Raw genomic sequence first — 230,686 nt, 5'->3', positions numbered from 1 at the left:
GACAATGAAAGCCGTCCTGTCTCCAAGGTCATAGCGGAAGTGGCCAGAGCAAAAAATGTCACACAGATTATTCTGGGTCAGACGGCGCAAAGCCGATGGGAACAAATTACGAAGGGATCGATTATTAATTCGTTGGTGCGTGAGATCCCTTTTGTTGACCTGCATATCATTTCGGTCTCCCGTTATATCCGCGACGGGGAAGGAATGTACCAGCATGGAATCCGCGCTTATTTGATTAAAGATGGGGAACAGTATAAACTAAGCTTCTGTCACGAGAAAAATACCGAATATGAAGGCATCTTCTTCAAAGAAATCGATACGGATTTCGATAATGGCATTTTCCGTTTTATGAAGGACGCTGAAACGCTGCAGGTCCCGGTCCATGACGGGATCGTCACCGAATTTAAAAACGTGGATATGAATCCAGCGCTGGATTTGGACGACGCTGACGAATAAGGATCAATGACCGGACGCCGGCCAGTGATCAAGTGAATTCCGCTACTCTCCGCATGTTTTATGTGGGGAGTTTTTTTCATTTCAGAACAAGCATTTTATTATAAATTCACATCCACCTTAATCGGCTGCTTCTCGTTCTTATCAATGCCTAAATACTTCAGCGTTTCCGCCGTCGACTGATGATGCAAGATCGATTTTACGATGGAAATGGCAATTCCCTTATGATACGCGTGATAACCAAAAGTTTTGCGCAGCGTATGCGTCCCAATTTTCTCCGCTATTCCTACCTCCCTTGCCGAGTGGTTGATAATACGGTAGGCCTGCTGACGAGTGATCGGACGGCCGTCCTTTTTGGATCGGAATAAATAATCCTCCGCCTTCCAATCGCCGCCGGACAAATATTCGGTTAATATCTCCCCGATCTTGCTGTTCAAGTAGTAGGCCTGTTCTTCTCCGGTTCTTTCATCCTTAATATAGAGAAATTCCTTTGCACCCTGACCGCCCCAAACATCCTGCACAGTAAGGTTAAGCAATTCGAAAAGACTAATCCCCGTGTTAATTCCCAGGACAAAAAGCAATAAGTCCCTGACCGAGTGCTTTCTCAGCTCCTCTTTCATCGCTTGAATGGTTTCCATGTCTCGAATCGGATGCACATACTGCACAAAGGACCCCTCCGGATATGTTACTTAATTATAGATTAGCATATATTGAGTAACATGACAAATGAAAAAGGAAATTAAATAATGAAAAGGACACCAATGTATTTCAAACATTAGTGTCCTCAAAAAATAGATACAATAACCCCAACATCTCAATGGCTCTTTTGTATTACGCCGAGAAAACCTGCAAAACCAGGCAGTCTGAGAAACTCCAGAGAAAAATAAGAACATAAAACGTCGCTATTCCGGCGATTCTGTACATTTGAGAAAAATAGGGGCATTTTATGTCGCTATTTTCTCGAATCGCAAGGAAATACCTGTATTTCGGACCATCTATAGGAAAATAAGAGCAAAAAGTGTCGCTAATGGGGATGAACAGGCTTGTCCTCGGATAATAAGTACATAAAATGCCGCTATTTTTGAAGGCCGACGGTTGGTTGTTGTTCCAATTGCCGGCTAAGTTCTACTTCACCAAAGAACGGCACATCCTGAAGCGTTCCTAGAAGCGCCGCCAACTGTGCCGCAGTCATGGTGTTAATAAGTTTAGTCCACTATAGCCGGGATAATATGCTCCTTAATCAGCTCCCACCGATCGCGAGGGTTCATGACGAATTCCGAGGCTATGGCGACGACCAGATCTTTTTCCGGAATACAGCAAATGACATGGCCGCCATCCCCCAGCGCCATGTAGGCGGAAACCCCATCTTCTTCGCGCAACCACCAAAGATAACCGTAATGGTTGGGGTTCATTTCGATGGATGCGTCAACCCACGCCGCCGGAACGACCTGACGATGGTCCCACATGCCCCGGTTCAAATATAGGAGGCCAAAACGCGCCATATCCCGGGGAGTCAGCGTCAGCCCCCATCCTCCGGTGGAGTTCCCGTGGGGATCATGAACCCATCCTTTCACGTCTTTTCCGAACAAATCGTCAAACCCAAATGCCTTCATTTCATAGTCCGGGATTTCCTGCATGCCGAGCGGTTTAAACAAGCGTTCGTTCGCAAATTCACGGGCGCTTTGGCCCGTGCTGCGGGTAAGGATAGCCGAAAGCAGGTGCGCCCCTGCCGTGGAATATTTGAAGGCTCCGATACTTCCTCCCTGGCCCAGCATATCCAGCGTATACTTGATCCAATCGGGCTGCATACACAACTTGTCCAGCGGTTCGCGCCAATCTTCGAACGGATAAGGAGCCGTCATCGTGAGCAGATGCCTCAGCGTGATTTCCCGTTTCTGCCGATCAGCCGCACCCGGAACATATTCGGGGAAAAAGTCCAGCACCTTCTGATCCACACTCCGAATATAACCCGCATCAATGGCGATCCCAATGAGCGCGGATAGGATGCTTTTCGTTACCGAGGCCACATGGTGGGCATCCTCCGGGCCATAGCCGTTAAAGTATTGTTCATAAGCGATATAGCCGTTTCGTACAACCACGATGCCGTTAATATTGCTGTATTCGGACGTTATTGCAGGTTCAAGCTCCGCAAGCTTGGCCGCGTCCATTCCCACGGCGGCCGGGTTTGCGGCTTGCCACTGCGCCGTTGGCCAGTAGTTTCTTGGCATGATCGATTCCTCCTAATTATAGAAGCAACTGTCCGGTCCTCCGCTAATTTTTCCTAACAGGAAAATACACCTCAGTAACCAGCTCCTCGTCAGCGCTGATTTGATTAGGATCGGTTACATAGATTTCATAAGGCGAGTTCACCAAGGCATAACCTTCATGTTCGATCCATTCCCGCAGCTTGGCATAAACCGAGGTCAATTCCGAATATGAACCCTTCAACACAGACTTCGCGCAAAGGCCTCCGGGCAAATCCCGCGTTCCTTTTACCGCCTCCGCAATCGGAATGGCAAACTCCGTATCATTGCCCGCCGGATCGTATTCCGGGCTGTGATAAATCGTCAGCGGCGTGCCCAGCATGGTGAGTTTTTCCGTGGCAATTTTTTCATATAACCGGCCAAAATACGCCCCATATCCCAGAGCATAATCGTCGCGGCTCATCATCCGGCGCAGTGAAAGGATATTCAGCGGCCGGGTTTCCACAAGCTGCACCTCGATCCGATCCAGGTACGACATAATCGGCACACCCTGCTCCAAATTCAAAATATCCCGGCTCATTTGGCCCAGGGTATACTCCAAGGACTTCAGCTTCTCCTGGATCTCCCTCCGCTTACAGTTAAGCGCCGAACGAAGCACCTCTTCGGACCGATCCGCGTCCGATTCCAGAAGCGCTTTAATTTCCTCCAACGAAAAATGATACGACTTCAACCGGTTGACCAACAGCATGGTTGTGAGCTGCCCGATGGAATAATACCGATACCCGTTTTCGGGATTGATCTCCTCCGGTGTAAGCAAGCCAATTTCCGCATAATAGCGCAGCGTTTTGGTAGACACTTCGCAAATCTTCGAGAATTCGCCGATGGATAGCAAGGGGAACCTCCGTTCTTCCTATTTTGATATGGACTGCATGCTTGAAATAACGGAACGCTGTTAGCTTCTACTATGCACCTTCCCCTAAGGGGAAAGTCAATAATGATCGGTTTATTCAAGAGAGCAATCCGAAAGAAATCAGTGTATTATTTATTTGCTATGATTGGACGTTTAAGAAACGTAAGATATCAAACGCAAAGATTGATATAGGGAGTCCGTCCAAAATGGTGATGACAAGTATAACGAAACGTTTACTCAGAAAACACTTTATGATCTTCTTTAAGCAAGAGTCTCCATTTTTAGGCTAAAACTTTTTCTGTCTAGTACTTAGGCTGTGGTTGGTGTATTAACGGTACAATCGGAAAATACAAACAATACATTGTTATAGTTTTCACAAAAAGTCCATACTAATATACTGGGAAATATTGATATTAAATTCCAATAAGCGTAGAATTATAGTGTAAAATCATTTTTTTAGAAGGAGAGGATTAAAATGGCAAGGCGGAAAAAAAGTATTGTAACACTGCTTTGTTCAGTAGTCGTTCTATCTATCACCCCTGTCAATGCTGCCGAGAGTATAAGTATCCCTCTAGATGAACAGGTTTTACAGCAGGATTCAGCTAGTACTAAGGAAAAACTAGATTCTATTTTAGAAACTAGTGTAACACAGGCAGTTTATGCCGCTGAAAATAATCCATACATTGAGCAGTATCTAATTGAACAAGAAGCAGACCCAAATGAGAATTATTTGGGAAATCCGGAAGAAGAAGAGAAAATTGCATTAGAGGCTCTAAACATAATTTACAAAGAGGATATCAAAGTTGGGGAATTGCTTGCTAAATTGACAGAAAATGATGAAATGATAAAGAAGGCAACTTCATTAAACAGGGACCGAATAATTGAAGTTTTGCATATCATCGTTGATAACTTTTTCAAAGTGGATGAAAGTGAAAAAGATCTTCTCTTAGGATACATGGAAAGATATGCTGTAAATGTTGGAGATAAAGCATCAATAGAACTATATCATGAAAACAAGAAAAATTACGATTCTGCTAAAATATCTCCTTTTGCGAGCTATGACAGAGCTGCCGCCGGAGAATGGGCCTATAAAAATTACAATAAATACAGTACAGATTACCCCGCTTTTACTGGTGGATGGGGAAGTGATTGTACCAACTTTGTATCTCAAGCAATGCATGTTGGTGGAGGCTTACCCTTTAAAGGTGACTGGTATGTATACAAAAAAAATTCAAAATATTTGGTTCCAACGAGTGCTGAAGAGTTGGATTACAGCTGGGATTTAGCAGATCCAAGCCCATTTATTAGCGTACAAGCATTCTATGACTATTGGAGATCTAGATCAACAGTCTATGCCTTCTCCCATGATTACTATGTATCGAATCATGAAACTATTTATTATAAACATATTTACAAAGGTGATGTAGTAGTCTTCTCGAAAGGTGTTTCTGGCGTGTTAACAATGCCTACGCATATTATGATAGTTTCTGCGTATGATACGAACAATGAAGATTTTAAACTCGCAGGCCATTCTAATGAAAGACAGGCATATCCCCTCCTTGATGCAATAGAAGCATATGCACAAGTAGAGTTTTTCTGCATTGACTAATATTGTTTGAAAAATACTAACCGCGAGCATAATGTTTCGTGGTTAGTATTTTATTTGAATAATTTGGACTATAAGGGTAAAATATACAATAGTTGAAGGGGTGAGATATATAATTGCGTGAGGTGAAAAATGAAAATAAAAAAAGTATGGCTTATAGTGCTATTTATCATAATTTTGATTTTTCTACTGTCTCAAATTAACTTCTTCAAAGAAAGTGTCGCAAAAGCTTCTTCATCAGTATATGTTAAGGTGAAATATCACAACCAAGATTTAAAATTCGAAAAAGTAGAGTATGATGCACATTTCGGAGAGTATTTTGTTACGTACAAAGAGAAAAACGGTCAATCTATTAGTTTTACTATGACACCTCGATATTTTCCAATCTATGTACTACATGATCCTTTAGATCAACCGATGTAACCCTCTTACTTTACACACTATAGCTGAGTGGATTTAGGATAATCCTGATCTGCCCAGCTTTTTTCATGTCAGTGTCGGTAGCATGAAGCATTCCGGCAATAATCAAAGAAAAAGCAAAAACCCCTGCGTCCCTGCCGCCTTGACGGCGGAGAGAAGCAGGAGCCTTTGCTTTTTAGTATCGGCGGCTATTTACCGGCCGCGCTGGCTCCGGCAATCCGTCCAAACGTGAAAATGTCCGTGATGGCGTTGCCGCCAAGCCGGTTACCCGCATGAACTCCGCCGGCAACCTCGCCGGCCGCGAATAAGCCGTCAATAGGCTTGCCTTCCGTATTCAATACCTGGGCCTTTTCGTTAATTTCCAGACCGCCCATCGTATGATGCACGGAGGGGGTTCTTGGCGCAGCAAAGAAAGGCGGTGTTTCGAGTTTTGCGCCAAAATTTTTCTTGCCGAACTCAGGATCAAGCTGATTTTCGACGTAAGTGTTGTATTTCTTCATTTCCGCCACAAAGACATCGGCCGGTACGCCCATTTGCTCGGCCAGTTCCTCCAGGGTATCCGCCATGATTATATTTTTGTTCGCAATCAGATCCTGATAATTGTCGCCCCATACATTTTTCCCGTTCAGATCCGGATTGCCCAGTGAGGTCATATCGCTGATGATGTAGAAGGTCTGATCCGTCTGCTCCAGGGCAGCGGCGGCCAAAACGTCTCTTTCGGCGTACTCGTTCACATACCGCTTGCCTTCCTTGTTGACGAAAATTTGCGTTTCCGCGCTGCCCCATACGCCGCCGGACAAAGCGCCCGTTCCCGGTTGACCGCTCGGCATCAGTTGGATAAAGCCCATGCCCCACAGATTCGCCCCGACTTCCTTACCCATCACAATCCCGTCGCCGGTAGCATTCGTCGTGTTGGTTGTTTTGATGTTTGCATCCAGAGCAGGCCAATAGTTATTGTATTCAACGACCATTTCAGGGTTGGCTCCGAAACCGCCGGTGGCCATGACCACGCCCTTTGAAGCCTTCAAGGTGACCGGAGTGCCGTCAGACTGCTCGGCGGTCACGCCCACAATTCTGCCATTCTCAACGATCAGCTTGGTGGCTTTCGTGTTCAGCATAATTTCTGCGCCAAGCTCTTTTGCGCTTTTTTCCATCGCGTTAATATACCCGGTTCCCAGCGGTTCGGTATTATGGTGGGTTCTGGGCCACAAGGCGCCAAGAACGGTACCGATCCCATCCTGGAACTTAGCTCCGTGGCTCTCCAGCCATTGGATCGTGCCGTAGCTATTGGTCGCCAGCGTTTTGACCAGTTCGAACTTGCCGGAGATTTCCTTACCGTCAAGATCCGTTCGCTTCCCGCCGATATAGGTGTGAATCATATGCAGTTCAGGCGAATCAAACAGCTTGGTGGTGTCCCCTTTGGCGAAGTATTCCTTGATCTGTTCCTTGAGCGTCTTGAGTGTATCGGCGTAATCGCCGAATTCTTTTTCATCGTAGGTCAGAATCTCTTTCAACTCATTGCTCAGCGCTTTCGTCATGGCCACTTTCGGCTGTCTAGCCGGGTCATAGGAATTGAACTCGCCTCCCGAACGAATCGTGTTCCCGCCAAGCGCAGGCGATTTTTCGATCAAAATCACCTTTGCCCCGTTCTCAGCGGCCGATACCGCAGCGGCCAGACCCGCTCCGCCCCCGCCGACAACCACGACTTCGGTTTCCTTGGTAATCGCTTCTTTGGCGGCCGCCTTCAGCGGTTCTTTGCTCTTCAATGCGTCGATGTCGGCCCCGGCCTTGGCCAAAGCGGCCGCGATCGCGTCAATCAAGCCGTTGCTGGATACGGATGCCCCCGATACGATATCTACCTTCAGACTCTGCCCCTCCACTACCTTCTGGGGAATGGTCTCAAAAACGGCATCACTTACCCCCTCCGTGTCCTTCTGCTCCAGCACCTTCACCGCTTGAATGGTGTTGGCATCCACCGTTACCTCCACTTTAATAACGCTATGTAGGCCTTGCGCTTCCCCCGTATATGTCCCCGGTGTGTAAAGCCCTTGGGTATCCGCCGCATCAGGCGCTGCTTCCTTATTACTGCCGCTGCATCCGATCACACCCATAATCAAAATAAATACCAGTGCCGCCAAAAATCCGGTTCTTACATACCTGCAACTTGGCTGTCTCATGTTATCTGCTCCTCTTCTGTAATTGTGCAAATTTTCACAATATAAGTGAAAAAAATTCGCGAATATTGCCGAAACAAATTCGCTTACATTAAATATAATACGCTTTCATTTCCATGTAGTTCCATGTTATTTCTCACATAGGGAGGGTTAAGGGACCGCCCCGATTGCCCCTTGCCCCCATTCCACCGCTAACGGGCAAACCGGGTAAAGCCAAAGCTCCCCAACGAAACAGCCGCCGGCTCTCCAGTCCGTGCGGCTGTTTCTTGTATCTTCTTATTTCACTTCACTCAAGTGCTCTTCCAAACGATCCCACGTTTCGGTGATGCCCTGCAGCATCCCCAGGAAGGACTCTCGTTTACTGAAATCGACGATCCACTCGGTCGTGTTCGTCAAACCATCAGCGGTTATTGGCAGAACGATCAAAAGCTCGGTCTTTCTTTTTGAAGATGAATAGATGATTCGTTCCTATCAGGCACTACAAATACAACTGGTTTCCGCGTGGCAAACAAGCAAAGTGCCGACGTACGGTAAACATGCTCGTCTGCAGGTGGTCTTTTTACCGCCTTACAGCCCAAACCTCGATCCGGTCGAAGGGCTATGGTTATGTCTCAAAGCCGATGTAGTTAACAACTTCTTTTTTGAAAAGTTCTATAAAATTAAACTTCATGTGTCTCAATTTATGAAGCGAATCAATAAGAATCCAATGGAAACGATCGATCGTCTACTTGTCAGGTTTTTGATCTTAGTTGCGGTTTATATAGTCTAAAAATATCTAAGTGTCCCATACAACAAAACAACCATTTTACCTCTGTCTCCAAAAATAAAAGTCGAGCAACGGTATTAGCGCTGCTCGCTGAGGGTTACAAAAAATATGAGATCTAAGATGAAGACATGATTCAAAGAAAGGCTAGATATTCTACTAAATGCAACCTGGAATTCCTGCTTGTATAGTATTCCATTCCTTTGTTGTTCTAACTGTTGTTGTCGTTACCTTAATAAGTCCCATGTTTCCAATTGATATCCACGAATCTACTTCAACCTTAGCTTTCAATTCAACTTTTTCGCCGTCACTAGTAACTTTAGCTCCAACATCTTTACTAGCTATTGTGAAAGTTGTTAATGGATTTTGATCGTTATCTATTACTTCAACGGTCGCATTATTTACAGAAGTAAATTTATTCCATGAGTAATTTGCAGCTACTTCATAAGATAATTCAAACGATCCACCAAGATTAGTTGTATAATATAACATTTTTAATCCAGAACAAAAATCAGACGGAGCTATTTCATTAAGGTTTTCTGTTGGTGTAACTTCAAGGTTTTCTGTTGATGTAACTTCTTTGGGAGCTTGTTTTAATTGATTAAGGGCTTGTTGCAATTCCCCGACAGTAACAGTAACGGAATCATCTGAAAAAGCATCAGCTTTTTCTAGATTTCTAGGATCTAATCCTAGATATTCAATAACTTGGTTTACATTCTCTTCAGTTACAATTGTGTCCGGTGATAGTGCTCCGCTTGCGCTCGCCGGTGCACCAACCGGTAAAATTAGAGCGATAGATAGACATAGAGCGGCACATAAACTAGTAACTTTTTTTCTTACCATTCTATTACCTCCTTTTTTTACCACATTACCACACTATATACATATTTTCCAGTATATTTTTAGTTTTTTATTGTGAAAAAATTGTGATAGACGTTTGGATTGCAGCGGATTAACAATGTAATGACTATACTCCTCTCGCTTCAAATACGTCACCAAGCCACGATGATAATACTCCGTCGCCTCCAACACGACAGCCTGGTACTGGCTTAAAAGTGGATGTTATGTATATAATTATAAATAAAAAGGAGGCGCTGTATCTAAATGGAATCTATAGAAACAGGACTAAAACTATTTGTGTTAATAATAGTTATTTCACTACTCTTTGCTTTGGTAGGTTTTCTAGTCAAAAAATATCTAAGTGACTTCTTTGATAAAATAATAGTAAAAATATTTTCTTCAATTAAAAAAATTTTCAGAAAAACGGACTGACCTTATTGTAGGAGTTTCCGACGGTATTCGTTTCGGTAACATAACCACGCGCTACTACAGAAAAGATGGAAACGAATGTTATCCATCTGAAGATAGTATTAAAGGGACTTAAAGATTACGATTCCCTTTCCCGTTCGTCTTCTGAAAATGCAGCAAGTAAGTATTGTCATTGACGCTTTAAAAGCTTAGATAATAAAACAGCATATTTTTCATTAAGGTTAGAGAAGGTAAAAAAGTTCGAAGATAGAGGGAATGATATCAAGTTTTTTTCAACACCCTGCTGGCAAAAGTTTGTTCCAGCACTTGCGAACGGAGCTTGAAATCGAGGTTCCAAAGGCATCCAAAAAGCTGACCTACGTGCCGACTGAGGAAGAACTCAAGCGGTATTACGAGGTGGTCTGGAGGTCGAAAAATTTTCAGGAAATGATGATCGTCAAGACGCTCATGTATACCGGTATCCGGGTAAGCGAACTGGCCAATGTACGACTTTCGGAAATTGATTTTCACTACTGCCAAAAATACGCATCAATAATGGAAAGGGCAAAAAAGAACGAATTGTTCCGTTCCCGCAATCATTCAAAGAGCTATTGGCCATGCATGCTGATGCGATGAAGAAAAAACATGCGGTTTATTTGTTTGAATCGTCATGGAAGAAAAAATATACGGATCGGGGAATGCGAAAAATCTTGTCCAAATATTCGGAAGAAGCCGGCCTTGCACAAGACCTTTCGCCACACAAGCTACGCCACTTCCTGCTGACCTGGCTGAAAAAGCAGGGCATCGACGACGCTCTCATACAACGTACTCCGGCCACGAAAGCCGCAAGTCTTTGGAGGTATATTCAAAGCTCGCAATCATCGAAGCACAAAACGAATTTATTCGTTCCCATGATCTTTTACTCCCTTCAGATATCCTTCAATTTTTGCCTTCCGTTCAGTAAACGCCTTATACTCCTCTCTTAAAGCTTTGCGCAGGTTCTTACTGATTTTTTTAATTGTTTGATCGGCTTCCTTCTCATGCCTCGCGTAAAAAATAAATTCCTTTATCATTGAACGAATTTTAGGATTGTTCTTCGTTTTGCAATTCCCGCAAGTAGTCTTCCAGTCGATCGAATCGGTCCTCCATGACCTGCCGAAAAGACTTCAGCCAGGCATCCATCGCTTGAAAAGGTTCGGGCCGAAGCCTGTAGATCCGGCGGTTCCCATCGGCCTTCGTCTCCAAAATTCCGCTATCGCTAAGTATCTTCAAATGCTTCGAGGCCTGGGGCTGACGCAGCCCCAGCCGGTTAGCGATTTCACCCACGGTGAGAGGACCATCGCGCAGGAGCTCGACGATGTCTAAACGATTCGGTTCGGCCAAAGCGCACTTGCATGACATGGAATTGCCTGTTTCGGCGATTACCCGCCTGTTTATCGAAAACGGAATTGACGTCTCGGAAGCGCACACCTGTGAAGATACACTCGAGGATTATTTCAAAAAGATTCGGAATGATCGTGAGTTATGGACAGGCGCTGCTATTGCCCAGCATTTTAGGGATCGTGGCTTCCATGCTGTTTTTTATGGAGCGCGATAACGATACACTTAAAAATCTGCGGACGATTCCGGTTTCGGCCACACGGATGGTTACGGCGAAGATCCTTGTGTTGTTTATGCTTGGGCTGATTTTCTCGCTGGCCTCCGTGGCCGCTTCCATGCTTGGCGGAGCTCTTGCCGGAAATATTCATGGCGTGTTTGCGAAACTCTGGAACAATTTCAGCCTGCTGTTCCCCGCTTCAATCACCTTAATCCCGGATATATGATCAGTCGTGAATACACGGAAGACACGCTCAAAAATATCCTCACCATTCCGCTATCCTTCCGGGAGCTGTTGGTCGGAAAACTCATCACCGCCGGACTGCTCGCCCTATTTTTGGCTGTGGTTACCTTTGTACTTTCGCTCATCATCGTGCTGATCAGCGGCTTCCAAGCAGGCAGCGCGGCAGTAATGGTCAAATCCTTGATCCAAATGATGGTGATGAAATCATGTATTTATCTGGCCGTCCTGCCCATCATCGTGAAAAGGCGCGCTAATGGCTTGACCCGGTATATTGATCTTCGTTTATCAGATTGATAACCGTCGCCCGGTATTTCTCACACAAGGGGGTTAAGCAACTAAAGAGCAATCTGAAAGAAATCCATGCATGATTTATTTGTTATGACGCTTCGGGTGAAACAAAAAACGCCTGAGCCTTATGGTGGGAACGGCGTTGGCAGGAGCAGTACTTTACCCGGATTTATGGAAAAATTTCGGTCCCCCGCTTCCCGGTCGGGGAATGGGCGACCGTTGAATCCCGTATTTGCAGTTCAACTTCCACGAAAGGCAATCCATAGTACACATTGATCTTCATCTGGGACCTCGTATTCCCGCCCACTTTTCACGAAGCTTCAGCTGATCCCGGGAGGTATGAAAAAAGCCATACTCCCGATGCGGCTGTTCCCGGTGCAACTCATAATAGCGCTTCATGGCCACCGTAGAATCATCAAAGCGATCAATGACAACCACTTCTTCAATGTACCAGTAACCTTCCTTTGAAAATGACTTCAACGCCTCACAGACCACCCACTCATCAGGAAATTGTTCACGAACCTCTTTCCAACGCAACTTCGTTCACCCCCGACAAATTACTGTTATTCTATGAATAGTATACAATACAAACGAGTGTAGATTGGGTAATTTTCGGGGCATGACAATACAATACCGGCTCAAAAAATTTATTATTGTAGTTAGGATTCGAAATCGATCACAAAGACGAAAAATTGCTTTATTGGAAATATCGAATGAGTTGATTTTGCTCGTTCTGAGCTTTAAACTGTAGAGCGACCTCCCGGATGGGCTTTTTGAGGCGATGACCTCGTGCGTAACCCCATCGTGCCGAGGCGCTCTTTTTTAATCAATTGGAGGGAGAAACGCATGAATCATAAGATCTTGATCATCGATGATGATCTGGAATTAGGCCAACTGCTTAAAAAATGCGTAAGCAAGGAAAAGATCGACGCGGTGCTTTGTTCATCCGGCCCAAGTGGGTTAGCCGCCCTTTCCCAAGACGAATTTCAATTAATCGTGCTGGATGTCATGATGCCGGGGATGGATGGTTTTGCCACTTTGGAAGCCATTCGGGAAATCAGCCGCGTGCCTGTTTTAATGCTGACCTCCCGGACGGAAAGCGGCGATAAAGTCCGCGGACTGCGTTCTGGAGCGGATGACTATCTGACCAAACCGTTTGATATCGAAGAATTCACCGCTCGCGTGGTTTCTTTAATTCGCCGATATACGATGTTGAACCACACCGCCGACCATCAGGTATTATCTTTTAAAGGCTTAAGCATGGATTATGAAACCAGATCGGTATCCGTTAACGGAGAACCGGTTGAATTGGTCGGCAAAGAGTTTGACATTCTCTATTATTGCGCCAGGAATCAGGGGAAGATTTTAACCAAACAGCAAATTTATGAGGAAGTTTGGAAGGAACCTTATGCTTACGACGACAGCAACATTATGGCGATCATCAGCCGGCTTCGCAAAAAAATAGAACAGGATTCAAGCCATCCAACTTACCTGCAAACGGTAAAAGGAGTCGGCTATCGTTTCAACCGGGAGGTGTGAACATGGAGCGGATGGATATAGAGCCCGCATGGATCATACTGTTATTGATTGCTCTAGGGGCTGCCGTACTGGCTTTTGCACTGTTCAGAAGGCTATTGCATGTCCGCAGAAGGCTTCGTGAGATATCCGAAATACTGGACGATATAGTACAAGGCAATGCAAACCACCGGATTCTTGCCGATCCCCATGATATGACCGCTGCGATCAGCTACAAAATGAACGATATCGTCCTGCATTTTCAAGAGCAGATCATCGCCTTAAACAAGACAGCGGAAACCAATAAGCAGTTGATGACGAGTTTCTCGCATGATGTCCGCACCCCGCTGACCACCTTGATCGGGTATCTGGATGCCGTGCATAAGCACATCGTTACCGGCCGCGAACGGGAGGAATATATGGAAACCGCCCGCCGAAAAGCCCATGACTTGAAGGACTATGTAGATAAACTGTTCGAATGGTCCAAATTAAACTCCGACGAGGAAACCTTCGCCATCCGGACCGTCGACATCTGCGAATTAACCAGAATGATTTTGAAGGACTGGATACCTGTCTTTGAGACGCGGTCCCTTTCCTTTGACATTGACATCCCTGAAAAAAAGCTCGCAGCACACCTCGATACCAACGCCTATTCGCGGATCCTGAACAATCTGATTCAGAACGTCCTTGCGCATAGCCAGGCGACGGCGATTGCAGTCGGCGTTTCAATGGAGGATCACCGGATCGTTATCTCGGTTATGGATAATGGCATCGGGATTTCTAACGAGGATTTGCCGCATATTTTTCAACGATTGTATAAATGCGATAAAGGCCGATCGAAAAAAGACAGCGGCTTAGGGTTATCGATCGTGCAGCAGCTTACCGAAAAGATGCGCGGTACCATTAACGTGGAAAGCTCGCCGCTTAAGCGAACCGTGTTTCAAGTTCAGTTTCCACTCGTCAGTGAGAATCCCGGCTAACAGGCGGGATTTTTTGCTTTCATGGGGGTCTTTTCAAGGTTGATGCAAGGTTCGCGCAAGGTTGATGCAAGGTTGGCGTGCTAACATGGCCTTGTCAAACAAAGGAGGATTCAGGGGATGAGCGATTATATCATTGAAACCAACAATCTTACGAAACAATACGGGGAGCAGAAAAGCGTCGCCCATTTGAATATCCATGTCCGCCAAGGACGCATTTACGGCCTGCTGGGGCGAAACGGCGCGGGCAAAACGACCACCATGAAAATGCTGCTCAACCTGACGTTGCCGACTTCCGGCGAAGTGCGAATTTTCGGCAAAGATATGCGGACCGAGGCTAAAAAAATTCTGCCCCGCATCGGCAGTTTGATTGAATCCCCGGGTTTTTATCCGAATTTGACCGGAACGGAAAACCTCAAGCTCTTTGCCGATCTGCGCGGCGTCCCGCAGCGAAATGCCGTCAAAAACACCTTGGAGCTAGTCAGCCTTCCGTATAAGGACAAAAAGCTGTTCGCGCAATATTCGCTTGGGATGAAGCAGCGCCTGGCCATTGCCTTGGCGGTCATGCATGATCCTGAACTGCTGATTCTCGACGAACCGATTAACGGGCTGGATCCGATCGGTATTGCCGAGGTCAGAAGCTTTATTCGCGCGCTTTGCACGGAAAGAGGGAAAACCATTTTGATTTCCAGCCATATTTTATCCGAAATCGCTCTGCTGGCCGATGACATCGGCATTATTGATCACGGCGTTCTTTTGGAGGAGCTAAGTCTCAAGGAACTGGAAAAGAAAAACAGCAAATATGTTCACTTTATCGTTTCGGACACGGCCAGGGCGGCACGTCTGTTGGAGAAGCACTTGAACATGTTCAACTTCTATGTTGAAGACCAGCACAGCCTGCGCTTGCATGACATGGAATTGCCTGTTTCGGCGATTACCCGCCTGTTTATCGAAAACGGAGTTGACGTCTCGGAAGCGCACACCTGTGAAGATACGCTCGAGGATTATTTCAAAAAGATCACAGGGGGCGTGGGGATTGCTTAAACTCGTTAGATGCGAATTCACGAAACTGAAGCGCAAAAAATTCATCCTATTGGTGATTGTTGCCGCGTTTCTTTTTCCCATCCCCTTTACGATGCTGGCGATGAGTGGAAGTGTTGGGCGCCTTAATGTCTACGATAAACTGTTCGGAATGATCGTGAGTTATGGACAGGCGCTGCTATTACCCAGCATTTTAGGGATCGTGGCTTCCATGCTGTTTTTTATGGAGCGCGACAATGACACGCTTAAAAATCTGCGGACGATTCCGGTTTCGGCCACACGGATGGTTACGGCGAAGATCCTTGTGTTGTTTATCCTTGGGCTGATATTCTCGCTGGCGTCCGTGGCCGCTTCCATGCTTGGCGGAGCCTTTGCCGGGAATATTCAGGGTGTGTTTGCGAAGCTCTGCATTAGCGCGGCCGACGGCATGCTGCTCACGGCCGGAACCTTGCCGGTGGTCATCGCGATTGTTTATTTTAACCGCAGCTATATTTTTTCGATTATCCTGGCTTTTTTCTACACCATTCTTAACTTTTCCATGGCCTTTGTAGGCCTGCAATATGATACGCCAATGATGAAATTGCTGACGAGTATTTTGCCGACGCCGATCATATACCGCTGGTTATTGGGCCTGTTTACATCGCCGGCCGATTCGTTCTACGCGATCATTGCACCGAAAATTTTGCCATTGCCGCAGGTCGTGATCATTATTGCGATCATCGCTTTCATTTCTTATATGGCCATTGTGCGAATCTACAAAAAGCGAGAGGATTAAGGTGGGGACCATGGTGAAAATCATAAAAACCGAAATCATCAAATTAAAACGGTATTCGATCGTCTGGGTAGGCTTTGCCGCGGCGCTGCTGGTTGTCCTCTTAACCCGATTCATGGCCACGGCGGAAGACGGCTCGGCACGCAATTGGGAGAACTTCTCCAATACCGTGATCTGGAACAATTTCAGCCTGCTGTTCCCCGCTACGATTACCTTAATCGCCGGATATATGATCAGCCGTGAATACACGGAAGACACGCTCAAAAACATCCTCACCATCCCGCTCTCCTTCCGGAAGCTGTTGGTCGGAAAACTCATTACAGCCGGACTGCTCGCCCTATTTTTGGCCGTGGTTACCTTTGTACTTTCGCTCGTCGTCGTGCTGATCAGCGGCTTCCAAGCAGGCAGCGCAGCGGTGATGGTCAAATCCTTGATCCAAATGATGGTCATAAATTTATGCATTTATCTGGCCGTCCTGCCCATCATCGTGTTAACCTGCCGCAGCCCAAACGGCTTCATGGCCGGCGTCGGCTTCGCCTTTTTCTACGGATTTATCGGAATCTTTGCCGGAGGCCACGGCCTGGGCGATCTTTACCCGATTACCGCAGGCTTAGGCTTGATTCATTATCAAGCGGAGGGCGGTTCCGATTATAATGTGGCTGCTTGCGTAATCACATTGCTGATTATGGTGATTATATCGGTGTTGTTAATCGTAGGGATGGGGGATCGGGTGAAGGAGACGAGAAGAATGGAAAGAAAAAAGAGGCAAACATCGCGCAGATAAGCCAGAGTAAGCAGGAAAATACCCTATAAAAATACCCGGCGGGCTTGACCAATTACGCCTCCCGGGTATTTTAGAGTTCAACAGATGGCCGCGTGCTTTATTCCATGTAGGATAGGGACCGGCTAAACTTATACAGGCTATACTTCTTATATATTCGCTTCATCCTTCATCCGCCCGTTGATTAGCAGTTGCCCCTCCGCCCCGTACCCGGAGTGAACCTCAATCATCAGCGCCGCCCCCAGCTTAAACCCATACGTAAACGTCGCCGTTAACTCCAATCCCTGAATCTCCTGCTGCAAATCAATCAGCGCCTCCAGTTTAGTAAACTCCTCACCAGACAGCTTCTCTTTCCAAGCTTCCATCGCCTCGGACATTTCCCCGCACATCTGGCGATATTCGGGATCTCTGGGCACCACCTGCCCCTCGGGAGCCAGGTGGCCGTAGTATAGGGATTCTAAAAGGGTTGGCATGGGTGTTTCCTCCTTTTTTTCAATCGATGAGCAGTACCCATGTCCCAATGTAAGTAGATAAAATTTGCCCGTATTACGCATTTGCGTACCACTCATAAAATTATTATACGGTACGCTTTTACGTATAGTCAAGCGAAATATGATCCGAATAGAGGTGAGTGAGTTGGCGAAAAAGGTTGTCGTAAAAATCAAGGAGCTGACCAAAAAGCGTAACATTTCTTTGCGGGAGTTATCCAGACTTTCCGATGTTCGGCACGCGGCATTAAGTGAACTTGCTAACGGTAAACGGGATAGTATTAGTTTTGGTCATATTGAACGGATTGCGGAGGCCTTGGATATCAGTGATATTCGGGAGATTGTTGATTTAGTGGAAGAAAATAAGGAAATCACCCAGTAAAAATCTTCGTTTTTAAAATCCTTAATTAGTTTAGTGCAATAGCTAATTATCGCATATGAGTATTATTTTATAGACAAGGAGGTAAAATATTATAGTCTAGAAAACGAGGTGAAAAATAATGACCGATAAACTATCGAAAGAAAAAAGAAGCGAACTAATGAGGGCAGTAAAAAGCAAGAAATCTCTTATAGAGAACTCTGTGACCCACGAGCTATGGAAAAAGGGAATTAGATTTAGGAGGAATGTAAGCGAACTCAAAGGTAAACCTGACATCGCTATTAAAAAAGATAAAATAGTTATATTTATTGATTCCTGCTTTTGGCATATGTGCCCAGTGCACTGTAAGATACCTAAATCAAACGTTGAGTTTTGGATGGAAAAATTAATACGCAATAGAGAACGCGATTTAATTACTACGCAATTTTATAAAGAAAACAATTGGAGTATTTTAAGAGTTTGGGAACACGAACTAAGAGATGACTTTGAAGCATGCATAAATACAATTTACGAGTTTATTATGGAGGCAAAAAAAAATCCCGAGTTGAAAACCTCGGGACATAAGAAAGTTTAGTTTTGACCTATATCGCTCATCATTCGTAGATCATCATCGGATATTTCGGATGCAGGGACTAGTCTGTAATGACGTTCTTCTACAACTTTAAGTTCGTCATTCTGAATAATTAGTTCGAACATTGCAATTAAATTTGGCTCTTTAGCATGCACCGCAATAGCCTTGTGTTTAAGTGTAGGGTACCTATAATTGCAGTACTCAAGGTCTTGTTTTACTTGAGTAATACCGATACTATCATTTCCACTTTTCGCCTGTACAGGAATAATAAAGTGCTCACCTTTTTTATTAACGCCAACATAAATTTCATCAATTTCAATTTGGCCTATACTAGGAACCTTTGTTCTCAGATGATTTTGAAGAGAGTACGTGGTTATCCCAGTAAAGATATCAATAAGACGGTTATAACGTACTCTAGCCAAAAGTGCCTGCTCATCCAAAACTGCGTATTTTGCAATAATTTCAGGAGTAGAATCTGGAATTTTTATTTCAAATAAATTAGTACTGGGTACAACCTTTGCTCCCGATGAAAAAAGTTTAAATTTATACTTTGCGTCCCCTGCCCCCTCAATTGTCCATTCTTCGTTGCCTGAACAAGTATCAAGTATTTCTTTGGGAAAAGCTTTTCTAAACCTATATGAATAAATTACGTCACCTATATTTTTCGGAAGTTTAATACCAAGCTTAGTTGCAGAACGTTCAATGTCTTCGCGGACAAAATTGAACTCGCGTAATCCATCCCTATAATTGCTAAAAAAAATGTCGCTTATAATTTTATCGTACTTTGAAGCCACCCTACTTCCTCCTTCAATGATTGCTTCACGATCCCTTTTTCCTATAACATCTTTAGATACGCTATGTTCTTTTGCAGCCGCCGCCATATTATAGGAGAGCAATTCCTCATTCGAAAGACTTATTTTTTGTACGGGTTGTTTTACATTCCCCCCCAAAGCCTTAGAAATTTGTTTGGCTACCGCTCTTGCTAAGAGTGGAGGCACTGCGTTTCCTACTTCTCGAAATCCGTGCCACTTTGTTACATGAAATCTAAACCAATCAGGGAAAGAATGCAGTCGGGCAGCTTCCCTAACCGTAATTACTCTAGGATATATATAATGAATAGGCCGTGGACTTGTAAAGGCGCCATGTTTACTATCGCTTCCCGCTCTCAATGTATTACTTACACCTTCCGGGTGAAGCTTAAGAAAGCGGCTAACCGGCTCGACTTGTCCTTGCTCGGTTTCCACAAACCTTTTTTTTGATTCATCATTATGCTTAGTTCGCATTGAAGAAGTTAAAATATTTCGATTAAAAATTCTCGGTAATGAAAGATCCTCTTTGTCAGTTAAAAGTCCTGCTAGATATCGAGCATAGTCACTCTTCGGTTCTGTTATAAATTCAATCCAGTCTTGAGTTAATAACTCTTCAAATAAATCTACATTGGGTAAATCTGCTATGGCATCATACACAGAAGGACCTATAGGTAACCCCTTGGTTTTAGCAGTCGGCGGCGTTCCTTTTATTTCTCTAGGTATTACTGTAGGTTCTGGATACTCAATAACAGGATTCCCCTTATACGCCCCGTAAAGAAACAATCTTTTTCTACTCTGTGGGACTCCGAATGAGGAGGCATTCAGTACTTTATAAGGTAAAGTTATTTCGTAACCTATACCTTGGAATTCATTGATAACGGTTTGAAGTAGATTTTTTGCGTTTCCCACAGTCAACCCGGATACATTTTCCATTACAAAATATTTTGGACGCACCTCACTGATAATTTTATAAAAATGAAACAAAAGAATATTACGTTCATCGTCGGCAAGTCTTCTACCAATCATAGAGAAGCCTTGGCACGGAGGTCCTCCAAAAACAACATCAATCTCACCCGGCTTCTTCCCAAGCTGTTCGAGGATAGAGTGACCGGTAATTTTACTAACATCGGCACATATAACTTTAGTTTGAGGAAAATTGTATTGGTGGATTGATGCATGAATCGGATCGTATTCAACCGCTGCAAGAACATCGAACCCTGCTTGTTCAAAACCAAGCGACATTCCCCCTGCACCGGCAAAAAGGTCGATGGCTGTATACCTCTTACTCAAAATCTTCCCCCCTCGGAACTCCCACGCTACATTTACTTATTAGAACTAGTATCATAACACATAAATATTGTATTAGAATACAGAGAAGCACCCCCTTGCATTTTGCAAAAGAGGTGCTTCCTCTATAACTGTTAAGTCAAGTATACCATAATAGGTAAAAACATACCATATTAATAATTTGTAAAATCTTATATTTCAATTCGACCGACGCCATAAAACGCTAAAAAAGTCGAGTTACTACGAGAATTAATCTAATCAAGTGTCCCCCTCACCCTCCCGAAACCGTACATCCACAACAGCACTAGCTAAATCCACCTGGTCATGATTAAGCTTCACCGTGACTGCTCCTCTTCTTCGTTGTTCCCGCCACTTAATCATATCCTCTTCCGTCTCCAGCCGTAGTTCTGCTATTTCCCTTGCACGGTCAAAAATGTACTTAGTAGTAAACAACAGAGTCCTTATTCCATTACCGCCCGGAACAATTGGGGGTTCCTTTCGCAGCCATTTTTCCACTGTAAACTTAACATATAACTCCTCACCAGACCCAGGTCTCGCGGGACGCTCAATTATTTCTTTGCGGCGCAATACTTTCCACTCTTTAACTTTCCCATACCAATGGATTCCGTTTTCTCCGGATCTCCCAAAATTGTTAATGGATTGGTACATGGCCACATATTCTATCTGCGTTAATAACTGATGGTTGGAAATATTTTTTAACGGAGTATGATAAAAGCCATGTTTTAAGGCGACTTCCAATTGTGAAGCTTGTCTTAATGCACCTACCATTACGTTTTTGCCGGTCAATTTGTTCTGATAATAAGTTTTCGTTCCACGGGGACGTGTAGATCTCTCATACGCTTTCTCCGGACTATCCATAATGATTTCATCCAGAAACTTCTCCATAAGGCTTGTGGAATTAGGGAGAAATGGAAATGCCCCAACGTTAACTAACTCAATACTTTTATAGAATTTATGTTCACGGAATTGCTTTTCATTAGGATAAGGGAAAAGAACATATGCACCAAACATACTACGTTCTAATTCCTGTTTTCCCTCCCCATAGACAATTGCGTCCCGATACCTGTGCATCGTATTAATATCTGATTCCTCGGGTCCAGGAATGGTATACGTCTTTTGATAAGGAGTTCCATCGTAAGCGGGATTCAAGCGATATTTGGCATCAAAAATATATCTATATTCAACAGCTGAATCGTTTTTCTTCAACGTTAGTACATTATCCGGCTTCTGCCCCACCGTAGGTGTCCGTTCTCCGCTGGGTAGTGAGTTGTAGTATAGTGTAAATACTTCACCATCCCGTGGATTCCGGTATACTATTTTCGATTTTTGAGTTTTATCCAGTTTGACAAAAATCCCAGAACGATTCACTTTGATAATGTCTTGTTTGATTAGTTCATATTTACGACTTAATAAATCGTGGATTTTTAGGAAACACCAGTACTCATAAAGTTGGGCTAAATCCTTTAGAGACATGCGCAGTAGATCGCCTTGAATCGACAGCCCTTTCATAAGCATTAGATAGCAACGATATACCTCTCGGTATCCAGGAGCCATCTGTAAGACAAGAGTGACTGACATATTCGTCATATCCCCAACTGCAAGAAAGTCGTACCTTAGTAATCGTTGCAATTGTGCATCCATTAGATCTAAGCTTTTTAACAGTTGCGGATCCGAAGTACGCTCTGCAGCCTTTAAACGAGTACGAAGAATCTGTAATTTTCCCACAACCCTCATTAAAACCCACCGGACAAAGCGGTTCTCCCCAGTATCAAAGTCCAGATATCGCTTTGATTCCAACACGTGTGTTGGGTACATTTTTTGGCCTTGAATATTAATGAACCCATGCTTAGCGTCTTTAACAAACAGTTCAGGATGTTTTGAAAGATATGTTAAATTACCTTTCCCAACATGCTTTGCCCTACTGGTGGTTGTTTTTTGATTTACTATATTCATTTTCATATTGGGGGCTTTTTTGATCCGCTCCACTGCCTGAACAAGTTGTTGAAACAAATATTTTAATATCGCAAAAAATTCCGTCATGCTTTGCTGCGTAGTATCCTGTAGCCCCGTCAAATGATAAGTCTTGCGCAAAAAATCAAATGACAGATTATAAATTTGTTTATTAATATCGCGCAGTATTGCTTCATAATCCCGTTTGTAATCCATTTTTGACGGAAAAATTTCTAACTGCAATTGTAATATCGATCGTCCATTTAAACGAAGCTCTAATTCCGTAAACCCCACCTCATTTTGGAAGTTTAGAACTCCGGATAAAATCCTAGCCCCAAGGGGCTTTACAGCTTCCCTTAGATATCTGTTCTCATGGTAGAACTGAATAGGGTCTGCTTGTTTTTTCTCAACCACGATTTCATAAGCCTGTGTTTCAAAGAAAAGAGGGGCACATGTTTGGCCCTGTTTCCATTCCTGTAAACCGTTTTCCTCCGGCGAAAAGACTAGTATAGAGCTGATCTCTAAATTTGAGGAGGATTTATCTACACGGAAATGGGCATCTACCATAGAACCATCCTCATCCCGGTGTAACTGTAATACCTCTACCGTCGGATGAAACGGCTTGCCTTGAATATATAAATTAAATAGATTCGTTTCTATCCGCAGAAGTTCTACAGTTTCATTACGATAACCAGTATGAGGTAAATCCATCCTCTTCTAACCTCCGTAACATAAACATAATCTTTCGTGCACTTTGAGGATATTTTGCTTGGGATTGGACCGCCCCATTAAATAGTTCCGAATCAGTAAATAATGAGGATAAGTCATCCATAAGTTCGTTTATGGCAAGAGGCCTATCTAAACACACCTTCAACAGCTCTAACAGAACCCGTCTAATTGCTGCACTGCTGCCTTGAATGCGAGGTAGTATTTTCTGAAGGAATTGAAGGTCAAACGCTTCATCGTTAGTCATTAGATGATCACGGCTATTGTAAATCATATAGAAGCAAACGGTGTCACGAATTCGAAACCCCACATTAGCATGTGCGCCGTCTAAAATAGCATTAATTTGTACCAATCTTTCCGTAATGTCCGTAATTAACTCCCTGTTTTCTTTAATCGCATCAATCAGCTGTAGAAATTCGCTTCTTAAAAAGGAATTCGGAGCCGCCACAGGCGACATCTGTTCGTAATCCACTTCATTTGGAAGCTCCAATAAATTAATGTAATTAAATTCAATCGTATTAGCCCGATCAAGTACCTTTTTACTAAAAGGGTAAGTTGTTTCGTCCATATTCACTGTACCGATCAAGTACACATTATCGGGTAAAGATAAATCCCCATACTTTAGTTGATCCTCTGTGGAGAATAGAGAAGCTTTGGGAATTAATGGACTGGTTATAATCTTCCCGTTCTGCCATTTTTTAGTCTCCAATACACTAAGCAAATCGCTAAAATAGTGCTCTACCCGAGCTAAATTCATCTCGTCAAAACAGACGAAATAAGGTTTGGATCGGTTTTTCGTCTTCGATGCTTCACAAAGCACCTCAGCTAATGGGCCAGGCCTAAAAGTGCCTGACAAATCCCTGAACCCTAATAAATCTGAAGGATCGCTCCAATCCGGTCTCACCGAAATAAGAGTATACTGTCCATTGTCCTTGTTGGCCCCTACCGCTTCAGCAAATAGTTCGACCAACTTCGTTTTTCCAGTACCCGATATTCCTGCGAGGATAACAAAAGGCTTCGTCTTCATCGAAAGATAAAAGTTCTCTATTAGTCGGTCTGGGTATGAGAACCCTCTATTCTGAATAAACGCTCTTATCTGTGATAGCCGCTCTGTTACGGACAATGTGTCCACTAACTCCAACTCCTCAAATTCAATTTCATGCTCCTCTTCATTAGTTGTCATCTGGAGTTGACTATGAACATATTCTTGGTAATTTTCCATCAGCCGTTTTAAATCAGCTACAAGCTGTTCGTCTTCTGGGATGTTGTCACTATCGTAACGGATGTAGGCAACGGTGGATACTTGATAGTCATGTCCCAATCTACTTATGGTCAGTTCAATATGCTCGTCCTTTTTAAACCCCGCTAAAGGCAACTGTTCTCTTATTCGATTGGCTTTATCTTTTAAATAGGCGTAACCTTGCCTTCTTCCATAATCACGAATAGGGTCAGTAACACCTTGATTAAAAGTTAAATATACTGCACTCATATCTTCCGCAAAAAGATAAACCAGATATTCGCCATGTTGTGTTGATTCGGTAACACGTTTATCCATTAAGGCAATCCACGGAACCGTAGCCCATTTTCCTTGCCCAACAGATCCTTGAACGCGAATATGATTCGGGATAAACGACAGCGCCCGAATTTCTTCGGGTATCGTCTTTCTGAACAATTTCCCTAAGGGATGATTCGCGAATGCCTCTTGTTTGGCCGCTGTATATGTATGTAATATATGACTAAGCGATTCCTTCAGGGAAAAGTGGCTCGACTGAAGTTGTGCGTAATACGCCTCTAGCTCCTGATTTGCATATCTTTGAAGTTCAACAAGTACTTCCTCCCCACCTTGCCATATGGCATCGGTGAAAGTTAGCACATTCTTATTGTCCTTAATAAGGATAGTTCGAAGGGCATCAATTGGGGTCTCTAGAATTGCTTTTGCCTGACCTGTGCTAACTTCTTCCCAACTGGACGCTATGCTTTTTGGTGGATTATCTACCAGTAAACTATTTGCTTCCCTATCCCTGTAGTATTTCAAAAATCGTTCTGCAACATAGTCTATTGAAAGAATTCTTTGGTTGGTTTCATCCCAAATTTCAATCATCGATAGAACGAGTACCATTTTGTATGACTTTTGTTTTATGCGAAAAATAGTTGCTACTTCAGCGGGTAATGACATTTCCGATCCCCCAGGTAATATTATGTTTATTTACATTATATGATAAATGAATTTTCCATTCAGATTTTTCTTAACCTTAGGTCTTATCAATCTATTATCATTGCAATGATCTTTCCCTTTTTTAAATATTAAAACGTATGATACTAAACTTCACAAGGAGCCAATTATCATACAAAAAAATTACTTTGGATGGTAAAATTATCTGGAATTACTTATACATACTTGTAATTAAGGGGTTATATTAGTGGGAAACTCAACATTTAACAAGAATCTCTTTCTTGAAATTTATGCAGGCGAAATTACCGAGGAATTCGAAACAAATTTCGTCAGTAAGTTTGGTATTGCTTATAAAGATTTTTTAGAACTAGAACTAAAAAATCACAATAATAATACGAATGAACTTGCCAAGTTCATCGGTTTAAAAGAGAACCAACTTCTTCTTCATTTAAAGTCATATTCAATAATTAAAAATCTAAAATTTAAAGAGTGGCTGCAATTTTTGATGGGAAATATGTTTGTATATTTATTAAAAGCTGCATTAGGACTAATAGGTTCTATTCCCATTTTCTACTTTATTGGGTATCTATTACTCTATGGCTATTTTTTCGGTGGAACGGATCATTCATTTCTAGATGTTGTAATGAGAAGTGTACCTATTAATCGGTCCTCGTGCTATATCGCAGGATTTATTTTCTCAGGAATAGTTACCTTTTTTATTTCTATTTATAAATTAAAAGGTTTAGGTAAAGCATTCCTAATTTTTGGGTTACTCTATTTTTTCTTTGCTCCCACCGTCAGTTTATTAATAATTCTATTCAGTGCGAATTTTGCCTTTGAATTTTCGGTCATTATTAAGTTTCTTCTAGTCTGGCTTCTCCCTGTTCTGACCGCTGTATTGATAATATCAGCTTCTTTTCTTATCACTATCTTATCTAAACACTATAAAGCAATAGGGTTAGTGATAGTTATCTCATCTTTGTTTCCAATATTTATGACAAGGCAACTTGGACTCAAGTTGTCATTAACAATATATTTATTGATAGTTGTATCACTAAACGCCCTAGTAATAAAATTAATTGAAAAAAACAACAAAAAAAGAAACGAAATAGGAAACAGAATCGTTCTAAGCACACTTTTTCCTTTAGTGAATTCTGGTTCTTTGTATTATTCTTAGCCTCTCTGTCTGTTGTAGTAGCTGTCCCATTGCTTTGCTATATTATATTTTCAACTGGAAATTATCTCGGTTCAACCTTATCTGTAATTGGTTTGACAACAAGTGAGGACATACGAATTAAAAACACCTTAGTAGATGGAAAATTAGTCGCTGAGGATAACAAATACCTATACATCTCAACAACCTCGAGAACCCTTCTTGAGGTAAGTAAGGATGCCTCTATACAAATAACAAAACCCAACGAACTTATGACTTTTTCGGGTAAGTCAGAGAATTGGAGTGTTAATGTCAGCGTATTTTATAGAGATAATACATTATGGTATAGCGGCGTTATTAGAAAAACAAATTCTAGTAATACCGTAAAGATAGCATACGAGCTGCCGAACCTAGATAAGATTACTTTAGAGCATTCAAAGCCAACTTCGGATTTTTATATTTTTAATAAAATAAATTCTGAGAATTTCAAGAAACTCACCTTTATTAACCTTTCTTGGCCTTCCAGTGATGGTTCAACTAAAAAAGAAAAGATTGAACTTAGTGTTTCTGTTCTTGACTACGGCTAACAAACAGACCGTAATCTCAAGTAGCTTTACAAACATCATGGACCTAGTCTGTAATTCTGCTTCCGTTACCATCATTGGCCTAAACGTAGATCACGGCTTGGTAAATGAGAAGCCCGCTTCATTCAACGGTATAATTGTAGTCGATGGGTTCCTAATATAGTGATAGTGACTATTTTAACGATGAAAAAACGTAACAAGTGTTCTCATCTTCCCAATCAAGGAACTCAGGCATTGTTAACTCCCATTATTACGATATAATTTTATTAAATTTATTCTTTTGTAGAGAGGCTCGAAACCATGGAAGAACACACAATATCTACTGTTTCACAATACTTAGAACTCATTAGAGAAAATGACTATTATCATTTTATATTCCGTGGGCAAAATGAAGCTTATGGAGGCATACAAGCAAGCGGTTTTAGACCGTATAAAGGAGGGTGGTTTACAGACACTTTTTATGATATTGAGGGTATGAAGAAAGAGTATTACAACAAAGTGATAAGAAAACTTTCTTTAGACGAACGACAGCATTTTTTAGCTTTTTGCCAACATCATGGATTGCCTACTAATGTAGTTGATTTCACAAGATCACCGTTAGTCGCTTTATTTTTTGCATGTAACGGAAAAAAACAACCTGATAAAAATGAAACAGATGCTTATGCTGAAATATATTTAATTGATAAAAATAGGTTGATTGATATTACAGATTTACTTGTAAAATATAACAATCAGAATTTTATTGAAGTTCTTGTGGAGAATGTAGATGTCCAAAAAGAAATACTTATGAAAATTGAACAATTATTTCTTGAGAACAAAGGAAAATCTATACATTGGATCAACAATCTTATCGATTGCTATGAAAATAATCGTTTAGATATTTATGGTGACTCTAGCTTAGATACAGATGAAGATGATGAACTTGATTCGGAGGAAATCTCGGGAGAATGCTATAGTCTTCTTGATTTTAAAGATAAAATTAAAAATGATGCAACAAAAGCCCTAAATGAACTATATATTTATGTATTAAATGAGATTGAAGATGAAACTATCACTCACAATGATTATTATTACTTAGAAGATTGGGAATATGGTTACCATTGCAATGAATCTATAGGTGCAAAAATATACACGGCATTATTGATAAATCTCTTACAAATCTTTATTAATATAAAAGAGAGGATCGATATAAGACTGGATATATATTTTACCTATCAACCCCCAGAGTTGTTCGATAGGATAGCAAGCCAAAAGGGACTGTTTATTTACCAACCCTATTTGTATGATGTAGAAGATGTATATAAATATGGTATTTTGAATTACCAGTCCATTATTCCAGATATCACCATTAAGGTTGAAAATTATGACAATATACTGAAGGAGCTAAATTTCTTAGGTGTAAACCTAGAAAGTATTTATGGTGATTTTGATAATATAGCAAAATCAATTAAGTTTAACAATGACTTGCTTCTACTGAAAAGACAAGAAAGTAGAAGCCATCACTCATGAGAATAATTAAAATAAATGATACAACATCTCCAAGTAACGATATGTGGAGCGGTTTCCATCTTGACGACCTCTATAATATCAATGACTTTGATGGTAAAAGCAAGTGACGATGGTTTAAATAAAGCGATAAACAAATTGGCGAAATTCGTTATGGCGCTAACCAAGACAACCTTATTCGGTTGTGGTTTGTTAACTGTAGCGGTTGGAAAACAGCAAGCCGATCCTTTCACTTCGAAATATCCAAAAACCCTCGCCAAACACATCCCGCACGTCGTGGATGGTGAGAAACGTATTTGTCGATGGATTTGACAATCTTTTTAAGTGTGGATACCTCTTGCTTGCTGATGACGATGTACAGGACTTCCTTCAGATTTTTTGTATAGTAGACATGGCCCGACAGCACCGTGATGCCACGGTCCATTTGGGTAATGACCATTTCGGCGATGTCGTTTTGCTTCTCCGAGATAATCGTAACGGCCTTTTTGGGATTCAGCCCCTCAATCATGAAGTCCATCACCTTCGTCCCCACATACAAAATGACGATGGTCAGCATCAGCTTTTCCGCAACGATAATAAAATAGGAGGAAAAGGCCACGATCAGATCGAAAAACAACATCGCATAGCTAATATTCCAATCGAGATATTTATTGGCGATCCGGGCTAAAATCACGGTTCCTACCGTCGTTCCCCCGGCCCGTACGATCAGGCCGATTCCCAACTATAAAGTCAGTATGACCTTTACACTTTAATTCGCTATCCAATTCACTTGAAAAAGGGCTTTGTGCAAGGATCATCGACCAAATCAAAAACGAGCGATGCTAGAGGGAATTCCTACACGCCGCTCGTTCTATTGCCGCTAACCTTGCAGATCACCTAAAGAAGCTCAACCCCCGTATACCCCATCGCCTTGTACCCCTTAACTCTTTTCTTGAACATACTCATTAAAATCGGAACCTGCAGATCTACATAATCGTATATCCGGACTTCCGTTTTATTTGAGTGTGAGCGATGAAGGCGGCCTGCGTATTGCTGTAGCGTTCCCTTCCATGAAATGGGGTGCACTAAAAATAAGGTGTCCAGCCGTGCATCATCAAATCCTTCGCCAATGAGTTTTCCTGTCGCGATCAGCACCCGTTCTTCATGATCTTGCACGCTGGCGATTTTCTGCCGCAGAGCCTCACGCTGCTTCTTCCCCATTCCTCCGCGCAGTACAATGACATTCTTGGCGAACTTCTCAAGCCGATCTTGAAAATATTCTACATGACTCGTACGTTCAGTCAGCAAAATGGGTGATCTGCCTTCGTCTAGACATTTCAGCAGATCGTCAAAGATCATTTCGTTCCTCGCTTCGTCAGTGACCAGCATCTGATAGATATCCTGTATGCCGGGATTTGATAGCTGTTCTGTTAACCGGAAAGTTGTGTATCTAGGGATGACTTTATGTTCCATTCCGCGGGAGGCTGCCTGTGACTTTGCATCTACCCGGAATCGAACCGGACCACATTGCATAGTAACAATGGGATGATGTCCATCTTGTCGAATGGGTGTTGCAGTCAACCCGAATATATACTTTGCTTTCGCCCTTTTTAGCACCTGCTCGAAGCTAAAAGCCGATACATGGTGGCACTCGTCAACGATAATTTGCCCGTATTCGCCGATATATTCTTTAACTACTCCCTTTTTATTCAAGCTTTGAATGACTGCAATATCAACCAGGCCAGTCCGCTTTTCTTTACCGCCGCCAACTATACCAATCTGTTTGGGATCGATATTCAAAAAAGTGCTCAGCCGTTCTTTCCATTGGTCCATTAATTCACGACGATGAACAAGCACCAAGGTGTTTATTTTTCTCCTGGCTATGATCGACGCAGCCACGACGGTTTTGCCAAAAGCCGTTGTCGCTGAAAGAATTCCTGTTTCATGAGCCAAAATCGATCTTGCTGCCGCATCTTGCAGCATCGTCAGGGTTCCATTGAATTCGAAATCAGTAGAGCTTCCCGCAACTCGCTCATCCGTGATCATCGGTTCAATGGAGTGTTGACGCAGAAGCTCCAGAACTTCCTGCATACACCCTCTCGGAAGCGCAACGTGTTTTGGAAAATCCTCCGCACAGCTAATCACACGCGGCTTACCAAAAGTAGACAGTCTCATCGCCTGGGTCTTGTAAAAGTCGGGATTTTGAAAAGTGGCCGAGCGAAAGATTCTGTTGACCATGGCTGGCGGCAGGCCATTTTTCTCGATATAGATCATATCGGATAAAACAACCTTAACAGTTGCAGGCAAAGGCCCATTAATCCGTTCATCGGCCTGGAAGCTTTGCCGCTGTTCCCAAGGATTCTCTTCTTTCGCATCCGTGTCCACGTATCCAACGTTTAGAATAGTTCCATTGCGTGCAGCCGTTTGGACGAAATCCATAACTTGTTGCCGATCCATTTTCTTTAGTTGAGCCAAGAACTTCCATTGATCCTCATAAGGCCGAAAATGATCATCGACAAAAACGCTATTACCCTTCTTTCTAGGAGCCCCCTGTAAGGGAAGCGCAATTAAATTCCCAAATCCTCCTCTTGGAAGGGTGTCCTGGTTTGGAAAAAGACGGTCATAGGAATCTAAGCCTACCTCATATCTCCGGCCCATAGTTAACGTTAGAATAGCACATCCAAGCTTTCTGGCCAGACTGGCGTCTATATTTTCTTCAAAAAAGATCCAAATATGCCCTCCCTCTCCCGAACGAGAACGTTCTAAAGCCGCGGGGATGCCATGTTCCCTGCACACCACCATAACAGCCAGAGCATCTTCCTGCCATTTTTGCTTATCGAAATCCATGGCCAGAAACCAACATGTCTCGTCTAGGAGCATGGGGTAGACCCCAATGGTTCGATTAACTCTCGAATCTAAATGTTGACTAACCACTTCGTCGGTCACAGGCAAAAAATCTTGATGCTGACATTCCGAGCATTTCACCTGCGGCTTCTTGCAAACCGCTGTCCACTCGTTTCCGCAAGCAGGAGAATACCCCGATCTCCCCGCTTTGTTTTCCCAGCGTATAGGGTAAACATCTTCCCGTCCTTTAAATAAACTGCGAAACAGTCCGATCTTCTCAGACGGTGATGAATAATTGTGAACCGAGTTAATCGTGTTGTCATCGAGCACGGCATCCTTAGTTCCATCATCCACAGTTTCAGCAATTGACGAGGTCGTCTGGTACTTGGATAATTCTTTTCTCAGGTTTTCGTTTTCTTGTTTTAATCGTTCAATTTCCAACAAGGCCAGCTGAAGCTTATGTTCAATACTGTTCATATCTCCTCCGGAAAATAAAAGCGAAAAGCCCAGACTGTTCCGGGCTGCTTGTTAAGATATTGAGTTGAACGTATGAAAAACATTACCTATTAGCCTATACTTACAGTTGCGGCCTCCTCCGCTCCATGCAAGCTTAGCTTCATCCCCAGAGCCATGGCTAATTTAAATACGGTATCTAAGCGGGGAATAGATCCGCCATTTTCAATACGAGCAATAGACTCCTGATGGAGCCCTACTTTATCGGCCAGTTCCTTTTGTGTCCATCCGAGTTCAATTCGTCTTTGATGAATAGCATTCACGAGTTGTGCAACCGCTTCAAGCTCATTCATCCGTATTGGATCTATAGACTGTAACTCCTTCTTTTTTTCACTCCAGTTTTTCATCATCAATCGCTCCTCCCTTTTCTCAATAGCCAACTGTCCATTCGTCTTTTAGCAACCGCAATTTCCTTTGGAGGTGTCTTTTGCGTTGTTTTAGTGAAGTGATGTAGAAGAACCAAATGATTTCCCTTCCATCCAAAAAAGAGAATACGATTATGACCTGGGCGTAGCTCCCATATATCCCCTGAAATCCTCTTAGTAAACCTCTCACCAGCTCGTGTTCCGCTCTCTTCTAATCGATTCAAACAGTAGATTATCTGTTCCAATTGAACTCTTGCATTCTTATTATTGAGCGCGGCAGCATCAAGCTCATCAATGAAGTCCTCAACTGGCTTATTACCATTCTCGTCCTCGTAAAATAATATATTATACAAAGCTGCCTCCATGTTTATAAGTATACTCTCTTACCCCCCTTATTATAACATATAGATCATAAATTATATATCTCCAGTGTTGTGAAAAATCCAACAATGAAAAAGCCCGCTTCATCAGCAGGCTTTAGTCGATCATCAAGAAGAATAACCAAGTTTCGAATCTTTATGTACAACCGATTTTTTGAGTTTCCCTCAATAATGCTGAACCTCCATTCACATCGCCCAAGAAGCTACACCAACCGCCCCGAATCCAATACCCCCAGCTCAATCAGTCTCTCCTCCAACAATTCGGCAAGCCTGTCATCAGGTAGCGGGTTGCGGTGCGTATTTTCCAGATAAATATGTTTCTCCGTTTCTGGCATTAGGTACTCTTTGTACCAAAGAAACAGATCCGGGCTATCCCCATGCATCCGAAGGAACGAGCGCAGCGTGGAGGTATGATAAATGGTGTTGCTGATATTGGTCAGCCAGTCGGCGCGGTAGAAGTGTTCCCATTGTCCGGACTCGGCTGCGCGCAAGGCTTCCAGCCCCCGGCTATAATGCCGTACCGCACGCGCGGCATGGACGAACGCCTGCGGATAAGCCCAGGAGCAATAGTCCGCGTATGCATTGCAGATGGAAGCCAGCCCGCGGCAGCCTGTCAGGTGAAGCTCGATTTGCACCAGCATTTGGATATATAGTCTGCGGCTATTCTCATCCGACAGTCTTTGCGCCACCGCGCGTCCCCGCTGCTGCAGCGCTTCCCAGCCCGGGATGGCCTGTTCTGCGCGGCTTCGAAACCAGCGAACCTGATCTGCGAAGCTTACATCTCCCGTAGCCCAAATCAGCCGTTCATGGGTGCAGGTTTGTCCCTGCAGCCAATGCCCGATCATCTGTCTTGTGGGATGATGATAGAATTCCTCCCCAGCTCTTTCGTCCTCATGGGCGCCGTAGGGAAGGTGCAGGCGGCATAATCTTCGTACAACCTTATGATGTCCGGTCGTTCTTCGCCGTACATCCGCTTGATAAACCCAGTCAAATGCCGCTGCGCATCCGCATCCTCGTTCCGCCACATCTCCGCCGTGAAATCAAGCGCGTTGAGATGGGGCAGGATATTGCCGCTGTTAACCAGCAGATAATCCTTTGCTCCCGCCTTGAATGCCTTGGTCAGCTCCTGCTTGATGAGCTCTACAGGCGAAGGAAACATCGTGAGATGGTTGGAGGCCTGCAAATCATGAAACGTAACATGATAATAAAGCCCGTGCTTTCCGCCCTCACGGGGACCCGGAAGTGCCGGAATCCGCAAATTCAAGTTGCCTTGCCGGCGCGAAACCATTTTCCCGTAACCATTATCGGCCCAGATCTAAATGATCTCTTCCGGCAGACGGATATACCCTTCTTTGTACAGCTCGGCCAATTCCCCATACAGGGCCATGCAGCAAACGGGCTGCTCCACCCTGGCCTTAACCATGTTGTACTGTTTCTCAATCACCGCAGAAATGAGCTCGCCGCGTTTGGCGGGCGTATCGAATTCGGGATCGTTCTCCCAGAAAGGCCGGTCGCCCTGCCCGCGAAAGCTCAGCACCCAGACGACCCGCTCGCCCTTCTGTCGCTCAATGGCCTCCATCCACAACCGTTCGAACAGCGCCGGATGTTCCTTATAGCTGGCCGTCTTGCCCGGAAAAGCCCGCAGAAACATTTCCGCCCCCAGCGGCTCGGCATGATGATGCGTAACATACAGCCCCATGTCCAGGGCCAAACGATGATGGATTCCGCTTCTCGGCAGGTCCGTACCGGGGATCACCATATTTCCCCCCAGCCTCAGCAGCGTTTCGAATACCGGCTGCCACACTTCCGCCGTAGGCGGATATTCTGTCTTCCATCCAATCAGGCAGACCTCATCGTTCACAAACCAGCCGCGATAAGCCACTGCCGCCGGGACAGAAACATACGGAACATCGGCGATCTCGATCCGATCCCTTTTGGCTGGCGAAAGTTCCGCCCAGAACCAGAGCGGATCCACCCCCAGGAAAACCCGGCTGTAATGAAGCAGGCCGTACACTAATCCCAGGTCGTCCCGGCCCACGATATGCAGGAACCGGTCTTGTCCCAGCATGACCGCATAAGCCTCCGGCCGGTCCGGGCACTCCTCCGCGCTTGCCGCGTAGCGAACGCGGATACAAGCGATTCGGCCATCCGTTTCTTGGTGAAGGCTCATCTGCCGAACGTTATCCGCTGGTTCGGACGAAGGTTTGAGCCCGAATACTTTTTCATGATCGCGGTAGATCATCTCCAAAGCGTGACGAACCGGACTGGATACCGTTTCCGGCTCAAGATAAACCGTATTTCCGTCAATATAATGCATATTACCGCCTCCTCTGCCTATTTAAGTTGAACTATTGATTAAGCGGGATAGGAACAGCCGGGTGTTTAGTTCAACTTATATAGAATGTCAGCCGAATCTTTATACGCTTTTGCAAATGCAAATCCAGATCCTCCTATCCTTTCAAACCGGTCGTCGCCACGCCCTCAACCAGGTATCGTTGAAAGACGAGGAAGACCGCCACGACCGGAATCAGGGATATGACGGACATGGCGAACAATCGGCCGTAATTGCTGAATGAATTGGGATCCAAGTATAAATTTAATGCCAACGAGACCGTAAACATGCGGGTCGAACTGATGAAAATTAAAGGCTGGAAGAAATCCTGCCAGATCCAGTAAAACGAGAAAATCGTCGAAGTAATAATGGCCGGCGTGACGAGCGGCAACACAATGCGGAAAAAGATCCCCATTTTGCCGTAACCGTCGATCTCGGCGGCTTCATCCAGATCCAGGGGTCCGCCTTGTTTATGATGAAGCTTTCCGTAAAGGCCCGAAAGCCGTTTATGACTTGCAGGATCAGATTAAACAGGACAACGGGCGTAAGCATTGGCAGCGTGATTTTGGAAAAACGCACCCAGCGGATCCACTTGGGTTCATTACGAATCAAAGGGGGAAGACCATGAGTAGGGCCGCAAAACGCTGGTATGCTATCATTTCACTTTATAATGACCATCCTGGGTATCCTGATGATTTACCCTTTGATTTGGTCCGTGGCCAGCTCTTTCAAGGACAATAGCGAAATCTTCGGGAACTCGTATTCGCTTTTTCCCCATGATTGGGGACGTTATTGGGAGCTGCGGGCCAAAATCTCACTCGCTTTCGTTCGGAACGAAGCGGCTGCTTCTTCAGCCGTTGTTCTGTCGTACAGCTCCAGTTTCGTAATATCCGTAAACACATTTACGATTTCGGCATGACCGGACGGTTCCGGCGCGTCGAGCGGCGTCGTAAGCGGCGCAGCCTTAATAATAGAATATCTATAATTTAATTTCTTCTCAGAGGGTAATACCTCTTCCTTCGACTCATTATTATTTTCTTTCGCTGCTTTGAAGATGTATTTGAATAAACTCTTTTTCTTAAATTTCTCTACCCTGGACATTTCCGGATGACTCCCTTGATTTAGTACTTACTTGATTATATTAGCATTATGAAGTATATAGAGCCGATATATTGGCCCATATATCATCATAAAACAACCGATTGTTCCTCAACCCCGTCTCTCTCTTTCGCATAAAGGAAATCCGAATGATTCAAATATTCTTTTAAACCGTTCCCCACATCGGGGCGTGAAATTTGAATTAATTCATTAAGCCCCGTATCACTCTGAAAATGCAGTTTCGAATAAAGGACTACAGGCAATTGCTTATTGTTCTTAAATCTTCGATCCGGCCCACCACTTTTATTCACATATCTCCAGGTTTTATCAACGATGGTTGTGTCTCTGGGGACTATGCCATCTTCAATAAATCGGGTATTGGAACATTCCAATATCAGGCTTCCGTAACTAACTGCTCCAACCTTTCTCCGCTGTACGACTAGGATTTTATCGGGAAAAAAGTACAGTTTCTGTTTTCCAACCGGTATACAGGGAACCTTAACGTTGGTCTTTATGTATTTGGGAAGCGAATAGTTGATTGAAATATGACTTCGATGAATCAGCGTCGATGCACCGGCATGATATTTCCGATCCCGAACGTGCCCCGAGGCCGAAACATGCCATTTTCGCTTGGCACTGATTATCTCATTGAAAGTATTATAAAATGCTTGAATTTTTGATTCTGCAGCTTCATCAATGTCATACACAATAATTGTCGTCTTTCTATATTTATCTAACAGATACAATGCAGCAATAGACAGCAAGCCTATAATCATAAATGAAGTTGAACTTAATAAAACTGTTATTGCAACTCCTATTGTCCATAAAGGGAATAATTTATATTTTTTGTTTATTTCATATAGCAGTTCTTGCGAATTTGAATCGAAAATATCTAACGCATCGTTACTTTCAATTTCATGCATAACAACATCGGGAGGTTGACTAGTCTGCATATTCTGTTCATGAAGTACCGTATTATTCGCATTTCTTCTTTTTCCGATCATGGTTTTATAATAAAGCCCGTTTGCACCAATGCGAACATAATTGCCGCGGGGACTTATACCAAAACGAAAGCCTTTAGTTCCAACGGAAGCTCCAATCCCTGACTTGGAAAAATTGATCCTCAACCCTCCAAATGATATGGACTTTCTAAAATAAAAACCCATATTTATCCCCCCTCCATGTAGTAAATTTGAATTCAAAAAAAATAGTCACTATGTCCTACTTATTTCTACACTATCCAACATGTTCCTCCTATGGTTTTCTCTTTTTAGTAGTCTCTCGTTCTTAGTTCATTAATCCCTCCTTTAACAACACTCTACACAAGCGTATAATTGGAATATATTGGGGGGGCGTTAATAATAAATACGAGGATGATTTACTGAAATGGTTAAATATAATTGGTATCTTAGAGGATTCGTATTGCTCCTTCTCCTATCACTTTCTACTCTCATTTACCTATCGCAAAGGGAATCTTATAGTCAGATCTCTGACCTCCATATTGAACAACTACAGGAAAAGGAGCATATTGAAATACTTGATGTAAAAATAAATAACGGCCTTGATCAGCCCTTTGCTTATGTTTTTTACAAGAGGGGTTACAAAATAGGGGCTTGTATCGTAAGAGTAATTAATAAAAAGCTAGAGTACAGTATGGACTTAATGCTTAACGAGGATAATAGCAAACCTGTCCAAGTTTTTGGAATTCGAACGGGATATCCTTATCTCATGATTCAAATCAATGACGATCACCTTCTCAAAGAAGGCCGCTACATTTATGCAACATTTAATCAAACAAAGTGGCATCGATTCGACATGGATGGCTCAAGAAGGAACTATATCGTTTCTGGTGACTATGACGAGGCATCGGACGGAAGATCATCTATTCAAATATACAATGAGAAAAAAGAATTGATATTTGAGTAAGTTCTCAACTGGTTTATCCCTTTTCCCCCAATCTGCCGCGAATAGGCGGTTTTGTTTTTCCTATAGTCCCCGATTGCGGCGGCTTCATCCAGATCAGGGGCAGACCGCGGAAAACTGCACCATCAAAAAGATAAAAAAGGCGCTGTCGAAAAACCAAGGGATGATCAAGGAAACCAACGTGCCCGATGAAATGCAGTCTTTTTTATAAAAAAACTTGACTCCCCCCTTAGGGGTTAGCCGATTATTGTTTTGAGGTGATGAAATGCTTATAAACGAAGCCTGTAAAAAAAGTAAGCTTACGAAAAAGGCCATGGAATATTACGAGGCCAAGGGGTTAATTTCTCCTGAAATACTTGAAAATGGTTATCGGGATTATAGCGAAGCAGACATACTTACACTCAAAGAAATATCGGTGTTGAGAAAGTGCGGAATAAGCGTTACGGATATTAAAAATATTTTGTGCAGCAAAAATAAATCCGCTGCATTGGCAAAGTGTAAGTATGTTACAGAAATTAGGTTGCAACGGCTTCAAACGATTCAGCAATGTATGGACAATCTGATCCGTAGTTACGATGTTGAAAGAGAGTTTGACTATTTGCAAGCTCATGACGAAAATTTGCTCACTATAAAAGAAAGACTTGTATTGGCTTTTCCCGGTAACTATGGACTATTTTTGTCTTTACATTTTGGCAGATTCTTGGACGGAATTGTTGATACCGATGAAAAGCGCCAAGCTTACAATGAAATCATCAATTATCTTGATGATGTGGAATTGCATTTGCCTCCAGAGTTATCTGAGTACTTGGAAGAAATTTTTACGTTGAACGAAAGACTTGATGTTGTACAACTTGAGAAAACAACCAATAAAGCTATGGCTGAAATGTTAAATAATACGGAAAACTATTTAGCCCAACACCATCAAGAGATAGAAGAATATCATGCTTATCTGAAGTCAGACGAATTTTTAAATTCTCCCATAGCAACCAAATTAACCCCATACCTTCTTTGTTAATGTTTAAAAAACAGACTTGCTGAATCGGAGTAACATTATTTTAACTTCCTTATCAAACTTTGTTATCACTATGTGAATACTCTTTTTAGTTTCTCAGATATAATTTTTATCGTGCAAGGAGAAAGGGGTACATAGAGTTGAAGAATGAAATGAATCGTACGTTTTTGAAAGGAGAGATGCTATAGTGCGCCGAATATCGCTTATTGGTTTGTCTTTCGCTTTTTGCTTGATCCTGTTGGCGGCGTGTTCGAATCCAAACCCTGCCGGCCAGGAAACGGCCGGGAACGCGGCGAACAATCCCCAAAGCGAAGCAGCCGGAAACGAATTGACCGAGCAAGATATGAAGCTGGGCCAACTGGCCATTGGGCAGACGATGGACAAGGTCCGGGAATTGTTGGGTGAGCCTTCCGAGGAAACGATAGCGCATGGCATCGGAGATCCCGAATGGATCTATAAAGATAAAGGCGTCGAGATCGATGGAGGAGGATATGTCTGGGGGATCCACGCGACAAGTCCCTTCTCGGGGGTCACACCCAGAAACATTGGTATAGGCAGCACGGTGGATGAAGTAAAAAAAGCCTACCCCGCTATTGAAACCTCGCCATTAGATGAAGGAATTTTAATCCAAAAATCAACGGACAACAAATATATGCTCCAGTTTTCCATAAAGGACGACAAAGTGGCCTTTATCGTGTTGGTCCAAGACCTTGTTATCAAATGATATAGAGTCTTGGACCTGCAATTACCGAGCAGACCTCTCTGAAGCAAACCATTGATCACTCATTCGGGATGACAGCCATAAACTCGGTCTCCCGCTTATCCCGATAGTTCCCTCAGTTAAGATAATGTAAATCTCATTTTTATGTTCTTTGATATAATTTCCGGCAGACCGATTGAAAGGAGTCCAAAGAGTTGAAAAAAGAAGTTGGTGTATTGATGTTATTAAGTGTTGTTTTGCTTGCGGGATGTGGTTCAGATAAGCCTGTTACCCAAGAGTCAGGCGAGTCTCCCAGTAAACAAGTAACAACACAGCCGGAACAAGAGACTGATGCGAAATTGCTTGGGTCTTCCGAGAACAAAAATGTAAAGCTTTATGAAACAACAGATGGAGTAATTGTAGACGTTAACGGCAGACAAAAGAAATTTGATTGGAGAATATTGAAAGGAGTATCTAAACCATGGGTGTCCTATGTTGATCTTACAGGGGATGGTAAAGAAGAAGTGATCGTCATTCTTGTTACCGGACATGGTTCTAATTTAGGTACTAATGAAGCTCATGTATTAAACGGAGAAAACCTTTCAGAAATAAAGATACAAAAGGGTGAGGAAATTGTTGCGGATTTAGAAACTGAAGTTAAACAAAATGGTAATGAACTGCTAATTAAAGCTAAAGGAAAAGAATTCAAATTCAGCAAGAATGTCAACGAGCTGGCGCTAGCACATGAGCCGGATGATAAGTTTGAAAACAAGCTTTACTTTGGTGATATAATTTTACATGATTTAAAGGATCAGAAACTGACAGTTAACATAGGCGGATTTGTTACACCAATTAATGGCGTGCTTCCTGATCACGTGTGTACTTTTCACGTAACGTATAAATATGATCAAGCTCTAAATGAGTTTGTTGCAGATCAAATTGAAGTTACCCCTGATGAATAAAAAAAGAAGCTGGCCCGCTCACTCCCTATTACAGGTGAATCGCACAATAAAAGAGGCTGTCCCTAAAGTCAAGTTTATGACCGTTCGGGACAACCCCTTAATGTGTTTAGTTATTTGGCAGGTCGGTGCATCCTGCATCTTTTTATGGAGCTGAGCTGCATTCAAGTTTTACAAATACCCTTTAATCCTATTCATAAGAGTCTCGCCATTTGTGGTAAACAAGATATAAGTATTTGAAGTTGTTTTGATAAATATCCGATCCGTAGTACCGTAAGGGGTTCCGATTCGAATTGCATTTTTTTCTTCGCCGCCGTACGTTTCATCAAATCCTACTTCTTCAACATCTTTTAAAAGGATTTCTGTCTTCGATAGCTGCCAAGTAATAATGAGTGTATCATTTTCCTTTTTCACATTTATGCCCATCCTATGATCTCCTCCCTCTATAAAAAAACTGATGGCGCGTGAAGCCCTTAACTTGATTTTTCATTATCCAATTTCAGCGGCGCAAGTAAATTTATTACAAATATATAAATCGGGTGGATGATCATAGCACCAAGGCTCAACAGCCCGACAACGGGAGTTGGGAGCTCCCCGCGATCCACTATAGGAAACAGAGAACTAAATGCGAAATTTATCAATACAAAATACGGAAACCACAGAACCATCGAAATGAACCTTAGTTTTGTGGTATTTTCAGCAAAGTATTTTCTGGTCAAAATAACGAATACAATCGTAAATAAAATAAACATGATGAAAATGAGAGAATAAACAACTTGGTTAACTAAGGACAAGTCCCATCCAAACACTCTACCGATCCGGTAGATATTTGCTAGCAGTTGTATAGGGAAAGATAACATTACCGCGAATCCAAAACTCATTATATTGATTTTCACAAAACTCTTAATAGTAACCATCTCCTTGTTGCTCCATAAACAAATTATACCAGGTCGAACTTCAGCACATAGTGCTATCAGCGTCTTGCCAACTTACTTATTGAGAAAAACCAAAAACCACAACCAAATAAGGTTGCGGTTTTTTTGTCACTCACTTCGAAATATCCAAAAACCCCTCGCCAAACACATCCCGCACGTCGTGAATGGTGATAAAGGCGGATTTGTCGATGGATTTGACAATCTTATTAAGCGTGGACACCTCTTGTTTGCTGATAACAATGTATAGGACCTCCGTTTCCTCCGTCATTCCCCCGCCCGTACTTTTCCTCTCTATCCCCGGCTATTTAAGGACTGAATATTTCTCAATCGTTTGACCATTTGTTCGAGAAAAAGCTCATTCTGCTGGTGCGACTATGTCCGGGTATTCCGCCGTGAGCGTCGCATAACTTTCAATCCACGCACTTACATAGAGTGCGACCACTGGATACTGACGCGAGCACATGAAGCTTTTTCTGATTTCAATCCACGCACTTACGTAGAGTGCGACGGCAGATCCAGGTACATACAATATGGCCCCCAAATTTCTATCCACGCACTCACGTAGAGTGCGACTGGCAGCTTGGGGACATCGAGTTCAATCACCAGTTTATTTCAATCCACGCACTCACGTAGAGTGCGACCCGGCGCGCGGCCACTTTTCCGACTGGCCGATAAATTTCAATCCACGCACTCACGTAGAGTGAGACTGTAAGATCATGCAAAACCCACCCAAATTGATCCATTTCAATCCACGCACTCACGTAGAGTGCGACGTATTATGGCGAAACGCCACGGTGATGTACTTCATTTCAATCCACGCACTCACGTAGAGTGCGACCTACGGCCACCACTTCGTTAAGCCATATTCGGTCTATTTCAATCCACGCACTCACGTAGAGTGCGACTGCACGCGCAAGTAGTAGCCGCCGCTTAAGTCTCATTTCAATCCACGCACTCACGTAGAGTGCGACGCGAAGCTGCAATGGAAATCGTAAAAGCTTCTGCTATTTTCAATCCACGCACTCACGTAGAGTGCGACAAGTGCTCCTCGGCAAGCTGCGCGGGGCCGGCAAGGTATTTCAATCCACGCACTCACGTAGAGTGCGACAGTGGTTAAAAGCTTCGGCCCGGAAACCGCGCCGGATTTCAATCCACGCACTCACGTAGAGTGCGACGCGATTAAGCCACCGACGTGCTGATGTTTTCGAATTTCAATCCACGCACTCACGTAGAGTGCGACGCCACCAGCTCCTATCCATGTCACTCCATCAGTCATTTCAATCCACGCACTCACGTAGAGTGCGACATCATCGTAGTTCAGCGCGTACAGTGCCATAGTCGATTTCAATCCACGCACTCACGTAGAGTGCGACTTTCGCTCGCGAGCCGAGGCGCTAGGCATCCCGCTCATTTCAATCCACGCACTCACGTAGAGTGCGACGGGTCCGAGTGTTTCCACAGGATATAATCGATCTATTTCAATCCACGCACTCACGTAGAGTGCGACCTCATATAATTTGGCATTGTTCCATAAATATCCGATATTTCAATCCACGCACTCACGTAGAGTGCGACCCGAATACAGATAAGCTTGATATTCTTCCACCGTCATATTTCAATCCACGCACTCACGTAGAGTGCGACGGGCAAATTTGCTGATAACTCATTTTCCCTAATGAATTTCAATCCACGCACTCACGTAGAGTGCGACCGAAAATCGAAATTGAAGTAAGACACTTAGGGGCAATTTCAATCCACGCACTCACGTAGAGTGCGACTCATTGCATTTCTGCATGCGTCACAAAGGCGCTTTATTTCAATCCACGCACTCACGTAGAGTGCGACGAGAGTGACGACGTGCCTATCACAAATATTGAAATTTCAATCCACGCACTCACGTAGAGTGCGACGATCGTCGGAAGGACTTCGCCGGTTACCCATTTGCGATTTCAATCCACGCACTCACGTAGAGTGCGACAATCCTAAGACCTGTATTAATGCCGAGTTGAAACATATTTCAATCCACGCACTCACGTAGAGTGCGACAACAATGCATTGCGCGTAGTGCCTTCTAATGCAATTTCAATCCACGCACTCACGTAGAGTGCGACGGGCAGCCAGAGTAAGGATCTCTTTCTCTGAAAATTTCAATCCACGCACTCACGTAGAGTGCGACGATACAGGAAGCCCTTAACTATGCCCAAAGTCTATTATTTCAATCCACGCACTCACGTAGAGTGCGACCTGATCCGGGTATCTATATTTGCGTAAGACGGCAATTTCAATCCACGCACTCACGTAGAGTGCGACCCTAACGCCTTTCCCCCAGCAATGAGAGCAAGGAATTTCAATCCACGCACTCACGTAGAGTGCGACAATTTTACAGCGAATGCTTGATCGCGTATCGAATATTTCAATCCACGCACTCACGTAGAGTGCGACGTTGAAGTGCTGATAAAGCAGCCATACCTATATGATCTTATTTCAATCCACGCACTCACGTAGAGTGCGACGATATTTGCTCATGGTCATTCTCCTTTCATACTTCATTTCAATCCACGCACTCACGTAGAGTGCGACTCTGGCGTCTCACAGCCAGGAGTTTATACATGCGACATTTCAATCCACGCACTCACGTAGAGTGCGACACCATTACTCGGGGTTAGCCCCTATACGGATATAATTTCAATCCACGCACTCACGTAGAGTGCGACTCCTCCAAACTCCCATGCAAATGTACGGTTCTCATTTCAATCCACGCACTCACGTAGAGTGCGACTACTTCGGATAGGAGAGGATTTACCAAATCCATATTTCAATCCACGCACTCACGTAGAGTGCGACTGGAGCAGCGAGCTGACAAAATTCTGAAGGGAGAATATTTCAATCCACGCACTCACGTAGAGTGCGACTATTGTAGTCCCTAAAATTGGCGATTGGTGCATTATTTCAATCCACGCACTCACGTAGAGTGCGACCTAAGGGTAGAGGGACAATACGCGATCCCTAAGATTTCAATCCACGCACTCACGTAGAGTGCGACACGCCTCCAAGAGCAATTCAGGAAATGCCTAAAATTTCAATCCACGCACTCACGTAGAGTGCGACGTATTTTGCTAAAGCTAACTGCTCATAGGTCAATATTTCAATCCACGCACTCACGTAGAGTGCGACTCCCTGTTTCCACGCCTCGATGATCTCTTTCTTTTATTTCAATCCACGCACTCACGTAGAGTGCGACGAATGATTGCCGATACCGTTAATGCGGCGGGTGATATTTCAATCCACGCACTCACGTAGAGTGCGACAACGCCAGCAGGGTTATTTTGTTAAGTTCAACGTCATTTCAATCCACGCACTCACGTAGAGTGCGACCCGATTCAAATTTATCCAGATGTGTCCCAACAAATATTTCAATCCACGCACTCACGTAGAGTGCGACACAAGTTCGGTGTGGTCATGGAAGAGCGCATGTCCATTTCAATCCACGCACTCACGTAGAGTGCGACAGCGGGCCTTGTGAACCCTTGAGCCACAAGGCCTCACATACCCAAAAGTGCGAACCCATTTTGCGAGCACGAAATTTTTCCATTTATTTCAACCAAAATCTCTATAAACCCTTTAATGACGCGGGGTGCGAACCTCCCAGGGATTTTATGTGCGCTTGGGGTTCGCACCGCTAGAAGATAAGCGGCTCCTCTAAATCTATCGATGGTTTGGCCCCAATATGCTCTACTTTGGTTTTGTAGTTATTGCCCAACCGATAAAATCGCAAGCTATCTTTTTCTTCATCAATTAACTGGGTTAACTCCAATTTCAGAGCAGTGAACTGGGCTGCATCCACAATGCACTCAAACACGGAATTCTGCACCCGCTGCCCGTAGTTCTGACATGCCTTGGACACTTTACGCAGCCTTGCAGCACCTCCCGCCCCTGACGTTTGAACATCATATGTAATGAGCACAAGCATCCGGACTCACCTACTTCCATAAAAATGGCGGATACTCATCTAGATCACCGCGCAAGAAACGGGCCAATAATAGCGATTGAACATACGGAACCAGCCCCCAGGGGATTTTCTCACCGAGATACGGGTGTGTGATGCTTTCCTGCTTTTTGGTTTGCCATGCCTTCAGAAACATTTTGCGGGCCTCGTCCGTCATTAGCACAGCCCCGTTTTCTTTGGTAACAAAATCGCTCGATGTCACTTCTTTTCGATTGATCAGCGAAAGCACAAATCGGTCTGCATAAATTCCTCGCAGCTCTTCCATTAGATCTAAAGCCAGGGACGCACGACCAGGACGGTCTTGGTGCATAAAGCCCACGTAAGCATCGAGGCCCACGGTCTCCAGAGCCGCAGCCGTATCTTTAGCCAAGAGAGTGTAGGCGAACGACAGCATGGCATTTACGTTATCCTTAGGGGGTCTCCTGGATCTCTCGTGAAAAAAGAAGCTTTCCTTCTGCTGAAGTATCATTTGATCAAACACACGGTTATAGTGAACCGCCGCTTGGCCTTCCCAGCCCCTTAAACTTTCCAGGTTGTTACTGTTGCGGACTTCGCGCAAAATATCCGACAGCTGGCTCGAGACGGATTTAAATTGTTCAACATCAACTCGCAGCGGATAGTCTCGCGTCATACGCTCCAGGATCCACTTATGGTTATAGACTTTGCCTGTAATGAAGTTTCGTGCGATCTTCGTTGCTTCCTCTTCATTATCAGAAATCCGGTACTGCGTCTTTCGCAAAATGACATTTCCCCGGCTCTCACCGATTACTCTTGCCAAAAATCTCCCGCTTTGTGTCAAGAAGGTGATGGAAATATTACGATCAGCACAATAACCCATTAACGCTGGACTAGCCCCCGTGTATCCAAAGCTCACGATCGACTCCAGATTATGAAGCGGCAAGCGACCAAGCTTCTCATCATCTTTGAGCAGTAACACATTGTCGCCATCAAGCGCCAAGTAAGTATCAGGCTGAGTAACATATAACGTATTTAACAGCTTTCTCATTCACTCAGCCTCCCCTCGATGTAGCTTTGGACAGAGCGTTTCTGCAGCAGATTGGGCACACAGATGTGCTGCAAGGAGCAGTTTTTGCAAAACGGCCCCGTCTTTACCTTCGGCGTATGACGTTTATCGTAATAATGATGCATTTCTGCGGCCATTTGTCTCACTTGATCTCGCAGCATGTCACTAATCGGAACTTCGATGCGATGCTTGATTTCGTTGTAGAATATGTACCCTGTGTCGACGCGGCACAGCATCATCTCTTCCAGGCACATCGCTTGAGCTGCTAGCTGAATGACGTCTTCATCGCCTTTTTTCGGCTTCCCCCGCTTATACTCAACCGGGTAGACCTTATAGGTGCCTTCTACTCCCGCCAATTCTACTCCATCCGAGTCCTGGATAAATTCAACCACATCACAGATTCCGCTTAGCTGCAGTTCCTTGGACTGAATCGGCATCGCACGAACAATCAACTTGTCTCTGCGCTTCTCCTTGATAAACGGTTGATCCGCTTTTTGGTGCAAATGCTGGCCTTCGATGGTTCTGACATTTTCTTCCCACTGCTGTTCGATATGAATCAGGGCCCACTGACGTTTGCAAAATTGGAAATGCTGGAGCCCTGACAGCATCAAATAGCGGTCCTCGTCATTAACGGCCATCAATAACCTCGACATTCAAGCCATCGAGTTCCTCTAGTTCAATCGTATAATCTTCAAATCTTTTTGGTTCAGGAGTTGTAGAGTATACTTTTAAAGACCGGTGCACTTTGGCCGACGAATATTGCCCCAACTTGGAAGAATGATTCCACCAATACACTTTGTGGACTTCCATACTGCCGTCGGGACGAGCAGAGGAACTGTCATTTTCAAACAGTGTGATCAACGCCTGCTTAATTTTCTCCGCATCTTCTTCCGTGAAGCCTGTCTTCTCCGCAAGTTGTGTATTAATGCTGCCCTTAAACACATACACGCCGAAATCCACACGATGCTTCATGCCCATCGTATCGGAGCTGCGCTTGTCCCCCGTTACGGAGTTTACACTTTTGGTAATCTGCGTGCTGACAATATCGATTGGATCAATGCTTGTTGCAGTATGGATAGACACAGGACCACGGACGCCTACAGACAGCTCGGAACCTTTAAAAGCAAATACTTGCCCAAAGCTGCGCACATCAATCCATTCCTGACAAGCAAGTTTGGCAAATTCATCAGCCGATGCATTTTTTGCTTTCAGCATCTTCGCGAGGTCCGGATGGGCATCCGCACGTTCACGCAAACTTTTGAATTCATCCGCTTTTCTGTCGTCCGACTGGACAAAAACCTTTTCTCCCATATCCAGCAAGCGGTTGCGAATTTTGCGTTTGATGGCAACATCGGAGATTTCTCCGTGGCCGTCATAATTTTGACGAGGTCGATTGCCGTTTAGCGGGTCCCCGTTCGGATTGGCTTTTGTTACAGATAAAATAACAGCAAAATCGATTTTATGACCAAGCGTGCTCATTCGTTTGTATCCTCCTCTTTTTTCTTATAAAGTTCACGGCGCTGACTATAGAATCCAAGCAGATATTGCTCTGTTAAAGGAGCATTATTAAACTCGACATCCTTAAATTGATCGGCGATTTCATCAATCATCTTGGATAAATAGGTAGCTTTCGTTCCCAGCTTGGCCTGATAAGGCTGCAGGCTGGCTTGAATTGTTTTCCAAGTTCGGCTAGGATTCTGGGCAAAAGAGTTCATATAACGAATCGCGTTGGTAGACCTCGTCTCGTCTTTGCCAAGTGCTCCTCGTTCCAGCACATCCGCCACAGCCAGCAAGCGGCCAAACAGATAACTCCGATCCCTGGATTCGGTGTTTAGCGGCACATTCCATTCCTCCTTTTGTTCCAGCAGCATTTTTCGGATCAATGCGCATGCAATGCTTAGCGTCTTCTCCCATTCCCACCGTTCCATCGAAACCGGATTCGAAGCCCGGTGAAAGGCACTCCTAACAATGTCTCGGGGAACTGTACGTTTATCGACAATGCAAGGGATAATCCGCTCCATTAAACCTTTGACGATCTTTTCGCTCGCTCTTGGGCCGTAAGCAGCAAAAGCAATATCTTTGGTCGCCGGCGCCCCATAAAATGAAACAAACTTCTCTTCGTCCCTGCGGTACCGATGCTCCCAGGCACAAGACTTATGCCACTCTTCCAGACGGTTCAAATACAGCTCTTTATTCAGATGCCGATAGTAAAGCACCGCCATCCGGCCCGTCGTTGCCGAGTCCAGAACGAGAATATTCACCTCTGCTTGATATGTAAGATCATTCCGGAACCCGTCAATCGCTCGTTTTACCTGGTCGGCATAAGGCTTGTCCGTATCCGGTTCCCTTTCCATCTCCCGGCCTAAATGTCGCTCCATATCAACGATGTCTTCGTCGGTATTTGGAACAGGATTATTATCGTTGCCCCACACTAGAAAAACGCGTTCATCAATCGTTTTCCCTTGACGGTGAATCAACCATTTCAAAGCATTGTGCGCTTTCTGTGACACCTCATAACTGATCGATACCGCTTCCCTGCTCGTTTTGAAGCGTCCGCGAAAGGTGAAGCCGGAATTGTCATTCGCAGAAATTAACTTTGCTTTGTCTGCCGCATGACGAATTTTGTTCGCATGCCGTTCCGTACTTGGACGTGTTTCTCCGGTAACGAAACAAACATCCTGTTCCCCCAGCTTCTGATTGTAAAAGGCAATAAACGAATCAAACATCGCTTTGTCTTTCCAAACATCCTCCGGTGAATCAGGGGTGAACACATTAAATCTGATAAAAGCGCTGGATGTCTCTGCAGCCCCGCTTGAGAAAATAGGCGGCTTTTCCCCGAGCTTTGCCTTGTATTTATCATCCCATTTCTCTATCAACCGACCATTCTCGTCAAGCTTGATTATTTTTGCGGCAACCAAGTCCTCTATTAACCGCCCCTTGCGCAAATACGTATAAATACATTTCAATTTCTCAGTGGCATATGGCGAATTGGCCCATTCCTCCAAATTGCGGATGTACTTATCAAAAGGAACCTCATCCGGATTTTTAATCTGTCCGCCATACTTGACGAAGTCGCCAGCGACATAACTTAACTTGTCATGTAACGGGTATGGAGCAACCTTGGAGCCTGACCGACTCGCTGATTCTTCTGTACAGGGGATTAAGGTGCTTTCCTTCTCCAACACTCTGGCCTCAAGAAAGTCACCATCTTCATCGATCGTCACTTCAATATGTGCATTCTGGGTCGTGTGAGAAACCGGCAGCAGCGTGTACTCCCGGTCACTACGTTTTTTCACCGTTTTCCCGACTTGATCCAGATTAGCCTCATACGTTTCATATAGGTGGAGCAGCCAACTCATCTCATTCACCTCCTAAATTACGGAGCAGTTGTTCCGCAGACTCGATGTTATCCGAATTGAACGATTTGGGCTCCATCTCTCTAACCGAACGAACAATCGTGCACTCTTCCGGCTTCGGAAACTGGATATACCCTTTATTCATCTCAACGGGCCACAGCCTTACAGAAAGCTCATTCTTTCCGGTTTCATCCGGATAGTTGAACCCGTGAACCATCGTTCCTAAATACTGCGTTCTTTCTTCTGTATCGTAAAAACCCGGTCCAGTGCCAAATTCACAAGGCTGGACATACCCCTGACACTCTCTAGTACCGAGGAAAATATCTCTGCGTCCTCCCGCTTTCAACGAACGTTGAAGGATGCTGTAATGCTTCCCTTCATTGCGGTCAAAGGCGAGATCAGGCCGGTGTTCGTTAAAGACAAAATGGGCCCTCACTTGGTAATGGACATCCTTCAGATACGTATAATTAGCCAGCGTGTTCCCGCCCCCATATTCAATCGGGCGCACACCTTTTGATTCCATCTGGATCGGCTTCATTACACGCAGTTCGTCAATGATATACATGATGGTCGGCTTCCAGTAGATGGATTCCAGGATTCCCTTGATCGCTTGGTAGGTTGGAACACTGTAGGACAGCTTCTCACCGCCTATTTTGGTTAAAGGGTCGGTGAATAAAGCGTAGTCGCCGAAAACTTCGAACTGGACTTCGTTTCTCATGGTTTGGATCACCTCCTTTGGGAGTATTTTCATAGGAAGATTATCCCACTCACAGATTACATCTATTTTTCGAAGGCGTCAATGATTTTTTATTTCAACTTTTTCTTTAAATGAATTATATATTTCGAATAATGAAATTAAAACCGATTTCTGGTATAATTTCATCATTCGCTTTCAAAAAGCGTGGATTGAAATATTTAGAGGAACAGTTGGAAACCTGTCTTGAGTGAAGACAGGTTTTTAAATTATTAAATCATCCATTCCGCCCTCCCCCTTCAAATCCACCCCATACTCATCGCTGTACCAATTCTCTTTCAACTCATAAATCATGCCGTCCAAGTGCACTACAATGGCGTTATCCCGTCTTAAATGCTCCAGCTCTTGCGAGTACAGGTTCACCGTATATTGCTGGGCTTGTTTCAAAAACTTGCTTATATCTTCAAGCCATGCTCCACTATTCAATTGAGCAATGAGTTCTTTACCTCTTCCATAAGGCACGAGGACGGAAGTCGTTTTTTGATCAATGACCTGAAAATGCTCCGCTGCCGTTTTGTAGCTCCCATTTAACAACAAAGGAAAGCTTGTCCCATGTTTCTTTTGATAGTGAGTCACATAATCATTCTCCTGTGAGAGAGACATCAGGAGCTTGGTCATTTCTTTATCTAATTTCTTAACGTAATAGTTTAAATTAACCTCCATTCTATTGTAGTAATAGCGGAAATATTCACTCATCGCCTTTGGTAAAAGCAGGTTTCCTTCATATTTATCAGCTTTCTTCTTAAACCTGGCTAGTACGTGGCTGGACATATCTTTCCCGACCTTTATCTCCTTCAGCTTCGAAACGGCTTCCTCCGCATGATTAATAATATACACATTCCGCGATTCATCTTCTCCGTGCCGGTTGCATCGTCCGGCTGCCTGGGCAATCGAGTCCAATCCAGCGAGAGAGCGAATGACACATTTAAAGCTGACATCGACCCCAGCTTCTATTAATTGTGTGGTTACGCAGATAAAGGGGTCTTGCTGATCCAGCATACCTCGGATTTCCTCAAGCTGCTCTTTTCGGTGTGCCGCACACATGGATGTACTTAGATGGTAGACAGGCACAGGGAAATCCTTCAGCTTTTCATATAAATCCTTAACCACCCTTTTTGTATTGAGAATGATAAGTGTGCTGCCCCACCCGTTGATTTCCGACTTCACCCAACCGGCCAACGTCTCATTCGTCATAGGATCTTCCGTTTGGTCAATAAGCTCGACCCGTTTAAAAGCTTTCGCAACTTCAGAAAGATTCGGCACAATCTCCCCATCCCGGTCCTTCCAAAGACTATGCTTCACCTCCTCCAGTGTAGGTTGGGTGGCCGTGCAGAGAAGAATGCTGCAATGAGCATCTTGTTTCAAGAAATTCAACGCCTCGTTAAACAGGGCAATACAATGAATGGGAACCTTCTGTACTTCATCAAAAACGATCACTGAATGACTCAAATTATGCATACGACGGGTATTGCGGTTGCCTTTGGCATAAAAAACATTGAGGAATTGGACAAGGGTAGTAAAAATGATCGGGCTATCCCAATTGTCGCGAGCGAGCTTAAGCTTCTCTTTGTCCGTAATAATCCCGTCATCTGCTTCGTCATCATCTCCCCTGCCATTCGGATCGTCCTCAATAATATTGGAGTGATGTTCCAAAATATGTTCGCTATCCTTCAATATCTTCCTGACCTCATCCGCATTTTGCTCGATGATTGTTGTATACGGAACGACATAAATGATCCGCTGTTTATTGTACTTGCCGGCATGCCTGAGCGCATAGCGAAGACTGGCAAGTGTCTTGCCTCCACCTGTGGGGATGGATAACGTATAAATGCCGGACGGGCGCTCGGCAGCGAACACATCGCACTGTTCCGACATTCGGGCTCTCAGCACGTTGATCGGTTCGCTTGCATCACTTCTTTCCTTTAAAGCGGCCAGATGATCCATTAAACGACGATAGTAGGCGTCAAACAAAAGAAGATGCTGTGTGGGCTCTCCAGCCTCAACCTTTTCTTCAAAACTACGCGTGTCGGTCCGATCCGCATCAATTAAACAGCTGAAAATATATTTTGTAACAAAAAAACTTTGTGTAGGCGTGCGATTAATAAATTGTTCCAATTCATCCACGGCAACATGAATATAATTGATAAGCTCTTCCTTGGACATCATGTCCTGAAAAAAACGTTCAACAGCCAATTCGTATTCAGGAAGATTCGTATCTTGTACTCGTCTTAAGTAATCGGATTTGATCTCAGGTGAGAGATAGTCTTGGAGGTTGGAGTGATGAGAGATGATGGCGTTACCGACGATTTCAGCCAGAAGCTTTTCGCAGAAGGTACTTTCTTTATGGTGAAGTAATGAAAATAGCAGCCTGCCTCCAGCTGTAGAATGATCAACCTCACCGCGCTTCGGCTGTGGCAATTCAGGGTGGAAGGCAACGATGTCTATATATTGTTGGAACTTTTCGCTATACTTCCCCAGATCGTGAAGCAGCCCGGCTAACCCAGCGACATGTTTCAGGCCCAGCTTTTCCCCGAACTGTTCCGCCAGCCGTTGTACTCCAAGCAAGTGCGTTTTTATCGTTTGAATTTCTTTATCGAGTTCTCGTACATGGGCAATATACACAAGCACATCTCCTCGCGTATGATCATATACAACCTAGTTCTATTTTACCGCAAGATTTGTCATAATTCACCAATATACGGGTAAAAAGCCTTATTACAATTAAGTAGCAATCCCAACAAGCAACTCGCTTAGCTATACACTTCTCCGGTTGTAATAATGGAGAGGAACTATGAGTTTTGACATCGTTGCGACATAGGTTATTTTTATCATGACGTTGACTTCGTGATTTGGCAGCCCAAAGGGCTGAACATTGGCCGGTCTGCCTACAGCGGCGCGGTGCCGGCTCTGCTGACCGGGGTCGTCGTCTTCGGCGACGTGTGGGAAGTCGTACAAATTACGTGGAAAGCCATCTTGACGTTTAACGCCATGATTATCATCTCTACCTAAAGCGCTTTGCTATGAACCCTAAAAAGTTGCGAGACTTTCAGAATCAGAGCATTTATTATGAACGGTTAGTCAATAGTATGAAAGTGTAGTCCATTATTTCCCTGCAATCTACGCACTTACAAAGAGATGTGACCGGGCATGGCGTTAATCGCATCGAACATTGGGATTTCAATCCACGTACTCACATGGAGTGCGACCAGCCATTTGGACGTTGTATCCGTAATGATCGATATTTCAATCCACGCACTCACATGGAGTGCGACGGTTAATTCCGTGCTTGGTGAATGCTTCAGCAGAGAATTTCAATCCACGCACTCACATGGAGTGCGACGCTCAAACACAGGTTAAGCAATTCGCCAAAGACCTTGGAATTTCAATCCACGCACTCACATGGAGTGCGACGACCTTCCGGAACGCTGTAATCTGACGCCGCATTAATTTCAATCCACGCACTCACATGGAGTGCGACGCTGGAACGGTTAATTCCTGAGCTGGTCTATATATTTCAATCCACGCACTCACATGGAGTGCGACGATAAGAGATGTAAAACCCTGTTGCCGCCCCTTAAATTTCAATCCACGCACTCACATGGAGTGCGACATTGATATCACAGCTAGTGGACTTATGTCAGGGGTTGATTTCAATCCACGCACTCACATGGAGTGCGACTAAGATGTTTGATATCTTTGCTGCCGGTGCTGAATTTCAATCCACGCACTCACATGGAGTGCGACGAAAGCAGCATCCAAAGCAGCATGCACGGCATATCATTTCAATCCACGCACTCACATGGAGTGCGACAAACGTCCGCTTATCAAGCGCCGCATAACACTCGCATTTCAATCCACGCACTCACATGGAGTGCGACCGTCAAACCACGGAATTGTCACCGCGCAGCTTTGCATTTCAATCCACGCACTCACATGGAGTGCGACGACTTGCCGGCCGCGCGCTTACGGTATTCGGCAAATTTCAATCCACGCACTCACATGGAGTGCGACAAAAAAGGGCCTCCCGATCCGCGAAGGATACAGATTTCAATCCACGCACTCACATGGAGTGCGACTCATGCTAGCTAATATCGATCGATGGGTAATCGGAATTTCAATCCACGCACTCACATGGAGTGCGACTCCGGATCTCGCCGGCAGCTCGTCATTTTGTTAACATTTCAATCCACGCACTCACATGGAGTGCGACCATAAAGCCGGGAGATAAGGTGAGACACAAGACATTTCAATCCACGCACTCACATGGAGTGCGACACAGTTGCATTGGTAAATCCGGCGCCTACTGTTGATTTCAATCCACGCACTCACATGGAGTGCGACGGTAATTGATGATTGCGAATATTTGCTCGCGTTGATTTCAATCCACGCACTCACATGGAGTGCGACATTTCTACTGGATGAGCGAGGCCGCAACAGAGAAAATTTCAATCCACGCACTCACATGGAGTGCGACACGAATGATCAAAATAATAGACGCTGCTTTAGGGATTTCAATCCACGCACTCACATGGAGTGCGACCCCAACGCCACACCTTTATCAATTCCGCTTTTTGATTTCAATCCACGCACTCACATGGAGTGCGACGGGTGAGGTGCGAACGGTACTACGCCGAGCGGACCTATTTCAATCCACGCACTCACATGGAGTGCGACATGAATAAAGAGACCTGGCTTACTGCCCAGGAGGCATTTCAATCCACGCACTCACATGGAGTGCGACAGGCAGCCTCTGGATAGTTTGCTGTGTTTGAGTGATTTCAATCCACGCACTCACATGGAGTGCGACAGCGGGCCATGCGAATCCTTGTGGCACAAGGCCTCGTAAGCCCAAAAGTGCGAACCCATTTTGCGAGCACGAAATTTCTCCATTAAATTTAACCAAAATCTCTACAAACCCTTTAATGACGCGGGGTGCGAACCTCCCAGGGATTTTATGTGCGCTTGGGGTTCGCACCGCTAGAAGATAAGCGGCTCCTCTAAATCTATCGATGGCTTGGCCCCAATATGCTCTACTTTGGTTTTGTAGTTATTGCCCAACCGATAAAATCGCAAGCTATCTTTTTCTTAATCAATTAACTGGGTTAACTCCAATTTCAGAGCAGTGAACTGGGCTGCATTCACAATGCACTCAAACACGGAATTCTGCACCCGCTGCACGTAGTTCTGACATGCCTTAGCCACTTTCCGGAGCCGCGCGGCCCCTCCCACGCCTGTTGTTTGAACATCATAAGTAATGAGTACAAGCATCCCGACTCACCTACTGCCATAAAAATGGCGGATAACTCATCTAAATCGCCGGGCAAGAAACGGGCCAATAATAAGATTTACGGTTACAGATTTTCGTTGCTTCCTCTTCATTGTCAGAAATTCGGCTGCATCTTTCGCAAAACCGACATTTCCCCGGCTTTCACCGATCACTTTTGCCAAGAATCTCCCTCTCTGTGTCAAGAAGGGGATGGAAATATTACGATCAGCATAGAACCTAGTTCTATTTTACCGCAAGATTTGTCATAATTCACCAATATACGGCTTCATTATAATAAAAAGCAATCCCAACAAGCCAGTCGCTTAGCTATACACTTCTCCAGTTGTAATAGTATAATTTAACCGTACTTAGAACTGTAATGAATAGGGAGGATTTGTTTAACGCCGATGCTGAAAAATAAATGGTTCCTTCAAGGATTGGCCCTCCCTCTGCTTTTCTCCTTTCGGCCCTGACTCACCTCTCCCAAAAAGACTCTTATAGTAAAATTTCCGATCTTCATATTAAACAGCTAAGTGAAAAAGAACACATTGAAATCCTCGATGTCGCAATAAAAACCGACCTGGACAAGCCCTTTTCCTAAGTTTATTACAAGCGGGGGTGAAAGTAGGGGCATATTATATAAGCGTTATTAATGATAAGCTGTTTACGGCAAGGACCATTTAATGATCACGCTCCTCTTTGAACGATTTGGTCCGTCTGAATTGAAAAAAGGCGAAAGCGATCACAATGACTCCGATTATCAAGGAAATGGTCGCCGCCATATTGTAGTTGTTTGTCTTAAAGGTAAGCTGATACACCCAGGAAATCAAAATATCCGTCCCGCCGGCCGTCTGCCCGCGAACCGCGGGGCCGCCGCCATTGAACAAATAAATGATATTAAAATTGTTAAAGTTGGCCGTATATTGAATTATGAGCAACGGCGCGGTGGCAAACAGCACATGCGGCAGCGTAATATAGCGGAATTTCTGCCAGCGCGTCCCGCCGTCCACATCGGCCGCTTCATAGGCATCATGGGAGATGCCGCTTCGGCCGCTGCCAGCCGCCGGCGATGAGCTCGGCCTCTTTTTTGGCATCCCTGATGTTGACAATGTAGATCATGGCGGCTATCGCCAGCAAAATAAGCGACAAAAGCCCGTACACCAGTAAAAAAATCGAATGATCCACTTTGGGAATCGTCCCCAGCGTGACCATCCCCCACAGACCTAGTCCGATAAAATCCGCGAAGGTGATGATAAACGCAAGCTCTAAAATAACAGAATGATCCCTTTGATATAACTGCGGTTGTACAACTGCCCTAATCCGGCGAACAGAATGGACAGCCCCATCGCCAGCCAGGGGCGATGCGCCGGCTTCTCCCGGGCTGCATAACCCTCTTTGTGCGCCGGATGGCGCAGCTCGCCAGCATTGCGTTCCTCCACGATGAATTCCTCCCGGTACGAAATAACAAGCTCAAACGGCCGACGGCTGGCGCCGCTTACCGGCCGGAAGCCTTGATCTGGGCGGCAATCTTTTATAAAACGAATCATAATGACGGGGCTTTAGGCTATGCTATGGATTCCATGAATAGAGCTGCCGAATCCAGCCCAGAGGCGGGTGAAGCTTTAAAGCAAGCACAAGCAGAGGCCAAAAAGCAAGCCAAAGCGGAACAGGAAGCATCTCTGGAGAAAGTGCGCCGTCAAAAGGCTGCGGAGGCGAAGGAGGAAAATAGAGCACCGGCCGCCTCACCACCCGCAGACACTATAGAAATTAGTGCGGAAGGCCGCAAATTCAGCACGAAACTTTTTAAGAAAGTGGCGCTCAGCATGCAGGTACTGCTAAAGCCGTTATGTCCGAGCCTAAGTTATATTCGCCACAAGGCGATATAAAAGTAATGGAAAGTGTCCTCACATAACGATAAAGGCTTGAATCACCCATGGAATATAACGACAAATGGCTTGGGGGATGCCTCCTGCTATCTATGCGGCTTTCACGATCAGCTCGCGGTGTACATCATCATATGTCCAGAGCGCCTGGAGCTTTTACAAGCCGCGCATTAGCCCAGGATGCTATATTGGCTCACTTTGAAATATCCAAAAACCCCTCCCCAAACACATCCCGCACATCGTGGATGGTGAGAAACGCGGCTTTGTCGATGGATTTGACAATCTTTTTAAGTGTGGATACCTCTCGTTTTGCTGAAGAAGATGTACAGGACTTCCGTTTCCTCCGTCATTCCCCCGCCCGTACTTTTCCTCCCTATCCCCCGCTATTTAAGGACTGAATATTTTTCAATCGTTTGACCGCTTGTTCGAGAAAAAGCTCATTTTGCTGAAGCTCAAATATCCGGGCGCTCCTATCGAAGTAATCCAGGGTCGCGCTCCATTCTTTCAAGTGCTCATGGTTATAACCTAACTGGTAGTAAAGCTCTCCTAATAAATAAGATATTTCATAATCCCGGCATAACTGTACGGCCTGATCGCACAAGCAGTTGGATTCTTCATAACGTTCCAGTTTGGCCAATACCTTGGCGGTATTGTAAAGGACTTTTATTTTTAACGTCTTCTCCTTCAACACTATCCGTTTATTTACATATTCTGTTGCTTTCATCAACATAGCCAAGGCATCATCGTAATTGCCGTGCTCGCAATAAATGATACCCATACTGTTAATGATCTCGATTTCCCGTTCGGAATGAGTGTAAGGATTGGCGGTCAGGTCCAGCGCCTGTTCGAAAAGTGCAATGCTTGCCTCATAGTCCTTTAATATGTAATAGTGGCAAATCCCGTCGAGCCAAAGGAGCAATTGTTTGAACGGGATATTCCGGGCCATTTGACGGTTCTTCTTCTCGGCCTTGACAAGTTCATAAATCTCCTCATAATTACGCTCGCGAAGCAGCCGGTTAATCTGATAGTTTAGCTCCTGATAATGATCAAAACTCGGATACTGAAGCTTCTCCAATATATAATCGAGCGGAATATTGAGTTTCTGGCCAATTTTAAATGCAATCTCCAGCGAAGGGATTACCATTCCCGTCTCGACTTTGCTGATGAAAGCCTGTGTGCATATACCTTCAGCCAATGCATGCTGGGACATCCGCAAAGATATTCGAAGCTCACGAATTAATGCCCCAAGGTTCTCCTCCATTGCATTCAACTCCTTCCAGTCGCTCACTGGTCATATGAATTAAAATCTTGCAGCAATCAAGCTAGCATTTTTTTTAATGTACTCAACTCTGAGAATCTATAAAATATAACTATTTTTATATTGATGGTTATTTGTTTAAGAATAATTGATATAACCCGGACTTTTTAGAAAAAAATTACTGAATTTCTTAAATTCACAATTTTTAAATATAGGATATTATCAACTAAGAGAAAGCGCAAGCTTTTTGCAAATACCAGATAACCATCCATTTCTTTTACAGCCCTATGCACAAGCTTATTACTTCCTAGCTCAATTCCCACGAGGAGGTTATATGAGTGCAGAAAAATAATTTATTGTCGGTGCTGCCCCTTATTTATCATCTTGCATATATACTTGGTACCCAAGACCTTCCATTTCAACACTAAGTTTTCCCAAAAGCCTATTTCCTGATCGTAAGGAGGAGCTCTAAATGTTTAATGAAATCGGTGTAGGCGTGTTGATTCATAACTCGCATCGGTATGAAGAATACGTTAAGCAGATTGACGATGATGTGGATGCCTACGAAGTAGTCATGGGACAATTTATCGAAGAACCCGAAGAACTTCGAATTTTGAAAGCGCAGCTTAATAAGCCGATTATTCTGCATACTATCGCTCTTTCGCTTGGTACGGATGCCCCCGTGGATACGGCCAGTATAAGTAGAGTCAACCGCTTTTTGAACATACTTGATTCTCCCTGGTACGGGGATCACATCTGCTTCACTGAGGTGCCCGGAAATCCATCCAATGCGCTGCTTCCACCTATCTTGACAGAGGAGTCGCTGCAAATCTTCCTAACGCGGCTGCATGAAACTTCCCGGCTCGTCGGCAAGCCGCTCGTTCTTGAAAATACTGTTATGCATTACAATCCCATCGGTACAATGACCTATCCGCAATATATTAACCGAATTCTCAGCGAATCTGACGCCGGTCTGCTGCTAAGCATTCAGAATATCACCAACTCGTGTCAGCGTTACTATCCGCTTGACCACTATGCCTTTATTGACAGTCTGGATTTGGACAAAGTTGTGGAAATTCATTGTACGGTCGGCAGCGATAAGAAATATCAAGAAGAAGAACATCAGGATCTGAGAGCAGATCAGCAGCTCCACATGGAACTCATTGAATACTTGGCCAAGACAAAAAAAGTACGGCCCAAAGCTTTCATTTGGGAATTGGAAGACGGGCTTGAGCATTTTCCGGAAGCAGATGAACTTAAGGAAAAAATTCAATGGGTCAAACAACTATTTTTTCAATGAGGAGGAAATATGGCGATTATTAATTTACAGCGGTTTATGGTTGCTTATGTACGCGATATTACGCTCCGAAACCAGTTCACTCAGAACAAAGAAGCCTATTATGCCCAGTTCGAACTCACTTCTTCCGAACGTGAACTAGCCGAACAAATCGATTACTCCATCTTACAGGTGACTGCCGAGAAAATGCTAAAGGACCGGATTGACCGCCGGGAGAGCGAGTTTCAGGAGTTCTTCCGCATTCTCCGCCTGTTGGATGAATACGAGGAATTTGTCTATGAGTTCGCAGTTCAGTATCCGCAAGGGTCGCTCTCCAGGAAATCGGAAGCTGAGCGGCTATCGGCTTTCGCAGCCGCGTATATACGTAAGCGCAGCCTGCCGGATATCCTGCTTGAGCTGATGGAATATTCCAGGCTCGCGGCGGATATGACATATTCGTCCAAGCAATCCCCACGTGCTGCCGGTCCTTTGATTCTGCCACGGAACCAGAGGCTTTACTTGCGGGAGCCGTATGCGGTCCGTAAATTCCGCTATGACCTTGTCCGTTTTCTTGAGACCGTGGAATCACGAGACGATGTGGAAGCCTTCCCGGCTCAAGATTGTCTCTTGTTCTTCCAGAAAAGCTACAGGAATGCTCTTTCGTGCGTCATTTTGGAAGTTGACGACGAGACCCTACTGAATCTGCTAAAGGAAGGCCTCAGTTTCAATACGATTCTTCTCCACGCGCCGAATAAGGAAACCCGGGCAAACTGGGCAGACAGCATCGAATATCTGTTCCAGGAAGGCATTCTGGGATTGGACGATGCCGATGATACCTTGAAAGGAGGTGAAAACAATGAAAAAAGTGATCGTTCGTACGACATCCGCCCCAGTGGATAAAGACAAATCCACCAAGAACACGAAGTAATTCATTTTCTTTCCAAAGGGGAATTGTGGTCTTTAGTCCATAATTCCTCTTTTTACAATTATATAAGAAAGGGCGTTTTTCCATGTGCGGTATAGCGGGATTCACCATCCTTGAACAAGATGACCCATATACAAGCGTCTCCCAATTGCACCGAATGACGGGGAGCTTGTTTCATCGAGGCCCCAACGCCGAAGGCCTGTACCTGGATGAGCGTATAGCATTAGGCAGCAGAAGATTAAGCCTTGTGGACATCTCCAACGGATCACAGCCTTTTTATAATGAAAACCGGACCGTTGTAGTCATCTATAACGGTGAAATATACAATGCCCCTGCCCTTCGAAAGATGCTGGCAAACAAAGGGCATAAACTGTACTCCGCTTGCGATGGCGAAATCATCCCCCATCTGTATGAAGAGTACAGTACCGATTTCATGTCCCGGCTGGACGGCATGTTTGCGATTGCCCTCTGGGATACGACATGCAAACGATTCATTCTTACCGTCGATCAAGCAGGAATCAAGCCTCTTTATTATACACAAAAAGAAAAACGTCTTATCTTTGCTTCTGAATTGAAAGCCCTGTTCAGCATTGGCGGCGCTCGCCCCCCCATCGACCCCGTCTCCATGCTGAGTTATTTAAAATATAAATTCATTCCTGCCCCGTGTACACCCTATACAGGCATCCAAAAAATGATGCCCGGCCAGACCCTTGTATGGGAGGACAACAGGCTTGTTGCTGATCGCGGCAGCATACCAATCGGTCATTCAGACGGAGGCGATCTTACGGAATTGTTGGAGACTGCGATCAAGACCACCACCATGTCGGACAAACGCGTCGGCTGCTTGCTAAGCGGCGGCCTGGACTCCAGCATTGTAGCCGCTGTAATCGCAAATGAACTACCGAATGCTCCTATCTTCGGCGTCGGGTATCCCGGCCGGCTGGAGGCAGATGAAACGTATTTTGCCGCGAAATTATGCAAGGAGCTTGGTATGGATTACTGTCAGGTTTGCGTCGGGCCGGCAGATGTTCCCGCAAACCTTGATGAAATTGTATGGCATCTGGACGAGCCTAATCAGGATCCTATTACCGTCCCTTATTTCCTGCTGCTGCGGCAAGTCAAAGAATCGGTTTCTGTTGTGCTGACCGGCGATGGCTCGGATGAATTTTTTGGAGGGTACCAGCGTTTTGCCGTCTGGGATGCGGAAAGCTCCTCCAATCTTGACGCCTACGGAAACGAGTTGTTCTTATTCCGTCTTGAGGAACTGCGGCAAGACTTCACGGAAGCTTATCGCGACGCTTTTGAGCGTTTGGCATCCGAGCAATCCTTCCCGCAAATCCATAGTCTTCAGTCCTGTATGGCATGGGAGAGACAATACCGCCTCCCAGCGTACCATCTAAATCGAGTTGACAAGCTGTCTATGGCTTGGGGCGTCGAAGCCCGCGTCCCCTTTCTTAGGCCAACCGTTACTAATTACGCGCTGCGATTAAGCGCCCATGAGCTTCGGAATCAGCAAACCGAGAAGGTAAAGCTAAAGGAGGCCTTTCGTGGCAGACTGCCTGCCTGGCTCTTAGAACGCAAAAAGCAGCCCTTCACTTTCCCTATCTCCCATTGGCTTCGTACCGAACTGCAGGAATGGAGTAAAGAGACGCTGCTATACAGCGCCTCCCCCGTTCACGCATTTGTCGACCGGACCTATGTAGCCTGCTTAATCGATCAACATCACGCCGCGCAGGCCGATCATAGTCATAAAATCTGGTCATTACTGGTGATGGATGCTTACTTAAAGCAAAACTGAGGAGTGAAGTCAATGAACGTACAAGTCGCGCTTCTACGAAGCGGTAAATCCAACATTGCGGTTATCGACCAGGATCTGCCCCGGGATTCGGGGAAAGTTACCGAGTTGTTGCAGAATATATACTTAATCACGCTTAAATTAGGCTTTCCTACAACCAAGGTCGTCACGATCGGCAGCTTGTTCCGTAATCGTCAAAGCTTGCAGTTCTATCAGTATATCCCCGGCTCGGGCACTTTCGATGCCGGCGGAAACTGCGGCAATGCGCTTATGGCTGCTTATGTGTATCTATACCAGCTTCATCCTGACAACACGGTGAGCGAAATGCGCTCTTCCCACTCTGACTTCGCTATCCGCATCAAGGAGCTGCAGGCACGGACGAAGCGGGAGTACTCGCTTTGGGCCGAGCTATACGCATGCGGTCCTAAGCCCCGCCAGGTGTTACCGCTTGGGGAAGCACGATGCCTTGTATCATCGGAAAGCCATGCTATTGAAGCCTCCATCGTCGATGCAGGGAATCCGTACATCTGGGTAAAAGCCGAGTCCATTTCACCTAAAGCCCTGAAAGAGTGGGATGAGGTCGAGCTCTTGTCCCTAGCGCGGTTAAGGGCAAGTATTCAGCCCAGGCTGGGCATTGCCAAAGGCTCGGTTTTCCCGAAAATCGCGGCGTTTGCCCGTTTATCGGACGAAAGCGCCGCCCTGCGAATGATATCGGTGGATGACTGGCACCCCTCTTTTGCTCTAACCGGACTGTTGAATTTCGCCGCCGCTCTTTTCACGCCCGACACACTGATCCGGCTGGCTTTCCCGGATACCCGAAGGCTCGCACTATACCTGCCGGACGGCATTCTTGTCCCCGAGTTTGGCGAGACAGCCGTAGTAATGGAACAAAACGTTGAATATATTGGAGGTATAACCGTTGAACTCGATAAAAAGGTCGTGGTTTAAAGAACAGTTGGCACAGATCATAGAGGAAGACATCCGGCCGGAAGCCGCCGCAGTCGATGAACATGCGAGGTTCCCAGTACAAGCGCTCGCAGCGCTAAAACGCGGCGGTTTATTGGGACTGCTCGTCCCCGAACCGTACGGAGGTCTGGGCGGCAGCATTACCGAGTTCACATATGCGGTCGAGCAGATCGCGCGGGCGTGCAGTTCAACTGCCGCCGTCTTCTTCTTCCACGGCCAGTTCGTGCGGAGGCTAGAAGACTTTGGGAACGCTGAACAGCAGGCAAAGTACTTCCCGCGGCTCGCCGATGGTTACCTCGGGGCTTCGTCTTGGAGCGAACTGCAGGCAGGTGCCGGCAAGAACAACCTGAGCACAACCGCCCGTTTACAAGGGTCCCGCCTGCTCATTAACGGAAGCAAGGCATTTTGCACCAGTGCCGGAGAAGCTGATGTCTATTCAGTTCTGGTTAAATTCGAAGGCGAGGACGGGCCGCAAACTTCATTTGTCCTGGTCGAGAAAGAAGACCTCAACGTATCGTTCGGGCAATCGTGGAACGGAATGGGGATTCGCGGTTCATCGACCCGGGAAATCATATGCGCGGAATTGTCGCTTCCCCATGATCGCATCTTGAGCGCTGTTGGCGATGGGCACCGGATTATGGAACAAAACAAAAAAAATGCGATTCATCCAGGCATTATCGGTTTGGGCGTCGCACGTGCAGCTTTAGGCGCCTTCTTGACGGAAATTCAAGAAAGGCCTCAACTGTGGGGCTATAAAAATACACGCATGACCGTAAGCGATATCGCCACCTCTGTCGATGCGCTGGAAGCACTTACCTACCTTGCCGCTAGATCGGCTGATGACAGGAAAGCTCAGTCCGCTTTTCAAGCCATGCAGGCCAAGACGCTTGCCGCACAAGTCTGCGTGGAAGCAGCCGATAAACTGCTTCACTTGGCCGGTGCCCGGGCGTACACCAAGGGACATGCGCTTGAGCGATTATGCAGAGACGCCAAAGCCATCGGTCTTATGGGTCCGACCACCGAGATTGCTAAGGAATATATTGCCCAAATTTTACTGGAGGAGATGCAGAATGACAATCGCCTGCGACCTTGTTTTATTTAATTGCACAGCCTTTGTGCCCGAGCCGCTGCCCGAAGCCTACATCGGCATAAGGAACGGAACCATTGCTTACGTAGGAACTCAGAAACCCGACGGAACCGCAGAAACTGCGTTTATAGATATGCAACGGCGCTTCGTGCTGCCGGGTTTGATTGATTCGCATGTCCACTTCCGCACGCCCGGGCTCGATCATAAGGAAGACTATCGGCATGGCTCCATGGCAGCGCTGGCCGGCGGGGTAACAACTGTTCTGGATATGCCCAATACAAAACCCGAGATCAGTACCCGTGCCGCATTGCAGGAGAAAGAACAAACCGTTCAAAAACTTTCTTACGTGCATTATGGTCACCATTTCCTACTAACCAGGCGCAACCTAGAAGAGATTAAGTGCTTGCAGGCCGGTGACGTCGCTTCGGTTAAAGTTTTTATGGCAGGGCATGAAACGGCAGAACACACGGTTTACGATTACAACTATTTATTAGAAGCGGCCGGTATTCTGGCGGCTAAAGGCATGTTGATGACCGTGCATGCAGAGTATGAGCCCTTGCTCAAGCGGACAGCATCCATGGCTCCCAGCGGATATGAGGAAGACCGCAGGCGGGATGCCGCGATTCGTGCTGTGGAGATGATGATCGGTATCAGTCGGCAGACAGGATGCCAGATTCATATCGTCCATACTTCCACTGAGGAAGAAGCTTCGCTAATTATAGCGGCCAAATCGAAAGGGATTCCGGTCACCTGCGAAGTCATTCCGCCCCACCTTGTCTTTACGAATGAAGATCTGCTCCGCAAAGGATGGGATTTTAAGCTGTCTCCACCACTAAGGACTAGACGGGATGCAGCCTGCCTGTGGGAACATCTCATAACCGGATATATCGATACCATCGGTTCAGACCATGCGCCTCACACAAGAACTGAGAAGAACAGTTCTTCTCCCCCTGCAGGCATGCCTGGCGTTCAAGAGATGGTATCTGTTATTTTTTCCGGTTTCATAGATAGAGGTCTTAATCCTGAGCAAGCTGCCGCCCTGATTGCGAAGTATCTGTCTCAGCGTCCGGCCGAGCTATTTCACATTCCAGGCAAAGGCAGACTAGCCCAGGGCTTCGATGCCGATCTGACCGTGTTGGAACCCTTCGCAACCTTCGTGATGACCGATGAGAAAGCTTTTTCCAAGTGCAAATGGAGTATATATACGGGACAATCTTTACGAGGAGAGGTTCAGATGGTCTTCCTTAACGGCACCGTGGTCTATGCCAACAACGTTATACAAACGGAACAGCCTACAGGCCGCAAAATCACTTTTGAATCGAGGAGATGCACCGTATGAAACAAGCCACCCTTTCTCCCATCGTCTATCATTGGGACCTCTCACCGCTTTATAAAAACCGGGGCGCGTGGTCGGAAGACTTGGCGGAAGTAAAGCAGCTTGCCCAGAAATTACTTCACTTCCGGGGTATCTCTACATTGACCGTTGCAGCGCTCGAATCAGCACTGCAGCTGCAGAGCCGTATTTTTATGCTGCTGGATAAACTGTATATTTATCCGAAGCTCAGGCTCGATCTCGATTATCAGGATGAGGAGGCCCGGCAAATGTGTGATATGGCGAGTCACGCCAGCCGTCGCATTCTAAGCGATATCGCTTTTTTAGCCGATGAACTGCGAAGCTTGGACGAATCCTTATTAACAAAAACATCCGCTGATTCCTTAGCAAACTACCGCCGGCTGCTGCAAGAATTTAAACGCTTCGGGCCTCATATGCTGGATGCAGATCAGGAGGATATCCTAGCCCAGTTGCATCAGATTACGGGACATGTGTATCAAACGTATAGGATATTAAGGGAACAGGAGACCGTCTATCCTGATATCACCGATGCCTCGGGAGAAAATATAGTACTTCTAGACAATAATTACCCCTTGCTAATGGAGCATCCGGACCGCAATGTCAGGAAACAAGCTTATTATGGGGTTATGTCCGCCTTGCATCAAAAGCGCGAAACATTTGCCAGTCTGCTGAAAACCTATGCTCAGCAGCTAAGTCTAAATGCCGGATTTCGCCGGCACGAATCTTCCTTTGCAGCCGCTCTCTTCGAGGAGGAAATACATCCAGAGATTTACGGATATTTAATAAACGCCGTTCACCTGCATCTCAATACCCTTCACCATTACATAAATTTGCGGAAGAAGCTTCTGGGCGTAACACAGCTGGGTTCCTACGACTTGCTTGCACCTTTACCCGCGCAGAGCGAACCGGTTGTCGGGGTACAGGAGGGACTGGCGCTTATCGAAAGTTCCCTTGCACCTTTAGGCGAGGAATATTACGATTATCTTGCCTACCTTATCGGCGTCAATTGCATCGACTTCTATCCGGATTCCCGTAAAACGGACGGAGCCTACACCTGGAATGTTTATGATGTTTATCCCTATATATTGTTGAATTACAATAACAACACAGACAGCCTTTTTGGCCTTGTTCACGAGTTGGGCCATGCCGTCCACTATATGTTCACGAACCGGCACCAGCCATACATTTACGCCGACTGCCCGGTTTTCCTGTCCGAGATTGTGTCAAATGTGAACGAATGTCTGCTCATCCGTCACCTCCTTGAGCATGCTGAGGACAGCTCAAGCCGCTTGTATTATTTGAGCTACTATATAGAAATGTTTAGGAGTACGGTATTCAGACAATCGCTGCTCGCCGAATTCGAGCACTTCATCTACAGCACATTGGACGCGGAGCAGCCGCTGAACGCTTCCTTGTTGTGCGAAACCTACAAATCGCTCACTCGTTCTTATTATGGCGACGGATTGCTGGTTGAAGATCTGCAAGGCTCGGAGTGGATCAGAGCCTCGCATCTCTATAAAAATTTTTATATGTTCAAATATCCCGTCGGTTATCTGATTGCCCTTCAAATCGTCCAGAACATTCATGAGCAAGGCGCTCGTTACGCAGAAAAGTATACACGTATGTTGAAAGCGGGAAACGCTGCGCCTGCAGTTGACTTACTGCGGACCATCGATATCGATGTTGATGACCCGAACCTGTACGGCAGCGGCTTAAGAATATTCGAAAGCTTAATCACAAATCTAGAGGAGGCTTGCTATGCCTAGAAAAAAAAGTCTGCTTAGAGACAACCGCAGCTTTAGAAACTTATGGCTTGCGCAGACCGGAAGCACGATAGGCGACTGGTTCAACCAAGTCGCGCTTGCGCAGACCACCCTGGCGCTCACCAACTCGGCGGCCGGCATGGGGCTTGTACTGCTCTGCCGGTCATTTCCCGGGTTTATTCTGGGCCCCTTGATCAGCCCGCTTGTCGATCATCTTCCCAAAAAGAAGATTATGATCGCAACCGATCTGTTACGGGCGCTGTTTGCTTTAAGCTTCATTGCCGCCATTGCTGCGGATCAGAGTTTCTTCCTCTATGCAGGCGCCTTTCTTCTAGGGTTGAGCGGGGTTATGTTCAATCCTGCCTCGCAAGCTTACTTGCCGCACATTGTCAAACAGGAAGAACTCGCGGAAGCTAACGCCATCAGTTCTACGACTTCCGGCTTTGTAAGTGTAATCAGTACCATACTAGGCGGTATCGTATCAGCTTTAGTCAGCCCTGTGCTCTGTTTTGCCATTAACTCTGCTTCCTATCTATGGTCTGCACTCTGTGTCTCCAAACTGACTTCCACATCCAGCACCCAGTCAGCGCGTAAATCCTTCAGTTATTTCCGCTCGCTATCCGAAGGGTTCAAGGAGGTCAAGCAAAATACCGTCGCCCGCATGATTATCATTATCGGTATCAGTTGGGGACTTGCCGGCGGCGGATATTATATTCTTATTCCACTAATCGGCGATTCATTAATCGGGTTAGAGGGATTCGGGATTGGCTTACTCTATGCCGTCGACGGCCTAGGAGTGATTACAGGCTCACTACTGGTCAAATCCTACATTAAACACCGTATTACAAGAATGAACCTCGCTTATGGCATCGCTTATGTCACGCAAGCGGTCTTTTTTGCCGGAATCGCGTTATCGGCCAATATTTATTGGGCAGCCTTAATGCTGCTTTGCATGCGGGTCAGTTCCGGAATCATCATCCCGCTCGATACATCTCTGATGCAGATGAATACGCCGCCGGATGTCCGAGGCCGCGTATTCGCCCTGCACGGATCCACATACAGCGGTTTCATGCAGCTGTCTTACGTGACCTCCAGCCTGTTGTTCGTCAATATGGGCATCCCGTTCACGGGAGTATTGATCGGTTCCATCTCGTTTCTCTGCGGTCTTTACTGGCTGGTCGGTATGCGCAAACAGCAGACTTCGGGATTATCCACGACGTTAACCAAAGGAGAAAAAGTATGATCGAATGCATAGATCACATTGCCATAAAGGTCTCAAATCTGCTAGCGTCTATTCATTTTTATAGAAAGTTTGGATTCGAGGAAATCGAACGCGTCTACTTCAATCACAGGCAAATCTCCATGTTGGAGCATAAAGAGGGGGGAACACCCAAGATCGAATTGATTCAAACGGATCAAGAGGAGCCCCCAGAAGGTCGCGATTCGCATCATCTTGCCTTCCTGACCCGCGATTTACCGGAAACGATCAGCCACTTGAAGCAGCAAGACATCGTCATTGAGAAGTCAATGATCCGTACGGGCTTTAATGGCACTCGGTTTATCTTTATTTATGGCCCCGATCGCGAGGTCATACAAATCGTCGAATCAACCGCAAATGAGTAAATCCCCTCGCTTCTAGAACTCACTTAACCCGTAATCCTTTAATCGGAAATGCAGTTTCGAATAAAAGGATTACGGGTAATTCGTTAACTCGACGGACAAATTATAAAGTGCTGCCCTCACTTCGAAATATCCAAAAACCCCTCCCCAAACACATCCCGCACATCGTGGATGGTGAGAAACGCGGCTTTGTCGATGGATTTGACAATCTTTTTAAGTGTGGATACCTCTTGCTTGCTGATGACGATGTACAGGACTTCCTTCGGATTTTTTGTATAGTAGCCATGGCCGGACAGCACCGTAACGCCGCGGTCCATTTGGGTAATGACCATTTCGGCGATGTCGTTTTGCTTCTCCGAGATGATCGTAACGGCCTTTTTGGGATTCAGCCCCTCAATCAGGAAGTCCATCACCTTCGTCCCCACATACAAACTGACGATGGTCAGCATCAGCTTCTCCGCCCCGATGATAAAATAGGAGGAAAAGGCCACGATCAAATCGAAAAACAACAGCGCATAGCTGATATTCCAGTCGAGATATTTATTGGCGATCCGGGCTAAAATCACCGTTCCCGCCGTCGTTCCCCCGGCCCGCACGATCAGGCCGATTCCGACCCCCACCAGCACGCCGGCGAAGACCGCATTAATGGTCGGCTCATGCGAATTGATCCTCCAGCTTTCCGTCAAATGCAGAAACAGCGAGTTAAAAGCGATCGCAATCACCGTATACACCGTTGTTTGCCGATCCAGAAATTTGTAGCCGACAATCAGCAGCAGGCCATTGATCACGATATTGACGATGGAAGGCGACCACTGAAACAAGTAGTACAAAATAATGGTGACCCCTGTAACGCCCCCCTCGCCAAACTCATTCGGGATGACAAACAAATTGACGGCCAACGCAAATAAAAAGGCACCCACAATTATAGTAGCGATATCCGCCATTCTCTTTTTCATAACTACTCTGATCCTCTCTCCAGCAATTCTATCCTCACAACCAGATCATCGTATTCCACTTATAGCTATAAAGTCAATATGACTTTTACGCTTTAATTCGCTATCCAATTCACTTAGAAAAGGAATTTTGGCAAAATTTATACCAAAATAAAGAACGGGCGTTGCAGAGGAGAATCCCTGCAAGCCGCCCGTTTTTTTCTTATTCCATTCAATTATTTCGGTTCTTTACCCCCCACTCACATAACTGTTCCAAAACGGGTAACAGAGTCTTCGCTTTCTCTGTGAGACTGTATTCGACTTTAGGGGGAACTTGGGGATACTCTTTGCGGTTCACCATACCGTCCGCTTCCAATTCTTTGAGTTGGGCACTCAATGTTTTATAAGTAATGGCTCCTATCCGTCTTTTCAGATCATTAAAGCGAACCGTTTGGTTTTCTGCAAGGAGGTAAATAATCAGCATTTTCCATTTGCCGCCGATCACGGACAAGGTATAGCCAAAAGGGGTCTCTTGAATATTACCTTTCTCTTTGTAGTCGGCCACACTCATATTTGCACTATCCTTTCTGGTAGTACCTATCAATAAAGTGCGTACTATTTTTTTGTTTGCGTTCATTTTATACTGGCCTTACTTTGAAGTAAAGGAGAGAAAAAAATGGCTAATGTCAAAACCTACAACCACGATCTTTGGGATCACGGCATCTCCCAGGGTTACAGTGTCAACGGCACCATCTACATTTCAGGGCAATTTTCCCACGATACGGAGGGCGCGTTCGTTGGCGTGGGCGATATCGAGGCGCAGACCCGGCAGACGTTGGACAATCTCGATCGCGTGTTGGCGGGATTTGGGGTCACGAAGTCGAACCTCGCTTATGTAGAGCTCTATCTGACCAAGGCGGAAGAGCATTTCGAGCCCGTCATCCGGCTGTTCAAGGAATACATGGGGCAACACCGGCCAGCCGGCAGCCTCATCGGCGTGACCTACCTGGCATCCCCTGAGCAACTGGTCGAAATCCGCGCCGTCGCACACACGGACTAACTCGGCCGCCACATCACTATATTATTCCCTTGAGGGAACAATGATCTGCTTAATCATAAATACACTCACGCACTTAATGTTTGCGAGGGTGTATTTTTATTTTGCAGCAAGTACAAAAAAACACTTAAATTCTTCTGTTTCATGGCTAAGATAAGCTGGACTAAGACTTAATGACGCGGCTGTTTGTCATATCCAGATATGCTTGTATAATTGTTGTAACAGTTGAAGACCTTGCCTGCGGGAATAAGCAGCGAATTTCTCGAAGCACTCTCAGGTGTGATGGAGGAATACGATGAAACCTTGAAAGGCCTGAAGGATCGTTATGACCGTGCGATACCTGTCTGTCCAAGAGGCTATTGCCATTAATGTCGCCATGATACAGAGATATAGTCCCGGGGAAGATGTCGGAGTTAAGGATGGGGGCATGTTGGAGTCTGCGGTATTTCGGCCGCAATTCTCTGCTTTTGACGATGAGGCATCCCCTTCTTTATTTGAGAAAGCCGCAGCGCTGTTTCAATCCCTGGGACAAAATCATCCCTTTCAAAATGCAAACAAACGGACCGCTTTTGCCGCTTTAGCGATCTTTTTGCGGCTGAACGGCTATGCCTTTATCATGGACCAGAACGCGGCTGAGGAATTTACCGTTGACATGGTGAACCATCATTATGAATTTCAGGAACTTGTGCAAGTGATTAAACAACATTGTAAAGAAACCCCACAACGATGAGAAAAATCCCACGAAATGCAAAAGTGCATGCGACTTTTGTCGAACCCCCTCTAAACCGGTGGTTCAAATGTAAAAGTGCAGTTCATTTCCGGTCAAAAACTGCTTTTTTATCGGATAGCCTCAAATGAGATGCACTTTTGCACTTCAGTCGCTCTAAAATGGTAATTTACGAAAAATGAAATGCACTTTTGCAGTTGCCCCCATCTGGCCGTCCTTCTTCCCATGAGAAACGATAAACTCGGCTTTCAGCGCCAAAGCCTATCCTTGAGCGAATGGTTCCCATACTCCAACACCAACAGATCCAAATAAATTTGAAAAGGCGCTCGCGAGCACATGTCGACACCGTTGAAGTAGCAGTGTTCGATGGGGGTGTAGAGGACAAGGTCGGAGAGTTCGGTCAGGCGGTTGGATTTGGTTCCGACCAGGGAAAGAATCGGCGTGCCTTGATGTTTGACGATATGCGCATATTCTAAAATGTTAAGGGTCTCTCCGCTGTAGGAAACAAAAATGGCCAGGTCGTCCTTGCTTAAGTTTTGCGCGGCACATCGTAAATCGTCCCAATCCATTCGGGCCATGTTGCTTTTCCCTAACATCAGCAGCTTTTTGGAGGCGTCCCAGCAGACGGAATAGGAATGGCCGACTCCGAACCACTCGACTTGTCTTGCTTCGGCGAGCATGGAGGCGGCCTGCTTCAATTTATTTTCATCGAGATGATGTAAAACCTCTTGAATATCCTTTTCATAGCGTTTGACATAAGCGGATAAAGAGGCGGAGAGTCCTTCGTTTTTCGCGGGATCCTCATCGCGCAGGTAGAGGTGAAGCTGAAGTTTAAAATCCTGAAACCCTTGGAAGCCCAGCCTTTTACAGGTCCGGCTGATCGTTGCGGTGGAAACAAACATTTCTTTGGCCGCCTCCTCCAATTTCAAGGACACTAACCGTTCCGGGTAACGAATAAAATGGTCTAACACTTGCCTTTCAAGCTGGCTTAAATTTTCCCGTTGCTGGACTAACCTCTTCATAAGGGACTGCATTATTCATCACCTTTTCATATAAAGAACAGAACGTTTCAGACGTTCCAAACCTTCCAGGAGCTTGGATTGCGGACATCCAACATTCATTCGCAGAAAGACACCTCTGTCCTCTCCATACACATCACCGGGCATAATCCCCACTTTACCTGTATGCACAAGCGCATGTTGCAGCTCTTTTTGCGTCTTAAGCAGCCCTGTGCAATCGATCCATGCCAAATAAGTAGATTCCGGGATCGTAAACTGCAGGGTGGGCAGCTCCTTATCGATATATTCCTTGATTATTTTCATATTATTATACAGATAGGAACAAAGCTCATCAACCCAATAGCCGGAGCGCCGATACCCCTCCATGACGGCAATCTCGCCAAAAATATTGGCACTGGATACCCCATCCCGCCCCTTTAGTAACCGCAAAAATCGTTCTCTTATTTCTTCATTAGGAATAATCGCATAAGAGCCGCCCAAACCAGGAGTGTTGAAGGTTTTACTTGCCGATGAGCAGATGAAGATATTTTCCGCATCGTTGGCCACACTGGTCATTGGAAGATAAGTCCGCTGATGGTAGGTGATGTCCATGTGAATATCGTCCGAAATCACTTTAACCCCATACCGCTTGCACAAATCCACGATTCTTGTTAACTCCGGTTTGGTCCAAAGCCGGCCCGTAGGATTATGCGGATTGCACAGTAAAAACACTTTCGCCTTCGGGTCGGACAGCTTGTGCTCCAAGTCGGTAAAATCGATTTCGTAGCTTCCTTCTTTAAGAAGCAGCGGATTGCTCACAAGCTTTCGCTTCATTTCACGAATTAACGGAAAAAACGCGTCGTACGCCGGGGTCTGCATGACAATATGATCCGCTTCCGAGGTTAAAATTTCAATGAGCCTTGCGATCGAATAAATCACGCTTGGACTATATACAATCCAATCCATTTCGATGTTGGCGCCAAAACGCGTCTCGTACCAGTAGGTAATGGAGGATTTATAGTCCGTATGGTTCCACCTCGTATACCCAAATACCCCATGATCCGTGCGTTCCTTAAGGGTTTCCAGAATTTCAGGCGGGCTTTGAAAATCCATGTCGGAAATGGAGAATGGCAATAAATCGTTCACCCCGAATCGATCTTGAATAAAATCCCATTGAGTACAATAGGTCCCCATCCGGCTAACCTTTTGATCAAAATGACTCCGCATGTTATCCCTCTTTACTCATCCGCTGATTTTATATCCTTGCGATTCCATCAGTTTGCCGATCTCTACCCGCACATGGTTGACTTGCGCTCCGATGATCACCTGAAGATTATGGGCATCCAATTTGACAACCCCCAATGCTCCATGCTTTTTTAGCGCTGGTTCATCTATTTTTTCCATGTCATCCACGACTAATCTTAGTCGGGTAATGCAGTTATCCAACGATTGAATATTCGCCGGGCCGCCTAAGGCGCTTAATAATTGCGCCGCTTGACTATTGGAAGCAGCTTTCCCGCGATCTTCAGAGGACCCCGCGATTACCGTTTCAGTATCGTCGTTATCTTCTCTACCCGGTGTTTTCAAATTAAATTTAGTAATTGCAAAGCGGAATACAAAATAATAGACCGCAAACCAAATCAGCCCTACGATCAGCACCAAATACCATTTCGTATCGGTTCCTTGCAGGACTCCAAATACGAGAAAATCCAGGATCCCTCCGTCGGTATTGCCGATTTTCGCGCCGAGCAGGGCCATCACCATAAATCCAAGTCCGGTAAGGACGACATGAATCCCGTAAAGAACAGGGGCAAGGAATAAAAACAAGAACTCGATAGGTTCTGTTATCCCGGTCACAAAAGTAGCGATAACCCCGGAAATGAGCAAGCCTTTGATCTTTTGGCGATTTTCCGCTTTCGCCGTATGATAAATGGCTAAGGCTACAGCCGGCAGACCAAACATAAAGGTCGGCATTTTCCCCTGCGAAAGAAAAGCGGTCGCGGAAGCCGTAATCGGTGAGCCGCTTTTAAGCTCCGCATAGAAAATATTCAGCGCCCCCGAAACGGTCTCCCCATTCACAACCGCCGTCCCGCCCGCTTCCGTAAACCGGATCATCGCCACCAGAATATGATGAAGTCCAAACGGCAGCAGCAATCTTTCCCCTGCTCCAAACAGAAACGGGCCAAACACGCCCGCTCCTTGAATCATGGAGCCGATGCCGTTGATGATCATGGTAAAGAAAGGCCAAATCATCGGAATGATCAGACCAACCATCGATAAAGTTATCGCCGTAATGATCGGGACAAATCTGGGTCCTCCAAAAAAGGCGAAGGCCTGCGGGAGTTTAATATTATGGAAGCGTTGATGGAGAAAATAAACGATCAGTCCGGCAACAATGCCTCCGAGCACGCCCATCTCGAGACTTTGAATCCCAAGCACCATGCCTTGGCCTGCCTGCCTCATGACCTCCGGATTCGCCAATTGATCCGTTTCCGCCAAATAGAAATTGATCGATAAATGCATCACAATATAGCCGATCAGACCGGAAAACGCCGCTACCCCTTTTTCATATCGGGCCAACCCAAGCGGGATCGCCATCGCAAACAGTAAGGGTAAATACGTAAAGGCAAATCCGCCGATGGTAGAAATAAACCGGAGAATCACTTGTATGAGCTGATGATCCAAAAAAGGAAGATTTTCGATCGTTGTCGGACTGGTAAACGAACTGCCGATGCCAAGCAATAACCCCATAAAGGCGAGAAGCGCAACAGGCAGCATAAATGTTTTCCCCAGCCCCTGAAAAAACTCCCATCCCTTAGAAGCTGATCGGACCTTTGTTTTCATCGCTAAACCTCCACCAAAAAATGAACTTATCTACACTCTACGTCTCGAATGCCTATATTAGCAATCGCTTTCACCGTGATTGTAAATGCGTACATTTTTTGTGCGGAGGGTACAATCCCCTAAAAAATCCGCTTGATATGTACTGATAAATCCTTGCTCAAATCGACGTAGCCGTCTTCCGTCCGGATTAAAGGATGCGTCAGGTCGTGGGGATTAAGCATGACGACAATGCCCTTGCGGTCGTCCGTCAGCACCACGGGGCTGCCGATGAGGGAGTGCATCATCTTCTCCACAAACATCTTTGTAATGGAGGGGTCCAGGGGGCCGAAGGCGTCCTTTTCCATCTGATCCAACACTTCATTAAAAGGCGCCGGGTCGCGGTATACCCGCTTGGACGTCATGGCGTGAAAAATGTCCACTACCGCCACAATCCGGCTGAAGAGGTCGATTTTTTCCGCGGTGATGCCCAGCGGATAACCGCTGCCGTCCATGCGTTCATGGTGCTGAAGCGCTACCAATGCTTGCCTGTGATTAACGCCGACCGTATCCTTCAGAATTTCATAACCGAACACCGTATGATTTTTCATGATTGCGAATTCTTCCGCCGTCAAAGCCCCCGGTTTATTTAAAATCTCGTCGGGGATCAGCGTTTTGCCGATATCATGCAGAAATGCCGCGGCGGTTAATTGCAGCAGATCCCGATGATCGAGCCCCATCCAGCCGCCGAGCAGATTGGACATGGTCCCGACCGCGATATTATGGCGGTACGTATAATCATCTTTCGCTTGCAAAGCGGCGAATAAACGGATCAGTTGGGTAGCTTGCGTCATCTCGTGAATCGCGGGAATCACGCTTTTTCGAATTTCCGCCAGAGGTACTTTCTTCGTTTCCCGCACTTCATTAAATATCTCATTTACGTACTGCACCGCAACATCAACGATCTTCGCCTGGGGGGAAGACAAGTCTTCCAGAGCGAAAATCTCCGCGGCCAGATCATCTTCGGTCAAAATAATGCCCCGGTTTTCCAGCGTCGCGAGATGCTCCTGCGTAATGACCATCGATTCGGACAGCAATAGCGCACCGGCTTCGCTAAATATATCTTTATTGACTTTTCGCCCGATAAAATGCAGCGACGTCTCATTGGAATCGCTCAAGCGGTCTCCCTCCTTTTTCCGCATCCTTAATCTTTATATTTTGCCATACGAATCTTTACGATTTCTCGACAAAATCAAAAAGCCAGCTAATAAGCTGGCTCCCATTACCACCGTCTTCTGTCCTCGTTATTGAACCGCGGGCCCAGCAAATCCGAAATTCGCGACTCCGCGTTTTGATATGTACTCACAATATTCTTTATGGTATCAAATTCCTGATCCCCCGGCCCAAGCCCGCTCATAAACATTCTTTCCAGGATCGCGCCGTAGAAATCGATGCGTTCGCGAAGATGATTGCATTCGATGTCGATCACATCTTCGACCGTATTTTCCTCCACGAAGGCCGTAATCTCATCTCTATGATAATCCGGCGCGGCATCCCGGTCCCGGTCATTGATGATCGATATGGGGTCATTAATATTCTGAAGATCGATAGAGCTTCGAATATCCGAAAACGGAATTTGCTGCTTGGCGAGCATCACCTGGAACGGTTTATGCTTGAACAATTCGCTCATCACCAGGTAGCACATCTCCCGGTTGGCGATCAGGATTCCTTCAAAAGGATGCAGAATCCAAGCCCCTTCTTTCATGAACAGGTCGAAGTTAAATGGTTCCCCTCCATATACGTACCTAATAGTATAAGCCGTTGGAGATTGTTGGGAAAAGCTGAAATCCTCCACGCAATAACACACCCCTACACCCAGAATGCACTGATATGGATATCATACCAAAACCCGGCGGGTGCAGTCATCTTTTCCTCAACCGCGGCGGTTCCAGCTTATGAATATCATCGGCTTTATTAAAGCTGGCCGCAACGATCAAGGTTGCCACAAGAATACCGCAAATCCATGCTCCTATCATATTTAAGCCCCTCTATTTTTTCTTCCATACATATGAACTTCAGCGTTCGGATATGACATGAAATGCTATGAAAAGAGGGAAAAAAGGGACGCATCCGCGGAAAGGACACATCCCTTGTACTATCAATGATATTAATCCAATAAGCTGGTGTTCAGCGGGTCGTTCGTTTTCAACTCGCCGCCGGCGTTGTTTCCGGGCATTAACCCGAGACGGTTATGCAGCTTGCTGTTGATGTCGCTTAAGTGTTTCGTTTGCTCTGTAGCCGTCTGAATGATCGTACGGTTCGATTGCTCGTACAAGTCGATGGCGGTAAAGAGATCCGTCATGGCCCGGTCGATCGATTCCATCTGCAGACCAGGTTTTCCGAGCAGATCGTTGGTTTTCTGCGTGGTTTCCTTCAGCATGCGGGAGTTCTCCTCGAACATCGTCTGCAGCGTCGAGTTCGCCGAATTCACGGCCTCGATCGTATCCAGCTGGTCCTGCAGCGCCATCGTAATCATGGCGGATACGGAAAGGAGATGCTGCGTCTTGTCGATCGTGGCTTCCACGGAATCAATCAGCTTGTCATTATTATCGTTAATAATATCCGTACCGGCGATCGCCTGCTGATAGAGCATCACCATTTCTTCAAACGATTGAATCCGCGTGACCACTTTCCGCAGCCCCCGCTCCAGGTAGGTTTTGCGGTTTTCGTTTTCCGGTTTGGCGATTTCCCGCTCGAACAGCTCTTTCAGTTTATGGCCCATCGCGATCCGCATTTGCAGGTTATATACCGACTCCAGCGACGAGCGTTTCAGATTTTTCATGTATACGATATTCTCTTCCAGCGTCTCTTTCCCGTTTCTCAAGGACTGGACGATGGCATCCACATTGGTCTTAACCGATTGATATTTATATATGTAGTTTTTCAGCGGCGTTTTCTTAAGCAGTTTATCAAAAAAGCCAACCTGCTTGCTCTTGCTGAGCGAGTCGATTTCCGACCGGAGCTTGAGAATGTTGTTGGAAACTTCGGACCGTTGCCCCGACATCAGCTCATTGATGGGCCGCTGCAGCATCCCCAGGGATTGGCTGGCCTGCTCCATCGTTTTTTGCCCCATCCGGCCGATGTTGTCCATGAGCGTTTCGAGCTCCATCGAATCGGTGGTGGCCACCTTCTGGATCAGTTGGTTCGCTTCCTGTTCCACTTTCGCAAGATCGGCCTCTTTTAATTGAACCCTTTCTACTGTAGACATGAGAAATGCCCCTCCTCTTATTAGTTGGACCGGTACCGCTGCTGAATCAGATCCACCCGGGTTTGCAGTTCGATAAGGTCTCTATGTTCAATCGTTTCTACATAAGATGACAGCTTGGTGTTGATATCCTTGATCCCGTTAAGCAGGAGCCTTCTGTTCTGGCGTTTGGCCTCCCCGCTTAAGTTCAAGAACGGATTGATGACTCCATTTAAATCTTTGAAAATAAGCCTTTGAATATTGTGATTGATATTCCCGTCATGCAGCGTCTTGAGCTGCGGAATCAGCCGATTGACTCTGGCCAGCAAACTGAGCGTCTTTTCGACAATTTCATCGTCGAGGTTGTTCTTCTGTCCTTCCGAAATAACCATCTCTTCCGTGACTTGAATGTACTCGATAATCGGTCCCCAGAAAGCGTCTTTCTCGATCTCCGGAGCATTCTCCGCAGCCGAACGAGCCTGCTCCTGAGCTGAACCCGGCGCGCCGGGCGTTCCGGATGTGCTTGATGTGCCGGATGCTCCGGATGCTCCGTTATGATTCACCTGCTCGTTGAGCTGGGTTTCCGGCCCTTGCGTCTTTGGTCTTGATAACCGGCTTAGTAAAGCGATAGCGGCGAGAGAGAACAGTGTGGGGATCAGCAAATTCACAAACTCCGGTAAAAACTGGGCCGTAAACAGAGATGCAATGAACCCAAGCAGCGAAATTCCGCCCGCAAGTTTATAACGAGTCATGAACCGGTTCCTCCTTCCCTACCTGATAATAACTGTATCTTAAGTCTTGGGCTCATATCGTGTCAATTCTTGGTGAACTTTAGAACAAGCGCTTGATGACGTATTCTTTCTCAAGATGGGTGGCGTAAATGCCAAATTCAGGAGACGGTGCCTCAAAATCTTCTCCCAGCAGTAATTTAACGGCCAGATAAGGGAAGTTAATCCCCGATAGGCAAGTCGTATATAACCCTCCCGAGGTGCGCGGGTTAATTTCCAGCAGCTTGGGCACATCCCCTTGATAGATAAATTGAATGTTGAAATTGTACTGAAGCGGCAACACGCGGTGAATCTCGTGAGCCATACGGATTAACGTTTCGTTTTGTTCCAGCAGGCGCAGCCGGCCCTCCACCTTCTTCCGGGGTACGGCGGCAACGATCCCTTCCGCAGATCCCAGGCAATCCACGCTGTATTCGCTGCCCTCCAAATACTCCATGACCATCAGAGGCGGAAAGCCGGGTTCGCTCCCCAGCAGCCTGACCGCTTCTTCAATATGAATGGCAGACCCGGCCCACTCATATAAACTTTGAAGCGTGGCAAGCTCGTCCGTGACGATTCTGAACCCGGCTCCCCCCTCTCCGGAGACCGGCTTAAGGCAAACCTTGCAGCCTTTGTCCTTAAGCCGCTTGTATGCCTTTTCAAATTGTTCCAACGTGGTTACGACCTCATAATCGGGAAGATGAAGACCTGGCACGCCGCTTAAAAACTCGAACAGCCGCCCCTTGTCATCCACGATGGACAACATCTCGGCGGAGCCGGCCAGCATGACCTTCGTCCCTATTCTATCAAAGTCATCCCTATGTTTGGCAACTTCGGCCAGGCGATAGTGGGGAATGAAAATGTCAATTTTATGTCTTTCGCAGAAATCCAAACAGTAAGCCGCATACTCGTGAACGGGCACGTCCGGCTCCAGTTCGGCATCGTCGGCCGCCTGAAGCATGATGGAGTGGCGGGAGGGGTGCGTAGCGAATATTCGGAACGGTTTGCTGTCCGGATTGTGGCGGATCATTTCAACATAATGGCTTGCGGCGGAGAATGTCCGATTAAACCATATATTCACGGGTAGATTCCTTCTTTCGAAATACTTCAAGAACCGCTTGCAAAATTTCCTCCGAAGCCGCTATTCCCGATTCTTGAGTAAAATGGTAGTTCCCCGACCCTGCGTACGCGGCATAAAGCTCCCCATGAGCCGGAGCCAGAGCGTAATCCGCGGCCTTCAGCAGACTTTCATCCAGCAGGGAGTCGCCCGAAGCCGCCGCAAACGCCGAGGATAACCTTTCTTTCACATATAACATGGCGCTGCCTTTATTGATTTCCGCGGGGATTAAATACAGCTTTCTCCCTTGGATGGAAAGGCTCCAGCCCAAAGATACGATCTCTTTGCCGAACGAGCGGACCCATTCCGCAGGGATTTTCTCCCGGTCAATAATGACGGTATAAAACAAGCCATCCGCCAAATATTCCCGCAGAACCCAATCGGGGGAAGCGATCTCGCGAAAACGCCGCAGCAGCTCGTCATGGTTCAAATAGTCGTCCTGGAGCCGCCGAATCCTAAGCGCCCAAGCGGGATCGGGCTCGCCGTCGATCAGGATGTTTCCCCCATTGCTCGTGATTGCGTATTTAGGTTTCATATGGGAGGCGATATGAAATATCCGCTTGTATTGTTCAACGGTACGCGTGGTGACCGGGACAAAGGCGGCGAATTGCTGCAACTCCCGCAACAGGGACGATGTCTTTTTCGACATATACGAGATGTATTCGCCGTTGTACAGTTCAACCGGGAGATGCTGCGCCGGGTCTTGCGGCAGTCCCATTGCCCTTTGGGAATAGATCAGGGTCCGATCCAGATCGCTGGCAAAAATCACGCTTATTCACCCGCCTTCAGAGGTTTAATAATGCCGCAGCAGGAATAAGTGAGATCATCGTAAGTTTCCACCGGAACGCCCCGTTCCCCCGCGAGCAGCAAAATATGCTGCAGGCTCGGATTATCCAACCGGTCCACGAGAATTTTCCAGGGAATTCTGCGCAGCAGCACACGCGTCGTTTCCCCCACCCCCGGTTTGACCAGATTAACGTCGTCAATGCCGAAGTCAAGCTGGATTCTCCGGATATCGCTCATCCCTTTCCAGGTCTCCAACCGGCCGGCATTTTCGGACAGAATCGCCGCCGCTTGGCCGCGCGCTTCTTCCGACACTTCATCGAAGCGGGAAGAGATCTGATCGACAAAATAATTCGATAAATCATTAGGCAGCCATTCTCTATAAAATTTGGCTCCGTGGAAATCGTCCGGCCCGATAAGATCCTGCCTCAGCACCGTTCTGCTCATCAGCCCGGACACCGTGGAATTCAAGCAGGCGCTGGGGATCAGGAAATCCTCGCGGGTGCCGAAGGTACTGGAGCAGCAGCCCGGGTCGGCCAAGACGGCGAGATCATCGCTTAAAGCGACTCCGTATTTCAAACGAAAGCTCTCGCAAGCCGCAATAAGCTCTTTGCGAATGGCCCCTTTTCCCGTCCACCCGTCCACGAACTGGATGTCCAGTCCCGGGTGATTTTGCAGCATGTAAAGCACGGCATTTTCGTCTATCCCGCGGCCCCGGATGATCGAAATACTGTAATGAGGCAGCTCTTGATTGTACAGCATTTTAATATAACGCTTGATGAGAATGCCGATGGGGGTGCCCGCCCTGGCCAGCGAAGCCAGAACCGTGTTAAACCCTCTCTTCTTGACGATCAGTTCGGACGTTACGGCAACGGCCAATGCTACTTTGCGCGCGGTCGTGGTTAATGTATCGTGAAACAGCTGAATGTACTCGGGGGAAGGCTGATATTCCACAGGCAGCATTTCCGAATAATGCGTTCCCGACTGGATCGCGCCCTCACGATCTTCGGTTCCTTTCTCCAACGCGATCGCGCTAAGATCCTTCAGCAAGAAAACGACGTCTTCCCGGCTATAGCTTCCGAGCGGAACGGGCGAGGCAACGGTTTTATTAAAAAGAGTCATGTCTAACGCCTCCCATTCTAGTTAAAGTGTACAAAATGGAGTGCAGGCACCCCTGTTGATTTCAAAGCATTTGCGTATGATTCCAGGCCGGCTTGATGCGAACGCTCGACAAACACGAAAATTTCATTATATTGCCCTTCGCTAATGTTATAGAAGAAATAACCGATCTCCGCGTCATCGGGATAATCAAAAGAATACGCGTTTTTAATACCATAAGTGGCGTTGTCAAACGGATGAATGGGGCTTCGCGTGCTTGATTGATAATAAACCTCGTCCCCCATTTCCGCGGCGATCCTCATGGGTATGTACATAAACTCTCCCGTTCCCATGCACAGCGTTTTGCCGCCCGCTCTTTTGCTTTTTAATAACGCCGCCGTTTGGGAGATCATTTGGTCCAGCTTTTCATTATCCGTACCCTTGAGGCCAAAGCGGCCCGTAAACGCAAGGTAAGGTTTGGTATTTACTTCCCCCGCGGAATTCACCGACGAGAACGGAACATGACTGAAAAATCCCCCGGCCTCGTAATGATAGATTTGCGGCTCCTTGGAAGGCTTGGACATCGCGCTTTCGCCGCGGCGCTCCAGGCCTGGCGCAGTGCCTCCGACTTTGATCTGCCCCCGGACCAGCGATAGACAGTCGATCGTGACCTTAAGCTCGGCTTCCGTTTCCTTAAAGCGGGCGATATCCTCGCCCGACCTCCAATCCAACAGGCTGGCTAAGACATAACGGCTTCGCGGATGCTTTTGGTGAAGGTCTCTGATGATGTTGATAGCGGTTTTGCCTGTCGTTATTTCATCATCCACAAGAACTACCGGCTCGTCCCCGCGGAAAAAATCAACCTCGGACGGGTAGCAACGATGCGCGGTGGCGTGCGAATGCTCTTCTTCAAAGGTCAGCGCCGGCCCCGATTCGACCAGGGCGTCCCGGGTCGTGTGAATATATTTGGCCGGGCCGGTAAAGGCATCGTACATGCTGTGCCCCAGCGCGGTTGCGGTTTCCGCAAACCCGATAAACAAAGCGGGCTCCGGGATCGGCAGCAAATTCGCTTTGACCCGTCTATAGATGGCCGCCGCTTCCTGCGGATTCACGATCCCCCGCACAATTTCCGCCATATCGCCGGTGATTTCTCCACCGTAGTGTTTCTGGTACAGGTAAGCCAATGCCGCACCGCTAAGCAGCGAAACTTCGGGCACCACCGGAATGTGTTTGCCCAGCACTTTGCTGACAAACAGAAAGCTTCGTTTCTTATTGATTCGTGCCGCCATCTGAAAGAGAGCTTCCAGCGGCAGCTGAAACGGATTATCCAGGATTTCAATCTCGACTTCCAAATCCCCTAAAATCTTATATAAGCGCCTGTTCAATGCCTTTGGTTCCGACGAGCAGTGAAGTATAGCTTTGGTTTTCACGTAACACCCCATAGATTTGAGATCGTAAAATAATGCGTTTCGCCCAAGTTAAATGCGGCTTGATTTCATTCATTTTGTTTTCGTATTGGCTCTTAAGCACGCCCGTGATGCCGTTGCTGTTGGCGATAATAGACGTTGCATCCATGTATTCTTCATGGGTAACCACATACATCGCCTGAACCGGATGAATGTGAGAAGGATGGATGATGGTTTTGCCGAGGATTCCGTTTTCCTTGTCCAATTCCGTTTCCCGGATCAGCCCGTCGACATAACCGTTGATATAATCCATGCGCAGGATCCGTCCCTGCCTGCCGGCCGCCTCCTCAAAAGGAGTCTGCCTGAGCAGCGGCTTAAGCACGCGGTTGCTCTTAAAATACTCCCACACCGGCCCCGAAATCACATACGGGTTTGCGGCCCGTCCAAAGACGTTGATGATATCGGCGATACAGTCGCGGATCACGCCGATATCGTAAATCGTCATATCCGGATTTCTCCGCAGGCCAAACAGGCTTGAGAAATCGGTCGCGCCAATCCGCACGTTCAAAACGTGGTCTTTATGGCCGTCAAGCAGACGCCGAATCCCCAGCAGCGTATCCAAGCGCGACTCCCGGTAAATGACATCCGCAGTTTCCAGAATCGGCATCCCATAAAGCATGGGGGCCTGCGAACGTTTGGTACGGTTGTATTCCTCGATCAATTCAAGAAACTGCTGTCCGTTCTCCAAAGAAAACTTGGGCAGGGCAAATCCCGAGATCACTTCGATGGAATTCTCCAGCAGGGCGATGATTCGCTTCATTTGTGCCGGAGTACGAACCCGGACGAAAATTAAAGGAATCTCTTCGTCCGCGATTTGCTCTTGCTGCTTTAATTGGAAGACGCGGTTCAATTGCTGGCAAAGATTTTTCTCGGCCGCTTCGACCTGGGCATCGCCTACCGCGTCTTCCAGGTCGATAATCGCCGTGACCAGTCCGCGGATTTTCCCGGAAACCAGTTCATCCGCTATTCTCGGACGTATGGCGGGCATATAAAGAGCGGCCCCAACGGCGTGGGCAAGGACCTCCCGGCTTGATTTATTCGTAAACGGCTGGGGTTTCAGATAAAAGATCTCGGCGTCCTGCTCGCTTTTTAAATAGCTGAAGTAGTGCATTCCGTTCCCCTCCTTCAGTAACCAAATCATCTACTATCGGGAAATAGATTCTAATCTATGAATTTTCGCATGAGTAAAAAATATCCCCCCCTATAATTTAAGGAGGGATATATGTTATACGGCCCTAATTCGGTAAGGGATTCATCTTTTGTGTGTTTACATGGACTGAGGTTTCGATTCTTCCGATTTCGATTTCTTGCGAATGGAGCTGATGATGATCGTACCCGCCAATACGGCGATCAAAAGACCAAAGAACATAAAGTGGCTCATATGGAATCCGAACACGGCGGCCAGCATTTTGGCGCCGATAATAATGATCAGAATGAATGCCGCCCGTTCAAGCTCAGGGAACCGGTCGATAAGTTTCAGGAATACCTGCGCCACTCCCCGCATCATAAGCACGCCGAGAATACCGCCGAGGAAGAGAACCCATACCTGATCGCTTACGCCAAACGCGGCAATTACGGAATCCACGCTGAAGGCAATGTCCATTAACTCTACGGTAAGAACCGTACGCCAGAATCCGTAAGCTTTGCCTTCGATTTCATCCTCTTCGTCGTTTTTCTTGCCGATGTAAGGAATAACCGGCACTTTGCCCGCGCGAATCCACTTCACTTCCAAATCGAACAGATTGCTGAAGGCGATCCATAAGAGGTACAAACCGCCCAAGATTTTAACCCATGTAATTTTGACGAGGAACGTACCTACGCCAATCGCCAGAAAGCGGAAAATGTAGGCCCCGATAATACCATAGAACAAGGCCTTTCTTTGCTGCTCTTTGGGCAAGTGCTTGACAAGGACTGCCAGAACAAGCGCATTGTCGGCGGACAGCAGGCCCTCAAGGAGAACCAGGGAAGCGATAATGCCCCAGGTTACCGGATCGGACAATAGAGAAGCCAGGTTGTTCCAGTCAAAAAATGACATAAAATTGTCTACAAAACTATTGATGAATTCGGACATTACCTAAAATTCCCCCAAAATGTTATTTAGAGCCTTCCGTCCATCGCAGTCCCCAATTAAAGGCGCGGTCGAGTTCCAAATGACCCGAGAAATATTCGACGATTCTTTCAATGCTGAAGGTCTGGTTGTTCACATTGCGGATCATGGCGATGGCGCACATCCCTTTGCGGTTGTTATGCTCGTCCAAGCGCACGACAATGTCGGGCCCGCCCTGCTGCTTGATGGTCACGACGCCGTCGGCTTCCGACCAATTGGTTACGCCTTCGTAAATGTAAGCGAAAACCAGCACTTTTTCGATCTCAGAGACGTAGCGGCCGTTGATTCTCAAGTTTTCGCCGGTTGCGACGTTGCCGGTTCGATCATCTCCGTCGAGAGCGATGTACGGGAGACGATTGAGGGAGCCGAAGCTTTCGCCAAGCGCTTGAATTACGCTTTTTCTCCCATCCTTCAACTCAAATAAACAACCCAGGTCGAGATCGACGCCTTTGCTCCCGAAGAACCCTTTTTGCTTCCTTTGGTTCCAGTTCAAGTTGACCAGGATTTCGCCGAGATCTCCCGATTTCTTCTCCAGGTTGATGACGTCGCCGCGTTTCTTCAGCTCAATTTTAGACAAAGAAAGCGGCTTGGCCGGAGACGGAGACGGTCCGGGCGCCGGAGCGGGAGACGGTGTTGCCGGCGTTGGCGCTGGCGTTGGCGCTGGCGCTGGCGTTGGAGCGGGCGACGGCTGGGCTGAGGTCGATTCTTTCACCTCAATGCCGAAGCTGCCGCACAGAGCGGCCAATCCTCCCGAATAGCCGGAGCCTATGGCGTTAAATTTCCACTCGCCGTTGTATCTGTACAATTCACCCACGATGATTGCCGTTTCCACGGTGAAGGATTTTCCGATGTTATAACGGATAATTTCGAGTCCGTTCGCCGGATCGACGATACGAATGTAGGTATCATCAAGCTGGGAGAAGTTTTGTCCTCTTTTTTCCCCGTCATAGATGGTTAGTGCAAAAGAAATTCGATCGTAGTGCGGCGGCACGTTCCTAAGCGACACGGCTAACTGCGCTTGATCCGCCACTCCGGAATAGGCTTGCTTGTTATTCGACAGCACGGAGATCGACTGATTGGGGCCGGTGGGATTCCCGTAGAAGATCAAATCTTCATCTTTCGTTACTTTCGCGTTCTGCGCCAATAAAAAAGCTGAAAAGTCCACCTCTAAGGAACTGTTGGCATTACGCCAGCCCATCCCCACGATGATATTATTCAGATTTGGGTTATTTTTCGTCAGGTCTGCCTTTTGGCCTTTAATCAAGGAGATCGTCACGAATTTACCAACCTTTCATATATGAAGATAAAGGAAGCTGTTATTGTGCATCCAAACCGTAGTTTCTGCATAAAGCCGCAAGGCCCCCGTTGAAGCCGGAGCCTATGGCCTGGAACTTCCACTCTTCTCCGTGACGGTACAGCTCGCAAACCACAACCGCGGTTTCCAGAGAGAAGTCTTCGCCAAGATCGTAACGGGCGATCTCCCGATCGGTCTCCGCGTCTACAACCCGAACGAAAGCGTTGGAAATATGTCCGAAATTTTGATTACGCGCCACTGCGTCATGAATGGTTACGGAAATACCGACACGATGAATATGCGGAGGAACCAGCGAGAAATCGATGATAATCTGTTCATCATCCCCCTCGCCCTCTCCTGTCCGGTTATCTCCGGTATGTATGACAGAGCCGTTTGGAGTTTTGGGATTGTTGTAGAACACAAAATCCTCGATCCCCTTTGCCTTGCCGTCCGCATGAAGCAGAAACGCGGAGGCGTCCAGGTCATAATCTTGTCCGGAGCTGTATTTATTGATATCCCATCCTAAACCGATGAGCGCTTTTTTTAGTCCTGGGTTCGTTTTCGTCAAATCAATACGCTGGCCTTTTGACAGGCTGATGGTCATCCGGATCCCTCCCTTGATCGGTTAAACGCTGATTCCAAAATCTCTGCAAAGCCCGGCCAGACCATCTTTAAATCCGCTGCCGACGGCACTGAACTTCCATTCCGCTCCATGACGGTAGAGTTCGCCTACGACCACGGCCGTTTCCACGGAATAATCCTCACCGAGGTCGTAACGGATCAGTTCCTCGCCGGTAGCTTCATTCACAACACGCACATAAGAGTTTGCGACTTGGCCGAAGTTCTGATTTCTTTCTTGAGCTTCGTGGATCGTAATGCAGAAGGCAATTTTGCTGATATCGGCAGGGACATTAGCCAGGTCGATCTTAATCGTTTCGTCATCGCCCGCACCTTCGCCCGTCCGGTTGTCGCCCGAGAGTACGATAGAGTTGTTGCCGTTGGCCGGGTTGTTATAGAACATAAAGTCGGCATCCGAATTGACTTTGCCGGTTTCATTGAGGCAGAAAGCGGAGGCGTCCAGATCGAATTCTTTGCCGCCGTCGTACTTGTTCGTATCCCAGCCAAGACCGACAATGATTTTCACCAAACCCGGATTCGATTTCGTCAGGTCAACCTTTTGACCTTTGGATAGATTAACCGCCATCTTGATCGCTCCTTCGTTTATGGTAAGAAAAAGGGCCGCCTGTCTTAAGACGGCCGGTAGAAATATTTCAGGGGTGTACTAGGAAAGGCCAAAGTCGCGCACAAGTCCGGCCAAGCCGTCCTTATAGCCGCTGCCTACCGCGTTAAACTTCCATTCGCCGTTATTGCGGTATAATTCGCCGACAACGATCGCCGTTTCAACGGAGAAATCCTCGCCGAGATCGTAACGGATCAGTTCTTCGTTTGTAGCTTCGTTAACAATCCGCACAAAGGCGTTGGAAACCTGTCCGAAGTTCTGGCTGCGCGCCGCCGCGTCATAAATGGTGATACAGAAAGAGATTTTTTCGACTTCCGCAGGCACGGCCGCCAGATCCACCTTCAGCTGCTCGTCGTCCCCTTCCCCTTCACCAGTACGGTTGTCACCGGTATGTACAACAGAGCCGTTGCTGTTTTGCGTGTTATTGTAGAAAATGAAATCCTTCTCGCTCGCCGCTTTGCCGGAAGCGTTCAGGCAGAATGCCGAAGCGTCCAAGTCAAAATCCTGTCCGCCGTCATATTTGTTTGTATCCCAACCGAGCCCCACGATGACCTTAGTGAGCCCGGGATTTGTTTTCGTAAGATCGATTTTTTGGCCTTTTTCCAAACTGATAGACATAGATTAGCAACTCCCTTGTTAAATAATAGTCATTAAATATAACGGCTTGCCAAATCATTAATATGTGCGGCATGCGCCCCCTCGCCGAGAGCGTTGAATTTCCACTCGCCATCATGACGATAGATTTCGCCTACGAGCAGCGCCGTCATCCCTGCGTAGCTGTCCGTCAAATTAAACCGGATCAGTTCCTGGTTGTTTACCGGATTAACGACCCGGATGAACGCGGATTTGATCATCCCGAAATCCTGGCCGCGGGCTTCGCATTGATAGATGTTAACTACCATCAGGATTCTTTCGACATTAGCGGGGACTTTGCCAAGATCAACGATGATCTGCTCATCGTCGCCATCCCCTTCGCCCGTTAAATTATCGCCCGTATGTTGCACGGAACCGCACGGGCTCTTCAAATTATAGAAACATACGATATTTTCTTTCTTATCCAGCTTTCCGCCGGCGTTTAACAAAAGCGCCGAAGCATCGCAGTCGATATTGGCTGTCCCTTTCTTTTTTCTCCCGAAAAATCCGCGGGTTTCGGTTTCCGCCGGATCCCAGCCCAAGCCTACGATGATTTTGGACAATCCTGCATTGTTTTTGGTCAAGTCAACTTTCTGGCCTTTAACAAGAGAAATTGACACGCTTTTCACCCCCTTCCAGATAGTGCCTGATTACTAGATTATAAACTATTTTCAACAGAGAAACCTATGTTTTGACACAAATTTTATTGTTAAATTGGCGTAAATCCGTCGTTCTCTGTCGCATTATGCCATCCGCATTCCATTCATCGCATACCAATTCCATTTACATCCAAAAGAAGTGTTTCTCTGAGAAAGAAAAACCTCGCCGCTGGCGCGGTCCTTTGCCGTAATTCCTACTCCTTCTGTACACCATCAGCGGTTTAGCCAATTTGGGTTCTGGCCGCACCGAAAGTTGAGTTATAACTCAACTTTCGCAGCAAAAAATGCGCAGACAAGCTTTGATGTAGCTGGGTAAAGCAGCAATCCATTGCCGGAGGACGCTAAATCTGAGGCGGACAAGTGTCTTCCCGGCTTTTTGGGCTACTTCGGTGAGGAAGCGTCAACGACTTAGATGCGTCACGGTTCGGCGAGGTTAGTGTATCTACCTTTTGCAGCGTAGCCGTTTCGAGAGCCGTGTCACAAATCGACGCCAGGTGAGGGGACCTGTCTAAAAGGTTCGTGTCTTGGTGTTCGTGTCTTGGTGTTCGTGTCTTGGTGTTCGTGTCTTGGTGTCCCTGCCTGGCTGGCTGCCTTTGCACGATTATCCCCTTCGTTCAGGAGCAGGGGGGCTAGAGCAGGTTTTAAAAAAGAGAGAAGAAAAAACAAAAAAGATGAGAAAAAAATGAGTCGGTTCAGGTGAGATTTTCGGCTTGATAAGGGAACGTACGTTTGGTATAATGAAATAAATGGAACCTACGTTCGTGAATTCTTGATTCGGGGGCGAGTAAACATGGAGATTAATGCGGGAACGGAACTTCAGCCATTCAGCAGCCGTTTTAACAGCGAGCAGGATTGCATGGAGGCACTGATCGCGATGAAGTGGCCAAACGGCTTCGTCTGCCCGCGCTGCGCTCACCCCCGGTGCAGTCGCCTAACTTCCCGGCATATCCCTTTGTTCGAGTGCGGAAAGTGCAAGCATCAGACATCGCCTTTGGTCGGCACGATTTTTGAAGGAACGCATCTCCCCTTGCTCAAGTGGTTCAAGGCCCTGGATTTATTCCTGCTTGAGGGCGGCATCTCGGCGCTGCGGCTGCGCCAGGTGATCCGGGTCGCCTACAAGACCGCCTGGTCAATGTTGCACCGAATACGCCATGCCGTGGGGGAGTTCGATGCCCGGGAGCTGCTCTCTGGAGACGTGAAGGTGAACAGCGATCAGTATGGGCGTGATCCGTCCCGGTGTCAGCTTTCGCATCCGTATGCCTCGGCGGTCGTAGCCGGCTGCACGGTCACGGAGTCGGGCGAGCCGGAGCAGGTCAAAATCCGCCTGGTACCGCATAAGCGGGGAGGCGAAAAAAGGGCAAACCGTCACGATCTAACCACGTTTATTAGCGGGCATGTGGATGTCCGTACATCGACGGTACAGTCGTTCCTTCAAGCCTTTCGGCTGTATGCGCCCTTGCGGAAAGTGGTGAGAGAGGCGTGGGAATCGCTGAAGAGTACGTATGGAGCCTTGGGACTGAAGCATCTGCAGGCGTACCTGAACGAATACACCGGACGCCGCCGGCTGCGCCTGCAAGAAGGACTGCCCGGAGCGGAAGAAACGATGCGGCAAAAGTTGCTGCAAATGTGTGTGGCGATTCCGGCGATCCCTTACCGCCGGCTGATCGCGCGCCAACCAAACCAGCCCCTTGCGGCTGCGGCCTGATCGAGACGCTGGAACGGTAGGGGGAGTTTGATGCAGATCAACTTAGTGGGTCCTTGATCTCCTGTCTTGATCTCTGTCTTGATCTCTGTCTTGATCTCCTGTCTTGTCTCTTATCCGGTCTGTTTCACCTGCCCTAAACCTGATTCCTTCTCCTTTCCTTCTCCTAAACCCGTCTAAATTATCTCGAGCCTATCTGCTTCTCCCATCATATATTTTTTTCTCCCGAGCTTGTCTTTCTCTCTGCTACCTGATTAAACGGGATAATCGTGCAAAGCCTCCGGACAGGGAGTGTTGATCTGCCGCCCACCCCACTTCCCTATTCTCAAGTTTTAGTTCATCCGCATCCGCGTGACCACTGCCTCGAAATCACCGTCGTTTTATCGGATGTATTTTTGCCAAGCTCGTAATCTGCAACGCTACGCGCAAACGAACTTTCAACATCTAAATTAAAATCAGAGACTGCCGTGCCATCCTGCGGCTCCCCCAGGTTTACTGTATACTTAAACTGAAAACTATCGGGACCGGAATTTTCTCTTCGTTTACCATTTAAAAAAGGAGTATATGAGTATAATGGAGCAAAATAACAAGGAACTGATCATCGCCCAGGCCGAAACCGATGTAAGAAACGAACTGGAAAATGAAAGCACCGGTCATGACTGGGGGCATATTCAGAGGGTTACCCGGCTAGCCAGGACTATCGCTTTGCAGGAGGGCGCCGACCTGTACATTTGCCAGCTAGCCGCGCTTCTCCACGATCTGGCCGATGCCAAACTGAATCCGAGTGAAGAGCACGGTCTTCGAAGAGTAAGAACTTGGTTAGACGAGCATGGTGTCGATCCCCAAGATACCGGGCACGTGATGGAGATCATTTCGACGATGTCTTTTAAGGGAGGGAATTCATCGCCCATGAAAACCCTGGAAGGCCAAGTGGTGCAGGACGCGGACCGGTTGGATGCGATCGGGGCGATCGGCATCGCGCGCGTTTTCACCTATTCCGGGGCAAAGGGGAGAGTGATGTACGATCCCGAGGTGAAGCCCAGAGAAACCATGACCGAAAGCGAATATAGAAACGGACAGGATACCGCGATCAATCACTTTTACGAAAAGCTGTTGAAACTGAAGGATTTGATGAACACCGCGTACGGGAGGGCCTTGGCCGAACAAAGGCATCAGTTTATGCTGGAATATCTGGAGCAGTTTTACGCCGAGTGGGACGGGGAAAAATAGGAGATCAAAGGATTGCGGAAGTCCAAAAAAAGTAAAGAGGAACGTATCGCTCCTTAAGGAGTAGGCGTTCCTCTTTTTCTTTGCAAAGCGCGCGTTACTGCTTATTTAATGATTCCAGCAGTCCTTTTAATCGCCGACAACTTCGTTCCCCGTATTCCCGCGATAATAATGGGTATGCGGCGTAGCTCCGTTGACCGTCGTCACCCCTTCAAAATGATGGATATGGCCGCCGCCGGGAACGGGAATGGCCGGGCCGGTGACACCTGCAATCACGTGGGAATGCCCGTCGTCGAATGACGTAACCGTATGGTAACGGTGGGTATGCTGTACCCCGCTCGGGGCCGGGGCCGTCAGTCCCGCGTAGGCATGACGATGCCCTACATCAAACGAAGTGATCCCCTTAAATTCGTGCGAGTGAACCGGTCTTCCTCCCCACGATGTAATATACAGCTTATGCGAATGGCTTCCATCCGAATCTGTGGATGAAATCACAACCCCTTTGACCGGTATCTTCATGGAAAACCTCCTTCCCCTTCTGTTCACATTCTCATGGTTACTCTATGCCATACACCCAGAAATTCCTGTGCCATCGTCCAGAAGAAACGATATGGGCGAAGAACAATATATCCAAGGCCGCCAAGAACCCGCTCAGCCGATGGCGCTTGTGGTTCTTCCGTAAACAAAACAAAGAGTTACCGACCCTTTACTGTCGGTAACTCTTCATCAAAATGCCCGCCTTCTTTATTGCCGCTACAACTGCTCTACGTGCCGCGTATTTTCCTCCATCCTTGTAAAAGAGATGCTTTCGCGGATTCTTGTAAAATCCTCGCAGCCGAAAATCAGAATTAGCGATATCAGATATTTCCGATTACGTTCCAGCGTTTTTTTGCTGACATTGATCTCTTTGGTCATGGCCTTCAAGGGAAGCTTCTTTTTGTGCAAAAGATCGTTCAGCCATTCCCGGTTGCTGCAAAAATGGCGGGCGATCCGCACCAGCATTTGCCGGGTATCCCGGTGGCTTGGCATGATCTCTTCCAGTTCCTGGAGACAGATACCAAATTCCCGGAGCTTTTCGTCGTAGCTGAGCAATTCCTCCGCCAGCGCCGCGGCTCGCTCCTGCCTTTCAAAGGCATCCAGCGAACCCACACTATCGGCAATGTACAGCATTTCCTTCCAATCGGCTTCGTTCTGGGAAATTTTAATTTTTTTCCGGAAATCATCGATCAATCGTCTGCGAATCATAAGAAAAGCGAAATTATTAAATGTTTTGCCATACTCCGTACGGTATCGGTCGACAGCTTCATTAAAAGCGATCAAACCTATGCTTGCCTCATCATCATTCCATCCAACTTGACGTTTGCAGACGTGTTTAACAACCTTCAAAATAAAGGGCCGATATTGACCAATCAGAGCCGACCTTGCCTGCTCATCGCCACCGCGAATCTGCGGCAAACATTCTTCGGATAATTTGTTCATCTGGCAATCACTTTCCACTTTATAATTTCTCTTGGCAAATCAACGGTTGATTCACATGTGCCTTATATCGGACGCTTGTCTTAATTGGCTGCCGGTTCGGTTCCCCAAACAAGCACGCCATTATGATACAACGTCACTTTCGTATGATCGGCATAGGAAGATTGCGTGCCCTTATACGAGTAATCGTCACTTTCGTTATAGTTCGACCAGTCCGTTTTATTAATGCGGGTCTGAATTTCGCCCGTGCTGCCTCCAGGCGCCAACACGCCTGCATCCGGGTTGAAGCTGACTTCCAAATAATAATCGGCGCCGGGTACGGCTTCATCCATTTTGACCAGCTTGCCGTTCAGCTTCGAGCAGCCCAGTGCCGCATAGTCGCAGTTGAATACCTGCGTACGATCGCCGTCGATCGTGTAGTAATAGCGAATGGTCAACTCGCTGAGCGGTACGGCGGATGTACCTTTGTTTAAAATTTGGAAATGCGGCTTAAAGTGATTGTCGTTCACATTTGTATCCGGTGTACGATACTGGAGCACCAGTCCCGTTGCCGGCTGCTGGTCATCCGCTTTCGGCGTGGCACTGGCCGTATTCGAAACCGTTTGGCCCGCATCGTTCTTCGCTACGACTTGATAGTAGTACGTCGTGCCTGCCGTTACATCCGTATCCGTGTAGCTGGTATCGTATACTGCATCGGTTACTGTCGCGAACGTGCCGTCCGCAGCCGCCGAACGCTTCACTTCATAGCTTGCCGCATTCGCCGATGCTGTCCAGTTCAGCGTAACTTTCCCCTTTTCGCCCGCCGCGCTCAGCGTAAAGCTGCCCGGTACGGACGGCTGGTCGGAAATGCCGTACGTTTTTAAGTCGGGCGGGAGCTTATCCAACGTAATGACATTCGGATGATTGTACACTTTTTGCAGATGCTCAAGACTATTGTGTTTACCGTCTCGCAGGAAATCCCCATACCATGTAGCGAACCAGCTCCAATGGGCTTGATACGCCTTCATCAGATCAGGATCCGGAATAGCGCCGTTTTCGCTCATGGCAACCAGCTTTTTGTCTTTGCCCAAGGTTACAAGGTCTTCGTATTTGGCAATTTGCGGACTGTAGTCGCCAGCCTGTGGGTAAGAGTCATAACTCAAAATATCCACATACTCGTCCCCCGGATACCAAGCGGGAGAAACGGAATTCCAGACCCAGATCAGATTGTTCAATTTGTGCACATTCGTCAAACGGTCGTACATCAAAATATACAATTCTTTGGCGGGTTCAGGACCTTTAGCGCCCCACCAGAACCACTTGCCTTCCGCTTCGTGCAAAGGACGGAACAGGACAGGCACTTTCGCATCCTGCAGCTTCTTCAACTGTTCCGCAATCACATCGATGTCGCGAACAAGCAGTTTATAATCTTCGGACTCCGGATGGTTCATCGCATATTCCACATCGAATGTGGTCGAATCGGTATAGAACCCTCTCCACCATTCTTTTCCCGGCTCATCGATCAAACCTTTCGGCGCGTTCCAGTGCCATGCAAAGGAAACAATGCCCCCTTGCTTATCCCACTCAATCGCTTTTTCAATCTCGGTGGAACTGGCACCACGTTCCACTCTGCTTGGCGAATAGTCGATCAGATCGAGCGCCGCGATCGCCGGTTTTTTGCCTACATTGGTTTGCAGCCAGTCAATTTCGGCTATATCCTCTTGACCGGAAAGGATATTCTCGCCGTATTGATCTACCAGGTAGTTCATCAATGCTCTCGCTTCTACCGTCGCGTTCGGATTGGTGAGCGTTTTGGTCACTGCATGCGGCGGACGGTCAGCAGCAGGCTTCAGCTTGACGTAATCGATATCGTACCAGCCCCAGCCCGTTTCGAAACCGATCGTATTCGCCCCTTTATTCAGCAACAGCTTCCCTCCAGAAGTTTCCGTAAAATCAGCCGATGTCCAAAGCACCAGCTCGGCGGACGCCTTGCCGTTTAAAGAGAAATTCGTGCGTTTGTCATCATAAGGAGAACGGTAACCGATGGTAAGATCGTACAAACCTGCCTCTGGAGCCTGGATCGTCATCGTCAGCGAATCTCCCGGATTGTGGAAATTCGTTACGTAACCGGTGCCGGAGAAACCGGACCCGCTGGATGACACCGTGGTTCCCCCGCTCAGCGTGCCGTCTTCGGCTTCATAGCGGACCGGGCCGTCTTTAGGCACCTGCGGAACCGCACTCACGACATTGGAATCGGTCGTTCCCGCGCTGTTGCTTGCGGTGACTTTGTAATAGTAAGAAGTACCGTTCGTTACACTGGTATCCGTATAAGATGTTGCGGCCAAATTGAATGCTACAGTAGTGAACGGACCATCAGCAGCTGTTGCCCGCTGTACGCTGTAACCCACAGCTCTGCTGGAAGCGTCCCAGGACAAAGCGACTTTCCCGTCGCCCGCTTCAGCTTTCAGCGTAAAGCTTCCGGGAGCCTCCTTAGGCGGCTCGGGATTATCACTGCCGGCAGTCAACACGATGTGATAAGCCGTCAAAGGCGGTACCGTATAGGTAAAGCGGTTGCCGGAAATTTGCGTGATCGGCGCCGCTTCTTTAATTTGCGGGCTGGTTTGGTCGAAGCCCCAAACTTTACCGGAACCGTAAGTCGTCCCGCCGGAAAGATTGAATTCGGCGTTGAGTGCGCTGTCCATGCTTTTATTCATGACAACAAGGTGCAGTTCATTATCGGTTGCATCCGTTACGGAAGCATGCACCGAACTATTTTCAATATCCGATGTTTGCGCTTTAACGCTGATATCGCCGAAAGTAGAGCGATTTCCGTCATAATTGCGGTAAAGCTTGTAAGCCGCGCTAACGTAGTTGTTGGCGCCATCCTTTAACTTCCAGTAGTCTGCCATGTAAACGCCGTTTTTGCCCAAGATGCCCAGCACGTCGGCCATAGCGATCCCGCCGGAAATATCATTTTCGCCGCCGTAGCTATACTCGGTCAAAGCCAGTTTGGTTCCCGGGTAATACTTGTCTATCGACTGCTTCAATCGAGGCAGCAATGGCAAGTAGGCGCTGTTCCATTGAGCGATCCAGCTATCTTCCTTGTAGGTCGGATCCCATAAAGTACGAGGCGCCTGCATTCTGGCTTTCTTCGTTTCGTCGTTGCCGACCTCATTCGTAATTCGGATGCCTCCGCCCATTGCTTCGGGATACCAGTGAACATCAAAAACATCCAGCAATCTTTTGCCCTCGGCTTCCGAACTAAGGCGCATTTGATCCAGGTAATAGTCCACGAACCAGCTGTAGCTGCCTTTTACGGAGTTCCAGTCAGGTGCGGATTGGAGATCCATATAGGCCGCAAAACCGTAAAGAACCGGGCCAAAAATTTCCGCTCCGGGGTCAACCGCTTTGACGGCTTTGGATAAACTTACCGCCCGGTCCACCAACTCTTTCGCTCCAACCGGTTCACCATGAATGCGCGGATGCGTATGCGACCAGAGAGCCGGCTCATTGTCCAGCGAATATCCTTTTACACCCGTCTTTGTTGAAGAATCGCCATACTTGTTCACCAAAAAGTTAACGAACTCATCCACATAAACCCGATTGTCGCTCAGGTCGGGCTGCAGCTCAAACGGCGCATTTTTGGCGTTTACGACCTGATCCCACCGAGCGGAAGGGGCCTTTTCGCTTTCCTGCACGCTTCCGTTTCCATCCTTGGCCACATATCCGGCCAGCGGCAGCGTAACTAAAGAATAGGCGCCAAGCTGCAGCGATTTGTCATGAAACGAAGTCACCACCGCTCCGGGCTCACCGCATTCGGCATCCGTCAGACCGCCATTGGTGCATAAATAGTTATCGCTGGAGTGCTGCCAATCGCTTCCCGCGTTGGACATATTGTTTTCCCAGTTGTAGCCGGTCAGCCGATTGCCGCCAAGCCGTCTGGCCGCCAGATTCTCATCCCCTGCCAAATCCTGATTCGTACCGTATATATAAGGGCTGATAGGATTCCGATCCTTGGACGTATCGACTTGGATGGAAACGGTTTTTGCCGTTTGAGCGTGTACTGTAGTTTGAGCCGGCAGTGCAACACTTAATGTAACCGCGCATGCCATAACGGCAGGCAGCCATTTGGAACGTTTGAACAAAATATTACTGTTACTATTTCTTACCTTCATCCCGTTTTCCTCCCTTCAATTTGAAAAGAGCGACACCCCTACGGGCCCCGCTTCGTCAGGCTTTAAGGCTCCTGACCCCAAACGAGCTTATCGTTTTGGTACAGCGTCACCTTACTCCAATCCACTAATTTTCCCTCCCTTGATGTTCTGCATCATCGAATACAACTTCTAGTCATGTCACCACCTTTCTCTGAAGCCGGACATAATTCTACAGGTTACTTATTTATACGAAGAAAGTTAGCGCTTTCGGTCCGTCCCGGCCTCGATTTTTACATTTTATTACTCTTTGATCTATATATAGATTCTATCGGCGATTTATGTTAAATATTGAGATGTAATATATAATTTCCATGAAATTTCCACAATTTCTGTATATAAATGATATAAACGAGCTAATAAACGTTGCTCAAGATTTCCCGTAAAAGCTGCCCGGAAATCTAACGGTTGCAGCAGGGGCTATTTTCCGAAAAAAGACCTTTTTTAAATTCTAACGGTTGTGATCACCGTTATTTGCCTGAATCTAAGCAAAAATAACCGGATTTCAGTGAAATAAGCGCCATGGCAACCGTTAGAATACTTGTGGCTAGAAAATGTATCTTGTCAGATCGGATTTGATGCAACGCTAGAGCGTTTTAGGTGTGTTTGTTCACCTTCGAATACGAGCAAGCAAAAAGCGACCGATTAAGGTCGCTTTCCAAACATTCGAATTGTTACTCTATTGGCAGGCTTTCAACGGTTGTAAAAAATACATCTAGAAGCTCCGTAGCAAAATTAGCTTTTACGTATTCAGAGATTTTGCCCAACTCTTCCTTGTTATCATACTCCAGGCATGGACGCCCTTCGCTCCATAAAACCCTGCATTGAAAAAGGGCTTGAACACGTTCAATAATATAATCTTGCTCCACGGGTCCACGACTAACTGCCACGATCTCATGCTCCTCCAACGTTGTTTTATAGCGATTGCTACCCTCTTTATTGTCTAAAATTTTAACATCCGTCTTCTGTGACATTTATCACTAGTTCAAGCTCCCAAAATGTTCTTTCATTGCTATTCATGGACATTTTCCGAATTTTTAACAGATTTTACGAGATATTTTTATACGAATTTGTTGAATGACCTGTTGGTTTTGTATAGTTTGCATAAGGGAGGTTTCGCCATGCAAATATCAAGACAGGAAATACTCAAAAGGCTGAATGCGCAAATCAAAGTCAATGGACATATTATAGGTGTCGCTGCCGGCAGCGGCATGACGACCAAATACAGCGTTTTGGGCGGGGCGGATATTATTCTGGCTCTCAGTGCCGGACGCTTTCGGCAGATGGGACGGGCGTCTTTGGGATGTTATCTTTGTTATTCCAACAGCAATGAAATCGTTATGGATTTTGCCTCGCGCGAGTTGATGCCTCTTCTGCAGGATACCCCGATTTTATTTGGACTGAACGCTACGGACCCTTGCCTTTCCCTTCCGGAGTTCATTTTGCATATCAAAAAATCCGGCTTTGACGGGATCAATAATTGGCCCACCGTCGGACTCATTGACGGAAAGTTTCGCGAGGCGCTGGAGGAAGAGGGGATTTCGTATCGCCAGGAAATCGAGGCGATCCGCATAGCCCATGAGCAGGGCCTGTTTACCATGGCCTTCGTCTTTGATGCCTGGCAGGCGGAACAGATGTTAAAGGCCGGAGCAGACATTATCTGCGCTCATTTGGGACTGACGACCGGCGGCGTTTTGGGCGCGAAGAAAGTGCAGTCCTTGGACAGAGGGCGGAGGTTTGCTGAGCAGATTTTTGATACTTGCAATCAGATTCGTCCTGGGGCGATTAAAATGGTCTACGGCGGCCCGATCAAATCTTCCATCGATGCCCGGTACTTCTACGACAACTCTGCTTGCCAGGGCTTTGTGGGCGGCTCTTCCTTCGAACGGATTCCGGCGGAAAAGGCCATTTTGAACACGACCAAATCCTTTAAAATCTCCCAAAGCGCCGAGGAAGAGAACAGCCTCATGAAGGTGCTGAATGGACAAGCCCAAGACTACGACTATGTGGAGTTTATCAAAGAACATATCATCAACCACTATGATGAGCCCATATACCTCAGCGAGCTAGCCTTGGCGGCTCATGTGTCGCCCTCCTATTTGAGTGCCAAATTCAAACGGATCGTCGGTTGCAGCTTTACGGAATATTTAATCCGTTTCCGGATGAACAAGGCGGGGGACTTCCTAAGGGAGACCAACATGCCCGTTGGGAAGGTAGCGGAGCTGGTTGGCTATGGAGATTATATCCAATTCACTAAAATTTTCAAGAAATATAAAGGCACGACGCCTACCGGTTATCGAAAAAGCGGAACCTCGCAAGAAATACGGCCGACGGAGCGAAATCTAACATAAGCACAAAAACAGCTTACTTCAAACAATATCAAAATTTCCGCCAAGCCGTACAATTGAATTATCATTTCTGAAAGCTGTTACAAAGCTATGGGGCGGCAGAAAAGATAATTCCAGGAGGTGTACTTAATCAATGAAAACCGTAGCCATCGCGGGGACCTTCGACAGCAAGGGGAAGGAATTCCTTTACTTGAAAGAGCTGTTTGAGGAAATCGGCCTTAACACCTTGACCCTGCATACGGGAACCTTTGAATCCTACTTTGTTCCCGATGTCTCCAACGAAGAAATTGCTGCCGAGGTCGGCGAAAATCTTCAGGAACTGGTAGGCCAAAAAGACCGGGCTCGTGCCACAGCAGCTATGGCAAAGGGTACCGAAAAGATCGTTCCCCGGCTTTATCAGGAAGGCAAATTCCAAGGCATCATTTCCTTGGGCGGCTCGGGCGGCACCTCGGTTATCACACCAGCGATGCGGGCTCTGCCCATCGGCGTACCGAAAATTGTGGTTTCTACCATGGCTTCCGGGAATACCGAACAGTATGTAGGCACAAGCGATGTGATTTTGATTCCTTCGATTGTGGATGTGGCTGGACTCAACTCCATTTCCACCAAGATTTTCAGCAATGCGGTCTTTGCCATGGCGGGTATGCTGGAGCATGAAGTTACGAAAGTTGAGAAAAAACCATTGGTTGCCGCCACTATGTTTGGGGTCACGACACCCTGCGTAGAAACAGCGAAGGCCTATTTGGAGGAGCAGGGTTATGAAGTGCTGGTCTTCCATGCAACCGGTACCGGTGGCCGTACGATGGAGGGTTTGGTGCGAAGCGGTTATTTCCAAGGCGTACTGGATTTGACGACGACCGAATGGTGTGACGAGCTGTTTGGCGGCGTGCTGAATGCCGGGCCTAATCGCAGCGAAGCCGCCGGACTTTGCGGTGTACCGCAAGTAGTTTCTGTGGGAGCTTGCGATATGGTTAACTTTGGCCCCATTGACACCGTGCCCGAGCGTTACAAACATTGCAACTTGTACAAGCATAATCCATCGGTCACCCTGATGCGCACCACCGCCCAGGAAAACAGAGCCGTTGGCGAGAAATTGGCGGAGAAGCTGAATTTAGCCAGTGGCGAAAGCGTTTTAATTCTGCCGCTGAAGGGCGTCTCCATGATTGACGCCGAGGGTCAGCCCTTCCATGGGCCTGAGGAGGACCTGGCTTTGTTTGATGCTTTAAGAGCCAACCTGGATCGCAGCAAGGTGGAGCTTTACGAATTGGATGCGCATATCAACGATGACTCGTTCGCGCTTAACGCCGCCAAAAAACTCATTGCCATGATGGAGGGCAAAGCTTAATCATTCACAGGAAAAGGAGATATAAACATGAATACGATGACCAGAAGTGAAATCCTTGCCAAATTTAAAGCGGAAGTTGCCGGCGGAAAAATCCTCTTGGGCGTAGGCGCCGGCACCGGCATTACCGCGAAGAGCAGCGAAGCGGGCGGCGCGGATATGCTGATTATTTACAACTCCGGCCGTTACCGGATGGCCGGCAGAGGTTCTTTAGCCGGGCTTCTCGCCTATGGCGATGCCAATGCGATCGTGGTCGAAATGGCTTCCGAGGTACTGCCTGTTGTAAAGAATATCCCGGTGCTGGCTGGCGTTTGCGGTACCGACCCGTTCCGCGTCATGGACATTTACTTAAAGCAATTGAAGGATATGGGCTTTAACGGCGTGCAAAACTTTCCGACGGTGGGCCTCATCGACGGTGTGTTCCGGCAGAACCTGGAAGAAACCGATATGGGGTATGACTTAGAGGTGGAAATGATCCGCAAAGCGCATCAACTGGACATGCTGACTTGCCCTTATGTATTTGATCCAGATCAGGCCAAGGCGATGGCAGAAGCCGGTGCGGATATTTTGGTGGCTCATATGGGTCTTACCACGAAGGGCACGATCGGCGCGAAGACAGCGCTCACCTTGGATGATTGCGTCGTGAAAATCAAGGATATCATTGCCGCAGGGCGTGCCGTCCGGCCGGACATCATGGTCATTTGCCATGGCGGCCCAATCGCCGAGCCGACGGATGCCGCTTATATCATGCAAAATATCCCCGACATCGACGGCTTCTTCGGAGCTTCCAGCATCGAGCGTTTTGCCGCAGAGAAGGGCATCCGGGAGCAGTCGGCCGCGTTTAAGGCTATTTCGAAATAACAAGTATAGGTTGCTTGAACGCGTTGTGCGGAAATGTTGACCAACTTGCTTGACAATCAAAAAGCGAAAACGCATGCTACTGGTGCGCTTTCGCTTTTTCTATTTTTGCTGCGGGCAGATGCCAGAAATGTGAAAAATGCCGTCTTGATATCCATAACCATGGCTCCAAGTATAAGCACTACAAAATCAAATCCAATATGAATCGCACCCATCTTAAGATTAGGAAAATGAACGAAATAATGATATTGCCCGCTTTCAATGTTAAAGTTCCTCCGTCTAATTTAAGCCAACTGGTTATAGGAGATCAGCCTGTGAATATGCACGGCCAGATAGGTGAGTTCCTCGTTTGGAATGGTTTTTCCGTACACCTGGTGAATATATTCTTTGATCTTGAACGCCCCGTCCATGGCCTGCGGATACAGACTGGCGATTTGCTCAAACAGGATGTTGTCCGTATTCTCCAGCATCTTATCCGTATAAAACCGCTCCACAAAAAACTTCACATGGGTTACAAAACGGGTATAATGAACGTTTTCCGTATCCATATCAATATTCATCGAATATCTCACCAGGTTGACGATGCTGCCGATCATTTTGGCCATCTTCATGCCGTCTTTGGATTCCTTCTCCCCGCTTTGGGCATTGATCAAATGAAAAGCGATGTTGGCCGCTTCCTCCTTGGGCATATCAACGTGCAGCTTTTCTTTGATCAGCTCCAAGGAGAATAGCCCGATCTCAAATTCCTCGGCATAGTAATTTTTAATCTCCCAAAACACTTTGTTGGCAATCGCGATATTTTTAGACAACCGTTCCACCGCAAAATGCAAATGGTCCATAAGGGTAAAATAGATCCCCGTGTTGAGCTTGGTTTGCAGCTTCTTTTCCGCGTAAGCCACAATCTGCCCGGTCAGTTCCACGTATACCGGAGGAATGGCGTCCAATACGCCAAGATACTCTTTGACTTTGACATTTTCGATGGGCATGAAGATTTGGTCGGCTTGGTGCTCCTCGACGGTATTGCCCGCTTTTTGACCGTAGCCGATGCCTTTGCCAAACATAATGTACTCCTTGTTCTGCTCATCCTCCACCAAAACTACGCTGGAATTCAACACTTTTTTGATTTTGATCACACGGGTCACCTCCCTAATCGAAAGATGGGGAACTAATCCAAATCTTCGCCATTGGTTTCAATCACTTTTTTATACCAGTAAAAAGAATCCTTGCGGCTGCGCTGCAACGTGCCGTTTCCTTCGTCATCCTGATCGACGTAAATAAAACCGTATCTTTTGGACATCTGGGACGTGGAAGCGCTGATGATATCAATCGGTCCCCAGCTTGTGTAACCAAACAGGTCAACGCCGGCTTCCACCGCTTCCTTCATTTGTTTAAAGTGTTCCCTAAAATAATTGATCCGGTAGTCATCGTGGATAGAACCGTCGCTTTCCACCCGGTCCACGGCACCCATGCCGTTTTCCACAATGAGCAGCGGTTTTCTGTAGCGGTCGTATAACTCGATTAAGGAAATTTTCAGGCCCACCGGGTCGATCTGCCATCCCCAATCCGTTACGGGCAAATAAGGATTTTTCACCCCTGTGATCGTATTGCCGGACGTTCGCTCAAGCCCTTCTTTGGCGGACTCGGTTAATGACATATAGTAGCTGAAAGAAACAAAATCGACTGTGTGCTTCCGCAAAATCTCCTTATCCCCCGGTTCCATTTGCAGATGAATATTTTTTTGCTCGAGCATGGTTTCGATCAGGGGCGGGTATTCTCCAAATACCTGCACATCCGCGTAAAAATAAGTGTGCAGATTCCTCATCAGCGTAATTTCCACATCTTTGGGGTGGCAAGTATTCGGATAGGTCGTCAGCATCGTCAGCATGCAGCCTACCTGGCTGCCCGGAATGATGCGATGGCAATCCGCCGTTACCAGCGCCGAGGCAACAAACTGGTGATGCAGCGCCTGATAAATGGTTTCCTCCACCTTGCCCTCCGGACAACGCTCCGGGACAATGCCCGCGGTCGTGAAAGGATGGCGGATGATGCTGTCGATTTCGTTAAAGGTCAGCCAATATTTCACCAGGTCCTTATAACGCGAGAAGCAGACATTGCTGAATTTCACGAAATCATCAATGACCTTTCTTTCCACCCAGCCGTTGTATTTAACGCTTAAAGCAAGGGGCATTTCATAGTGGGAAAGCGTGACGATCGGTTCGATGCCGAGCCGTCTCATTTCCGTGAACAAACCGTCATAAAACTTCAGCCCCAATTCATTGGGCTCGCTCTCTTCACCGGTCGGAAAAATCCGGCTCCAGGCGATCGAAACGCGCAGCGCCTTGAAGCCCATTTCGGCAAACAGGGCCAAATCCTCCTTATACCGATGATAAAAATCGATCCCTCTGCGTTTGGGATATTTTTTGACGTCCGGATCCTGCATCGCCCGTTCGATCATTTCGGTGGTAACGACCTGGTGCGCTTCGTAATCCTCGACATTTAAATGGGGTCTGTACATGGCTATGTCAGCTACGGACGGTCCTTTCCCATCCACGTTCCAAGCGCCTTCCGCCTGATTGGCGGCAATGGCGCCGCCCCATAAAAAGTTCTTCGGAAATCCTTTGCTCATGTCTATTCTCTCCCTTGGTTTAATTTTCTAAAGCGGTTACAACCATCAATGTATCCTGACGGTTCACCTGTTTTAAATCCGCAACCTCGACCGCGTATTTGTCCTTATTGGTCACAATGGCGATGGTTACCGGATCGTAGCCTTCTTCAATAATCTTCTCAAGGTCGAACTTCAGCAATAAATCGCCGGCTTTCACTTCATCCCCAGCCTGCACCTGAGGCTCAAAATATTTGCCCCGCAAGCGGACGGTATCGATCCCTACATGGAACAACAGCTCGATGCCGTTCGCCGTACGCATGGCCATCGCATGGTTTCTGCTGTATATCACTTCAATTTTGCCGTCCACGGGCGCGTACAATTCGCCTTTGGCGGGAATGACGGCAATCCCCTCGCCCATCGCTTTGCTGGAAAAGACCTCATCCTTCACCTCGGACAAAGGAATCATGTCCCCGATCACCGGGCTTTTGAACTCTTTTGCCGTGGTAAGCTGGTTAACCGATTGGCGATCTTCCGCTTTGGCCTTATGGTCCTTGCCGAGAATAAAGGCCGAAACGAAGGCAACCACAAAGGAAATGACCAGCGCGATAACGGCATTGATGATATTCCGCGGCAGCTCTTCCGAGATAAACATCGATAAACTGGCTAATCCCGGTCCGACCAGCACATAAGCCTGCAAGCCGACAATGCCGGTAAACGCCCCGCCGATCAGCGAACTGAACATGACGCTGCCGAGCACTTTTTTATTTTGCAGGGTGACCCCGTATAAGGCCGGTTCCGTGATGCCGAACAAGGCGGAAATTCCCGCGGAGATGGCCGTGGCTCTTAGCGCTTTATCTTTGGTCCGCACCGCAACGGCGAAGCAGGCGCCGCTTTCGGCGATATTGTGGGCCAGCGAAGCGGGCATATAGAGCAATTCCTTGCCGGTGCTTCCCATCGCGGAAAGAGCGTAAGGAATGAGCGCTTTGTGCATGCCGACGGACACCATCAGCGGCAATACGGCGGCCAAGAGCGCTACGGCAATCCACCCCACCTTATCGAACAAGGTTAAGATGATAGCTGAGAAACCTTCGCCGAGCGTATAACCGAGCGGGCCCAGAACGAGCAACGACACCGGAACGGTAATGAGCAGCGACATCATCGGGACAAAAAAGATCCGGATCACTTTCGGCGTAATTCGCGTGAACCATTTCTCCATTTGAGCGTAGAGCAATACGGTCAGAATCGCCGGAAAGACCTGATAGGCGTAGGCGATGCTTTTGATTTGAAGGCCGAACAACTGGGCGCCTTCCCCGAGCATGGCCGTCATGTTCGGCAGCAGCAAAGCGCCGACCGCTGCCAGGGCCACCAAAGTATTTACTTTCAGTTTGTTGGCGGTGGTAACGGCCACTAGTAATGGAAGAAAGTACAGCGCCGCGTCGCCAATTTGCACCAAGATTTTATAAGTGTGGCCGTCCGGATCCAAAACATTCATTAATCCGAGCAGCAGCAACAACGACTTTAACATCCCGGCCCCGGCAATCGCCGGAATCAGCGGCTGAAACACGCCCACGATAAAATCCAAAATAATGCTGCCGAGTTTTCTCTTTTCTTTCGGTTTAGCCTCGGATGCCGCAGCAGCGGATTCCGCATTCGGATTGAGAGAGCCGAGCAAATGCTGTACCGCATCATAAACTTCAACGACTTCATTGCCGATGACGACCTGGCACTGGCCGGTCATTTTAACGGCGATCACGCCGGGAATACTTTCGAGCCGTTTGACATCGGCTTTAGCGTTGTCGATCAAGGAAAAACGCAGTCTAGTCGAGCAGTGTTCAAAATGGGCGATGTTTTCCTTGCCGCCCACATATTTCAGAACTTCCGCGGCGGTCTGTTTGTAGTCCATGTCCAATGCTCCTTCCTTTTGCAAATTTGTGAAAGGGGACAGGCTTTTTTGCAAATAAAAAAGGACCTAAAACGACAAATAAAAGATTTGTCATTTTAGATCCTGCCTGCTTTACCAGTCACATGTCTAATGGGTGTATTCGATTAATTGCATTATATATCAGGATTTTGAAAGCGTCAACATGGATTTCTTATAGTATCTTATAATAACCTAACGGTTTTTCATTTTGATCCCCAAATCGATTCGTTATTGCTGCCGATCAATGAGAAGGTCATTACTTCATTGCGGCTGGAAAGCTCATTTCTTTGCTTGAAGAACACGCCTTTATAAGTTACTCCATTAATGACCATGGTGCAATAATAGGTCCCGGCAGTAGAAGACCAAGTGCCGGTCACATTCCCCGTAATGGTGCCGTTTGCATTCAAAGTCACGCTTTGGGTAGGCAGCATCCCCACACCGGATGTCGAAGCGTCAAGCCCCATTTTGACGAATTGATAGGTCCCCGTCATATCATTCATGCTGTATCCCGTAGAAGAAATACTGCTTCCCAGGAATTCGTATACCGCTGTGACAGGCCACTTGTCTTCATTCATGAATTGTTGATGGGCCCGAACCTCATGCCATTCCGTTCCGTTATTGAATCGGGTATGGTAAATCAGGTAGCGCAATCCGTCCGTATCAATCAGTGCCGAATTATGCCCTCCCGATTTGTAACCTAGCGGGATTCCCGAGAGCTGGTAATTTCCGAACAGTTTAATACCGTGATTGGCTTGATTGGTTGAAGCGGAAGGATACACGGCTTGATTGCCCGCCGCATCCGTGTACGGTCCGTCAATCGCGGTGGACCGGTATAAACGGATGTGATAGCCGCCCATATTTGCCAATCCCCCATACGTTACATACATGTAGTAATAACCTGTGGCTTTGTCATAGACAATATAAGGGGCCTCCCCCGATTTCCCGTATCCCCCCGCGATGCGTTTGCCGAAGTAACGGTCCGTATTGCCGCTATCCTGCCCTGGATAATAGGGCTTACCTGTCTCCGGATTAAGCTGAAGCATATAAATGCCGCCGGACCAAGACCCATAACTCATCCATAGTCGGCCCGAAGCATCGTAAGTCAGGGCAGGGTCGATGGCATTCGGGAACAGTGAGTTGTTATACCCGCCGCTGTTTGAGAACCAGCCGCTTCGGACTCCCGATAGGGTACCGTTGTCGATCAGATCCGGGATGTTGGTATTTTGATACCACGTATTCACGGTTTTGGTCCCGAGCGGCGACGTGGTGGTAATGGGGTTGCTGGCACGCGTAAATCCGGAATAAACAATGGTGTCCACATATTCGTACGGACCTGTTATGGACTTGGACACGCCAAATCCAATGGCGGAACGAATGTAGGTCGATGATGTACTGTAATACAACATATAAGCGCCCTTGGAACCATCCGCCCATACATAGGATGGGTTATAAGTCACATCCGGCGCCCATACCGCGTGGCCGCCCGAGCTATCCTGATCATTATAGCCTGCCCATGCGAACGATGGTGCAAGCGCAGAGGTCAATGCCGCTCCCGAGCTTCGGGATGCATTCCCCGTGCCGCCCGCTTTGATCAGTTTCCATTTTTGCATGTCTCCGCCCCAGTAATTCCACTGCTGGACGTTGGCGCCCGCCGACGTGCTCCCGTCAGCGACATCCAGCGCAGAAGTATATCCCGATGCTTTGGTTAGGAAAGCGACCGTTCCATCCTCATTCTGCTGAATCCGGAACAATTGCATCGGGCCGCCCCAGTATGCCCATTGCTCAATGTTGGTGCCATCGGCGGGGGATCCGCCGTTGACGTCAATGCTGCTCTTATAGGAAGAGTTGGCCGTCAAAATATAATAATCTCCGTTGCTGTGATGCACGATTCTGAACTTCTGGGCATCGGAACCGTTGTAGGACCACTGCCGAATATTCGTTCCGTCGGCCGCCGCCCCATCGGCTACATCAAGATACAACCCGCTATTTTTATTTTTGATATAATAATAGCCTTCAAAGGTAGATGGTGCATACAGGCTCCGATTGGTATAACCCTGGGTTCCGACAGGAGACCAGTTTCTCAGATCCGTACTGCTGGCCTGAGCCAAATGGGAACCAAAAACGTAATATTTGTTCGTTGATGAATCGTAATAAATGGATGGGTCATGCACGGATACCCGCGTTGTGTTTGAGGTGGGCGATGAACTGGCTGCACCAAATGCACTTCCACTGCTTACACTGGCTGCAAGGAGCACAAAGATCAAAGTCAGGGTACCCAGCTTGCCCCACACATTTCGAATCAGATGCATCATAAGATATTCTCCCTTCATGGTATTTTAAGCGCTTTCAAAGCTGAGTAGAATGACATCGATTTACGATGCTTATCACCCCATTTCATCCATAATTTTTATATTGATGGCAAAAACTAGATTTGTATACATAATAAGCTTAACTTCATGTCGAAGTAAGTCGTTTTTTGCCGTTAACCTAAAAGAATACGTAATAGGACGGGAAAATCCAGGATTGTTACTGATCTACGAGTGCCTTTCTACTTTTTCATCAGATCAAGATATAGACGCGGCCCGAACTGCCCCTTGTAGGGTTCGTACCTTGGTGTCCCTCATGCTCTTTGCACGATTATCCCTCTCTTTCAGGAGCCCCAGGAGACCTCAGTGAGGTGAGCTCTTGTCCATTTCTCTGCGTTCTGATCAAAGGGGATAATCATGCAAAGCGTCCGGGCAACGTGTGTTGATCTTCGATAGATTACAAACCTCAATTTAGAGCTAGTTTTTCTTGCGATCTACCATGTCCGAAATTTTATAAAATTCTTTGATGTAAAATAAACCAGTCGCCGCTTTAATTCCGGCAACTGGTCACATAAAACATCAGATCATCTATTTCAGTTCCATATAATAAAGATTTACAGGATTATCTTTTGTAATGGTATGTGCGCCAGGAGTAAGCGGTACGCTGACAATACCATCACTGATTGGATAACTGGTTCCATCGATCTTGATCTTTTTTCCGTCTGTTGAATTAAACACTAGCGTTAATGTTGAATCTTCCGTTGTGGAGAAACCGATACGGGTCGCGGTCTCGATTTTTAAACATTGCGTTAGAGTCAGACCGTTATACTCCACAGTTCCCTTGCTTGCCGAAAGATTCCCTTCAATATCAAAGAAGTCGCTGGCGGTTCCAGCTACGGTAAAGTTATGAACTTGTTCTCCGGTTGTTGGTTCCGGAATGGGAGTCGGTGTCGGCTCTGGCGTAGGTTCTGGTGTTGGTGTGGGTTCCGGCGTTGGCTCTGGTGTTGGTGTAGGCTCCGGTGCAGGTTCTGGTGTTGGCGTGGGTTCCGGCTTAGGTTCCGGCGTTGGCTCTGGTGCGGGTCCTGGTGTTGGTTCTTGCGGGATTGAATTTCCGCCCACAGATACAAGTTGAGTTGTGTAGCTTCTTATTTTAGCCATTAGAGCTGAATTGATTGCATACGACTTGTCATCCACGGAATTATCAAATTTCCATGCAAAGTCTCCGTTATTCAGGCGTCCCGCTTTGGCAGTAACCATTTGTTCAACATCGCTTGCGTTATCAATGTCTGCAGCATTTACGCCCGTATCGACGCTTGTATCAAAGTTATTATAAGCCGTTCCTCCTTTTAATGCTTTGTATGTGCTTGGTACGGTTTCATTTCTCGACGAAGCTAAATACGCATCAAATGATTTTTCATTTGCCGCAGCTGTCCCGTTGTTGGAGTTTGCATAAATCAGACTGGCCGCATCAACAATCATATTGTTGTAGGCCTTGATCACACCTCCGGTTTCGCCTGAAAACGTACCTTCCCCTAAAGCATCCGTACCTTGCAAGGAACTCATCATTGGATATTTAGTATGTCTAAAATAATTGGATTCCACAAAGGCTGAAGCTCCCGTCGTAACACCGACGCCATATTTCGAGACTCCATCATAGAAGTTATTATAGATATGAACGGATGCCACTCTGATCCGCGGATGACGGGAGTCCGAATGATCAAACCAGTTATGATGGAAGGTGGCAAAAAATTCAGCCGATTCACTCAAGCCGACCAGAGCCGCTTTTCCTGAATCCCAGTAGTGATTATAAGAGATCGTAATATTTGTCGATCCTTTTTTTAGGTCTGTGGAGCCATCGCCCTTGGCTTGGTCAGCATCTCCTCCTGCGGTTCCATAGAATAGATCATTGTTATGCACCCAAACATTGGCATTCCCCGTATCCAACGAAATACCGTCGTCAGGGAACAACATTAGACCCAGGTTTCTCACTTCCACATTTCCGGTATATCTAAGCAGGATTCCCCATCCGTAAGCATAGGCATCGTCTCCGATCCCTTCAACCGTCATATTCATTTCCGAATAATTTTTTTTGCCTTTGACTTGCAGATAGCCGCTGCTATTAAGTTGGCCTTTCATGTCATCAGCCGTAACTTTTCCAATAAACCGGATGGCAAGAGGCGTAGTATCATAACCTTTTTGTCTTAATTGCAAAATCTCGCCTATACCAACACCTGTTTGAACGCGCCCCGAGCTATTGATTTTCACATCAAGGGTCACAGTTTGTGCAGTCTCGGATGTGACATACAAAACCTGGGCACCATCCTTAAGTGTTCCATCATCATTATAAGCACCTGAGCCTGTGCCATATAGCGAGTCTGATGAGAAAGCAAACCCGGATCTGTCATGCGACGCTACGGACAGCTTATCTGAAACAGCACTCACCGTTGAACCGTCTGTTAGTCTAGCTTCAACTTTCATGACATAATCTCCGGCTGCAAGACCTAAGGCATCCGCTCTCCAATAAGAAGGGTATTTTCGGATCAGTTCATTATCAATTTGCTGATAGGAAGAATCCGCTGCACTTTCAGGTTTAACGTATACATTATATCCTTCCGCATTGCTAACAGGAGACCATTCTACATACGCCGTTTCATTCCAGCCTCCACCGCCGATGATCGAAAGACCGGCAGCATAAGTTGTAGTATTTTGCAGCCCTCCTGTTATTAAAGAAATTGCCAGAGAAAAAAATAAAACCATACTCCATGCTTTTGCAACCCTGTTCTTCATTTACAATCCTCCCAAGTTTGATTTGATGCGTGCACCATTGAACCGTTATTAAATAGCCGGCAAATTATTAATTCACCTCCCCTGTCTAATCGATTAATTCAAACTAATTCGTCAGTATTCGTCAATATCCGCCTCCTTTCAACATCCTAGATTGTAGCATGTGTTCCGAAATATTTCCTGGTTATAATTGGTTAAAAATCCCTATGTGTAAAAAATTTGCCACCGACCGCTTAGGTCTGCTAGATCATTTGAGGTAAGCAAAATAAAAGCCTAGGGAATGTCACAAAAACACCCTGTAACTCGTTATATTTTTAAGGCCTATTTTGCAATAGGTTTAATATACGGGGAACCGATAGGAAGTGAAGGCATGAAGGAACTGTATCAGAAATATAAAGGGCTGCTCTTTAAGCTGGCCTACCAACTGACCGGATCTGTTACGGACGCGGAAGACGTTGTCCACGATGTTTTCCTGAAAATCGTCGATGTTCCGCCGGAAAAGCTGGCAGAACCTAAAGCCTATCTTTGCAAGATGGTGACGAATCGCTGCCGGGACTTGCATAAATCGGCACGCAGGAAACGGGAACAATATTATGGGGAATGGCTTCCGGAACCCCTGCACAGCATGAATGATGATGCGCTGGATGCGGTCGTCCGCGACGATCTGCTATCCTATGCGATGCTTGTTCTGCTTGAGAGGCTATCGCCAACGGAACGTGTCGTATTTGTGCTTCGAGAGGCGCTTGGCTTTGACTATCCTGAAATTGCCGAACTGGTGGAAAAAAGCGAAGTGAACTGTCGTAAACTGTTCAGTCGGGCCAACGCAAAAATGGGAATTACAGCTGAACAGCTCGTTCATTCGGAAGGAGTTACTCCCGAGCTCGTCCATGATTTCCTGAACGCTCTCAAACAAGGCAACCTCAATCAAATCTTATCCATCCTGGATCAAGAAGTTGTCCTTGTCGCCGATGGAGGAGGCAAAGTCCCGGCCGTTGTCGAACCTATCTCTACAAGAGAACTTGTTGCCCAGTTCCTGCTCGGTCCATTCCGGCAAGCATCAACGATCGATGGCGTTCATATCGAGGTCATTCGGATGAACGGACAGCCTGCGTTTATTGTTCGATCTGGCGAAGGAATCCAAACCGTCGGGATTTTTCATGTGGAGAAAAATCAAATCCGCAGCATTTATATTGTAAGAAACCCGGACAAGCTGAAGCACGCTGGAGAATAACACGAAGCACAAAGAACCTTCGGAGGGTTCTTTGTGCTTCTGCTTTTAACATCGATGTTGGCAGAAATCACCTTTGCTCTTACTGCTTAGCTCAGGCCGGCTTTAGTCAAACCAAATGCGGCGTCAGCAGAACCCGGTACGTTCTTAAAGGCGACGTTAATACGGTTCCAGGCATTGATCGCCATGATCGAGAAGGTAAGATCCGAAATTTCTTTTTCGGACAACTGCTCGCGAACGCGGTTATAGATGTCATCAGGTACGCCATGCTCCGGCAGCTTGGTCAGAACCTCGGTCCATGCCAGCGCAGCCCGTTCGCGCGGGCTAAACAGCGTTGATTCGCGCCAAATCGAGATGTGGTAAAGGCGCAGCTCGCTCTCACCATGGATCTTAGCCTCCTTCACGTGCATATCCAGACAAAATCCGCATCCATTCATTTGCGAAGCTCTGATGTGAACGAGATGACGGATTTTCTCTTCAATTGAACTTTCCTTCTCGGCATTGCTGAGCTCCAGCATTTTTTTGAAGAATTCCGGTGATTGTTGCATATAATTTATACGTTGTGTCATAGCTAATCTACCTCTCTTTTCTAATTTAGTGGTTGTTACTTTAAGGGTGATTACCAAAACTATACGTTATCGTACGATCGTCATACCCTCCGAAGCTAAATTCGCAGTTCCTTTTCCTCTTGCTTTGGATCTCTCCCCCTCCTTTGTTAATCACACTCGAAAATATAACGACGATGCGATTCATTCTGTGACATTCTCGTGCAGCGCGAAGCGGAAGCTGCTGGCGGCTCAGTCGGAAATAGAAAAAGCAGCCATCACAGAGGAGACTCTGCGACAACTGCTTTCTCAATTGGTACACTAGGCGCTATTGATCGTTGTGGGTTAACTATTATTGCTTCGTTTCAATAAGTTGTATTAATCTTGACAACGCACTAGAGTATATTGAGCCTTGTCTATACACAAACCATACCTCCAAATTTCGGTACTCTTCAGGTAAACTGTGGAAAGCGACTTTGCCTGCCTCTTCCGCTTTAGCAATCGACGATCGCGGCAACATAGACACACCGAGCCCAGCGGAAACCCCATCTAGAATAACTGCTAATGTTCCAAACTCCATAATCTGATATGTGGTCAGGCCAGTCCCTCTCAGAAAGCTCTCTGCTTTTGCCCGATGCGTACAACCAACATCGAAAAACAACATCGGCTTCGCAAGCAACTCGTGCATGTCGCTTTTTCCCGGCTCCGAGATCAGCACCAACTCCTCTTCGAAAGCCGCAGCATGTTCTATATCCGGATCGTCAACCGGACCATAAACAAACGCTCCATCAAGCTCGTAATTCAACACTTTTTGCACGAGAGCATGTGTAACACCCGTAGTGAGCGATAAATTCACATCCGGGTATTGTAATCGATATTCGGCCAATAGGGGGGGCAGATGAATGGCCGCAGTCGTTTCAATAGAACCTATCCGAAGAGGCCCTGCAGGATGGTCGGAGTATTGTGTAGTTTTCACAGCTTCGTCCAGCAGAGTCAGTATTTTATCCGTATATCCCAGTAAATTCTCGCCAGCCGGAGTTAGCGTCATCCCTCGATTGGATCGCCGAAAAAGAGGGATTCCTAGCTGAGCCTCGAGGTACTGAATACGATTCGTCACATTAGACTGTACGTAGTTCAACATTTGCGCCGCCTTGGTTATGCTCCCCTCTCGAGCTACAGCTTGAAATATTCTCAAGTCCCCGCTTTCCATTTCCATATCACCTGCTTGGTATGATCAGTTTTGATACTCACATTCGATTTTGTTCATTTTACTGTATGATTCCCGCTCTGTACAATTCAAAATATAGAGATTCATCAAAATACGAATGACTGGAGGATTTAAGATGAAAGCAATCGTACATGCTGGGATGAACGGCTTAAAGGGCTTGACATATGAAAATGTAATTGATAAACAGCCAGGCTTCGGTGAAGTAAAAGTAAAGTTGAAAACTGCAGGGTTGAATCATCGGGACTTATTTCTCATGGAGGATCGAACAAATGAGGATGCACCCCTGATTATGGGTTCGGATGGCGCGGGAAGAATTGAAGCGGTTGGTAAAGGCGTAACGAATCTTACAGTAGGTTCCGATGTAATCATTAATCCGTGTATCGGATGGGAATTCACCCACAATGTCCCGGCCGTTCCGGCTATAGTAGGCGGTCCTTCGAGTGGCACACTCGCCGAGTCTATCATCATCCCCGAACAAAATGCCGTCAGCAAACCAGCTTACTTGTCTTGGGAAGAAGCTGGAGTGTTGCCCTTGTCTGCCTTGACGGCCTATCGGGCTTTGTTCACGAGAGGCCGCTTACAGCGAGGCGAACATATCCTTATTCCAGGGATTGGTGGCGGTGTGGCAACCTATGCAATGCTTATGGCTTCAGCGGCGGGTGCACGCGTCAGTGTCACATCCCGCAGTCAAACAAAAAGGCAAGCCGCTCTTGCATATGGGGCAGATCATGCCTTTGACAGTCATAGTGATTGGAAGGACAGTATGAAAGGAGAACAAGTGGATCTCATCCTGGACAGTATCGGGCCGGCTACGTTCCAACATTACTTTGATATCATTAAGCCGAATGGCCGTATCGTCACGTTTGGCGCAAGCTCAGGCGACCGAGTGGAATTAGCGGTACGATCCATATTTTACCCCCAAATCAGTATCATCGGCACCTCAATGGGCAGCAGCGAAGAGTTTATGGCTATGCTTCAATTTATGGAACTTCACTCGATACGCCCTATCATTGATAGTGTGTATCCTTTACAGGACACCTTTCGCGCCTTTCAGCGAATGCAGCAGGGGGAGCAATTGGGCAATATTGGAATAAGAATACAAGACTGATCCTCGCTCTATCTAGTTTTTCGTCTGATTAGGGCTTGTATTCGCTAAGATTGGCAGCATCTTCTCGCCTTTCTCCATGAAGGAATTGCACTGGGCACACACTGGCTGAGCCAAAAAAACGAAGTTATCCCTCATCCATCCGTTACACTTTTCATTGGTGCATGACCATATTATTGTCATTTCTTCTGGAAGATCACTCGTTAGTTTTTTCCGTGAATAGTACAAGCGGCATCCTTCTTTCTCTCCAGGAATAATGTGCGAAAAAAAAGCCCCAACACGAGGTTTGGGGCTTTGCAATAGCCTTACTTACAGTTTAACAACATTTTCGGCCTGCGGGCCGCGATTGCCTTGTACCACGTTAAATTCAACGCGTTGTCCTTCGTCCAACGATTTAAAGCCGTCGCCAACAATCGCGCTGAAGTGCACGAATACGTCGCTGCCGCCTTCAACCTCGATGAAACCAAAGCCTTTTTCCGCATTAAACCATTTTACTGTTCCTGTTTCCATGATTCATTACCTCCACATGTTCATTTTTGATATCCTTTAAAATTTCCAAAAAAAATCACATATTATACAAGGTTAAGCCCATTAAAATCCTAACCCTCTATAATATGTGACTTCAGGTTGAAATTTCAATGAATTAACTATAACACATCTGAAGTTGGTTTACAACTTTTCTTTCATATCTTGCCCGCTTCGTTTTCCATTATACTTTAAACTGCGATATCCCAGCCGCCGTCTGACGGAAAGAGCCGCGAGAATAGTATCGATATACAAAATTAACCATTGTGGTTTTGTATGGACAAGGGTTCAACTTTCCGCGGGGAGTCGAACCCCTGTCCGAAGACAACGCCACACAGACTTCTACAGGTGCAGTGACAGTTTTGATGTCACCCGAAAATCTTCACTTCGAGCGACAAACATTATTTGCTCCAATATTGCCGGGCAATTCTTTGTCCTTGATTAATTTTCGCCCACTGCTCAGCCTCGGTTAATTCATTACCCCCATCACAAGAGGCAAATCCGCATTGATGGGATAGCAACAATCTATCCTTGTCAATAATGCTCGATGCCTCATCAAGCAATCTGAATACACGCTCTTCATCGTCAAGCGTATTCGTTTTAGATGACAACAAGCCAAGCACAATTTCTGTTTCCGGCTTATCCTTGAAGACTTCAAGCGCCTCAAGTGATCCTGCACGTTCATCATCCCATTCAAGGAAGAAACGGTCATATTTAAGCTGCTTCAAGAACAGATTAGCAATTTTCACATAGGAGCCGCCCCCCATATTACGGGAATCATAGTTGCCACGGCAATTGTGCGTCCACATTTTCAAACCTAAACGATGACCAAAATCAATCAATGTATTGTTAATGTCAATAAATTCGGTAGCAAGAGCTTGTACTTCCTCTTGATTAATATTTTCACCGGTGTACGGAGAATTCGGGTTGTCATCCGCAAACAGTTCCCATAAGCAATCGTCAAATTGCAGAATTTTCCCGCCAGCAGCAGCAAATTCCTCAACAAATTCCTTATATGCCTTGACGAGGCCGTTTTTAAGCTCATGTCTATTTTTATAAACCGCATCTTTGCCGCCAATGTTATCCGACCATGACAACTCACCAAAAATATGTGATGGAGAAGGTACGCCCAGCTTCGTTTCTCGGTCGCCAGCAAGAGCTTGGAGTTTTTTGAATATTCCAATGAAATGATGGTTCTTTCCGCTCAATTCGCCTGTAATGCGCAAACCAATATCTTTTCGCGTCTCATATTTCGAACTTCCATCAACGTCACGGAAAAAATATCCATGATCCGCAATATAGCGGTTAATTCCTTGAAATCCCCAAACAAAATCCAGATGCCACATGGATTTGGAATATTCACCATCAGTAATAATTGACAAATCATGCTCGATTTCTTTTTCGACTACAGCCTGAATGGCCTCCGTTTCACACTGCTCATAGCCCTCAAAATCTTGATAAAATGGATAGCTGATATCATCACGATGTTCTATTTGCGTTTTATATTTTAATAGTTCAGACGGTCGCAACAAGCTACCTACGATTTGGAATTTACTGCTCATTCATAAAACCTCCCCGATCTGTCTCATGTTAAATCGTAATGCTTTGATTGTAGCATGGAAGGGGGTTCCTACGTAACACTCAAAAGTCATAACTAGTTATAGCTAATAGCTATAGCGGGTTCGCAACACATTTGTATGGCTGAGAAATGGGGGCGCGTTCTGGTTCTTCCCAACCTTTGTAGGACGTACATCCGTTGCAGGTTTTAGATGGACCGGTCGAACATGGGTGTTTACTGGAGTAGACCTAAGAAGCATTGTGTCATTTACATGTTTTTAGAGAAGAAAATAGCGACCTGTTAAGGTCGCTTTTCTGATACTGCATATGAAAGTGAACGAACCGTGGCTTGGCAAAGCCATAATTCGCCACAGGGAACTATTTTACTTGGATGTTTCCTCCAATTCGCATCTCCATAGGTTCTATTTGTATCCGCCTACGCACCGCAGCATTTCTTGTATTTCTTCCCGCTTCCGCAAGGACAAGGATCGTTGCGTCCTACTTTATTCGGGTTAGTATAAGGTGTGTTCAGACTACCTTGGGATCCGGGGCTGGCGAACATCCGCTCCAATTCCTTCTCACGCTCGGCCAGCCGCGCTTCTTCCATATCAAGCTCCTTCTTCCATTGCGGTAATGAAGGATGCGGCGTGTTTGAGATTACGCAGTAACCATAAATCGACTCCGTAAGGCTCAGTAGTCCCCGGTCGTAACCTCCCTCCACCATCGCCTGGACCAACGGAAGGCCCTTGCTTGATCCTAGCTCGCATAGACCATCCGCCAACCTGGTTGCATAGGTAAGATTCTGTTCTTCCGGCAGCAGCGATAGCAATGCCTCTTCCGAGGCGGGCAGCTTGATTCTACCGAACACATCGGAAGCATACAACCGGAAATATTCTCCGTTAGCAGCAAAATACCGGTCGGCCAGCGTCGTCACAACCGAGGTTGTCCCGATATGAACAAGCGCCTCTATGGCCTTTTCCGGAAGCCATTCATCCTTCGCTCCCAATAAGCCGCACAGCAAAGGAATGGCCGCTTCCAGCTTCATTGCACCCGCCAGCTGAGCAAAATAGGAGGTTTCATAACCATAACTTAAGTCATCCGGATTATAAGCATCCAGCTTCTGCAGTACGGTATTGGGGTCGATACACTTTCGACGAGACAGCTCATTCACGATTTCGTCACCATACGTTGTATCGAGCTCATTTATATATTTATCGGCGGATTGCTCAATAAACAATTGGAAGGCACTTACTAGTTCCTGATCGTCCATAATCGAAAGATTGCGCTTTTGCTGCACCCGTTTTTTCCAAACCGGATCTTTCTCGATGAACTCCACAAAGGGGTCCAATAACTGGGGATCGCTATGATACAACATATTCTTCAAGTGGAATTTCGTATTATTATCGTATGCCGGTGACTGACACAAGGCCAGCAGCTCGCGGATCGTCTCTTCGGTTTGCGGGAACTTATATCCTCGGAACAAATGAATTTTGGCCTGCTTAGATTGCTTCAGTTTTTCTAACAATAGCGGCATTAAAGCAGTATCATTTTCATATAGAAAGCTGTCTTCAAAATATCGAAGAGCGGTATTGCTTACAATATGCTCCGGATGCAGGATATAACTCTTTACTTGTTCAGGATGGAACATAAACATTTCCCTTTCTCATCTTAAATCGTTATTTTGCTGCAGGTTCTCTAGAGCCCCCGGCAACTGCGGCGGTATTTTGTGCTTGTTCGCCACATAATGGGTGACGTAGTGCCGCTCAACTTTCGGGTCACCGGACTTCGAGAAACGAAGCGGCTGCTTCGGACCTTTGCCCCACCTCAAATGGAAGTCAACAACGCCATCCCACACTTCCGGATAGAAATCGATATATTGTCTCCATACGATTATAGCACAGGGGGGAACCTATAACTGCCGAGTCTTATTACTAGCTTCTAAAACTCTCTTTTATGCGAGCCACATCTTCTCTTGCGTCGGCTGATTTCCTTGGTACCCATCATAATCGGACTGAATGGGCGCATGGAATTGTGCTTCAACTGGCATTGACGACGGCTGATAGGACTCGTCCACATACATGATTCTACGCTGAATTTGCATGAGCCCATTCACAACGCGAAGCGCGATCCAAAATAGTACAAGACCAACGCCTACGTATAGCAGATATTGCTGATTATAAGTCCAATCGACATGAAAATAACGGAACAAGTTATTCTCTAGAATATCCAGCTGCATCTCATTCATCAAAATGATATGCACAACGGGAAGCGCAATAAATCCGAGTCCTAGTGCAATTGCCGTCACCATCACAACGAAGAAAACAATGCCTGTTATAAATCTAAGTAATACGAGCATCAGATTTCTAATGAATAGTCCACCGTCAAACCCCTTCACCATTCGCTTCAACCAATTCTGCCCAACTTCAGGCTGTAGTTGGTTTGGAACCGAAACAGGAGGGACCGGTAAACCTAAAATATGTCGAATTAGGCTTTGTTCAAAATTTACAATCCCATTCAACAGCTTAGCTACTCCAAAGAACAGCGGTATCCCGATAAATATCGGAGTCAAACCGATGGATAAGGCAAGCCCCGTGATCGCTAGTGTCAAATAGATTATCCCTAACGGGAGCGAGAGCAATAAATAGAGAATCGTTGCATAGGTTTTAGGATTAAAAAGCACCCAATTCACCTTACCCGCCCGCGCCATTGACGTCGCTTCTACTGCCTTCAATTCAAACACTCCTTTGGCTTCATAAGTCACGCTCTGAGTTATAAACCCAGTATAACTGCCTTATTTGCCCGGCATAACCGTCTTAGGGGGTGTTTGAACCTGGACTTTAGGCTAGGACTTGGGGATATTCTCTGTATAGGCTTCTTCACTAGCGAACGAAAGAGGGAGGCAAGTTCCTTTGAAGCGATGGTTAACTCCAAAAAAAACCGCAAGCCCTGGGGAGAAATCCCTTACGCTCGCGGTTTCTTTCATAAATAGTGGCAACTTCAGCTATCTTAAATTAATAGTGGCCTTGTCCTTATCTTTTGCCAGCTTTAAAATCAAACCATCTTTTGATTTAGCTACTTCGTCAGGAACTTCCATTACAACAAATCCAGTTTTTGAAGATAATGGCTTAATACTTTCATTGCTAAGGTCTTTATCTATCATCGTGATCGTATATTTATATTCATATTTGTCCTTAAATATCGCCTTCATCTCAACTCCGCCAATCATTGACGTAAAGTTGTCTGCTTCCGTTCCTTCATTGGAAACCGTATAATTTAAAATTAAAAACTTATTGCCCTCATCCGCACTAGAAGAAAAGTATTCATCACTGACTTTTTGATTGAACTCAAAGGAGTCCAGCACAACTTCCCAATTGCCCAATTTGAACTTGTCCCCTACTTTGTAAGCAACCTCTTTTTCAGGCTCCTTAGCCGGTTCTGCTGTATCAGCCTCACCTTTTTGCTCATTATTTACGTTCTCTGCAGTGCCTTGATCCTTTACAGAAGTATTAGCATTCTGCGTTCCTGATGATGTAGACGCAGCACCTCCACATGCAGTAACCAGTAACAACAGTGCCAAAAGTAATACTCCCAAACTAGTTTTTCTCAAAATCTACTCCCCCTTTTCTACATATTACCACATATTACGAGTTTTTTGGTTCCTAGGTTTCATTTTTTTCAATATTTTGCCTTTCTCTCGTCGTAGAGGGAAGCATGTCATATCTCGACCAAGGAACCATGAGTAATCTTCATTCCGTAATTTATATGAGGATGCAAAAAAGCGACCAATCACGGTCGCTTTTTCTCATGCTAATTATGGAGGCGAGGGGAGTCGAACCCCTGTCCGAAGGCAACGCCACATAGGCTTCTACGGGTGTAGTGACAGTTTTGATGTCACCCTAGAGACTCCCCGTCACCGGATTCTCTTCGGGTCAGCCTGTTTGTCTTCTTCAGCTAGCCGCAGGCGGAGACTAGACAGCGTATCCCACTATAGGTTGAGCTTCTATCCCGGCACATGGGCGATGCAGGGTAGAAGCCTGGAGGCCGTTATTAGGCGGCCAGAGCCAGAGTTGGTTGTTTAGCTTTGCCGTTTAAATTTGGCGTTAGCGTTGATAAAGCGGACGCTCCCCACTACCCGCTACCCATGCTCGATCTACCCCCGTCGAATCCAAAAAACGCCCCCGAATTTTGAATTAAACGGCTGAGCATGGAGTACTGTAATCACACTGTTGTGATACGAACTACATTTTGTGTTACGAACTTAGTATAGCACATTTTGAGCACTAAATGACTTGTGGGTTGCTGGAAACTCAACTAAGTTAGGGAATTTTATTGTACCAATTCACCGAAAGGAAAGCAAGCTCCATCCCCCCATCATAAACAGAGGTGCATTATGCTGATAATTTTGGAAATACATCCGATATAAAGGAGTAAAAAAACAAACGGAGGGACTTGTAGGCGTTGCTGCTCCAGGATCACCAGGGACAGGATATATTGAACCTCTCATGGCTAAAGCCACGAGATTCTTGGGTAGTCCATTCTGCTAAACAGCATTCTCGTGTCCGATCCGGCAAATTTGAACGCCGACCGTAAAGTCATGGAAGCGGAAACCCTGCCGGTATTGACTGTCAATGCAGGACAAACGTACAACGATTATGACCCGGCTACCGGCAAAAAGTCTTCCGCAGGGTTAACCGGCCTCATTCTTGGCGGCGCGGGCCTGGCCGTGGCCAAAAAAGCAGGATTGCTGTCCATCATAGCGGTCCTTCTCAAGAAATTCTGATTTTTGATCATTGTTCCGTTTGCATGGGTATTAAAACTGTTCCGGGGCAAAGGCAAGTGGCCGAAGTACCGAGGACTTCGGCTCTTTCCGATCAGTGGACGCTTCTCTAACGAACACCAGCGACATATCCGCCCATTTCCCGGTTATTTCCCAGCCCAACGGCACTAGCGTTACATTTAATCCGACAAGATACAATTTCTCGCCACCACGTTCTAACGGTTGCCACAGCCGCTATTCGCTCCAATATCGCCGTTTTCAAATTCTAACGGTTGCCATAGCGCTTATTTAGCTAAAACCCGGCGATTTGGGCTCAAATTTGAGCAGATAACCGCGCTCACAACCGTTAAAATTTAGAAAGGGGCTTTTTGGGCAAAATAACGACTAATACAACCGTTAGATTTCTGGATACAACCAAAAACCTCAGACTAACCATAAAACCATGGTTAAATCTGAGGTTATCCTCATTTATAAGGTTACTAACGAGCCACCTTCTGCTTCTCCCGCAACGCGCGCTGGATATCGCGCTGGGCGTCGCGTTTGGCGGCGGAATCGCGCTTGTCGTATTGCTTTTTCCCTTTGCCCAGGCCCAGGAGCAGCTTGGCGTAGCCGTTGCGGATGTATATCTTCAGCGGCACGATCGTATAGCCTTCCTGCTTGGACAAGCCGAGCAGCTTGCTGATTTGCGCTTTGTGCATCAGCAGCTTGCGCGTCCGTGTCGGATCGGTCGGATTAAACCGGTTGCCCTGCTCGAACGGGCTGATGTGCATGTTGTGAATATGGATCTCGCCGTTCCGGATCGTTGCAAACGCGTCCCCGATATTCACCCGGCCGTTACGAACCGACTTGATTTCCGTTCCGGTGAGAACCATGCCCGCTTCATAGGTATCTTCGATGAAATAATCATGGGAAGCTTTTTTGTTTTGCGCCAGTACCTTGCCATCATTTTTCTTGCCCATGTTCATCCTCCTTCTGAAGCCACGCGGGGCAGTGTTTACCAGACATTTATTGTATCAACTCCAGCGGTTAAAAGCAAGAATGCGCCAACCCGTTTTCATCTTGCGGCATTCCGGGTTATGATGAAGAAAACATATGAACAATATGGAGGTTAAGCCCGAGATGCCCCATAACGCAGACGACAAGGAACTTCGTCCCGCTTCCGGTCCATACCCGGACCAAGTATCGCTTTGGATCGGCCGGTTCGCTTCGGAGGAAGCCCTGGACGAGTATCTTCGGTTTGATTATTCCGATGACGCCAAGCAGCGCGATCCGCAAATTTGCCGGGATTTCAGAATGGAGTCTTTTGACGAAGACTTCCGCGAGGCTTTCCTGGTAGAGACGGATCAAAGCAATTGTGCGAACTGGCTGGAAGGCTGCTCGTATGACGACCAATTAATCTCCCAATTTGAAGCATCAGGCTGGCCGGAACCGCCGGAGCTCGAGGGCATGAACGCCGTCATATTATTGTACGATTATAGCTACGACGGAACGGTTCCGGTTGTCCAAAACGGCCAGTATACCGTGCGCTTTATCGGCAGCGTAGTTTATAAGGACTAGGAGTGATCCTTTCTCTCCTGAATCCCCCGTCCCTTGCGAATCAATGCCGAACACAACAAGGCGAGCGAAAGAAGGCCGGCAAACGCTTGAAAAGGTAACGAAGCGCGATTCATCTCCAACAAATTTGCCGTAAGAATCGGACCTGCACTCGCTCCAGCGAATAAAACAAAAGTATACAAGGATGTCGCAACCCCTCTGTTCCCGCTCCCGATTTCCCCGATCAGCGAAATCAGCGAAGGCACGATCACGGCAATGCCGGCGACAAACAGGACGCTCATTACGGCATAAACTACCGCCGACTGAACAAAAGACATCACCACCAATGCCGCGATCGAGCAAACGAGTCCGGTGCGGAGCACAGGCAGCATGCCCCATTTTCGGCATATTCGCCCGGCAAAGAAGGAAAGAAACATCCCGAGCATGCCCAGCGAGCGCACGCCCAGAACCTCCATCTCGCTCAGCGAATACGGCGGTCGGCCGAGAGAGGCGCCCATCGCGCTGTACATGCCCACAAAGCAGAGCAGAATCGTTACGGTAATGCCATAACATAACAAAAGATTTCGATTTGACAGCACCGCGTACCAGCGGCGATCCTGCCCAACCCGGCCCTGCCGCGCCTGTTCCGCCGGAACCGGCGGCAGCCACACGATCACAAGGCATAATAGCGCAGCATAACCTGCCGCCAGCAGCCTAAACACCCAAGGCCATTCCAGCAGCGCGGCAAGCGAGCTCGCCCAGACCTGCCCAAAGATCCCCGCCATTAAAAAGCCCGAGCTAATGAATCCAATGGCCGTTACTCTTTGTTCCACGGGAAAAACTTCTCCCGCATAAGTTAAGGCCACGGGGGAAAATGTCGCGGCCGCCGCCCCCTGCAAACATCGCAACGCGATCAATCCTCCAAAGCTCCCCGCAAATCCCAGACACGCGGTGGCCAGAACCAGAACGGCAAGCCCCGCAACGATTACCCTTTTTCGGCCAAGCCGGTTCGATAAAGGGCCATAGACCAGACACCCGGCGGCAAAAAACAAGGAAAAAGCACTCCCCGCCAAAGCCGATTCACTTGCCCCGACGTGAAATGCACCGGCAAACACGGGAAGAAGGGGGACCGTAACATATAAGGAAGACAGGATGAGCAAGGCGGCCCCAAATAACAGCCACCGGATCAGCGGGTAATTGTTGTGAACCCATGGCGGGTGATCCATTTTAGTTTTCATAGGTGCTCCTATTTTTCAAAAATAATGAAAATGAGTAGATCATCAGATGTTTGATCGTGGGATCACAATTAAGAATACGCCCGTTTTAGAGTTCATGTCAAGGATATTATGTTAGGTTATATGACATAAACACAAAAAAGTTCTTGTGTTTCGACATTTTTCCGCATATAATGTGAACCATCAAATGAAAACGAGTAGTTAAAATTTCATTTCGTGTAATATTATATAACATTACGAGGAGGTGGCACATCATTACTTACACCGAATTCAAAGCCATACCCCGGCGAAAACTGGTCGATGAAGTGTTGGATCAAATGCAAACGCTCATCCGGTCAGGCCGTTACAAAAGCGGGGACAAACTGCCGCCGGAACCCGAATTGATGAAGCTGCTCGCGGTGGGAAGATCCACCGTCAGGGAGGCGGTCAAGGTGCTGACGCATGCCGGTCTGCTGGAAGTGCGCCAAGGAGACGGAACCTATATCCGCGCCTCTTCCGCAGGACTTGCTGCGGTAAGCCAAACCCTAACTCCGAAGAACTACGCTCATATACTCGAGGCGCGCAGGATTCTCGAAATCGAAGTAACCGGGCTGGCCGCCTTAAGAAGGACGAATGCGGATCTTGAAGCGATGCGCTGTTTTCTGGATCAACGGAACGAAGCTTTGGAGAAGGGCCGGTACGCGGAATACGTTGAAGCGGATATTTCCTTTCATATCGCGGTAGCCCAGGCCGGCAAAAATGAAGTGCTGCTGGAAATGTATAAGGTTGTGGCCGAAAGCTTGAAGGAAATGCTCAGCCAATTGCTTCTGGACACACGGCAGTACAAAGATAACACGATTTACCATGAAGCGGTTTATGCCGCCATTGAGGCGGGAAATAGCGATGAAGCCAGAAAATCCGCCATTCAAAATCTCGACGCAGTCCATCGCTCACGTGCTCCCTTGCTCTCAAGTTTACCATTTCTAAACATCTGATGATCTTTTCTTTAACTGTAAACATCCGATGATATGTTGAATGCTCTGCTCGAAAATATAATTTAGGGGTGAACAGCTATGAATCATGAGCACGAGAATAACGAAACTTTGCACGTCGGCATCGAGGACAAGCTCTCCATCGGCGCCAACCTGACCTACGGTTTTCAGCATCTGCTGGCGCTTACGGGCATTTTTCTTTTCCCGGTATTAATCGGCCAGGCTTTGCATCTGGAGTTTCAAACGATCGGTTATTTAATTCAAGCCTGCTTCTTGACGACCGGGCTCGTGACGATTCTGCAATCGGGAAAAATGCTGCGGCTCCCCGTCGTGCAAGGGCCGACCGCCGCGTTTTTCGTGGCCGTGCTTTCCGCAAGCGCCAGTGTCGGATTGGGAACGGCCTTCGGATCGATGGCTGTGGCGGGCGTCATTTTTATGCTTCTGGCCCTACCGATCCGCAAATTCGGCCTAATCGGCCATATCAACAAATTCATCGCCCCGCCGATCGTTTATGGCACGCTGCTGATCATCATCGGTGCGCAGCTCGCCGACATCGGCCTTAAAAATTGGTTCGGCAGCGCGAATATAGGCGTCAATTTCGCCGCTTCCATCGTCACGGTCGTCTGTGTGCTCGCCTTGATGATTTTTGGCGGCAACACGATCCTGCGCCGGGGCGCACTTCTGTGGGGGATTATTGCCGGGACCTTGTTTTTCGCGGTGTTCGGCAGCGTCGATTTTTCGGCGGTGGCCACGGCCGGATGGTTCCGTTTGCCGGAGATTTTCCCGTTTGGCTTCGGCGTTTCCATCCCCGTTGTTATTCTCATGCTGCTGGCTTTTCTACAGGCTTCCGCGGAGGCGGTAGGCATGTATACCCTGCTGACCAAATGGGGGAACCAAGAGCTCGACAGCACCCGGGTTAACCGCGGTTTGTTCGGTGAATTTCTCGGCTGTACCCTCGGCGCTGTCTTTGGCGGGCTGGGCACGACCTCTTACCCGGAAAACATCGGCATCGTCCGCGTCTCGGGCATCGGCAGCCGCTATGTCACCATGACCGCCGGCATCATGGCCGTGATTTTAGGCCTCATTCCCAAAGTCGGCTTGTTTATCGCCTCCCTGCCTAGCGCCGTTTTATCCGCAGCCTCCACGATTTTGTTCGGCATTATCGCCATCAGCGGGATTCAAATGGTCAGCAAGGTCAAGTGGGATGAACTGAATCTCGCCGTCGCCGGCTCCTCCTTTATTATCTCGCTGGGAACGATGTATTTGCCCGCCGAGCTCACAGCCGGCTTGCCGCTGGCTATCCAGAGCGTCGTCACCCAGCCGATGCTGGTAGGTGTAGTGATGCTGATCGTTTTAAACACGGTAGTTAATGTATGGATTCGTCCCGTGCTCGAACGGCGGGCGTCGGGGGACGGCTCACAGGACTCCATTCCCACAGAGGCCGCCTGACGCGGCATATTCATTCCAACTTATAAGGAGAGTGTTTCTATATGAGTTTGAAAAACAAAGTAAAATGGGAGATTGATCCCGCGAGAACGGCCGTTATCGTAGTGGATATGCAAAACGTGTTCTGTAAACCAGACGGAGCGCTGTATGTGCCGCGGACCGCAGGGATCGTCGACAACATCCGGCAGCTCACCGGCGCGGCCAGAACGGCGGGCATGCCCGTGATCTACCTGCGCCATATCGTCCGGGGCGACGGCAGCGACACCGGAAGAATGAAAGATATGTATCCGAATGTGAACGAGATCCTGAAACGCGGCACCCCCGGCGTGGAAATTATCGAAGAATTAACCCCGCTCGCCCAGGATATTATCGTCGACAAGCTGTTTTACAGCGGTTTTCACGATACCGATTTGGATACGATCCTGCGGGCAAAAGATATTAACACAATCATCATCTGCGGCACCGTGACCAACGTTTGCTGCGAAACAACCGTCAGAGACGGGGCGCACCGGGAATATAAAGTGATCTTTCTGAGCGACGCAAACGCCGCCATGGATTACCCGGACATGGGCTGGGGGGATATTTCCGCCGAGGAAATCCAGCGCGTAACACTGACCGTCATCGCTTACGAATTCGGTCAAGTCAGTTCAACCGCCGAAGTCCTTAACGAAATTCACACGAAAACAAAAGCGGCCCGCTGATAGGAATCAGGGGCTCTCAATCTCAACGCAGCAAATGCATTCATCCGGCAGGGTGAGTGCTTTTTTATTTTCCGCCGTTCCCTACGCTATTAACTCCCTCCTCACGCCTTCCCCCGCGGCAGCTTATCGGCATACCTCGCCCGCAGCTCGCCCAGATATTCCAGCTTGGACAGCACTTTTTCCTTATTGAACAGGCCGATGCTCAAAATCATCTGTTCGATCAGCAACAGCGGCGTGACCATGGAATGGAACTCTCCCATTTCGCCCCGGCTAACGTAAAAAGCCGCCTCCACCTGCGCCCCGTACCGAAACTCCTCGCGATCCGTGATCATCACAGCCGAACAGTCCACCCGCTTTACGCAATCCAGGATTACCTCGGTTTCGGGGAGCAGCCGGGTGAAATTAAACAGCAGCACCACGTCCTCCCGCTGCACATGCGCCAGCGACTCCAACAGCTCATGCCCGCTGGCCGCCATCATCCGCACCGACATGCCGAACCGGGACAAGCGGTAAAACAGCAGGTCCCCCAAAGCCACTGCCGGCCCCGGGGCGTGCACGTAAATCCGCCGGGCCCCGGCCATCAGCGAAGCGGCGAGCTTCAGCTCCTCCGGGTCCGTCTGCCCCGCCGTTTCCCGCAAATGGACCAGCGATTGCTCCAGCATCTGTAGCGGCAAGCTGGCCGGATCCATCTGCGAAATCGTCTTCTCCAGCTTCACCGCCGGGGTCGTTGACTCAGCAGCGGACCGCAGCTTCAGCCTGAACACTTTGCCGTTCTCGTATCCCGCCGCGCGCCAAAACCTCGACACCGTGGCGATGCTGGTGCCAATCCGGTCGGCGATCTCCTGTTCGGTCATAAACAGCACCTCATCCGGATGCCGTTCAATAAAATCGGCGATTTTCAACTGACCAGGCGAAAACCCGGATTTGTCGGCAAACACTTGATTGCGGGTCAATGGCATGGATATCAGCTCCCTGGGTCTTTTTTTACGTGTTCCTCACTCTATCCTACCAACGATTTGTTATGTAAATTTTATTACATCATTTTCATTATGTAAAAAATATTACAATACGTTGACATACAACTCCGCTTCTTTTAATAATCCGGCTCTACACTAAAGGCATACAATCCCAATCCAGATTTAAGGAGGTTGCCCTTCATGTCACGCAAAACCCTCTACACCCTTACGTCCTCGCAAAAAATGATGATTTTCGTGCTGTCGATGTCGCTGTACGGGCTGTCCAATATGTTCACCGAGCTCATCCCTTCGCTGCGGCTCGGTCCGATCGAGCTGTCCGTCGAGTATTTCGCGTTTATCCCGCTCACCTTGTGCATCCTGTTCCATCCTTTTTATGCCGCCGTGGGAGCGGCGCTGGGCGAGGTCATCTTCGGCGAGCTGATGCTCGGGCAATTCGGCGGGCTGGGCGAATTGGAAAAATTCCTGACCTTCTCGTTTGCCATGTACGTCGCCGGCCGGATGGTGCGCAATCCGCAAAACCGCCTACAGGTCGGCACCGCCGCGATTACGGGCGTCATCATCCATCAATTGTGCAGCTGCCTGGTGGATATCGGCAAAGTCTGGATCGGCGTGGAAGAATTCGAAGCCGTGCCTGGTCTGGCCCAAAGCGTTGTGGTCGTCGAAGGCGTCGCGTTCCTGAACGACGTGCTGTTCTCCGGGATTCTTTTTTCCCTGCTTCCGACCTTGTACCTGGTACCTAGATTATATGGAAAAATCGAACCCCTGCTCGGCATCAAACCCCGCGACAAAAACACCAAATACGAAGCGGCCGGCGTCATTACGCCCAAGCTGGTCATCACCGGCATCGTGCTGGCGCTTGTAGCCTTTGGCGCCGAGTCCTTGTCCGAGACCGACTGGAATCTGGGCGAATGGGACAGCGGGCTCGCCGACCGGCTGGGCTCGGGCGCAATCTGGCTGAGCATCGCCGCGGCCGCGGTCGTCGCCATCATCGTTCTGCTCGTGATGCGGGCGAAAAAATCACGCAGCTCGCAAAACAGCGACACCGAGAGCGTGCCTTATGCATAACGGGATTCAAGCCAAAGCCGATACCGCGCTGGCCGCCGAAATCCGCGGCGTTTCCTTTACCTACCCGGGTTCGGAGCAACCGGTGCTGAACGAAGCTTCCCTGACGATTGAAAAAGGGAGCTTCACGGCCATCATCGGCGGCAACGGCTGCGGCAAATCCACGCTTTGCAAACTGTTTAACGGCCTGATCCCGCACTATTATTCCGGGGATTTTGAGGGCGAGGTTGTCATTAACGGCGTTTCGGCCCGTGGAAACAGCGTAGCCGCCTTGTCCCGCATGGTCGGCTACGTCTACCAGGACTTCGACAACCAGCTCGTCCGGCCGACCGTTCTCGACGAGGCATGCTTCGCCCCGCTGAATTATGGGCTCGCCGATTACCGGGAGCGGACCCGGCGCGCCCTCGACTTATGCGGGCTTACACCTTTGCAGCACCGCTACATCTGGGAGCTGAGCGGCGGACAAAAGCATCTGCTCGCCCTGGCCGGAGCTTTGTCGCTGGAACCGGACCTGCTGATCGTCGACGAGCCGGTTTCCCAGCTGGACCCCAGCCATGCGCGCCAGGTGTATGAGGTGCTGCGTCAGCTAAACCGCGATCACGGCAAAACGATCATCGTCATCGAGCATCACACCGAATTTATCGCCGACTACTGCGGCGACGTCTGCCTGATGGAGCAGGGCCGCGTGCTGTGGAAGCTGCCGGTTGGTGAGGCGCTGAATCGCCTGCACGACCTGGAGCGGCTTGGCATCCAGCCGCCTGAGGCCACCCAAGCGGCCGCCCGGTTGCGGGCTATGCTGGAGGAAGAGGGTGCCGTTCATGCTCATGCTGATGCTCGCACTCTTACTCTTGCTCATGCTCATACTCATACTCATACTCATACTCATACTCATGCTGATGCTGATGCTGATGCTAATGCTCATACTCATGCTGATGCTGGTTACCCGATTACAACAGGAGAAGCGGTGAAGTATTTTACCGGCCTGCTGCAGGAACATGTCGGGCCGGTCAGCGGTGGCGGCGGATTGGGCCTACAAGCTCAAGTCTCCAAGTCTGCGGACACGACAAGAACTGCCGGCTTACTGGCTTACCCGGAGCAATCCCAGACCGTGACTCAGGCTGTGACTCAGGCCGTGACCCAGACCGCGACTCAGGCTGTGACTCAGACCGCGACTCAGACCGTCACTCAGACCATCATCCGCTTCAACCAGGCTTCGTTAAGCTACCGGACCATCCGCAAAGCGGAACATAAGGTGCTGCAAGGGATCGATCTCGCCATCGCCGAAGGCGAACGGATCGCGCTGGTCGGCAACAACGGGGCGGGCAAATCGTCCCTGCTGAAGCTGATCGCCGGGAACGCCAAACCGTCAGCGGGCTCCGTCGCCGTGCTGGGGCAGGATACCCGCAGCACCCAGATCGAGCAGTTGTCGCGGCAGGTCGCGTTTGTTTTTCAAAACCCGGAGGATATGTTCATCGAAGACAATGTGCGCAAAGAAATCGCCTATTGCCTAAAACGCCGGAAATATCCCGATGCCGACACGAGAGTCCTGCACATGCTGCGCAGCTTCCGGCTGGAGCAGCTGCAGGACCGCGACGCCCGCTTGCTGAGCGGCGGCCAGCAGCGCCGCGTGTCGCTGGCGATCGGCGCGGCGGTCCGGCCCGCGGTCATGCTGCTGGACGAACCGACGGCCAACCTCGATCTGGCCACCCGGGAGGAACTGCTGAGCACGCTCTCCGAACTGGAGCAGCACGTGAGCACGGTGATCATCGCCACGCACGACATGCAGCTGGTGAGCCGGTGGGCGACGCGCGTTATCGTCATGCATGAAGGGGCCGTGCTGGCCGACGGAACGGCGGCGGACATTTTCGCCAGCCCGGACCTGATCCGCCGCGCCGGTCTGGCCCTGACGCAAAGCATGGAGCTGGCCGACGCGCTCGGGCTCCGGCCCGCGTGCAGCTCCCCGGTTGAATTGGCCGGCCGTTTATATCAAATCATCGCAGGAAAGGGGGCTTACGCCCATGCAGCTCGTCCGCAACTGGTTTAACAAAATCTCGCTCGACAGGATTCAGCAGGAACTGATGAACACGGCTTACGGCAGCGGCCACGCCTCCCTTTCCCGGCTTGATCCGCGCGGGCTGCTGATATGGTATCTTTTTTTCGCTATCGTCCCGTGGTTTATGAACAGCTATCTCATTTTGGCCGGGATGTGCCTGTTTATGATCGTTACGACCGTGTTGTCCCGGGTCACGTCGTTCATTATTATCGTACTTTGCCTCGGACTGATCGGGCAGGTAGGGTGGCTGTTCATCATCTCGCTGTTTTTTGGCGGGGACATCTCCTCCGCCTTGCCGCTGCTTAAGCTGACGATGAAGCTGTCGATCGTGTCGCTGGCCAGCATCACGGTTTTTTCCGGCATGGATCCGGAGAAAATCAGCGACGGCCTGCTCGCGCTCGGTATGCCCGCCGCCTTTTCGTTCAGCTTGTCCTACGGGTACCGCATTTTGCCGGTGCTGTTTGAGGAATTCCGCAATGTGCTGCTGTCCTATCGGCTGCGCGGCCAAGCGCCGGAGCGGAACGGACTGCTGTACTGGCGGCTTGGCGCGTATTATTTGAAGCTGCTCGTTTACGCCTTTTTCCCCTTGATGCTGGCGACCGCCAAACGCTCCCGCACCACGGTGGAGGCGCTCGAGACACGCGGTTTTTCCTATGGAATGAAAAATCCGCGCTCCAAAAAGCTGAAATTATCCCATCTGCGCATGAAAAAACAAGACCTGTGGTTTCTGTCCGGCTCAGCGGCGTACGTTGCCCTGTTGTTCTGGATCGGTTGAGAGTGAGGGCCAGCGCCTCTGAATGCCAAGCCTTGCACAGACCGCCGGTATCCCATAAACGCACATTAAATAAGGAGTGTCATCCCATGCGAATCGACCTGCATACTCATGCCAAGCTATCCAAAGCCACCGACTTCTCGCCGGCTTATTACGAAGAAATGCTCCGCGAAGCCGCGGCGAACGGACTGAACGCTTTGGCTTTGACCGAGCATTTTAACACGCGTAATTTTTTCGAAGTGTACGAGAGTCTGGACCGGCTTTATCCCTATAACGGAGAGTACTATGAAGCGGGGCCGCTAAAAATATTCCCCGGTATGGAGGTGGACATCCGTGAAACCGGCCACATCCTGCTGATCGGGCGCAAGGAGCATATTTTGGAGGTGCGGCGGAAGCTTGACGGCTATACGGAAAAAGATTCCTTCATCCCCTTCGCCAATCTGATGACCCTGGCGGAAAGCTATCCTCTGCTCAAAATCGGGGCGCATCCGTTCCGCGAATCGACGCCGCTGCATCATTTGGCCCGGCCGCAGCTTCGCCGTCTGGACGCTTTTGACCTGAACGCCAAAGATATGTACGAATACGGCAACGAGGTGAACCGCGCCAATGTCGAACGTTTCGCCGCCGAGCTCGGCAAGCCGGTCACCGCCGGCAGCGACACCCACCAATGCCTGCAGTACGGCAGCATGTACAACGAACTTCATCAGCCTTGCCACTCGGTTGCCGAGCTGAAGCAGGCCATCGCCGCCGGGGCCTACGACGTTCGCGTGGCCGACAGCCTGCCGCTGCAAGTCAAAGCCTCCGTCATGCTGAAAAAGCTGCTCAAACGCCTGGCCCAACTCGAAACGCCGGCAGAGGCCTCCCCCGTCCCAAACACGCTTGTATAAACCTTTTTTCAACACTTTAAATGGCTCAACCTAATAATTAGCGCTTGACAGGGAAGGCCGGTAGGTTGGTCGGCAGATCAATACCCGCTGTCCGGACGCTTTGCACGATTATCCCGTTTGATCCGGAAGCAGAGAGGAAAATAAGAGAGGAAGATAAATTCAGGAGAAGAAAATAGGTTTGGGAGAAGCAGACATGTTCGAGATCGTTAGACAGGTTTGTGAGAAGGAGGTTTAGGAGAAGTGAAGCAAGCCTGACGGGAGGAATGGGGCACGACACCGGGAAAAATGAAAGGACCGTAATTAGCCCCTACCCTCTCCCCCCTGAACTAAAGGGATAATCGTGCAAGGCAGCATGGAGGGATTGAGTCCAGGACACAAACGCTATAGACAGCCACCTCAGAGCCAAAGTCATAATTTATTTTGTCAAGCACTGATCTCGGTGTTGAGCCCTTTAAATATGTATTCATCAGATCAACCCCCAACCGTTTAATTGATTTAAAATTCTCTTGCCTGCTTTGGAATAAACTCGCCTGAAAAAAAACGCACTACATTTCCGCCGATATTTTAGATAGGATTTGGCTTAATGGATTTGGCGGCATTGTTCGTAACGGCCCTCTTTGCTGGAATAAGTATTTATTATATTAAGTGGCTAATCCGTAAGCAGGCGCCCCAGAAAATCCAGCAAAGAGCATAGGGGCCAAAAGTGTCGCTATTCCTACGGTATCCGTCCATTTGAGAGAAATAGAGGCAATTTATGCCTTTATTTCCTCCGATCGCAAGGAAATGCCCGTGTTCTGGACCATTCTTGGGAAAATAAGGACAAAAAAATCCGCTAATGGGGATGAACATGCTAGGCTCCGGAAAATAAGAACATAAAATTCCCTTATTTTAAAGGCCAGAGGTTGATCGCTTCAGTAGCCGGCTGTCAAGCACCGATTTCTAGGTCGCCCCATAAAAAGTACGCAAAAACACCGGCTTCCCTGTGATGAAAATAGCATCACGTAAAGGAAGCCGGTGTTGTTTAAATCCGAAAAGCCTCGCTCACTTTTTCTTCTTGCGCACGAACGCCGCCGTGGCGTTCCCGCCACTCTTGCCCTTGCCGCCGCCCCGCTTGCGGCGCGGCGCGGGCTCCCCGGCGCCATCTTCCCTGGCGCCGACAAAAATCCCGCTCGCGGACGTCTTCTTCCGCCGCGAGCCGCCACCGCCACCGCCGGCGCGGTATCCGCCCCCGGCGTCGCGGGCGACGGCCACCGTCCCGGAGGCATAGCCTCCCTTGCCGGAGCCGAAGCCAAAGCTCACCGCGGGCGTCCCCGCCGCTTCCACGGCTTCGCCCGCGCCCGCCCCAGCGGCCGCGTCAAGCGCCACCCCGCCGGCACTGCCGATACTACCGGCAGCGCTGCCGGCACCGCTGCCGCCGACGCCCCGGCCGGGCTTGCCCTTCTTGCCCTTGGCGCCCTTGCCGCCGCCTTGAGCTTCACTGCCTCTGGCTCCGCCGCCCTTGGCCCCGCCGATCTTGCCGATCTTGCCGCCCTTACCGGCCTTGCCGCCTTTCCCTGCGCGACCGCCGCCCCGGCCGCCGTCAAACCCGCCGCCGCCGAACAGCTCGCCGCCCCGCTGCCGCGGCTTCATGTCGACCATCTCGAAATCGATCGTATGGTCGTCCATATTTACGCGCGCCACGCGGATTTTCACCTCGTCGCCGATCCGGTAAATCTTCGACGTCCGCTCCCCGATCAGCGCCATATGCTGCTCGTGGAAATGATAATAATCGTCCGTCATCGCGCTGAGCCGGATCAGCCCTTCGACCGTGTTGTCCAGCTCGATGAACATCCCGAAGCTGGTCACGCTGCTGATAATGCCCGGAAATTCCTCCCCGACCTTATCCAGCATGAATTCCGCTTTCTTCAACTGCTCCGTATCACGTTCCGCCTCCACAGCGATCCGCTCCCGCTCCGAAGACTGCTGGGCGATATCCTGCATCCGGCTGGTCAGGTACTCCAGCCGGGCTTCACTCAACGCCCCGCCGCCTTCGATCACCTCCCGGATCACCCGGTGGATGACCAGGTCCGGATACCGCCGGATCGGCGACGTGAAATGCGTGTAGAACTCCGCCGCCAGTCCGAAATGCCCTGTACTTTCGGCGTCGTATTTGGCCTGCTTCATCGAACGCAGCATCATCGTGCTGATGACCGTCTGCTCCTTCGTCCCCCGGATGTCCTCCAGCAGCGTCTGCAGGGCCCGCGGATGCACCTTGTTGCCTTTCCCGCCCTTCACCGTGTAGCCGAAATTGGCGACAAACGCCAGGAAATTCATCAGCTTCTCCTGGTCCGGGTCCTCGTGAATCCGGTAGATAAACGGCACCTTCAGCCAGTGAAAATGCTCCGCCACCGTCTCGTTCGCCGCCAGCATAAATTCCTCGATGATCTGCTCGGCGATCGAGCGCTCGCGCTTCACGATATCGACCGGCTTGCCGTTTTCGTCGACGATCACCTTCGATTCCTCGAAGTCGAAGTCGACCGCGCCGCGGCGCATCCGGTTCGCCCGCAGCTTCAAAGCCAGCTCCTCCATCAACCGGAACGTCTCGACCAGGTCGGCGTAGCGCTCCGTCACCTCCGGATCTTCCTCCTGCAGGATTTTGCGGACGTTCGTATACGTCATCCGTTCCTTCGTGCGGATCACGCTGGTGAAAATATCGTGGTTCACCACTTTCATCTGATCGTTAAATTCCATTTCACAGGACAGCGTGAACCGGTCCACCTTCGGGTTCAGCGAACAAATCCCGTTGGACAGCCGGTGCGGCAGCATCGGAATGACGCGGTCGACCAAATACACGCTGCAGCCGCGGTTGTACGCTTCCTGGTCCAGCCTGGAGTTTTCGCGCACATAGTAACCGACATCGGCGATATGCACACCCAGCCGGATATTGCCGCTTGGCAGCCGCTCCACATGAACGGCATCGTCCAGGTCCTTGGCGTCCTCGCCGTCGATCGTCACGATCACTTTGTCCCGCAGGTCGCGCCGTCCTTGACGCGCGATCTCCTCTTCTTCGATCACATCGGGCGCTTCAAGCGCTTCCGCCAGCACATCCTCCGGAAAAGCCTCCGGAAGCTGGTGCTTGCGGATAATCGACAGGATGTCGACGCCCGGATCGTCCTTGTGGCCGAGAATTTCGCTCACCTGGCCGACGGCCGCGGCCCGGCCTTCCGGATATTCCACGATCTGCACGACGACTTTTTCGCCATCCACCGCGCCCCCAAAACCTTCCTGCGGAATGAAAATATCACGGTTAATCCGCTTGTCGTCCGGAATCACGAACCCGTACGATTCATGGTTCTGGAACACCCCGACCACTTCGGTGACCGCCCGGTGTACGATGCGTACGACTTCGCCTTCCAGTTTGCCGCCTCCGGCGCTTTTGGAACTGACGCGAACGAGAACCGTGTCGCCGTTCATCGCGCTTTTCAAGTCGTTCGCATGAATGTACACATCCGGATGATCCCTATCCTCGGGGATGAGGAACGCAAACCCCTTAGCATGCGCCTGCAAACGCCCGCGCACCAAATCCATCCGTTCCGGCACACCATACCGGTGGGTACGGGTCAAAATAATCTGCCCTTCCTGTTCCAAACGGTTCAGCAGCTTGAGAAACTCTTTGAAGTCGGCGGCATCGGCAATCCCGAAATGCTCCTCAAGCTCCTGATACGTCATCGGTTTATAAGCCTTTTCCCGCATAAAGGCAAGCAGCTCTTGTTCTGTAATCAAATTCAAATGATTTCACCTCAGGCCCGGCCTGTCCTTTTACCGGGATGTTATTTGCAAATGAATTTCCATGAAATGCCTCAGCATGGTATATACCCTAGTATACACGAATTTGGCGGTTTGCATCCGTTCGCGGGCGAATCGCCTCCTTTTGCTATATAAGTTGAACTAATTATTGTACGGTAAAGGGCAGCGTGTGAAATGTTCTTACGATCGCTGTTGTTCGCGGATTTCTCTAATTGGACCAAATTCAGATGTTGTAGAAATCCGCTCACAAAGGCGACCACTACCGTTTCTTCAGAATCATTTCCCACTTTTGCCTAACTCCGCTATTTTTTTAGTTCAACTTTATATAGCAGAAATAGCCGACGTTCACACAAGTTTTACGGCCGGAATTTATCAAAACTCTTCATTTCATAGCATATTTTTCCGAAATTAATATAGTAATACCATTTATTAGGAGATGAAAATTCTATGGATAGCAACCTCATTTTGCAGAGACGAAACAAACTATTCGTCAAAATCATTTGGATTATGGTCGCTTTTGGGGTGCTGACCGACCTGATGATCGGGGTCGACAGCACCGTTCTGCTCAGCTTGATCGCGGTGGGCGGCGTCTGCTGCTCGATCGCCACCTATATGAGCTACGCCAACAAGGGAACCCGTTTCGTCATGTTCATTATCCCGGCCGTCATTTCGCTGCTAACGTTTTTGATCATTTACCATGACCCGAATCCGCTGATGAGCAGCTATCTGCTCGTATACGTCAATATCGGGTTGATGACGCTTTACGCCAACTACAAGCCGATTGTATTCTCCGGCATACTCGGGATCGCCATTACGCTTTATTTTTACAATATCCCGTTTTATCACGATAAAATGTTTCCTCGCGAACCGTTGACCTACCTGCTCCTATACCTTACCTTCGTCATCGTCGCCCTCTCTTTTGCGGCACGGTTCAGCGAACGGCTGCAGCAGGAAGTCTTGCACAAGCAGAAGGATACGGAGGAAGCCAAACAGCGCGGCGATGAGCTGCTCGCTCATTTGAGAAGTTCGCTCGAAGTGCTCGGCCGCCTCAGCACCGGGCTGCGCGATAATGTCAATACCACCGGGAAAATCTCCAAGGAGATCACCGCTACCTTCGGCGAGGTTACCGCGACACTGGATCAGCAGACACAGGGGCTCCAAGCGACGTCGCAATCGGTGCACGAGGTGAATGATGCCGTAGAACAGGCGGCGGTAATTGCCTCCAGGCTGCAGCAGCTTTCTTCGGAAATGCAGGATTCCACGGAGGACGCAGGTGTCCGAATGAATGCTTTGTCCGAAAATATGGGGCATCTGCAGCAGGTGATAGCCGGCACGGTTGCCCAGATGCAGCGGCTTCGCGATCAAAGCGAGCGGATCGGACAAATCGTAGATACGATTCACGGGATATCGGCGCAAACGAATCTGCTCGCCATGAATGCGGCGATTGAGGCGGCCCACGCCGGGGAGCACGGCAAGGGATTCGCCGTCGTTTCCGCGGAAATTCGCAAGCTGGCGGAAAACTCCCGGCAATCAACCAACCGGATTAACGACATTCTTGAGGACGTCATGGAGCAAGTCAACAACGTTGCCGAGCAAATTTCCATCGGTTTCACCGCCATCGATGCCGGAAAAGAAGAAGCGAAAGAACTGCAAAGCTATGTGGCGAAAGTTGCCGGCAATGCCGAAATCGTAAATCAGCAATCGGATCAGGTCGATCGGTCGGTACGATATATGAAAGAACGCTACGCCAGCATCATGGAAGAAATTTTGGCCGTCGCAGGCGGCACCGAGCAAAATATGGGCGCCGCCGAGGAAATTTTGGCCGGTCTTGAAGCCCAGGACAACAAAATTCACGAGATTGTCCAGCATTATCAGGATCTCGACCGGTTGATTCTTACGCTTTCCAATAATTAGGCTCTCGTACATGACCAAAGGCTTGCCCACAGGGCAAGCCTTTGTCTTATCCTCTTATGTAGTTAACAACGGCAGCGTATCCAAATACCAATCAAAGCGGGGTTTGTTCTCGTAAATTTCGGCTACATGAATGATTGCGGGAATGACGTTCGCTCCTTTGTAAAAAAAACTTGTCCCCACCTTAGACATCGGAACGTGGAAGGAAATTTTCAAAGCCCGGGACAAAATCGGATCCAGGAGCGTCACATAGTGGCGGATATGATGGTCTCTGGCAAACAGCACGATCGACGACAGCAGGCGGTTCAAATTTTTACCGCGGTGCTCCTTCAGCAGAGCCACCTTGTCCACTTCGGCGGTGTACTCCGATTCGGCGAGGATCGCCGGGTGTTCCGCAAACGGAACGAGCCGGTTTAGGCCCTGATCTTTAGCGGGATCATACGGTTTGATCTCCGCCGTGCCGATCGGGACTCCATCCTCATCATACACCAAACAGCGGCCCAATATTTGGCTCGCAAATTCGAGCCCAAACCCTTTTTCCATCCAAACTTCCGTCCAAATCGTGTGAAATAGCGCTTCTTCCTGAAGAGTTGTCACCAGCTTGTACATTTTTCTACCTCCAATCCCTGTATATAGTACTATTATACTATTTTTTCCAAATGGAGACAAAGAAAATAACGCAAAAAAACCCCTGTCTCCTAGGCGGAAACAAGGGCTTCCCAGCTTATTCGTTAATTTAGGACGACTGCGACGATGATCGACAGGATAAAGAATCCGGCCCCTAAAGCTACTGTGATGCGCTCCAGGACCAGGTCCATGCCGCGAGCCTTCGTTTTTCCAAACAGATGTTCAGCACCCCCGGAGATGGCGCCGGAAAGACCCGCGCTTTTCCCTTTCTGCAACAATACGACTGCAGTCAAGGCAATCGAGAAAATCACGAGCAGAACTTTCAACAAAATTTCCATTAAATCCACCTCCTAAGCGAGAACATCTTTATCTATTCCAAGTCTGCACAGTTATGATATGAACAAATCATTATTATTCTACCATATAGGAACATGAATAACAACCATTTGGCCGTTGACGTTTTCAGGGGGTTTTTGATCAAAATTTCGCGTCGCGTCAATGTATTTTCTCATGATCATCAACGGTGAATCAGGCCAAAATTCCCCAATATTCTTGAAATTGTGCCAAATTCCGACTTTTAACCGTGGTACGATTAATTAAGCAAGTCTAGTTCAATCGTATGGGAGGGACATTATGTCGAAGACCAAAGCACTACAAACCAACACGCGGGGGAAATCCGGGGCGTTCCAACGGAAATTGCTGATCATTATTTTGGCTGCTTCCCTGATCCCCCTAATCGCCGCCAGTTCGTTCTTCATCCGTTATTTCAGCGGCGTGACCACCGAAGACAGCGAAGAATTGGCGCAAACGACGCTGGACATGAACATCTCCAAGATCGATGAATGGATTTTGTCCAAAACATCGGCGGTGGAGCAGCTCATCCAGCAGAACCCGCAATTCCAGTCCTATGATCCGGAGAAAATGTTTCCGATTCTAAGCGTACTGGAGCAAAGCGACAGTCAAACCGAAGGCTATAGCCTCATCGACAAAAACGGCCAGCTCACCAACAACCTCGGGATGACCGCGGATATGTCAAAAAGCGATTATTTTCTGAAAGCAAAAGAAACAAACAAACTGGCTTTTTCTGAAATGAACTACCTGGAGGCACTGGGCAAATATTTCATCACGGCAGTCGTGCCGCTTCATGATAAGGAAGGGCAGTTTATCGGCGCCGTCGCTTTTTCGATAACGCCCGATGTGCTCACCCAGCTTAGCAACAACATTAAAATGGCCGATACGGGTTACGGCTACGTCGTCTCGAACAACGGGATTTATTTCAGTTACCCGGATGCCGAACGTTTCAGCAAGAACATCAACGATTACGCCGAAACCTCCGCTTTAAAAAATGCAACCGCAGCGATTCTCGGCCAACCGGGCGGTTCCCTTACGTATCAAGACGAGACGGGAAAAGAAGTGATCACCTACTTCGGCACGATTCCGAGCACCGGGTGGAAAATGGTTATCACCGTGCCGACCAGCGAGATTTTCGCCAAAGTGAATCGGGCCAGCACGTTATCCATCGCGATCGTCGTCGTTACGGCCCTGATCGTATCAGTCATCGCTTTCCTGCTTGCGCGCCTGATCGTCAAACCGATCCTGGCGATTTCTGGAGTTATGAAAAAGGTCGCAAGCGGGCAGTTGAACGAGCGGGTAACCGTCCACTCGAAGGACGAGATCGGCGAGATGAGCGAAAACATCAACCTGATGATCGAATCGCTTGCCGGCATGGTTAAACAGATCGATCTCACGATCGGCCAAGTGGCCGCCGCTTCGGACGAGCTGCTGGCCGCTACCCGGAAGTCGTCGCAGGCAACGGCGGAGATCACTTCCGCGATCCGGGAGGTCGCCGGAGGAACGGAGACCCAGTTCCGCGGGGCCGAACAGTCGGCGAGAGCGACGGAGGAAATGGCCGAAGGCGTGCAAAAAATAGCCGAAGCGTCAGGCAGCGTTTCCGAGCAGGCCGAAAACGTCTCAAGCGAAGTTGAGCGCGGCTACGAGGAAATCCAGGCGGCGATCAAGCAGATGGCGCAAATTCAAACCACCGCCAACCAAACGGCCCAGGATATCGATCGGCTGGCCGGGCATTCCAAGGAAATCGGCGAGATTGTCGATGTCATCTCGGACATCTCCAACCAGACCGCCCTGCTGTCGCTGAACGCTTCGATCGAAGCCGCCCGTGCGGGCGAGGAAGGCCGGGGTTTTGCCGTCGTCGCCGGAGAAGTGAAAAAACTGGCCGAACAGACCAGTGAGTCGATTTCCCATATCGCCGAGCTGATCCAATTTATCCAAAGCTCTACATCCCAGGCCACCAATTCCGTGCAGACAAGCGTCCGCGAGATTAACGACGGCATCGCGAGCATGGAGAAAGTCGGCGTTTCGTTTGGCCAAATCCGCCAATCCATTTACCAGGTATCGGCGCAAATCCAGGATGTCTCCGCCACGACGGAGCAAATTTCCGCGGGCACCGAGGAAATCGCCGCCTCGATCGGGGATATGCTGACCATCGCCAAAGATTCGGCGGACAACGCCCAATCGGTAGCCGGCTCCGCTGCGGACCAGGCGGCCATTATGCAAAGCATCGAAAAATCGGCGGGATCGCTGCACCAGTTGATGAACGAGCTCAAAGAACAAATCAAAGTGTTTCAAGCCTGACTTAGCGAAGACAGCGCGTTGTATATACATACGGCGGCATGTGAATAATGGCACGAAGGGCCCTGTTGCAGACCAACCTGCAGGGCCCTTTTTCTTCATTGACACCATATATCGCGTATAAAAAAAAGCCCCCAGTCGCACATCGTCGAATTAGGGGGCTTAGGTTATACGAGTTGGTTAAAAAGATTAACGTTTCAGGTTGTAGAAGGATTTCAAGCCGTTGTATTGAGCCAAATCGGCCAATTGGTCTTCGATGCGGAGCAATTGGTTGTACTTGGCGATGCGGTCCGTACGGGAAGGCGCACCGGTTTTGATTTGGCCGGCATTCGTAGCCACGGCGATATCGGCGATCGTGCTGTCTTCGGATTCGCCGGAACGGTGGGAGACAACCGCGGTGTAGCCTGCCCGTTTCGCCATTTCGATCGCGTCGAACGTTTCGGTCAGCGTACCGATTTGGTTTACTTTGATCAGGATCGAGTTGCCGATGCCTTCGTTGATGCCTTTTTCCAGACGCTCGGTGTTGGTTACGAACAGGTCGTCGCCGACGAGTTGGATTTTGCTGCCCAGTTTTTGCGTGAGCAATTTCCAGCCTTCCCAGTCGTCTTCGGCGCAGCCGTCTTCGATCGTGATGATCGGGTATTTGTCTACCCAGGAAGCGAGCAGGTCAACGAATTCCGCGGAAGTGAAGGATTTGCCTTCGCCTTCCAGATGGTATTTGCCGTCTTTGTAGAACTCGGTGGAAGCGACGTCCATGCCCAGGAATACGTCTTTACCCGGAGTGTAGCCGGCTTTCGTGATAGCTTCCATGATCGAGGACAGCGCGTCTTCGTTGGAAGCGAAATTCGGAGCGAAGCCGCCTTCGTCGCCAACCGCGGTGTTCAGGCCTTTATCCTTCAACACGGATTTCAGGTTGTGGAAAATTTCCGCACCGGTACGGAGAGCTTCCTTGAAGGAAGGAGCGCCAACCGGCAGGATCATGAACTCTTGCACGTCGACGTTGTTGTCGGCATGCGCGCCGCCGTTTACGATGTTCATCATCGGAACCGGAAGCTGCTTCGCGTTGAATCCGCCGAGGTATGCGTACAGCGGCAGGTCCAGAGCGTCAGCGGCCGCGCGGGCAACGGCCATGGAAACCGCCAGGATGGCGTTGGCGCCGAGTTTGCCTTTGTTTGGCGTGCCGTCCAAAGTGATCATCAATTTGTCGATGCCGATTTGGTCGAGAGCGTCCATACCGATTACTTCAGGGGCGATGATTTCGTTGACGTTCTCAACGGCTTTCAATACGCCTTTGCCCAGGTAACGGGATTTGTCGCCGTCGCGAAGCTCAACGGCTTCGTGCGCGCCGGTGGAAGCGCCGGAAGGAACGATGGCGCGTCCGATGGCGCCGGACTCAAGGTAAACTTCAACTTCAACCGTAGGGTTGCCGCGGGAGTCAAGAACTTCGCGTGCGTATACTTCGGAAATAATTGTCATGGGTATACAGTCTCCTTTGTTAGTGGTAGTTCAAAAAGTCCGCTTTTGATCACGAAGTGAATCAAGAAGTAATTCGGCATCGAATCCCGGTGCTGAAAACCGAACTTTTTGAATACGCATTTTAATTTAATATTTTAAGTATACAGTTTGTTATACCAGTTTGGCTTATGCCTTGCGGCTGGCGATCATCGACTTGCCGGTCATTTCCGGCGGCTGCGGCAGACCCATCAGGTCAAGCAGCGTCGGCGCCACGTCGGCGAGGATGCCTTTGTCGCGCAGCACAACGTTTTCGTCGGTCACGATAAACGGAACCGGGAAGGTCGTATGCGCGGTGTAAGGACGGCCTTGCTCGTCGAACACCATGTCGGCGTTGCCGTGGTCGGCGATGATCACGACGACTCCGCCTTTCGCCTTGACGGCGTCAACGACTTTGCCGACGCATTCGTCGGTCACTTCGACCGCTTTCTTCGTTGGCTCCAGCATGCCGGAGTGGCCGACCATGTCCGGGTTGGCAAAGTTCAAAATGATCGCGTCGTGTTTATCCGCTTCGATCTCTTTCACGCAAGCCTCGGCGACTTCATAGGCGCTCATTTCCGGCTTGAGATCATAGGTAGCGACCTTCGGCGAATTGATCAGGATGCGCGTTTCCCCCGGAAGCTCGACGTCGCGTCCGCCGCTGAAGAAAAACGTCACGTGCGGATATTTTTCCGTTTCGGCGATGCGCAGCTGCTTCTTGCCGTGCTGCACGAGCACTTCGCCAAACGTGTTGTCGAGATCCTTGGGTTTGTAGGCTACGTAGCCCTGAACCGATTCCGCAAACAGAGTCAGGCACACAAAGTGCAGGTCCGTCGGGAATTTCGGTCCGCGGTCGAAGCCTTGGAAATCCTTGTTCGTGAACACGTTGGAGAGTTGAATCGCCCGGTCCGGACGGAAGTTCAGGAAGACGACGGAGTCGCCGGATTCCACCTGCGCAACCGGCTCGCCTTTGTCGTCGACGATTACGGTCGGCATAACGAATTCGTCAAATACCGATTTCTCGTAGGACTCGGTGACGGCCTTAATCGGGTCCGTATATTTCGGTCCTTCGGCATAAACCATGGCCCGGTACGATTTCTCCACGCGGTCCCAGCGCTTGTCGCGGTCCATCGCGTAGTAACGGCCTTGCACCGTAGCGATTTTGCCGATGCCGATTTCGTTCATTTTGGCGATCAGCTTCTCCAGAAAGCCTTTCGCGCTGTCCGGCGCCACGTCGCGGCCATCGAGGAAGGCATGCACGTATACTTCGTGCATATCTTCTTTTTTGGCCAGCTCGAGCATCGCGAACAAATGGTCAATGTGGCTGTGCACGCCGCCGTCGGACAGAAGCCCGTACAGATGGAGTTTCTTGCCTTTCGATTTGGCGCTGCGCACCGCATTCACCAGCGTTTCGTTTTCAAAAAATTCGCCTTCGCGAATCGATTTGGAAATCCGGGTCAAGTCCTGGTACACGATCCGGCCCGCTCCGATGTTCAGGTGTCCGACTTCGGAGTTCCCCATCTGGCCTTCCGGCAAACCTACCGCTTCGCCGCTGGCCGTCAGGGTCGTGTTCGGATACTGCTTCAGATAACGATCGTAGTTCGGCTTATGGGCTTGCGCCACGGCATTGCCTTCCACCGTGTCGCGAAGTCCGAAACCGTCCATTATGATCAATGCTACAGGTTTTGGAGCAGCCATTTACTTCGCCCCCTCAACGAGTTGAACATAAGAAGCCGGCTGCAGGCTGGCACCGCCGACGAGCGCGCCGTCGATGTCGCTTTGGCTCATATATTCCTTCACGTTCTCCGGCTTCACGCTGCCGCCGTATTGGATGCGGATCTTGCTTGCTACATCATCGCCATACAATCCTTTAACCAAACTGCGGATGTAGGAAATAACTTCGTTCGCGTCCGCGGAAGTGGACGATTTGCCTGTGCCGATGGCCCAGATTGGCTCATACGCAATGACGACCTGCGCCGCTTGCTCCGCAGTCAGTCCTTGAAGCGCCGCTTCGGTTTGCACCTTTACGACATCCTTCGTTTTGCCGGCTTCGCGCTCTTCGAGTTTTTCGCCGACGCAAGGGATCGGAGTCAAACCGTGTTTGAACGCGGCATGGATTTTTTTGTTTACGATCTCGTCGGTTTCGCCAAAATAAGCCCGGCGCTCGGAATGCCCGATGATGACGTAGTCCACGCCGAGTTCTTTCAGCATACGTCCGCTGATTTCGCCGGTGAAGGCCCCTTCGTCTTCAAAATGCATGTTTTGCGCGCCGATTTTGATCGACGTTCCTTTTGCGGCTTCCACCAAAGCCGGAAGGTTGGTGAACGGAGCGCAAATCACGCTCTCTACGCCCGCAACTTCGGCTTTCCCTTTTACCTCTTCAAAAAAAGCTTTTGCTTCGGAAACCGTTTTGAACATCTTCCAGTTCCCGGCAATGATAGGTGTTCTCATGGAGCCAACTCCTTCACTTCTTAAGGGTAGTTCAAAAATCAGCTTTTGATCACGAAGTAAACCACGAAGTTTATTCGGCGTCGAATCTTGAATTCAGCCGGGCCTTCCGTTGCTCACGTAGGCTTACCTACGCTCCGCTACTCAGTCCCTAGCTTCATCCAACCTTCTCGGTGCTGAAAACCCGATTTTTGAACAATTCATCTAAAGGTAGTTCAATTCATCCAAAGGTAGTTCAATTCATCATTTTTTGACGTCTTACTTGTCGTTCAAAGCTACAACGCCCGGAAGCGCCTTGCCTTCCATGAATTCGAGGGACGCGCCGCCGCCGGTGGAGATGTGGTCCATTTTCGACGCCAGGTTGAATTTCTCGGCTGCCGCCGCGGAATCGCCGCCGCCGATGATCGTATAACCTTTCGTCTCGGCGCAAGCTTCGGCTACTTCCTTCGTCCCGTTCGCGAAGATGTCGATTTCAAATACGCCCATCGGTCCGTTCCAAACGACCAGCTTGGAGTTTTTAATAACGTCGGCATACATAGCGCGCGTTTTCGGTCCGATATCCACGCCTTCCCAATCAGCCGGAATGCTGTCGATGTCGACCGCTTTGTGGTTGGCCGTGGCACTGAAATCGTCGGCAACGATGCAGTCTACCGGCAAATAGAAGTTTTTGCCGAGCTTCTTCGCTTTCTCGATGAAGCCGAGGGCAACATCCAGTTTGCTATCATCCAGCAGGGATTGACCGATTTCATAGCCTTGCGCCTTGAAGAACGTATAGGCCAGACCGCCGCCGATCAGCACGTTGTCCGCGATGTTCAGCAGGTTGTCGATGACGTCGATTTTGTCTTTCACCTTCGATCCGCCGATGATGGCCGTAAAAGGACGGTCCGGGTTCGACAATGCTTTGCCGAGAACGGACAATTCTTTTTCCATCAGCAGGCCGGATACGGCTGGCAGGTAATGGGCAATACCTTCGGTCGACGCATGCGCCCGGTGAGCCGCGCCAAACGCGTCGTTGACGAACAGATCGGCAAGCTCCGCGAATTGTTTGGCCAGTTCCGGATCGTTTTTCTCTTCGCCCGGATAGAAACGGACGTTTTCCAGCACCAGTACATCGCCGTTGTTCAATTGGGCCACTTTTGCCTTAACCGCGTCGCCAACCGCTTCATCGGCTTTGGCTACCGGCTTGCCGAGCAGCTCGGACAGGCGTTCTGCAGCCTGGGTAAGGCGCATCGATTCGTTGACTTGGCCTTTCGGACGTCCCAAGTGGCTGGCGAGAATGATTTTCGCGCCTTTTTCGATCAGGTAGTTGATCGTCGGCAGCGTTTCGCGGATCCGGGTATCGTCGGTGATTTTCCCGTCTTGCATCGGCACGTTGAAATCGACGCGGACAAATACGCGTTTTCCGGTTACTTCCACATCACGTACACTTTTCTTGTTCATCTCCACGTTCCTCCTAAAGGTGTGCGCAGGTTCTCCCAAGCTTTGAAAACCGCGCATCCACGGCTATAATTCTGATTTCTCTCCTAAGCGTAAGTCTGTATCTCTATTTTTTATTTAAACATGCGTGTGTGTGTGAATATCGTTCTTGCTTCAAGACCAAAGAGGAGTCCTATTGACAGGTTGCTCCTCTTTGGGATTTATATCAGGTTGGCCGGGATATTACTTAACTTTTTTTGCGAAGAATTCCAAGGTACGAACCAATTGAGCGGTGTAGGACATTTCGTTGTCGTACCAAGCCACGGTTTTAACGAGCTGTTGGTCGCCCACAGTCAGAACTTTGGTTTGAGTAGCGTCGAACAGGGAACCGAAGGTCATGCCTTTGATGTCCGAAGATACGATTTCGTCTTCCGTGTAGCCGAAAGTTTCAGGGTCGGAAGCGGCTTTCATCGCAGCGTTCACTTCTTCGGCGGTAACTTTGGTTTTCAGCACGGTAACGAGTTCAGTCAAGGAACCGGTCGGTACAGGCACGCGTTGAGCGGCGCCGTCCAGTTTGCCTTGCAGCTCAGGAATTACGAGGCCGATTGCTTTAGCTGCACCGGTCGTGTTAGGAATGATGTTTTCGGCAGCGGCGCGGGCGCGGCGGAAGTCGCCTTTCGCGTGCGGAGCGTCCAGCGTGTTTTGGTCGCCGGTGTAAGCGTGGATCGTCGTCATCAAGCCTTCTACGATGCCGAATTTGTCGTTCAATGCTTTAGCCATAGGAGCCAAGCAGTTTGTCGTACAGGAAGCGCCGGAGATAACCGTTTCGGAGCCGTCCAGGATTTCGTGGTTAACGTTGTAAACGACCGTTTTCATGTCGCCGGTAGCCGGAGCGGAGATAACGACTTTCTTCGCGCCGCCTTTCAGGTGAAGCTCAGCTTTTTCTTTCGTTGTGAAGAAGCCTGTGCACTCCAGAACGATGTCTACGCCAAGCTCGCCCCAAGGCAGTTCTTCAGGGTTGCGGTTAGCCAGAACCTTAACTTCTTTGCCGTTCACTTTGAAGAAGCCGTCATGAACTTCGATGTCGCCTTCGAATTTGCCTTGCGTTGTATCATATTTCAACAGGTGAGCCAGCATTTTGGCGTCCGTCAGGTCGTTGATAGCTACTACTTCGATGCCTTCCACGTTTTGAATGCGGCGGAAAGCCAGGCGTCCGATACGTCCGAAACCGTTAATACCTACTTTTACACTCATGAATAGTTCCTCCTAGTGTTTGTTTTTTTATTATTCAAGACAGGCTAAAAAGCCCGCCATGAGTAAACATCATTAGCTTCACTTGATTTCTTGCTGGGCATCCTGCCCGAGCTGGGCTACGATCTCCGCCGCGGCGGCCTCGTCGATGACGAGGATGTCCTCTTGGCCAAAGCGCAGCACGGCGTGAATCGCCTTGGCTTTGCTCTTGCCCCCGGCAATCCCGATTACGGTTTCCGTCTTCATGATGTCTTCCAAGCGAAGGCCCAGAGTCCGCATTTTGTGGACGACGACGCCGTCTTCATTAAAGTAATAACCAAATGATTCCGCGACCGCGCCTTCCTTCCGGATCTGTTCGGTCACCTGCGGCTCCAGCTTGCGCCGCCGCGCCATCTCCATCGCGTCGCCGATGCCGTGCACCACGATCCGGGCTTGCCGGATCATATTGACGATGTCTTCAATGTTCGGATCGTGGACAAGCGATTCATAAGCTTCCTTGCCGAGCAAATCAGGTACGTGCAGCAGGCGGTAACCTGCCCCTACTCGTTTTGCCATCCCGGATGCGATCGTGTTCGCCTGAATTTCCAGGCTCTCGCCCAATCCACCGCGCGCAGGCACAAACCAGCTGTCCTTCATCGTCACGTTATGCGGCGGATTCAATTGCTCCGCAACCTCCGCCAGCGTCGTTCCGCCGGTAACGGCAACCCCGTCGCCCTCGCTCATGGAGCTTAAGAGCGCCTTGGCTCCCGCGCGCCCCAGTTCCCGCTTCACCAGCGGCGAAGCGTCGCAATCTCCGGGGACGACCACGACTTTGCGCAGGCCGTAGCTCTGACGGATCGCTTCTTCCAAATTGGCGAGGCCAAACAACTCCTTGACCACCGGCTCCAATTCCTCAAGCAGAAGCCTGCCCGCATCGCTGATTCTCATGCCGATATTCTCGATTTCAATCAGGCCCTGAGCCTTCAGAAGATCCGTTTCGGCCCGCAACACACGCTCCGTCATATCCAGTGAAGTTGCCAAGGTTCTGCGGCCAATTACGTCAGATAACATGATCTGATGAAGTATGGTGTACCTTTTCTTGAGAATGTCCATGAGATCAGGCAGAAGCTGCTTCTGAATTTCCAAAAGGTTACGCATGATCTCCATTCCTGCAAGCTCCTTCTTCTCTCCATCTCCTTGGCCTTAAAATGTCCCGGGTTAACTTTTTAAGTCCCACCGTTATTTTAACCAATTTTTAACGTGGTTGCAAGCCTGACGTCCGTAGAATTCTCAAACTTTGGTATGGTTATACGGCGGTAAGTAAAGAAACCGTTTTATCGCTGTGCTTCTTGTCCATCCCATTTTAGTTTTGTCGGTAGGGTTGTCCAATAAACACCGCCCTAAGAATGAATTTAGACAACGCATGAGCCGGATTTTTTTAATTTACAGGTATTGCATTCGGATTTACTATAAAATAGTTAAAGTAATAGAATTTATTGGAAACGAGGTTCGGGAATTGCGCGGATTGCTGTTATTTTTCATGGCTTTAAATTTGGCGATTGTATCGGGTTGTGCCGGGGACACGTCTTCTCTTAAAGATAAAGAGGTTAGCTTTAGTTTAAATATCGGTTACTTCTCGCAAAAACATTTCGATGACAGATATGCCTCTCTATTGGCGCTGGAATATCCGAATTTGCACTATACCGTCGTTCCGACGAACGATCTCGTCAAAGGAAAAGTGACATTACAAGAATGGATGAAAAACAATAAAGTAGATTTGATTTATTTGTCTGGCGATGATTTTCGGGAAGCCGCTGAAAGCGGATTGCTCCAAAAGCTTGACGATGATGTTGCCCGAGATTCCTTTCCTTTGGATACGCTGATCCCCGGTGTCGTCGAGTTAACGAAACATTACGGCGACGGCGAACTGTACGGACTGCCTCCTTCCTTTTTCAGCAGCGCTATAGTTTACAACCAACAACTGTTTGATCAATACGGTGTGGAATATCCCGGCAACCAAATGTCTTGGAAGGATACGATTATGTTGGCCAATCGATTTCCGAAAGGCCTAACCTTACCCTATCCGTCTGCGGCCGATTGGTTGATTGATATAGGGAGAACCGAAAGCCTTCGGGCATACGACGAACATACGGACAGGCTCACTTTAGATAGTCCGTCATGGAGCAAAATTTTAAAATTGGTGAAGGAACCGTTAAAACGCGGAAATATCGCCATCAACGATATAAACCAAAACGCCTTCATTACAGAAAACTACGCGATGGCCGTGGTTAATTACGAAGATTTTAAAGTTGTAGAGCAGCAAGGCTCCGAAATCAAGTGGAAACTGGTCACCATGCCGGTCAGTCCAGGCTCTCCGGAAATCAGCCATCATATTTCGTTAGAGGGACTTTGGGCGATTCCCGCCAACTCGACGCAAACTGAGGCGGCCTGGGAGTTGATCCGATTTTTCTTGTCCGGCAAAGTGGCGGAGTGGGAATACCGTTCCGTATACGGGTTTTCTTCGCTGGCCGATTATATTTCATTAGGGAATGCCGACAAAAATATCGAATCCTTCTACATGCTGCAGCCCTCAAAAGAAGAAAATGCCGTTTCCGAGCAGGCGTATAACCTGATCAATGCCTACGTTGATCGCATGCTGTCCAGCGAGTAAATTTCTTGTGCGGGAAGGTCGGGAGTCGCCGGAACAAGCTTTCCTAGCCTGCACCCGTTTATAACAAAGGGGATCAGAACATGTATAAAATAACGCGTACATTTATAGGCTTGGCGCTTATAACCGTCTTATTGTCAAGCTGCCAAACGCGTCAGCCGGAGGAGCCTGTCGTCCTCAAAGTTGCTTATCCGTCCGCCAAGCAATTTTATGTTAACTTTGGCTATGCTTTTGAAAACAAATATCCCAATATCGATGTTCAAGTGATTCCAAGTGATCCGGTATCCGAAGAAACGGGTTGGAATCGTGGAGCTGATGTTATTTACATCAATGGTATGGAGCAATATAAGACGGCTATTGAAAAGGGGATATTAAAACCGATTTCTCCCCCATTCACCAATGGATCGGAATCCGGCGACCTTTCTCCGATTGTTACGTCACTTTTGGAAGCTGCGTCGGATAACGGCCAGTATTATGCTCTTCCGCCTACTTTTCATAGCGAGGCGCTTTATTATAACAAGAAGCTATTTGATGCTTATCATATCCCATACCCGCAAAACGGAATGACCTGGGAAGAGGTGTTTGCATTAGCCGAACGGTTCCCGACAGAAGATGATCAAGGAGAGTCCCTTTACGGAATACAAATGAACTATTATCGCAATGTTACCATGAACTTTATTTTAAAAGCCGGTCAAACGGAAAACCTGACTTATCTCGATCCAAAAACCATGAAAGTCACGATGAATACGGATAAATGGAAGTCCATCTGGAAAGCAGCGGTGAAAGCTTTTCGCGCCGGGGCGGTTTATGATCAGGGAGAAGAACCCGATTCGATGGAACACCCCAAGTTTTTAACTGAAAATGCCGCCATGACCGTTAGTTCCAATGCTTTTGCATATGATTTCGAGCCGTTCTCCCATTTTGAAGGAGCTACTTTGATCGATTGGGGAATGGTTACAGCTCCGGTGGACCCTTTGAATCCGGATTATATGAATTTCTACGAAATATTTGACTTTTTTGGCGTTTCTTCAAGCACAGAACACGCAGCCGAAGCGATGAAACTTGTTAAATTTATAGCCGGAGATCCGGTAAACAGCCAACTATTGGCCAAAAACCAGCCAAATTACGGGCTGCCTGCTGTAACCGAGTACGTGGAACCGGTTGGAGATCATGAATTGTCTCCTCTTTACACCCTTAAAGCAAATCCTAATTATGTAGACCTGTATACCCAAGTTGATGCCGAGATCCTCAACGCCTTTCAAGATGCTGCCCAAGTCGTATTGGACAAGCATCTGCAAAATGAAATAACCTTGGATGAGGCACTTGCCGAGGTGGAAGTGAAGGGACAAGAGGCTGTGGACACCGCATTTCTCACCCTTGAGCAAAAAAAGAAAAACAAACAAGGTGATATTCAATAATGCCGGACCACAATCACGACCACCCGTCAAAAACTTATTTAGGACAATAAAAAATCTGTTTACATTGAAAAGAGGATTTCCCTGCGCTTTAACACATTTCGAAATTCTTCTGCTCGAGAGATTCAGCAAATTCAAGCACTATCTATTAATGAGTATCAACTTTATACTTTATTTATCAAAGAAAGCAAATTGTTCATTCTTTGCTTTATCTTATTTTTGCTAATGGTATCACTCTTTATAGGGGTAGCAAATAAATTCAACTTACCCAACAAAATACTTGCACCCATTATAGTGCTATTTGTTGTTCTTGCCAGTTTAGGCATATTGAAAGCTACACTTCCCTTACTTTTAGTTTAATTACTGAATTAAGAAGTTAAATAAACCTGAATTTCGAAAGCGCATAAGGCACGGCAGTGATTATCCAAAAGCGGTTCAGCGCATAATAAGCCAGCGCTAGTCTGCTGCGAATTTTGCCCATGCTAATAAATACCACTTGCATTTCCTTTGACGATACCATATAATCAATTTTGCACGCTAAATTTGCAATTTGCGCCCGTGGTCCAATGGATATGACGTAGGCCTCCGGAGCCTGAGATCGAGGTTCGATTCCTCGCGGGCGCGCCATACTTAACTAACTGCCTAATAACCGAACGCTGAATTTCATCGCCTGAATGACTGTATCAATGACATTGGGCTTTTTTTATCCCCTGAGTTTGACTATCTTTGACTTTTGCGAATAAATTGTTTATGATGAGGTTATAATCGATCGTTTCCGTCAATTCTGATGATTGATCGAACCGATTTTAAAGCAATCTCATCCCAAGCGAGAAGCTGCCGTGCAAGCGATCCGGGTGAAGTGGCCCATACATACGCCGGAAGCCGGATAACTGCCTGCAGCCACTCCAAATTTAAGGAGGTTTTATCGGTGAGTTATATTCCTATGGTCGTTGAACAAAGCAACCGCGGCGAACGCGCCTACGACATTTATTCCAGACTGCTTAAGGACCGGATCATTTTCCTGGGCTCGCAAGTCAATGACGTCGTGGCCAACTCCATCATCGCTCAAATGCTGTTTCTGGATGCGGAAGATCCGACGAAGGACATCTCCCTCTACATCAACAGCCCCGGCGGATCGATTACCGCAGGCATGGCCATTTACGATACGATGCAGTTCATCAAAGCGGACGTCTCCACGATCTGCGTCGGCCTTGCCGCTTCCATGGGCGCGTTTCTGCTGAACGCCGGCGCTCCTGGCAAGCGCTACGCCCTGCCGAACAGCGAGATCATGATCCACCAGCCGCTCGGCGGCGCGGAAGGCCAGGCAACGGATATTGAAATCCGGGCCCGCCGCATCCTGAAGATGCGCGACAAGCTGAACCACATTCTCGCGGAACGCACCGGCCAACCGCTGGAACGGATCGAAAAAGACACCGACCGCGACTACTTCATGAGCGCTCTCGAAGCCAAAGAGTATGGCCTGGTCGACCAAGTCATCGAAAAAGTAAATCCGGCGAAAGCTTAAGGCCGAGCCTTAAAATGCGTGTCCAAAAAGTTCGGTTTTAAGCAACGAGAAGGTTGGATGAAGCTAGGGACGTAAGGAGCGGAGCGTACATTTTGGGTACGTGAGCACCTGAAATGTTTCCGCAGGAAACATGCTTCGTAAGCATATGCTTAGGCCCGGCTGAATTCAAGATTCGATGCCGAACTACTTCTTGATTCACTTCGTGATCAAAAGCGGACTTTTTGAACAACCTCTTAAAGGCAAGGGCTGCCCTGAACAGTCTCCACTGTTCTAAGGGCGGCCTTTTTTGTTATGATTAGGCGTAAGAACTGAAGAGTTTTAAGGCGCTATTTTAGCGAACAGTAAAGGAGTGAACCGGGGAATGAAACCTGCTGCAAGAAAAAAGCTGTACGAGGTAAGCCGGGTTTTGGCGGAAGTGGCCGTCGGGAAAAAGAAAGCCGATTTGGTCGTCAAAAACGGCACCTTAGTTAATGTTTACACCGGGGAGCTTCTGCCGCATACGGATGTCGCCGTGGCCCAAGGACGCATCGCTTACGTTGGGGACGCCGGGCATACGATCGGCGAGGAGACGGCCGTGATCGACGCCGTGGGACGTTACATCGCCCCGGGGTTGCTGGACGGCCATATGCATGTGGAAAGCACGATGCTGTCGGTGACCGAGTTTGCCAAGGCCGCTTTGGCCAAAGGGACGACCGGCGTCTTCATGGATCCGCACGAAATCGCCAACGTGTTCGGCGCCGAAGGCGTACGCTGGATGCATGAGGAAGGCCGGGGACTGCCGCTCAAGGTGTTCACCACGTTCCCGTCCTGCGTGCCGGCCACCGACCACTTGGAGGACGCCGGGGCGGCGCTGGAAGCCAAGGACATCGCCGAAGGCATGACCTGGGACGGTGTAGAGGGGCTGGGCGAAGTGATGAACTTCCCTGGCGTCGTTTACGGGGATGGCAAAATGAGCGGAGAGATAAGGGCGACGATGGAAGCGGGAAAAACGGTGACAGGCCATTTCCCTAGTGAGGATGAGCATATGCTGCAGGCTTACATCGCCTCCGGCGTCACCTCCGACCACGAGACGGTCACGCGGGAGCAGGGGCTGCTGAAGCTGCGCCTCGGCATGCATCTGATGATCCGCGAGGGCTCCGCCTGGCATGACGTCAAGGAAGTAATCAAGGTGGTGACCGAAGATCACGCGGATACGGCGAACATCATGCTGGTCACCGACGACGTGTACCCGCAGACGCTGATCGAGAAAGGCCACATGAACCATGTCGTGCGCCGCGCGATTGAGGAAGGCGTGGACCCGGTCACCGCGATTCAGATGAGCACGATCAACACGGCCCGTTATTTCAAGGTGGACGGCGACGTAGGCGGCATCGCTCCGGGAAAATGCGCCGACCTGCTGCTGATCGCCGATCTCAAGCGGATGGAGCCGTCCACCGTGATTGCGGACGGGACCGTCGTTTACGATAGCGGAGAGCTGCGCGTGCCTTTCCCGGCGTATCCGTATCCGGAGCGGGCGCGCAATTCGGTGCATTTGGCCCGCCCTTTGAAGCCGGGCGATTTCTTGCTGGCCAGCCAAAGCGGGCGGAGCGAGACGACCGTGCATGTCGTCGACGTGATCGAAAACAGCGCACGCACGCAAAAGGGCACCGCCCGCCTGAAGGTAGAGGGCGGGTTCATTCAGCCGGACCTGGCGCAGGACGTCCTCACGCTGGCCTGCCTCGACCGCCATTACGGCTCCGGCGATATTTCGCTGGCGTTTGCCCGCGGGTTTGGGCTGAAGCGAGGCGCCGTCGCCTCGACGGTGGCGCATGACAGCCACAACCTGCTCGTGATGGGCGCCAACACAGAGGACATGGCTTTTGCCGCGAACGAGCTGGCCAAGCTGGGCGGCGGCATGATCGCCGTGCAGGACGGTCAGGTGCTGGCCGCCGTACCGATGGCGATCGCCGGCCTGATGTCCGATCAGCCGCTGGCAACGGTGGCCGCGCAGGTCAAGCAGCTGGAGGCCGCCTGGCAGCAGCTCGGGTGCCCGCTGAACGCGCCGTTCATGACGTTTTCGCTGATCGCCCTGCCGGTCATTCCGGAGCTCCGCATTACTAACCGCGGGCTCGCGGACGTGAACGAGTTCCAGTTGATCCCGGTGGAGATCGTATAGAATAACGGCGGCAGAAGGACGAAAAAACTGCGGCATATTTACGGCAAGACGATAGCTGCATGTATACGGGCTATAAGGCCGGGTGCCGCCGAAATATTCGAATCATCGCTTAAAGCATAAAACCAGCCGGCTCAGAAAATCCCCCTGCCGGCTGGTTTTTTCGCGCAATGGCGATGTGTTTGATCGCTAACGGACATGAAGCGTCCATTCGTTCTTTTATTCCGGAAACGCAAAATACCGTTTGGCATTATTGTGGCAAATATCGGTCACCATGGTGCCGAGCAGCTCGAAATCCTTAGGCGCTTCGCCCCGCTCCACCCAGTCCCCGAGCACATCGCAGAGCAAACGGCGGAAGTACTCGTGCCGCGTGTAGGACAGGAAGCTGCGCGAATCGGTCAGCATGCCGATGAACTGCGCCAGCACGCCGAGATTGGCGAGCGTCTTCATTTGCTCGATCATCCCGTCCTTGTTGTCGTTGAACCACCAGGCGGTGCCGAACTGGATTTTACCCGGGACGCCGCCGCCTTGGAAGCAGCCCGTAATGCTGGCGAGCGCCGGATAGTCGTTTGGGTTCAGCGAGTACAAAATCGTCTTCGGCAGCGCCCCGTCACGTTCCAGTGCGTTCAGCAAGCCGGCCAGCGCGGCGGCGACGGGACCGTCATTGATCGCGTCGTAGCCGGTGTCCGGTCCGAGGCGTTTGAGCATCGCGCTGTTCGTGTTGCGCAGCGCATGGATGTGCAGCTGCATCGCCCAGCCCCGCTCGGCGTACTCCCTACCTAGGAAACGCATCGTGTAGGACTTATACTTCCGCTCCTCCGCCGGGGTGACGCTGCCTTTCTTGAGCGCCTTGTCGAAAATGGCCTCCACTTCCCGCAACGTCGTCTCCTGGTATTCCATCGTGTCCAGCGCATGGTCGGACACCCGGCCCCCAGCTTGATGGAAAAATTCGATCCGTTCCCGCAGAGCCTCCAGCAGCGCGCCATAACTGTCCACCGCTTTGCCCGCCGCCGCTTCCAGCTTGCTTAGCCAAGGTTTGAACGTATCGCGGTTGATCTCCAGAAATTTATCCGGCCGGAAGCTCGGCAGCACCTTCGAGTCGAAATCCTCCAGCTCTTTGATTTTGGAATGATATTCCAGCGAATCCGCCGGGTCGTCGGTGGTGCATATCACGGTCACCTTCGATTTCTTGATCAGATCCCGCGCGCCGAACCCCTCGCCCTGCAGCAGGGCATTGACCCGCTCCCAAATCGCCGGCGCCGTCCGTGCGTTCAGCAGCTCGTCGATGCCGAAAAACCGCTGCAGCTCCAGATGCGTCCAATGGTACAGCGGATTTCCGAGCAGCTGCGGCACCACTTTCGCCCATGCCAGGAACTTGTCGTAGTCGTCCGCCCCGCCGGTGATCAGTTCCTCGTCAACGCCGCAGGCGCGCATCACCCGCCACTTGTAATGGTCGCCGCCCAGCCAGGCCTCGGTAATGTTGCGGAATTTCTTGTTCTCGTAAATCTCCTGCGGGCTCAGATGGCAGTGATAGTCGATGATCGGCAGCTCCTTGGCATATTGATGATACAACTCCTTCGCCGTATCGCTGTTCAGCAAAAAATTTTTCCCCAGAAACGTTTTGGCCATTTCCCCGTGCTCCCTTCGTTTTTCAGCCTCATAGATTCCATAATATCAAATGCATGTTAACGTTAACATTACTAGTTGATTTAATTGTAACCGTTTTATCCCGAAACGCAAGAACAAACTCTCTTTAGACCGTTCAAACTGATTTGCCCCGCTATAAGAAAAACGCCTGACGGCGTCCTTTTTATTCTAGCTCTATTAATGGCTCTGACCTCTACTTTGGTGCGATTGGAGGCTCTTCTAAACTTTGGGCGATGCTCTAACGGACACACATGACCCTATTTCGCTCTAAAACCCGTTCATCCAGGCCGCTTTGAGGTAAATAAGTGCAGTTGTGTCCGTTACATTTTGCAAACCTCCGTTTTTCCTCAAATAACGGCGCTGGTGTCCCTTAGTCCCCATGCCCCTCCTCTCTCCCCTCTCTACCTGCGCATCGCCCTCTACAATGACCGGAATTTTAAAAAAACAGCGCCACGGTCCCCGCCTCGGGAAATCCATGACACTGTTCCTATCCGTTCCTGCGTCAACCGTTACTCGCGGCCGCTCTTCAATTCCGTCCAGTAGCGGTCGTAAACTTGCAGCTTGTCACCCACATCGCCGAGCCACTCGGTGCGGGACAGCTCATCATTGGTCAAATTGATCATTTTGTCGTTCATATATTCCTGGCTATGGAATTCCGCCGCTTTCGTGTTCGGGTCGCTGTAGCCGATCGCTTCGTAGTTTTTCGCGCTGACTTGCGGATCGAGCATGAAATTGATAAATTTCTCGGCCAGCTCCTTGTGCTTGGAATCCTTCGGAATCGCATAGTTGTCCGACCAGATCGTACCGCCTTCCTTCGGCACCACGTAAGCAACATCCGGATTATCCTTGGCGATATAGGAAGCGTCCCCGGACCATACCGTCGCAATCCAGCCTTCTTCCTGAATCATCTTTTGCTTGATATTGTCGGTGTCGAAGGCCAGCACGCTCGGCAGCAGCTTTTTCAACTCGTCGACAGCCGCGGTGATTTCCGTTTCATTGGTCGAGCTGTTGGAGTAACCGAGCTTTTTCAGCGCCATGCCGATGACTTCGCGGTTGTCGTCCAGCAGGATCACCTTGCCCGCGTATTCGGGTTTCCACAGGTCTTCCCAACTGTTGATTTCCTCTTTCACATACTTCTTATTGTAAGCGATCCCCGTTACGCCGGAAGTATACACGATCGAGTATTTATTCCCGGGGTCGTATGATGGATTTTTATAAGCGTCAGCTACGTTTGCGAAATTCGGAATATTGGCCATGTCCAGCGGAGCCAGCAGGTCCTGCTTGATCATCGTGGCCACCATGTAGTCGGAAGGCTGTATCAAGTCGTAACCGCCCCCGCCGGCTTTGATCTTGGCCAGCAGGTCCTCGTTGTTGGCGAACACGTCGTAATTGATTTTCACATTGTATTCCTTCTCGAATTGCGCCAGCACTTCCTCATCGAAGTTGTCCGCCCAGCTGTAAATGTTCAGCGTCTCCTTAGACGAGCCGCCGCCGCAACCGGCCAGCAGCCCCACCATCATCGTTACCGCCAGCAGCAAGCCGGCCCATTTCATTTTTTTCAATTCTCAGTCTCCTTTCCTCTTCTTTCATCATCTTATTGTTGCGTTGCATTCACTTTTGCCCAAGATTCCCCGAAAGAGCTTCCCGGAACGGATCTAACGGTTGCAGCAGCGGCTATTTGCCGAAAAAAGGCCTTTCCTAAATTCTAAAGGTTGCGAGCGCCGTTATTTGCCTAAATCCAAGCAAAAATTACCGATTTTCGGCGCAATAAGCTCCATGGCAACCGTTACAAATTGAAATCACCGTTTTTGGAACAAATAGCGCTTGTGGCAACCGTTAGAAGTGTTGTGGCTAGACAAATGGATCTTGTGAGATTAGATTTGACACAACAGTATTGGCCTAACTGACGTTCTCCACGGCCGCTATTATGCTCCGATCAAGGTGTTTTGCCCAGATTCATAAGCAATCGCGCACTTGTTTAAGTCTGTCAAAAAACCTAAAACGGCAGCACCGACTGCTTTTTTTGCCCCTTGCCACGGTTTAGCACAAATTGAGCGAGGAAGATCAGCGTTACCGTGACCAGGATCAAAATCGTACATAGCGCGTTAATTTCCGGGGAAATACCCCGTTTCACCTGACCGTAGATATAAATCGGCAATGTTGTCGAATTCGGTCCGCTGACAAAAAAGCTAACCATAAAGTCGTCCAGCGACAGCGTAAAAGCGATTAACGCTCCGGAGATGATGCCCGGCAAAATCTGCGGCAGGGTCACGTGGCGGAACGTCTGCCAGGTCCCGGCGCCCAAATCCTGCGCGGCTTCCTCCAGCTGGCTGCCCATGCCGGACAGCCGGGTCGAGACGACGACGTAAACATATGACAAGCTGAACGTGATGTGTGCGATCATAATCGTTAGTTTGCCCAGCGGCATATGAAGCTGAGTAAACAGCACCAGCAAGGACAAACCCATAATAATATCCGGGACGATAATCGGCATATACAACAGCCCGCCCATACCGGCCTTGGTCCTTCTGCCGACCTTGCGCATGGCCAGCGCGGCCAAAGTGCCCAGCACAGTGGAAACGATCGTGGAAACGACCGCTACGGTCAAGCTGTTGCTAAGCGCCTCCATCACATGCCGGTTGTCGAACAAGGACACGTACCACTCGAACGTAAACCCGCTCCAGTCCGCAGCCAGCCTCGAGCTGTTAAACGAATAGGCGACGATAAAAGCGATCGGCACATAAATGAAAATCATCATGATCAGGGCATGGATGCCCAGCAGCGGATGGCTTTTCGTTTTCATGAGCGCACCTCCCGCGCGGTTTGGTACCTTGAGGTCATCGCCCGGTTGAACAGTCCGATCAGGATCAGCGAGGTGATGACGAAGATCACCGACAGCGCCGAGCCGAACGGCCAGTTACGCGCCCCCAGAAACTGGCTCTGAATGATATTGCTGATCATGGCCGACTTCGCGCCGCCTAAAATGTCCGTGACGACGAACATGCCGGTCGTCGAAACATAAACCAGCACCGCTCCGGTCATAATCCCCGATTTCGTCTGCGGCAGCGTAATATGCCAGAACGCCCGCCAACGCGAAGCGCCCAAATCGCTGGCGGCCTCAAGCAGCTTTTTGTCCATCTGCTCCAGGGCGACATAGATCGGCAGTACCATAAACGGAATAAACGTGTATACCATGCCGAGCAGCACCGCGCCCCGCGTATATAGCATCTGCAGCGGTTCGGCAATCAAACCGAAGTCCAGCAGCAGTTCATTGACAACCCCTTGGGTGCGAAGCAGCAGCACCCAGGCGTAGGTGCGGATCAGGAAATTGATCCAAAAAGGCACCGTAATCAGCACCAGCCCCCAGGTTTGCATGCGCGGCCCGGCGTTCGCAATATAATAAGCCAGCGGATAGCTGAGCAGCAGGCAGAAAACGGTCGTCAGCACGGACAAAACGATCGTATCCCAATAAATCCCCAAATAAAGCGGATCAAAAAACATGGCGTAGGCGTCGAATTTGAAGTCCAGCACCACATTGCCCAAACTGTCGCGGCCCATGAAGGAAATGCCCACGACGATCAGCATCGGAACCACCAGAAACAGGCTCAGCCACAGCAGAACCGGGAGCAGGCTCAGGCTTGATTTTTTCATGGCCCGATGATCACCTCGTCCTCCGGCTTCCAATCCACCCCAACTTGCTCACCGATTTGATAAGGATGGTCATCCGCCGCATCCAGCACGATCGAAACGGTCATCGGCTCGTTATCGAGCTGGACGATCAATTTATGAACGCTCCCCAAATAAAGCACATCCTGCACTTCGCCGGTACTTTTCGCGTTGCCGATGCCGCTGCCGGAGGTGACCCGAAGCTTCTCCGGCCGCACCGCGAACAGCCGCCCGTCCAGCGAAAAGATATTGTTCTCGCCGACAAAGGTGGCGGCGAACAGCGTTGCCGGGGTAGCGTAAATTTCCCGCGGCGTGCCGATTTGCTCCACCCGGCCGCTGTTCATGATGACGATCCGGTCGGACATCATCATCGCTTCCTCCTGATCGTGCGTTACATACACGAACGTGATGCCCAGGCTGCGCTGCAACTGTTTCAGCTCGGCTTGCAGGCTTTTGCGCAGCTGCAGATCGAGCGCTCCGAGCGGCTCGTCCAGCAGCAAAACGCGGGGCTTGTTGGCGATCGCCCGGGCGATGGCCACCCGCTGCTGCTGCCCGCCGGACAGCTGATGCGGATAACGCTTGACAAGTGCGGTCAACTGCGTCATCTCCACCGCCTCTTGAATGCGTTCCTTCTGCTGCTTTGCCGGCATTTTTTTCATTTTCAAACCAAATGCGATATTTTCCTCTACCGTCATATGCGGGAACAAGGCGTAATGCTGGAACACAAGGTTCAAATCCCGGCGGTTGGGAGGCAGATTCGTCAGATCGGTCCCATCCAGCAGAATTTTTCCCGACGTCGGCTGTTCAAATCCCGCTATCATGCGCAAAATCGTCGTCTTGCCGCAGCCGCTCGGGCCCAGCAAGGTCAGGAATTCCCCTTCCTTTATGGTGAGCGATAGCGGATGCACGACAACCTGACCCGCAAAGTGTTTTTCCACCGCAGCCAGTTCAATCATCGATGCATCAACTCCTTTAGTAGTTCTGTCATGGGAAAACGCCCCACGGCGCGCTCCCACAGGAAGTAAAACCGCGTTTAGCGGCGTTTTTCTTATGATAAAAAGACGCGGCAACTTCGAAGCATACACTTACATTTATCTTAAGAAAAAAAAGCCATATCCATTGGTATGGCTTTAGCAGGTTCAGCGATTCATTTTTTGCATATTCACTATACCTTGTTTTGGCGCGGGTTACAACACTTTTCTGGGGATTTTACACAGAGGAGAAGATAGGAAGCCAATGAACATATTGATTTAGCTTGTTGAAATACTCAGGGAGAAATATAAGGGTAAAAAATGGTGCTATTTCGGCGAAATTACCCACTGCGAGCGAAATAGAGGACATTAATGTCGTTATTTTTCCGAATCGTAGTGAATTAGCCGCTTTTTGCACGATCCATTGGAAAATAAGAACAAAAAATTCCGCTAATGGTCAGATCAGGCTCCAACCCGAAAAATAGGGCCATAAAGTGCCGCTATTTTCCGGTGAAAGGTCCCAGACGGGGCCTCGGGCCGCCTGATTTTTTGCATCCAGCCTCCCGCGAATCCGCCTATGGTATAAGAAGGGGGCGGCAGCCCCCGTCCCCCTTCACACAATAGCCCCTTGCGCCTGCAGCAACTCCCGGAGCAGCGCTGCATCCACTTCCGCCGCGGCGATCCCCGCTTTGCAAGCTAGAGCCGCCGCCGTACCCGCCGCTTCTCCCGTAGCCATGCAGCTGGGCGTCAAGCGCGTGGTCGCCAGCGCTTCATGCGTGGTGGAAATGCAGCGTCCCGCCGCAAGCAGATTCACCGGCCCTCGGGCCACCAGGCAGCGGTAAGGAATGCTGTAGGAGCCGTCATTTTCGATGGTAGCCGCCATGACCCCTTTGCCTGACGGATCATGGAGGTCAACCGGATAGCCGCTCTTCGCAATGCCGTCTTCAAAATGCCGTCCCGCCACCACATCCTCCATCGTTAACCGGTACAAACCGTCGATCCGGCGCGACTCTCGGATTCCGATCTGGGGCGCGACCGAAGAAATGGAAGCCTCGGCGAACCCAGGCACCCGCGCTTGCAAAAATTCCGCCATCATCAGCACCTGCCTGCGCCCTTCCTCCTCCGCCAAAGTAAGTTCCTCGACATCGGTCGCGCTTAAGCCTTGAACCCGCGTGCAGTTGATCAGCACCTCGTCCTTCTCCGGCCCGATGAAAAACAGGACCTGATCGCGGTTGATCGGCACCCCGCCAGCCTTCCATTCCTTATAAAAACCGGAAACCCCCGTGAGCGGAATACTTCCCATCTCCAGCTCGGCAAACGGCGTCTTGTGGTAAAAATTTTCGCGATCGGCCAGCATCGCCTTCCGAATCGCCTCCACGTCAACGCCCCGCATCCGGAACTTCATCGTCATCGGCTGCGCCAGCCCGTCGCCCTCGCGCCCCTGCAGCGTCGGCGCTCCCGCCAAATAGGCGACGTCCGCGTCTCCGGACGCGTCGACGAACATCGCACCGCTCACCTTGATCCGCCCCGATTTTCCGGTAAGGGTCACGGACCGGATGTATTCGCCCTCTCGCTGCACCTCGTCGACAAAACTGTGCGAGACGAGCTTCACCCCCGCTTCGCGCAGCATATCAACGGCCAGCACCTTATATATCTCTGGATGGTACGGCGTCAACGTGTGCACGAAGCCAACGGTATCGCGCAGATGGCCGGGCGAGCCGCCGCGCTCCATCAGGCGTTCCACAATCTCCTGGGCGATGCCGCCGATGACCCGTTCCCCACGCTGCGTGTGGAAGGTCATCCAAGGATAAACCCCGGCGGCCGTAGACATCCCGCCGACGAACCCGTACCGTTCGATCAGGATGACGCTGGCCCCCTGCCTGCCGGCAGCGATGGCGGCGGCAATCCCCGCCGGTCCCGCACCGGTAACCACCACGTCCGCTTCCATGATCCGTGTCCTGGTGTGCATTTTTCTTGCTCCTCTCTGTGCTCTTTCCTTAAGTAAACGGAACTACTCTTCCCCCACTATTCCTTCAGTCCCGTCATCGACACCCCTTCGATAAACTGCTTCTGCGCGAAAAAGAACACGATCAGCAGCGGCAAGGTCGCCATAACCGAAGCGCTCATCAGCAGATGCCACGACGTCCCCGACTCGTCGGTAAACAGCGATAATGCCAGCGGCAAGGTCATCAGCTTGCGGTCGTTGATAAAGATCAGCGGATCAAAAAAATCGTTCCAGCTTGTTAAAAACGTGAAAATAACCAACGTAGCGATTGCGGGTTTCGCCAAGGGCAGCATGATCGTGGAATAAATCCGCAGCCGCGAGCAGCCGTCGATCATCGCCGCCTCTTCCAGCTCCTTCGGAATCCCCAGAAAAAACTGGCGCATCACAAACACCCCAAACACGCCGCCCGCGCCAAACACAGGCAAAATAATCAACGGCAAATGCGTATTGATCCATCCCAGCTCCCGCATAAACAGAAACATCGGAATGGCGATAACCTCGTTCGGAATCATCATCGTGCTCAGCAGCAGCAGAAACACCAGGCTTCTCCCCCAGAAAGGAATCCGGGCGAAAGAATATCCGGCCATCGAGGAGAAAAGCACAGTTCCCGCCGTGACCAGAAGGGCGATATACACGCTGTTGCCGTAAAACAGATGGAACGGGATCGTCTCCAGCACATCGGCATAATTCGCCCAGCGTACCGGCGACGGAATCAGCCGCGGCGGAAATACAAACACGTCGGCTGGCTGCTTGAGCGAAGTGGAAACCATCCAGACGAACGGGGTCATCATCACCACCGACACGGCGAGCAGCAGCACATAATGGAATAGGTTCCCGCCTGCCGCGCTATTTCTTTTGGCGAATAGACTAGTTTTCATTCAGAACCCACCTTTTTCTCATCTGCCATTGTACCAGCGTAAGCAGCAGGGTAATGACAAACAGCACATAAGCCAGCGCGGAAGCATATCCGAACTCGAACAGCTTAAAAGCTCGTTCCCAAATCGTGTAGACCAGCACCTTGGTGCTGCCGGACGGCCCCCCTTGCGTCATGACGTAAATTTGTCCGAACACCTTCAGCGAGCCGATAATGGTCATCATTATGGTCAAAAAAATCGTCGGCGTGATCATCGGCACGGTAATCCGGAAAAAGATCCGCATTCTCCCGGCCCCGTCGATCCTGGCGGCCTCGTAGAGCTGGGCCGGAACCTGCTGCAGCGCGGCAATGAACAGCACCATGTTCAGACCGACATTTTTCAGGAGACTGGTCACAATGACTACGGGCATGGCAAGCCGGGTATCGTACAGCCAGGCCGGTCCGGTAATGCCGATCATGCTCAGCAGTTGGTTAATGAACCCGGAATCGGTGGCAAACATGTATTTCCAAACAATCGACCACACCACCAGCGAAGTCATGACCGGAATAAAAATCAAGGTCCGGAAAAAGCCCGCTCCGCGAATATTTTTCGATAGCGGAAGCGCCAGCAGCAAGGCCAACATAATGTTCAGCGGCACAAGCCCGGCGGCAAAGTAAAGCGTATTGCCCAGCACCCGCCAAAATTCCGCGTCCCCCGCGATAGCGCGGTAGTTCTCGAACCCGATGAAGTTAGCCTCGCCCAACAGCGGCCAATCGGTAAAGCTCATATAAAGCGCCATAATCAGCGGGACAAGCAGCAGCAGGACGAACCCCAGCACCATCGGCAGCACAAACAGCCAGCCCGCCAAATTGTCCCCCCGGTTTAAGGCCCCGGCCTTCCTTGTCTTCCGTGCCTCCCTTCCGGGCGAACGGCCGGGCCTTGCCGGTTTTATCGTTTCAAGTGTCGTCATGTCGCTTTTCCTCCTGTCTTTCGGAGCCTCGTGCATAGCAGCCGCAGTATAAGCGCACTCTACAGCCGATCAATCGCATTTCGCAAAGCGGCAACTTCCCGGCGGATTCCCTCCGCTTCATTGCCCGTAACCACCGCCCCAACCAGCAGCACCTTGACGCCGCTATCGGCCAAGGCCGGGATATCCTCCGGGGCGATTTTACGCTGGGTCGGCACAATGACCGGCAAACCGGTGTGTGCCGCGAGCCAGCGGTAATGGAGCAGATCGGCAAGGGTCAGCCTGGTTCCGTATTCATTGCCGGGAACGATGGAAGCCTCAAGCGCGCTCACCCCGAAAGCCCTTCCCCCTTCCACAATGCCCCGGTCGAACCCGCTGTCGATCGCAAACGTTCTGGCCAACCCCGGAGCCCGCAGTAGAAAAGAAGGGTGGTGAAAGGCGTAGATTGAGTAAAAATCAATGCCAAGCTCCGGGAGCCGGGTTATTTCCTCCGGGTTTACCTCTTCCACCGACCCCCCGGGGACGATCCCGAAGGGCCCGTCAAAGCGGGAGCGGATTTCCTTGAAAATGCCGGCATAGCTGTCCAGTGCGCCGAAGCGATTGCCGCTGGCCCGGTGCCCGACGTTGATATGCACTTTCAGACCGTCGGCCCCCGCGGTCAACGCCGCCTCCGCAAGTTTTATATCGTTGGCCGGGAGGCTGACGAACAGCTGCAGCCCCGGCTTTCCGCTTAATGCTTGATCCAAACGATTCATGTCCGTTCCCCCTATGCTCAAAAACTGCCTCTATTTGCTCAGCAGGGCATCCACCTTGCTTTTTACCTCATCCTGAATTTGCTGCGGTTCGCTCCGCCCGGCAAACAGCGCATCAAAGCCCGTCAAAATCTCCGTGTCGATGTTCTGCCAGCGGATATGCCCCGGCTGCACGACCGCTTTAGGCATCTCGTCGATGACCGCCTGCTTGATGTGCCCGGCTTCAGGATTGCCCTCCACGTTCAGGAACTCCTCCGAATTCAGCACCGATTGGCGCGGCGGCACGAAGAAAGCCGAAGTTTTCTGCACGCCCTCTTTGCCGGCCAGGAATTTCAGCAGCTCCTTGGCTTCTTCCGGATGTTTTCCGTCTTTAAACAGCACGTAGCCGGCCTGACCCATCATCGGAACGCTGCCTTTGGAGCCCGCCGGCATCGGCGCGATGCTCCATTTGAAATTTTGAATCTCTCTGGCCTTGGACACAAAGCTGTAGTTGTCGAAAATCATACCGATTTGCCCGGATTCAAAATTAACCTGCTCTCCCGCCTTCGGATGCGAGCCGTCCGTGAACATCATGCGCTTCAGCATCTCCAAGGTTGCAACCCCGTATTGGTCGTTCCAGGTGTACTCCGTCATCTCCGGATTAAACGGCCCGCTTCCGTTCGACCAGGAATATGAAGCGAGAATAATCCATGTCTTCCAGTCGCGGAAAAAGTTAGCCCCGTAAACGTTCGGCGAGGCAGCGCTCGTCTTGATCGCTTTTGCGGCTTCTTCAAACTTTTCCCACGTCCATTCCCCTTTTTCCGCAAGCTCATTTGGCGTACTTAAGCCCGCTTGCTTGAACAAATCTTCGTTGTAGAACACCACGCTGGGCGGAGTGGAAAACGGCAGCCCGTACAGCTTGCCGTCCTGGCGGAACAGCTCAAGCGTCGAAGGGATAATGTCAGCGCTGTCAAAAGCCTCATCCTGAACGATATCCGAGACATCGGCCAGAATGTCGTTGGCCATAAATTGCGGCACCATCCGCTCCGAGACCCAGGCAATGTCGGGCAGCTCCCGGCCTGCCGCCAGCACGGACATTTTTTGCTGATAGTCCGCAAACGGGATCGTGTCGATTTGCACCTCAATATTCGGATGCTGCTGCGTAAAAGTATCGGTCAGCCCCTTGTACAGCTCAAGCTGTGCCGGATTTCCCCAAGTCGCGAATTTGAGCAGGACCTTCTCGCCGCCGGTGCCTCCGTTCTCTTCAGCCGTGTTATTCGGCTGTTCTTGTCCGGCGCAGCCGATCAGCCCCACCCCAAGTGTCAATGTCAACAAACCGGTCAACCATTTTTTCATATACCGCTTCCCCCTCTGCATGGTTTATATTCAGGTTATGAAGTTAATTATATTGACATATGAACATATAAAAAATCACCAAACCTTCAGAAAAGGTACGATTTTTTTAGATTATTCCGAATTTTCGTCCATAAAAAAAGAAATACACAACATAATATGTTATGTATTATTACATTCCTTTTTGTTCACGGTAGGTTCCCGGCGTCATTCCGGTATGCTGTTTAAATACCAGCATAAAATGCTTCGGACTCTGATATCCCGACAAACGGGCGATGTCGTAAACCTTCAATTTCGTCGTCTCCAGCAGCTTGCAGGCGCGCCGGATGCGCGTTTCGGCGATATAATCGGACAAATTCCCGCCTTCCTCTTGCTTAAAAAGCTGGCTAAGATAAGAGGGGTTAAGGTGCACCATATCCGCTAACGTCTGCAGGCGCAAATCGCCGTCGGGATGTTCGGCGATATAAGTCTTCAGCTTGCGGATAATCCTGCGCCCCTCGCTGCTTGACGGCCCTCCGCCCGGCTCGCTTTCGGGCCCGGCTTCACCCGCATCTCCATTTGAAGGATTCAAGGTTAGCCGAATCTTGTCCAAAGCAGCCGCAAAATCCTTACGGTCTATGGGCTTCAACAGGTAATCGGCGATCCCGAATTGCAGCGCCTTTTTCGCATAAACAAAATCTCCGTAGCCGCTGACAATGACGATCGGCATACCATGGCCCGCGGCCCGCAGCTTTTCCACCATCTGCAGCCCGTCCATTTCCCGCATCCGGATATCCGTAATGATTGCATCCACTACATTGCGTTCCAGGTAAGCCAGTGCCTCCTTGCCGTGAGCGGCTTCGCATACGACCTCAAAATCGGGGGCCGCGCGGCCGATCAAATCGCGAATTCCTTTACGGATAATATCCTCGTCCTCCACCAGCATAAGCTTGATCATCCGATGCCGACCTCCTGCTCCTTTTGTGCCACGAACGGCAGTGTTATGGTAAAAGCCGTGCCTTGCCCCAAGCTTCCATCGATTTCGAAATCGCAGTCGCTGCCGTAAATCAGCAGCAAGCGCTGCTTGATATTTTTAAGCGCCACTCCATGACCGTGTAACGGCGTCGCCGGCATTTTTGCTGCAGCAGTAGCTCCAGCCTCCTCCAATGAACCCCACAGTGCCGCCAACTCCTCCTCCGACATGCCCCGCCCGTCATCGCTGACGGTCAGCAGCACTACACCTTCAAAGCGTGCCGCAGTTACGTAAACCGTTCCCCCTTGCTCACGGTCCCCGATCCCGTGCATAATCGCATTTTCAATCAACGGCTGCAGCAGCAGCTTCGGAACCAGGCAATCCTCCAGCCCTTCTTCGATATCAAACATAGCCCGCAGCCTGGAACCGTGACGCATTTTTTGGATGTGAATATAGGATTCCGCCGTCTCAAGCTCCTCGCCAAGCCGGATGAGGCTTTGATCCTGCTCCACCGCGCTGCGGATCAGCCTGCCCAAAGCCGTGGTCATTTCCGAGACGTCCTCATTACCATGCTGCCGGGCTAGCATGCTGATCGACTCCAGCGTATTATAAATAAAATGGGGATGGATCTGGCTTTGCAGGGCGGCCAATTCCGCCTCTTTTTCCCTCATGCCGAGTACGTACACCTCATGAACGAGCCGATCGATTTCTTCCACCATGCGGTTAAAACCGGAGCCAAGCCGGCCGATTTCATCCTCGGTCACCGCCGGCACGCTCTGTTTGAAATCGCCGAGCTCCACAAGCCGCATTTTCCTTACCAGCGTTCCAAGAGGTTTGGTCAGACGATAGGAGAAATAGGTGGCAAAAGCCCCGGCCAAAGCGAGGCAGACCATACCGGCGAGAAGCGTAAAATTGCGAAGTTCCTTGGTCTCCACAAGCAAGGACGCCACCGGAATATAGCTGACGATATTGATATCGGAATATTTTGAATAGTTGGAGACGACCAAATACTCGTTCCCCTCCATATTGAGGAGCTGGCTGGCCGTTTCCGAACGTCCGGAAAGCTCGCGGATACGATCCGGGAGCAGCTTGGACGTCTCCGTATCCTTCTCCGCAGGCGCCGTATAGAACAGTTCTTCCCGGCTGTTTTGCACCACGATCCCGCCGTTTTCCTCCATCCTGGCATTATCGACAAGCTGCTTGAACAGCGTCTGCTTCAAATCGATTTTGACTAACCCGAGCGTCCGGTTTGTATTGGGTTCACGGATCAAGCGGGCTACGGAAAAATAACTCTGATTGCCATCCAGATAATAAGAGGGCCGATGCGGCGGAAGCAGCACCCAGGCACCCCTCGCCTCCTCCACCCTGGAGTACCAGGGCTGCCGCTCCACATCCGTGTAAGCAGCGATCGCGCTCGGAGCCAGGCTGGAGAAAGTGTAACCGTTTCCCGCAAAAATCTGGATGCTGTCGATTTCCGGCCTGTCGAAGGTCATGCTGGCGATATAAAGCTGCATTTTGGAGCGCTCCTCCACCGTGGGCTGCTGATGCAGGCTGTCCTCCCCCCTGTACTTGCGCAAGATGGACAATACCCCCGAATCGTATACAGGCATCAACGTCAATCTCTGCATCTCCATCAGCGTCCGATCCAAATTCCGGTTGATTTGATCTACCAATTGCGCGGTATAATCTGAGGTCCTCCGTTCAATAGAACTGGAAAAATCCACATACGTCGCCACGCCCTGCAGACTAAGCGGAATCGAAATGAGCAGCAGAAAGATCAGCAAAATTTTAGCGCGAAGACTCCAAGATTTAAGCGGCTTGAACCGGAAAGACACGCTGTCCACACCCCTTCCGCCGGTCCTGTTTATTTTCACTCCATTGTACAGGAACATGGTGGGGATGACTATGGGATTGTCCCCGCTCTTTCGCCGCTTGTGTTCCCATGCATGCTAAAAAGCCCCCTCTCCGCATCGGGAAGAAGGGGGGCTTAGCCGTTGTTATGATTCACAAAATATAGACTTCTGAGTCACTCTTAGGTTGTGTATAAATAGCTTCGACTGTAGACATGGACTCAAGAATCCTCAGTTGATCCGGGCTAGCCAATAAGGGCGGACCAAGAACCTCCAATGCTGGTGGTATGTTTGTCAAGTTTTAAATGGAGCTTCTGCATGATGCTTATTGATTAATATATCCCTCAAGTAATTCAACAATACGATCTTGTTTACAGCGTTCCGCCAAAGTAAATGCATCCATATTTTTCATGAATTCATTTGTATATTTTACATTAGCATCTATTCCATTTTCCAACAATATCTTAGATGCTTCATAATTACCTTTGCGAATAGCAGTAAAAAGCGGATTTGATTTAGGAGTACTCACATCAATCATAATATTATAGGTTAACAACAGTCTAACAATTTCATTTTCAGATTCAGCAACTGCATTATTCAATTCAATGCCACTGAATTTATTCAAATCGGCCCCTAATAAAATTAAATCTTTTACCAATTGTACATTTCTTGATTTAATTGCAAATTTAATAATGATCCGTCCTTTGTAATTATGTTACAAAAAGTAGAATGATCATAAATTAATTTTCTATCATTATTTAAGACACCGTTCCTTAGTTTTTCAGAGATAACTACTATATCGTCTGGTTCTCCCCATAAAAAGTCAATATTGAGAGTATTATTGCAATCACGATTAAAGCGACTAGATATATCTCTTATAATTTGTTCTACATTCATATCATTACGCTTAATATTTAAAAAATATCGATTCACCTCGAGCAAGTAGAACAAAGGTTATGTTGGTAGTGATGAGGTAGAGTGGTTCATTCGGCACTGGGTAGCTCGGATTGGAAACAAACCGAGCAAAGCCATTAAAATGCTACAATCTTATTTCTTTAACTTTATTTCTATTCCATTTTCCTTAGCTTTAGTTACTAACATTTCTGCTTCTTCGGCTAAAAGCCCGTCTAGCACCCATTCCTTAGTATTCTTTAATTTATTTAATAATTCGGTATTTGTTACCTTTCCTAATGGTGGATATATTTTTTTCAGAATTGCCAACTGTTTGACTAATGATACATCTTGCTTCCACTCTATATTAACTTGGTAATATTTTACACCATCAACTCTTTCCGGGAAATAATCCCCTACTGCTTCTACAACTTCATTTGTGAGAGAGTTACGATACGTGAAGAGTGTACCCTCTTTTTTTATTAATTCAAGCTCAGATTTGTTATTACTTTCATCATGTGTCATAAAGTCACCTCTATTTCAGTAATTTCTTATAGGCTGGGTGGGAATTAATAAAATTCCAAATCTCTTCCTCTGTTCTAAGAAACCATGTCTTATCAACATTCCTTTGGGCAATAAATGCTTCAAATTCAGATTGTTTGGTATAGTTCCTAGAATTAAGTTTTTGCATCCAATGTTTCACTTCGTGAGCAGTAATTCCGGCAGCTCTTTCTGGAGTTGTAGCATATTTAGTGTAAATTTCCACCTTTCTTGAATTAAAGAAATACTGCCCACCCACACCAGTTGGCCCTTTTTCTTTAATTGTAAAATCTACCTTTCCACGCTTTAGTAATGAGAGTGTTGCATAAGCATCCCTCGAACCATTTTGTCTGAGAGCTCTTATAATACTTTCGTAAGATACTTCTGTTGATTCTGCTGCTATCTTACCAGGATGTGCACTTGGTGCAACATTACCCGTCCACTCAGGAACCTTCTTCGGCCCATCCTCCACATCCGGTTTACGATTATTATTAACCTCCAACTCCTCGATAGGAGTCGGCCTGTTCAATGTGGTCGTATTAGGCTTAATTCCTTTTTGGAAAAGGCCTTGTATAGCGTTCTTAACAGGTTTGAAAAGTACTAATGCCCCGGAGAACATTGCGCCATAAGCACCGGCAGTCATAGCATCCGAAAACGCAGGTCTTCGTCCATTGATGGATTCCGTCAATACATAGTCAGTATATCCACTGGCAAAACCGGTAGCAAGCATGCCTGTATAAGCACTCGTTAGCTGACTAGCAGTCATCGGAGCCAAACTAGATGAGGCCCCGCCAATAGGGCCAAAGAGTCCGCCGGTTACAGCTCCGACAATCCCCCCGGTTACCGCGCTCCTCAAGTAGGTAGCACCGCTGCTCAGTTCGCCGCGGGCCAAGTCGCCGACGGCGGTTGCGCCCACGGCGGCAATGGCTCCGCAAGCCGCGCCCATTAATATGGCTCCGGCGACTCCGCCGGTCACCACAGTAGCGGCGACCACCAAAGCGACGACCACGACAACGGCCACGGCGGCCAAAACTGTATCGAAGAGGCCCCAGCCCTTCTTTTCTTCCTTCGGCGGCGTATAGGTCTGAATATCGTCATCATATTTGGAATAGGTTGTCCGGTCAGCTCCAACCAATTTGACCTGGCTTCCCAATACATGGTACTCGCTTTCCAGCGTAAACCCGCTCTGCTTACTTAATTTCTTGGCCAAAATCATATTGGTCGTCCGGAAGACAACTCGCTTGGGCGTATATAGCGAAATCTCCTCACCGGCGTTCATCATAAGCTTCCGATGGCTCGTCAGGGTAACACCTGCCGCGTCGTCAAAGCTAATCTTTAACGGCTCTTTAGAGCCGCTCACGATATTGATCGCAGTCGGCGTCATTTCAAGCTCGCTGCCATGTTCGGTACCAAAGTAGCGGTTTTGCGGATTCCCCGTTTTGCTGCAGTCCTCTCCATTGGTACGTACACACCCGATGACTTTCGCCTTACTTCCGGCATCATCCGGAAAGTAAAGACTGGCCGTCGTACCCTTCTGGGGCATCGAATACATCACATTCCCCGTTGGCGGAGCAAAAGGGAACCAATAAGCCGCGGCCGGCGGCTGCTCTTCATCGATTTCCAGATGCAGCTTGACCTGCTGGCCTTTGACATCGAGCACCTTGCCGTTCAGCGAGACGCCAACCAGTTGACGATTCCGGATCCGGTTTTGGCGAATCCCTTCGCTTCTCGATAATCGGTAAGTATACATCAGTTGGCCCTGATCCATGCCGGCTTTTAATTCGCTAATCACCAGCGGTTTCTCGCGAAAAAGAACCTCATCGCCAATCGAGTAACGCTCCCCCGTTCTTACCTCATAAGTAAAAAAGTCCGTAGAATGCAACGGGGATGAACCCGCCTCCATAGCCTCCTGATAGGCGAGCAAATCTTTGCTTGCCGTATACGGCAAATCATCCGGAAGCCGAAAGCTGTTCCTGCTGGGCACCCCGATGTAAAGCCGCGGTTTGGCTTCGGAAATGTCACTGAACAAAACCGTCTCAAAATGACTCGCCATCCGTTTCAGAAACTCCCAATCCGTTTCGTCATATTGGACAATAGGTTGGCCAATAGGTTCTTTATCGCCGATCAATTGAATCACATCGGACCCGGCATAGACTTTCAACACATTTCGCACAAGCTCGCCATAGGTCATCCGGGAATCCTGAAAAGACCTGCGCCGCTTCTGGACATCCAGTTGGCTTGTGCCGGAAACGGCCTCCACCTCGACCACATAAACCCCGTTGTGATGCTTGGTCTGTACGGCGGAGATCAGGCCGCTAAACATTTTGCCCTTCCCTGATTCCTGGCTTGCAAAAACCTCAATCCGATCCTCCGCAGAGGCTTTGAGCACCGCATTTGTCTGATCCTGATCATCGGCAACACCACGGATGAACAACCGCCCATGCTCATTCGGCTTGCATTCCATTTGAATATCTTGAACGACCTTAATCCGGTACGGTGATGCAACGCTTATGCTTTCATACCCTACCATATCCACTAGCCCCCGATCGCATAACTTGTCATGCTGTCCGTCGCCTCCGCTTGTACGCTGAATGTTTGCTGCGTTATATTAATCCGCTTCCTGTTGGCCGCTGCTGTTAAACCGGATCGTCCCGCCTAACGAGCAGTGTAATTCCGACTCCGTAGTCAACGCCGGTTTCTCATCGACCTTGGCCTGCTCTTTGGTTTTCTCCCATTTCCCACCAGCCAACAAAGCAAATTTACAAGGTTTCCCTTGAATTTCTTTACCATCCATTGAGATCAAATAAACCGTCTCGCCGCTCTCATTTTTCGGACTGTCGCATGTCCCGAAGCTCGAAATATTCACCTCGGGAACGCAGTCCGCTTCATTCATCATCGGCTTGTCGTTAACAAAAGCCCCATGGCTTTGCGGTAAATTCAGCCTCCGGACATGCGAACCGCATTCGCAAAAAATTTTTGCGCCGCGAACCGCATACTCGTACTTATCCATCATTTCTCGCCCCTTTCACACCAGTATTTAGTTCACTCTACAGCAACCTTCTTCAAGCTGACCCCGACCAAATCCCGTCGCATGATGCTCTCTGCCACATCCAAGCGGACCATGATCAGAGGTTTCTCGCTTTCCCGCACGCGGAATATCCGTTTCTTCGCCACTTTTTCGCCTTGAAGCACCAGCTTCTTGATCACGCTGCGATCTGCGTTAAATTCACTACGCGGACTTAGCGCTTCCACTTCCTCAAAAAAAGGCAGAAAGTACAGGGTCTGCTTGCCGTTAAAATGATCCATGAGCGGAATATGCTTGAACATGCAATCCGGCTCGTACATGGCAATCAGCTTCTTCAATGGCTCTGACACCAGGAAAAGCTGATCGCTGAGCAGATCCGGGTACTCGGTCTCGGAAGTGGCCTTCACCTGAAAGATGGTCGTATCCGCGATGTGGTGGGCTTGCAAACGATTCATATGGCGGATATCGATTTTTTGCCGAATATGTTGTAAGACGGGTACATCAGCATAACGTTCATCCTGTTGCATCACAAAGAAATCCATGGCTTGCCTCCTCCCATCACGGCTCCTCCGCGATCCCTGCTGGTCCTGCTTCCGGCTGCCCGTAAATGACCTCGCTGCGATCCCGATATTCTCCCGCAAAAATGCAAAGATTTGGCTTCTTCGCCAGCAGCTTGTAGCCTTCACAATCGAGAACGGCCGGAACCATACTTCGCATAAACTCGATAGCGACCAGATGATAACGCTCCGCTTCCATTTGCAAAATCCGCTCAATGTCCATTGACGATACTTTCCGGGCATAGCTTGATTTGAGCTGGTCCAGCTCCCGCATTCTTTGAAATAATGGAGCGAAAATGAACTCGGCCTGCCAGTTCAAAGAACACTCTACCGGATCAAAAAACCAGCGTTCATCATAAAGGTCGATCCGGTAGTCAGCCTGATGCTCCTTTACACTTGTACGCAGCAAAGAAAGGTAGATAAACTGGATTTCTCCCTTCACTCCCGTATCTTGAAACCCGGCGCCCTTTCGGCAAACCGCGTCCATGACGCCGGCGAATCCCGCTTTAATGGAGTCTTGATTTTGAATAAAGGTCTCTGAAATCGTCTCCAAGTCTCCCTGCCAACGATCCAGCACATGATTCTCCAAAAACAAACCCAGCGCCTCTTCACGGCTCATGACCGAACTCATTTGATATTCACCCGGCCCCCGGTAAACGTCACCTCGTCCTCCACTTTCAGCGACGTGTTCCCTTGAATGAATTCAATACCCGACTCCCCTTGAATCAGAATCTTGGCGCCGCCGGTGATTTCGATATCCTCCATGGCCGTTAGCGAAATTTTCTTGTCGCTGTTAATTTCAATCCCGCCTTCGTCGGTGAGCCTCATCAACAGCTGGCCTCCGCCGATAATTTCAACCGCACCGGGTTTAAATACAATTTCTTTTCCGTATTTGGTGCTGATGCTCTTCACCGCCGGATCGCTTCGTTTCTGCGGATTTGCCGAATCCGTATCGACCGAGCTTGCGGCAAAAGCATGTTTCTCCTGCTCATCCGGAAAATAAAGCCGCACCTCGTCCCCTACTTCCGGCATGCAATACCAGCCGCTCCCGTCCGGCGAGGAATACACCGTGGAATACGCAAACCACATGGCTTCACTTACCGGCTGATCCTGATCGATATGCAGCTTCACTTTCACTTTATCTTTGGCCACGTCAAGGATCGTCCCGAATAACGACGTTCCCGCAAGCGCATAAGGATATTCCGTGCGGCAGCGTAAGCCTTTGGCATCTTTTAAATCATATAAACTGCTCAGCACACCGTTCTCCAGCTTCGTCTCCACCCGGCCGACATACCATGTCCGCCCCTGAAACGTTACGGCATCGCCTAATTCCAACAGCTTGTGGCTGGCTACCGTGTAACTGATGCTGTTTTGCTCCGAAATATCCCCAACACCGTTCTCGGACTTCAGTTTGTAATCTTGCAAATCTTTTTTCATGGAGTAGTTATATTCATCCAGCTTCCGGGGATTATCGCCACCCGGCACTCCCACATACAGCTTGACGCCGGGCTGGGAGCTGACCGGAACCAGAGGAGCATGAAAATTCGAAGCCAATCTCCGCAAAAACGCCCAATCGGTCTCTTGATATTGAACCAGCAGGTCGTCGATGGTTTTGCCTTGAGACGCTTCATCGATGAGGTCCGAATCGGGATAGCTTGCGATCAAGCGGTGGAATAAACTTTTATAAGTTAACGTTTTGTTCTGAAAAGATCGAGTCTGCTTGCGAATGTCCATCAGGGCTGAGAGACTATGCGCCTCTATGGTAATGCTTCTTACGCCCCGAGTGGCCTGAACGGAAATATTCGTAATGACCCCGTAAAACAGCGGGATCGGTTTGTCCTGATCCTGAACCGCCACCTGAATGGTATCGCTGGCCTCCGCTTGTTCTATGTACTTATCCTTCAGGTCTTCGGAAATAATGCCGCTGAGGAGCAGCTTCCCATGGTCGTTCATCGGTTTATGGATGACGAGTTCCGTAATTCTCTCGAACTTGTAATGGGACACCACGATATGGGCCGATGTATAAACCGCTTCACTCATACTTGCGCCCCTCCCTCATCCTCCGCCTTGACCGTAATGCTGCGAATAGCCTGATACGCGATATCTCGCCAATCCGGGTAGTCCTCATACCGGCAGCAAAAAGTTCCCATCAGGATCTTGCCGGCAAATTCCAGGAAATACATGATATTAAACAGGGCACCGTCAATCACCATATTTTTGAACTCAAAGTATCCCAACGTTTTCCCGCCGACGGTCTCTACCCCGCTGTTATAGAAAATATGGGAAGGATTCGATTTTTGAATCATCGTTTTCATGTCCGCTGCGAGCTCTTCGACCATCTCATCTTTGAGGTCAATTTCGACCCGATTCAGCGTAAAGTTTACGGCCCCCGCCTCGTCGCTTCTTATAATTTCGGGCCGCTGCTCATACGGATACTTGATGGAGCGGAATTCCTTGGGCATCTCTTCAAAGTCAGCAGGAAGGTAGAGGGAAAGCTTATCCTCATAAAAAGACTGCAACGTAAATTCATAATACTGATTGCCAATTTTTACCGGTCCGTCCGTAATCGAACGGGGAATCATGGATTGCTCCACCTCATTGATAAGTTGGGTAATCTTTTCATCCATAAACGACATCCCTGTTCCTCCTTCTGCTTCCAAAGCATCAATTTTGTGAAATTAGACCATCTATCCCTATATTTCGGAAATATTCTTCGGTAAATTAACCCAGTCCCATACAAATAACACCAAATCGAAAAAAATCACCCTGACCGGCGGAGCTTCCGCTCCGGGGTCAGAGTGATTTGGACTTTCTATATGGATTCCGATCTTGAACTTCTACAGACGGAGCACGAATAAAATCTTAGCCTTGACAAAGCTGTAAACCACTGCGGCCTATTTATTTCGCCCTTTCAGATGGCGGGCAAAAGCATACCTGACCGGCTGGCGCTGACCATTAATTGCAAATCATACAACTAACTTTACATCCATTTCCCGAATCATTCGTTTAATTGCATTTCATGCAGCTATTTCCTCGTTTTTAGCCTCATTCCTCGAAAGATAGCGGAGTAACTGCAGGTTTTACACTTAATCAGGCGCTGTGGCAGCAATCCGGATAAGTAATTGTACATTTTGCAACTATTCCAATTCAACCATGGACCAAGAAAGAATGGACGGTTGTTTTTTTGTCACAAAAATTCCCAATTTATATTTAATATCAAAGTTGGCAATTCGTAGCTACAGATCTACACTTATCTTGTAGCTACGAATTGGAGGTGATATGTTGGTAGCTAAGAAGAAACCGGAGCCGAAAACGGACAATCCTATGGATACTATGCTGCGTGTTCGGGTAGATAAGATTACACTGATAAAAACTGGATGACAGCGCAAAAAAGTTAAATACCTCACGTTCAGAAATCATCCGAAAAGGTATCCATAAGATCCATGACGACCTCAAAAAATAAAAGGAAGCGGCGCACTCTCTCTCAGAAATCCAGAGTATCGTCCTTTAAATCGTAAAATATCCGATACAATACTTATGTGGAAAGACAAGCTGTCTGAATACGATTTTCAAGAGCTCGAAGAATTGTTGGACTTACGCTCCCAAGCGGATTCCATGTACGCCGAAGCGTCCTTTGTATACGGTTTTAAGCTTGCTTTATGGATCATGATTGAAGTGATGACCGGAGAGACGGAGCTTATGCTTAAGTAAGATTAAAGCCTGCATATACCAAGAGATTTGCATAAAAATGGAGCCGCCTCCGTCAAACACACGGAGGCGGCTCCTTCTATCGCAGCCTTACTTCATCTCATAAACCACGTTAACCGTCGTCCGCAATTCGATTTCTCCTGCTTCTACGGGCGTACTTCCCGCGCTGTCCATGGCAGCCTCGTTAACCGCCTTGTACTGCACCGAAATGCTCGGCATGCTGGCGTTCTCCAGGCTGATGCTTACTGCCTGGCCCAACGTGCGGCCGGCCGCTTTGACAAGGATGCCCGCTTTCCGGCCCGCATCGGCCATTGCTTTTTGGATGACTTCCTCTTCGTATTGCTCCGGTTTCTCGGCGCCAAAGCGAATGTCGTCGATTTGATTGGCCCCCGCAGCGGACGCCGCATCCAGGAGTTCCCCCACTTTATCCAGATTGCGGTAGGTCACATCCAGCGAATAACGGGCCGTATACCCGTTGATGGATTCCGCTCCTGTTTTATCGTTATACGTATAATCGGGGCGGACTGAGAATTGGCCGGTTTGGATGTCTTTTTCGTTAATGCCCCAAGTTTCCTTGAGCAGTTTGGTCAGCTTGGCCGCTTTCTCGCCGTTCGTTTTCTGCGCTTCCTGGGCCGTTTTCGCTTTGGTGACGACGCCGATGGACAAATAAGCCACATCCGGCTTTACGGTAATCTCGCCTTTTCCTTGAACGCTGACTACGTTGGTTTGAAAATTGCTCTCGGCGGCATTGGCCGTTCCGGCCAACCCCCATGAACCGTTAACGTATGCCCCTCCCATCAACAGGGAACCGGCAATCAAAATGGACGCAGCAGGCTTTAACCACATTTTCATAACTCATGACCTCCAATGGTGGTGGATTTTAACTACTAAACGCGCCCCGCGGACAAATGTTGCAGCATATGAAAATAATCGGCGGATAAATTTCGCTCCGGCTGCCCCTTGATTTGAAAACCCTTATTTTTGCGGATATAAGTGCAGCTCCTTTAAACGAGGTCGAGCGAGGCCGTCATTCTAGCTATGATGAACGTAAACAAAAGACAGCCCTCCATATTGCTACATCTCGTAGGTTAAAATGGATAGTGAAAACCAAACCATTTCAGAGCTACATAGCAAAGGAGAGCTGATACTATGCAGTCTACCACAAAATTCGTCGGTTTAGATGTATCCAAAGAAAAAATTTCGGTTGCTATTGCAGATGCAAGCGGTGAAACTCCTCGCTATTACGGGAGCATTCCTCACACTCCGGCGGCGCTGCGCAAGCTGATCAAAGAACTGGGACCGGCCGAAACGCTATCGTTTTGTTATGAGGCAGGTCCGACAGGTTACGAAACCTATCGCTGGATCACCTCCATGGGAGCCCATTGCGTTGTCATTGCTCCGTCGCTTATTCCCAAACGCCCTGGTGATCACGTGAAGACGGATCGACGGGACGCCGAGCAGCTTGCCCGTCTGTTTCGTGCAGGAGAATTGACTCCTGTCTACGTCCCGGAGCGGGAAGACGAGGCTTTGCGGGAGTTGGTTCGCGCCCGGGAGGCCGCCAAAGAGGACGCGCATCGGGCACGCCAGCGGATATTGAAGTTCCTGCTCCGCCATCAAATCGAACCGCCGGCTACGATAAAGCGTCGTTGGACCCGGAAGTACCGTTCCTGGCTGGAGCAACTGACATTCCCTTATGAGCCCATGCAAGTAGCCTTCGACGAGATGCTCCATACCTTAAATGAGATCGAGCAGCGGATGGGGCGTTTGGAAAAAGCCTTGGTTCAGCAAGCCACGGTCGGCTCCAAGGCAACTCTGATTCGGGTGCTTCAGTCCCTGCGTGGGATTGGACTACTGACGGCCGTCACTCTAGCTGCTGAGATCGGTTCATTTACTCGCTTCCGCTCCCCGGCCCAACTCATGGCGTATTTAGGGTTGGTTCCTCGTGAGAGTTCAACCGGCCTGAGTACTCGGCGCGGAAGTATGACCAAAGCCGGTAACGGGCGCTTGCGCCGATCCTTGGTGGAATCCGCCTGGAGCTACCGTCATCGGCCTGCGGTGAAAGGAGATCTCGCCAAGCGTTTGGATGGCATGCCGGCCGATATACAACTGTTGTCGTGGAAAGCGCAAGAAAGATTGCATTACAAATACCGTCATCTCATTTTTGGAAAGAACAAACACAAAAATGTGGCCGTAGGCGCGGTGGCCAGGGAGCTAACCGGGTTCATATGGGCTGTTGCTCGAACGGTGGAACAACCGGTGGCTAACTAACGCCCCTTCCGTCCCCTTTGGGGAGACGCAGGGAGCGTTGCCCCCTGCACCCCCACACTCGCCGTGAGGCGTTCCTCATTTCCAATGAGGAATAGGAAAAGTGTTGATTTGAACCTAACCGCTTGTCAAGAAAAGCGCTTGACAAGCTCACGCCTGAGCACGAGGCCCGGGAGCAAACGAAGGTTCCGGGAGAGAATTTGCGTCAACCGTTTGCACTAGGTGAGTAACTGAACGTGCGCTTCTAGCTTGCAAGAGCTCTCCTTGACGAAGGCATAACATGTGGTACCAACCCACGGATAGCAGCGTGCCGACCGTCGCTCGCATTTTTGCTCTCGCGCCACGTGCTCAGGCACCTCTCACACGGAGGGCTTGACAAAAACGTTCATAGCAACGGTTGTGATCGCCGTTATTTCGTTAAAATGCAGGGGGAAATAAATCTAACGGTTGCGGCAGAGCTTATTTTGCCTTTTTGCTGCGGATTCGAGCCCTTTTCGCCCAAAAAAGCGTGATTACAACCGTTAGAAATTGGAATCCCGGCTTTTTGGCTAAATAAGTGCCATTACAACCGTTAGCGCCAAAGCGACATGTTGTTTGCAGATCCGGGATGCATAAGCGTGTTTAGCTCCAAACAAGTGATTGGCCAACTGATTTTACAGTCCAAGCGCCGATTTACAACGCAACGACAAAAAAGGATGAATCCGCTTCGCGAAGCGGAACCATCCTTTTGTTTCCGATGAAAATCCGGTGATTACTGGTTCTCCAATTCCTCTTTGCTGACCAAATTGATTAAAGCGTTTGCAGCCTGTTCTGCATCCGCGCCTTCCGCACTAATGTAAATTTCAGTTCCGGTGCTGATGGCCAGACTCATAATCCCCATAATGCTCTTGGCATTCACTTTTTTATCGTCTTTTTCAACGAAAATTTCCGAAGAATATTTATTCGCTTCCTGAACGAAAAGCGCAGCCGGCCGAGCGTGCAGTCCCGTTTTCAATCGAACGGTAACCGGGTTTCTAACCATGAAAACTTACCCCCTATACGAATTCAATCATCACGTTACAAATTCGTGGTCATTATAATTTATATCATTATATCATACACAACGTGCAACACACTAGCAAAACCGCTTTAGCCCCCGCGAATTTTTTCCGCCAGCTCGTCGATTTTGCGCAGCCGGTGGTTCACCCCGGACTTGCTGACCGTTCCCTTCAGCAGCTCGCCCACTTCCTTCAAATTCATATCGGGATGGGCCAAGCGGACCTCGGCGACTTCGCGCAGCTTATCCGGCAAATTCTCCAGGCCCACTTCCTTTTGCAGCAGCTTGATGTTGTCGATCTGACGGACGGCGGCGCCGATCGTTTTGTTCAGATTCGCCGTTTCGCAATTGACGATACGGTTGACCGAGTTGCGCATGTCGCGCATGATCCGCACATCTTCAAACTTGAACAGCGCCTGGTGAGCCCCGATGATATTCAGCAGCTCGATGATCTTCTCGCCTTCCTTGATGTACAGGATAAAACCTTTTTTGCGCTCGATGCAGCGCGCGTTCAAATGGAACTCGTTGGCCAGCTCGACCAGGGCTTTGCAGTGTTCCTCATACATCGAGGAGATCTCCAGGTGGTAGGAGGAGCCTTCCGGATTGTTTACCGAACCGCCGGCCATAAACGCGCCGCGCAAATAAGCCCGCTTACAACAGTTTTTCCGGGTAAGCTCCGGATTAATCCCCGGCGTGAAAACAAATCCTTCGGAAACGATTTTCAGTTCCTTCAAAATTTCTTCCACTCGCCCGGGGATCCGCACGATGTACACATTATTTTTCTTGAGACGCATTTTTTTGCGCACGAGCAGTTCGGTGTGAATTTGAAAATGCTTCTTGAGCAAAGAATAAATCCGCCTTGCGATCGCGGCGTTTTCGGTCGAGATGTCCAGCACGACCTTTTTATTGGAGACCTGGACCGAACCGTTCATCCGGATCAGCGCCGATAACTCGGCCTGCTCGCAGCAAGCGGAGGCTTCGACCATGGTCAGCTCTTTTTTGGTTTGCGCCGCAAATGACAAGGGACTCACCTCTTTCGCAAAATCCAGTCTTGGACCAGTTGATATATATGATGGCTTAATTTGTCGGCATCATGCCGCAAATACCGGCGGAACAACACCAGCGTGTCCGCGATGACCTTATAGCCTTGACCGGTGACGTTGTCCCAGTCGACCTGCACCGGTTTAGCCCCTTTCTCGGCGTAAAAATCCTGCACCTGCGCCGGAATCTCCCCGTCGTTTACGATGACATAATCGAATAAGTGCTTCCCGACATGATTGTAGACCGCCTGCAGATGATCGCTCACCGTATAATCGTCCGTTTCCCCCGGCTGGGTCATGACGTTGCATATAAATATTTTGATCGCCGATGTGTTTTCCAATACCGCCTCCGCCAGCTTCGGCACGAGCAGATTCGGAATAATGCTGGTGTACAAGCTTCCCGGTCCAATCAAAATAGCGTCCGCCTCCCGGATCGCTTCGACCGCCTCAGGCAGCGGCTCCACTTCCTCCGGCTCCAGAAAAATACGCTTGATTTTCCCCCGAACCTCGGGAATTTTCGATTCGCCGGTGACGATCGAACCGTCCTCCATCTCCGCATGCAGCACGACGGCCTGGCCGGCGGCAGGCAGCACGCGCCCGCGGACGGCGAATACGCGGCTGAGCTCGCGCACGGCCGTCACAAAATCGCCGGATATGTCCGTAATCGCCGCTAGAATCAAATTGCCCAGGCTGTGCCCGGCTAGTCCCGAACCGGCCGCAAACCGGTAGTTCAGCATATCCGACAGCAGCGGTTCAACGTCGGCCAGCGCCGTCAGCACGTTGCGAATGTCGCCCGGAGGCGGCATCTGCAGTTCGCTTCTAAGAATTCCCGAGCTGCCCCCATCGTCGGCTACGGTTACGATAGCCGTGATATCGAGCGGTTTCTCTTTCAATCCGCGAAGCATGACGGATAAACCGGTTCCCCCGCCCATCACGACGATCCGCGGAACCCTTTCTTCCTTGGCCCGATGTATCACTAATGGTTCACCTCTTAACTTGAGTCCACGCCAGTGGGAGCTCTCTTAATGCCGATCCCGTCCTTCGTCCCGGTGGCTCACGCGAACCGATTCCGTTTCACTGGTTCCGAGCATCCGGCCCAAATATTCGGCGATCGCCACCGAACGGTGTTTGCCGCCGGTGCAGCCGATCGCGATGATGACCTGGCTTTTGCCCTCTTTGTGGTATTGCGGCATAAGGAAATGCAGCATATCGAGCAGCTTGCTCAAAAACTGCTGCGTCTCCGGCCACTTCATAACATATTCATATACGTCGCTGTCTCGTCCCGTGTGTGGGCGAAGCTGCTCAATGTAATGCGGATTGGGCAAAAAGCGAACGTCGAATACCAGGTCGGCGTCGATCGGGATACCGTATTTAAATCCAAACGAAGTAATGTTGACGGATAAGTTGCTGCTCTCTAAATGGGAGAATCGGGAAATGATCTTCTCCTTCAGCTGGGCCGGCTTCATGTTGCTGGTATCGATCACCTGGGTGGCCGACATCCGCAGCTCATGCAGCATCTTGCGCTCCAGCTTGATCCCGTCGAGCGGCATGCCTTCCGGCGCCAGCGGGTGACGGCGGCGGCTCTCCTTGTATCTTTGGACGAGAACCGAATCGGTGGCATCCAGAAACAGGATTTCGCACTGGATGGTGAAGTGGTTTTTAATGTAACCGAGCGACTCTTCAAGCGCCGTAAAAAATTCCCGCCCGCGCAAGTCGATCACAAGCGCTACCTTGGCGATTTTCCCTTTGGATTGCTCAATCAATTCGGCGAATTTGGGAATCAGTACCGGAGGCAGATTGTCTACGCAGAAAAAACCGAGATCCTCCAAACTCCGTACGGCAAGCGACTTCCCCGCACCCGACATGCCCGTAATAATGATCAGGTTGGCAACTGGACTCGTTTCAATATCCGGCATCGTTATTCCCTCCCGCAAATTCTCCATATCCTGAATTTGTTGAACTAAAGATTGTACGGATAGAGGCAGCCAGGTGAAATGTTCTTACGATCGCTGTTGTTCCCAGATTTCTATGGATTAACCAAATTCAAATTGGGTAGAAATCCGGTCACAAAGGCGAACACAGCATATGCTTCCGAAGCAGCTTTCTTGCAGAAAGCTTTCAGTTTCTTCAGAATCATTTCACCATGGTTCAATATTCTAAAATTTGTATTATTTAGAATATTGAACTCTCTTGCCTTGCACCGACTTATTTACTTAGTTCAACTTATATTATCGGCTTAATCATCAAATCCGCTTAAGAACGCAGGAACAGGCCGGCGGCGCCAACCATGCCGGCATCGTTCCCCAAGGTGGCCGGGACGATTCTCATGCCCCGCTGCACCGGTTCCGGCGTCAGCTTGGCGAACACGCTGCGGATTTCGTTAAACAGAATATCGCCCGCCTTGGACACCCCGCCGCCGATGATAAACAGCTCCGGATTAAGCACCACGGCCACCGCCGCCAGCGATTTGCCCAGATAGAAAGCGGCGCGGTTGACGATGCGGATCGCCGCTTCGTCGCCGGCCTTGGCCGCGTCAAACACGTCCTTGGCCATGATGTTCTCCACCTGCGCCAGCGAGGTGCGGTCGCCGCGGGCTACGGCATCCTTGGCCATGCGAATGATGCCGGTCGCCGAGGAGACCGTCTCCAGGCAGCCCATTTGGCCGCAGCCGCAGCCGATCGCTTCCAGGTCGGGAACGACCGACATATGACCCAGCTCGCCGGCCATGCCGGAGAAGCCTTGATAAATTTTACCGTCGATGATGATGCCGCCGCCGACGCCGGTTCCCAGCGTATAGCAGACGCAGTTGTCGACGCCTTTCCCCGCGCCGCCCCAGGCTTCGCCCAGCGCCGCCACGTTGGCGTCGTTGTCTATTTTGATCGGCTTGCCCAATCGCTGTTCCAAAATCTCGCGAATATGGAAATCTCTCAAACCTACATTCGGCGCCAGAATAATGATGCCTTCGCGGACGTTCGTAAACCCCGCGACCCCTGCGCCGACGCCGGCCACTTGATCCCAGGAGAACGGAGACTGCTCCACGACCAGCCGGACATAACGCTCAATGTTGTTTACGATCGTATCGGCGCCCTTTTCGGTTTCCGTCGGGCCTTCATAGGTATGAAGGAGCTGTCCTTCTTCATTGCAAATGCCGACTTTTATGGCCGTACCGCCCAGGTCGACACCAATGTAGATTTTTTCAGACATTTCACAAGCCACCTTTATCATCAATAATATGCTGCCAGAACAACGGGTACGCGCATGCCGCCCCGTAGTATACTCCTACGTACCAACTATAAGCGAACCCTCCCTTTCGGTCAAGTGAAGGCAAGAAACGCCAAAGCCCTGTCGAGACAAGGGATTCCGGTGTGACATTGCTCATGGAAACCGGGTGAACGCACTAAGAAAATTCCTCCCAAAAACATAAGTGCCAAAAATGTCGTTATTCCGCCGATATCCCCGTTCAAAGAGAAATAAAGGAAATTTGTGTCGCTATTTTTGAAGGCCGATGTTTCACCCTAACAAGAACCGGCCGATCCTCCACAAAAACGCAGGCCGCCTGCTCCACTCTAAGCAAAAAGCCCCGGCATTCGCGAAGGCGCGAACATCAGGGGCTTCACCGTCAAGCTATTTATGAACAAACCTTACCCGAGACGGGTCAGGACAAAATTCGTTTTTGCCCTTCCAAAGCGCGGATCGGGGCGATGTTTTGCGTAAACTCCAACGTGCCCAGGTAACGGCCGTCCTCGCTTCTCACCGCAAAATACCGGATATAGACGAACTTGTCTTTGACCGGAATCCAAAAATCCTCGACGTCCTTACGGCCGGCCTTGAAATCCTCCAGCAGCTGGTTGACCACATGCACGCTTTGCGGCGGATGGCAGTTCTGCACGGTGCGGCCGATCACGGCTTTGGTCCGGGCGAAGATGCGCTCTTTACCGTGGGAAAAGTACCGGACCACGTCGTTCTCGTCGATAAACGTCAGGTCAACCGGCAAATGATTCATCACCGCTTCCAGCTGCTCCATGGACAGGATACCGGTGTCGAATTTGACGTACCCTTGCGGCACGCCATGCCCCTGCTCCGCCAACACGCCGCCCTCCAGACCGCCTTCCCCGGCATCGCCGTCACCGGACTCCAGCGGTACCCTTTCCGGGACCCATTCCTGCTCGGGCGCCGTCAAACAATACCCGATCACATCGCTTTCCCGGGCGATTTTGACCCACTCGTCTTCGGTCAGCTTCTCCAGAGCCATCGGGAGCAAAATATTTTCTTCCTTAAAGATCATCTCATTTACTTCCGTGATGATCCGCTCCAGGTCGATGCAAACCGTTTCTTTATCGGCATCGGCGAACCCATTCTTATCGGCGCTTCCGCTGGCCAGCTTGGCTTTGGTTTCCTTGATCATGGCGCGGATGCCATCATCGACGCCCCACATCACCTTGGTCGGCCCGTAAATCCCGTACTTCTCAAGATAGGGGAACAGCAGATTTTCCTTGCGGCTGTAATGTTTGTCCAGGTCCAACAGCAGGTTTAAATCGTCCAGCAGCTTAAAAACGAGCTCCTCCTTATCCTCCTTCCGGAATTTATCGAGATGGAGCCGCAGCTTGAAATTGACCAGCCGTTCAACCTCGCGGTTTTCCAGCTTGAAGGTATGCACCGGGTGCCCGGGCTGCTCCTCCGGCTTCGCCGAACGGTGGATTTCCTCGATCGAGCCCTTGAAAATCGCCGTATGCACCGAGCAAAGGCGCTGCACTTCCGCCACCGGAATGCCTTCTTCCTCCATCAAAGCATGCTCCAACGCCGAAATTTCCGCGACCGTCACGTCACCGACCGCCACTTCAAACCGCGCTTTTACCTCATCCACGCTTTTCCCCTGATGCAGCTCTTTAATGATTTGCTTCAGCAGTTCCTGCCGGCGGCGCTGCTCCGGCTCGCCATCCCCCCGGTTCGCGCCGTATTCCCGGTTGTTGATCAACTCGCTCATCTCCGGTTCCTCCTCTTTTTTATTTAGATCAGCTTGGCTGTTTCAAATTTTAGTGATAAACATTCTCACAACTAAAAAGTAACACGAGGCCATACCGGGTCTTGTGATTCCGATCACAAACCCCAAGGGATTTCGCGCTGTTTCTTTTTCAAAGCGATTTTGACACAATAGAGACAGGAGGGGTTTTTGATGCCAAATGTCAATTTGTTATACATAGAAGACGATATCGAAATCGGAGAGTGGGTCAGCCAAAACCTGCGCGAGCGGGGCTTTAAAGTCACCTGGCTGACTAACGGGGAGGGGGCGGTGGAGCAAGCCGCGGACTGCCAGCTCGTCATTCTCGACGTAATGCTGCCGGGGCTCGACGGCTTCACCGTCGGCAGCCGGATCAAAGAACGGTTCCCGAACCTGCCGGTGCTGATGTTGTCCGCGCGCACCTCGATCGACGACAAGCTGCAGGGGCTGCGGTTCGCGGACGATTACTTGACCAAGCCGTTCCACCCGGACGAGCTGGCCGCCCGGATCGAGGTGCTGCTGCGCCGCAGCGGCAGCCCGGCCGAAGAAACGCTGCAGATCAAACATCTGCTCGTGTATGAAAAAGAAAACCGGATCATCAACGAGGACAACGGCGAAGAAATCGTTCTTACCGGCAAGCAGTTTCACATTTTCACCTACCTGCTGCGCCATCTCGGGCAGATTATGACCAAGGAACAAATTTACGAAGCCGTCTGGGGCGAGCCGTATTTCGATGGAGATAAAACGCTGATGGTCCATATCCGCCACCTGCGCGAGAAGCTGGAACGCGACCCGGCCAATCCCGAAGTCATCGAGACGATCCGCGGCATCGGCTACCGGGTGAGAGCATGAAGCTGCGCCCCGTCCGAAAATACCGGAAATCGCTGCTTACCGGTTACGTCCTGATCTTGATGATGGCGTTAGTTCTTATCCCCGTTCTCATTCCGATCAGCTTTCTCGCTTCCTGGGGCGTCAACATTTTGCTGTATCCCCCGCAAACCGGCGATGCCACGCGCCCCTATTACGGCAGGGGGCTTGATATTGAAACGGCCTGGCACAAGGAAGCGGCAGCGCTGCGGGATGCCGGCCCGGAGACGATCGACGCCCGGCTCAAAGCATGGAAAGGGCAGTATCCGGACGCCGCGCTGTATTGGGTGGATTCATCCGGAACAACCCGGCTGCAAGTCCCCAAGCAAGCAAATGTGCCGGCCAAGTGGACGCTGGAAGATACGATCGCCTTTATGAAAAAGCGGGTCAATGCCGACCCGTTTACCGTCGTGGCCTTTATTGGCGGGGACGAGCAGGCGAACCAGGGATTTATGGTGTTCGAACTCCCGCGCAGACTCATGACCAGGGACATTTCGGACCGGAACGACGGCCGGTTTTACGGCGTGTTCCTCGGCATCATGCTGGCCTGTTTCGTGCTGCTGTCGTATTTGTTTTTTCGCAATATCCGCAAAAGACTGCTGCGCCTGGAAGCCGGCATGACGCACCCCGGCCCCTCCGGGCTGCCGTCCCCGATCAAGGAAGGACGGCCGGACGAAATCGGCCGGCTCGAGCAGGCCTTCAACCATATGGTGTACGAGCTTCAGGACAGCCGCCAGCGGGAGCGCGAAGAAGAGGATCTGCGCAAAAACTTGATCAGCCAGTTGTCCCACGATTTGCGGACACCGTTGACCGTGCTCGGAAGCCATCTGTACACGCTGCGCAAAGAGCCTTTGACGGAACAAGGCCGGCAATCGCTGGCTCTGATGGAAGCCAAACTAGGCGACCTGTCCGGCCTGATGGATCATTTGCTGTCTTACAGCCTGCTCTCTTCGGGCAGGTACGCCATGTCGCCGGAAAAACTCGACGTGCTGCGGCTCGTGCGGGAAAGCGCGGCGGCCTGGTATCCGCTCTGGGAAAAAGAAGGCATCGCCGCCGACATCGAGCTGCCGGATCAGCCTTTATATTGGAACGTCGACGCCCAGGGCTTCCGCCGCGTCCTGGATAACCTGTTCCAGAACCTGGTGCGGTACGCCCGCTCCGGCGGTTATGTCGGCATCTCCTTGCAGCCGCGCGGGGAGGCCATCGCCCTGGCGATCAGCGACCGCGGCCCGGGCATGAACGCCGATTCGCCCTCCGGAGGGGCCGGTCTCGGCCTGCAGATCGTCGACCTGCTGCTCCGGGAAATGGGCCTGGCGCGGGAGACGGAGTCTTCGAGCGCGGGCACGCGCGTATACATTTTTCCCGGCCGGCCGCTTCCGCAACATTTAAACAAAACTTAAACTTGCCCCACCTTCCCGTTTAAACTCATCGCGGTATCATGTTTCCCGAGGTGATAAATCGTGAATGAACTGATCATTCAAACGGAAGGTTTAACGAAAAAATACCGCGGCCGCGCCGCGGTGGACGATTTAAGTCTGAAAATCGCCAAAGGCGACATCTACGGTTTCCTTGGGCCCAACGGGGCCGGGAAAACGACGACGATCCGGATGCTCCTCGGGCTGATCCAGCCGACGGCCGGGACGATCCGCATGTTCGGCAAAGACCTGCGCAAAGACAAACTGGCTATTTTGCGCAAGATCGGGTCTCTGGTGGAATCGCCGTCCTATTACGGGCATTTGAGCGCGATCGACAATCTGGAAGCGATCCGCCGCATTCTCGAGGTGCCGAAATCGCGCATCGACGAAGTGCTCGACATCGTCTCGCTGCGCGGCGAAGCGCGCCGCCCGGTCAAGGGCTTCTCGCTCGGCATGAAGCAGCGGCTTGGCATCGCCGCCGCCCTGCTGGGCAGCCCCGAGCTGCTTATTTTGGACGAGCCGACGAATGGCCTTGACCCGACCGGGATCCACGAAATCCGCGAGCTGATCAAAAACATGCCGAAGCAGTACGGCATCACCGTGCTCGTCTCCAGCCACCTGCTCGGGGAAATGGAGCTGATGGCGAATACGGTCGGCATTATCCGTCAGGGCCAGATGGTGTTCCAGGACACGATCGACAACCTGCGCCTCACTGCGGCGCACGATATGGAGCTGGTCGTCTCCGAGCCCGATGCGGCCCTGTGGATCGCCCGCGATTTGGGGACGGTCGGGAAACTACAGGACGGTACGCTCAAGTTCCCCGGCCTGGCTGACGCGCAGGTCGCCCGTTTGGTGAAAGCCCTGGTGGAGAACGGGCACGCCGTCTACCGGGTCGAGCAAAAGAAAAAGTCCCTGGAGGACATCTTCATGCGGATCGTCGGGGAGGGGAGCTCCCTATGATGCTGCGCGCATTGTCGGCGGACTTTCTGAAAATCCGCCGCAAAGGCATATGGTTCCTGATCTTTCTCGCCCCGCTCGGGCTCGTAGCCATGCAGGCGCTGAATTTCGGACTCCGCTTCGACTATTTGATGAAGAGGTACGCCGACGACCCTTGGGGAGGACTGTTAAAAAACATTTCCGGGTTCGTCCCGATCGCCCTGTTTCTCGGCTGCACGCTGGTCAGTTCCCTGGTGGCGAATGTCGAGCATCAACTAAGCTCCTGGAAACAGCTGCTGGCTTTGCCGATTTCCCGCACGGCCGTATTCGGCGCCAAGTTCCTGCTCTGTTTGCTGCTGCTGTCCGTTTCCTGCATTTTGCTGCCGATCGCCACGATAATCCTCGGCCTTGTTTTTGGCTTCGCCCTGAATGGAATACCTCTGGCGGATTTGGCGCGGATCGGGTTTTTCCCGCTGTTCGCCGCGCTGCCCTTGCTCGCATTGCAGCTCTGGCTTTCGCTCACTTACCGCAACCCGTCGCTGCCCGTATCGCTTGGCGTGGTCCTGTCGCTCGTATCCCCGTTTACGCTGGACCTGTCCGAGTGGTTCCCGCTCAACTGGCCGGTGTTCGGGTATCTTGGTCCGCATCGCGAATGGTTCGTGGCGCTAGGCATCGCCGTCGGCGCGGTGATTTTGCTGGCCGGACTCGTTCATTTCAACCGAAAGGATGTGGATTGACATGAAAACGTTTCTGAACGTGCTTGCCGCGGAGCGGCTCAAAATGTCGCGTTCCCGCCTTTGGCTGGTATTGCTCGCCAGCCCCCTGCTATCCACCCTGATCGGCCTTCTCATGAACCTGCCGGACGGGGCCGACGCCTGGCCGGCGCTCCTCGGCGGGATGTCCATGCTGCACGCTATGCTGTTTCTGCCGATCATGGCCGGATTGTTCGCTTCGTTCATCTGCCGCTACGAGCATACCGGCGGCGGCTGGAAACAGCTGCTCGTCCTGCCCGTTTCACGCCCGGCCGTTTATATGGCCAAATTTACCGTCGTGATTTCCTTGTTGGCGGCGACCCAGCTTATCTTTCTGGTCATGCTGCTGATCGTCTCTCAGGTGCAAGGCCTCGCTTGGCCGATTCCGTGGAGCATGATCGCCGTCAGCCTGATCGGCGGCCTGGTCGCCTGCCTGCCGCTGGTGGCGCTGCAGCTCGGCGTCTCGCTGGCCTGGTCCAGCTTTGCCGCCCCGCTCGCCGTCAACGTCTCGCTGACGATTCCGAACATGCTGATCGTCAACTCGGACAAAGTCGCTCCGTTTTATCCGTGGGCCCAGCCGATTCTGGCGATGATGCCGAAAGGGGAAGCCGACTACGGGGCGTTTAATCTGCCCATAGAAAACCTGCTTATCACAGTGCTGGGCAGCTTCCTGATTTTTCTCGCCGCGGGCATCCTGTATTTCCGCCGGAAGGCCGTTTAACGGCCAACTATTAACGGCGCTCTTACTTGTAAAGGCCTCAGACACCAACACGCTTTTCGAAAAGACGGCTTCGGCCCCCGTCTGCATCCACGTGTCAACCGCTAACGGGCCGTAACAACCTTATCCCTCATTTCCCGGGATTTCCCGCTGAAACGGACTCAGCAGCCTTTATTGGGCTCCAATTTAGGCCACTAGAGCGAATTTGAAGGAAATAAGGTCTGTTCGGTCCGTTTACAATTTTTACTCCCCCTGTTTTGGAGCGTTATTCAGGTCCGTTGCAGCTACCCCTTGCCTTTTCATAGCGCCTGTAAGCCAGCATGCTAGACATCAGGAATCCGTCCACTGTCCCGAGGATTGTGACCAAGAAAGACATGCCGTACGCCCGAAGGAAGGTCTTTAATTTGTATGCGCATTCATTTTTGAAAAAAAGATGAAATTTCAGAAATAATGTAATGTTTTCTAACATATTTTCACCCAATTTTCTGAAAATCTATTGTTTTAAAGATTATCATGTAAAATATATTGACATAATGAAATTTTGGCCTCTATAATATTTTTAAAATTAAAAAAGGCCAAGAGAAAAGTATATTTTTTTGTACAATAAGTAAAGTTTCTTTACTAACTGATCGAAATCCATATTAGTTAGTAAATATTACTAATTAAAGTGAAAAGAAATGGAGCTAGACACGATGAAAAATGCGACGATCGGGAATCCGCAATTAATCAGAAGCATGAACGAAACGATTGCCTTGGAATTTATTCTTCAGCATGGACGGCTCTCCAGAGCGGACCTCAGTCGAATTACCGGGCTCAGCAAGCCTACAGTGTCCTCGGCCATCGCCAACCTTCTCGCTTCCGGTTTAATCAGGGAGGTGGGCCACGGCGAGAGTGGACCTGGGAGAAAGCCGACATTGATCGAATTTAATGGCTCAAGCCATTATGCGCTGGCCGCAGAGATCGCCGCCGATCACATTCACTTAGCCCTATCGAACCTCCTTGGCGAAACGATGGCGGAGCACCAGTACGCTATTCGGGACACGAATGAGCCAGCTTCACTGACGGCAGAACTGAAGGCTAAGGCCGAGGCGCTCTTGTCCGGTCAAGGGATCGGTTGGAATAAAGTGATCCATATGGCGATTGGCGTCCCCGCCGTGGTGGACGAACAAGGCGAGCTGTCGATTATGGTTTCGAAGCTCCGCGGACTTGAGAAGCATCTCAGCAAGGCTTCCTTGGCTCGGGTGTTTCCCTGCCGCATTATTTTGGAAAATGACGTGAACCTGGCAGCGCTCGCGGAATTTAAGGAAGGGGCAGCGGCGGGAAGCAGCTTGTTCGCTTATTTGTCACTCGATGCCGGGATCGGCGCCGGCCTGATGATTGACGGCAAGCTGCTGCGCGGGCTCGGCGGGGCAGCTGGCGAATTCGGCGAGATGCTGATCGAGCCGGATGTCAGGCTGGAGGAACGCATCTCCGAAGCCGGGCTGTTCTCGCTCGCCGAAGCCGTGTTGCGCCGGGACGATATTCCATCCGTACTGCGGGGGCATGCGCAGATGGAGACGGCGGATATATTCGCGGCAGCGCGGAGCGAAGACCCGGCGGCACTGCAAATCATCGGGGAGTACAGCCGAATCGTAGCGAGAGGGATCCATAACCTTTGCGTTGTTTTGGCTCCCCGGCTGGTCGTGCTCGGCGGTTCAGTCGGAGAGAACGGCGAGGTTATGCTTCCTTTTCTGAAAGAGATCATCGCGGCGGAATTTAAGGATAAGCCCGAACTGAAATGCACGGCGCTGCGCAGCAAATCGGTGCTGAAAGGAGCGATCCAAACAGCGGTTGCCCATACCCTGGAATACATTAAAGACAACTTACTAGCGAACAAAGCGAGGGATAATGTTGCTGAATGAATCCACCCCGGAAATACTGATTGCCGGCATTGATGTCGGCGGAACTAAAACCTTGCTGATCCTGTCCGATCTGACGGGCAAGGTGCTGTCAAAACGAAAAATCGCCACATCGCCGGATGCCGATCCCGATGTTTTCTTTCAAAGGCTGATTGGCGAGATCGAAGCGATGGCGAAGGAAACGGGACAAGGCAGCGAAGCGATCGCGGGCATGGGCTTCGGTTTCCCGGGAGTTGTGGACGAGGAGACAGGGGTTCTAACCAATGCTCCGGCATTCCCTTGGGTCCGTGCCAATGTGAAGGAAAGCATCCGCAAGTTTTTTAAGGGCCCGTTGTATCTGGACAATGATGTCAATGTAGCCGCGATGGGGGAAAAATGGCGCGGTGCGGCGGCCGGTGCTCAACACTTTCTCATGGTCACGGTCGGCACTGGAATCGGCGGCGCGCTGGTGTTGAACGACGAGTTGTACAAAGGCTCCGCGCATTCGGCCGGTGAACTGGGCTATTTTGTGATTGAAGCTCCCGCTCCAGAATCCGCTGCAACACAAGCGAAACCGGAAATCCGATTCGGTCATTTTGAACAGACGGCTTCGGGAACGGCGATCGGCCAGCGGGCGCGGCAATTTTTCACCGCCCGGGAGCGAAAATCGCCCATCCTCGATCTGGTGCAGGGCGATATATCCCGTATCGACGCGAAGCATGTTCTCCAAGCAGCGGCGCAAGGAGATGAGGTGGCCTGGAGCATTCTGGAAGAGCCGGTTACCCATATGGCTATCGGCATCGCCAATGCCATTTCCATATTAAATCCTGCTTTAGTCGTGATTGGAGGTGGTGTAGCAGAAGCGGGCAATGTCTATTTAGATGCCGTTCGTTCGAAAGTCAGGGGGTTTACGCCGATCGAAGCGACGATCGTTCCGGCCAAGCTGGGCAATGAAGCGGGCGCGATCGGCGCCGTTGCTGGTGCAGTGAAGAGATTGAAAACATCCATTCTAGGGAGGAATCAAGGATGAAAAGAAGATTATGGATCACCTTGGCAAGTCTCATTTTGGCAGGTTCATTGACCCTAACGGGATGCGGTTCCAATCCCGGCAGTTCTGGAAACCCCGGCAGTTCGGCTGGGGATAACAAGAAAGAGCTTGTGATTTGGGATTGGGCGGACCCATACAAAGCCGAAATTAGCGGACCGATGGACAAGGTCATCGCCGATTATAAGGCCGAAAACCCGGACGTCGAGCTGAAAATCGAAAAGATCACTAATGATTCGCTCCGCACCAAGTTGCTCGCGGCCGTATCTGCAGACAACCTGCCGGACGTTGCCTTCCTGGATGGACAATGGCTGGCCGAATTCCAGGCAACCGGCATGCTGGCGGATCTAAGCTCATATACCAACGGATGGGACGGGTCCAGCGATTTTCCAGAAAAAGTGTGGGATTCCGTCGTATTCGACGGGAAGGTTTATGGAATTCCCGGCGACGGCGACGTAAGAACGCTGCTTTATCGAAAAGATCTGTTGGAAAAGACGGGACTACAGCCGCCGAAAACCTGGAGCGACCTTGTAACTGCCGCCAAAGCACTGATGGAAGCCGGCAAATCGGAAGGAATTCAGTACGGCTTTGCCTTGAACGGCGGCGACTCGGAGCACACGTCCATGCGTTCCTTGCCTTGGATCTGGGCTCTGGGTGGGGATTTCGTCGACGATAGCGGCAAGCCGACACTGAACAGCGCTCCGGTCGTGCAAACCGTGCAGTTTATGTCCGATCTGGTGGCGAAGGAGAAAGTAGCACCTCCCGATAGCTACATGAAAACGAAAAAGGAAGTAGCCTCCAGCATCATCAGCGGTCAGGCGGCCATGGCGATCGTCGGGTCCTGGGAATGGCGCAGCGATGCCAATTTCCTCGGGCAGAGCAATTTGACGGACAAGCTCGGCTCCGCCGCCATTCCGGTGCCTGACGGCGCATCTGCCGATAGTCCGGCCACGGCGGTAGGTTATGGGACCTGGGTAGTGTTCGACAACTCCCAAAACAAAGATGCGGCCTGGAAATGGATTGAAAAGGTAACCTCGCCGGAGCATGAAATCGAAATCTTCAAAAACGGCACCGGCAACATGCCGATGCGCTTGTCCGCTTATCAGGACGAGGTCTTCACCTCCGACCCGATCTTTCAAAGCTTTGTCGATATTATGCCTTACGCCCGTCCGCGCGCCAAAACGGACAAGTACGAAGTCATATCCAAGGCGTACCGCGAAGCGGTTCAGCAAGTCCTTGGCGGTCAACTGTCGCCGCAGGAAGCGCTCGACAACGCGCAGAAAAAGATTCCCCAATAGTCGTTAACGGCGCGTTTGGAGGTCCGGCGACATCCGGAACCGGGCCTCCCTTCTATTTTTGAAGCGAAAGGAGCCACCCATGATGGAGGAGCGGACTTACAGGCAAGCCAATATACAATCCTCTTTAAAGCCCGAGAAGTGGAGATGGGAAAAGGAATGGACGATAGCGCTCATTTTTCTGCTCCCGGTGCTGGCGTTTATCGGCGTATTCGCTTTTTACCCGACTTTTTATGCCGTGTACCTCAGCTTTTACAATAGCAAATTTCTTGTATTCGACCGCACGTTTGTCGGTCTGAAAAATTACGCAGAAGTTCTAGGAAGCTCCGTATTCTGGCTCCCGCTGTGGAAAACTGCCGTGTTTACGTTCTGGTCTGTCGTCTATCAGTTCGGGCTCGGCCTCCTGTTAGCGCTCAGTTTGAAAAAGACGTTTCGAATCAACGGTTTTCTGCGCAGCCTGATTGTCATTCCATGGATCTTGTCGCCGATCGTGGTCGCCGTCATCTTCCAATTGTTCTACATCTCCGACCGGACCGGTCTGCTTAATTACATGCTGATGTCCGTCGGCGTCATTTCCGAGCCGATTCCCTGGCTTGGCGTGGAGAATGCCATGAATATGGTCATCGTCGCCAACGTGTGGTTTGGCATGCCGTTTTCGATGATCATGCTGCTTGCCGGACTGCAATCCATCCAAAATGACGTTTATGAAGCTTCCATGATTGACGGAGCCAACAAACTGCTGCAGCTCTGGTACATTACGCTGCCGCTGCTGAAGCCGACGATTCTCGTGACGTTGGTATGGATTACCACCAGTACCTTTAACGAATTTGACCTGGTGTATGCCCTAACGGCCGGCGGCCCGCTCGAATCGACCAATCTGCTGGGCATTCAGATGTACAATACGGCGTTCAAGATAGGGCAATTTGAAAAAGGCTCGACGATTGCCGTGCTGATGTTCCTGATCAACTTGTTCATGAGTGTCGTGTATTACCGAATGCTGAGAAGGAAGGAGGGCTGACAAATGAAACGTCGATCAAACCGCACTTGGGCCGTGCTCACCTATGTACCTGCCGTGACTTGGGCAATCATCTCGCTGGCTCCGCTGCTCTGGATTCTGATGCTGTCCCTCAAGCCGCAGATCGAGTGGAACAGCTTTCCCCCTACCCTTTTCCCGAAGGATCCAACCGGGAGCAACTATATGAGCGCTGCCGTCAATTCGCCGATTGTGACTTATTTTACGAACAGCCTGATCGTGACCGGCGTGTCCCTGATTTTGTCGCTGCTGGTCGGTTCCCTGGCAGGGTATGCGCTCGGAAGACTCAGCTTCCCGTTCCGCAACGCGATTTTCATGGCGATCTTCTCCGTACGGATGATTCCCGCTCTGCTGACGGTGATCCCGCTGTACGTGCTGATGCATTCCCTCGGTCTGCTTGACTCCCTGGCGGGCATCATCCTCGTTTATACGGCGACCGGCATTCCGATGGTCATTTTCGTCATGAAAGATTTCCTTGAAGGATTGTCCAAGGAGATTGAAGAAGCGGCAATGATTGACGGCTGCTCGCGGATGCGGATTTTCTTTACTATCTTGCTGCCTCTGGTTCGGCCCGGCTTGGCCGCCGCAGCGATTCTGGTATTCGTCCGTACATGGAACGAATTCCTGATCGCCTTGACCTTGACCTCCTCGGACGGAATGCGGACGATCCCCGTGGGCCTGCGCAGCGCATTGGGAGAACGAATGGGCGAGATCGGGCCGATGGCCGCTTACACCATCATCGCCATCGTGCCGATTATTATTTTGTTTCTCTTTTTCCAGAAGCATTTCGTCGGAGGACTGTCTCAAGGTTCTTCCAAGTAATTTCGATTAAATTTGATGGGAGATGTTTGCAGTGTCAATTAGAACTTATTCAGACCAACACGCGATTGTTACGGAACATTATTGGTACGGCATCACCCAATACGATGTGTCCAACCGCCGCCTGCTGGCCCAGTTTGACGGCAACGGCGGCGTGTCCAAGTATTCAGTGGCCGGCGAATGGTCGATATTGAACGAGAACAGTTGGTTTACGGCCTGGTCAGTTAACGGGCGAAGGCTGCCGGCGAAACACCGCAAAACGGTTCGCGTCCTGGGGAGAATGATGGAAATCGATTTCCGGTCCTCAGCCGAGCTTGACGGGGTGGCCGTCTCGGCGCAGCAATTCTGCAATGACGAAGACAACGCGGTGTATGTTCGGTTTACATTCAGAAACGAAGGTAACGCCGCGGCCAGGCTTTACCTGCGCCACGGAATGCTGTGGGAGCTCAAAAGCCATATGGCGGCAATGGCCGCCAAAAACGGAACCTACCGGGCGATGGAGATAAAGGAAGTTTGGAATGAGGCGCGGACACAGTGGGAGGCCCAGCTTGGCGACGACTACCGGATTCATTTGGCCTCCAGCCACAAGGCTGAGTATATCGAGCAGGAAGGTCCGCGTATGATTCTGGACTTCAAGGACGAGATCGAGCCCGGGGCGACGGCCGTATTCACACTGACCTTTTCCGGCGGTATGCAGCCGCTGGCGGCGGAAGTTCTGGCCAAAGGAGCCGACTCGGCCCAATTGGCGGCAGAGTCATACCGCGCCTGGCTGCGGGAGAGCTTTACGGCCAGCGGCCAGCGGACGCTCAATTCATTGGTCGCCGCTTGCCTGAACGTGTCTCATTCCATGTACAAGGAAAGCGGGGGGCGTTTCGCCGCTTTTTATGCCGGGGTGAACTACCAGAGTCCTTCGCGGACTTATTTCCGGGACGGTTACTGGACGGTGCTGCCGCTTTTGCCATTTAAGCCGGAATGGGTCAGAAACGAAATCGTCACGCTAGCCCAAGGCATCGGCCCCGACGGATCCTGCCCGAGCGCAGTGATCTACAATGTGTTGAAAGAAGCCTACGAGCAGTTTTGGCCGGACCACTATGACTCTCCCTCCTTCTTTGTGATGATGCTGCATGACTATTTGGCCTGGACGCATGATGCCGGCCTGCTCAGCGAACAGGTAAACGGGCGGACCGTTCTGGAACTGGCCAGCCTCTGTCTCGGCAAGCTGGAGGGCATCACCGATGAGGCGCTGCCGCAGATGATCAAACCGGACAACCGCCGCGATTGGTGCGACAACGTGGTTCGCCAGGGCATCGTTGCCTACGATGTACTGCTGTACATTCGCGCCCGCCGATGTTATGCGGAAATCATGCAATTTGTTGAAACTTGGCCGGCCAACGGAGACGATCGCAAGCAGTGGGACGCCAAGACAGAGCGGCTCGAGCTTGGGCTGCGCCAGTATCTTTGGAGCGACGAAACCGGGTACCTAAATTATTTGAATGTAGGCGGCGAGGGATTGACGGAAAACAACGTCTCCATCGAACAGTCGCTGGCTCCGCTGTTCGGCATAGGCGCCGAGACGGATCAGCGCCGGGTGTTGGACATTTTGACCGCGCGGCTGGAAAGCCGCAACAACGATGAACAGCCGTTCGGAGACTGGGGAGTAATGACCGTATTCCCGCAATATTCGCACGCGCAGCATCTGGTCGAAAAATCCGCCTACCCGTTTCGTTATCACAACGGGAGCGATTGGCCTTACCTTAGCGGGATGTACGCTTGGGCCAAGCTCCGCCATCGCCGTGACGACTGGGAGTATCCGCTGACACGCTGGTTCACTTATGGTCTGGAGCGCGGCTGGTTGACGCCGGTGGAGTATTATGACCCGGTCTACGGAAAAGGTTCGGATTTGCAGGGATGGAGCGGCATGCCGGCCGCCGCCGTACTGTTCGGCGGTTTGAACCTGTATCCGCCGCTGAACGGGGAAATGTCCCCTAAACTGCCGCCGTGGGGCGATTGCCGCGTGCAAGGCATCAAATACCGCGGTAAAATTTATGAATTTGCAGCGGAGAACGGCAAGATAACGTTCCGCTCGACTGCAACCATTTCCGACTGATACACCAATACGGCGCTTGGCCGCCAATGCGTCCGCCGGTCTAAGGGCCGGCGGACTGCATAAGGTGTATCTTACCATCTGAAATTATGCGAAGCCCCTCCCCCACGAAATGCAAGAGTTCATTTCATATGCGCCCATATGCCCCAAAAACGGTTCGTCAAATGCAAAACTGCAGTTCATTTCCGGCCAAAACCCCCTTTTTTATCGGATACCCTCAAATGAGATGCACTTTTGCATTTCAACCGCCCTAAATTAATAATTTACCGCAAATAGAATGCACTTTTGCATTTGATCCAGTCAAGCCGCCCTTCCTTCAAGCCACTCCCGGGTTTATACACGCCAAAAAAAGACGCCTAACGGCGCCTCTTCTTAAATCCGCTATCTTAAACTCCGTTTTCTTGCATCCCACTTCTCTTAGTTCCCGCTCCTTAGCTTCCAATCCCCTTAGTTTCCGCTCCAATCGTGCACCATGCTGCCTTCGAGGAACTTCTCACAGTCCATCGCCGCCATGCAGCCCGAACCCGCCGCCGTGATCGCCTGGCGATAGCGCATGTCCTGCACGTCGCCGCAGGCGAACACGCCCGGCACGTTCGTCTCCGTCGTCCCCGGCTTCACCAGTATGTAGCCGTGATCATCGGTTTCGACCGCTCCGCCCAGGAATTTCGTGTTCGGCGTATGGCCGATCGCCACAAACACCCCTTGCGCCTCCACCAGTTCCTCCTGGCCGGCCTCGTTGTTGCGGACCTTCAATCCCTTCACGGCCCCGGTTTCGTCCGTGACCACTTCAAGCGGCGTACGGTTCAGCGCCCAGCTGATCTTCCCGTTGCCCTTAGCGCGATCCTGCATGATTTTCGAAGCGCGCAGCTCCTCCCGCCGATGCACCACCGTCACCTCGGTGGCAAACCGGGTCAGGAAATTCGCTTCCTCCATCGCGGAGTCGCCGCCGCCAATGACGAGGATTTTTTTGCCGCGGAAGAAAAATCCGTCACACGTCGCGCAGGTGCTTACGCCGCGCCCGACGTTGTCCTGCTCGCCCGGAATGCCCAAATACTTGGCCGAAGCGCCCGTGGAGATAATGACCGACTCCGCCTCCAGTTCCTCGCCGCCTTCAAGCTTCACCTTAAACGGACGTTTCGAGAAATCGACTCCTTCCACCCAGCCGTTTCGGAACTCGGCGCCGAAGCGTTCCGCCTGCTTGCGCATATTGTCCATCAGCTCGGGGCCCATGATACCCTCCGGAAAGCCGGGGAAGTTCTCCACCTCCGTCGTCGTGGTCAACTGCCCTCCCGGCTGCGTCCCTTCAATCACAATAGGGCTCAAATTGGCCCGCGCCAAATAAATCGCCGCCGTCAGTCCGGCCGGACCGGTGCCGATCACCATCGTTTTACGCATCATGTCTACCTCCTTGGTTCCCTTAGAAATAAAAAATCAATCCGCCATGCTTGCCATTCATGCCATTGATTCGCCATTACAAGTTTTCCCCAAGTTGGACCGACTTACCCCCGCAACTACCGTACCGATGGAAAAATCGCCTCGATTTTCTCTTTCACGCCGCACACTTCATCGATCCGGGAAGCATACCGGCGGGCCGTCGAAGCGGAAATATTGTATTTGCTCGCCACCTGCTCATAGGTTACGGGCCGGCGGTGCATTTTGGCCGTCAAATACTCCAGCGCCGCCGCCCAGCCTTCCAGGTGCGTAATTTTCGGCGTATCCGGATAGAGCCGGGTCAAAAAATCAACCCACAGCGTCTCCATATCATGCTGCTGCTGGAGATCATAGCTGGGCCGCATCTGTCTCATCGCCAGGTTGATCACCGCTTGCCACTCGCGCTCCCAAACCGGCAGCTTCGTCGTCACGCGGCTAGGATCGACCATCGTTGTGGCCGCCCCGAAGCGAACCGGAAGCATTTTGCTCACGCCCAGACTGCGCAGCACGAACAGAGCCATATCCTTCAAGTACTCATCTTCCTCCGGCTCCAGCAAAAAAGCCTGCAGCGCTTCCTCGACCTCCTGGTCGGCGATCAGGCCCAGCGCCTGAATGACCTGCAGCTTCGTCTTCGCATCCCCGTGGCGCAGTGCCCAGAAGAACGAGGAGCGGACGAGCGGGTTGTCCTTGAGATCGGCAGGGAAGCCGTCTTCGGATGTCTCCCAACGCTTAAGCTGCTCCTCAAACGGCAGCAGGTACTGGTAATTGACCGAAAACGGTTTGGATGCCTCATCCCCGCCGCCGCTTTGATCCAGCTGCGCCAGATAAAAGCCGGCCACGGAGGAGCCGGGATCGAGCCTTTTCACGTGCTGCCACAGCCTCCGCGCCTCGGCGTACCGCCCGGTGTAATAAGCGGCTACCGCCGCGTAGTGGGAAACGCTGGGTTCACGGCGCATCTCTTCGTTCTGCAGCAGCCGCTTGAAGTGCCCGAAGGCCGCCTCGTGCCGGCCCAACATGCCCATCGTCGTGGCCAGCTTGAACACATGCTCCTGGTGAAACGGCACGATGTTGCTCAAGCGTTCCGCCAGTTCCTCCATCGCTTCCCGATTCCCCTCATGCTGATAAAACACGGCCAAATTGCACAGCCCGTGCAGGTTGCCGGGATCCTGCGCCAACACCTCATGCACCGTACCCATCGCCTTGTCAAAATGCCCAAGGTAATAATAGCCAAGCGCCAGGTTGTTGCGAGCGGCCAGGAAGTCGGGGCGGCCTTGCACCAGTTCCTCCAGCAGCTTCACCGCCTGGTTGAACTTGCCTTCCTCGAGCAGGGCCCTGGCCTGATCGTGCTCGTACAAGCCCTCCCTCGACTTGATGCTTTTCAGCTTGGTCGGACGATCCAGCTCGTATTGGAGCAGATCCATCATCTCTTCCGCTTCGGTCAGGAAATAGCCGCTGGCATCCTCCTCCAAATACGTCACCAGCGCTTCCTCCGCCGCTTCAAACAAGTCCATATTGGCGTAATTGTTGGCCATGTAGAAATAACATTCCGTCATGGTCGGATCGATATCCCGAAGCACGGTGGCCAATACCTCGTTGGATGCCTCGTAATCTCCCATCTCCGAAAGAATCCCCGCCATATTGCAGTGGTTCACCGGGTTTTCCGGCTCGTACTCCACGGCTTTGCGAAAATATTTCAATGCCTTGTCGTAGTGATAGCGGTCTAACGAAGAGACGGCTCTCTCAAAGAAAAAGCCCGCATCCATCGAGAGCGGCAGCACTTTCCCGCGCATATCCCCGGACGGTTGTTTTTTCTCGTGCAAGCAAGGCACCTCCTCTGGTTTTTAATTGATGCATTCTATGTTATAAGATCATATCGTCAGCTTAGTACGTGGTCGTAAACTCTCCAACACACAGTATACCATAGGTAAAGCTGTCCTCCCATGGGAAATACGTGCGGAAAATAACGGTTTTTTGGAGGCAAGAGGAATATCGGAGAAAAGTGCAGAATTAGTTAGCAGAATTATTATTTAGAATGAGGCAGAATGAGGGGATTTTTTGCGAAGCAGAATCAGAGCTTTTGTAGTGGCTGCCGTATTGGCGGGCGGCGGCATTCTGGGGGGATGCCTGGATCAGGACAGCCCGTCCGCGCTTAGCGGTTTGGAGATGCAGATTTCCGACAATAACCAAAAGGGCTACCAGAAGATCGAAGAAGGCGCGTACGAAGACGCCTTGCCTTTTTTGAACAAAGCCATAGAATACGTCTATAAACTCGATCCGGAGCTTAAAGATCTGAAGCGGGAAGTCGAGCGCTCGGAGTTGATCGACTCTCCTTTTAACAATATAAGCTGGGCTTACAACGAATTGGGCGATTATGCCAAAGGGCTTGATTATATCGAGAAATCCTTGTTGATTCTCCCCAATACCGATGTGGAGTACGTCAACAAAGGGAACGCGCTGAACGGTCTGCACCGGAACGAGGAGGCGCTGGCCAGCTATAAGCAGGCCGTTGCCCTGAACAGCCGGAGCGACAGCGCCATTTACGGCATGGGTTTGGTTTCCTACGAGGAAGGCGACTACGAGGAAGCGCTGGCGCAATTCAAAAAGTATCTGGAGCTCGTGCCGTCCGATACCGACGCGGCGGAAATGGTTATCGACTCCCTTCTGGCGCTGGACCGGAATGAAAAAGCGGTAAAGTTTGCCGATTCCTTTTTCAAGAAGTATGAGGATAGCTACGACGGGTACATGATCAAAGGATATTTGCTGGAAGAAACCGCGGAGTTCGAAGAAACCGAGCGGTTCTACAAGCAGGCCGGGGAAAAATTCCCCGATCTTCGCGAAGCCCAATTGAAGCTGGGCGAACTGTACTACGATAACGGCGATTACGATGCGGAGGCGGACCATTTTAACCGGCTGCTCAATAAGTTCCCGGACGAACCGGAAGTATACAAATGGCTGATTTGGACTTCCAGCGCCCAGGGGGATCTGGACCAAGCCGAGGCGGTGTACGCGAAGAGCCCGGACGCGGCGGAAATTCATAATGCCATGGGCAACGCCTATCTGGATCAAGGATTATACCTCGAATCGCTCCCGTATTTCGAACGGGCGATCAAGCTGGCTCCGGCCGACGAAACCGGCTATATTTACAAGCTCAAAGCGCTGGATTGGGGAAAAAGATACTACCGGTGCGTCGAGTTCGGCCAAAAGCTTGCCGATCTGGCGTTCAGCCACCCTGATATTCCTTGGTACATCGGACAATGCCAGCTTGAGCTGGAAAATTATGAGGAGGCTATCCCCTATTTCGAACAAGCAGTGAACCTCAACCCCGAAGATTATGAATCGTTGGCGCAGATCGCCTACGCTTATTTGCTGCTTGAGGACGATGCGAAGGCCAAGGAGTATAGCAACCGGGCGCTGAAAATCTACGACGAAGACTCGACGGCACTTTATGTGCAAAGCTCGCTCGAAGAGAAGCAGGAACCGCTAGGAGGGCGGGTCCGCCAGTTTTTCCTGGACAATTACCTGTACCGGAAGAGCGGCGATCAATTGGAGCAGGCCTTGGAGAAGCTGAAACAGCCCGGCCTGTCCGTTGAGCAGATCGGACGGACGATTAACAACGCCAAGCTGGCGGACGACAGGTTCACCTTTGCGATCTATGGAGACGCGTACGAACAAATGACGGCGGCTCGGGACGACAATATCACTTATAAAGAAAAGGGAAATACGTACTACTTTGCCTTCGATAGCTTTACGGAGACGACCGATGATCAATTCATTCAACTCCTGGACCGGATTCCGAATCCTGAAGACAAAACGTTGGTCCTCGATCTGCGCGGCAACGGCGGCGGTCTGTCCTATAGCGCCAATGCCATGCTGGACGTGCTGCTGCCCGACCTGGTGACCAGCACGATCATTTACCAGACGGCTACACCAGCAGCTATTATTCCGACGCGTCCCATACCGGATTCAAGAAAATCTATATTTTCGTCGACGAAAATACGGCCAGCGCCGCCGAGCTTTTGACCCTGGGGCTCAAAACGTACCTGAACAACGTCACGGTCGTCGGCCGCGACACCTTCGACAAAGGCGTGGGCCAGGTAGTTTTTGAAGACAAGCGAAACCGCATCATAGTCTATGTCGTAAACCACTATTGGAACGTCAAACAGAACAATATCATGAACGCGCACATCAAGCCGGACATTTACGTAAAAGGCAACAAACTGGACGATTTTATGCGGGCGGTGAAGTAAGCCGGCCGAAGATAAGGGGGCGAGATAATCGATGACTTTTGTCTGGGAAAATACGATCATCAGCCTGCTGTTTATCATATTGCTGGTTGTTGTGGTTATCGTGTCTTGGAAGGCTGTCAGGTCGATTAAGAAGAAAAAATAAAGCGCCGGAAAGGGCGCCAAGGAGAACTTATGGAAGCAAAGCAAGCGGACATTTGCCACTACCGATGAATATATCGCCCAGTTTCCGGCGGACGTTTGCGGCCAGCTGCAGCAAATTTACAGCACGATCCAGGCAGCCGCGCCGGATGCTGTCGAGAAAATCAGCTGCCAAATGCCCACCTTTGCGCTGGCCGGCAAAAACCTGGTGCATTTTGCCGCTTTCAAAAACCATATCGGTTTTTACCCCACCCCCAAAGGGATTGAGGAATTTCAAGCCGAGCTGGCCGGGTATAAAAATGCCAAAGGGTCTGTGCAATTCCCCTTGGACGAACCGCTGCCTCTGGAACTCATCGGCCGGATCGTCCGATTCCGGGCCGCCGAAAATCGCGAACAGGCCGCAGCCAAGCAGAAGAAGCGATAGAAGTGGTGGAGGCGGTTATGCCGTTATTTTATCAAGCCGCTAGAAAATGCCCTCGTCCTGGATCGTTTACAGGAAAATAAGGACAAAAAATGCCCCTAATGAGGTGAACGTGGCAAGGATCTCGATAATAAGTACATAAAGTGCCGCTATTTTTAAGGCCGACGGTCCGCCGTTCCAGTTTTACGCTTATTACAAATCAAATCCCGCGATCTTTAAACAAAGCGGCGATAGACCCGCCCTCCAGAATAAAATGGATGGCCTTCGCCAGCATCGGGGCAACGGAGAGCACCTTAAAGTGGGGGAGATGCTCCGGCTGCGCGATCGAGTCGGTCACCACGACCTCGCGGATGTTTTCGTGCTTCAGCTTTTGCAGCGCCTCGCCGGAAAACAATCCGTGCGTGGCGCACACGTATGCATCCTCCGCCCCCCTCTCCTTCAACCCTTCCACGACGTTGACGATGGTCGACCCGGTGTCGATCAAATCTTCGATAATGATCGGGGTATGTCCCGCCACATCGCCAATCACGTGCGTGATCACCGACTGGTTGTGGGCCGGACGCTTTTTGATCATGATCGCAAACGGAGAATCGAGCCCGTTCGCCAGCTTTTCGGCCATCGAAGCCCGGCCGGCATCGGGCGATACGATTACCGGACGCGGGATATTCCGGGATTTCAAATATTCGGTCATCAAATCAAGCGCAGTGAGATGATCGACCGGGATGTTGAAAAAGCCCTGGATCGCCGGGGCATGCAGGTCGATCGTGACCACTCGGCTGGCCCCCGCCGTCGTCAGCACATCGGCTACCAGCTTGGCCGAGATCGGCTCCCGGGGCGCCGACTTGCGCTCCTGGCGGGCGTAGCCATAATACGGCAGGATCACATTAACCGTCCGGGCGGAAGCCCGCTTGGCCGCGTCGATCATCACCAATAGCTCCACGAACAGCTCGTTGATCGGGTGGGACAACGCCTGAACCAGAAATACGTCGGAATTGCGGATACTCTCCTCATAATGGACGTAGATTTCCCCGCTTTTGAACCGCGAAAGCTTGATTTTCCCAGGTTCCACGCCGAGCCGCCCGCAAATATCCGCCACCAGCTTCGGATTGGACGAACCGGAGAAAATTCGCATTTTGCCTTCCATAACATCCTCCCGGAATATCGATAAATTAGGCTGAAGCGCCCGAGCCTCTGATTCCTATAGTGTTCCATTTTCGCGACATACATGCCTAATTCCTGCTCCGGTTGGCTTTAAACCCGTGTTCAAAAAGTCGGGTTTTCAGGACCGAAGCGTATGCTTTCGATGTGCGTTTTTTCAAAACGCTTTAGTTGGATGGAGCTAGGGGCTGAGTAGCGGAGCTAAAATGTTTTCGGAGAAAACGGCTTCGGAAGCATATGCCCCACCCGGCTGAATTCAAGATTCGACGCCCGATCCACTTCATGAACGGCTTCGCATGGAAAGATGACTTTTTGAACAACCTCTTTAAGCCTTCCTACGGGTGAAGCGGCACCATCGTTCTTCGCCGCCCTGCAAACGTCGCCAGCTCGCGAACCCCCAGATTGTACAAAGTCGCCCGCGCCGTATTCAGATGTTCGCCCAGCTTGTTCGGATCATGCGCATCCGAGCCCAACGTCAGCGGAATCCCCAGCCCGATCGCCATTTGCAATATCCGCTCGCTCGGGAATATTTCCGCGCAAGGCTTGGACAGCCCGGAGGCGTTCAGCTCCATGGCCACCCCGGCTTCCGCCACGGCAGTCAGCGCCTGACGTTCCAGCCGCACATTTGCTTCCTGCAGCGCGGGCTCCGGTTTATATCCAAAGCGCTTGATAACGTCCAAGTGCCCCATAATATCGTAAAAGCCCGTTTTTGCCGCTTTAGTTACGGCATCGTAATACCGCTCATAGACCGCAAAAACGTCCTGGCCTTCCCAATGGTGCACTTGGCGGAAATCCGAAACATCCCATTCCCCGAGAAAATGCACCGAACCGATCACATAATCCCAAGGATAACCGCGAACGATGCTTTCGATACGTTCCTCCCAGCCCTCGATGTAATCGGCCTCCAGGCCGACCCTTACCTCGATTTGGCCACGGTATTTCTCCTTCAGCGCCAAGGCTTCCTCCACATAATGCGGCAGCTCCTCCAGCGGCATGGCCATCTCCGGATAATAATCAGCCGGATCGACATGCAGCAGCGGCATATGATCGGATACACCGATCTGCGACAAGCCGATTTCAATCCCCCGCCGGATATATTCCTCCAGCTTGCCGACGGCGTGGCCGCAGCGTTCATGATGCGTATGGTAATCGATCAGCATTTTAAGGCCTTCCTCCCCGCCTAGTCGCGGCGCGGACGCTCGTGGCGCCGCTCCAGTTCCTGCATGATTTCGTCCAGCGGCAAGCCCCGCTCGCGCAGCAGCACGAGCAAGTGGTAAATCAAATCGCTCACCTCGTACCGCAGTTCGTCATTGTCGCCGTTTTTCGCCGCGATGATCGACTCGGCCGTTTCCTCACCAACCTTTTTAAGGATTTTGTCGAGGCCTTTCTCGAACAAATAAGTCGTGTACGCCCCTTCCGGCCGCTGCTCGTAACGCTCAGCAATCAGCTGCTCCAGCTCGGCGAGCACCGCGAACCGGCCGGCGCCGTTTGGCTGGGCCTCCGGACCATCCTCGGTGCGGGTAGAGCCGCCCACGGCGCCGATAGATCCGTTCCCGGAGCCCGCACCCTGAGACGCCGCCATTGACACTGCTGACACCGTTGTTCCTCCTGCTGCCCCCGCTCCTGCCGCTGACGCCTCTGCTTCCCCTACGTCCGCCGTCGCCGCCGTACGGTAAAAGCAAGTATTTTCACCGGTATGGCAAGCCGGACCGTTCGCATGGACCTCCACCAGCAGCGTATCGCCATCACAGTCGTAACGAAGCGCGGCAATCCGCTGCGTGTTGCCCGAAGTGGCTCCTTTGTTCCAAAGCTCCCCGCGGGACCGGCTCCAAAACCAGGTTTGCCCCGTCTCCAGCGATTTGCGCAGCGACTCGCGGTTCACATACGCCAGCATCAGCACCTCTTTGCCGGCCGCATCCTGCACGATCGCCGGGACGAGCCCCTGGCTGTCCCATTTGATCGTTTTCTCCAGTTCTTCGATCGAACACGTATATTGCAACGGTTGATTTTCCGTCATCGTATCTCCACCCCTTTGGATTTCAGATCTTTTTTCAGATCCGGAACCGCAATTTCTTTATAGTGAAAAATCGTCGCCGCCAGCGCCGCGTCCGCCTGCCCCTCGGTGAACACCTCATAAAAGTCGTCGATATCCCCGGCCCCGCCCGAAGCGATCACCGGAATGCCCACCGCGCTGCCAACCGCCCGGGTCAGCGGCAGATCAAATCCGTCCTTGGTGCCGTCAGCATCCATGCTGGTCAGCAAAATCTCCCCCGCGCCAAGCTTCTCGGCTTCCCGCACCCATGCGAGCGCCCGGATTCCGGTCGCCTTGCGGCCGCCATGGGTGTACACTTCCCATTCGCCCCAGTCCGGGTTGAATTTGGCGTCCACGGCCACCACAATGCACTGCGAGCCAAAACGACGCGCGCCGTCCGAAATCAGCTGCGGATTCATCACCGCCGCCGTATTGATCCCGATCTTGTCGGCCCCGGCTCGCAGCAGGCGCTTCATATCGTCCACCTGGGAAATCCCGCCGCCTACCGTAAACGGAATGGCGATTTCTCCAGCCGTTTGCTTTACGACCTCGACCATTGTAGCCCGCCCTTCATGCGAGGCGGAAATGTCCAAAAATACGAGCTCATCCGCTCCCTCACGGTCATACAGCGCCGCCAGCTCCACAGGATCTCCGGCATCGCGGAGGTTCACAAAATTGACGCCTTTGACGACCCGGCCGTCCTTGACGTCCAGACAGGGGATAATTCGCTTTGCGAGCATGGTGATTCGACTTCCTTTCTGCTTCAACTTGGATCCAGCTTGAAAAATTGGATCGGATGGCCCCTAGAACCCGGCCTCACTCTACTTCAAAGCTTGAATCGCGGCAATCGCCTGCGCCAGCTCGATGTTGCCGGTATACAGCGCTTTGCCGACGATCGCGCCGCCTACGCCCTCGTTCGCATGTGCGGCCAGACGGAGCAAATCGTCCTGCACCGTAACGCCCCCGGAAGCGATCACCGTTTTGCCGGAAGCTTTGGCCAGCGACAAAATCGCTTCGACATTTGGCCCCTGCATCATCCCGTCGCGGGAAATGTCGGTAAAAATAAACGTCTCCGCCCCTTTGCCCGCCAGTTCCTTTGCCAGCGCTTCGGCCTGTACCTCCGACGTTTCCAGCCAGCCGCGCGTCGCCACTAACCCGTTCCGGGCATCGATGCCGATCGCCGCTTTATCCCCGTAGGTGCCCAGCACCGCTTCCGTAAAGGCCCGGTCCTCGATCGCCGCCGTGCCGAGAATAACCCGGCTGACGCCCAGCGCCAGCAGCCGCTTCACGTCCTCCAGCGAGCGCAGCCCGCCGCCTACCTGTACGGGCACCTGCACGCTGCGGGCGATTTCGCCGATCAGTTCGTCATTGACGGGATGGCCGGCCTTAGCCCCATCCAGATCGACCACATGGATAAACGCCCCGCCCTGAGTTTCCCAGGACTTGGCCACTTCCACCGGATTGGCGTTATACACAGTTTCCCGGTCGTAATCGCCCTGCACAAGACGGACGCACTGGCCGCCCCGGATATCGATCGCCGGATATATTGTAAATGATGACATCGGATTCTGCTCCTCCCGCCGCAAATAATTTTTTCCGAAAAATAAAGGTAATTTACGGCGCTATATTGGCACTTTTCCGAGATTGGCCCGAAATAGCGGACATTTTTGTCGTTATTTTCTTAAACGCGAGCGATTAGGGTGCTTTTGGGGCGCTTTGGTGAAAATAAGACCAGTTTTTACCGCTATTTCAGCCAGGCCGGAAATCTAACGGTTGTGGCAGGCGCTATTCTACGAAAAAAGACCTTTTCCAAACTCTAACGGTTGCGAGCGCCGTTATTTGCCTTAATCTAGTTAAAATAGCTGGATTTCAGCGAAATAAGCGCCATGGCAACCGTTAGAACGTGAAATCAACGTTTTTGGCACAAATAGTGGTTGTGGCAACCGTTAGAATCAACGCTACTGCCAGCGAGCAGTGCTTGCCCGGCCTGGGTCCGCCAGCCTCGCCGCTGCCTACCGCCTCAGGCTGCCCGCGCCGCTCCCGGCCTGGCGCTCCGCGAGCGCCAGAAAGCTCCGCAGCAGCGCCATCCCGAGCTGGCCGCTTTTCTCGGGATGGAACTGCATCCCGTACACGTTGCCGCGGCCGACGATCGCCGTGACCGGGTGGCCGTAGTCCGTGACGGCCAGCAGGTCCTCCCGCCGCTCGGGCAGCACATGATAGGAGTGTACGAAGTACACGTGCCCCTCCTCCAGCCCGGCGAGCAGCGGGTTTTCCGGCTGCAGAAATTCCAGCCGGTTCCAGCCCATGTGCGGCACCTTCACTCCCTCGCCGCCCGCAAAGCGCACCGCCCTGCCCGGCAGCAAGCCAAGCCCCTCGTTCCTTCCATGCTCTTCGCTCTCGTCGAAGAGCAGCTGCATCCCGAGGCAGATGCCGAGCAGCGGTTTGCCGCTCGCGGCCGCCTGCCGCACCACCGCGTCCAGGCCCGACGCGCGCAGATGCGCCATCGCGTCGCCAAAAGCGCCAACGCCCGGCAGCAGCACGCCGTCCGCCGCCAAAATCCGCGCCTCGTCGCCGGTGACGATCCCCTCGTAGCCAAGGCGCTCCACCGCTTTGCCCACGCTGTGCAGGTTGCCCATGCCGTAATCGACGATCGCGAGCTCCATCGCTACAGCACTCCCTTCGTCGACGGCACCCCGCTGACGCGCGGATCGATGCCCGTCGCCTCGTCCAGCGCCCGCCCGAGCGCTTTAAACACCGCTTCGATCATATGGTGCGTATTTTGCCCATAGTGGACAATCACGTGCAGCGTGATCCGCGCTTCCAGCGCCAGCTTCCACAGAAACTCGTGAACAAGCTGCACCTCAAAGCTGCCGACCCGGTCCGACGGATACTCCGCCCGGTACTCAAAATGCGGACGGTTGCTGACATCGATCACGACCTGGGCGAGCGCTTCGTCCATCGGAATAAAAACGCTGGCATAGCGTTTGATTCCTTTTTTGTCGCCCAGCGCTTCCCGGATCACCTGTCCCAAGCAAATGCCGATATCCTCGACCGTATGATGGTCGTCGATTTCAATGTCGCCATTAGCCCGTACCGACAGATCGAATTGGCCATGCTTTGTGAACAAATCCAGCATATGGTTCAGAAACGGCACATCCGTCTCCAAACGAGTCTGGCCGCTGCCGTCCAGGGCAAATTCCAACTGAATGTCCGTTTCATTCGTTTTCCGGGTCACGCCGGATTTCCGTACCGTTCCTGCCTCATTGTTTGCCGCCATCTTGGTTTCCCGCCTTTCCTTCCTTATTCAGCCGAATTTCAATCGCCCGGGCGTGGCCTTCCAGCCCTTCCCGGCGCGCCAGCTCCATAATCGTCGCCCCGTTCTCCAGGAGCGCTTCCTTGCTGTAATAAATCAAACTCGATTTCTTAATAAAATCGTCCACATCGACCGGCGAGGAGAACCTTGCCGTCCCGTTCGTTGGAATGATATGGTTCGGACCGGCGTAATAATCGCCTACCGGCTCCGAGCTGTACGGACCGAGAAAAATCGCCCCGGCGTTTTCGATCAAACCGAGATAATTCATCGGATTCTCCACGATCAGCTCAAAATGCTCCGGCGCCAACCGGTTGATCGCGCGAATGCCTTCCTCGATCGAATCGACGAGGATGATCGCCCCATACCGTTCAACCGCTGCTCTGGCGATCTCCCGCCGCGGCAATTCCGCCAGTTGCCGCTGAATCTCCGCTCGGCACGCCTGCGCAAACGCCTCCGACGGCGTCACCAGGATCGCCGACGCCATTTCATCGTGTTCGGCCTGGGACAGCAGATCCGCCGCCACATAGGCGGGATCGGCGCTGTCGTCGGCCAGCACGGCGATCTCGCTCGGACCGGCGATGCTGTCGATATCGACGGCCCCGTACACTTCGCGTTTGGCCAGCGCGACGTAGATGTTGCCCGGCCCGCAGATTTTATCGACGGGCGCGATCGTGTCCGTACCGTAAGCGAGCGCGGCGATCGCTTGCGCCCCCCCGGCCCGGTATATTTCGTTTACGCCGGCCTCGGCGGCGGCGACGAGAATGTACGGGTCGATGCCCGCTTTGCCGCCCGTCGCCGGCGGCGTCACCATCACGATCTCCGGCACGCCGGCCACCTGCGCCGGGATGACGTTCATCAGCACGGAGGAAGGATACGCCGCTTTCCCGCCGGGAACGTACACGCCGACCCGTTTCAAGGGCCGGATAATCTGGCCCAGCAAGCTTCCGTCGGGCTGCAGGTCCATCCACGAATTGCGCTTCTGCCTGACGTGAAAACGGCGGATGTTGTCCGCCGCCGCCGCGATCGCCTGAACGAACGACGGCTCCACGGCGTCGTACGCCGCCTTCAGCTCCTCCTGCGTCACCCGCAGCGAAGCGGCGTCAAGCTTCATACCGTCGAACTTTTCCGTATACGCCAGCAAAGCCGCATCGCCCTGCTCTTTGACCGCTTTGACGATCGCGCGCACCGCTTCGTTCTGCTCCGGCGATCCGTATTCGACCTCCCGCCGCAAATCAAACTCCTGCGCCGCCACTATTTTCATTCGCCATTCCCCCCGCCTCGTTCATCCTTCTATAATATTGGCCCTTCTTGACTAATTCCCGTTCTCTTCTTTAGCTCAACTTAGATTGGTCTTGATATCTTTCGAGCCTGCGAAGCTTACGCCTTTACCTGATCCCGTACGATCACTTGGGCCAGCGCGTCGCACACCGCCTGAATTTCCGCGTTTTTCATCCGGTAGCTTACCCGGTTGGCGATCAGACGGCTGGTGATGTCGAAGATCCGTTCAAGCTCGACCAGCCCGTTTTCCTTTAACGTTTGCCCGGTTTCCACCATATCGACGATGCGGTCGGCGAGGCCGATCAGCGGCGCCAGCTCGATGGAGCCGTTCAGTTTAATAACCTCCACCTGCTGTCCCTGCTCCCGGAAAAACTGCGACGCCACGTTCGGATACTTCGTCGCTACTCTTTGCTGAATGCCGGGCTTCCAGTCGGGCAACGCGATCACCGACATCCGGCAGCGGGCGATCCCGAGGTCAAGCAGTTCGTACACATCCCGGTTCTCCTCCATCAGCACGTCTTTGCCGACGATGCCGATATCGGCCACCCCGTACTCCACATATGTCGGAACGTCCACCGGCTTCGCCAAAATAAATTCCATGCCGATCTCCGGCAGCGGAATGACCAGCTTGCGGGTCTCGTCGACGTCGTGCGGGATATCGATCCCCGCTTCGCGGAACAGGGCCGCCGCTTTTTTATAAATGCGCCCTTTGGGCATCGCTACTTTAATAATTTGTCCCAAGCCCGTAGCCCTCCTTTCTTACCCTTGCCTGCAAAGTGAAGTCCGGTCAAAAGCTCGTGATCGTGAGGATTTCGCCGTACAACGGTCCAAGCGGTCCCGTACGGGCGCCCGCCGCCTGGCCGTCCCCCGGCAGCAGTTCATTCACGGCGCCCGCATGCCGCATCAGCACGCTTCGCCCCTCCCGGCGCAGCCGCTCCGCTTCGGCAAAAGCCCGCTTCCGGTTCGGTGCATCGTATTGCAGCAAGATCGGCAGCTCCCGCTCGGCCGAAATCCCGTCGACGCCGTCCAAAATCCGGTTCGTTTTCAGCGAGAAGCCCGTCGCCGGAGCCGGCCGCCCGAATTGCTGCAGCAAATTGTCGTACCGCCCGCCGCTGCATACCGGAAAGCCGAGCTCGGCGGCATATCCTTCAAACGTCATGCCCGTATAATACGAAAAATCCCCGATCATCGTCAGATCGATCATCACATGCTCGGCCACGCCGAAATCCTCCAGCGCGTCCCAAACCCGGCTGAGATGCTCTACCGCCGCTTTGGCGGTCGGATTTTCGCTCAGCTCCAGCGCCTGGCGGCAAATCTCCTTGCCTCCGCGCAGCCGCAAAATCCCTTCCAGTTCGGCGCGCTGCCGCTCCTCCAAAGCAAGCCCGGCGAGCGTTTCACGGTAGCCGACGAAATCGCGGTGCAGCAGCCCGTCTTTGAGCACATCGCGGATGTCTTCGCGTCCGGGCACGGCCTCTTCCAGCAGCCCGTTCAGAAACCCGACATGCCCTAATGCGATTTTGAACGATTTGACCCCGGCCGCCTGCAAGGAGGCCACCGCCAGCGCGACCACCTCCGCGTCCGCATCGGCCGAGTCATCGCCGACAAGCTCCACGCCGGTTTGGTAAAACTCGGCTTCCTTCCCCGCCTCCTCTTCGATCGCCCGAAATACGTTCGCATGATAAGACAATCTTAAAGGCAGCGGCTCTTCCTTGAGCAGCGAAGCGACGACCCGAGCGATCGGGGCGGTCATATCCGAACGGAGGACCATCGTCGTCCCCCGGTTATTCAACAGTTTAAACAGCTTCTGATCCGATGTTGAACTGGCTACGCCCACCGTATCGTAATATTCCATCGTCGGCGTCATGATTTGCCGGTATCCCCAGCCCTCCATGCAATCGAGAACGCGCCGCTCGATCGCCCTCAGCTTATCCACGGCGAAAGGCAGATAATCCCGGACGCCTGCCGGTTTTTCAAATCCTTTTGGTTTAGACAAAACCTTCACCTCACCCGCTCATTGGTTGCTTTATTTACTTTAATATATTAAAGTGCTACCATACTACCAAATTAAAGGATATGGCCTATCTTATCATATTTATTTTGAAACCGTCAATGCGCCGAAACGCGGTACAAGCCAATATGCCCCTCTTTTTATTATTCCCGAACCCGAACAAAAAGAAAGCCCGGCCATCCCGGGCCGGGTCTTTGAAACGTATTACAAATTCGCGTTAACCGACGGAGTTTGACCGCCGTCAGGCTGTTTCGGCAGTTTCTTTTTGCGAAGGGAAGCCGGGACGTTCCCCAGGAACATCCAGGCAAAAGGCAATCTGCGGAAGCAAAATTGCACGAACGCCCAGGAAATAAACAATGCGCACAACGACCCGCCGATGATGTACGGCAAGTAGAGCGGCGAATCTCCGGGCAGATTTTTATTCGTGCGGAATAACCGGTATACGAGCAAAACCGCCGGATGGAATAAATAGATGGCAAATGACAGTTCGCCCAGGCGGGTCAGGGTTTTTATCCAAAACGCCGAACCCCTGCGGTGGATGAAAAAGGCTGCCCTCATCAGCACCATTGCCGCGAACATGGCCTGCACGTTCCAGGCCAGTTCGAACCAAAATGTGTTGGGCCTGCTTAGTCCTAGACGGTAGGTATGCCACAGCTGGATATGGGTAAAGGCGACAGCCAGCCAACCCATCCACATTGCGGCCGTTAATATCCGCTGTTTTTTGGACATGTCGCGCCAGTCGGTCTGCAGCCAGGCCTTGATCCGGTCGAAGCAGATGGCGACCGCGGCCCCCATAAAGTAGTACGCCATATACGTCGGAGCGTAACTTCCCTTATTCGGCAAATGAAGCTGGTATTTGTTCAGGAACACGAAAGCCCACTGAATGGCCAGTCCCGCCGGCAAAATCAACGCGATCAGCACTTTGTTGTTGCGAAACGATTTAAACAGCCAGAGCAAAAGCGGGAACAGAATATAAAACTGAATGCTGATAAATACGAAATATAAATGGGTGTAAGACGTGCCCGTTAACAGTCCCTTGATCAGTTTTTGCAATTCATACATTTTGGAGTTGGCGACTAAATCATGACGTTGGATCGCTATCACCAGAAAATAACAACAAGAAACCAAAATGTACGGCAGGATAATATTAAGCAGCCGTTTCTTGTAAAACCCGCCGACAAGCTCTTTATTGATTGGCCGGTCATAGTAATTATAGAAGAGAACGAAACTGCTCAAAAATATGAAAGTAGGGGTACCAAACTTAAAAAAGATGTTCATCCAACTATAAAAATAATAAATCGGTGAGGTCAGCGCTTGCTCCGCAGCCGCAAATGAAGAAGAATGCACCTGGATGACTGCAAAAATGGCAATTGCGCGAAATATGTCGAGCTGCGGCAATCGCTCCTTGACCACTTTGTTCACTAGATCAACTCCTAATCGTTATGAAAAAATTACGTTTACCCTTGAAATTAGACGCTCGTTTCCATGAAAAGGTTACATGCACCGCCCTATTAACTATACTCGCATCTCCTTTTGTTTTCAAAACCTCTTTTCAAATTGTCAAACTATTTCCTTCACTTCAATTTTTAATTAAAACCTTCCGAAGGGGCGCTGGCCTCCGCTATTGGAGCCGGTCTTACGAGGGGCAAAGCCGTTGCAGCGCGGGGTGGTAGCGGCCGGAGTGTTGGCTTGCTGCCTGCTGATCGCGGCCGTTTGGCCGGTCTGGCCGATGCCCGGCTCATCCACTGTGATGAGCAGCCAACCTGGGATTCCCGAATATGTCTCAAGCCAAATGACGACTCCGATGGAACAGGCCGCAGACCAAGGCTTATACCAGCCGATCAATAAGTCGGCGGAAGCCGAGGGTTATAAGGTTACCGTGGACGGGGTATTAGCGGACAACCAGACCATGATCGTATTCTATACGCTGGAAAATTTATCAGGTTCAAGCGAGTCCAAAGATATAGAGATTGATTTTCTTAATGCGGACGGGAATCTTCTGACCGTGCCCGATATTTGGAGGGAAAGTCGCGGCGGCGGAGTTCATTCGAAAGGAGCAGAACATAACTATACCAAACTGACCTTTTCGGAAGCTAATCCTGGCCATATCATTCTCACGGCCGGTTCGAAATTTATTCCTGCGGCTGAGTCCAGCGTTAAAATTCCCATCGATTTGGATACCAGCCGATACACCGGTTTGGAACGAACCGTCCCCGTAAATCAAACAGCGGTAATCCGCGGACGAAATATTACAATCGCTGACGTGATCCTTCGGCCCTTAAGCACAACCATCCGGTTTGATCCGAAAGTAACCCTCAGCATTTATGCGCCAGCAAATATGCAAGCCAAGCTTTACTTGGGAGAAAAAAAGGAAAAACAGTTCCGATATTACATCAAATCGAGAACCGAAATTTACAGTGAAGGTCAAAATGAAGCGGATGCTTTATTATCGGCCATCGTATTTGACAGTCTATATTACGAGGATTGGAACGAAGTCACCCTGCAAGTTGACGGCTGGGGCACGAGCGACTATCAGCCCAAGGAGTTCAAAATTAAATTAAAATAACGAACGGTGCCGCCCTTTAACTAGGCCGTCATTGTAACGGTTGCCAGCGACGTTATTTCGATAAAATGTAGGGGGAACCAAATTTAACGGTTGCTATAGAGCTTATTTTGCCTTATTTGTATGAATCCGGGCCTTTTTCACCCCAATAAGCGCACCTGCAACCGTTAGAAATTGAATTCCCATCTTTTCAGCTAAATAAGCGTGATTACAACCGTTAGCGAAGACTTGAGGTCCGGGATGCAGAGCGCCGACGCCGATTTCAAGGTTGAGCCGAAATAACAGCCGAAAAAGCCGCCTCAAGGCAGATGGTTATCCGACCTTGAGGCGGCTTTTTTCGATCATGGATTTCTTGAGCATTACTTACCCTCAGGGTCCGCTCCCTCCGGGCTTTTCCGCTCCAGCACCCGCAGCGGGTTGCCGCCGACAAAAGCGCCCGCGGGCACATCCTTATGTACAACCGACCCGGCGGCGACCACCGCGCCGTCCCCGATCGTTACGCCAGGCAAAATCGTGCAATTGGCCCCGACCATTACCTCGTTGCCAATCTGCACTTCGCCCAGCCGATACTCTTTAATCAAATACTCGTGTGCCAGAATGGTCGTATTGTAGCCGATAACCGAATTCCGGCCAATCGTGATCAATTCCGGAAAAAACACGTCCACCATCACCATCAGGCCAAAAGCGGTATGCTCACCGACCTTCATGCCGAGAACGCGGCGGTAAATTGCGTTTTTTAAGGACAATACCGGACAATAACGCGAAAGTTGGATAAAAATAAAATTCCGTACGCCCTTCCACGGGCTCACCGTCCGGTAAAGCTGCCATAATGCGTTTGGTCCTTCGACCGGATAACGCTTCACCTTTCTCACGGATTCACGGGCTCCCAGCCTAACACGCCGTACAAATCGGTCATGTCTTTTAATATAAAATCAGGCTCGTATTTTTGCAGCTCCTCCACGCCTTTGAGCGACCAGGCCACGCCTGCCGAAAGAACTCCGGCGGCATGCGCGCACTGCAGATCGGCCGCGCTGTCCCCGACCATTAATGTCCGGTCCGGACTGGCCTTGAGCTGCTCCAGCGCCGTCAAAATCGGCTCGGGATGAGGCTTCGGATGCTCGACATCCTCCACCGTCACAATCGCTTGCATATACTCCAGCAGCCCGAACCGTTCCAAGGCGAGCATGGCCGTTTCCCTGATCTTCGTCGTCACCACGCCAAGCGTAATCCCCCGATCATGGAGTTTGCCGAGCACTTCCTTGACATAAGGAAACTCCCCGACCAGTTCGTCGTGACGCTCCCGGTTGTATTTCCGGTAATCGGCAACCAGGTCCGCAACCTCTTCCCGGCCCGAGAAGACTTGCAGCTGGTGCTCAAGCGTCATCCCCATGTACGGGATGATTTCCTCCCGCGTGTGAGGACGCAATTGATTTTTCTCAATGACATGCAAAAAAGTCGTAATGATCAATTCATTTGTATCGATAATCGTTCCATCGAGATCAAATAACACCGTGTCAATCATGCAGCAGCTACTCCTTCTTCTCTTCTGGGCTGTCCGGCAGTTCCTCCGTTTTAGCGGAAATAGACTCGGCTTGCTCCGGTTCGGCCGACTCCATCGCCGACAATTTTTCCGCTGCAGCCGCTTTGGTCGAAACGATCGGATCGCTGTAATGCGGCAAATCGCGTACGGTTCGGCGGCGAATAATCATAAATGCCACGGCGGCCACCACAATAAGCAGGGCAAGCAGCTGCGAAATTCTCACATTGCCGTAAGAAGGGGCAAGATACCCCTGTTCAAAGCCGAGCCAAGTCATCGGCGTCCACAATCCGTTTACGAACGCCGCCAACCAGGCCGCACCCTGAAACGCCAAGCTGTCCGTACGCAATGCTTCGATGAAGAAGCGGCCGATGGAATACCAGATAAAATAGGAGGCAAACAGCTCCCCGGCCCGCAAAAATTTCTGTCTGCGCAAAATCAGCAGCAAAATGAGGCCCGCCAAGTTCCACAACGATTCATACAAAAACGTGGGATGGTGATAGGTCCCGGCCACATTCATCTGATTGACGATAAAGGACGGGAGATGCAAATGGTCCCGCAAAAAGCTTTCCGTCGTCGGCCCGCCATAGGCTTCCTGGTTGACGAAGTTGCCCCAGCGTCCGATCATTTGCCCCACGATTAGGGAAGGCGCGCAAATGTCGGCGATCCGCCAAAAGTTGTACCCGCGCCGCCGTACAAAGATGACCGCGCAGATGATGGCGCCGATCAGGGCGCCGTAGATTGCGATGCCGCCGTTCCAGATTTTAAAAATATCCCACAGGTTGTCCTTATAGTCTTCCCACATAAACGCAACAAAATAAATTCTCGCGCCGATAATGGCCGACGGTACGCCGAGAAGCAGCAAGTCCATAAAAAACTCCTGGGAAATGCCAAAGCGTTTCCCTTCGCGGATCGCCAGCAGAAGTCCGACCAAAGCGGCGCTTCCCAGAATCAGGCCATACCAATGCACTTTCAAAGCACCGATAGAAAAAGCTATCGGGTCCAATAACAAGGTACCCATCGTTCACGCTCCTAATCCAAGTCGTCGATATCTTCCGCAATCGTCTCCGTGAGCTTCGTCGTAAATTGCAGCGCCGCGTTATACCCCATCCGTTTGAGACGGAAGTTCATCGCGGCCACCTCAAGGATCACAGCGAGGTTCCGCCCGGGACGCACCGGAATCGTTGCCAGCGGCACGTCGGTGTCGATGATGCGCGTCGTTTCCTCATCAAGCCCCAGCCGGTCATACTGCTTCTCCTGCTGCCAAGCCTCCAGCTTAACGACCAGCTGTATCCGTTTGTTGTTGCGGATCGCCCCGGCGCCAAACAACGTCATGACGTTGATGATGCCGACGCCGCGGATTTCCAGCAGATGCCGGATCAGCTCAGGCGCCGAACCGTGCAGCTGGTTGTCGGACGTTTGGCGGATTTCCACGGCATCGTCGGCAATCAAGCGGTGGCCGCGCTTTACGAGCTCCAGCGCCGTTTCGCTTTTCCCGATGCCGCTGCTGCCGGTGATAAGCATGCCGACCCCGTACACATCGACAAGCACCCCGTGAATCGTTGCCGTGGGGGCCAATTTCCGCTCCAGGAAGCTGGTGATCCGGCTTGACAAGATCGTTGTCGCCATGCTGCTTCGCAGTACGGGGATTTGTTTAATCGAGCTGATTTGGATAAGCTCCTTCGGTACTTCCCAGGAGCGGGTGACAATAATGCAGGGCGTCTCATCGCTGCTGCACAATCGTTCCATCCGTTCCTTCCGTTCGTTCACCGGAAGCATTTCGTAGAAGGCCAATTCCGTCTTCCCCAAAATCTGCACCCGCTCCGGCGGATGGTATTCAAAATAGCCGGCCATTTCCAAGCCCGGGCGGTACAGATCATCCACCGTAATCGCCCGTTTTAATCCCTGCTCTCCGGAAACGACCTCGAGCCCGAATTGGTTGACCAATTCCGACACTTTTACTTTTTTAGCCATGTTGTTCTTCCTTTCCCCTACAAGCGATCCAGACTAAACAGTCTGTCCTAGTCTCCAGCACCATTATCCGGTGTAAAAGAACACAAATTCACCATACGCTTAGATCTTCCAATGTATTCATCGTAATGGAAATTGCATCGTAAATCAATCTTCGGAGCAATATACCATTTTCAGATTATTCTCTTTCATCCGATGCCCGCTATTTTTGCCCCGATTTCGCAAAACGCGCTTCTCCCATCACAGCAAAAAACCGCCCCGAAGGGCGGTTTCTTCATTGCTAACGAATTAGTTGAAAAATACGTTGCGTTCCGTTTCTTTGTCAAAGATATGGATTTTGTTCATATCGATGGCCAGCTTCACGTTATCGCCTTCACGCGTATTGGAGCGGCCGTCTACGCGGGCAATCAAAGTGTCGCTGCCTGCGCCGTTCAGGTACAACTGCATTTCGTGACCCAGGTTTTCCGTCAGGTACACGTTGGCGGTGAACGCCGTTTGCGGAGATGCTTCCAGGAATACCGGCTCTTCATGGATATCTTCCGGACGGATCCCCATGATCACGTCTTTGCCGATATAACCTTTATCTTTAAGAATGGTAGCTTTGCCTTGAGGCACAACAACATCCAAATTAGTCGATCTGAATCGAACGGCACCGGCTTCTTCCACCAAATTACCGTTTACGAAGTTCATCGTAGGCGAACCGATAAATCCGGCTACGAAAATGTTGCCCGGCTGGTTGTAGAGCTCTTCCGGAGAAGCAGCTTGTTGGATGATGCCGTCATGCATAACAACGATCCGGTCGCCCATCGTCATAGCTTCGATCTGGTCGTGTGTTACGTAGATGCAGGTCGTTTCCAGACGTTTAACCAGCTTCGTGATTTCGGCGCGCATTTGACCGCGCAATTTAGCGTCCAAGTTGGAAAGCGGTTCGTCCATCAGGAACACTTGAGGATCGCGGACGATAGCGCGGCCCAAGGCAACCCGTTGACGTTGACCGCCGGACAGAGCCTTCGGCTTGCGGTCGAGCAAATGCTCGATATCGAGGATTTTTGCCGCTTCGCGAACGCGACGGTCGATTTCGTCTTTCTTCACTTTACGCAATTTCAAACCAAACGCCATGTTTTGATAAACGTTCATGTGCGGATACAAAGCGTAAGATTGGAATACCATCGCGATGTCGCGGTCTTTCGGAGCTACGTCGTTGACGACGCGGTCGCCGATGTACAGTTTGCCGTCGGTAATTTCTTCAAGCCCGGCGATCATCCGAAGGGTCGTGGATTTACCGCAACCGGACGGTCCAACCAGCACGAGGAATTCTTTATCTTTAATGTCGAGGTTGATGTCTGCTACTGTTGCCTTCTCGGCACCCGGATATTTCTTGAAAATGTGTTCTAAGCGTACGCCTGCCATGGATTTTTGCCTCCCGTTAAATAAATTGGTATGATGCTTATCGACTTCATGTAATCGGATACATTTTATATTTATATCTTAATCGATAGGGGGCAACCCATCCATCCACAAACTGCACAAAAAAACTACCGGGTTTTCGTCACTTTATACAATAAGAGCTCCAATTTCACCAAAACGGCGTCGCGAAACGTCCTGACGTCCAATCCCGTTTCCTGCTTGAACTTATCGATCCGGTACAGCAGCGTATTCCGGTGAATATATAGACGCTTTGCGGTTTCGCTGACGTTGCAGTCCAGCTCAAAAAAAGTTTCCAGCGTGGTCAGCGTCTCCTCATCTTCGAATACTTTGGCGTGATCCCCGGTCTCTTTGATGAAATGCAGCCTCTCTTCTTCCGGAATGCTGTACACCAGCTGCTCCAGCTTTAGCTCCCACGGCAGGTGAATTTTTTTCGTAATATTAAAAATACGTCCCAGGGTCATGGTTTGGTGCAGCGCCAACGCGGCCGACGTCAGCCCGTTTTCCTCGACCAGCGCGTTGCCTACGGCGATATGAATGCCGCCGACCCATTCATTCGTAATAAGTTCGTACAATCCCTGGCATAACGCTCCGAGCATATCTTTTTCCGTCTCGGCGCCCTCTTCGCTTTCCTCGCGCAGGTTCGTCAAAAGCTCTTCCCCGAGCAGGATCAGCCATTCCTCTTTTACCGGAACTAACACGACATCCCCGCCAAAATAACTGCGCAGCAGTTTATGGAGCTTTGCAAAAGAAACCGTCTGTCCCTGACCTATGTGATCCCAACTTAACAGAAAGGGGAGCATTTGTCCTTTTAACCGGGACTTAATCGGAAATTCATTCGGAACGGAAATATTGATTTCATGGCGACCCATACGCTCAAGCAACCATTCTCCAAGCTGGCTACTCCGGGATTCATCGTCCTGTTTTAAAGGGGCGCCTTTAGACCGCTGATCACGCGCCGCAGATAACAACAACTGAATCAGCATCGCTTCCGCTTCCGTCACTTGTTCCGCGTCCGCCAGCATCACCTGAACGGCGTCCGCCTTCATGTTCCAAAGCCAAACAATCCGTCCATCCTTGCGTAAAGGCCTGTTTTCCCCTGTGTCACTCGCCTGCACGGTCTCGCGCCAGACTTGAACATCCCAAGTCGACTCCGTAATTGGAGCGCCGATGATGCTCTCCACCTGCTGCTTCAGCTTTTTAATCTCCATATTGCGCCTTTCCCATCTATCCATATTTAACGTTCGTTCATTTTATTTTATCACAACCGGGCTTTTAACTATAAATTTGGGATGTTTAGGTGAATGGTTCTCGCGACGGGCGCAAAGCGCTGGTTGGAAATATCCAATAGAATGGGAATCCAGTGCGTACCTACTTCCTGCTCCTGCGTTCCTGCTCCTGCTTTCTTGAGGTCTGCGGTCGAGTGGAATAGTTGCAAAATATACGGTTACTATTCGGAAATGATGCCGTAGTGCTTGTTTAAGTGTAAAACCTGCAATAATTCCGCCATTTCTCGAAGAAGAGGCTAAAAAACGAGGAAATACTTGCATGAAATGCAAGTAAACGAATGATGGGCCAAATGGCTATAAGGTTAGTTTAGTTGTATGATTTGC

199 protein-coding genes, 1 tRNA gene, 1 other RNA gene, 6 pseudogenes and 2 CRISPR repeat arrays (1 of these 209 running past the window's edge) are annotated in these 230,686 nt (G+C 49.8%); of the genes and pseudogenes, 75 read left to right on the top strand and 132 right to left on the bottom strand.

What is annotated here, in order from left to right:
• Window positions 1–456, top strand: partial view of a universal stress protein gene (locus NYE69_RS04850; RefSeq protein ID WP_082207973.1) — the 3' portion only. It extends 228 nt beyond the left edge of the window; the window shows 456 of its 684 coding nt (coding positions 229–684); the start codon falls outside the window, past its left edge; the stop codon is at window positions 454–456.
• Window positions 457–554: 98 nt separating this feature from the next.
• Here the strand turns inward: NYE69_RS04850 and NYE69_RS04845 are convergent, their stop codons facing one another.
• The 3 genes from NYE69_RS04845 to NYE69_RS04835 all read right to left on the bottom strand — a co-directional run bounded on the left by NYE69_RS04845 (window position 555) and on the right by NYE69_RS04835 (window position 3,549).
• Window positions 555–1,118 carry a tyrosine-type recombinase/integrase gene (locus NYE69_RS04845; protein WP_213509989.1) on the bottom strand — a complete coding sequence of 188 codons (564 nt, stop codon included), beginning with the start codon at window positions 1,116–1,118 and terminating at the stop codon, window positions 555–557.
• 540 nt (window positions 1,119–1,658) lie between these two features.
• A complete protein-coding gene (locus NYE69_RS04840; protein ID WP_340924570.1) occupies window positions 1,659–2,681 on the bottom strand; it encodes a serine hydrolase domain-containing protein in 1,023 nt (340 codons plus the stop codon).
• Between the two features lie 43 nt (window positions 2,682–2,724).
• Window positions 2,725–3,549, bottom strand: coding sequence for a MerR family transcriptional regulator (locus NYE69_RS04835; RefSeq protein WP_340924567.1), 825 nt, complete (start codon window positions 3,547–3,549; stop codon window positions 2,725–2,727).
• Window positions 3,550–4,042: 493 nt separating this feature from the next.
• Here NYE69_RS04835 and NYE69_RS04830 point away from each other — a divergent pair, with 493 nt between their 5' ends.
• Together NYE69_RS04830 and NYE69_RS04825 are read left to right on the top strand one after the other, a co-directional pair.
• Window positions 4,043–5,176, top strand: coding sequence for an amidase domain-containing protein (locus tag NYE69_RS04830; RefSeq protein ID WP_326047698.1), 1,134 nt, complete (start codon window positions 4,043–4,045; stop codon window positions 5,174–5,176).
• A 129-nt stretch (window positions 5,177–5,305) separates the two neighbouring features.
• A complete protein-coding gene (locus NYE69_RS04825; RefSeq protein ID WP_340924563.1) occupies window positions 5,306–5,596 on the top strand; it encodes a hypothetical protein in 291 nt (96 codons plus the stop codon).
• A gap of 185 nt (window positions 5,597–5,781) precedes the next feature.
• Here NYE69_RS04825 and NYE69_RS04820 read toward each other — a convergent pair whose 3' ends face one another.
• Window positions 5,782–7,770 carry a flavocytochrome c gene (locus NYE69_RS04820; protein WP_340924559.1) on the bottom strand — a complete coding sequence of 663 codons (1,989 nt, stop codon included), beginning with the start codon at window positions 7,768–7,770 and terminating at the stop codon, window positions 5,782–5,784.
• 273 nt (window positions 7,771–8,043) lie between these two features.
• The gene (locus NYE69_RS04815; protein WP_155619731.1) at window positions 8,044–8,193 is read right to left on the bottom strand and encodes a hypothetical protein; all 150 of its coding nucleotides are present in this window, start codon (window positions 8,191–8,193) and stop codon (window positions 8,044–8,046) included.
• A 31-nt stretch (window positions 8,194–8,224) separates the two neighbouring features.
• Between NYE69_RS04815 and NYE69_RS04810 the strand changes: the two genes are divergently transcribed.
• Window positions 8,225–8,536, top strand: coding sequence for a transposase (locus tag NYE69_RS04810; protein ID WP_051985778.1), 312 nt, complete (start codon window positions 8,225–8,227; stop codon window positions 8,534–8,536).
• Between the two features lie 153 nt (window positions 8,537–8,689).
• On the opposite strand, the gene NYE69_RS04805 is transcribed toward NYE69_RS04810, so the two are convergent.
• Complete coding sequence (locus NYE69_RS04805; protein ID WP_036626915.1) at window positions 8,690–9,373, bottom strand: hypothetical protein; 684 nt, start codon at window positions 9,371–9,373, stop codon at window positions 8,690–8,692.
• A 261-nt stretch (window positions 9,374–9,634) separates the two neighbouring features.
• On the opposite strand from NYE69_RS04805, the gene NYE69_RS04800 reads away from it, so the two are divergent.
• Together NYE69_RS04800 and NYE69_RS04795 are read left to right on the top strand one after the other, a co-directional pair.
• Window positions 9,635–9,802 (top strand): hypothetical protein, encoded by a 168-nt coding sequence (locus tag NYE69_RS04800; protein ID WP_172531707.1) that lies wholly within the window; start codon window positions 9,635–9,637, stop codon window positions 9,800–9,802.
• A gap of 509 nt (window positions 9,803–10,311) precedes the next feature.
• Complete coding sequence (locus NYE69_RS04795; protein ID WP_326847801.1) at window positions 10,312–10,764, top strand: tyrosine-type recombinase/integrase; 453 nt, start codon at window positions 10,312–10,314, stop codon at window positions 10,762–10,764.
• Window positions 10,765–10,861: 97 nt separating this feature from the next.
• Here the strand turns inward: NYE69_RS04795 and NYE69_RS04790 are convergent, their stop codons facing one another.
• Entirely contained in the window at window positions 10,862–11,179 is a 318-nt protein-coding gene (locus NYE69_RS04790) for an ArsR/SmtB family transcription factor (protein WP_340924543.1), read from the bottom strand.
• 110 nt (window positions 11,180–11,289) lie between these two features.
• Here NYE69_RS04790 and NYE69_RS04785 point away from each other — a divergent pair, with 110 nt between their 5' ends.
• Window positions 11,290–11,601, top strand: coding sequence for an ABC transporter permease (locus NYE69_RS04785; protein WP_051985779.1), 312 nt, complete (start codon window positions 11,290–11,292; stop codon window positions 11,599–11,601).
• Window positions 11,598–11,912, top strand: coding sequence for an ABC transporter permease (locus NYE69_RS04780; protein ID WP_051985780.1), 315 nt, complete (start codon window positions 11,598–11,600; stop codon window positions 11,910–11,912). The genes NYE69_RS04785 and NYE69_RS04780 overlap by 4 nt, the downstream gene beginning before the upstream one ends.
• A 273-nt stretch (window positions 11,913–12,185) precedes the next feature.
• Here NYE69_RS04780 and NYE69_RS04775 read toward each other — a convergent pair whose 3' ends face one another.
• A complete protein-coding gene (locus NYE69_RS04775; protein ID WP_036626917.1) occupies window positions 12,186–12,443 on the bottom strand; it encodes a hypothetical protein in 258 nt (85 codons plus the stop codon).
• Between the two features lie 309 nt (window positions 12,444–12,752).
• Here NYE69_RS04775 and NYE69_RS04770 point away from each other — a divergent pair, with 309 nt between their 5' ends.
• The 5 genes from NYE69_RS04770 (at window position 12,753) to NYE69_RS04750 (ending at window position 16,995) form a co-directional block, all read left to right on the top strand.
• Entirely contained in the window at window positions 12,753–13,445 is a 693-nt protein-coding gene (locus tag NYE69_RS04770) for a response regulator transcription factor (RefSeq protein WP_036626918.1), read from the top strand.
• 2 nt (window positions 13,446–13,447) lie between these two features.
• Window positions 13,448–14,401 carry a sensor histidine kinase gene (locus tag NYE69_RS04765; protein ID WP_240534198.1) on the top strand — a complete coding sequence of 318 codons (954 nt, stop codon included), beginning with the start codon at window positions 13,448–13,450 and terminating at the stop codon, window positions 14,399–14,401.
• A gap of 117 nt (window positions 14,402–14,518) precedes the next feature.
• Window positions 14,519–15,442: an ABC transporter ATP-binding protein gene (locus tag NYE69_RS04760; protein ID WP_340924528.1), complete on the top strand. Its 924-nt coding sequence runs from the start codon at window positions 14,519–14,521 to the stop codon at window positions 15,440–15,442.
• Window positions 15,435–16,214, top strand: coding sequence for an ABC transporter permease (locus NYE69_RS04755; protein WP_340924524.1), 780 nt, complete (start codon window positions 15,435–15,437; stop codon window positions 16,212–16,214). The genes NYE69_RS04760 and NYE69_RS04755 overlap by 8 nt, the downstream gene beginning before the upstream one ends.
• Before the next feature lie 13 nt (window positions 16,215–16,227).
• On the top strand, window positions 16,228–16,995 hold the full coding sequence (locus NYE69_RS04750) for an ABC transporter permease (protein ID WP_340924521.1): 768 nt from the start codon (window positions 16,228–16,230) through the stop codon (window positions 16,993–16,995).
• A gap of 146 nt (window positions 16,996–17,141) precedes the next feature.
• Here NYE69_RS04750 and NYE69_RS04745 read toward each other — a convergent pair whose 3' ends face one another.
• Complete coding sequence (locus NYE69_RS04745; protein WP_174719620.1) at window positions 17,142–17,465, bottom strand: DUF6809 family protein; 324 nt, start codon at window positions 17,463–17,465, stop codon at window positions 17,142–17,144.
• 163 nt (window positions 17,466–17,628) lie between these two features.
• On the opposite strand from NYE69_RS04745, the gene NYE69_RS04740 reads away from it, so the two are divergent.
• Window positions 17,629–17,862 carry a helix-turn-helix domain-containing protein gene (locus NYE69_RS04740; protein WP_036626933.1) on the top strand — a complete coding sequence of 78 codons (234 nt, stop codon included), beginning with the start codon at window positions 17,629–17,631 and terminating at the stop codon, window positions 17,860–17,862.
• Between the two features lie 118 nt (window positions 17,863–17,980).
• Entirely contained in the window at window positions 17,981–18,433 is a 453-nt protein-coding gene (locus tag NYE69_RS04735; protein WP_124333718.1) for a very short patch repair endonuclease, read from the top strand.
• On the opposite strand, the gene NYE69_RS04730 is transcribed toward NYE69_RS04735, so the two are convergent.
• From NYE69_RS04730 to NYE69_RS04720, 3 genes are all read right to left on the bottom strand, one after another.
• Entirely contained in the window at window positions 18,430–20,529 is a 2,100-nt protein-coding gene (locus tag NYE69_RS04730) for a DNA cytosine methyltransferase (RefSeq protein ID WP_063836343.1), read from the bottom strand. The genes NYE69_RS04735 and NYE69_RS04730 overlap by 4 nt on opposite strands.
• A gap of 255 nt (window positions 20,530–20,784) precedes the next feature.
• Window positions 20,785–23,208, bottom strand: a complete 2,424-nt coding sequence (locus NYE69_RS04725) for a DUF2357 domain-containing protein (protein ID WP_115311257.1) — start codon at window positions 23,206–23,208, stop codon at window positions 20,785–20,787.
• Window positions 23,180–25,399: an MrcB family domain-containing protein gene (locus tag NYE69_RS04720; RefSeq protein ID WP_036626936.1), complete on the bottom strand. Its 2,220-nt coding sequence runs from the start codon at window positions 25,397–25,399 to the stop codon at window positions 23,180–23,182. Before NYE69_RS04720 ends, NYE69_RS04725 begins: the two co-directional genes overlap by 29 nt.
• Window positions 25,400–25,643: 244 nt before the next feature.
• Here NYE69_RS04720 and NYE69_RS04715 point away from each other — a divergent pair, with 244 nt between their 5' ends.
• From NYE69_RS04715 to NYE69_RS04705, 3 genes are all read left to right on the top strand, one after another.
• Complete coding sequence (locus tag NYE69_RS04715; RefSeq protein ID WP_036626938.1) at window positions 25,644–26,573, top strand: hypothetical protein; 930 nt, start codon at window positions 25,644–25,646, stop codon at window positions 26,571–26,573.
• Between the two features lie 29 nt (window positions 26,574–26,602).
• Window positions 26,603–27,136, top strand: coding sequence for a tudor domain-containing protein (locus NYE69_RS04710; RefSeq protein WP_124333720.1), 534 nt, complete (start codon window positions 26,603–26,605; stop codon window positions 27,134–27,136).
• A 297-nt stretch (window positions 27,137–27,433) separates the two neighbouring features.
• Window positions 27,434–28,642, top strand: a complete 1,209-nt coding sequence (locus NYE69_RS04705) for an FRG domain-containing protein (RefSeq protein ID WP_036626940.1) — start codon at window positions 27,434–27,436, stop codon at window positions 28,640–28,642.
• A 226-nt stretch (window positions 28,643–28,868) separates the two neighbouring features.
• Here NYE69_RS04705 and NYE69_RS04700 read toward each other — a convergent pair.
• The 9 genes and pseudogenes from NYE69_RS04700 to NYE69_RS04660 form a co-directional block, all read right to left on the bottom strand.
• Window positions 28,869–29,360, bottom strand: a pseudogene (locus NYE69_RS04700) (YitT family protein); the annotation flags it as partial.
• Window positions 29,361–29,515: 155 nt separating this feature from the next.
• A complete protein-coding gene (locus tag NYE69_RS04695) occupies window positions 29,516–31,939 on the bottom strand; it encodes a TOTE conflict system archaeo-eukaryotic primase domain-containing protein (protein WP_340924499.1) in 2,424 nt (807 codons plus the stop codon).
• An 89-nt stretch (window positions 31,940–32,028) separates the two neighbouring features.
• The gene (locus tag NYE69_RS04690; RefSeq protein WP_227877173.1) at window positions 32,029–32,325 is read right to left on the bottom strand and encodes a helix-turn-helix transcriptional regulator; all 297 of its coding nucleotides are present in this window, start codon (window positions 32,323–32,325) and stop codon (window positions 32,029–32,031) included.
• Window positions 32,325–32,705: a type II toxin-antitoxin system RelE/ParE family toxin gene (locus NYE69_RS04685; RefSeq protein WP_227877182.1), complete on the bottom strand. Its 381-nt coding sequence runs from the start codon at window positions 32,703–32,705 to the stop codon at window positions 32,325–32,327. The genes NYE69_RS04690 and NYE69_RS04685 overlap by 1 nt, the downstream gene beginning before the upstream one ends.
• 218 nt (window positions 32,706–32,923) lie before the next feature.
• Window positions 32,924–33,565, bottom strand: a complete 642-nt coding sequence (locus tag NYE69_RS04680) for a hypothetical protein (protein ID WP_340924489.1) — start codon at window positions 33,563–33,565, stop codon at window positions 32,924–32,926.
• A pseudogene (locus tag NYE69_RS04675) lies at window positions 33,562–34,788 on the bottom strand (glycosyl hydrolase 115 family protein). The gene NYE69_RS04680 and the pseudogene NYE69_RS04675 overlap by 4 nt, the downstream one beginning before the upstream one ends.
• A 382-nt stretch (window positions 34,789–35,170) precedes the next feature.
• Window positions 35,171–35,467, bottom strand: a complete 297-nt coding sequence (locus NYE69_RS04670) for a hypothetical protein (RefSeq protein ID WP_340924486.1) — start codon at window positions 35,465–35,467, stop codon at window positions 35,171–35,173.
• A gap of 374 nt (window positions 35,468–35,841) precedes the next feature.
• Window positions 35,842–36,153 carry a hypothetical protein gene (locus NYE69_RS04665; protein ID WP_340924483.1) on the bottom strand — a complete coding sequence of 104 codons (312 nt, stop codon included), beginning with the start codon at window positions 36,151–36,153 and terminating at the stop codon, window positions 35,842–35,844.
• 86 nt (window positions 36,154–36,239) lie between these two features.
• Entirely contained in the window at window positions 36,240–37,316 is a 1,077-nt protein-coding gene (locus tag NYE69_RS04660) for a DUF4236 domain-containing protein (protein WP_340924480.1), read from the bottom strand.
• Between the two features lie 220 nt (window positions 37,317–37,536).
• Here NYE69_RS04660 and NYE69_RS04655 point away from each other — a divergent pair, with 220 nt between their 5' ends.
• The 4 genes from NYE69_RS04655 (at window position 37,537) to NYE69_RS04640 (ending at window position 40,747) form a co-directional block, all read left to right on the top strand.
• Window positions 37,537–38,076, top strand: a complete 540-nt coding sequence (locus tag NYE69_RS04655) for a hypothetical protein (protein ID WP_340924477.1) — start codon at window positions 37,537–37,539, stop codon at window positions 38,074–38,076.
• Between the two features lie 262 nt (window positions 38,077–38,338).
• Window positions 38,339–39,088: a MerR family transcriptional regulator gene (locus NYE69_RS04650; protein ID WP_340924473.1), complete on the top strand. Its 750-nt coding sequence runs from the start codon at window positions 38,339–38,341 to the stop codon at window positions 39,086–39,088.
• A 184-nt stretch (window positions 39,089–39,272) separates the two neighbouring features.
• A complete protein-coding gene (locus NYE69_RS04645; protein ID WP_340924470.1) occupies window positions 39,273–39,809 on the top strand; it encodes a hypothetical protein in 537 nt (178 codons plus the stop codon).
• Window positions 39,810–40,000: 191 nt separating this feature from the next.
• Window positions 40,001–40,747, top strand: coding sequence for a hypothetical protein (locus NYE69_RS04640; RefSeq protein ID WP_326044202.1), 747 nt, complete (start codon window positions 40,001–40,003; stop codon window positions 40,745–40,747).
• A 168-nt stretch (window positions 40,748–40,915) separates the two neighbouring features.
• Here the strand turns inward: NYE69_RS04640 and NYE69_RS04635 are convergent, their stop codons facing one another.
• The 9 genes and pseudogenes from NYE69_RS04635 to cas3 form a co-directional block, all read right to left on the bottom strand.
• Complete coding sequence (locus tag NYE69_RS04635; protein ID WP_128631162.1) at window positions 40,916–41,170, bottom strand: SunI/YnzG family protein; 255 nt, start codon at window positions 41,168–41,170, stop codon at window positions 40,916–40,918.
• A 621-nt stretch (window positions 41,171–41,791) separates the two neighbouring features.
• Window positions 41,792–41,941: pseudogene (locus tag NYE69_RS04630) on the bottom strand (DUF2179 domain-containing protein); the annotation flags it as partial.
• Between the two features lie 145 nt (window positions 41,942–42,086).
• Window positions 42,087–45,188: a CRISPR direct-repeat array (repeat unit 32 nt; unit sequence ATTTCAATCCACGCACTCACGTAGAGTGCGAC).
• Window positions 45,189–45,358: 170 nt separating this feature from the next.
• Window positions 45,359–45,649 (bottom strand): CRISPR-associated endonuclease Cas2, encoded by a 291-nt coding sequence (gene cas2 / locus NYE69_RS04625; RefSeq protein ID WP_128631161.1) that lies wholly within the window; start codon window positions 45,647–45,649, stop codon window positions 45,359–45,361.
• A gap of 10 nt (window positions 45,650–45,659) precedes the next feature.
• A complete protein-coding gene (cas1c, locus tag NYE69_RS04620; RefSeq protein ID WP_340924457.1) occupies window positions 45,660–46,691 on the bottom strand; it encodes a type I-C CRISPR-associated endonuclease Cas1c in 1,032 nt (343 codons plus the stop codon).
• A complete protein-coding gene (gene cas4, locus NYE69_RS04615) occupies window positions 46,688–47,347 on the bottom strand; it encodes a CRISPR-associated protein Cas4 (RefSeq protein WP_240752575.1) in 660 nt (219 codons plus the stop codon). Before cas4 ends, cas1c begins: the two co-directional genes overlap by 4 nt.
• Window positions 47,337–48,188 carry a type I-C CRISPR-associated protein Cas7/Csd2 gene (gene cas7c, locus NYE69_RS04610; protein WP_240752282.1) on the bottom strand — a complete coding sequence of 284 codons (852 nt, stop codon included), beginning with the start codon at window positions 48,186–48,188 and terminating at the stop codon, window positions 47,337–47,339. Before cas7c ends, cas4 begins: the two co-directional genes overlap by 11 nt.
• Window positions 48,185–50,068 (bottom strand): type I-C CRISPR-associated protein Cas8c/Csd1, encoded by a 1,884-nt coding sequence (gene cas8c, locus NYE69_RS04605; protein ID WP_240752281.1) that lies wholly within the window; start codon window positions 50,066–50,068, stop codon window positions 48,185–48,187. The genes cas7c and cas8c overlap by 4 nt, the downstream gene beginning before the upstream one ends.
• A gap of 1 nt (window position 50,069) precedes the next feature.
• Window positions 50,070–50,783: a type I-C CRISPR-associated protein Cas5c gene (gene cas5c / locus NYE69_RS04600; RefSeq protein WP_155619708.1), complete on the bottom strand. Its 714-nt coding sequence runs from the start codon at window positions 50,781–50,783 to the stop codon at window positions 50,070–50,072.
• Between the two features lie 240 nt (window positions 50,784–51,023).
• Window positions 51,024–53,441 carry a CRISPR-associated helicase Cas3' gene (gene cas3, locus NYE69_RS04595; protein WP_240752280.1) on the bottom strand — a complete coding sequence of 806 codons (2,418 nt, stop codon included), beginning with the start codon at window positions 53,439–53,441 and terminating at the stop codon, window positions 51,024–51,026.
• 222 nt (window positions 53,442–53,663) lie between these two features.
• Between cas3 and NYE69_RS04590 the strand changes: the two genes are divergently transcribed.
• Window positions 53,664–53,828, top strand: a complete 165-nt coding sequence (locus NYE69_RS04590) for an ArsB/NhaD family transporter (RefSeq protein ID WP_316561616.1) — start codon at window positions 53,664–53,666, stop codon at window positions 53,826–53,828.
• Window positions 53,829–53,993: 165 nt separating this feature from the next.
• A CRISPR array of direct repeats spans window positions 53,994–55,626; the repeat unit is 32 nt; unit sequence ATTTCAATCCACGCACTCACATGGAGTGCGAC.
• Window positions 55,627–55,796: 170 nt separating this feature from the next.
• Here the strand turns inward: NYE69_RS04590 and cas2 (NYE69_RS04585) are convergent.
• The 3 genes and pseudogenes from cas2 (NYE69_RS04585) to NYE69_RS04575 all read right to left on the bottom strand — a co-directional run bounded on the left by cas2 (NYE69_RS04585) (window position 55,797) and on the right by NYE69_RS04575 (window position 57,431).
• Window positions 55,797–56,087 (bottom strand): annotated as a pseudogene (gene cas2, locus NYE69_RS04585) (CRISPR-associated endonuclease Cas2).
• Between the two features lie 36 nt (window positions 56,088–56,123).
• A complete protein-coding gene (locus NYE69_RS04580) occupies window positions 56,124–56,267 on the bottom strand; it encodes a hypothetical protein (protein WP_340924445.1) in 144 nt (47 codons plus the stop codon).
• A gap of 498 nt (window positions 56,268–56,765) precedes the next feature.
• A pseudogene (locus tag NYE69_RS04575) lies at window positions 56,766–57,431 on the bottom strand (carbohydrate ABC transporter permease).
• Window positions 57,432–57,491: 60 nt separating this feature from the next.
• Between NYE69_RS04575 and NYE69_RS04570 the strand changes: the two are divergent.
• Window positions 57,492–57,971, top strand: coding sequence for a hypothetical protein (locus NYE69_RS04570; protein ID WP_340924442.1), 480 nt, complete (start codon window positions 57,492–57,494; stop codon window positions 57,969–57,971).
• Between the two features lie 190 nt (window positions 57,972–58,161).
• Here NYE69_RS04570 and NYE69_RS04565 read toward each other — a convergent pair.
• Window positions 58,162–58,306: pseudogene (locus NYE69_RS04565) on the bottom strand (DUF2179 domain-containing protein); the annotation flags it as partial.
• A gap of 35 nt (window positions 58,307–58,341) precedes the next feature.
• Window positions 58,342–59,229, bottom strand: coding sequence for a helix-turn-helix domain-containing protein (locus NYE69_RS04560; RefSeq protein ID WP_124333599.1), 888 nt, complete (start codon window positions 59,227–59,229; stop codon window positions 58,342–58,344).
• 469 nt (window positions 59,230–59,698) lie between these two features.
• On the opposite strand from NYE69_RS04560, the gene NYE69_RS04555 reads away from it, so the two are divergent.
• The 9 genes from NYE69_RS04555 (at window position 59,699) to NYE69_RS04515 (ending at window position 70,015) form a co-directional block, all read left to right on the top strand.
• Entirely contained in the window at window positions 59,699–60,526 is an 828-nt protein-coding gene (locus tag NYE69_RS04555; protein WP_036626994.1) for a multinuclear nonheme iron-dependent oxidase, read from the top strand.
• Between the two features lie 9 nt (window positions 60,527–60,535).
• On the top strand, window positions 60,536–61,402 hold the full coding sequence (locus NYE69_RS04550) for a hypothetical protein (protein WP_124333601.1): 867 nt from the start codon (window positions 60,536–60,538) through the stop codon (window positions 61,400–61,402).
• A 110-nt stretch (window positions 61,403–61,512) separates the two neighbouring features.
• Window positions 61,513–63,225: an asparagine synthase (glutamine-hydrolyzing) gene (gene asnB / locus NYE69_RS04545; RefSeq protein ID WP_036626998.1), complete on the top strand. Its 1,713-nt coding sequence runs from the start codon at window positions 61,513–61,515 to the stop codon at window positions 63,223–63,225.
• Between the two features lie 12 nt (window positions 63,226–63,237).
• On the top strand, window positions 63,238–64,170 hold the full coding sequence (locus NYE69_RS04540; protein WP_036627000.1) for a hypothetical protein: 933 nt from the start codon (window positions 63,238–63,240) through the stop codon (window positions 64,168–64,170).
• Window positions 64,142–65,290 carry an acyl-CoA dehydrogenase family protein gene (locus NYE69_RS04535; RefSeq protein ID WP_340924429.1) on the top strand — a complete coding sequence of 383 codons (1,149 nt, stop codon included), beginning with the start codon at window positions 64,142–64,144 and terminating at the stop codon, window positions 65,288–65,290. Before NYE69_RS04540 ends, NYE69_RS04535 begins: the two co-directional genes overlap by 29 nt.
• A complete protein-coding gene (locus NYE69_RS04530) occupies window positions 65,259–66,614 on the top strand; it encodes a dihydroorotase (RefSeq protein ID WP_196427482.1) in 1,356 nt (451 codons plus the stop codon). Before NYE69_RS04535 ends, NYE69_RS04530 begins: the two co-directional genes overlap by 32 nt.
• Window positions 66,611–68,395, top strand: coding sequence for a M3 family oligoendopeptidase (locus NYE69_RS04525; protein ID WP_213511120.1), 1,785 nt, complete (start codon window positions 66,611–66,613; stop codon window positions 68,393–68,395). Before NYE69_RS04530 ends, NYE69_RS04525 begins: the two co-directional genes overlap by 4 nt.
• On the top strand, window positions 68,388–69,635 hold the full coding sequence (locus NYE69_RS04520; RefSeq protein ID WP_036627005.1) for an MFS transporter: 1,248 nt from the start codon (window positions 68,388–68,390) through the stop codon (window positions 69,633–69,635). The genes NYE69_RS04525 and NYE69_RS04520 overlap by 8 nt, the downstream gene beginning before the upstream one ends.
• Window positions 69,632–70,015, top strand: a complete 384-nt coding sequence (locus NYE69_RS04515; RefSeq protein ID WP_155619702.1) for a VOC family protein — start codon at window positions 69,632–69,634, stop codon at window positions 70,013–70,015. The genes NYE69_RS04520 and NYE69_RS04515 overlap by 4 nt, the downstream gene beginning before the upstream one ends.
• Window positions 70,016–70,131: 116 nt before the next feature.
• Here NYE69_RS04515 and NYE69_RS04510 read toward each other — a convergent pair whose 3' ends face one another.
• Both NYE69_RS04510 and NYE69_RS04505 read right to left on the bottom strand, forming a co-directional pair.
• On the bottom strand, window positions 70,132–70,968 hold the full coding sequence (locus tag NYE69_RS04510) for a YitT family protein (RefSeq protein WP_340924416.1): 837 nt from the start codon (window positions 70,966–70,968) through the stop codon (window positions 70,132–70,134).
• A gap of 208 nt (window positions 70,969–71,176) precedes the next feature.
• Window positions 71,177–71,515, bottom strand: coding sequence for a winged helix-turn-helix transcriptional regulator (locus NYE69_RS04505; protein ID WP_124333604.1), 339 nt, complete (start codon window positions 71,513–71,515; stop codon window positions 71,177–71,179).
• 105 nt (window positions 71,516–71,620) lie between these two features.
• On the opposite strand from NYE69_RS04505, the gene NYE69_RS04500 reads away from it, so the two are divergent.
• Together NYE69_RS04500 and NYE69_RS04495 are read left to right on the top strand one after the other, a co-directional pair.
• Window positions 71,621–72,004: a RidA family protein gene (locus tag NYE69_RS04500; protein ID WP_124333605.1), complete on the top strand. Its 384-nt coding sequence runs from the start codon at window positions 71,621–71,623 to the stop codon at window positions 72,002–72,004.
• A gap of 322 nt (window positions 72,005–72,326) precedes the next feature.
• Window positions 72,327–72,731 carry a type II toxin-antitoxin system death-on-curing family toxin gene (locus NYE69_RS04495; protein WP_340924407.1) on the top strand — a complete coding sequence of 135 codons (405 nt, stop codon included), beginning with the start codon at window positions 72,327–72,329 and terminating at the stop codon, window positions 72,729–72,731.
• Between the two features lie 245 nt (window positions 72,732–72,976).
• Here the strand turns inward: NYE69_RS04495 and NYE69_RS04490 are convergent, their stop codons facing one another.
• The 18 genes from NYE69_RS04490 to NYE69_RS04405 all read right to left on the bottom strand — a co-directional run bounded on the left by NYE69_RS04490 (window position 72,977) and on the right by NYE69_RS04405 (window position 90,915).
• On the bottom strand, window positions 72,977–73,750 hold the full coding sequence (locus NYE69_RS04490; protein WP_340924404.1) for a MurR/RpiR family transcriptional regulator: 774 nt from the start codon (window positions 73,748–73,750) through the stop codon (window positions 72,977–72,979).
• Window positions 73,751–73,768: 18 nt separating this feature from the next.
• Window positions 73,769–74,953: a MalY/PatB family protein gene (locus tag NYE69_RS04485; protein ID WP_340924401.1), complete on the bottom strand. Its 1,185-nt coding sequence runs from the start codon at window positions 74,951–74,953 to the stop codon at window positions 73,769–73,771.
• A 15-nt stretch (window positions 74,954–74,968) separates the two neighbouring features.
• Entirely contained in the window at window positions 74,969–76,570 is a 1,602-nt protein-coding gene (gene malX / locus NYE69_RS04480) for a maltose/glucose-specific PTS transporter subunit IIBC (RefSeq protein ID WP_340924398.1), read from the bottom strand.
• Between the two features lie 119 nt (window positions 76,571–76,689).
• Window positions 76,690–77,724, bottom strand: a complete 1,035-nt coding sequence (locus tag NYE69_RS04475) for an HD-GYP domain-containing protein (protein WP_340924395.1) — start codon at window positions 77,722–77,724, stop codon at window positions 76,690–76,692.
• 104 nt (window positions 77,725–77,828) lie between these two features.
• Entirely contained in the window at window positions 77,829–78,401 is a 573-nt protein-coding gene (locus tag NYE69_RS04470) for a hypothetical protein (protein WP_340924392.1), read from the bottom strand.
• A 312-nt stretch (window positions 78,402–78,713) separates the two neighbouring features.
• Window positions 78,714–79,814: a toxic anion resistance protein gene (locus NYE69_RS04465; RefSeq protein ID WP_340924389.1), complete on the bottom strand. Its 1,101-nt coding sequence runs from the start codon at window positions 79,812–79,814 to the stop codon at window positions 78,714–78,716.
• A gap of 20 nt (window positions 79,815–79,834) precedes the next feature.
• Window positions 79,835–80,542 carry a hypothetical protein gene (locus NYE69_RS04460; protein ID WP_340924386.1) on the bottom strand — a complete coding sequence of 236 codons (708 nt, stop codon included), beginning with the start codon at window positions 80,540–80,542 and terminating at the stop codon, window positions 79,835–79,837.
• A 79-nt stretch (window positions 80,543–80,621) separates the two neighbouring features.
• Window positions 80,622–81,638: an ATP-grasp domain-containing protein gene (locus tag NYE69_RS04455; protein ID WP_316561494.1), complete on the bottom strand. Its 1,017-nt coding sequence runs from the start codon at window positions 81,636–81,638 to the stop codon at window positions 80,622–80,624.
• Window positions 81,622–82,443 carry a hypothetical protein gene (locus tag NYE69_RS04450; protein WP_340924381.1) on the bottom strand — a complete coding sequence of 274 codons (822 nt, stop codon included), beginning with the start codon at window positions 82,441–82,443 and terminating at the stop codon, window positions 81,622–81,624. The genes NYE69_RS04455 and NYE69_RS04450 overlap by 17 nt, the downstream gene beginning before the upstream one ends.
• 2 nt (window positions 82,444–82,445) lie before the next feature.
• Window positions 82,446–83,579 (bottom strand): cysteine protease StiP family protein, encoded by a 1,134-nt coding sequence (locus NYE69_RS04445; RefSeq protein ID WP_124333616.1) that lies wholly within the window; start codon window positions 83,577–83,579, stop codon window positions 82,446–82,448.
• A 17-nt stretch (window positions 83,580–83,596) separates the two neighbouring features.
• Complete coding sequence (locus NYE69_RS04440) at window positions 83,597–84,940, bottom strand: phosphoribosyltransferase family protein (protein ID WP_340924375.1); 1,344 nt, start codon at window positions 84,938–84,940, stop codon at window positions 83,597–83,599.
• Window positions 84,921–86,132: an HpcH/HpaI aldolase/citrate lyase family protein gene (locus NYE69_RS04435; RefSeq protein WP_340924372.1), complete on the bottom strand. Its 1,212-nt coding sequence runs from the start codon at window positions 86,130–86,132 to the stop codon at window positions 84,921–84,923. Before NYE69_RS04435 ends, NYE69_RS04440 begins: the two co-directional genes overlap by 20 nt.
• 156 nt (window positions 86,133–86,288) lie before the next feature.
• Window positions 86,289–87,092 (bottom strand): TerC family protein, encoded by an 804-nt coding sequence (locus NYE69_RS04430; protein ID WP_316561490.1) that lies wholly within the window; start codon window positions 87,090–87,092, stop codon window positions 86,289–86,291.
• 22 nt (window positions 87,093–87,114) lie between these two features.
• Entirely contained in the window at window positions 87,115–88,404 is a 1,290-nt protein-coding gene (locus tag NYE69_RS04425; protein WP_340924367.1) for a TerD family protein, read from the bottom strand.
• A 40-nt stretch (window positions 88,405–88,444) separates the two neighbouring features.
• Window positions 88,445–89,026: a TerD family protein gene (locus NYE69_RS04420; protein ID WP_340924364.1), complete on the bottom strand. Its 582-nt coding sequence runs from the start codon at window positions 89,024–89,026 to the stop codon at window positions 88,445–88,447.
• Window positions 89,027–89,047: 21 nt separating this feature from the next.
• On the bottom strand, window positions 89,048–89,626 hold the full coding sequence (locus tag NYE69_RS04415) for a TerD family protein (RefSeq protein ID WP_340924361.1): 579 nt from the start codon (window positions 89,624–89,626) through the stop codon (window positions 89,048–89,050).
• A gap of 78 nt (window positions 89,627–89,704) precedes the next feature.
• Window positions 89,705–90,280 carry a TerD family protein gene (locus NYE69_RS04410; protein ID WP_124333623.1) on the bottom strand — a complete coding sequence of 192 codons (576 nt, stop codon included), beginning with the start codon at window positions 90,278–90,280 and terminating at the stop codon, window positions 89,705–89,707.
• 32 nt (window positions 90,281–90,312) lie between these two features.
• The gene (locus NYE69_RS04405) at window positions 90,313–90,915 is read right to left on the bottom strand and encodes a TerD family protein (protein ID WP_328272405.1); all 603 of its coding nucleotides are present in this window, start codon (window positions 90,913–90,915) and stop codon (window positions 90,313–90,315) included.
• A gap of 829 nt (window positions 90,916–91,744) precedes the next feature.
• Here NYE69_RS04405 and NYE69_RS04400 point away from each other — a divergent pair.
• Both NYE69_RS04400 and NYE69_RS04395 read left to right on the top strand, forming a co-directional pair.
• Window positions 91,745–92,659, top strand: a complete 915-nt coding sequence (locus tag NYE69_RS04400) for an IS1595 family transposase (protein WP_340924353.1) — start codon at window positions 91,745–91,747, stop codon at window positions 92,657–92,659.
• Window positions 92,660–93,229: 570 nt separating this feature from the next.
• Window positions 93,230–93,886, top strand: a complete 657-nt coding sequence (locus NYE69_RS04395; RefSeq protein WP_340924351.1) for an HD domain-containing protein — start codon at window positions 93,230–93,232, stop codon at window positions 93,884–93,886.
• Between the two features lie 126 nt (window positions 93,887–94,012).
• Here the strand turns inward: NYE69_RS04395 and NYE69_RS04390 are convergent, their stop codons facing one another.
• The 4 genes from NYE69_RS04390 to NYE69_RS04375 form a co-directional block, all read right to left on the bottom strand.
• On the bottom strand, window positions 94,013–94,402 hold the full coding sequence (locus NYE69_RS04390) for a YmaF family protein (protein ID WP_124333627.1): 390 nt from the start codon (window positions 94,400–94,402) through the stop codon (window positions 94,013–94,015).
• 234 nt (window positions 94,403–94,636) lie between these two features.
• The gene (sigI, locus tag NYE69_RS04385; RefSeq protein WP_328269517.1) at window positions 94,637–95,362 is read right to left on the bottom strand and encodes an RNA polymerase sigma-I factor; all 726 of its coding nucleotides are present in this window, start codon (window positions 95,360–95,362) and stop codon (window positions 94,637–94,639) included.
• An 80-nt stretch (window positions 95,363–95,442) separates the two neighbouring features.
• Window positions 95,443–99,513: a glycosyl hydrolase gene (locus NYE69_RS04380; RefSeq protein WP_340924344.1), complete on the bottom strand. Its 4,071-nt coding sequence runs from the start codon at window positions 99,511–99,513 to the stop codon at window positions 95,443–95,445.
• Between the two features lie 710 nt (window positions 99,514–100,223).
• A complete protein-coding gene (locus tag NYE69_RS04375; RefSeq protein WP_340924341.1) occupies window positions 100,224–100,439 on the bottom strand; it encodes a hypothetical protein in 216 nt (71 codons plus the stop codon).
• 231 nt (window positions 100,440–100,670) lie between these two features.
• Here NYE69_RS04375 and NYE69_RS04370 point away from each other — a divergent pair, with 231 nt between their 5' ends.
• The 3 genes from NYE69_RS04370 (at window position 100,671) to NYE69_RS04360 (ending at window position 104,100) form a co-directional block, all read left to right on the top strand.
• Window positions 100,671–101,900, top strand: coding sequence for a phosphoenolpyruvate hydrolase family protein (locus NYE69_RS04370; protein ID WP_340924338.1), 1,230 nt, complete (start codon window positions 100,671–100,673; stop codon window positions 101,898–101,900).
• Window positions 101,901–102,030: 130 nt separating this feature from the next.
• Window positions 102,031–103,242 carry a Tm-1-like ATP-binding domain-containing protein gene (locus NYE69_RS04365; RefSeq protein WP_340924334.1) on the top strand — a complete coding sequence of 404 codons (1,212 nt, stop codon included), beginning with the start codon at window positions 102,031–102,033 and terminating at the stop codon, window positions 103,240–103,242.
• A 27-nt stretch (window positions 103,243–103,269) separates the two neighbouring features.
• Complete coding sequence (locus NYE69_RS04360; RefSeq protein WP_328269526.1) at window positions 103,270–104,100, top strand: phosphoenolpyruvate hydrolase family protein; 831 nt, start codon at window positions 103,270–103,272, stop codon at window positions 104,098–104,100.
• Between the two features lie 281 nt (window positions 104,101–104,381).
• Here the strand turns inward: NYE69_RS04360 and NYE69_RS04355 are convergent, their stop codons facing one another.
• The 5 genes from NYE69_RS04355 to NYE69_RS04335 all read right to left on the bottom strand — a co-directional run bounded on the left by NYE69_RS04355 (window position 104,382) and on the right by NYE69_RS04335 (window position 113,716).
• A complete protein-coding gene (locus tag NYE69_RS04355; protein ID WP_340924330.1) occupies window positions 104,382–105,230 on the bottom strand; it encodes a PRD domain-containing protein in 849 nt (282 codons plus the stop codon).
• A gap of 32 nt (window positions 105,231–105,262) precedes the next feature.
• Window positions 105,263–106,723, bottom strand: coding sequence for a glycoside hydrolase family 1 protein (locus NYE69_RS04350; protein WP_340924327.1), 1,461 nt, complete (start codon window positions 106,721–106,723; stop codon window positions 105,263–105,265).
• A gap of 19 nt (window positions 106,724–106,742) precedes the next feature.
• Complete coding sequence (locus NYE69_RS04345; RefSeq protein WP_340924323.1) at window positions 106,743–108,605, bottom strand: beta-glucoside-specific PTS transporter subunit IIABC; 1,863 nt, start codon at window positions 108,603–108,605, stop codon at window positions 106,743–106,745.
• Between the two features lie 221 nt (window positions 108,606–108,826).
• Window positions 108,827–110,935 (bottom strand): RICIN domain-containing protein, encoded by a 2,109-nt coding sequence (locus NYE69_RS04340; protein WP_340924321.1) that lies wholly within the window; start codon window positions 110,933–110,935, stop codon window positions 108,827–108,829.
• A 582-nt stretch (window positions 110,936–111,517) separates the two neighbouring features.
• Window positions 111,518–113,716: a pectate lyase family protein gene (locus NYE69_RS04335; protein ID WP_340924318.1), complete on the bottom strand. Its 2,199-nt coding sequence runs from the start codon at window positions 113,714–113,716 to the stop codon at window positions 111,518–111,520.
• 367 nt (window positions 113,717–114,083) lie between these two features.
• Here NYE69_RS04335 and sigJ point away from each other — a divergent pair, with 367 nt between their 5' ends.
• The gene (gene sigJ / locus NYE69_RS04330) at window positions 114,084–114,944 is read left to right on the top strand and encodes an RNA polymerase sigma factor SigJ (protein WP_340924315.1); all 861 of its coding nucleotides are present in this window, start codon (window positions 114,084–114,086) and stop codon (window positions 114,942–114,944) included.
• A gap of 86 nt (window positions 114,945–115,030) precedes the next feature.
• Here the strand turns inward: sigJ and NYE69_RS04325 are convergent, their stop codons facing one another.
• Together NYE69_RS04325 and NYE69_RS04320 are read right to left on the bottom strand one after the other, a co-directional pair.
• A complete protein-coding gene (locus NYE69_RS04325) occupies window positions 115,031–115,510 on the bottom strand; it encodes a carboxymuconolactone decarboxylase family protein (protein ID WP_240752273.1) in 480 nt (159 codons plus the stop codon).
• A 328-nt stretch (window positions 115,511–115,838) separates the two neighbouring features.
• Complete coding sequence (locus NYE69_RS04320) at window positions 115,839–116,696, bottom strand: LysR family transcriptional regulator (protein WP_340924310.1); 858 nt, start codon at window positions 116,694–116,696, stop codon at window positions 115,839–115,841.
• Between the two features lie 133 nt (window positions 116,697–116,829).
• Here NYE69_RS04320 and NYE69_RS04315 point away from each other — a divergent pair, with 133 nt between their 5' ends.
• Window positions 116,830–117,822: a zinc-binding dehydrogenase gene (locus NYE69_RS04315; protein ID WP_340924307.1), complete on the top strand. Its 993-nt coding sequence runs from the start codon at window positions 116,830–116,832 to the stop codon at window positions 117,820–117,822.
• 12 nt (window positions 117,823–117,834) lie between these two features.
• Here NYE69_RS04315 and NYE69_RS04310 read toward each other — a convergent pair whose 3' ends face one another.
• From NYE69_RS04310 to ssrA, 7 genes are all read right to left on the bottom strand, one after another.
• The gene (locus NYE69_RS04310; protein WP_328269535.1) at window positions 117,835–118,047 is read right to left on the bottom strand and encodes a cold-shock protein; all 213 of its coding nucleotides are present in this window, start codon (window positions 118,045–118,047) and stop codon (window positions 117,835–117,837) included.
• 81 nt (window positions 118,048–118,128) lie between these two features.
• Window positions 118,129–118,329 carry a cold-shock protein gene (locus NYE69_RS04305; RefSeq protein WP_036627035.1) on the bottom strand — a complete coding sequence of 67 codons (201 nt, stop codon included), beginning with the start codon at window positions 118,327–118,329 and terminating at the stop codon, window positions 118,129–118,131.
• 416 nt (window positions 118,330–118,745) lie between these two features.
• A complete protein-coding gene (locus NYE69_RS04300) occupies window positions 118,746–119,906 on the bottom strand; it encodes a cobalamin-independent methionine synthase II family protein (RefSeq protein WP_340924299.1) in 1,161 nt (386 codons plus the stop codon).
• A gap of 431 nt (window positions 119,907–120,337) precedes the next feature.
• The gene (locus NYE69_RS04290) at window positions 120,338–121,555 is read right to left on the bottom strand and encodes an SEC-C metal-binding domain-containing protein (RefSeq protein WP_340924297.1); all 1,218 of its coding nucleotides are present in this window, start codon (window positions 121,553–121,555) and stop codon (window positions 120,338–120,340) included.
• A gap of 297 nt (window positions 121,556–121,852) precedes the next feature.
• Complete coding sequence (locus tag NYE69_RS04285) at window positions 121,853–122,632, bottom strand: sensor domain-containing protein (RefSeq protein ID WP_340924294.1); 780 nt, start codon at window positions 122,630–122,632, stop codon at window positions 121,853–121,855.
• A 270-nt stretch (window positions 122,633–122,902) separates the two neighbouring features.
• Window positions 122,903–123,508: a DUF4352 domain-containing protein gene (locus NYE69_RS04280; protein ID WP_340924291.1), complete on the bottom strand. Its 606-nt coding sequence runs from the start codon at window positions 123,506–123,508 to the stop codon at window positions 122,903–122,905.
• A 204-nt stretch (window positions 123,509–123,712) separates the two neighbouring features.
• Window positions 123,713–124,081: a transfer-messenger RNA gene (ssrA, locus tag NYE69_RS04275) on the bottom strand.
• Window positions 124,082–124,456: 375 nt separating this feature from the next.
• On the opposite strand from ssrA, the gene NYE69_RS04270 reads away from it, so the two are divergent.
• Window positions 124,457–124,681 carry a DUF2167 domain-containing protein gene (locus NYE69_RS04270; RefSeq protein ID WP_340924287.1) on the top strand — a complete coding sequence of 75 codons (225 nt, stop codon included), beginning with the start codon at window positions 124,457–124,459 and terminating at the stop codon, window positions 124,679–124,681.
• A 476-nt stretch (window positions 124,682–125,157) separates the two neighbouring features.
• On the opposite strand, the gene smpB is transcribed toward NYE69_RS04270, so the two are convergent.
• A complete protein-coding gene (smpB, locus tag NYE69_RS04265) occupies window positions 125,158–125,637 on the bottom strand; it encodes an SsrA-binding protein SmpB (protein ID WP_036627059.1) in 480 nt (159 codons plus the stop codon).
• Between the two features lie 160 nt (window positions 125,638–125,797).
• Here smpB and NYE69_RS04260 point away from each other — a divergent pair, with 160 nt between their 5' ends.
• The gene (locus NYE69_RS04260; RefSeq protein WP_340924281.1) at window positions 125,798–126,235 is read left to right on the top strand and encodes an immunity 22 family protein; all 438 of its coding nucleotides are present in this window, start codon (window positions 125,798–125,800) and stop codon (window positions 126,233–126,235) included.
• On the opposite strand, the gene NYE69_RS04255 is transcribed toward NYE69_RS04260, so the two are convergent.
• Window positions 126,232–127,449, bottom strand: coding sequence for an MFS transporter (locus tag NYE69_RS04255; protein ID WP_340924278.1), 1,218 nt, complete (start codon window positions 127,447–127,449; stop codon window positions 126,232–126,234). The two genes, NYE69_RS04260 and NYE69_RS04255, sit on opposite strands and share 4 nt — an antisense overlap.
• A 302-nt stretch (window positions 127,450–127,751) precedes the next feature.
• Between NYE69_RS04255 and NYE69_RS04250 the strand changes: the two genes are divergently transcribed.
• From NYE69_RS04250 to NYE69_RS04240, 3 genes are all read left to right on the top strand, one after another.
• Entirely contained in the window at window positions 127,752–128,420 is a 669-nt protein-coding gene (locus tag NYE69_RS04250) for a FadR/GntR family transcriptional regulator (protein ID WP_328269548.1), read from the top strand.
• A gap of 78 nt (window positions 128,421–128,498) precedes the next feature.
• Complete coding sequence (locus NYE69_RS04245) at window positions 128,499–129,866, top strand: uracil-xanthine permease family protein (RefSeq protein ID WP_316560669.1); 1,368 nt, start codon at window positions 128,499–128,501, stop codon at window positions 129,864–129,866.
• A gap of 41 nt (window positions 129,867–129,907) precedes the next feature.
• Window positions 129,908–130,564 (top strand): isochorismatase family protein, encoded by a 657-nt coding sequence (locus NYE69_RS04240; RefSeq protein WP_316560668.1) that lies wholly within the window; start codon window positions 129,908–129,910, stop codon window positions 130,562–130,564.
• A gap of 101 nt (window positions 130,565–130,665) precedes the next feature.
• Here the strand turns inward: NYE69_RS04240 and NYE69_RS04235 are convergent, their stop codons facing one another.
• Window positions 130,666–131,523, bottom strand: a complete 858-nt coding sequence (locus tag NYE69_RS04235; RefSeq protein ID WP_328269551.1) for a MurR/RpiR family transcriptional regulator — start codon at window positions 131,521–131,523, stop codon at window positions 130,666–130,668.
• A gap of 198 nt (window positions 131,524–131,721) precedes the next feature.
• Here NYE69_RS04235 and NYE69_RS04230 point away from each other — a divergent pair, with 198 nt between their 5' ends.
• From NYE69_RS04230 to NYE69_RS04215, 4 genes are all read left to right on the top strand, one after another.
• Window positions 131,722–132,606: a cell division protein FtsQ gene (locus NYE69_RS04230; protein ID WP_340924270.1), complete on the top strand. Its 885-nt coding sequence runs from the start codon at window positions 131,722–131,724 to the stop codon at window positions 132,604–132,606.
• Entirely contained in the window at window positions 132,599–134,647 is a 2,049-nt protein-coding gene (locus NYE69_RS04225; protein WP_340924267.1) for an ABC transporter ATP-binding protein, read from the top strand. Before NYE69_RS04230 ends, NYE69_RS04225 begins: the two co-directional genes overlap by 8 nt.
• Window positions 134,622–135,431 carry an energy-coupling factor transporter transmembrane component T family protein gene (locus NYE69_RS04220; protein WP_328272236.1) on the top strand — a complete coding sequence of 270 codons (810 nt, stop codon included), beginning with the start codon at window positions 134,622–134,624 and terminating at the stop codon, window positions 135,429–135,431. Before NYE69_RS04225 ends, NYE69_RS04220 begins: the two co-directional genes overlap by 26 nt.
• 86 nt (window positions 135,432–135,517) lie before the next feature.
• Complete coding sequence (locus NYE69_RS04215; RefSeq protein WP_328272237.1) at window positions 135,518–136,315, top strand: PHP domain-containing protein; 798 nt, start codon at window positions 135,518–135,520, stop codon at window positions 136,313–136,315.
• A 1,041-nt stretch (window positions 136,316–137,356) separates the two neighbouring features.
• On the opposite strand, the gene rnr is transcribed toward NYE69_RS04215, so the two are convergent.
• Window positions 137,357–140,077 (bottom strand): ribonuclease R, encoded by a 2,721-nt coding sequence (gene rnr / locus NYE69_RS04210; RefSeq protein ID WP_340930280.1) that lies wholly within the window; start codon window positions 140,075–140,077, stop codon window positions 137,357–137,359.
• Between the two features lie 471 nt (window positions 140,078–140,548).
• On the opposite strand from rnr, the gene NYE69_RS04205 reads away from it, so the two are divergent.
• Window positions 140,549–142,015: a methyl-accepting chemotaxis protein gene (locus NYE69_RS04205; RefSeq protein ID WP_328272079.1), complete on the top strand. Its 1,467-nt coding sequence runs from the start codon at window positions 140,549–140,551 to the stop codon at window positions 142,013–142,015.
• Between the two features lie 54 nt (window positions 142,016–142,069).
• On the opposite strand, the gene NYE69_RS04200 is transcribed toward NYE69_RS04205, so the two are convergent.
• Window positions 142,070–142,621 (bottom strand): GNAT family N-acetyltransferase, encoded by a 552-nt coding sequence (locus NYE69_RS04200; RefSeq protein ID WP_340924262.1) that lies wholly within the window; start codon window positions 142,619–142,621, stop codon window positions 142,070–142,072.
• A 122-nt stretch (window positions 142,622–142,743) separates the two neighbouring features.
• On the bottom strand, window positions 142,744–142,977 hold the full coding sequence (gene secG / locus NYE69_RS04195; protein ID WP_328272081.1) for a preprotein translocase subunit SecG: 234 nt from the start codon (window positions 142,975–142,977) through the stop codon (window positions 142,744–142,746).
• 295 nt (window positions 142,978–143,272) lie between these two features.
• On the opposite strand from secG, the gene NYE69_RS04190 reads away from it, so the two are divergent.
• On the top strand, window positions 143,273–145,291 hold the full coding sequence (locus tag NYE69_RS04190; RefSeq protein ID WP_340924260.1) for a methyl-accepting chemotaxis protein: 2,019 nt from the start codon (window positions 143,273–143,275) through the stop codon (window positions 145,289–145,291).
• Window positions 145,292–145,477: 186 nt separating this feature from the next.
• Here NYE69_RS04190 and eno read toward each other — a convergent pair whose 3' ends face one another.
• The 6 genes from eno to NYE69_RS04160 all read right to left on the bottom strand — a co-directional run bounded on the left by eno (window position 145,478) and on the right by NYE69_RS04160 (window position 153,031).
• Window positions 145,478–146,764 carry a phosphopyruvate hydratase gene (gene eno, locus NYE69_RS04185; RefSeq protein ID WP_036627073.1) on the bottom strand — a complete coding sequence of 429 codons (1,287 nt, stop codon included), beginning with the start codon at window positions 146,762–146,764 and terminating at the stop codon, window positions 145,478–145,480.
• Window positions 146,765–146,929: 165 nt separating this feature from the next.
• Window positions 146,930–148,477, bottom strand: coding sequence for a 2,3-bisphosphoglycerate-independent phosphoglycerate mutase (gpmI, locus tag NYE69_RS04180; protein ID WP_328272084.1), 1,548 nt, complete (start codon window positions 148,475–148,477; stop codon window positions 146,930–146,932).
• The gene (gene tpiA, locus NYE69_RS04175; protein ID WP_340924253.1) at window positions 148,478–149,230 is read right to left on the bottom strand and encodes a triose-phosphate isomerase; all 753 of its coding nucleotides are present in this window, start codon (window positions 149,228–149,230) and stop codon (window positions 148,478–148,480) included.
• 255 nt (window positions 149,231–149,485) lie between these two features.
• Window positions 149,486–150,667, bottom strand: coding sequence for a phosphoglycerate kinase (locus NYE69_RS04170; RefSeq protein WP_340924250.1), 1,182 nt, complete (start codon window positions 150,665–150,667; stop codon window positions 149,486–149,488).
• A 219-nt stretch (window positions 150,668–150,886) separates the two neighbouring features.
• Window positions 150,887–151,897, bottom strand: coding sequence for a type I glyceraldehyde-3-phosphate dehydrogenase (gene gap / locus NYE69_RS04165; RefSeq protein WP_328272087.1), 1,011 nt, complete (start codon window positions 151,895–151,897; stop codon window positions 150,887–150,889).
• 78 nt (window positions 151,898–151,975) lie between these two features.
• Entirely contained in the window at window positions 151,976–153,031 is a 1,056-nt protein-coding gene (locus tag NYE69_RS04160; RefSeq protein ID WP_340930277.1) for a sugar-binding transcriptional regulator, read from the bottom strand.
• A 184-nt stretch (window positions 153,032–153,215) separates the two neighbouring features.
• Here NYE69_RS04160 and NYE69_RS04155 point away from each other — a divergent pair, with 184 nt between their 5' ends.
• The 5 genes from NYE69_RS04155 (at window position 153,216) to ade (ending at window position 159,636) form a co-directional block, all read left to right on the top strand.
• Complete coding sequence (locus NYE69_RS04155) at window positions 153,216–154,544, top strand: ABC transporter substrate-binding protein (RefSeq protein ID WP_340924245.1); 1,329 nt, start codon at window positions 153,216–153,218, stop codon at window positions 154,542–154,544.
• Between the two features lie 80 nt (window positions 154,545–154,624).
• The gene (locus tag NYE69_RS04150; protein WP_340924242.1) at window positions 154,625–155,959 is read left to right on the top strand and encodes an extracellular solute-binding protein; all 1,335 of its coding nucleotides are present in this window, start codon (window positions 154,625–154,627) and stop codon (window positions 155,957–155,959) included.
• A 549-nt stretch (window positions 155,960–156,508) separates the two neighbouring features.
• Window positions 156,509–156,583, top strand: a tRNA-Arg gene (locus NYE69_RS04145).
• A gap of 301 nt (window positions 156,584–156,884) precedes the next feature.
• The gene (clpP, locus tag NYE69_RS04140) at window positions 156,885–157,481 is read left to right on the top strand and encodes an ATP-dependent Clp endopeptidase proteolytic subunit ClpP (protein ID WP_036627089.1); all 597 of its coding nucleotides are present in this window, start codon (window positions 156,885–156,887) and stop codon (window positions 157,479–157,481) included.
• A gap of 361 nt (window positions 157,482–157,842) precedes the next feature.
• A complete protein-coding gene (gene ade / locus NYE69_RS04135; RefSeq protein WP_340924235.1) occupies window positions 157,843–159,636 on the top strand; it encodes an adenine deaminase in 1,794 nt (597 codons plus the stop codon).
• 216 nt (window positions 159,637–159,852) lie between these two features.
• Here the strand turns inward: ade and uxaC are convergent, their stop codons facing one another.
• The 20 genes from uxaC to NYE69_RS04035 all read right to left on the bottom strand — a co-directional run bounded on the left by uxaC (window position 159,853) and on the right by NYE69_RS04035 (window position 182,278).
• Window positions 159,853–161,262, bottom strand: a complete 1,410-nt coding sequence (gene uxaC / locus NYE69_RS04130) for a glucuronate isomerase (RefSeq protein ID WP_340924232.1) — start codon at window positions 161,260–161,262, stop codon at window positions 159,853–159,855.
• A gap of 527 nt (window positions 161,263–161,789) precedes the next feature.
• The gene (locus tag NYE69_RS04125) at window positions 161,790–162,842 is read right to left on the bottom strand and encodes an ABC transporter substrate-binding protein (protein ID WP_445744746.1); all 1,053 of its coding nucleotides are present in this window, start codon (window positions 162,840–162,842) and stop codon (window positions 161,790–161,792) included.
• Window positions 162,843–163,276: 434 nt separating this feature from the next.
• Window positions 163,277–164,083 (bottom strand): ABC transporter permease, encoded by an 807-nt coding sequence (locus NYE69_RS04120; protein ID WP_340924229.1) that lies wholly within the window; start codon window positions 164,081–164,083, stop codon window positions 163,277–163,279.
• Window positions 164,080–164,931 (bottom strand): ABC transporter permease, encoded by an 852-nt coding sequence (locus NYE69_RS04115; protein ID WP_328270995.1) that lies wholly within the window; start codon window positions 164,929–164,931, stop codon window positions 164,080–164,082. The genes NYE69_RS04120 and NYE69_RS04115 overlap by 4 nt, the downstream gene beginning before the upstream one ends.
• The gene (locus tag NYE69_RS04110) at window positions 164,928–165,902 is read right to left on the bottom strand and encodes an ABC transporter ATP-binding protein (protein WP_328270994.1); all 975 of its coding nucleotides are present in this window, start codon (window positions 165,900–165,902) and stop codon (window positions 164,928–164,930) included. The genes NYE69_RS04115 and NYE69_RS04110 overlap by 4 nt, the downstream gene beginning before the upstream one ends.
• Window positions 165,903–166,530: 628 nt before the next feature.
• Window positions 166,531–167,886: an FAD-dependent oxidoreductase gene (locus NYE69_RS04105; RefSeq protein WP_340924224.1), complete on the bottom strand. Its 1,356-nt coding sequence runs from the start codon at window positions 167,884–167,886 to the stop codon at window positions 166,531–166,533.
• Between the two features lie 56 nt (window positions 167,887–167,942).
• Window positions 167,943–168,800: a carbohydrate ABC transporter permease gene (locus NYE69_RS04100; protein WP_340924222.1), complete on the bottom strand. Its 858-nt coding sequence runs from the start codon at window positions 168,798–168,800 to the stop codon at window positions 167,943–167,945.
• Entirely contained in the window at window positions 168,790–169,746 is a 957-nt protein-coding gene (locus NYE69_RS04095; protein ID WP_328271443.1) for a carbohydrate ABC transporter permease, read from the bottom strand. Before NYE69_RS04095 ends, NYE69_RS04100 begins: the two co-directional genes overlap by 11 nt.
• A 59-nt stretch (window positions 169,747–169,805) precedes the next feature.
• Window positions 169,806–170,498, bottom strand: a complete 693-nt coding sequence (locus NYE69_RS04090) for a hypothetical protein (RefSeq protein WP_328271444.1) — start codon at window positions 170,496–170,498, stop codon at window positions 169,806–169,808.
• A 30-nt stretch (window positions 170,499–170,528) separates the two neighbouring features.
• Window positions 170,529–171,830 carry an ABC transporter substrate-binding protein gene (locus tag NYE69_RS04085; RefSeq protein WP_328271445.1) on the bottom strand — a complete coding sequence of 434 codons (1,302 nt, stop codon included), beginning with the start codon at window positions 171,828–171,830 and terminating at the stop codon, window positions 170,529–170,531.
• 169 nt (window positions 171,831–171,999) lie between these two features.
• Complete coding sequence (locus tag NYE69_RS04080) at window positions 172,000–172,764, bottom strand: response regulator transcription factor (protein ID WP_328271446.1); 765 nt, start codon at window positions 172,762–172,764, stop codon at window positions 172,000–172,002.
• Entirely contained in the window at window positions 172,761–174,614 is a 1,854-nt protein-coding gene (locus NYE69_RS04075; protein ID WP_328271447.1) for a cache domain-containing sensor histidine kinase, read from the bottom strand. Before NYE69_RS04075 ends, NYE69_RS04080 begins: the two co-directional genes overlap by 4 nt.
• Before the next feature lie 340 nt (window positions 174,615–174,954).
• Window positions 174,955–175,308: an ankyrin repeat domain-containing protein gene (locus NYE69_RS04070; RefSeq protein ID WP_340930274.1), complete on the bottom strand. Its 354-nt coding sequence runs from the start codon at window positions 175,306–175,308 to the stop codon at window positions 174,955–174,957.
• Between the two features lie 368 nt (window positions 175,309–175,676).
• Window positions 175,677–176,045: a hypothetical protein gene (locus tag NYE69_RS04065; RefSeq protein WP_340924212.1), complete on the bottom strand. Its 369-nt coding sequence runs from the start codon at window positions 176,043–176,045 to the stop codon at window positions 175,677–175,679.
• Window positions 176,046–176,055: 10 nt separating this feature from the next.
• Window positions 176,056–178,590 carry a contractile injection system protein, VgrG/Pvc8 family gene (locus tag NYE69_RS04060; RefSeq protein ID WP_340924209.1) on the bottom strand — a complete coding sequence of 845 codons (2,535 nt, stop codon included), beginning with the start codon at window positions 178,588–178,590 and terminating at the stop codon, window positions 176,056–176,058.
• A gap of 78 nt (window positions 178,591–178,668) precedes the next feature.
• A complete protein-coding gene (locus NYE69_RS04055) occupies window positions 178,669–179,073 on the bottom strand; it encodes a DUF4280 domain-containing protein (RefSeq protein ID WP_340924207.1) in 405 nt (134 codons plus the stop codon).
• Window positions 179,074–179,102: 29 nt separating this feature from the next.
• A complete protein-coding gene (locus NYE69_RS04050; protein ID WP_340924204.1) occupies window positions 179,103–179,627 on the bottom strand; it encodes an imm11 family protein in 525 nt (174 codons plus the stop codon).
• Between the two features lie 16 nt (window positions 179,628–179,643).
• Window positions 179,644–180,273: a hypothetical protein gene (locus tag NYE69_RS04045; protein ID WP_155619674.1), complete on the bottom strand. Its 630-nt coding sequence runs from the start codon at window positions 180,271–180,273 to the stop codon at window positions 179,644–179,646.
• On the bottom strand, window positions 180,270–181,682 hold the full coding sequence (locus NYE69_RS04040; protein ID WP_340924195.1) for a phage baseplate assembly protein V: 1,413 nt from the start codon (window positions 181,680–181,682) through the stop codon (window positions 180,270–180,272). The genes NYE69_RS04045 and NYE69_RS04040 overlap by 4 nt, the downstream gene beginning before the upstream one ends.
• Window positions 181,679–182,278 (bottom strand): hypothetical protein, encoded by a 600-nt coding sequence (locus NYE69_RS04035; protein ID WP_340924192.1) that lies wholly within the window; start codon window positions 182,276–182,278, stop codon window positions 181,679–181,681. The genes NYE69_RS04040 and NYE69_RS04035 overlap by 4 nt, the downstream gene beginning before the upstream one ends.
• Before the next feature lie 823 nt (window positions 182,279–183,101).
• On the opposite strand from NYE69_RS04035, the gene NYE69_RS04030 reads away from it, so the two are divergent.
• Complete coding sequence (locus NYE69_RS04030; protein ID WP_340930272.1) at window positions 183,102–183,353, top strand: DUF6809 family protein; 252 nt, start codon at window positions 183,102–183,104, stop codon at window positions 183,351–183,353.
• A gap of 87 nt (window positions 183,354–183,440) precedes the next feature.
• On the opposite strand, the gene NYE69_RS04025 is transcribed toward NYE69_RS04030, so the two are convergent.
• Window positions 183,441–184,202 (bottom strand): SIMPL domain-containing protein, encoded by a 762-nt coding sequence (locus NYE69_RS04025; RefSeq protein WP_340924189.1) that lies wholly within the window; start codon window positions 184,200–184,202, stop codon window positions 183,441–183,443.
• 297 nt (window positions 184,203–184,499) lie between these two features.
• Between NYE69_RS04025 and NYE69_RS04020 the strand changes: the two genes are divergently transcribed.
• On the top strand, window positions 184,500–185,618 hold the full coding sequence (locus NYE69_RS04020; RefSeq protein ID WP_036623922.1) for an IS110 family transposase: 1,119 nt from the start codon (window positions 184,500–184,502) through the stop codon (window positions 185,616–185,618).
• A 748-nt stretch (window positions 185,619–186,366) separates the two neighbouring features.
• Here NYE69_RS04020 and NYE69_RS04015 read toward each other — a convergent pair.
• The 6 genes from NYE69_RS04015 to NYE69_RS03990 form a co-directional block, all read right to left on the bottom strand.
• Window positions 186,367–186,636 (bottom strand): HPr family phosphocarrier protein, encoded by a 270-nt coding sequence (locus NYE69_RS04015; RefSeq protein WP_036627138.1) that lies wholly within the window; start codon window positions 186,634–186,636, stop codon window positions 186,367–186,369.
• 107 nt (window positions 186,637–186,743) lie between these two features.
• Window positions 186,744–187,673: a DNA-binding protein WhiA gene (whiA, locus tag NYE69_RS04010; RefSeq protein ID WP_340924186.1), complete on the bottom strand. Its 930-nt coding sequence runs from the start codon at window positions 187,671–187,673 to the stop codon at window positions 186,744–186,746.
• Between the two features lie 5 nt (window positions 187,674–187,678).
• A complete protein-coding gene (locus NYE69_RS04005) occupies window positions 187,679–188,623 on the bottom strand; it encodes a gluconeogenesis factor YvcK family protein (protein ID WP_051985939.1) in 945 nt (314 codons plus the stop codon).
• A gap of 90 nt (window positions 188,624–188,713) precedes the next feature.
• Complete coding sequence (gene rapZ / locus NYE69_RS04000; protein WP_340924183.1) at window positions 188,714–189,607, bottom strand: RNase adapter RapZ; 894 nt, start codon at window positions 189,605–189,607, stop codon at window positions 188,714–188,716.
• A gap of 337 nt (window positions 189,608–189,944) precedes the next feature.
• On the bottom strand, window positions 189,945–190,895 hold the full coding sequence (locus NYE69_RS03995; RefSeq protein WP_340924177.1) for an ROK family glucokinase: 951 nt from the start codon (window positions 190,893–190,895) through the stop codon (window positions 189,945–189,947).
• A gap of 451 nt (window positions 190,896–191,346) precedes the next feature.
• On the bottom strand, window positions 191,347–192,675 hold the full coding sequence (locus NYE69_RS03990) for a DUF438 domain-containing protein (protein WP_340924174.1): 1,329 nt from the start codon (window positions 192,673–192,675) through the stop codon (window positions 191,347–191,349).
• A 189-nt stretch (window positions 192,676–192,864) separates the two neighbouring features.
• Between NYE69_RS03990 and NYE69_RS03985 the strand changes: the two genes are divergently transcribed.
• The 11 genes from NYE69_RS03985 to NYE69_RS03935 all read left to right on the top strand — a co-directional run bounded on the left by NYE69_RS03985 (window position 192,865) and on the right by NYE69_RS03935 (window position 205,554).
• Window positions 192,865–193,542 carry a response regulator transcription factor gene (locus NYE69_RS03985; RefSeq protein ID WP_340924171.1) on the top strand — a complete coding sequence of 226 codons (678 nt, stop codon included), beginning with the start codon at window positions 192,865–192,867 and terminating at the stop codon, window positions 193,540–193,542.
• Window positions 193,539–194,957 carry a sensor histidine kinase gene (locus tag NYE69_RS03980; protein WP_340924168.1) on the top strand — a complete coding sequence of 473 codons (1,419 nt, stop codon included), beginning with the start codon at window positions 193,539–193,541 and terminating at the stop codon, window positions 194,955–194,957. Before NYE69_RS03985 ends, NYE69_RS03980 begins: the two co-directional genes overlap by 4 nt.
• 60 nt (window positions 194,958–195,017) lie before the next feature.
• Entirely contained in the window at window positions 195,018–195,932 is a 915-nt protein-coding gene (locus NYE69_RS03975; RefSeq protein ID WP_036627151.1) for an ABC transporter ATP-binding protein, read from the top strand.
• Complete coding sequence (locus NYE69_RS03970; protein ID WP_036627152.1) at window positions 195,929–196,645, top strand: ABC transporter permease; 717 nt, start codon at window positions 195,929–195,931, stop codon at window positions 196,643–196,645. Before NYE69_RS03975 ends, NYE69_RS03970 begins: the two co-directional genes overlap by 4 nt.
• A gap of 1 nt (window position 196,646) precedes the next feature.
• Window positions 196,647–197,381 (top strand): ABC transporter permease, encoded by a 735-nt coding sequence (locus tag NYE69_RS03965; RefSeq protein WP_036627153.1) that lies wholly within the window; start codon window positions 196,647–196,649, stop codon window positions 197,379–197,381.
• Window positions 197,382–198,070: 689 nt separating this feature from the next.
• Entirely contained in the window at window positions 198,071–199,279 is a 1,209-nt protein-coding gene (locus NYE69_RS03960; protein ID WP_036627155.1) for an ROK family transcriptional regulator, read from the top strand.
• Complete coding sequence (locus tag NYE69_RS03955; RefSeq protein ID WP_051985797.1) at window positions 199,266–200,285, top strand: ROK family protein; 1,020 nt, start codon at window positions 199,266–199,268, stop codon at window positions 200,283–200,285. The genes NYE69_RS03960 and NYE69_RS03955 overlap by 14 nt, the downstream gene beginning before the upstream one ends.
• Window positions 200,282–201,598: an ABC transporter substrate-binding protein gene (locus NYE69_RS03950; protein WP_036627156.1), complete on the top strand. Its 1,317-nt coding sequence runs from the start codon at window positions 200,282–200,284 to the stop codon at window positions 201,596–201,598. The genes NYE69_RS03955 and NYE69_RS03950 overlap by 4 nt, the downstream gene beginning before the upstream one ends.
• Window positions 201,599–201,680: 82 nt before the next feature.
• Entirely contained in the window at window positions 201,681–202,613 is a 933-nt protein-coding gene (locus tag NYE69_RS03945; RefSeq protein ID WP_340924159.1) for a carbohydrate ABC transporter permease, read from the top strand.
• A 3-nt stretch (window positions 202,614–202,616) separates the two neighbouring features.
• Entirely contained in the window at window positions 202,617–203,450 is an 834-nt protein-coding gene (locus tag NYE69_RS03940; RefSeq protein ID WP_051985798.1) for a carbohydrate ABC transporter permease, read from the top strand.
• A gap of 31 nt (window positions 203,451–203,481) precedes the next feature.
• The gene (locus NYE69_RS03935; RefSeq protein ID WP_051985799.1) at window positions 203,482–205,554 is read left to right on the top strand and encodes a hypothetical protein; all 2,073 of its coding nucleotides are present in this window, start codon (window positions 203,482–203,484) and stop codon (window positions 205,552–205,554) included.
• A 444-nt stretch (window positions 205,555–205,998) separates the two neighbouring features.
• On the opposite strand, the gene trxB is transcribed toward NYE69_RS03935, so the two are convergent.
• Together trxB and NYE69_RS03925 are read right to left on the bottom strand one after the other, a co-directional pair.
• Window positions 205,999–206,946 (bottom strand): thioredoxin-disulfide reductase, encoded by a 948-nt coding sequence (trxB, locus tag NYE69_RS03930; RefSeq protein WP_340930269.1) that lies wholly within the window; start codon window positions 206,944–206,946, stop codon window positions 205,999–206,001.
• Window positions 206,947–207,062: 116 nt separating this feature from the next.
• Complete coding sequence (locus tag NYE69_RS03925; RefSeq protein WP_445744745.1) at window positions 207,063–208,802, bottom strand: tetratricopeptide repeat protein; 1,740 nt, start codon at window positions 208,800–208,802, stop codon at window positions 207,063–207,065.
• Between the two features lie 235 nt (window positions 208,803–209,037).
• Between NYE69_RS03925 and NYE69_RS03920 the strand changes: the two genes are divergently transcribed.
• Window positions 209,038–211,002, top strand: coding sequence for a tetratricopeptide repeat protein (locus NYE69_RS03920; protein ID WP_328270049.1), 1,965 nt, complete (start codon window positions 209,038–209,040; stop codon window positions 211,000–211,002).
• Window positions 210,954–211,229: a S41 family peptidase gene (locus NYE69_RS03915; protein ID WP_340930265.1), complete on the top strand. Its 276-nt coding sequence runs from the start codon at window positions 210,954–210,956 to the stop codon at window positions 211,227–211,229. Before NYE69_RS03920 ends, NYE69_RS03915 begins: the two co-directional genes overlap by 49 nt.
• Window positions 211,230–211,398: 169 nt before the next feature.
• Here NYE69_RS03915 and NYE69_RS03910 read toward each other — a convergent pair whose 3' ends face one another.
• Window positions 211,399–211,542 (bottom strand): hypothetical protein, encoded by a 144-nt coding sequence (locus tag NYE69_RS03910; protein WP_340924150.1) that lies wholly within the window; start codon window positions 211,540–211,542, stop codon window positions 211,399–211,401.
• Between NYE69_RS03910 and NYE69_RS03905 the strand changes: the two genes are divergently transcribed.
• Window positions 211,477–211,791, top strand: a complete 315-nt coding sequence (locus tag NYE69_RS03905; RefSeq protein ID WP_340930263.1) for an iron chaperone — start codon at window positions 211,477–211,479, stop codon at window positions 211,789–211,791. The genes NYE69_RS03910 and NYE69_RS03905 overlap by 66 nt on opposite strands.
• A 196-nt stretch (window positions 211,792–211,987) precedes the next feature.
• Here the strand turns inward: NYE69_RS03905 and NYE69_RS03900 are convergent, their stop codons facing one another.
• From NYE69_RS03900 to NYE69_RS03850, 11 genes are all read right to left on the bottom strand, one after another.
• Entirely contained in the window at window positions 211,988–212,932 is a 945-nt protein-coding gene (locus NYE69_RS03900; RefSeq protein ID WP_340924147.1) for a ribose-phosphate diphosphokinase, read from the bottom strand.
• Between the two features lie 349 nt (window positions 212,933–213,281).
• On the bottom strand, window positions 213,282–214,106 hold the full coding sequence (gene hisJ / locus NYE69_RS03895) for a histidinol-phosphatase HisJ (protein WP_340924143.1): 825 nt from the start codon (window positions 214,104–214,106) through the stop codon (window positions 213,282–213,284).
• Between the two features lie 20 nt (window positions 214,107–214,126).
• Window positions 214,127–214,963 (bottom strand): phosphoribosyl-AMP cyclohydrolase, encoded by an 837-nt coding sequence (hisI, locus tag NYE69_RS03890; protein WP_340924139.1) that lies wholly within the window; start codon window positions 214,961–214,963, stop codon window positions 214,127–214,129.
• A complete protein-coding gene (gene hisF, locus NYE69_RS03885; RefSeq protein WP_328273057.1) occupies window positions 214,960–215,718 on the bottom strand; it encodes an imidazole glycerol phosphate synthase subunit HisF in 759 nt (252 codons plus the stop codon). Before hisF ends, hisI begins: the two co-directional genes overlap by 4 nt.
• A gap of 81 nt (window positions 215,719–215,799) precedes the next feature.
• Window positions 215,800–216,540, bottom strand: a complete 741-nt coding sequence (hisA, locus tag NYE69_RS03880; protein WP_340924135.1) for a 1-(5-phosphoribosyl)-5-[(5-phosphoribosylamino)methylideneamino]imidazole-4-carboxamide isomerase — start codon at window positions 216,538–216,540, stop codon at window positions 215,800–215,802.
• A gap of 450 nt (window positions 216,541–216,990) precedes the next feature.
• Window positions 216,991–217,641 carry an imidazole glycerol phosphate synthase subunit HisH gene (gene hisH / locus NYE69_RS03875; protein WP_340924133.1) on the bottom strand — a complete coding sequence of 217 codons (651 nt, stop codon included), beginning with the start codon at window positions 217,639–217,641 and terminating at the stop codon, window positions 216,991–216,993.
• Window positions 217,642–217,643: 2 nt separating this feature from the next.
• Window positions 217,644–218,255 (bottom strand): imidazoleglycerol-phosphate dehydratase HisB, encoded by a 612-nt coding sequence (gene hisB / locus NYE69_RS03870; protein ID WP_340924130.1) that lies wholly within the window; start codon window positions 218,253–218,255, stop codon window positions 217,644–217,646.
• Window positions 218,239–219,552, bottom strand: coding sequence for a histidinol dehydrogenase (gene hisD, locus NYE69_RS03865; protein WP_340924126.1), 1,314 nt, complete (start codon window positions 219,550–219,552; stop codon window positions 218,239–218,241). The genes hisB and hisD overlap by 17 nt, the downstream gene beginning before the upstream one ends.
• A 116-nt stretch (window positions 219,553–219,668) precedes the next feature.
• Window positions 219,669–220,286 carry an ATP phosphoribosyltransferase gene (gene hisG, locus NYE69_RS03860; protein ID WP_371861014.1) on the bottom strand — a complete coding sequence of 206 codons (618 nt, stop codon included), beginning with the start codon at window positions 220,284–220,286 and terminating at the stop codon, window positions 219,669–219,671.
• A gap of 70 nt (window positions 220,287–220,356) precedes the next feature.
• A complete protein-coding gene (locus tag NYE69_RS03855; RefSeq protein ID WP_340924122.1) occupies window positions 220,357–221,562 on the bottom strand; it encodes an ATP phosphoribosyltransferase regulatory subunit in 1,206 nt (401 codons plus the stop codon).
• Between the two features lie 219 nt (window positions 221,563–221,781).
• Window positions 221,782–222,999: an acyltransferase gene (locus NYE69_RS03850; RefSeq protein ID WP_340924119.1), complete on the bottom strand. Its 1,218-nt coding sequence runs from the start codon at window positions 222,997–222,999 to the stop codon at window positions 221,782–221,784.
• A 202-nt stretch (window positions 223,000–223,201) separates the two neighbouring features.
• Between NYE69_RS03850 and NYE69_RS03845 the strand changes: the two genes are divergently transcribed.
• Window positions 223,202–224,143: a DUF4179 domain-containing protein gene (locus NYE69_RS03845; protein WP_340924116.1), complete on the top strand. Its 942-nt coding sequence runs from the start codon at window positions 223,202–223,204 to the stop codon at window positions 224,141–224,143.
• 356 nt (window positions 224,144–224,499) lie between these two features.
• Here NYE69_RS03845 and NYE69_RS03840 read toward each other — a convergent pair whose 3' ends face one another.
• From NYE69_RS03840 to NYE69_RS03815, 6 genes are all read right to left on the bottom strand, one after another.
• The gene (locus NYE69_RS03840; RefSeq protein WP_340924113.1) at window positions 224,500–225,012 is read right to left on the bottom strand and encodes an acyltransferase; all 513 of its coding nucleotides are present in this window, start codon (window positions 225,010–225,012) and stop codon (window positions 224,500–224,502) included.
• Window positions 225,009–225,662 (bottom strand): pyrophosphatase PpaX, encoded by a 654-nt coding sequence (gene ppaX, locus NYE69_RS03835; RefSeq protein ID WP_340924110.1) that lies wholly within the window; start codon window positions 225,660–225,662, stop codon window positions 225,009–225,011. The genes NYE69_RS03840 and ppaX overlap by 4 nt, the downstream gene beginning before the upstream one ends.
• Window positions 225,663–225,669: 7 nt before the next feature.
• Window positions 225,670–226,698 (bottom strand): prolipoprotein diacylglyceryl transferase, encoded by a 1,029-nt coding sequence (gene lgt, locus NYE69_RS03830; protein WP_328269757.1) that lies wholly within the window; start codon window positions 226,696–226,698, stop codon window positions 225,670–225,672.
• 11 nt (window positions 226,699–226,709) lie between these two features.
• A complete protein-coding gene (hprK, locus tag NYE69_RS03825; protein WP_340924105.1) occupies window positions 226,710–227,651 on the bottom strand; it encodes an HPr(Ser) kinase/phosphatase in 942 nt (313 codons plus the stop codon).
• A gap of 285 nt (window positions 227,652–227,936) precedes the next feature.
• Complete coding sequence (locus NYE69_RS03820; RefSeq protein ID WP_036627185.1) at window positions 227,937–229,058, bottom strand: ABC transporter ATP-binding protein; 1,122 nt, start codon at window positions 229,056–229,058, stop codon at window positions 227,937–227,939.
• A gap of 125 nt (window positions 229,059–229,183) precedes the next feature.
• Window positions 229,184–230,284: a PucR family transcriptional regulator gene (locus NYE69_RS03815; RefSeq protein WP_328269755.1), complete on the bottom strand. Its 1,101-nt coding sequence runs from the start codon at window positions 230,282–230,284 to the stop codon at window positions 229,184–229,186.
• Between the last annotated feature and the right edge of the window lie 402 nt (window positions 230,285–230,686).

This window comes from Paenibacillus sp. FSL R5-0527 (assembly GCF_038008055.1).
GTDB classification, from domain to species: Bacteria; Bacillota; Bacilli; order Paenibacillales; family Paenibacillaceae; genus Fontibacillus; species Fontibacillus macerans.
The sequence above is the reverse complement of the archived record's forward strand: the minus strand, read 5'-3'. Positions and strand labels throughout refer to the sequence as shown.

Excerpts from the sequence above, each read along its gene's own strand:
- NYE69_RS04020 (WP_036623922.1), top strand. The coding sequence starts at position 184,500 with ATGCAGTCTACCACAAAATTCGTCGGTTTAGATGTATCCAAAGAAAAA.
- hisD (WP_340924126.1), bottom strand. The coding sequence starts at position 219,552 with ATGAAAATAGTGGCGGCGCAGGAGTTTGATTTGCGGCGGGAGGTCGAA.
- NYE69_RS04245 (WP_316560669.1), top strand. The coding sequence starts at position 128,499 with ATGAATCATGAGCACGAGAATAACGAAACTTTGCACGTCGGCATCGAG.
- NYE69_RS04635 (WP_128631162.1), bottom strand. The coding sequence starts at position 41,170 with ATGGGCATAAATGTGAAAAAGGAAAATGATACACTCATTATTACTTGG.
- NYE69_RS03950 (WP_036627156.1), top strand. The coding sequence starts at position 200,282 with ATGAAAAGAAGATTATGGATCACCTTGGCAAGTCTCATTTTGGCAGGT.
- hisF (WP_328273057.1), bottom strand. The coding sequence starts at position 215,718 with ATGCTCGCAAAGCGAATTATCCCCTGTCTGGACGTCAAGGACGGCCGG.
- NYE69_RS04205 (WP_328272079.1), top strand. The coding sequence starts at position 140,549 with ATGGATAGCAACCTCATTTTGCAGAGACGAAACAAACTATTCGTCAAA.
- NYE69_RS04765 (WP_240534198.1), top strand. The coding sequence starts at position 13,448 with ATGGAGCGGATGGATATAGAGCCCGCATGGATCATACTGTTATTGATT.
- NYE69_RS04110 (WP_328270994.1), bottom strand. The coding sequence starts at position 165,902 with ATGATTGAACTGGCTGCGGTGGAAAAACACTTTGCGGGTCAGGTTGTC.
- hisI (WP_340924139.1), bottom strand. The coding sequence starts at position 214,963 with ATGACGGAAAATCAACCGTTGCAATATACGTGTTCGATCGAAGAACTG.
- NYE69_RS04490 (WP_340924404.1), bottom strand. The coding sequence starts at position 73,750 with ATGAAGAGGTTAGTCCAGCAACGGGAAAATTTAAGCCAGCTTGAAAGG.
- asnB (WP_036626998.1), top strand. The coding sequence starts at position 61,513 with ATGTGCGGTATAGCGGGATTCACCATCCTTGAACAAGATGACCCATAT.
- NYE69_RS03980 (WP_340924168.1), top strand. The coding sequence starts at position 193,539 with ATGAAGCTGCGCCCCGTCCGAAAATACCGGAAATCGCTGCTTACCGGT.
- NYE69_RS04505 (WP_124333604.1), bottom strand. The coding sequence starts at position 71,515 with ATGAGTGTGGCCGACTACAAAGAGAAAGGTAATATTCAAGAGACCCCT.
- NYE69_RS04840 (WP_340924570.1), bottom strand. The coding sequence starts at position 2,681 with ATGCCAAGAAACTACTGGCCAACGGCGCAGTGGCAAGCCGCAAACCCG.
- rapZ (WP_340924183.1), bottom strand. The coding sequence starts at position 189,607 with ATGCCGGATATTGAAACGAGTCCAGTTGCCAACCTGATCATTATTACG.
- NYE69_RS03985 (WP_340924171.1), top strand. The coding sequence starts at position 192,865 with ATGCCAAATGTCAATTTGTTATACATAGAAGACGATATCGAAATCGGA.
- NYE69_RS04200 (WP_340924262.1), bottom strand. The coding sequence starts at position 142,621 with ATGTACAAGCTGGTGACAACTCTTCAGGAAGAAGCGCTATTTCACACG.
- cas2 (WP_128631161.1), bottom strand. The coding sequence starts at position 45,649 with ATGCTTGTGCTCATTACATATGATGTTCAAACGTCAGGGGCGGGAGGT.
- NYE69_RS04705 (WP_036626940.1), top strand. The coding sequence starts at position 27,434 with ATGGAAGAACACACAATATCTACTGTTTCACAATACTTAGAACTCATT.
- NYE69_RS04240 (WP_316560668.1), top strand. The coding sequence starts at position 129,908 with ATGAGTTTGAAAAACAAAGTAAAATGGGAGATTGATCCCGCGAGAACG.
- smpB (WP_036627059.1), bottom strand. The coding sequence starts at position 125,637 with ATGGGCAAGAAAAATGATGGCAAGGTACTGGCGCAAAACAAAAAAGCT.
- trxB (WP_340930269.1), bottom strand. The coding sequence starts at position 206,946 with ATGCGTAAAACGATGGTGATCGGCACCGGTCCGGCCGGACTGACGGCG.
- NYE69_RS04105 (WP_340924224.1), bottom strand. The coding sequence starts at position 167,886 with ATGCACACCAGGACACGGATCATGGAAGCGGACGTGGTGGTTACCGGT.
- secG (WP_328272081.1), bottom strand. The coding sequence starts at position 142,977 with ATGGAAATTTTGTTGAAAGTTCTGCTCGTGATTTTCTCGATTGCCTTG.
- hisB (WP_340924130.1), bottom strand. The coding sequence starts at position 218,255 with ATGGCGGCAAACAATGAGGCAGGAACGGTACGGAAATCCGGCGTGACC.
- uxaC (WP_340924232.1), bottom strand. The coding sequence starts at position 161,262 with ATGGCCAAAACGTTTCTGGGGAAAAATTTTTTGCTGAACAGCGATACG.
- NYE69_RS04080 (WP_328271446.1), bottom strand. The coding sequence starts at position 172,764 with ATGATCAAGCTTATGCTGGTGGAGGACGAGGATATTATCCGTAAAGGA.
- NYE69_RS04350 (WP_340924327.1), bottom strand. The coding sequence starts at position 106,723 with ATGAGCAAAGGATTTCCGAAGAACTTTTTATGGGGCGGCGCCATTGCC.
- NYE69_RS04690 (WP_227877173.1), bottom strand. The coding sequence starts at position 32,325 with ATGATGAAAAACTGGAGTGAAAAAAAGAAGGAGTTACAGTCTATAGAT.
- NYE69_RS04100 (WP_340924222.1), bottom strand. The coding sequence starts at position 168,800 with ATGAAAACTAGTCTATTCGCCAAAAGAAATAGCGCGGCAGGCGGGAAC.
- NYE69_RS03940 (WP_051985798.1), top strand. The coding sequence starts at position 202,617 with ATGAAACGTCGATCAAACCGCACTTGGGCCGTGCTCACCTATGTACCT.
- cas1c (WP_340924457.1), bottom strand. The coding sequence starts at position 46,691 with ATGAGAAAGCTGTTAAATACGTTATATGTTACTCAGCCTGATACTTAC.
- NYE69_RS04655 (WP_340924477.1), top strand. The coding sequence starts at position 37,537 with ATGGTTAAATATAATTGGTATCTTAGAGGATTCGTATTGCTCCTTCTC.
- NYE69_RS04500 (WP_124333605.1), top strand. The coding sequence starts at position 71,621 with ATGGCTAATGTCAAAACCTACAACCACGATCTTTGGGATCACGGCATC.
- eno (WP_036627073.1), bottom strand. The coding sequence starts at position 146,764 with ATGACAATTATTTCCGAAGTATACGCACGCGAAGTTCTTGACTCCCGC.
- hprK (WP_340924105.1), bottom strand. The coding sequence starts at position 227,651 with ATGGCTAAAAAAGTAAAAGTGTCGGAATTGGTCAACCAATTCGGGCTC.
- NYE69_RS04040 (WP_340924195.1), bottom strand. The coding sequence starts at position 181,682 with ATGAGTGAAGCGGTTTATACATCGGCCCATATCGTGGTGTCCCATTAC.
- NYE69_RS04225 (WP_340924267.1), top strand. The coding sequence starts at position 132,599 with ATGCATAACGGGATTCAAGCCAAAGCCGATACCGCGCTGGCCGCCGAA.
- NYE69_RS04300 (WP_340924299.1), bottom strand. The coding sequence starts at position 119,906 with ATGAGCAGTAAATTCCAAATCGTAGGTAGCTTGTTGCGACCGTCTGAA.
- NYE69_RS04345 (WP_340924323.1), bottom strand. The coding sequence starts at position 108,605 with ATGGACTACAAACAGACCGCCGCGGAAGTTCTGAAATATGTGGGCGGC.
- NYE69_RS04495 (WP_340924407.1), top strand. The coding sequence starts at position 72,327 with ATGACCGTGCGATACCTGTCTGTCCAAGAGGCTATTGCCATTAATGTC.
- NYE69_RS04160 (WP_340930277.1), bottom strand. The coding sequence starts at position 153,031 with ATGCGTAACCTTTTGGAAATTCAGAAGCAGCTTCTGCCTGATCTCATG.
- NYE69_RS04360 (WP_328269526.1), top strand. The coding sequence starts at position 103,270 with ATGAATACGATGACCAGAAGTGAAATCCTTGCCAAATTTAAAGCGGAA.
- NYE69_RS04555 (WP_036626994.1), top strand. The coding sequence starts at position 59,699 with ATGTTTAATGAAATCGGTGTAGGCGTGTTGATTCATAACTCGCATCGG.
- NYE69_RS04120 (WP_340924229.1), bottom strand. The coding sequence starts at position 164,083 with ATGAAAACGAAAAGCCATCCGCTGCTGGGCATCCATGCCCTGATCATG.
- hisG (WP_371861014.1), bottom strand. The coding sequence starts at position 220,286 with ATGCCCAAAGGGCGCATTTATAAAAAAGCGGCGGCCCTGTTCCGCGAA.
- NYE69_RS04220 (WP_328272236.1), top strand. The coding sequence starts at position 134,622 with ATGCAGCTCGTCCGCAACTGGTTTAACAAAATCTCGCTCGACAGGATT.
- NYE69_RS04520 (WP_036627005.1), top strand. The coding sequence starts at position 68,388 with ATGCCTAGAAAAAAAAGTCTGCTTAGAGACAACCGCAGCTTTAGAAAC.
- NYE69_RS04825 (WP_340924563.1), top strand. The coding sequence starts at position 5,306 with ATGAAAATAAAAAAAGTATGGCTTATAGTGCTATTTATCATAATTTTG.
- NYE69_RS04320 (WP_340924310.1), bottom strand. The coding sequence starts at position 116,696 with ATGGAAAGCGGGGACTTGAGAATATTTCAAGCTGTAGCTCGAGAGGGG.
- NYE69_RS04420 (WP_340924364.1), bottom strand. The coding sequence starts at position 89,026 with ATGACCATCAGCCTGTCAAAAGGCCAGCGTATTGATTTGACGAAAACG.
- NYE69_RS04550 (WP_124333601.1), top strand. The coding sequence starts at position 60,536 with ATGGCGATTATTAATTTACAGCGGTTTATGGTTGCTTATGTACGCGAT.
- NYE69_RS04255 (WP_340924278.1), bottom strand. The coding sequence starts at position 127,449 with ATGAAAACTAAAATGGATCACCCGCCATGGGTTCACAACAATTACCCG.
- gpmI (WP_328272084.1), bottom strand. The coding sequence starts at position 148,477 with ATGGCTGCTCCAAAACCTGTAGCATTGATCATAATGGACGGTTTCGGA.
- NYE69_RS04065 (WP_340924212.1), bottom strand. The coding sequence starts at position 176,045 with ATGACACATGATGAAAGTAATAACAAATCTGAGCTTGAATTAATAAAA.
- sigJ (WP_340924315.1), top strand. The coding sequence starts at position 114,084 with ATGAAGGAACTGTATCAGAAATATAAAGGGCTGCTCTTTAAGCTGGCC.
- cas8c (WP_240752281.1), bottom strand. The coding sequence starts at position 50,068 with ATGAGTTGGCTGCTCCACCTATATGAAACGTATGAGGCTAATCTGGAT.
- NYE69_RS03815 (WP_328269755.1), bottom strand. The coding sequence starts at position 230,284 with ATGGAGATTAAAAAGCTGAAGCAGCAGGTGGAGAGCATCATCGGCGCT.
- NYE69_RS04290 (WP_340924297.1), bottom strand. The coding sequence starts at position 121,555 with ATGTTTATGTTCCATCCTGAACAAGTAAAGAGTTATATCCTGCATCCG.
- NYE69_RS04390 (WP_124333627.1), bottom strand. The coding sequence starts at position 94,402 with ATGAAGATACCGGTCAAAGGGGTTGTGATTTCATCCACAGATTCGGAT.
- NYE69_RS04540 (WP_036627000.1), top strand. The coding sequence starts at position 63,238 with ATGAACGTACAAGTCGCGCTTCTACGAAGCGGTAAATCCAACATTGCG.
- NYE69_RS04340 (WP_340924321.1), bottom strand. The coding sequence starts at position 110,935 with ATGATGCATCTGATTCGAAATGTGTGGGGCAAGCTGGGTACCCTGACT.
- NYE69_RS04725 (WP_115311257.1), bottom strand. The coding sequence starts at position 23,208 with ATGGATTTACCTCATACTGGTTATCGTAATGAAACTGTAGAACTTCTG.
- NYE69_RS04370 (WP_340924338.1), top strand. The coding sequence starts at position 100,671 with ATGCAAATATCAAGACAGGAAATACTCAAAAGGCTGAATGCGCAAATC.
- NYE69_RS04760 (WP_340924528.1), top strand. The coding sequence starts at position 14,519 with ATGAGCGATTATATCATTGAAACCAACAATCTTACGAAACAATACGGG.
- NYE69_RS03820 (WP_036627185.1), bottom strand. The coding sequence starts at position 229,058 with ATGGCAGGCGTACGCTTAGAACACATTTTCAAGAAATATCCGGGTGCC.
- NYE69_RS04335 (WP_340924318.1), bottom strand. The coding sequence starts at position 113,716 with ATGAAGAACAGGGTTGCAAAAGCATGGAGTATGGTTTTATTTTTTTCT.
- NYE69_RS04465 (WP_340924389.1), bottom strand. The coding sequence starts at position 79,814 with ATGTCTACAGTAGAAAGGGTTCAATTAAAAGAGGCCGATCTTGCGAAA.
- NYE69_RS04325 (WP_240752273.1), bottom strand. The coding sequence starts at position 115,510 with ATGACACAACGTATAAATTATATGCAACAATCACCGGAATTCTTCAAA.
- NYE69_RS04085 (WP_328271445.1), bottom strand. The coding sequence starts at position 171,830 with ATGAAAAAATGGTTGACCGGTTTGTTGACATTGACACTTGGGGTGGGG.
- NYE69_RS04745 (WP_174719620.1), bottom strand. The coding sequence starts at position 17,465 with ATGCCAACCCTTTTAGAATCCCTATACTACGGCCACCTGGCTCCCGAG.
- sigI (WP_328269517.1), bottom strand. The coding sequence starts at position 95,362 with ATGAACAAATTATCCGAAGAATGTTTGCCGCAGATTCGCGGTGGCGAT.
- NYE69_RS04045 (WP_155619674.1), bottom strand. The coding sequence starts at position 180,273 with ATGAGTTCGGTCATGAGCCGTGAAGAGGCGCTGGGTTTGTTTTTGGAG.
- NYE69_RS04415 (WP_340924361.1), bottom strand. The coding sequence starts at position 89,626 with ATGGCGGTTAATCTATCCAAAGGTCAAAAGGTTGACCTGACGAAATCG.
- NYE69_RS04735 (WP_124333718.1), top strand. The coding sequence starts at position 17,981 with ATGACCGATAAACTATCGAAAGAAAAAAGAAGCGAACTAATGAGGGCA.
- NYE69_RS04670 (WP_340924486.1), bottom strand. The coding sequence starts at position 35,467 with ATGGGGATCTTTTTCCGCATTGTGTTGCCGCTCGTCACGCCGGCCATT.
- NYE69_RS03990 (WP_340924174.1), bottom strand. The coding sequence starts at position 192,675 with ATGAGCGAGTTGATCAACAACCGGGAATACGGCGCGAACCGGGGGGAT.
- NYE69_RS04435 (WP_340924372.1), bottom strand. The coding sequence starts at position 86,132 with ATGCACTACTTCAGCTATTTAAAAAGCGAGCAGGACGCCGAGATCTTT.
- NYE69_RS04485 (WP_340924401.1), bottom strand. The coding sequence starts at position 74,953 with ATGCGGAGTCATTTTGATCAAAAGGTTAGCCGGATGGGGACCTATTGT.
- NYE69_RS04805 (WP_036626915.1), bottom strand. The coding sequence starts at position 9,373 with ATGGTAAGAAAAAAAGTTACTAGTTTATGTGCCGCTCTATGTCTATCT.
- ade (WP_340924235.1), top strand. The coding sequence starts at position 157,843 with ATGAAACCTGCTGCAAGAAAAAAGCTGTACGAGGTAAGCCGGGTTTTG.
- cas7c (WP_240752282.1), bottom strand. The coding sequence starts at position 48,188 with ATGAGCACGCTTGGTCATAAAATCGATTTTGCTGTTATTTTATCTGTA.
- NYE69_RS04395 (WP_340924351.1), top strand. The coding sequence starts at position 93,230 with ATGGAGCAAAATAACAAGGAACTGATCATCGCCCAGGCCGAAACCGAT.
- NYE69_RS04720 (WP_036626936.1), bottom strand. The coding sequence starts at position 25,399 with ATGTCATTACCCGCTGAAGTAGCAACTATTTTTCGCATAAAACAAAAG.
- NYE69_RS04170 (WP_340924250.1), bottom strand. The coding sequence starts at position 150,667 with ATGAACAAGAAAAGTGTACGTGATGTGGAAGTAACCGGAAAACGCGTA.
- NYE69_RS03960 (WP_036627155.1), top strand. The coding sequence starts at position 198,071 with ATGAAAAATGCGACGATCGGGAATCCGCAATTAATCAGAAGCATGAAC.
- NYE69_RS04570 (WP_340924442.1), top strand. The coding sequence starts at position 57,492 with ATGGCGCAGCTCGCCAGCATTGCGTTCCTCCACGATGAATTCCTCCCG.
- NYE69_RS03955 (WP_051985797.1), top strand. The coding sequence starts at position 199,266 with ATGTTGCTGAATGAATCCACCCCGGAAATACTGATTGCCGGCATTGAT.
- NYE69_RS04665 (WP_340924483.1), bottom strand. The coding sequence starts at position 36,153 with ATGTCCAGGGTAGAGAAATTTAAGAAAAAGAGTTTATTCAAATACATC.
- NYE69_RS04695 (WP_340924499.1), bottom strand. The coding sequence starts at position 31,939 with ATGAACAGTATTGAACATAAGCTTCAGCTGGCCTTGTTGGAAATTGAA.
- NYE69_RS04445 (WP_124333616.1), bottom strand. The coding sequence starts at position 83,579 with ATGACTCTTTTTAATAAAACCGTTGCCTCGCCCGTTCCGCTCGGAAGC.
- NYE69_RS04305 (WP_036627035.1), bottom strand. The coding sequence starts at position 118,329 with ATGGAAACAGGAACAGTAAAATGGTTTAATGCGGAAAAAGGCTTTGGT.
- gap (WP_328272087.1), bottom strand. The coding sequence starts at position 151,897 with ATGAGTGTAAAAGTAGGTATTAACGGTTTCGGACGTATCGGACGCCTG.
- NYE69_RS03965 (WP_036627153.1), top strand. The coding sequence starts at position 196,647 with ATGAAAACGTTTCTGAACGTGCTTGCCGCGGAGCGGCTCAAAATGTCG.
- NYE69_RS04035 (WP_340924192.1), bottom strand. The coding sequence starts at position 182,278 with ATGTCGTTTATGGATGAAAAGATTACCCAACTTATCAATGAGGTGGAG.
- NYE69_RS04800 (WP_172531707.1), top strand. The coding sequence starts at position 9,635 with ATGGAATCTATAGAAACAGGACTAAAACTATTTGTGTTAATAATAGTT.
- NYE69_RS04820 (WP_340924559.1), bottom strand. The coding sequence starts at position 7,770 with ATGAGACAGCCAAGTTGCAGGTATGTAAGAACCGGATTTTTGGCGGCA.
- NYE69_RS04660 (WP_340924480.1), bottom strand. The coding sequence starts at position 37,316 with ATGGGTTTTTATTTTAGAAAGTCCATATCATTTGGAGGGTTGAGGATC.
- NYE69_RS04260 (WP_340924281.1), top strand. The coding sequence starts at position 125,798 with ATGCCCCATAACGCAGACGACAAGGAACTTCGTCCCGCTTCCGGTCCA.
- NYE69_RS04090 (WP_328271444.1), bottom strand. The coding sequence starts at position 170,498 with ATGAATCGTTTGGATCAAGCATTAAGCGGAAAGCCGGGGCTGCAGCTG.
- NYE69_RS04650 (WP_340924473.1), top strand. The coding sequence starts at position 38,339 with ATGCTTATAAACGAAGCCTGTAAAAAAAGTAAGCTTACGAAAAAGGCC.
- NYE69_RS04115 (WP_328270995.1), bottom strand. The coding sequence starts at position 164,931 with ATGAAAAAATCAAGCCTGAGCCTGCTCCCGGTTCTGCTGTGGCTGAGC.
- hisH (WP_340924133.1), bottom strand. The coding sequence starts at position 217,641 with ATGGAGCTCGCGATCGTCGATTACGGCATGGGCAACCTGCACAGCGTG.
- NYE69_RS04770 (WP_036626918.1), top strand. The coding sequence starts at position 12,753 with ATGAATCATAAGATCTTGATCATCGATGATGATCTGGAATTAGGCCAA.
- hisJ (WP_340924143.1), bottom strand. The coding sequence starts at position 214,106 with ATGCTGATCGATTACCATACGCATCATGAACGCTGCGGCCACGCCGTC.
- NYE69_RS04055 (WP_340924207.1), bottom strand. The coding sequence starts at position 179,073 with ATGATGGATAAGTACGAGTATGCGGTTCGCGGCGCAAAAATTTTTTGC.
- NYE69_RS04785 (WP_051985779.1), top strand. The coding sequence starts at position 11,290 with ATGATCGTGAGTTATGGACAGGCGCTGCTATTGCCCAGCATTTTAGGG.
- NYE69_RS04015 (WP_036627138.1), bottom strand. The coding sequence starts at position 186,636 with ATGGTTAGAAACCCGGTTACCGTTCGATTGAAAACGGGACTGCACGCT.
- NYE69_RS04095 (WP_328271443.1), bottom strand. The coding sequence starts at position 169,746 with ATGACGACACTTGAAACGATAAAACCGGCAAGGCCCGGCCGTTCGCCC.
- NYE69_RS04365 (WP_340924334.1), top strand. The coding sequence starts at position 102,031 with ATGAAAACCGTAGCCATCGCGGGGACCTTCGACAGCAAGGGGAAGGAA.
- ppaX (WP_340924110.1), bottom strand. The coding sequence starts at position 225,662 with ATGATTGACACGGTGTTATTTGATCTCGATGGAACGATTATCGATACA.
- tpiA (WP_340924253.1), bottom strand. The coding sequence starts at position 149,230 with ATGAGAACACCTATCATTGCCGGGAACTGGAAGATGTTCAAAACGGTT.
- NYE69_RS04460 (WP_340924386.1), bottom strand. The coding sequence starts at position 80,542 with ATGACTCGTTATAAACTTGCGGGCGGAATTTCGCTGCTTGGGTTCATT.
- NYE69_RS04190 (WP_340924260.1), top strand. The coding sequence starts at position 143,273 with ATGTCGAAGACCAAAGCACTACAAACCAACACGCGGGGGAAATCCGGG.
- hisA (WP_340924135.1), bottom strand. The coding sequence starts at position 216,540 with ATGTCATCATTTACAATATATCCGGCGATCGATATCCGGGGCGGCCAG.
- NYE69_RS03970 (WP_036627152.1), top strand. The coding sequence starts at position 195,929 with ATGATGCTGCGCGCATTGTCGGCGGACTTTCTGAAAATCCGCCGCAAA.
- NYE69_RS04050 (WP_340924204.1), bottom strand. The coding sequence starts at position 179,627 with ATGGATTTCTTTGTGATGCAACAGGATGAACGTTATGCTGATGTACCC.
- NYE69_RS03900 (WP_340924147.1), bottom strand. The coding sequence starts at position 212,932 with ATGGAAGGCAAAATGCGAATTTTCTCCGGTTCGTCCAATCCGAAGCTG.
- NYE69_RS04400 (WP_340924353.1), top strand. The coding sequence starts at position 91,745 with ATGGAGATTAATGCGGGAACGGAACTTCAGCCATTCAGCAGCCGTTTT.
- NYE69_RS03945 (WP_340924159.1), top strand. The coding sequence starts at position 201,681 with ATGGAGGAGCGGACTTACAGGCAAGCCAATATACAATCCTCTTTAAAG.
- NYE69_RS04230 (WP_340924270.1), top strand. The coding sequence starts at position 131,722 with ATGTCACGCAAAACCCTCTACACCCTTACGTCCTCGCAAAAAATGATG.
- NYE69_RS04315 (WP_340924307.1), top strand. The coding sequence starts at position 116,830 with ATGAAAGCAATCGTACATGCTGGGATGAACGGCTTAAAGGGCTTGACA.
- NYE69_RS04680 (WP_340924489.1), bottom strand. The coding sequence starts at position 33,565 with ATGATCGGGCATTGGCTGCAGGGACAAACCTGCACCCATGAACGGCTG.
- NYE69_RS04005 (WP_051985939.1), bottom strand. The coding sequence starts at position 188,623 with ATGGGCGGGGGAACCGGTTTATCCGTCATGCTTCGCGGATTGAAAGAG.
- NYE69_RS04510 (WP_340924416.1), bottom strand. The coding sequence starts at position 70,968 with ATGAAAAAGAGAATGGCGGATATCGCTACTATAATTGTGGGTGCCTTT.
- NYE69_RS04150 (WP_340924242.1), top strand. The coding sequence starts at position 154,625 with ATGTATAAAATAACGCGTACATTTATAGGCTTGGCGCTTATAACCGTC.
- NYE69_RS04060 (WP_340924209.1), bottom strand. The coding sequence starts at position 178,590 with ATGGTAGGGTATGAAAGCATAAGCGTTGCATCACCGTACCGGATTAAG.
- NYE69_RS04380 (WP_340924344.1), bottom strand. The coding sequence starts at position 99,513 with ATGAAGGTAAGAAATAGTAACAGTAATATTTTGTTCAAACGTTCCAAA.
- NYE69_RS04235 (WP_328269551.1), bottom strand. The coding sequence starts at position 131,523 with ATGCCATTGACCCGCAATCAAGTGTTTGCCGACAAATCCGGGTTTTCG.
- NYE69_RS04830 (WP_326047698.1), top strand. The coding sequence starts at position 4,043 with ATGGCAAGGCGGAAAAAAAGTATTGTAACACTGCTTTGTTCAGTAGTC.
- NYE69_RS04525 (WP_213511120.1), top strand. The coding sequence starts at position 66,611 with ATGAAACAAGCCACCCTTTCTCCCATCGTCTATCATTGGGACCTCTCA.
- NYE69_RS04410 (WP_124333623.1), bottom strand. The coding sequence starts at position 90,280 with ATGTCTATCAGTTTGGAAAAAGGCCAAAAAATCGATCTTACGAAAACA.
- NYE69_RS03995 (WP_340924177.1), bottom strand. The coding sequence starts at position 190,895 with ATGTCTGAAAAAATCTACATTGGTGTCGACCTGGGCGGTACGGCCATA.
- NYE69_RS04790 (WP_340924543.1), bottom strand. The coding sequence starts at position 11,179 with ATGTCATGCAAGTGCGCTTTGGCCGAACCGAATCGTTTAGACATCGTC.
- NYE69_RS04685 (WP_227877182.1), bottom strand. The coding sequence starts at position 32,705 with ATGGAGGCAGCTTTGTATAATATATTATTTTACGAGGACGAGAATGGT.
- NYE69_RS04215 (WP_328272237.1), top strand. The coding sequence starts at position 135,518 with ATGCGAATCGACCTGCATACTCATGCCAAGCTATCCAAAGCCACCGAC.
- lgt (WP_328269757.1), bottom strand. The coding sequence starts at position 226,698 with ATGGGTACCTTGTTATTGGACCCGATAGCTTTTTCTATCGGTGCTTTG.
- cas4 (WP_240752575.1), bottom strand. The coding sequence starts at position 47,347 with ATGGCCGTTAATGACGAGGACCGCTATTTGATGCTGTCAGGGCTCCAG.
- NYE69_RS04560 (WP_124333599.1), bottom strand. The coding sequence starts at position 59,229 with ATGGAGGAGAACCTTGGGGCATTAATTCGTGAGCTTCGAATATCTTTG.
- cas5c (WP_155619708.1), bottom strand. The coding sequence starts at position 50,783 with ATGAGAAACGAAGTCCAGTTCGAAGTTTTCGGCGACTACGCTTTATTC.
- NYE69_RS04515 (WP_155619702.1), top strand. The coding sequence starts at position 69,632 with ATGATCGAATGCATAGATCACATTGCCATAAAGGTCTCAAATCTGCTA.
- NYE69_RS04430 (WP_316561490.1), bottom strand. The coding sequence starts at position 87,092 with ATGTCCGAATTCATCAATAGTTTTGTAGACAATTTTATGTCATTTTTT.
- NYE69_RS04810 (WP_051985778.1), top strand. The coding sequence starts at position 8,225 with ATGATTCGTTCCTATCAGGCACTACAAATACAACTGGTTTCCGCGTGG.
- NYE69_RS04780 (WP_051985780.1), top strand. The coding sequence starts at position 11,598 with ATGATCAGTCGTGAATACACGGAAGACACGCTCAAAAATATCCTCACC.
- NYE69_RS04530 (WP_196427482.1), top strand. The coding sequence starts at position 65,259 with ATGACAATCGCCTGCGACCTTGTTTTATTTAATTGCACAGCCTTTGTG.
- NYE69_RS04025 (WP_340924189.1), bottom strand. The coding sequence starts at position 184,202 with ATGAAAATGTGGTTAAAGCCTGCTGCGTCCATTTTGATTGCCGGTTCC.
- malX (WP_340924398.1), bottom strand. The coding sequence starts at position 76,570 with ATGAAAACAAAGGTCCGATCAGCTTCTAAGGGATGGGAGTTTTTTCAG.